This window comes from Mesorhizobium sp. M7A.F.Ce.TU.012.03.2.1, from assembly GCF_004006095.1.
GTDB lineage: Bacteria > Pseudomonadota > Alphaproteobacteria > Rhizobiales > Rhizobiaceae > Mesorhizobium.
The window spans coordinates 5775913-5996608 of the sequence record NZ_CP034779.1; the positions used below are offsets into that span (position 1 = coordinate 5775913).

The window sequence follows — 220696 nt, forward strand, 5'->3', positions numbered from 1 at the left end:
TGGCGTAGCCCTGCTGCGCGCTTCGGCCAACATCAAGGCCACCGGCGTCAACGCCGACCAGGCCGCCGGCATCAACATCGTTCGTCGTGCGCTGCAGGCTCCGGCCCGCCAGATCGCGGCCAACGCCGGTGCGGAAGCATCGATCGTTGCCGGCAAGATCCTTGAGAACAAGGGCTTGACCTTCGGCTACAACGCCCAGACCGGCGAATATGGCGACATGATCGCCATGGGTATCGTCGATCCGGTCAAGGTCGTTCGCACGGCTCTCCAGGACGCGGCTTCGGTCGCCGGCCTGCTGGTCACCACCGAAGCCATGATCGCGGAGGCTCCGAAGAAGGAGTCGGCTGGCGGCGGCGGCATGCCTGGCGGCATGGGCGGCGGCATGGGCGGCATGGGCGGCATGGATTTCTAATCCACGCTTCCATCTGTCTTCAGAACACGGAAAGGGCGGCAGAGATGCCGCCCTTTTTGTTTTGCGCAGCAGTCGCTGTGGCCGTCTCTCAGACGGCGGCATCCGCGGGTTGCTTTACCTCGCCGGCAAGCACCGCGGCTTCGATCAGCGCCGCGACCTCATCGGCCACGGCCTGTACCGGGGCGCGGTCTCGGGTGGCGCGGGCGATCACCATCAGCCCTTCCAGCGACGATTCGACCAGCAGTGCCAATGCATGCGCGCGGCGCTCGGGCACCCCTGCCCTGACGAAGGCGTCCCGCAGCAGGCCTATCCAATGTTCGAAGGCCGAGCGGCACAACTCCGCCAGTTCCGGCACGTCGGTGGGCGAGTCCAGCACGACAGGCGCGATCGGACAGCCGAGCGAAAACTGGTTGTCTTCCAGCATGCGCCCCACCGACTGGTAGATATGATGGACGGCCACCGCCGGATCCTTTTCGGCAGCCAGCGCTTCGCCCAGCCTCTCCGTCACGTCGGCAACGCTGGCGCGCGTCACCTCGATGACCAGTTGGTCCTTGCCGCCGGGAAAATGAAAATAGAGCGAGCCTCGCGGCGCGCCGCTGGCGCTCAATATGTCGTTGAGCGAGGTGCCGTGATAGCCGCGCTGCCTGAGCAGCAGCCCAGTCGTCTCGAGTATGCGGGTGCGGGTGTCGTTTGCCATGTCAACCTCTGTCAGCAGGAATCATTATAGGCCTTGCGCAAAATATGACAATCGGTCTACATAATATGTAGATCAGTCTATATATTTCTGGGGAGAACGCATGCGGAGCTACCGTCTCGAAGGGTCTGGGACCGAACCCCTGATGCTGCGCGACACGGCGCAGCCGGAGCCGAGGCCGCATGAGATCGTGGTGCGCGTTCGCGCCACCTCGCTCAACCGGCGCGATACGATGATCCTCAACGGCACCTATCCGCTGCCGCCGCGCCAAGGCGTCGTTCCGCTGAGCGACGGGGCCGGTGACATTGTCGCCATTGGCGATACCGTCACCCGCTTTGCTGTCGGCGACCGCGTGACCGGCAGCTATTTCGCCCGATGGATCGACGGCCGCATCCATGCCGGACTCATCGATCAGCTCGGCTGCACGCTGGATGGCATGCTGACCGAATACGCCGTTCTCGACGAACAATGGGCGGTGCGGCTGCCCGATCATCTCGACTGGCATGAGGCGGCAACGCTGACCTGTGCCGGCCTGACCGGCTGGAATGCGGTGATGGGCGCCGGAATTCCGAAGCCCGGCCAATGGGTTCTGGTCATCGGCTCGGGCGGCGTCTCGCTGTTTGCACTGCAGTTCGCCAAGCTGCTCGGCTGCCGTGTCGTCGCCGTCACCTCGCGCGGCGAGAAAGCCGACAGACTGCGGGCGCTGGGCGCCGATCTGGTGATCTCGACATCGGATATGCCGCAATGGGGCGCGGCCGTCCGCGACCAGACCGGCGGCATCGATCTCGTCGTCGAGACCGGTGGCCCGGCGACCTTCGCTCAGTCGCTGATCGCCAGCACGCTTTACGGGCACATCGTGCTCTTGACGCTGCAGGATGCGAAAGGCGGATCGATCCAGCTGCCGGCGGCACTCTACCAGCGCAGCCTCGCTACCATCAGCCGCCTGTTCGTCGGCAACCGGACCAATCTCGAAGCCATGCTGCGCGCCGTCTCGCAGCATCGCCTGCGGCCCGTCATCGACAAGGTCTTCGCCTTCACCGAGGCCGGCGATGCCTACCGCTATTTCCAGCAGGGCGACGTCTTCGGGAAGGTGATCATCGACGGCGCCTGACCCATCAAGTCCTCAAACCAAGGGAGAACGACAATGACAATTCGTGAAGCCTCGGCCAAATGGCAAGGCACGCTGAAGGAAGGGGCGGGCCGGCTGCGGCTCGGCAGCGGCGTCTTCGAAGGCGCCTATTCCTTCCCGTCGCGCTTCGAGAACGGTCCGGGCACCAACCCGGAAGAGCTGATCGCCGCAGCGCATGCAGGCTGCTTCTCGATGGCGCTGAGCGCCATACTGGGCGGCGCCGGCCATGTTGCCCGCAATATCCACACGATCGCCAAGGTGCATCTCGGCGCGACCGCGGCCGGGCCGACGATCACCCGGATCGAACTCGAAACCGAGGTGGAGGCCGCAGGACTCGCCGCAGATGAATTCGAGCGCCTTGCACAGTCCGCCAAGGCGGGCTGCCTCGTTTCGCGGGCCCTTGCCGGCGTGTCTCAGATCACCCTCAACGCAACGCTCGTTGAAGCCACCAAAGGCCAATGAAGCCAGGAGGAAGAAGATGACACAGGAGCTTGTCTGGACGCAACCGCGTACGATCTGTCCCAGCAGACGGCCGAGATCATGCGGCGCTACAACGACGTATTCCAACGCCATGATCCCTCGGCACTCGCCGAATTGGTGGCTGAGGATTGCGTGATCGAGAACACCGTGCCGGCGCCGGACGGCGCCCGTTATGCCGGTCAAGCGGCGTGCGTCGGGCTTTGGACGGCGATCGCGACCCAGGCCGGCACGCGCTTCGATATCGAGGAAACCTTCGTTGCCGGGGACCGGGCAACGATCCGCTGGCGCTATTTCATGGCCGACGGCAATTCGCTGCGCGGCGTCAACCTCATGCGCGTGGCCGACGGGCGGATCGTCGAAGCGATGGGCTATGTGAAGGGGTAGCGCGCCGAGCAATTTCCCAAAGGGCATCGCCCGGAACAGCGCAACAAGGCGAGCGGATCAGCAAGACTGAGCCGCTCCCCGTGGCTCTACCGATCCGCCAGCGCCAGCTTCGCGCCAAGCATGACGAAGGCGCCGGCGAAAGTCCGGCGCATCCAGGTCAACACCATTGGCCGCGAGACGACGTGGCTGCGGATCGAGGCGGCGAAGATGCCGTAGCCGACGAAAACCACGAAGGTCAAAAGCATGAAGACGGAACTCAGCTCCAGCATCTTCGACAGCGCGTTGGGCTCCGTGGTGCTGACGAATTGCGGCAGGAAGGCGAAGAAGAAGATCGAGAGTTTCGGATTGAGCACGTTGACGAGGATGCCGGCGGCAATCACCTTGCCGGCCGAACGCGGCGTCACATCCTGGTCGACGCTGAGGCCACCATTTTCCTTGAGTGTGTTCCAGGCCATGTAGAGCAGGTAGGCGACGCCGAGATATTTCAGCGTCTCGAAGGCGAGCGCACTGGTGTGCAGCAGCGCCGCCAGGCCAGTGATGGCAGCGGCCATGTGCGGGATGATGCCGAGCGTGCAGCCGAAGGCGGCGATGACGCTGGCTCGCGCACCGCGCGAGAGGCCGGCGCTCAGCGTGTAGAGAACGCCGGTGCCGGGCGAAGCCACGACAATCAGGGACGTCAACAGAAATTCGATGCTCACGATGGTTCCTCCGGCACCCTACCCAACCAGGAAGGTATCGGGCTGCGGGTCGGCGCACAAGCGGAGGCGATTGGAGATTGGCTACACCGGTAACCCGAGCGCCTGGCGTGCCATCAGGCACTCCTCGTCGCCGGGCATGCAGGCGCGACAGACATCCGGCCGGACGTCGTAGATGCCGCAAGCGGTCGACTTGCCGATCTCGCCGGACAGCGCCGAGCAGCGCACGCCCTCGCAGCGCATGCCTGACAGGTCAGATGCGACATATTTTTCCGGGATACGGTCGAGCTGTGCGTCATCCTCGGTGGAAAAGCGCGGCCACTCGGCCGAATAGGAACAGCAGGCACCGCAGCTTTGGCAATCGAAGGTGCCGTGTTGCGACGACAAAACGCTCGCGGCGGCCACCAGGGCGGACAGCCCCGGCGCGGCGGGGTTTTGATCGGCGTCTTGCGGCAAGGCGCTATTTCTTCTTAGCCGTCTTGCCCTTCGGCGAATCCGCCGGCGACTTGAACAGATCGGTCGCGGCCTCGGTGGCGTCGCCGGCCTTCGGCGCGGCAACCGGCTTGGCCGGTTTTGCCGCAGCACCCGAGGCTGCTGTCTGATCCTTGGAGGAGAATTTTATGGCCATGTCAGTCCTCGTCGGCGAAGCGCGATGATGGGGCGCGCGGATTGCGCAGGCGGCCGATCAGCGCCGAAACAGCCGTGATGTTCATTTCCTCGGGCGACCAGTTTTTCACCGCCTCGATGTGATGGGCCGCCAGCTCGCGATGCGTGCTGCCGCTGTAGGCGGCGTCCTGATAAGTCACCCGCTCATGGGTCTTGGCGTCTTCGCGGACATATTCGATCAGGTAGTTCGGGCATTCGGCGCGGCCACGCACGCCGACGCGCACCTGGGCATCACCGTGGGCACGCTTGCAGCGTTCGAGCTTTTCCAGCACACGCCGGACGAATTCGACCGGCTTGTCGAGGCCTTCGACCATATCGGCAATGGTTGCGTCGGCGGCGATCGGTGTTGGCGGTACGCGTTTGGTAGCCATCAGCGTCTTCCGGCCCGCTTCGGCAAAGCGGCTAGCGCGGCGGCGGCGGCCATCTCGTCGGCCTCCTTCTCCAGCCGCAATTCGCGCAGACGCGCGGTCTTGGCTTCACGTGCCTCGCTGACGGCGTCGCGCTCGGAATTGATGCGGTTGAGCGACATCGACTGGGTTTGCGTCTTGCTGAACAGGGACACGGCCTGATCGACGGTTGTCTTTGAACTGGTGGTCAAATCTTTCTCCTGTCAGGAGCCTGTGCCGATGGAGCGAGACCGGGTCTTCGGTCAGGATCACGCACAAAGCAATACGCGCGGCGAATTCAAATTGCTGGAGCGTCCCTTAGCACGTCCAGGCTGGCGCGCAGCGCACTTTCGGCGGCGAGGCCCGCAAAATGAAAAAGGCCAGGCACCGCCTGACCTTCCGTAAGGCGCCGCGCAACCAGATGACCATCCAAAAAGGATGCACCGGGATGCACGAAACGCCCCTCTCATGCGCATGATATGCCGTGGAAACTCAGGTCTCCGCGGCCATGCGCCCGAATTCGCCACTCACCGGTGCCAGTACATCCGTGGTCACCGGGAGAGCTGAATTCTTTTTTCAGGCCGCCTTCAACTGGTCGGCGGACATCTTGCCCGACTTGTTGTCGCGGACCATCTCGTAGCCGAGCTTCTGGCCCTCGACGATGTCGCGCATGCCGGCGCGCTCTACGGCCGAGATGTGGACAAAAACGTCGGCCGAGCCGTCGTCAGGCTGAATAAAACCAAAACCTTTGGTGGCGTTGAACCATTTAACTGTGCCGGTGCTCATGACGAACCCTTTCCATGGCAAATATTCGTTCGACGCCATGCGGATGCACAACGTCGTTTGTCCCGATTTTTGATGTGGGAAGTTCGTCAAAGGCGCGCTCGAAAGCGCGGATAACAAAAGTCAGTCAAACAAATATCGACGATTTGCTTATAGGCTTCTTTTGGCGCGCTGTCAAATTTGCATAAAGCCACAGCTGCGGAATTCTCCCAAACCACCTGGCCAAAACACCTGGCATGACGGCAGATCGGACGCCAAACAGCGCGCTTGCGCCAACTTGAGAAAAGTTTTCCGGCATCCAGGAACCATCTGCGCAGACGCGCATTTATTCGGTGTCATCGGCAGTTCATGAGAGCAATCGAATAACAGTTGATGGCAAAGACGCCCCCCGCACGATAAAAGGTGCGAGGGGCGTTTTCGTTTGGATCCTATTCGTCCGGACCGGGTTCCGGCCACGTCTCCCTGGCCGCCTCGGCATACCAGTGGCGCATCGCCGGCGTTGCCAGCACGGCGTCGACATAGGCGCGCGTATCCGGCGCCAGCGTGCCGCCATAGGTGTCGAAACGGGTGACGACAGGCGCATACATGGCATCGGCCGCGGTGAAGTGGCCGAACAGGAACGGGCCGCCCTTGCCGTATTTTTCCCGGCACTGGCGCCACAGCGCCTCGATGCGGGCGCGTTGCGCCTCGCCCTCGGCCTCAAGCGGCTTGTGGCCCTTCGGCCGACGCAAATTCATCGGCCAGCCATAGCGAACCTCACGAAAGCCGGAATGCATCTCGGTCGCGGCCGAACGCGCCAGCGCACGGGCGTCGATATCGGCCGGCCAGAGCTTTTTTTCGGGAAACAGGTCGGCAAGATATTCAAGGATGGCAAGGGTTTCCCAGACGATCTTGCCATTGTGATTCAGCACCGGCACCTGACCTGTCGGCGACACTTTCGCCAGATTGGCAAAGGTTTCAGGCGTGCGCAGCCGCACGAAACCTTCCTCGAACGGGATCTCCAGATGCCTCATCGCCAGCCATGGCCGCAGCGACCATGAGGAGAAACACTTGTTGCCGATATAGAGCGTAAATTCTGCCATTTTTCTCCCCGCACGCCTGGCCTCGAAAATCCCATTGCCAACGCGTGTTCACAGCCTAGCCCACCGACCTTGCCCCAGGCGGCGGCCGCGCGACCTTCTCTGCCGTCCGGGCGACGCCTGGAACCTAACCGACGCCGGCCCGTTGGCTACCCGCAAATGAATTCCTCCGAATTCACACCCCAGGAGATGCGCAAAAATGGTGAACAAGGATCAGGTTGCGGGCGTGGCCAAGCAGGTCAAAGGCTCGGTCAAGGAAGCCGCAGGCAAGGCGACCGGCAACAGGCAGACCCAGGCCGAAGGCACGGGCGACCGGATCGCCGGCAAGATGCAGAAGGCCTATGGCGACGTCAAGGACGAGGTCAAGAAGGCGCTCTGATCCGACATCGAGAAACGCGCTTTATCGAGGGAAAGGCGGCCGCGAAGGCCGCCTTTTTCATGTGCTCCAGCCCGTGCTGAAAGCATTGGTGAAGGCAACCTCGCCATGATCGCCGGTCGCCTCGCCCAGCACCACGTCCATACCGTCGCTGGTCACCCTGGCCAGCGCGAAACCGCCCATATAGGCAGCCTTCGGCTTGAACAGGTCGATCCCGTCCCTGCGATAGATCAGCGGCGTTTCGTGCTGGTGGCCGTGGAAAATGCCGACGACATTGTAGCCGTTCAGCGCCGCCAGCAACGCCTGCCGGTCGGCCTCGCTCCACCAATGCGGCGCACCGGTGCCGTCATCATCGAAGTGGCTCTTGGCGGCATCCCAGCGTTCCACCGAAAAAGTGTCCCAGCCATAATGCTGGAACAGGACGACCGGACGGCCGTCCGCCGCATAGGTCGCCAGGTCCTGCTTCAGCCATGGCAGGCTGCTCTCGGCGCCGTGGCCGGTATCGCCGGCGAAACGATGCGTCTGGATCAGATGCAGGCCGCCCCAGTCCCAGGAGTAGCAGTCGGTGTCGACATCGTAGTCGGTGGCCGGCACCGGCGGCTTGAAGAACACGCCGGCGCGATGGTTGACCTCGACATAGTCGCGCAGTTCGCGCCGGTACCAGTCGACATGGTGCGGCGGCCCGTTCTGGTCGAGATCATGGTTGCCGAGCCCGACATAGACCGGCATGTGCACGCGATCCGGGCCGACGCCCTGGCTGTAGCGCTGGCTGAACTGGAGCAGTTGGGTGCCCTCGCTCGGCTGCGTGATCTGGCCGCCGCCATCGTCGGTGACGTCGCCGCCGACGACGAGGCCGAGCGGCGTACCTATCTTGCCGGCGGAACGCAGGCCGGTGGCGACGCCATTGATCTCGGCCGGCCAGTCCTTGTCGCCAAGCGCATTCAGCACCGCCACGTTGCGCAGCAGCGCGGCGTCGGTCTTGCCTTCCTGCAGGCAGTTGGGACTCAAGCCGCTCGCCATGCGGCAGGCATGGACATCGGCGATGAACAGGAAGGTGGCGTCGATCGACTGGACGCGTTGCCCGGTCTGGCCGAAGGCCGGCCGCGGCAAGGCGCCGGCCGCGGCAAATCCTGCAGCCTGTACCAGGAAGTTGCGTCGGGAAAGCGATCCAGTCGAACGGCGATTCATCATCTGCTGATTCAGCATGGACAGCAGCCGGTCGTCCAGCGCCTCTGCGCCATCATCGACATGACGCCACGGGTCTGGCATGTCTCGCTTGCGCAAGCGGAGGAGGACGAAAGATGAAAGCCGCACCTATCTGCATGATCCTGGCCGCGATGCTGTGCGCGAGCACCGCGCATGCCGCCGGTTGCGTCGACGCCAAGTCCGCCAGGAAGGGTTTCGTTCTGGCGAGACCCGGCATCCACAGCGAATTTCGGCCCGTGGCCGGCGGGATGATGTCGGTTGCCAACACCTACGAATCGCAATCGCCCCAGACCCAATATCTGTTCGCCGGCCTGATCGAGGTGTTTCGCGACAGCGACACCGGCCGGCAGGCGATGATCCCGTTTTCCGATCTGCGAAAGCTGTTCCCGCTGAAGGCGGGGGCAAAGGCCACGATAGAGTTCGTCGAGTTGTCGCCGAACAAGCCGCCGAAGGGCACAAAGACGCTGAGCCTTGTCGTCAAGGGCAAGGAGACATTCAGTCTGGGCGACTGCAAATACAATGTCCTGGCGGTCAAGGAGACCTTCAAGAACGGCGCCGGCGAGACGCTGGATTCATTCACCGCCCTTTATGCGCCCGATCTGCAAGCCGCGCTCGCGCGGCGCTACGATGAAGGCACCGGTTCGGAATCCGTCAACGGCTACGAGACGATCAAGCCGCTGGCCGAGTAGCTGAACCAGAGCCCGGCGTTCCCCACCTCGCCCGGCATCGGATGAAGAACGCAGCGCCGCAAAGTCAAGAGGTTCTCGGCCGTGGCAGTATCCTGTTGCGTCGCCTGGCTGCCAATCCGCCCTGCGATGGCGATGGCGCGCTGCGCTCCAGCCCCGCCAGGCAATCCCGCAGCACACCGGCATCCTGCGCCGTCTTGGCCATCGACATCGCCCCGGAATAGGCGGCGACCGTCAGCGCGGCGAAGCGTTCGGGGTCCGTGCCCCCATCCTTGCCCGCCTGCTGGTCGGCACGCACCTTGTCGGCAATCGCGCGCCGCCACCCGGCAAAGATACCGGAAAGGGCAATGCGGAAATCGGGATCGGCAAGCGACAGTTCGTGCGCCAGATTGTTGAGCGGGCAGCCGCGCACGAAACCCTGCTGCTCCAGTTCCGCCGCCACGGCCTCGAACACCGAGCGCACGCCCTCGCGGGCCGACGCCGCCGCCAGCACAGGCGCGATCCATGTCTCTTCGACCGCTGCGGCCACACGCTCGTCGATCACCGCCAGCGCCAGCGCCTTCTTGGTCGGGAAATGGTGATGCAGCGCGCCGCCGCTGACATCAGCCGCCGCCATCAGATCGCCGATGCTGGAGGCGTGATAGCCGCGCGCCTGGAACGCGTCCTCGGCGACATCGAGCACTTTCTTGCGCATGCCTTCAGGGTCGTTGGTGCGTTTTCCCGGGCGCGGTTTTGGCTGGACGGTCATCTCTGCTGACATTGCCGAACTTTAGCATGTTGACAAAACAGGACAACCGGTCTTTTTTACAAAACAGGACGATCACCCTGTTTTTGAGAATGTCGGATGAACCTGCCCCAGAACGTTGCGACGAAACCCTCGGCGCTCGCTTCGCCTGTCGTCGAGCTTCGGCGATACACGCTGAAGCCCGGCAAGCGCGACACGCTCATCGGCATCTTCGACGGCAGGCTGATCGAGGGCCAGGAGGACGCCGGCATGACCATCATCGGCCAGTTCCGGGACCTCGATCGGCCTGACATGTTCGTCTGGATGCGCGGCTTCGACGACATGGATGCGCGGAAAAATGCTCTCGCCGCTTTTTATGGCGGGCCGGTCTGGGCGGCGCACAGCCATGCGGCCAACGCAACGATGATCGATTCCGACGATGTGCTGCTGCTGAAGCCGGCGTGGCCGGGCGCCGGCTTCGACCTAGCTGGCGCGCAGCGGCCAAGCCTGGCCGACGATAAAAAGCCCATTCCAAACAAACCGCTGACCGGCATCGTTGTCATCGAGATTCATCATTTGCAGCCCGGCACGGAGGCAGATTTCGCCACTCGCTTCGAGATTGAGACGGCGTGCCTGATGACGGCCGACGCACGCCTGCTCGCCGCTTTCGTTACCGAGCATGCCGAAAACAGTTTTCCGCGCCTGCCGGTACGGGCTGATGAAAACGTCTTCATCAGCGTCATGGGTTTTGCCAGCACCGAGGCGCATGCCCGCCACCAGGCTGCGCTTGCCGCTTCTCCGGCATGGCGGGGTTTTTTGCAGGCCGCGCAGCTCGGCCTGACCAAACAAACGGAGACTTTGCGGCTGTCGCCCACATCGCAATCATTGGTCGGGCGTTAGACTTCAAATGCCTCGATGATCGCCTTTGCGACAAGGACCGGGTCTTCCCAATGCGGGTTGTGGCCACAGCTCTCGGCCCGAACGAAGACGGCTCCGGCAAGGGCGGATTGCAACGCCTGCTGGTGCGCCTCGCCGAACAGCGGGTCGCAGGCGCCGGCGATGATCAGCGTCCGGGCTTGCACGGCTCGTGCAGCATCGGTCAGGTCGGCGCATCGGATTTCCTCGAGAATCGCGCGCCAGCGCGGGGTCGGCATCGCCGAGGCCTCTTGCGCCAAGCCGGCGAGAAAGGCTGCTGGCACGTCGGGACGACAGGCATGCCACCAGGCATAGAACGGATCGGCCGGCGATATCGGGTCGCGCAGGGCCTCGACGCCCGCGACCAGCGGATGACCCGGCGCGAAATCGGGCTTCAACGTGCCGGCCAGGACCACCAGCCCGCCGATCAACTCCTTGTGCCCCGCAGCCAAGGCGACAGCCACCATGGCGCCCAGCGAATGGCCGACCACGACCGGTCGGTCGAGTTGTAAACTCTGGATCAGCCCGGCCATATCATCGGCAAGATCGGCGATGCCGCAGTTCTTGCCAGCCTGCGAGGCGCCGTGGCCGCGCAGATCCGGCATGATCAGACGACGGCCGGCCAGATATGGCGCCAGAAGCGAAAAACTGCGGCTGGTGTCGGTGAAGCCGTGCACCAACAGCAGTGCCGGCTCGGCGCCTGATACCTCGACATAGGCGATGTCGAGATCGCCGACAGTGACGAATTGCTTGCGGCCGGCCCAGGCGCCCTGCTCCGGCAAAGCATCAAGCACCGCCGCTCTCACAGACCGAGCTTTTCCTTGACCGCGGCGAGGCCGGGTTGGCCGTCGAAGGTGGTGACGCCGGCGAGCCAGGCGTCGAGGCGGCTTTTGTTGGCCGTGATTGCCTTCAGCGCGCCGTCCTCCGGCTTCATGCCGTCATTGATCAGATAGCCCATGCCGACATTCTCGAAATCGATGTCGAAGGCGAGATTCCTGAGGAATTGCGCGACGTTCGGGCATTGCTCGAGATAGCCCTTGCGCACCTGCGTCGTCACCGTCGCGGCGCCGAAGTTCGGGCCGAAGAACTTGTCGCCGCCGGTCAGGTACTTGAAGTCGTACATCGTGTTCATCGGATGCGGCGCCCAGCCCTGGAAGACGATGAACTGCTTTTCCTTGATCTCGTAGCCGACCTCGGAAAGCATGCCGGCTTCGCTGGACTCGACCACTTGCCAGCCGTCCAGGCCAAAGGCGGGATCGGCGATGGCGTCCATCATCAACTGGTTTGAACCGGGCTCGATGCCGTACATTTTCTTGCCGAACTTGTCGGCGAATTTGTGCAGGTCGGAAATGTCCTTGACGCCGGCATCCCAGGCGTAGGTCGGAACGGCGAAGGTGTATTTGGCGCCCACGAGATTGACGCGCACATTTTCGACCGAGCCGTCCTTCTTGTAGGGCTCGTAATAGGTGACCATGGCCGGATCCCAGTAGCCCAGGAACAGGTCGAGGTCCCTGTTCTTCATGCCCTCGTAGATGACATTGATGCCGAGCACCTGGCTTTGCGGCTGATAGCCGAGCGCCTCCAACAGGACGTTGGCGACCCCCGTGGTGAAGGCAAGGTCGTTCCATCCGGGTTCGGCCATGCGGACCGTCCTGCACTCTTCGGCCTCGGCCGCCTGGGCCGCATGAGTGGCCAACATGAGGGCGGCAAGGCAGACGCCATTTGCAAAGATGCGCAACATTTCGGTTCTCCTCATTCGTTAAATTGACCAATTGGTCTTTTTATTGTCCCATGGGTCAATTCTTGATCTGAGCGGACGAAAATGTCAACGTGGATTCGAAATGCATGGACCAATCCCGTGAAACTCAAGCGTCTCAGTGAGATACGCCGCAAGGAGCTGCGGCAGGCGGCCTTCGTGGTTCTGGAGCGCGAGGGCATTGCCGGCGCGACCCTGGAAAAAGTGGCCGCCCAGGCAGGTGCCTCCAAAGGCATCGTGCTGCACTATTTCCGCAACAAGCAGGAACTGTTCGAGCACGCGATGCGCGAAGCCAATGCCGTCCTGTGCCAGGCGGTGATCGCGCGGCTTCGCCGGGCGCGTACGCCGATGGAGCGCATGGATGCGGTGATCGAGGGCAATTTCGAGGAGCATCTGTTCCAGCCGCCTCTGTGCCATGCCTGGCTGTCGCTCTGCGCCGAGGTGCCGCGCGACGAGAAGATGGCCCGTATCCAGCGGGTGATTCATGCGCGCATGCGCTCGAACCTGTTGTCGGGCCTGCACGGCCTCGCCTCGCCGGCGGATGCCGACGACATCGCGCTTGGCGTCACGGCGCTGATCGACGGGCTTTGGCTGCGGCTCGGCCTGCAGCCGGGCAGCGTCTCGCGCGAACAGGCCGTCCGCCAGGTCAAGAATTATGTCGCGGGCCGGCTGGCCCGGCGGGAGCCCGTCACCGAAGTTCATACCGTGGGATAGGCGGTAGTGGGTCAGTTTGAAATTTGATGCCGCGAATGCCGTTGTCGTGACCCGCCGTGAACTCCTATATGCTTACAGAAACGTATGGGACGGCGTATGACAATCGAGTGCATAGCCCCGCCGAATGCACTGGTGCGCGGAAAGAGTGGATCGAAGGTAATCCAGACATCAAGCACGTCAGCACGTCATTTGCCGAACGCCAAAACCGGACTATGCGGATGCATATGCGCCGCTTCACGCGCCTGACCAACGGCAGTGGAAGCTCACGCCAACGCCGTTGCCCCTGCACTTCATGTATTACAACTTTGTCCGCATTCATGCTTCATGCGCATGACGCCCGCGATGGCCGCCGGCGTGACTGGCAAGCTTTGGGAGATTAGCGATATCGTTGCGCTGATCGAGGCGAAGGAAGCCGAAAAGCCAGCGGCTCGGGGGCGTACCGAAAGAAAGGTGTCTCAACTGATTGATCCTCAACCCATCACGAATGAAAATATCCTGAGGGTTCTTTGCATCGTCCTCGTCGAAATTCGCGCGACCGATGATCTATCCAGAGCTCGTATGCTCGCGGATTCATTTCACAACGCACCGGCCATGATCGCCTCTGGCGCCGGTCCGCAGGATACCTGGGCAAGTGTACTTGGAACCGCTCGCAGGCTTGATATGGAACGATATGTCGTCTCACTGCTGAGCCACGTTCAGGCGAGACAGATTTCAAACTGACCCACTACCGGATAGGCTGGCCGCTTGACCTCGCCCGCTGATATGCGGTGCTCCGCGGCGGCCAGAGTAGCCTTGGAGCATCCGATGAGACTTCACAACAAGCGCGCGCTGGTCACCGGTGGGTCGGACGGTATCGGCTTGGCGATCGCCGAGGCCTTTTTGCGCGAGGGCGCGGACGTCCTGATCGTCGGCCGCGACACCGAAAAGCTCGACGCCGCCCGCAAGCAGCTCGGCGGCACTATCGAGACGCTGTCGGCCGATCTTGCCACCTCGGCCGGCATTGCGGCCGTCATCGAGCACGTAAAAAAATCGGGCACGCCTATCGATATCCTCGTCAACAATGCCGGAGTGGCTTTCCTGGTGCCGTTCGAAACCGTCAGCGAGGCGCAGTTCCAGCAATCCTTCGCGCTGAATGTCACTGCTGTGTTCTTCCTCACCCAGGGCCTGCTGCCGCATCTGGCGGCCGGCGCATCGGTGATCAACATCTCGTCCTATTTCGCCAACAAGATGATCCCGAAGCGGCCGTCGAGCCTCTATTCCCTGTCGAAGGGCGCGTTGAACTCGCTGACCAAGTCGCTCGCCTTCGAACTCGGCCCGCGCGGCATCCGCGTCAACGCCATCGCGCCCGGCACGGTCGACACCGCCATGCGGCGCAAGACAGTCGACAATTTGCCGGCCGAGGCAAAGGCGGAACTGAAGGCCTATGTCGAGCGCAGCTATCCGCTCGGCAGAATCGGCCGCCCCGACGATCTGGCCGGTATCGCGGTCTATCTCGCTAACGACGAGGCGGCCTGGACCAGCGGCGGCATCTTCTCCATTGACGGGGGTTATACGGCGGGGTGAGCTGCTTTTCTCCCTCCTTGAGGGGGAGATGGCCGGTCCACCCTCCGCAGCTGCAGCGCAGCTGCTGCGGAGGACGGGCAGGCCAGAGGGGGTCGCCTCACATGGAGCGCCAACCTTCTTCCGGCGGCGGCAGGAGGTCGCGCCCGGTCGAACCGACCCCCTCTGTCGCCTTCGGCGACATCTCCCCCTCGAGGAGGGAGATCACCAGCACACCTTCAACCGATTTGCATCCTCGCCGCCCGCAATCTCCGCTTGAAGCCGTTTGTGCAACGCGATACGCCGTTGCCGACTTCGACAAGGAGAGACCTGTGACCGCTGCAAAGACCAGAACCGAAACCGACACGTTCGGTCCCATCGAAGTCGCCGCCGACCGGTACTGGGGCGCGCAGGCGCAGCGTTCGCTCGGCAATTTCAAGATCGGCTGGGAGAAGCAGCCGGCGTCGATCGTGCGCGCGCTGGGCATCGTCAAGCGGGCGGCGGCCGAGGCCAACATGGAGCTCAAACGCCTTGATCCTTCGATCGGCAAGACCATTGTCGAGGCGGCGCAAGAGGTCATCGACGGCAAGCTCGATGAGCATTTCCCGCTGGTGGTCTGGCAGACCGGCTCGGGCACACAGTCCAACATGAACGCCAACGAGGTGATCTCCAACCGGGCGATCGAGATGCTGGGCGGCGTGATGGGCTCCAAGAAGCCGGTGCATCCCAACGACCACGTCAATATGAGCCAGTCGTCGAACGACACCTATCCGACGGCCATGCACATCGCCTGCGCCGAACGCATCGTGCACGATCTGTTGCCGGCGCTGAAGCACCTGCACAAGGCGCTCGCCGCCAAGAGCAGAGAGTTCAATCACATCATCAAGATCGGCCGCACGCACACGCAGGATGCCACCCCCCTGACCCTCGGCCAGGAATTTTCGGGCTACGCCGCGCAGGTCGCCTCGTCGATCAAGCGCATCGAGCTGACGCTGCCCGGCCTGCAGGAACTGGCGCAGGGCGGCACCGCCGTCGGCACCGGCCTCAACGCGCCGGTCGGCTTCGCCGAACGGGTGGCGGATCGCATCGCCTCCATCACCGGCATTGCCTTCGTCACCGCGCCGAACAAGTTCGAGGCGCTCGCGGCCCATGATTCCATGGTGTTTTCGCACGGCGCCATCAATGCGGCGGCCGCCGCACTGTTCAAGATCGCCAACGACATCCGGTTCCTCGGGTCCGGCCCGCGTTCGGGCCTCGGCGAACTGTCGCTGCCGGAAAACGAACCGGGCTCGTCCATCATGCCGGGCAAGGTCAACCCGACCCAATGCGAGGCGCTGACGCAGGTCTGCGTGCAGGTGTTCGGCAACAATGCGGCGCTCACCTTCGCCGGCAGCCAGGGTCATTTCGAGCTCAACGTCTACAACCCGCTGATGGCCTACAACTTCCTGCAGTCGGTGCAGCTGCTCGCCGACGCCTCGGTCTCCTTCACCGACAATTGCGTCGTCGGCATCGAGGCCCGCGAAGACAACATCAAGGCGGCACTCGACCGCTCGCTGATGCTGGTGACGGCGCTGGCGCCGACCATCGGCTACGACAATGCCGCCAAGATCGCCAAGACCGCGCACAAGAAGGGCACCACTTTGCGCGAGGAAGCGCTCGCCACCGGGCTGGTCAGCGAGGCCGACTACGATCGGCTGGTGCGGCCGGAGGACATGACGCATCCGGGGTAGGCAATTCCAGGAAAAGTGCCTTGCGGTTTTCCGTCCGGAATTGCGTCAACCAAAAGCCCGGTAATTCGTGACGGGAGAATTTACTCCCGTCACGACGTGACGCGAAGCGAATTTTGCGCAGGCCGCCCGATCACGGAAACGTAAGTACTGTGAACAATGTGTCGCCAACCTGGTGGCTTTGGTGAACAGTCGGCTTGCGCTATCTCCCCGGTATCAACCCATCCCGGAGAGCCACCATGTCCATCAACACTTCAGTCGCCGGTTCCGGCGCATCCAATGCCTCGACCACCATCCTCCTCGGCCGCGTCCTGCTTGCCGTCATCTTCCTGCTTTCAGGCTTCGGCAAGCTGACCGCCATCACCGGCACGGCCGGCTATTTCGGTGCCCTCGGCCTGCCCTTGCCGACCGTAACGGCCATTGTCGTCGGCCTGATCGAGCTTCTCGGCGGCCTCGCCATCCTCGTCGGCTTCAAGACCCGGATTGTTGCCTGGGTGCTGGCGATCTTCACCGTCGCTACCGGTTTGGTCGCCCATACCGGTTGGGCCGACCAGATGCAGATGATCCAGTTTCTCAAGAACCTCGCGATTGCGGGCGGCTTCCTCCTGCTGGCTTCCTCGGGCGCCGGCGCCTATTCGATCGACGCCAAGCGCGGCTGATCCAAAAACTGGCAATAGCCGAACAAAAAAGCGGCGCGGAATTTTCCGCGCCGCTTTTTCGTTGTTGGTACATGCCCGCCGATCTGTCGGCCGGAGTTTTCTGATAGGATCGAGGCTATCGGGATGTCGTCGGCCGGCGGCCGACGATGGAGGTGAACATGCCCCGCGACGCGCTGCTCCTGCTCTCCCGGTTGCTGCTCGCCGCCCTGTTCGTGCCTTCCGGTTTCCAGGCATTGAGCGACATTGCGGGCACCACAGGTTATTTCGCCGGCCTCGGCCTGCCGCTGCCGGCACTTGCTGCCTGGGGCACGGGACTGTGCGAACTGATCGCGGGGCTGCTCATCCTGGTCGGTTTCCAGACCCGGGTCACGGCGCTGCTGCTCGCCGCCTTCTGCATTGCCGCCGGCTTCATCGGCCACTATGGCCAGGGCGGCGGCGACGCGATGCTCGCCTTCCTGCACCAGCAGATGCTGATGAAGGACATTGCGATAGCAGGCGGGTTTATTGCGCTGGCCATGGCCGGCGCCGGAGCCTGGTCGGCCGACGGGCGGGGTGCGGTTTGATATCTTTGCTTACACGCGCCCGAGCTGGTCGACCCCCACTCCGTCTCGGCTTCGCCGAGCCATCTCTCCCCCGATCGACGGGGTGGAGGAAGGGCGCGAACCTGTTGCCGCCAACGCTCTTCCAACGGGGCTCCCTTCCTTTCCCTCCGGAGGGGGGAAAGGTGGCGCTGCGAAGCAGCGACGGATTGGGGGAAGCCGGTCTACAAACGCGATGCCGCCAACGCTGAGACGACCGGGCAGGTCTCCGCTTAAGTCAGATAAGACACGGTCTGCTACCAGCCAGCGCCTATTTCACCGACATGCTGGGCCCACCCTCAACAGCCAGCACCAGCCGGCGGTTGGTTATCCTTGCCAGTTGCGCCAGGCGCCCGGCCGGCCGCTCGCCATAGAGATCGGCCAGCGACGCCGGCAAGACCAGCGCCAGCACGCCGTTGGCGCGCTGTTCCCATTTCAGCCTGGGCATGATGCCGGGCATCGACGCCGTCAGCAGGTAGACGACGCGCATCATCGCGGCGAGTACGCGCGCCCGCTCCAGATAACGCGGCGGCGCCAGCGCCTTGATCTCGGGGGCGATGGCTTCGTTGAAAATGCCGTCGTGACGATAGGCGTTGGCCATGGCCAGGAAAGCGCGGCCGGGATGGTCGACGCCGAAGAAGGAGGCGTGCGCAATGATGTTGAGCGATTGCTTGCCGCGATATTCGGGGTGCGCGCGCCAGCCGATATCGGCCAGCAATGCGGCCGCGTGGCGGTAGCGCGCCTCGTCCTCGGTCTCGTCGATGCCGAAGGCGGCAAAGGTTTTGGCGGTCCAGTCGACAAGTTCATGCGCATGGGTGACGGAGCGCGAGCGCAGGCGTGCAAGCTCCTCCGAGGCCGAAATCAGCGGATCGGCCTTCTGCTCCGCCTCGTCGAGCAGCGAATAGAGAAAGCCTTCGCGCACGCCGAGCGCCGAGACGATGATCTTCGACGGCTGCATCGCCGCCATGATCTCCTGCAGCACGACGGCGCCATAGGGCAGCAGCGAACGGCGGTTCTTGGAAACGCCTTCGATGCCCTTGACCTTCTCGATCTCGGCTTTGGCCACCTGCTTGAGGAAATTCGCCGCGCTTTCGGCCGAGATCTCGTAATGGTGCATGACACCAAGCGGATAGTTGGTCATTTCCATGTGCAGCCGGGCGAGATTTCGCCAGGTGCCGCCGACGGCGTAGAAGGGCCTGCCCTGCCCGCCTTTCAACAGCTTGGCCTTCGCCAGTTCGTCACGCGCGATCTTCGCCGCCTGAGTCAGCGAGTTCTTCGCCATGTCCTGCAGGCGCAAGCCGCCCAGCGGCAGCGTGATGCCGTCGCCGATCGCTTCGCCGGCGACGTCGACCAGTTCGAGACTGCCGCCGCCCAGATCGCCGGCGATGCCATCGGCCGGATGGAAGCCGGAAATGACGCCGAGCGCCGAATAATACGCTTCCTGACGGCCGCTGATGACACGGATCTCAGTCTTCAGCACCTCCTCGGCGCGGTGAATGAAATCAGGGCCATTGACCGCCTCGCGGGCCGCGGCGGTGGCCAGCACATACATCTGCTCGGCGCCGGCCTGGTCGGAAAGCGCGCGAAAGCGACGGAACTCTTCCATCGAGCGCGTCACCGCCTCGGGGTCGAGCTTGCCGGTCGAAACGATGCCCCGGCCGAGACCGGCCAGCATCTTTTCGTTGAACAGCATGGTCGGCGAGCGCGCCAGCCCCTCATAGACGACGAGGCGGATCGAGTTCGATCCGATGTCGATGATGGACAGCGGTCGGCGGTCCTGCAGCCGGCCTTGGGAATCAGACAGCATCAGCCGGACGCTGCGGCGTTCTTCTTGCGGCGCTTGAACTGCGCAATGCGCTTGGGCGCATGCGACTTCAGCGCGTCACCCCGTCCCGACAGGCTCGGATTGGTCATGAAATATTCCTGCGCGTTGAACGGTTCCTCGCCCTCCTCCAGCACGACGCGCCGGGAGGTTCCATCAGCCAATACGTCGAAACTTTGCTGATTGTCCATGATGTTGCCCAGCATGATCTGGCCAAGGATCTGTTCGTGCACAGTTGGATTCGTGATCGGCACCATGGTTTCGACGCGGCGGTCGAGATTGCGCGGCATCAGATCGGCCGAGGAGATGTAGACGATTGCTTCGTCCGACGGCAGGCCGTGACCGTTGCCGAAACAATAGATGCGGCTGTGCTCGAGAAAACGGCCGACGATTGATTTTACGCGGATGTTTTCCGACAGGCCCGGAACCTGCGGCCGCAGGCAGCAGATGCCGCGCACGACAAGGTCGATCTCGACGCCGGCGCGGCTGGCATCGTAGAGCGCGTCGATGATGATCGGATCGACGAGTGCGTTCATCTTCATCCAGATGCGCGCCGGTTTCCCCTGCACCGCGTAGGCAATCTCGTCGGCAATGTGCTTGAGGATGCGGCTTCTCAGCGTGAACGGCGAGATCGCCAGCCGCATTTCGTCCGTCGGCTCGGCATAGCCGGTAATGAAATTGAAGAGCTGGGCGACATCGCGGGCAATCGTCGGATCGGTGGTGAAGAAGGACAGGTCGGTGTAGATGCGCGCCGTTACCGGATGGTAGTTGCCGGTGCCGAGGTGCACGTAGTTGCGCAGCTTGCCGTCCTCGCGCCGAACCACCAGCGACATTTTCGAATGGGTTTTCAGCTCGAGAAAGCCGAACACGACCTGCACGCCGGCACGCTCCAGATCGCGCGCCCAGCGAATGTTGGCTTCTTCGTCGAAACGCGCCTTGAGCTCGACCAGCGCGGTGACCGACTTGCCGGCCTCGGCCGCGTCGACCAGCGCACGCACGATCGGGCTGTCATTGGAGGTGCGGTAAAGCGTCTGCTTGATCGCCACCACTTCCGGATCGGCCATCGCCTGGCGCAGGAACTGCACCACGACGTCAAACGATTCGTAAGGGTGATGGACGACGATGTCCTTCTCGCGGATGGCGGCGAAACAATCGCCGCCATGCTCGCGGATACGCTCGGGAAAACGCGGATTGTAGGGCATGAATTTCAGGTCGTCGCGAGGGACGGCGACGATCTCGGAAATCTGGCTGAGCGCCAGCGGCCCGGTGAGCACGCTGATGCGGCTCGACGACACGCCAAGCTCGCCTGCCACGAAGTCGCGCAATTCGCCAGGCATCAGCCTGTCGAATTCGATGCGGATCACCGAACCGCGCCGCCGCCGCTTCAGCGCCGTTTCGAACAGGCGCACGAGGTCCTCGGACTCCTCCTCGACCTCGATATCGCTGTCGCGAATGATGCGAAACGTGCCGGAGCCCTTGACCTCATAGCCGGGGAAGAGCTTGCCGATATAGAGGCCGACCGCCTCTTCCAGCGGGATGAAGCGGACATGATGCTTGCGGTCCGGCAGGCGGATGAAGCGCTTCAGCGCCACCGGCAGGCGCAGCAGCGCGCTCATCTCCTCACCATTCTTGCGATGGCGCAATTGCAGCGCCATCGAGAAGCCGAGATTGGGAATGAACGGGAACGGGTGCGCCGGATCGATCGACAGCGGGGTGAGCACCGGGAAAACCTGTTCCTGGAAATGGTCTTCCAGCCAGATTTTCTCGTCCTTGGTCAGCGCATCGCGGGTGATGCTCTCGATGCCTTCCTTGTTGAGCAGCACGGTAAGCGCCGAAAGGCTCTTCTGCTGGTCTTCCTGCAGCCGCTCGACCTCACGCAGCAGCTGTTCGAGCTGCTGTTCGGGGGTGCGGCCGTCAGGGCTCTTCAGCGTAATGCCTTCTCGTACCTGGCCGGCAAGACCGGCAACACGGACCATGAAGAACTCGTCGAGATTGGCGGCCGAGATCGACAGGAAGCGGACGCGCTCCAGCAGCGGATGATTGAGGTTCAGCGACTCCTCGAGGACGCGCCGGTTGAACTGCAGCCAGGAAAACTCGCGGTTGACAAACCGGTCCGGATTGCCGCCCTCCGGGCGAGCCACCTCGACATCCACGAATTCGTTCTGCACCGGCTTCAGTTCGTTCATGATTCCCGCTCTTCCACACCGTCAGCCAGCTAAAGCGCCGCACGTCATTCAGGAGGCGCAAAGGACGCTCTGCCACTCCAAGGCGACGCATGGTCCTTGCCGAAAACCGGTGTCGGTCTTCGGGGCCATGCGTTAACCGGCTTAACTTATCCTCTGACAGGCTTTTGCGACAGTTTCATTTCATCGAACTTGCAAAGAGCCCTGATATGATCCAGATGCAGACGAGACTGCGTTAAGGAGACGACGATGGCAGGCGGTTCCATTCCCCATTTTCAGAACGATGCGGGCTATCAGGCAATCGACATCGGCGTGAAGGAATTCATGTGCACGGGCGCCAATCCGCCTTTCGACCACCCGCATGTGTTTCTGGACATGGGCGACGACAACGAAAAAGTCTGCCCCTATTGCTCGACGCTCTACCGCTATTCTCCGAAGCTGAAGGCAACGGAAACGCTGCCGGCCGGCTGCATCTACATAGAACAGGCCGCCTGAGTCTTTCGCGGCCAGCCCGATGAACGACACGCGCTCCCGGCAAGTCGTCATCGCCGGGGCGGGAGTCGCCGGGCTAACCGCAGCGCTGGCTTTCGCCGAACGCGGCTACCCTGTGAAAGTGTTCGAACAGGTGCAGCGCCTGGAAGCGGCAGGCGCCGGCATCCAGCTTTCTCCCAACGCGACACGCATCCTTCGCCAGCTTGGTGTGCTCGACAAGCTGCTGCCGGCAACGGTGCGGCCGGAAGCGGTGGTCCTGAAGGACGCCGCGACGTTGCGCGAACTGGCGCGGGTGCCGTTGGGGCAAGCCGCCGAAACGCGCTGGCAGGCGCCCTATCTCGTCGCTCACAGGGCTGATCTGCAGAGCGCGCTGATGGCACGGGTTTCCGAGATACCGGATATCCATCTTACCACCGGCGCCCGCGTCAGCAGCGCTGCCACCGGCCCCCATGGCATCACCGCGACGGCCGAGATCGACGGCAAAACCATCAAGGCTGAGGGCTTCCTGCTGATCGGAGCCGATGGTGTCTGGTCGTCGGTGCGCGCACTTGTCGATTCGGCCAAAAAGGCGGCCTTGCCGACAAGCCATTTTTCCGGCGAGCTGGCCTGGCGCGCGACCATTGCCGCCGAAAGCGCTGCCGGACAAGCCTTTGCCGCGATCGGTGTAACCAATTGCGTCACCACCTTCCTGCATCCCGGCTTCCATATGGTGGCCTATCCCGTCAGCAAGGGTGCGGCCTTCAATCTCGCGGCCTTCACCAGGGGCGACCGCATTGCCGAGGGCTGGTCCGGCAACGCCGACGCCGGGATCCTGACCCGAGCCCTGCGCGGCACCGCGGCAGAACTTGCCCGTCTGGTCGAGCAGGCCGGCCCGTGGACCGCATGGCCGATCCACACTGTTGACCCGCAACAGCCCTGGACAACACCGAACGGCATTGCGCTGATCGGCGACGCCGCGCATGCGATGACCCCATTCGCTGCGCAAGGTGCGGCGATGGCGATCGAGGATGCGGCGACGCTTGCCGACATCATCGCCGACTTCCCTGCCGACCCCCTGGCCGCACTTGCCGTCTGGGAGCAGTCTCGGCGGCCGCGTGTCGCGCAGGTCGCCCGACGCGGCGCTGTCAACCGGCTGGCCTGGCATGCCTCGGGTCCAGTGGCGATTGCGCGCAATGTGTTCCTGAAGGTGCGCTCGTCGGAAAAACTCGCGGCGGATCTGGACTGGCTCTACGGCTGGCGGGCTCATTAGAATGCTTACATCGATAGAATGCTTACATCGGTCGACCTTGACGTAATGGCAATTTGTAGTTACATTTTTGTAGTCAACGAGGCGCAAATTGCGATTTGAATGGGACGCCGAAAAGGCGAAATCCAATTTCCGCAAGCATGGCGTAAGCTTCGACACCGCCGTTCGTGTTTTCGCCGATCCTTTCGCGCTATTGGAGCATGATCGAATTGAAGGGGGCGAATATCGTTGGCAGACAACCGGCTTGGTTGACACCGCATTGATATTGCTGGTTGCACACGCAGATCGAGAGGAAGACGGGATCGAGGTGATCCGCATCATTTCAGCGCGGCGAGCTACGTCCAAAGAGAAAAGGCATTATGCGCAAAATCGTTCGATATGAATTCGACCCGGCCAATCCGCCTCCTCTGACAGAAGCACAGAAAGCGGAGATCGCGGCTTTGAAGGCGCGACCAGAGGATGATGTCGACACGAGCGACATTCCCGAATTGACCGAGGAATTCTGGCAGAACGCCGTCCGAAATCCTTATTTCAAGCCGGTCAAGCAACAACTGACCCTGCGTCTCGATTCTGACCTCGTCGCCTGGTTCAAAAGGCGCGCACCGGATGGTCGCGGCTACCAGGGTGCAATCAACAGAGCGCTTCGAGAATATATGTCCAAACAGGATCGCAAGGCCGGCTGATCACCGGAATGGCCTTCAATTATACAGCCGCATCGACAGGCCAAGCGATACAGGCAGCGGGTTCCACCAGCCGGTGCGCAGGCCGGCGATGCGCAAGGCCGCCGCCGTCCAGGTGTTGCAGCCGACCAGTGCGTTGAAATGGCCATTGGCTTCGTAGAAGCCGTCGAACCTGGAATAGGCTGCGTCCGGAACGAGGGTCGGGCCTTTCGGTCCCCGCTGGAAACTTGCATCGATGAAATCGAGCAACGCCGTGAACCGATCCTCGGTGATGTCGAATCCCGCGATATCGGGGTGCGGTTCGAGGATGTCACCGGCGACATCGACATGCATGACCGACGCGTCGAGTGTCAGTGCCTTCATCACCGGCACCGCCTTCAGCTCGGACCATGTCGGCGTCTCCAGGTAGAAGGCGCGGCCGCCCCAGCCGAAGACGATGTAGCGGACCTCCGGCCTGTCGGCCGGTATGCCCGCGTCGACCAGGAAATGGAAACGCCGGCGCACGGCGTCATCGACCGGGATGGCGATATCGGTGTGGATCGGATTGTTCAGCACCAGGATGTGACGCGTCGCGGCTGGCACGGCGGCGGCGGCCGGCCACAGCGGCCGTGGCACGAAGGTGCCCGTCGTCAGGGCGAGTGCGACGAGAACCAACAGAAGACCCAGAAAACGTCCCAGTCTTTTCATGAAAGGCGGCCCTGCAAACGCGCTCCGGCGCGACACGAACGCCCGCCTGTTATCCATACGCAAAAGAGCCCGGCAGTGTTTCAGCCGGGCTCTTCGTGGCCGTCGAGGCCTAGTGCAGGATCTGCGACAGGAACAGCTTCGTGCGCTCGTGGCGCGGGTGGTCGAAGAACTCGGCCGGCGTGTTCTGCTCGACGATCTGGCCCTGGTCCATGAAGATTACACGGTTGGCGACCTTGCGGGCGAAGCCCATCTCGTGGGTGACACACAGCATGGTCATGCCTTCCTCGGCAAGGCCAACCATGGTCTCCAGCACTTCCTTGATCATCTCCGGATCGAGCGCCGAGGTCGGCTCGTCGAACAGCATGATGCGCGGGTTCATGCACAGCGAACGGGCAATCGCCACACGCTGCTGCTGGCCGCCGGACAATTGGCCGGGATATTTGTGGGCCTGTTCCGGAATCTTGACGCGCTTGAGGAAATGCATGGCGATTTCCTCGGCCTGTTTCTTCGGCGTCTTGCGCACCCAGATCGGCGCCAGCGTGCAGTTCTCCAGGATGGTCAGATGCGGGAACAGGTTGAAGTGCTGGAACACCATGCCGACCTCGCGGCGCACCTCGTCGATCTTCTTGAGATCGTTGGTCAGTTCCTTGCCATCGACGATGATCTTGCCCTTCTGGTGCTCCTCCAGACGGTTGATGCAGCGGATCATGGTCGATTTGCCGGAGCCGGAGGGGCCGCAGATGACGATACGCTCGCCGCGCATCACTTTCAGGTTGATGTCCTTCAGCACATGGAACTCGCCGTACCATTTGTGCATGGCGATGATGTCGATGGCGACATCGGTCGTCGAAATCTGCATCTTGGCGGCGTTGACCTTGATCTCTTCGGCGCTGACGGCATTTTCGGTGGCCATGACAGGGATCCCCTTGTTCTTTTGTCGTTGGTAGTGATGCATGTCGTTATCCCAAAACCGCTATACACTTTTGGGCGACATGCATTCAGCGTTTGTGGCCGGTGTCGAGCCGGCGTTCGGTGTACATTGAATAGCGCGACATGCCGAAGCAGAACAGCCAGAAGACGAAGGCCGCGAAGATCAGGCCTGACCTCGCCGTCTGCGCGGTTGCCCAGTTTGCATCGGAGAAATTCTGTTTGACGATGCCGAGCAGGTCGAACATCGAGATGATGATGACCAGGCTGGTGTCCTTGAACATGCCGATGAAGGTGTTGACGATGCCTGGAATAACCAGTTTCAGCGCCTGCGGCATGACGATGAAATACATTTTCTGCCAATAGCCGAGACCGAGCGAATCGGCACCTTCATACTGGCCCTTGGGGATCGCCTGCAGGCCGCCGCGCACCACTTCGGCCATATAGGCCGCGGCAAACAGCGACACCCCGATCAGCGCGCGCAGGAACTTGTCGAACGACACACCCTCCGGCAGGAACAGCGGCAGCATGACGCTGGCGAAGAACAGCACGGTGATCAGCGGGATGCCGCGCACCGTCTCGATGAAGACAACGCACAGCGTCTTGATGATCGGCATCTTGGAACGGCGGCCGAGCGCCAGCACGATGCCGAGCGGCAGCGACACGGCAATGCCGACGAAAGACAGGCTGAGCGTCACCAAGAGCCCACCCCAAAGCGAGGTCTCGACATGCGGCAGGCCGAACATGCCGCCGACCAGCAGGACGAAGGCGACGATCGGCAGCACGAAGAACAGCAGAACCGCATTCAGCCCTTTGCGCGGCACCTTCGGGATCAGCATCGGCACCAGCAGCGCCACGAACAGGATAGCGACCAGGATCGGCCGCCAGCGCTCCTCGATGGGATAGCGCCCGAGCATGAACTGGCCGAATTTGGCATTGACGAAAGCCCAGCAGGCGCCGGTCCAGCCATCCGGCTGGATGCCGCCTTGCGCCACCGTGGCGCATACGGTCCGGTCCGGTCCCGTCCACACGGCGTTGATGAACGCCCAATTGATGATTTGCGGCAGGATCATCGCCACCAGGGCGATGCCGACGATCGTCAAGATGGTGTCGCCGGCAGAAGCGATCAGGTTCTTGCGCACCCAAGCGCCGAGGCCGGTGACGCTGGCGGGCGCCGGCTGCGCCAGCACCATTTCGGTGCGCACCCAGAACATATCATGTTCTTGCATGTCCTTACCTCACCTCTCCACCAGCGCCATCTTGGCGTTGAACCAGTTCATCACAAGCGAGGTCAGGAGGCTGATGGCGAGGTAGATCACCATCATGATCACCACGCCTTCGACGGCCTGGCCGGTCTGGTTCAGCACCGTCCCGGCGGTCGCCGTCAGGTCCGGATAGCCGATGGCGATGGCCAGCGACGAGTTCTTGGTCAGGTTGAGATACTGGCTGGTCAGCGGCGGAATGACGATGCGCATGGCCTGCGGCACGACGACCAGCCGCAGGATCGATCCGGACCGCAAGCCCAACGCACCGGCAGCTTCCGTCTGGCCCGCGCTGACACCCCTGATGCCGGCGCGCACGATCTCGGCGATGAAGGCGGCGGTATAGCAGGACAGCGCCAGATAAAGCGACAGGAACTCCGGCCGGACCTGGAAGCCGCCGGTCAGGTTGAAAGTCGACTGCTTCGGGTAGTCGAAGCTCAGGGGAAAGCCGCTCAGCGCATAGGCGAGCAGCGGCAGCCCGACGATCAGCGCCGCGGACGTCCAAAACACTGGAAATTGCTGGCCGGTCGCCATCTGCCGTTGCCGCGCCTTGCGCGCGACGAACCACGCCATGGCGATGCCGACAAGCAGGGCGACGAAGATCAGCCATGAGCCGTCGCCCCACACGGCGCGTGGAAAATAGAAACCGCGCTGGTTGAGGAAGGAGCCGAACGGCAGGTTGTAGCTGTCGCGTGGTGCCGGCAGCACGGCCAGCACGCCGGAATACCAGAAGAAGATGACCAGCAGCGGCGGGATGTTGCGGAAGACCTCGACATAGACGGTGCAGATCTTCCGGATCAGCCAGTTCTGCGAGAGCCGGCCGATGCCGATGACGAAGCCGATGATTGTCGCGGTGATGATGCCGACGATGGCGACGATGAGCGTGTTGAGGAGGCCGACCAGAATGGCGCGGCCATAGGTCGAATCCGACGAATAGGCGATCGCGCTCTCGCTGATGTCGAAGCCGGCGCGGCCCTTGAGGAAGCCGAAGCCTGAAGCGATGCGCAGCCGCGTCAGGTTGTCGATGACGTTGTGGGCAATCCACCAGACGCCCGCCACCAGCAGCACGACGACCAGCACCTGGAAGAATATGCCCCGGATTTTCGGATCGTTGATGAAGGAGCCGCGGCTGGGCTCCTCGCGAAGTACGTCCTGCGATGCCATTCGACCGTCCCCTGGAAAGAGAAACCGGGAGGCAGATGATCTGCCTCCCGGATCACATTTCGATCAGCGGATCGGCGGCGCGTATTGCAGGCCGCCCTTGGTCCACAGCGCGTTGATGCCGCGCGCGATCTTCAGCGGGCTGCCCGAGCCGACATTGCGCTCGAACATATCGCCATAATTGCCGACGGCCTTGACGATGTTGACCACCCAGTCATTGGAGACGCCGAGATCGGTGCCGATCTTGGTATCGGCTTCCTGGCCGAGCACGCGCTTGATCTCGGGGCTTGCCGAGTTCTTCATCTCCTCGACATTGGCCTTGGTGATGCCGAGCTCTTCAGCCTGCAGCAGCGCGAAATAGGTCCACTTGACGATGTGATACCACTGGTCGTCGCCCTGGCGAACGGCCGGTCCGAGCGGCTCCTTGGAGATGATCTCGGGCAGCACGACGTGGTCGGCCGGCGCTCCCAGCGTCAGGCGGATGCCGTAGAGGCCCGACTGATCGGTGGTGTAGACGTCGCAGCGGCCGGCATCATAGGCGGCGTTGACCTCTTCCAGCTTCTCGAAGACGACGGGATTGTACTCCATCTTGTTGGCCTTGAAGTAGTCGGCGAGGTTCAGCTCGGTGGTGGTGCCGCTCTGCACGCAGACGGCTGCGCCCGAAAGCTGCAGGGCCGAATTGACGCCCGGCAGCTTCTTGGCGTTGATCATGAAACCCTGGCCGTCATAGTAGGTGACGCCGATGAAGTTCAGGCCAAGCGCCGTATCGCGGTTGATGGTCCAGGTGGTGTTGCGCGACAGGATGTCGATCTCGCCCGACTGCAGCGCGGTGAACCGCTCCTTGGCGCTGAGCGGCGTGAACTTGACCTTGGAGCCGTCACCAAAGACGGCGGCCGCGACAGCGCGGCAGAAATCCGCATCGATGCCTTGCCAGTCACCCTTGTCGTCCGGCGCCGAAAAGCCGGCAAGGCCGGTGGAGACGCCGCACTGGATGAAGCCCTTCGCCTTGACGGTGTCGAGCGTGGCCGCCGACGCGGCGGACGCCATCAATCCAAGCGTGGCGGCGCCTAGAATGCCGATAGCAATGTGTTTCATGACCCACAGACCCTTTTCTCTGTTTTCAGGAGTAAATCCTGATTTTTTTCTCCCGTGTGAACGCGGCTTCATCCCGGCCCATTCCCGAAACCCCGCATCGTAACCGACGCGCCGCCTCCCATTCACAAATGTCATCGAAGGCGATAATTCCTGTGAGGTCAAGGGAAATGACCGAAACCCAAAGAGTTTGAAAACCGATTGCCGCAAATGCCCGATTTACAGACAAACACGCCCGCGATTTAGCCAGCAGGGCTAATAAAGGCGGCAAATCTCATGCAACGCCAACGCGGGGCCAATACGGGCCGCGGCAGCGAAATCCATCCCGGGCAATAGCTCGTCGTTGTTGACCTCCGCGTGCGACGAACTACCAGGTCCCAAGATTGTCATCTGACAATTTACTGACGGCTGCATACCAATACAGACCGCCGACGAAGACTGTTCTCAAAGGGCTTGAAAGACGATCCAGATCCCGATGGCGGCCATCAACGCGCCTGAAACGCGCGGAATCAGCTGCCCGGTCGGCACCGTCTTCTCCAGCAGAACAAGGATGGCGATGCCGGCGATCCACAGCACGTTCATGACGCCACCGACGAACAACAGAGCCATCAGCGCCCAGCAGCACCCCAGGCAATAAGCGCCGTGATCGATGCCGAGCCGAAGCGCGCCGAGCGGAGCGGAGCGGAATCCGCCACGGCCGGCCAGGAACGCGATCGGCGCCTGACATTCGCGCAGGCAGACGCCCTTCATCGGCGTCCATTGATAGAGACCGGCGGCGATCAGAACGAGGCCGCCGAGGATCGCGCTGCCGGTTGCCATCGAGGGATCGAGCAAGGCAAGACGGGCGAGAAGCCATTGCGCACCGGTCGCCAGGAGGCTGAAGACGACCCAGACGGCGAGATAGCCGGCAAAAAACCATCCCGTCGAAGCGATGGGCCGGCCATCCGCCCGCGCCTTGCGGCCGACACCGGCATAGAGCAGCAACATCGGCGCGACCGACGGCGTCATCATGCCGACCATCATCACCGCCCACATCGTGAAGGTGAAGGCGAAATCGCCCAATGCCCAGGGCCGGAAGCCGGGCGCCATGGCGGCGCCCATATCCATGCCGGCCATATCCATGCCGGCCATGTCGCCGCCTCCGCCGTCCGGCAAGGGGGAGCCGGGCATGACCATGGTGGCGGCGAGCCACAGCACATAGGCCCAGGCGAGCACGGCAATCACCACGAGCGCGGCCATCACGACCGCGCGATCGCGCCTCAGCACCGCCTCGAGGGCCGTATCGCCCATTGGATCAGGTCAATGCACGATGCCGCTCTGCGTAAGATGCAGATTGGCGAAATGGCTGTGCGTATCGGCCAGTTCGAACTTGATCGGGCCCGTCGCCTTGGTCCAGCCGCGCCCGACCTCGGCGATCGCGTATTCGAAGCCGTGCGGCAAGTCGATGCGCGCCTGGTGCGCGGCGCCGGTGACCGGATTCCGGATCGGCTCGCCGCGACCGTCGGTTATACCCTCGACATGCAGCTGACTGGTTCGCGCGTCGACGTCGATCTTGAATTCGATCGGCGCGAAGATCGGATCGTGGAATTTCTCCAGCGTGGTCGAAAAGACCTGAAATATCGTTGCACCTGGCTCGGTGTCCAGACCGCCCAATATGCGAAGCAGCGCGCCACGTTGGGCTTCCGTCGCCCTCTCGTCGATGACCACCGCGGCTTCACCCCCGCCCTGGTGTATGGCGCCGGGCCATCTGAAAATCCCGACGAACCGCAACCCGTCGAGCTTGGTGTCGCCGTGATGGCCGCTCTCGATTTCCATGCCGGCGACCGCCTGGCAGAATCCGTATGTCGGCATGGCGTTGAACTGGCACGGGCAGCCATAGGCGCAGTTGCAGTTGATGAATTCGCTCGCCTTCATGGCCCATTTGACGTCCGGCATGTCATTCCTCCCTTGCCGCACTCACGCTTCATGAGCGCGATCCGGATCGTGGAGGACCAGAAGTCAACCGGCAGCAACCATCCGGCAGCATCTGATCGAAGCAATCCGGCGATTAATATTAGCAGGAAATCATATACCTTCCGCAGCCGCCCACAATAGGCCGATCGGCTGAGATTAGGGCTCCGAACGCAGGTCAATAAAAGGCCGCCTTTCGCGATAGGAATTTTTTCTTGACACCCTGCCCTCAGCTATGGTACATATTCGTCCATGGTGCTGATTTGCGCCGATAACCCGCCGCACAGGCGGGTTTTTCGTTTAATACCCTGCCCCAGCATCGCTGTTTTTGCCGCGACGAACTGGCATATCGAAGTCCGCCTCCTGGCGGGCGGTGGCTGTTGCACGGTCCATAGCGCCGCACTATGGCTACCGGCTTGTCAAACGAGGCGACGCAGAATGGCGAAAGACGGCGAGCACTTTAGCGGCGGGATGGGCGTCAACACGCGGCTTGCCCATTCGGGCAACAATCCGCACGACTATTTCGGCTTCGTCAATCCGCCGGTGGTGCATGCTTCGACCGTGCTGTTTCGCGACGCGGCTTCGATGGCGGCGCGCACCCAGAAATACACTTACGGCACGCGCGGCACACCGACGACCGATGCGCTTGCCCATGCCATAGACGCGCTGGAAGGCTCGGCAGGCACGATCCTGGTGCCGTCGGGCCTTGCGGCGGTGACGGTGCCGCTGCTCGCCTTCGTCTCGGCCGGCGACCATCTGCTGATCGTCGATACCGTCTATCATCCAACCCGCAATTTCGCTGACACGATGCTGAAGCGGCTGGGCGTCGAGGTCGAGTATTACGCCCCCGATGTCGGCGCCGGCATCGCGGCGTTGATCAAGCCCAACACCAAGGTGGTGTTCACGGAATCGCCGGCCTCCAACACGTTCGAGGTGCAGGACATCCCGGCTATCGCCAAGGCGGCGCACGCCGCGGGCGCCATCGTCATGATGGACAATACGTGGGCGACGCCACTCTATTTCCGTCCGCTCGACCACGGTGTCGACATCTCGATCCATGCGGCGACCAAATACCCGGCCGGCCATTCCGACGTGCTGCTCGGCACGGTGTCGGCCAATGAGAGCTGCTGGACGCATCTTTACGAGAGCTTCTGCACGCTTGGCTGTTGCGCCGGGCCCGACGACGTCTACCAGGTGCTGCGTGGCCTGCGCAGCATGGGCGTGCGCCTCGAACACCATCAGCGCAGTACGCTTGCCATCGCCTCCTGGCTCGAGGGCCAGAAGGGCGTGGCGCGCGTGCTCCACCCGGCCCTGCCCAGCCATCCGGACCACGCTCTGTGGAAGCGGGATTTCTCCGGCTCCAGCGGCATCTTTTCCATCGTTCTTGCCGGTGGCGGCCAGAAGCAGCAGCACGCCTTTCTCGACGCGCTGCGGATCTTCGGCCTCGGCTATTCCTGGGGCGGCTATGAGAGCCTTGCCGTACCGGTCTGGCTCGGCGACCGCGTCGTTCCAAAAGCGCCCTATGAGGGTCCGTTGATCCGCCTGCAGATCGGCCTCGAGGACGTCGACGACCTGAAGGCCGACATCTCGCGCGGCCTGACCGCCGCGGCGGCTGCGTAGCGGAATTCTATTCCCTAAAATTGCGGTTTACCGGATCAGTTTGGCTTTCAAATTCAACGATGCCGCGTCATTGCGGTGCGATCAGCACATTTTCGACTTCCCCTGGAATACCGGCAGAGTTTTCGACCCCATGGCTTTCCGCCTTTTTGTTCCCATTCTTGCCGGTGCGACGCTGCGCGAGCGTCTCGTCGCCTGTATCGGCGCGACGATCGGCATTGCACTCACCGGCGTGATCGCCAGCCTTGTGCTCGGCAACGGCCCGCATGTGCCACTGCTGGTGGCGCCGATGGGGGCGTCGGCGGTGCTGCTGTTCGCCGTGCCCGCCAGTCCGCTGGCACAGCCATGGTCGATCATCGGCGGCAACACGATATCGGCGCTGGTCGGCGTGATCGTGGCGCATTTCATCCACGAAACCGCCCTTGCCAGCGGCATCGCGGTGGCACTGGCCATTGCCGCCATGTCGTTCACGCGCTGCCTGCATCCGCCGGGCGGAGCGGCCGCGCTGACCGCGGTGCTGGGAGGGCCTGCCGTCATCAGCGCCGGCTTCCTGTTTCCATTCGTGCCGGTGGCGCTGAACTCGATCCTGCTGGTGGCGCTCGGCTACGGCTTCCACAGGCTGGCCCGGCGCAATTATCCGCATGTGCCGGTTGCAGCGCCGGCGAACAGCCACGGCACCGGCGATCCGCCGGCGCAACTGCGCGTCGGCTTCCGCTCCGAAGACATCGATGCCGCGCTTGGCGCACTCGACGAGACGTTCGATATCGATCGCAACGATCTCGACCGGCTGCTGCGGCAGGTCGAATTGCAGGCGATGGTGCGCGCGCACAAGACCCTTCTGTGCGAGGACATCATGTCGCGCGATGTCATCTCGGTCGATGCTCACACCTCGACCGAGGCGGCGCGCCAATTGCTGCTTGACCACAACATCCGGACCCTGCCGGTCGTCAATGCTGAAGCCAGGCTGGCAGGGACCGTGGGATTGCGCGAACTCACCCAGGCCTTTGGGACGGTCGGATCCGTTATATCGCCCGCGGCAACAGCCGCCGCAGGCTTTGCCGCCATGGGTCTGCTGCCGGTGCTCACCGACGGCCGCAGCCATGCGGTCATCATCGTCGACGACGACAAGCGGATTCTCGGGCTGATCACCCAGACCGATCTGTTGGCGGCCACGGCGCGCCTGCAGGCTGCCTGACAAGCCTTCGCTCGCACTGTAGGGTAGCGGCCGCCGGACCCGGCAGAAAATCTTCGGGAACCTTCTGCCGGCGACAGCGTCCAATCTCCCGATCGAGAATCTTGGTTCGGAGATTGGGTTGAGGAAACTGGCGATGCCTGCTGTGTTGACGGCCGTGCCTTCCGCTGTGCCAGGCGAGATGCAGCTTGTGCACCGCGCGCTGGCGCGCGACGACGACGCCTTCCGCACCATCATCAAGACACATAATCAGCGGCTCTACCGGATCGCGCGCGGCGTCGTGCGCAATGACAGCGAGGCCGAGGACATCGTCCAGGAGGCCTACCTCAAGGCTTTCGCCCATCTCGATGCGTTTCGCGGCGACTCCTCGCTCGCCACATGGCTGTCGCGCATCGTCATCAACGAGGCGCTCGGCCGCCTGCGCAAAAGGCGCAGAACGGTGGCAATGCCGGAAAATCCGCAAGCCGAGATCATCCGGTTCCCCCTCCACCCCAGCGACGATCCGGAACGGACGATGGCGCAAAGGCAGATCCTCCAACTGGTCGAACAGGCCACAGACAGCCTTCCCGACGTCTACCGGACGGTGTTCGTGGCGCGGGTGATCGAGGGGCTGAGCATCGAGGAGACCGCCGATCTCCTCGGCGTGCGGCCGCAAACCGTCAAGACAAGGCTGCACCGCGCCCGCGCCCTCGTGCGCAAGGCGCTGGACGATCAGATCGGGCCGGTGCTGCTCGATGCCTTCCCCTTCGCCGGCCGGCGTTGCGAACGACTGACCAGCGCGGTCATGCGGCGGCTCGGGCTGGAAAGCTGAGCCTCACCGGATTCAATTGATTTTGGCGGGAACGTTTGCCGCTGGCCAGCATCCAACGACCGTCAACCGAAAACACAGTCCGGCGAGATTTTCAGCGTCCGGCGAAGGAGATGCCATGTCCATCCGACACACTGCCGCGCTCGCCGCCCTGCTGCTGCTCGGCACCGCCCCGTTCGCACAAGCCGCCGACAAGCCAACCGATCCGCAGATCGCTCACATCGCCTATACGGCCGGGGTCATCGACATTGAAGCGGCCAAGCTGGCCATCGAAAAATCGAAGACCAAGGAGGTCGTGGATTTCGCCAACGACATGGTGCGCGACCACGAAGCCGTGAACGTGCAGGCGCTCGATCTGGTGAAGAAGCTCAAGGTCACGCCGGAAGACAACGCCACCAGCCAGGCGCTGACCAAAGCTGCGGCGGAGGAGCGGGCCAAGCTCGCCAAACTCGACGGCGCTGCCTTCGACAAGGCCTATGTCGATAACGAGGTCGCCTACCACAAGCAGGTCAACGGCGCGCTCGAAACCCTTTTGATCCGGTCGGCGCAGAATGCCGACCTGAAGAGCCTGCTGGAAACCGGCCTGAAGATTTTCCAGGGCCATGAGCAGCACGCCGAGCACGTCGCCGGCATGCTCAAGTAAGGACCGGGAGCATGCCGAAACGCCATCTGTGGATTGCGTTGACGCTGGCCGTCGGTACCGTTCCGGCGCGAGCAGAAACCATCCAGGTCATCATCGACAGGCTGGTGTTCTCGCCAGCCAGCGTCGAGGCCAAGGTCGGCGACACGATCGAGTGGGTGAACAAGGATGTGTTCGCCCACACGGCCACCGTGAAAGGCGGCTGGGAAGTGATGATCCCGCCGAAGAAATCCGCAAGCCTGACATTGAAGGCCGCGGGACCGGTCGACTATTTCTGCCGCTTTCACCCCAACATGAAAGGCCGTTTGGTGGTGGCGCCCTGATCCAACGCCAACGAGGCTCGCCTGGCCTCGTCGGGACGCGCGATATGCGTCCACGAGCCGTCATAGCCCGGCTCGCGGCGTGCCATCCAGGCATTCAGCCCTTCGCGCAGATCAGCGGTCGGGGCCATGCGGGCGAACTGCTCGGCCTCGACCAGCAAACCTTCGGCGATGCTCTGGTTGAGGCCGCGGGCCACTGCCGTGAGGATGCCGGCAATCGCCAGATCGGAGTGTCGCAGGATACGCCTGGCCAGGCCGATCGCGGCCGGCATCAATTCGGCATGCGGCACAACCTCGTTGACGAGACCCAACTCAAGCGCCCGCGGCGGCGCAAACCAGTCACCGGTCAACAGCAACTCCAGCGCCCGCTTGCGCCCGGCGATCCTTGGCAGGCGTTGGGTTCCACCGAAGGTCGGCGGCATTGCGAGGTTGATTTCCGGCTTGGCGAACAAAGCGCGGTCACTGGCGATGGCGAGCGGCACCGCCTCGGTGATTTCGCAACCGCCACCAAAGGCAATGCCGTTGACGGCAGCGATGACGGGTTTGCGAAACGCTTCCAGCCTCGCCGTCAGCCGTTGCCCGCGCATGACGAAATCACGCATCGCGACATCCACGCCGAGCGCCACGCTGGCCGAGAACTCATGAATGTCGCCGCCGGCCGAAAACGCCCGCTCCCCTGCACCGGTCAGAATGACCGCACGAACGCTGTCATCGACTTCAATGTCGTCAAGGATCGCAAGCAGGCGATCGATCAGGGCATAGTTCAAGGCGTTGAGCTTCTCCGGCCGATTGAGGGTGAGGATGGCAATCCCATCCCGGGGTTCCTTGAGGACAAGATCGGTCATTGGCTCTTCCTTCTTCATCATGCTGATGACCGGAAGACTATGCCCCTTTCCGCTTGTGTATATTCACTAGTCGGTATACCTAAGCTCATGCCTGACACGCAAAGTCCTACACGCAAACGTATTGTCGATGCCGCGACCAGGCTCTTCTATGCCGAAGGAATCGGTCGCGTCAGCGTCGATGCCGTCGCCGAGGAAGCGGGTCTCACCAAACGCACGCTCTACTACCATTTCAAGAGCAAGGACGACCTCATCGCCGCCTATCTCGATGGCCGCGACCAACCCAATCTGAAGCGGATGGCCGGCTGGTTCGATGCCGCCGAAGGCGGCGCGGATCGCAAGGTCGAGGCGATCTTCACCAATCTGGCGAGGTCCGCTCGTCACCCGAAATGGAAAGGATGCGGCTTCCTGCGCACGGCCGCCGAACTCGCCTCGATGCCCGGACATCCGGCGGTCAAGGTCGGCGCGCGGCACAAGCTGAATTTCGAAACATGGCTGGCCGGCGCCTTGTCGGACCATGGCGTCGGCGAGCCGCCTGCCTTGGCACGCGAGATCGTGCTTTTGATCGACGGCTGCTTTTCGATCATGCTGATCCACCGCAACCCCGATTACATCGAGGCCGCCGGCCGCGCCGCGGCGACGCTGGTGCGGGCGCGGATTTCAGGCAGCCAGGTCTAAAGCGCGACGCGCTTTAAGCCTTTGGTTTTATGCATGTCGTTGCGCCAAAACCGGGGCCACTTTTGGGCGACATGCATTAGAAACCAAACGCCAGCCATGCGGTGCCGGCGGCCAGCGTTATCAGCGTCAGCGGCAAGCCGACCTTGAAAAAAGCGCCGAACGACAGCGTCGTGCCGGCGGCTCGGCCCTGTTCGGCGACGATCAGGTTGGCGACCGAACCCAGCAGCGTGAAATTGCCGGCCAGTGTCGAGCTCATGGCGACGACCAGCCAGGCGCGCTCGGGGTTTTCCAGGCCGGGTATGAAAGGCCGCAGCGCCAGCACGGCCGGGACATTGCTCATGATGTTGGAAAGCACCGCGGTGAATCCGGACAGACGCCAGACATCGTCCAGCCCGAGGTTCTTTGCCGAGGCGATCATGTCTGGCGAAAGAAGCGTCTTTTCGGCGCCGGCGACGACCACGAACAGACCGGCGAACATGAACAGCAGCGGACCGTCGACCTCGCGGTAGATGCGTTCCGGCTTGATCGCCCGGGTAAGCAAGAGGATGGCGCCGCCGATGAGCGCGGCCTTGGCGACAGGCACACCGGCGAAGAAGGCGATTGCCAGTCCGATGCAAACTACCACCGCCTTCAGCACCTGCCCCTTGTGCATGCGGCCACGCGAGACCTCGGGCGTCAGTTGGACCGTTCGGGCGAATTCGGCCCGGTAGACGATACGAATGATGACAACGACCGCGACGAGGCCGAAAAGGGCGACCGGAGCCAGCGCTGCCGAAAAGGCCGGATAGGAAATGCCCGACAGCGCGCCGATGACCATGTTTTGCGGATTGCCCGTGATGGTAGCGACGCTGCCGCAATTCGACGCGGTGGCGGTGGCGATCAGATAGGGGATCGGGTTGCGCTTGATCACACGGGTGACATGGACGACGATCGGCGCCATGACGAGGCAGATGGCGTCGTTGACCAGGAAGGCGGACAGTACGCCGGTCAGCAGCGTCACCATCACCAAAAGCATGAAGGGCGCGTGCGCGTGTTCGATGGCGATGGCACCAAGGCCGCGAAAGGCGCCTGACACTTTCAGATGCGCCACCACGATCATCATGCCGAGCAGAAGCGTGATGGTGTCGAAATTGATCGCCCGGTAGGCATCCTCCATGCTGAGCGCGCCGATGGCGATCATCGCGGCCCCGCCGAGCAGCGCGATCCCTGCCCGGTCGAGGCGCAGACCGGGGATGCGGCCAATGGCGACACCGGCGTAAGTCAGGATCAGGATCAGCAGTGCCGCCGCGCCCATCAATGTCATCGATAGAAGTCCTGCCCAGTCTGTTTCCGCGCCGAAGCCTGCCACCCATCCGGAGGCCATTCGGGTGCTCACCCTTTAACGCGATGTCGAGCTGGATGCCAAACCGGCCGGGTAGACGGTTTCAGACGCCGGGCTAACGCAAATAGAAGTCCAGCCTCTGTCGCACAGCTTGGGAAGAATAGATCTGCTCGAAGGACTCCCTCGCCCTTTTTCCCACTGTCGCCCGCAATGTCGGATCGGCTTTGAGATCGGCAAGGATGCGCAACGCCTGTTCAGTCGTCTCGAACAAGAAACCGTTTTCGCCATGCCTTATGTGGTCGACGTAGCCGCCATGGGAATGGCAGACCACAGGCAGACCGCAGGCCATCGCCTCCAACACGACGCGACCGAAGGTTTCCACGTGCCAACCGGTGCGATAATAAAACACGTCGAGCGTCTGCAGAAACTCTTCGGCGGAAAATTGGCCGGGTGGGAACAGTTCGAGTTGCGGATGCGGCATGAGGCTGTCCTTGAGCCCTGCCCCGCCCTGAATCCGCAAGGCTGTGCCTTCGGCCAGCAATGTCTCGTAGAGGGGTATGTCATCGGCATGATGTTTGCCCGGCCCGTCGCGACTCAAGCGTCCGACGGTGAACGGACGATCCGAAGCCAGACGCCGGGGTGAAAAACGTTCGACATCGATCAGCGATGGATGCACGACGCCATCGACCCGCAGCATCCGTCTCTGAAAATCGGAAATCAGCACCAGTTCGGCGTCTGGCCAGTTCAGCATGCGGGGCATGCGAGTGGTCAGCGCGATGATTTTCGGGTGAAAGGTATTGAAGACATAGATCAGCCGGCGCGGCCGCGGGATCAGGTAAGGCCACATCTTGTTGCGCCAATGCGAGCCGAGAAAGACGTAGGTGCCGCCATTCGGTACATCCCACTTCGACAGCGAGACGCGGCGAATCGGGAAATTCCGCATCAACTCGCCGGACACGCTGGAGGAGGTTGCCCACAGATGCACCTCGGAATCGGCACTCAACAGCCGGTACAGTTCCAGAGCTTCAAGGTCACTGCCGCCGAAGGGGTCCTGAAAGCCGTTGAACAAATGGATCATAATAGCTGTGATTACCTGACCGTTCCCGCCACATGCCCCCCAGCATCAAAAATCATGATCGCAAGTCGGCCGGAACGCTTGGAAACTCAGGAGTCAGAACCGTTTCTACCAACAACGAAACATCGCCTATGCGGGGGAGTATACCGTCAAGCGGTTGCCGTCCATGGCCTATCGAGCCGGTATGCTATCCGTAAGATTCTTGGACATGGTCGCAATATTTGAAAGCGTAGAGAAAGCGGGTCTGCATCGGTTTCGAGAGCTTCCCGATCAGCCGGCTGCAAGTTTCCACCGTCAATGCACGGTGGCAACCCCGGGCGGAGGCGCCGGAGACGTTCCGGCCGGATCGAAGCTGACTTGATCGCGTCCGTTCGACTTGGCCGTGTAAAGCCTTTTGTCGGCAGCGGAGAAGATTTCCTCATAGGTGATCGGGCCGGTAAAGCTTGTGCCGCCGATGCTGACGGAAAGCGGACAAGGCCTGCCGCCGGGTGAGAATTCCATCTCCCTGATACGCCGGCGGATGCTTTCGGCGACCACCCAGGATTGCGAGGGGTCCACGCCGGGCAGAAACACGCCGAATTCTTCGCCTCCGATGCGGCCGACGATATCGCCGCCACGCAGTTGCCCTTTGATCGCCTGCGCTATCAGTTTGAGCGCCTGGTCGCCGCAATCGTGACCCAGGCGGTCATTGATCGACTTGAAGTGGTCGGCGTCGATGATCAGCAGCGCCCCCGAACGGGTCTGCTCCTGCTTTCGGGTCTGCTCGAGATAGGCTTCGACCAGCATAGAGAAGGCGCCACGGTTCAGCACCGCCGTCAGGCTGTCTGTCGCGGCGATGACGCTGAGATCGCGCTGCGCGATGGCCAGTTGGCGAATCTTCCACATCAGGAAAAACAGAAACGAGCCGCCCAGCACCAGGGGCAGCAAAAAGTCGGTCATCTTCGCCCGCCACACGGCCTCGGGCGAAAGATAGGGGAAATTGAAGGAATCGACGAAGAACGCCACGGCAATGAAGAATGCCGTACCGACTACCGTGACAGCGATCACCCTGCCCCAGCTCGTCGGCGACAGATCGAGCTTCATCGCGTTCAACTCCGTTAGCCGTCGCTACTATGACGCACCAACCCAAACAAATTGATAAGACTTTCCCTCCAATTTCGATGTCGGGCGGCGGAATCAAATCCACCAGCCAGCCCCTGTCGGTGACTTGCGACAGAGGCTTGCGCAAACGTGCCCCAAGACGGCCGCTGGAAAGCAGCCATTCTGTTTCAGAGCTTGAAGGCGTGGGCCAATTGCCGGCCGGGCAAGGGCAAAACGGCGCGCGAACCAAACCGCCCGTCGTCAATTGAGCGTTGGCTCACTCAGCGCATCGACGACAAAGGATGCCGCGATCAGGTCGTCGGCATCGAGGCGCAGGGAGCCTCCGTCGCCTCCCATGGCTGAAGCCACTTTTTGAAAGGTCTTCATTTCGTATTCCGTGATCCGGGCGTCCTGCATCTTGGCCTTGAGATCGGCGATACGCCGATCCAGAGCCGAAGATATGCCTATTTCTCGCTTCGACATGGCAACACTCCTCCCCACCCTTGTTTGCCTCCCGCCTGTCCACTTTTATATGAGGGTCCTCGAATACAGCGGGCCGAACGCGCCGTGCGCAGGAAGGTTCCGAAAAGGCGGAGTCACGAAATAATACGCTGGCGCGGGGCGGCTGCCCGAGCCACGCCAACGCCTCATCACCGAACAGGGTTGGACGGCTTGCGGTATTTGCCGCTGTCGGGGCGCCTGCATGAAGAAAGCTGATTCCGCGATTTTGCTATATCAGCCCTAGCTAATCCTTGACGCCGGCAGATGACGCCCCAGAATCAGTGGCATGGCAATAAAGGTCGGCGACGAAGTGGCGGTCATGGCGACGGTGCTGAAGCGCGTCACGGAAGACCGCGTCAGCGTGTCGATCCCCGGTTACAATTTTCCGCATTCGGTCATTGATCCGGCGACCAGGCTGACCAAGGGCCAGCAGATGGAATTATCCGGCGGCGTTACGCGGATCGACGGCGACAAGGTCACGGTATCGCTCGGGACAATGGTCACAGTGGATAGGGACAAGGTGCGCCTGGTGCAGAGCCATGTCCCGCCGAAGCGAAGGGATCTGAGGATGTGAACAAGCGAAGCTCCACCGTTTCAGGGATCCAGCCCCTTACATCCCAGCAGTGCAGAGCCGCACGAGCGATGCTGAAATGGTCGCAGGTGCGGCTCGCCGCGAAGTGCGGCCTCAGCGAAGGAACGATTGGCAGTTTCGAGAGCGGACGAAGGATTCCGAGTTCGGCCAAGCTGGCTGCCATCCGGCAAGGGTTGGAGGCAGCGGGCGTGGTTTTCATCAATCAGAAGGCCGCAGTGACCAAGAGCGGTCCGCCTCGTCAAACTATCGGTGGAACATAATTTAGATATCGCTGTTAGAGCGCAAACGGGAGGCGAGCGATGTTCAAACGTGAAATCGGCATTGTTTCGGACTGGTCGAAATTGGTGGCGGACGATCCTCTGATCGTCGCCGATATAGCCCGGCGTCTTCCTGTGCGCGCTTGCAATGACAACGCCGCGGCCGACGACGACGTCCCGTGGCCCGGCACCGAAACCCGAAATCCCGACTTTGCCGGCCTCGCGACACCCGCCGAGTATCCTCGGCCCATCGTGCTTCTAGCGACGATCTATGCGTCGACGGTCCTGGGGGTAACGCTGCTTCTGGCGGCGGCGGTTTGAGCGCACGAGGCCCGATCCCGCTCTCTGAAAGCCCATGTCTCCGGTATAACCGTAACCTATGTGTCCGGAACGGACCCGAAAGGCTTTGGCGATCCCGACGGCCCGCTGCCGAGAGGTGGCGGGCTCCCTCCTATTTCGCAAGCGAGTCGCCGGACAGCTCAAAAACTATCGGCTCGCCTCTGAAATCGGAATAGCGAATCCATTGGGGCGAAATCGTAAAGAGTTGTGCCCCTTGCTTTAGAAACTCCGCTTCAAGCGGACAGTTGGCAACGTGAGCATCTCTCAATCGCTGCAATTCGTTAGCCTTGGCAGGTCGGGCCAGGCCTTCAATTTGAACCGTCACGTTTTCGTCCCAGCCGATCACCATGGCGATCCGACTGTCTCGTTTAATATTTTCCAGCTTCCGACTGCCGGGAAAGCTGTCGAACACGATGTTGAGGTCGTCGCCCAACGTCACCTGTATGACGGCTGCCTCTGGAGACCCGTCCGGATGCACGGTGCTGATAGCCCCGAGCTTATGCCTAGCCAGAAAATCCCGAACAAGTTGCCGTCGCTCCTCCCCGCGCATTGACGTGTCCTCCCCACGATGCCGCGACTTTACCACTGGCACCCAATCCGTTCTAGCTGGACGCCCGCTACCTCTCGGCAGCGGGTTTCAAATTTTCTGCTGACACCGTGCTGACACGATGGATGGTGCCTTTGCCGCTGGCAGTCGGTTGTATGAACTATAGCAGCAAAAACAAGGAGATACTGGCGATCCCGACAGGATTCGAACCTGTGACCATCGGCTTAGAAGGCCGGTGCTCTATCCAGCTGAGCTACGGGACCGCTGGCCGGCCTTTGGGCCGGCTGGATATTTTTGGCACTGACCGCCGTTCAATGCGTCCAGGGCGTCCTGCGGTCATAGCGGAAATTCTCCGCATAGGAAATCTGGCGGCGCTTGGTCTCTTTCGGCTCTTCGACGCGGAAAGCGAGCCCTTGCTTTTCGGCGTAGGCTACCGCCTCTTCCCGCGTGTCGAAGCTAAGCCTGATCTGGCTTCTCATGTCTGCCGACGTCGTATAGCCCATCAGCGGGTCGATCTTCTTGCGCGTCTCGGGATCGAATTCCAGCACCCAGTGGCCGGTCTTGGCCTTGCCGGACTGCATCGCGGTTTTGGCTGGGCTGAAAATGCGCGCGGACATGGCCACCTCGTTCTTGTGCAAGGCAGCATCGCCACCCTTCGCCCGTCATTACTGCGCAATGCGCACGGCGGCAAGGTTTTTGCTCTCGCAGGTTTTTGCACTTGCCATGCACCACCGAAATGAATAGGCAACAGACCGTTCGGAGTGTAGCGCAGCCTGGTAGCGCATCTGGTTTGGGACCAGAGGGTCGGGAGTTCGAATCTCTCCACTCCGACCATCCCCTCATAGCCCAATGCCCGGCGCAGCCATATGGTCACTTGCTCCGGCTCCGGTCGTGCATCCGTGACCGGTTCGGCAACAGGGGGTTCAGATGCTTGGAATGGATGCCTGGGTGTCGCTTTTCGGACCGGCCTACTTTGCCTATGCCGGCATCACCGTTCCGTTCATGGTGACGTGGGCAATTGCCTGCGCCGCGCTGGCGATGTGGAACAACCGTGAAAGCCGCAGACAGGCGAGGCAGGCCCCAGGCGCCGTCGTTTCCCGCTCCTGGCGTATCAGTATCGGAATGTTTGTGCTGGTCGCCGCCGGCTATATCGCCGCTCACTCTGCCGTCTACCTCGCGGTCCGTCATTTCGCCGTAATGTGGCTCTGAGACTGACCTCTCAGCTAAATCTCGAATTCGCCCTGCCCTTCATCCATGGCGTTGACGGTTTCGGCTGCCAGCGCCCTGGTGATCGGCGTCTTGCGTTCGAGCGCGGTCCGGTCGAGCCGCTCCACCACGCGCATCGCTGTCGCTAGCGAGCGCTCGATGCGGCGGACCAGATACTGCACGACATGCGGTTCGACCTCGATCTGACGGTCGGCGAAGAGTTTCGTGATGACCCCGGCGAGCAGGAGATCGTCGGGCTCATGAATTTCCACTGTCGCCGCCGCTTTCAGCCGTGAGGCGAGATCAGGCAGCGTGACGCGCCAGGCGGACGGGAAGCGGCGCGCCGTCAGGAGCAGCGTCGACCCCGCACCACGCACCGTATTGATCAGATGGAACAGGCCCTGTTCATCGACCGCGCCGGTATCGACATCGTCGATCAGTGCCGGCCGCGCGCCGAGATTGGCAATGCTGTCGCCGATGCGCCTGGCGTCGACCGCCACCGCATTGGCACGCGCGCGCCAGATCGAGGCCAGATGCGTCTTGCCCGAACCCGCGGGACCGGCCAGCACCACCACCGGCGATGGCCAGTCCGGCCAGCGGTCGACCAGCGCCACCGCCTGGTTGTTGGTGCCGGAGACGACGAGTTCGTCGCGCGAATAGCCGGTGCCATGGCCGAGATCGAGCGGCAACTGGCGTGGCGGGTCGGTTGGCTGGGCGGTCACTTCAGCTACGCGGTTGCGTGCGGTGGCCGCCGCCGCGATCGGCCGGGAGCTGCGGCACAGGTGCCGCGCCGCGGCCCTTGTAGAGCGGCGATTCGAGATAGCGGGCTATGGCGAACCGCACCAGCACGGCTACAGCAGCCGAAGCCGGCACCGCGATCAACAAGCCGACGAAGCCGAACAGCGCACCGAAGGCAAAAAGCGAAAACATCAGCCATACCGGGTGCAGGCCGACGCTCTTGCCGACCAGCCGCGGCTGCAGGATGTTGCCCTCGATGAACTGGCCGATGAAGAACACGACCGCGACCGCGACGATCATCGTCCAGTCCGGCCAGAACTGGACGAAGGCGACGCCGACAGCCAGCACCAGCCCGGTCAGCGAGCCGACATAGGGGATGAAGGAAATCAGCCCGGCGAACAGGCCGATGAGGATGCCGAAATTCAGTCCGGTCAGCGTCAGCCCGGTGGCATACATGGCGCCCAGCACCAGGCACAGCGTGCCCTGGCCGCGCACGAAGCCGGCTGTTGCGGTGTTGATGTCACGTGCGATGGCGCGCACGGTCGGGACGTTGTCGCGCGGCACCCAACCGTCGATGACCGCCACCATACGGTCCCAGTCGAGCAGCATGTAGAAGGCGACCACCGGCGTCACCACGAACAGGCTGACCACCGAGACCAGCGCCATGCCGGAGCTCCACAGCGAGGTGAAGACGGTGGTGACCAGGCCGAAGCCCGAGGTCAGCAGCGAATTCAGCCCGTCGCGCAAGCTGTTGGCGTTGACGCCGAACTTCTGTTCCAGCCATTTCGGATCGAACCAGGTGATCAGGCTTTGCAGCCGGGTCAGATATTCCGGCAATTTGCCGGCGAAATCGGCCATCTGCGTGGCCAGAACCGGAATGAGGATGACAAAGGCCAGCACCAGCACGATGAGGAAGGTGATGAGGATGACCACCGTCGCCATGAAACGGGACAGGCCGAGCCGCTGCAGCCGGTCGGCAACGGGATCGAGGAAATAGGCCAGCACCATGCCGGCGACGAAGGGCAGCAGGATGGCGCTGAAAACATAGAGGAAAAGCGCCAGCAGCGCGGCACCGGCCAGCCAGAAGAAGATCTGCCGGCGAAAGGTCGCGGACGCGGCGATGTCGGCGGCCGCGGCCTCGATCGCTGCCGCTTCTGTCTCAGATGTCCGGAGTGGAGCCTTCGCCATAGCCGCTCATGTGCCTCAGCCAAGTCACGAGATAGGCTGCGGCCGAAGCCACGGTCAAGACCCCGGACAGCAATATGAGGGCTGACCTCAGCGGGTCGAGGTGAACGGCAAGGGCAAGTTCTCCCAGCACAAGCGCGGCCAGCACGATCTGGATCGCGGTGTTGGCCTTCGACACGAACAACGGTTTCATCTCGACCGGATGGGTCATGACGGCGGACAACACCACCGCGCAGACGATCAACGCGTCGCGCGACACCATGATGACGACAAGCCACAGCGGCAATTGCCCGATGAAGCTCATGACCACGAACACCGAAACCAGCAGCAGCTTGTCGGCCACCGGGTCGAGATACGCGCCGAGCGTGGACTGCTGGTTGAAACGGCGGGCGATGAACCCGTCGACGCCGTCGGAAATGCCGGCGACGAGGAACCCGGCAAAAGCCCAGTCCCAGCGCGCCTGCAGCATCGCCAGCACCACCGCCGGCACCAGGATAAGGCGCAGGATGGTGATCAGGTTTGGGATGGTCAAATGCTTGGCACCTCCTCTTGGTCGGAGATAGATGATGAAGATAGCGGGTGGCAACAAGAGAGAAGCTGCCGATCTCCCGCACGGGAGAGCGGCTTTCAGCTTGGCTTTCGCCAATCACGAGCGCCTATATGCGCGCCCTGTCCACGGTTTTATGGGCCGAAATGGCCGTTATCCTTGCGGACAGAAACCGTTCATGCGAAGAGCCCGCGACAAGGAAAATTGTTGAACGGGCACCCGAAATGAGCAAGCGCGACGTGAACAAGCGCAAGAACGGGCTCACCTATGCCGAGGCCGGTGTCGATATCGACGCGGGCAATCTCATGGTCGAGAAGATCAAGCCGCTGGTGCGTGCGACGCGCCGGCCGGGCGCCGACGGCGAGATCGGCGGTTTCGGAGGCCTGTTCGACCTCAAGGCCGCGGGCTTTACCGACCCGGTGCTGGTGGCGGCCAATGACGGCGTCGGCACCAAGCTCAAGATCGCCATCGATGCCGGCAAGCACGACACGATTGGCATCGACCTCGTCGCCATGTGCGTCAACGACATCGTCGTGCAAGGTGCCGAACCGCTGTTCTTCCTCGACTATTTCGCCACCGGCAAGCTCGATCCCGACCAGGGTGCCGCGATCGTCGGCGGCATTGCCGAGGGCTGCCGCCAGGCCGGCTGCGCGCTGATCGGCGGCGAGACGGCCGAGATGCCCGGCATGTATCATGGCAATGACTACGACCTCGCCGGCTTTGCGGTGGGCGCCGCCGAACGCGGCCAATTGCTGCCCACCGACGATATTGTCGAAGGCGACGTGCTGCTGGGCCTGGCTTCCTCTGGCTTGCACTCGAACGGATATTCGCTGGTGCGCCGCATCGTCGCCGTCAGCGGTCTGTCGTGGAGCGATCCGGCACCGTTCAACGACGAGGCCACTCTGGCCGAGGCGCTGCTCGAGCCGACCCGCATCTACGTCAAGTCGATTCTCAAGGCGATCCGCAACACGCATGGTATCAAGGCGCTCGCCCACATCACCGGCGGCGGCTTCCCGGAAAACATCCCGCGCGTGCTGCCCAAGGATTTTTCGGCCGAACTCGACCTCGAAGCGATCGACGTTCCTGCCGTGTTTTCGTGGCTGGCCAAGACCGGCGGAGTGGCGCCGGAAGAGATGATGCGCACCTTCAATTGCGGCATCGGCATGATCTTGGCGGTCGCGTCCGGCCAGGCAGCACAGGTCGCCGCCGTGCTGCAGGAGGCCGGCGAGACGGTGACGCCGATCGGCCGCATCGTGCCGCGCCGCGACGCCGGCGTCATCTATCGGGGCTCGATCGGCCTATGAACGCGCAGAGGAAACGCACCGTCGTCCTGATCTCGGGGCGCGGCTCCAACATGACCGCGCTGATTGCCGCGGCCAGCGACCCGGCGTTCCCGGCCGAGATCGTCGGTGTCATTTCCGACAAGGCGGACGCCGCCGGGCTCGGCATCGCCAGAGCGCGCGGCATCGCCACGCAGATCGTCTCGCGTGCCGACCATGGCAGCAAGCAGGCGCATGACGCGGCAATAGACGCGGCGCTCGCGGCCTTCAACGCCGAGATCGTGGCGCTGGCCGGCTATATGCGCATCCTCACCCCCGGCTTCGTCCAGAGATGGCAGGGCCGCATGATCAACATCCACCCTGCCCTGCTGCCGGCGTTCAAGGGGCTCGACACCCATGTGCGCGCACTGGCCGCCGGCATCCGCATCCATGGCTGCACCGTGCACTTCGTCACCTCCGAGATGGATGACGGCCCCATCATCGCACAGGCGGCCGTGCCGGTGATGGTCGGCGACACCGCCGATACTTTGGCAGCCCGCGTGCTGAAGGCCGAGCACCGGCTCTATCCGCTTGCATTGGGACTGGTCGCCGAAGGCAAGGCGCGCATGGAGGCCGGCCGCACCGTGCTTGCCCACTTCGCCGACGATGCCGACAACGGCACTTCGGTGGTGATGGCCCCCGACCCGCTGCGCGAGGAAACCGACCTCGAGCATCTGGCGCGCATCACGCCGTGAGGCGAGAGCGTGACGATGAAACAGCTTCTCCTGCTTCGTCACGCCAAATCCAACTGGGACGACCCTGGCCTTGATGATTTCGATCGGCCTTTGGCCGAACGCGGAGTGAAGGCGGCGCGCTCGATCGGGCGCGAGCTTGCGGCGCGTGGCTGGCTGCCGGACCTGGCGCTGGTGTCGGCGGCGCTGCGCACCCGTGAGACCTGGCGGCTGGTGGCGGCGGAGCTGCCCGTCCAGCCCCGGATCGCATTCATCAAGGCGCTGTACGATGCTTCAGCGGCGGACATTCTGAGCCAGATTGGTCAATCCGACGCTTCAAGCGGCAGCTTGCTGGTAATTGGCCACAATCCGGGCCTGGAACATTTGGCCAGACAGCTTGCCGGGCCGGGGTCAGACGCCAAGGCGCTCGCGAGACTTGAAGAAAAATTCCCGACGGCAGCCCTGGCACGCTTCGCTTTCGAAGGTGACTGGTCCGGCCTGTCGAGCGCCCCGCTGACGCATTGTGTGGACCCGAAGGATTTGGGCTAGAATTCAGGCGCCGCGGGCAAGCTGCCACCCGGCAGACTTCGAACCAACGGTTCATGCCAACTGCGCAAAATCGGCTGCTCAAACGATGCCCCGATTGTTGCTGGTTCCATAAAAAACAAGAGCGGCGGGCAAAGCCCACCGCTCTTTGTGGTCGCAGACTTCAGAAAATCAGCGACCCCAGATGCCCTGGCCCGACTGAGCCGGCACCTTGGCATTGGCATCACCCTGCGTCTTTACGGACTTCGGGATCGAGCCGGTGTGCGTGGTGTCGATGTTGGACACAGACTGGTTCGCAACCGGCTGGTTGGCATTGTAAGAGCCATAGTTGTCGCTGCCGGCAAAAGCAGTCCCCGTGGCAACGAGGATGGCGGCGGCGGTAAGAGCGATCTTGGTCATTTTAGTTACTCCAGTATTTCTTTGTTCTGTCCGTCTGGTGGCGTGCCCTTGGGAGGAATTTCGCGTCGCTCGGACCACCCCGAGATGGGTTTGCCCTGCCGCGGATTCCAATCACGAAGATGTTCCTCCGCAGCTTGAATCCGGGCCTTGAAATTTGGCACAGGCCCCCGGCGGTCATAATTTTATTGTTCGAAAGCAAATCTTTAGTGAGATTCTTCTCCCACTATGCGAGGCCGACAACCAGGCCAGCGTTCACCATCTGCTATACAGTCCGTCAACAGAAATCGAACCGAACGGTTCGGTTTGAAGAGACCTGACCCCTCCAGCGTTCTTTTTTCGGTGCGGAGGTGGACGAGATATGGGTGCGTACGTCCAACCGGGACGACAAACCGGCCGCTATAGGCCGGTCATGCCCAGCACGTCGCGCATGTCATATTCGCCTGGCGGGCGTCCCTCGAGCCAGAGCGCGGCGGCGATGGCGCCGCGTGCGAACATGACGCGGTCGCCGGCTGCATGCGACAAGGTCAAGGTCTCGCCCTCGGCGCAGAAGCTGACGCTGTGTTCGCCGATGATGCTGCCGCCACGCAGCACCGCAAAGCCAATCTCGCCGGTCGGCCGCGCGCCGATGACGCCGTCGCGTGCAAGCCTTGCGACCGTGTCCAGGTCGATGCCGCGTCCGCCGGCTACGGCATGCCCCAGCATCAACGCCGTCCCCGATGGCGCATCGACCTTGTGGCGATGGTGTGCCTCGACAATCTCCACGTCCCAGTCATCGGGATCGAGTGCCCGCGCCGCCTGCTCGACCAGCCCGACCAGCATGTTGAGCCCGAGCGAAAAGCTGCCGGAGCGCACGATGGCAATCGTTTTCGCGGCGTCGGCGATAGCAGCCAATTCAGCAGCATCGAAGCCCGTCGACCCGATGACCAGGGACGGCCCGCCGCGCTCGGCGCAAATGCTGGCCAGATCAGCCGAGGCAGCCGGCGTGGTGAAGTCGATGACCAGGTCGGCCACGGCAAGCGCCTCGTCGCGGCTCACCAGCCCTTCGCCGATACTGCCCGGCCGGTGGAAGCGGGCGGCGAGCGCCAGCCGCGCGTCGCCGTGCACGGCGGACGCCATCTCGCGGCCCATGCGGCCCAGCGCACCCGCTATGGCGACCCTGACCGGTGGTTTCAACATGGGGCGCTATCCCGCAGCTATTTCCACATGCCGCGCATGCGCGCGCCGATGTCGACGCGCACCTCCGGCCGGGCCGCCCTGCCCTGTGCCGCCTGTGCGCTCGGCCACGACACCTGCTGGAACGCAGCCAGGATCGAAGCCGGGATGAAGCGGGTGCGCGAGGCATAGAGATGGCGGTCGCCGCGCGCCGCCTGGCCGTGCGGAAAGAAGCGTTGCGGCATGACCAGGTTGAGATTGTCCTTGGCCCGCGTCATCGCCACGTAAAGCAGCCGGCGCTCCTCCTCGATGTCTTCCTTGGTGCCGACGCCGAGATCGGCCGGGATACAGCCGTCGACCGTGTTGAGCACGAAGACGTTCTTCCATTCCTGGCCCTTGGCCGAATGGATGGTCGACAGGATCAGATAGTCCTCGTCGCGATGCGGCGGCCCGGCCTGGTCACTGGTGGCGTCTGGCGGATCGAGCGTCAATTCTGTCAGGAAGCGTTCGCGCGAAGCATAGCCCGAACCGATCTGCTCAAGTTGCAAGAGATCGGCGCGCCGCGTCGTCGCATCCTCGTGGATGCGCTCCAGATGCGGCTCATACCACAGCCTGATCTGTTCGAGGTCGGCAGGCCATTTGGCGCCGGCGCGCAGGCCGGAATAGAGCGAGACGAAGCCCGGCCAGTCATCCGCGGCGCGTTGCGGCGGACGCCAGCCGGCCAGCCCCATGGCCTCGTCCAGCGCCGTCGTCATGGTCTCGACGATCTGCGCGGCAGCCGAAGGGCCGATGCCCGGCATCAGCTGCAGCACGCGGAAGCCGGCGACCCGGTCGCGCGGGTTTTCGGCAAAGCGTAGCACCGCCAGCACATCCTTGACATGGGCGGCATCGAGGAATTTCAGCCCGCCGAACTTGACGAAGGGAATGTTGCGCCGCGTCAGCTCGATCTCCAGCGGGCCGCTGTGGTGCGAGGCGCGAAACAGCACCGCCTGCGATTTCAGTGCCGTGCCGGCCTCGCGCTCGGCCAGGATGGTGTCGCAGACGAAATTGGCCTGCTCGACCTCGTCGCGCACGGTCACCAGTTTTGGCCTGTCGGTGGACTTGCGCTCCGACCACAGGTTCTTGGTGAAGCGTTCCGAGGCTTCGCCGATCACCGCATTGGCGGCCGCCAGGATGGTTTCGGTCGAGCGGTAATTGCGCTCCAGCATCACGACGTCGGCGGCTTGCGCGAACTGGTTGGGGAAGTCGAGGATGTTGCGCACCTCGGCGGCGCGGAACGAATAGATCGACTGCGCATCGTCGCCCACCACCGTCAGCCCGGCGCCGTCGGGTTTCAGTGCCATGAGGATCGAAGCCTGCAGGCGATTTGTGTCCTGGTATTCGTCGACCAGCACATGGTCGAAACGCCCGCCCAGATGCGCTGCTATCTCGGGCTCCGCCGCCATCTGCGCCCAGTAGAGCAGCAGATCGTCGTAATCGAGCACGTTTTGCGCCTGCTTGGCCTCGACATAACCGGCGAACAATTGTTTCAGCTGCTCGGCCCAACCGGCGCACCAGGGAAAGGCGGAACCCAACACCTCGTTGAGCGGCGCCTGTGCGTTGACGGCGCGCGAATAGATGGCAAGGCAGGTGCCCTTGGTGGGGAAACGCGCTTCCGTCTTCGAGAAGCCGAGTTCGTGGCGGACCAGATTCATCAGGTCGGCGGAGTCCTCGCGGTCATGGATGGTGAAGGCAGGGTCGAGGCCGATCTCCAGCGCATAGTCGCGAAGCAGCCGCGCGCCGATGCCGTGAAAGGTTCCCGCCCAGGTCAGCGCATCGGTGATGACAGCTGCATCGCGGCCGAGCACTTCGCCGGCGATACGCTCGACGCGCCTGGCCATTTCGGACGCGGCGCGGCGCGAAAACGTCATCAGCAGGATGCGGCGCGGGTCTGCCCCCTTGACGACCAGATGAGCGACGCGATGCGCCAGCGTGTTGGTCTTGCCCGAACCGGCGCCTGCAATGACCAGCAGCGGACCGGCTATCTGGCCGTCGCCGTGCTCGACTGCCTGGCGCTGGGCATCGTTGAGCCGGGCGAGATAGGCAGGCTGGACGGTCGGGTCCCGAAAGGTCGAATCAGCAGTGGCGAGGTTCATCGCCCATCAAGCATCGTTTCTGCTTTGTTCGCAATATCGATGCGGGGCTGGCCTCGTGCCAGACAGGCCGAAGCGCGTCGTCCGTGTCTTTAGCGTTGCGGATCGACACCCATGTCGGCCGACTGCCGCCGCAAGGTCTCGCGATCATGCTTCGACGGCGGCAACAGCAGCGGGTCGACCGTATCGGGCACGTTTTCGACCATCTTCCTGGCGATACGATAAGTGACATAGGCGAAGGCGCCGGCGACGAGCAGACGGAACATAGTGCAACACTCCTTTGGAGCAGAACCAACCGGGGAAACCGCCTTTGGTTCCCTTGCCAATCGTCCACGCACGCAGTCGAAGATGGAGGGCGGTTTCGCCAGCGCTCCCCGATGCATTCTCGAGGCAACCGGAGGCGGAACTTGGCTTTTGCGAGGTTCGCGTGCTGCCGCAACCCGTTGTGGCGTCCCGGACGGACCTTTGGAGAAGAAGGCCGGCGCCGCTTGGGAGGAGTGAAGCGCCGGCCAAGCGGATAATTAGGTCCGCCGCACGGGTAAGGCTAGCTGAGTCTTTCCCCTGCGTCATCGGGGGATTATCTTTGTTAAAAGCGTACCGAGGCGCACTGCCCTATCGGTCGCCGGTCCGTCACAAGCTTGTCCTGGCCAGCATCCCGGCAATCTCCTTCATCTTCCCGCCTCGCCGCCCAGTCGTTGCCTGACCAGCGCGAAATGGAAATTAGTGCCGAACAACAGCCCGTCATCGTTGAAGTCGTAGCTGGAATTGTGCAGCGGCGCCGAGCCCTCGCCATTGCCGAGGAAGACGAAGCAGCCCGGCACATGGTCGAGGAAGCGGGCGAAATCCTCGGAGGCGGTCATCGGCTCGCGGGCGACGGCGATGTTGCCGGGTTCGAAGACGTGCCTTGCGGCGGCAAATGCGGCATCGACCAGCTCGGCATCGTTGCGCAGCGGCACGAACTCCCTGCTGTAATTGACCTCGGCCGCGACATTGTAGGCGGCAGCGGTGCCCTGCGTAATGATGCGCATCTGCCGCTCGATCTCGGCGCTGACCTCGGGGCGGAAGCTGCGCGCATCGCCGAGGATGCGGGCAAGGCCGGGCAGAGCGTTGCGGGTGCCGTCGGTGATCAGCTCGGTCACCGAAACCACCGATATGTCGGCCGGGCTCAGCCGGCGCGAGACGATGGTCTGCAGATTGGTGACCAGTGCGCAGGCGGCGACCAGCGTCTCGTTGCCCGCATGCGGCCGCGCGGCATGGCCGCCGAGCCCTTTAAGCACGATCTCGAAGATATCCTCGGCCGACATGATAGGGCCGGCACGGGTCTCGAAATGACCGATCGGCAGGCCGGGCATGTTGTGCAGGCCAAAAATCTCATCGAAGGGAAAGCGCTGCATCAGCCCATCGTCGAGCATGGCGAGTGCCCCCCTGCCCCATTCCTCGGCCGGCTGGAAGACGAAGCGCACGGTGCCGTCGAAACCGCCCTCACCTGCCAGCAGCTTTGCCGCGCCGAGCAGCATGGTGGTGTGGCCGTCATGGCCGCAGGCATGCATGATGCCAGGATTGCCGGATCGGTAGGATGCGTCCGATTGCTCTGATATGCGCAGTGCATCCATGTCGGCCCTGAGCGCAATCGCCCGGTTGCCGCTGCCGCGCGTCAGCGTGCCGACGACGCCGGTGCCGCCGACGCCTTCGGTGACATCATCGAGGCCGAACTCACGCAATTTAGCGGCGACGAAGGCTGCGGTACGCTTCTCCTCGAAACCGAACTCGGGATGCGCATGCAGATCGCGCCGCCAGAAGATCATCTCGCGCTTCAGCGCATCGCGATCGAGTTCAGACATTTCTTTGCCCCTTCTGACCTACTTTGCCAGTTGCGCGGCCACATCAAGCAGGATGTTGGCGCCGGCAACAAGCTCGGCGTCATCGGTGTGTTCGCGCGGACTGTGGCTGATGCCACCGGCGCTCGGCACGAAGATCATGGCCGCCGGTGCGATGCGCGCCAGCATCTGCGCATCATGGCCGGCGCCTGATGTCATGCGCCGGACACCGAGGCCACGGTTTTTCGCGGCGGCCTCGATCAGCTCGACGATGCGCAGGTCGAAGATCACCGGTTCGAAGCGGGCCAGTTGCTCGACCGAGATCGTCACGTTCTCATCGGTGGCAAGCTGCTCGAGATAGGCGGCAAGCGCCGCCTCCTCCGCCTGCAGGCGCTGTTCGTCGGGATCGCGCAGATCGATGGTGAAGACGGCGCGCGAGGGAATGACGTTGATGGCATTCGGCTCGAAGCGGATCGTGCCGACGGTGGCGACGGTCGGCGCGTTCGAGACTTTGGCCCGGTCGAGCAGGAAGGTGATGGTCCGGGCGGCGGCGTGGCCGGCATCGTTGCGCATCAACATCGGCGTGGTGCCGGCATGATTGGCGACGCCGTCTATGGTGATGCGCTGCCAGGAGATGCCCTGCAGATTCTCCACCGCGCCGATCGGCAAACCTTCGCGTTCCAGCACCGGCCCCTGTTCGATGTGCAGTTCGAGATAGGCGTGCGGCTTGAGGAAGCCGGGCTCCCGGTCGCCGGCATAGCCGATGCGGGCGAGTTCCTGCCCCAGCACGCTGCCGTCCGTGCCGACGGCCGCCAGCACCGTTTCGGCATCGATGCCGCCGGCGTGGACCAGCGAGCCCATCATGTCGGGCGTGTAGCGTACGCCCTCCTCATTGGTGAAAGCGGCGACCACGATCGGGCGCGACGGCGAAAAGCCTGTCGCCTTGAGCGTCTCGATCACTTCCAGCCCGGCAAGCACCCCGTAGCAGCCGTCATAGATGCCGGCATCTATGACGGTGTCGATATGCGAGCCGATGAGCAGCGGCGCCTGCTCCCTGTTGTCCGGGCTTTGCCAGATGCCGAATATGTTGCCGACCCGGTCGATGGCGACATCGAGCCCGGCCTGCCGCAGCCAGCCGACGAAGAGATCGCGGCCCTGCCTGTCGGTGTCTGAGGCGGCCAGCCGGATCAGCCTGTCCTCGCCGTCGCGACCGACGGCACCGAGTTCGCGGATACGGCCAAGCAGGCGCTGTGCATCGATGGCGATCATGCCGTTGCCTCGGCTTTCATCTTGCCTTCCAGCACATCGGCCGGGCTCATGCCGACCAGCTCGGCATAGCGATGCGGGTCGGTGGCACCTTCGGTGTTGATCACCAGCACCCGCGATTTGCCGTCCAGTCCAAGCTCGGTCGGGTTGTCAGCCATCGCCCGGATCAGCCCGGCAAGACCAACACCGCCGCTTTCGCCGGCGACGATCACCGGATCCCCGCCGGCCGGCCGGGCCAACCGCCGCATCACCGTGATGGCGTCGGTCTCATCCACCGTCATGAAGGCATCGGCGGCGCGCGCCAGCACCCGCCAGGCTACCGGGGAGGCCTCGTAGCATTCAAGCATGGCCATCACCGTCGGCCGGCCATGCGCGACCTTGACCGGGTGCCCGGCCTGGGCGGCTGCAAAAACACAGGCTGCACGCGCCGGCTCGACCACGATGAAGGTCGGCCTGGCGTCACCGAGCACGATGGCGAGATGACCGGCCAGCGCGGCGGCAATGCCACCGACACCAGCCTGCACAAAGACGTGGGTTGGTGTCCGAGGGAGCTGACGCAGCGCTTCGCGCACGATCGCCGTATAGCCCTGCATGACCAGGCCAGGAATCCGTTCATAGCCCGACCATGAGGTGTCGGACACGACGGTCCAGCCCTTCTCGGCCGAAACCTGGGCGGCCTGCCTGACCGAATCATCATAGTTGCCGTCGACGCGGATCATCTCGGCACCATAGCGGGCGATCGCCGCTATGCGCTCCTCGCTGACGCCGGCGTGGACGAAGATCGCCGCCCGCGCGCCGACGAGTTGCGCGCCTTGCGCAACGGAGCGGCCATGATTGCCGTCAGTCGCACAGGCAAATGTCATCGCCGCGGCGACGGCACACACGTCGGGCCGATCGAGATCGGCAACATCGACGGGCCGGCCAAGCCGGTTGCCTGCCTCCTCCAGCACCAGGCGGAAGACGGCATAAGCGCCGCCCAGAGCCTTGAAGCTGCCGAGGCCGAGGCGAAAGCCTTCATCCTTGATATGGATAGCGCTAATTCCGAGTTCGCTGGCAAACGCCGGAAGCGCATGCAGCGGCGTTTTCAGGTGATTGTCGCGACGGGAAAGAAAACGCTCGACCGTGTCAGCGCCGGCCACGCCGAGGATTTCGGCATCGGCCGGATCGAGTGGCAGGCGATGCAGACTATTGCGGTTGAGCAGGAACACTGGCGGGCCTCCTTGGCGTTCGGCGAGAATATATTGCAGGACCGGTGCAAAGGGCGCTGTAATATGGCCTCCCAAATGCAAGTTTGTTTCGCCGAGGACCTCTCCATTGCCTGTATCGCCACCCATTCTCGACAGTTTCGATCTCGCCATCCTTGCTATCCTGCAGCGCGACAACACGACGCCGCAGCGGCTGATCGGCGAGGCGGTGAACCTGTCGGCACCGGCGGTGCAGCGCCGCATCAAGCGCATGGAGCAGACCGGCGTCATCGCCGGCAATGTCGCGGTCGTCGAGCCGGCAGCGGTCGGCCAGCCGATCACCATCTTCGTCGAGGTGGAACTCGAGAGCGAACGTGCCGAACTGATCGACGCGGCCAAGCGGCAATTCTCGGCAACCCCCGAGGTTCAGCAATGCTACTATGTCACCGGCGAGGCCGATTTCATCCTGGTCATCACCGTGGCCGACATGGCCGCCTATGAGGCGCTGACGCGAAAACTGTTCTTCGACAGCAACAATGTCCGCAAGTTCCGAACTTTTGTTGCGATGGACCGGGTCAAGGTCGGGTTGACGGTGCCATTGCCCGGCTAGCGTCAGGCGGCCGAAAAATCCTGCACGGTCTGATCTGGCGCGAGACGAGCGGAGTTCTCGCCGACCTCAGCCTGCCGCGCGCAGCCACACCTTGTTGTCGTGGAAGGCAGCCCCCCCATAGGGTGCCGGCGCGTCGGCGCCGGTCAGCACATTGATGCCTTCGCCGCGCTCATGCGCGCTGTTTGGCCAGATGCCTTCGGCGATGACGACGCCGCGCTTGATACCGTCAAACAGTTTCGCATGCAGCACGACTTCGCCGCGCGTGTTGCCGACCTCGACACGGTCGCCGTCGGCCAGACCAAGTGCTGCGGCATCATCGGGGTGCAGCAGGAGTTCCGGGCGGCCTTCCCTGGCCTTCGACACCGGAGTTTCCGAAAAGGTCGAGTTGAGAAAATTGCGCGCCGGCGACGTCGTCAGCCGGAACGGATGCGCTTCGTCGGCGACCTCGATCAAGTCGACATGGTCGGGAAATTCCGGCAGAAGCGCCACCGGGCCGAACAGGCCCATGCTTTTCGGCGGCCGGTTGGGCGCCGCCTGCCCGGTCCAGTCGGCGCGGAAGCGGAATTTTCCATCCGCGTGGCCAAATCCATTGATGAAGTGTGCTGCCTCGAAATCCGGCTGCAGGTCGATCCACTTGTCTTCCTTCAAGCTGTCGAAGCTGCCCAGCCCGCGCTTGCCCAGGATGATGTCGATATGCTGCTGCTCGGTCAGACCAAACCCCGGACGATCGGCGACGCCAAGGCGTTTTGCCAATTCCTCGATGACGAAATGGTTGGTGCGCGGCCCTTCCGGCGGCTCGATCAGCTTGGGGCCAAGCGTGATGTGCTGATTGCCGCCGCCCTTGTAGACGTCGTCGTGCTCGAGGAACATCGTCGCCGGCAGCACGACATCGGCAAGCTTGGCCGTGTCGGTCATGAACTGCTCATGCACGCAAGAGAACAGGTCGTCGCGCATAAAACCCCGTTTCACCAGCCGCTGCTCCGGCGCGACATTCACCGGATTGGTGTTCTGGATCAGCATCGCCGTCACCGGCGGGCCGCCATACAGCGCGTCGCTGGCTCCGGTCAGCACCGGGCCGATGCGCGAATGGTCGAGATGGCGGATCGAGGGATCGCGCATCCTGGTGCCTTCCAGAACTTCCTGGTTGAGCTTGAAGATGCCGGAGTTGGAATGGAAGGCGCCGCCGCCCTCATATTGCCAGCTGCCGGTGACAGCCGCGATGCAGGACGCTGCATGCATGTTGACGGCGCCATTGCGCTGGCGCGCGAAGCCGTAGCCGAGGCGGAAATAGGTCTTTTTCGTCGTGCCGACGAGGCGGGCGAAGGCCTCGATCTCGGCGACCGTCAAGCCGGTGATCCCGGCCGCCCAGTCCGGCGTGCGCGTCTCGAGATGCGCTTCCAGCCCTTTCGGGTCGTCCGTGTACTTTTCGAGATAGGCGCGGTCGGCCATGCCTTCCCTGAACAGCACATGCATGACCGCGCAGGCCAGCGCGCCATCGGTGCCCGGCTTCAGCACCAAGCCGAGATCGGCCTGCTTCATCGTCGCATTCTCATAGACGTCGATGACGACGATCTTCGCGCCGCGCTCCTTGCGCGCCTTGATGGCGTGGGTCATGACGTTGACCTGCGTCACCACCGCATTGGTGCCCCAGATCACCACGCAATCGGATTTCGCCATCTCGCGCGGGTCCGGCCCGCGCAAGGCGCCGGCGCCCATCATCCAGCCGGTCCAGGCGAGATTGGTGCAGATCGAACCGAAAAAGCCGGAGTATTTCTTGGCGTGGCGCAGCCGGTCGATGCCGTCGCGCTGCACCAGCCCCATCGTGCCGGCATAATAATAGGGCCAGACCGTCTCCGAGCCGTATTTCTCCTCGGCCGCGATGAATTTTTCGGCGACGAGGTCGAGCGCCGCCTCCCAGCTTGCTTCTTTCCAGGCGCCGTCGCCCTTGGAACCGGCGCGGATCAGCGGCTTCAGCAAACGGTCGGGATGATGGACGCGGTCGGCATAGCGGGCAACCTTGGCGCAGACGACACCGGCCGTGTAGCTGTTGGACTTGGCGCCATGGACGCGGCCGATGCGATTGTCGTCGAGCAGCTCGACCTCGAGCGCGCAGGTCGAGGGGCAATCATGCGGACAGGCCGAATGGCCGATGCGAAGCTTGGCGTGTTGGTTCATGCGGCGAGGTTAACCGGTTCCGAACGCGGCGTGTAGGGCCAGATAGCGCCTTGCCTTCTCCCCTGTGGGAGAAGGAAAGAACGCCCCTACTCCGCCGTGCCTTCCTCATACTCTGCCGACATGGTCAGCCACTTTTCCTCGTGGCCGGCCAGCGTCTGGGCCAGTTGCGAGCGCTCCTTCGCCAGCCGTGTCGCCGTCGAGGGATCCTTCTCGTAGACCGCCGGATTGGACAGTTCGTCCTCAATGCCGTCGATGCGCTTGCGAATGCGGTCCATCAGCGCTTCGGTGGCGCGGATCTCCTTGGCCAGCGGCTCGAAGGCAGCGCGGCGAGCCGCCGCATCGCGGCGGCGGTCGGCTTTTGATGCCTTGTCGGCCTCGCGCTTGCCGCGGCGGTCGCCGGAGACGCCGGTGACCAGCGTCTTGTAGTCCTCGAGATCGCCGTCATAGGGGTTGACCGCGCCGTCCTTGACCAGCCACAGGCGGTCGGCGGTTGCCTCCAGCAGATGGCGATCATGCGAGATCAGGATCACGGCGCCGGGAAATTCGTTCAGGGCATGGATCAGCGATTCGCGGCTATCGATGTCGAGATGGTTTGTCGGTTCGTCGAGGATGAACAGGTTTGGGCCCTCGAAGGCCGACAGCCCCATCAGCAGCCGCGCCTTCTCGCCGCCCGACAGATCCTTGGCGGCGGTGTTCATCTTCTCGGTCGTGAGGCCGAACTGGGCGACGCGGCCGCGCACCTTCGATTCCGGGGCCTCCGGCATCAGCCGGCGGACATGCTCGTAGGCGTTTTCGTCCGGCCGGAGGTCGTCGAGCTGGTGCTGGGCGAAGATCGCCACCTTCAACCCGGGCGCCACCGTCATGGTGCCACTCTCCTGCTTGAGCCGGCCGGACAGCAATTTGGCGAAGGTCGACTTGCCGTTGCCGTTGGCGCCGAGCAGCGCGATGCGGTCGTCGGCGTCGATGCGCAGCGTCATCTTCTTGAGGATCGGCTGACCCTCGGTGTAGCCGACATTGACATTGTTCAGCGCCACGATCGGCGAGGCCACCGTCTTCACCGGCTCGGGGAAGGAGAACGGCCGCACCGAATCGTTCACGAGGGCCGCGATCGGCTTCATCTTTTCCAGTGCCTTGATGCGCGACTGTGCCTGTCTCGCCTTGGAGGCCTTGGCGCGGAACCGCTCGACGAAGGATTCCATGTGCTTGCGCGCGGCCTCCTGCTTGACCCGGCCCTTCTCCTGCAATTCCTTCTGCTCTGTATATTGACGTTCGAACTGGTCGTAGCCGCCGCGCCAGAAGGTCAGCTTCTTCTGGTCGAGGTGGACGATCGAATTGACGGCGCGGTTGAGCAGGTCGCGGTCGTGCGAGATCAAAAGCACGGTGTGCGGATATTTCGACACGTAGTTTTCCAGCCACAGCGTGCCTTCGAGATCGAGATAGTTGGTCGGCTCGTCGAGCAGCAGCAGGTCCGGCTCGGCAAACAGCACCGCAGCAAGCGCCACGCGCATGCGCCAACCGCCGGAGAAGGACGAGGCCGGACGCCGTTGCGCAGCGTCGTCGAAGCCCAGGCCTGCGAGAATGGTGGCGGCGCGGGATTCGGCTGAGTGCGCGTCGATATCGGCCAGCCGCATATGGATGTCGGCGATGCGGTGCGGATCGGTCGCCGTCTTTTCTTCTTCGAGCAGCGCCGTGCGTTCGAGATCGGCCTTGAGCACGATCTCGATCAGCGCATCCTCGGTGCCCGGCGCTTCCTGCGCCACCTGGCCGATGCGGGTGCTCTTCGGCAGGCTGATCGAGCCTGTCTCGGACGGGAAATCGCCGGTGATGGCCTTGAACAGCGTCGTCTTGCCGGTACCGTTGCGGCCGACAAGGCCGGCCTTGGTGCCGGCCGGCAAGGTCAGCGAGGCATGGTCGAGAAGCAGGCGTCCGGCCATGCGGAGCGATAGGTCGTTGATGATCAGCATGGCCGCGCTTTTGCACCGGACATCAACGCTTCGCAAGGCCTTGCCGGCCAGTTGGCCGCACAAGGCCTCGAAACGACGCCAGCGAGGGCGTCGTCAAAGCAGCCGAACAGTGGCTTGCCTGCTCTCAGGCAGTCGCCTTGCGCTTCGTTGCCTTGGCGACAGCGGCCGGCGCTGCTGCCGGCTTGCGGCCAAGTCCCGTCGACTTTGCCAGCGCCGATCGCGTCGCCGAGTAGTTTGGCGCAACCATCGGATAGTCCGGCGGCAAGCCCCATTTGGCCCGATAATCGTCCGGGCTCAGGCCGTAGTCGGTCCGCAGATGCCGCTTGAGCGACTTGAACTTCTTTCCGTCCTCAAGGCAAATGATGTAGTCGGGAAACACCGACTTCTTCGGATTGACTGCCGGAACCAGGTTTGGAGTTTCCGCGACAACTGCACCAGCGAGCTTGCGAACCGAAGCACTGACGCTGGCAATCAACTCAGGCAGGCCGGCAGCAGGAAGCGGATTGTTGCCTACATAGGCCGAGACAATATCGGCCGTCAGCTCGATAACGGTCTTATCATCGATATTTGACAATTCTTTCACCTTATTTGCGACAAAATCCTCCACCCCAGCGAAGACTTGTGTCGATGTATCTCTTTAACCGCGTCCCCCAACGGACCGCCAAGTCTCATAAAAGAATGAAGAATCGGCAAAAATAGCATTCATGCGAAATCGACGCCGTGCAAATTAGAAAATCTAATACTTGGAACCAGCAGACTTAGCGGCAGGACTTTCGTCCAATATCTCCAGAATACGCTTCCAGCGGGCGCAACGCGCGAAATCCTTTTGTTCTATGGCCTTTTCGGCCCTCATCGCGGCGTAGAGCGGTGCCTCGGCGCCGAATTCGTCGATCAGCCAATGCGCTTCCTGAATGGCCAGACGCTCATTCTCGTCAAACATGGTTTTCGACCTCCGAACGTTCCACACCGACCGCGACACAACTGCCGATGACGAGGATGGCTCCGACAATGGCCGTCACCGTCAGCCGTTCGCCGGATAAGGTCAAAAGCAGGGTCGAGGCGATCGGCGTGAGATAGGCGACCACCGCGACCCTGCCGCTGCCTTCAAGCTTCAAGGCGCGCGACCAGAAATAGTAGCCCAGGCCCATCGGACCGGCGCCGAGATAAAGGCCGAGGGCCAGATCCCCGCCGACGGGCCAGGTGAAACCGTCGCGAGCGCACCACAGAAACATCAAAGCGACGCCAATCAAAGACGATGGCAGCAACAGGCGATCCGCTGGAGTGGCCACCCGTCCCACCATGATCGAATAGAAGGCCATGCATAGCGCGGACCCGAATGCGGCGAGATAGCCGACCAGATCGCCTTCGAACCAGGATTGGTTGCGCCCTCCCGAAATCACCAGTGCAACGCCGATGAAGCCCACCACCGCGGCGAGACCCAACAGTGCCGGACGCCGCGGATTTTCCAAGGCAATGACTGCCGCCGCGACCATCAACGGCCAGGTGTAGGCCACCAGATTGGCCTCGATCACCGGCATCGAAGCGAAGGCGATGTATTGCAGCACCATGGTGCCGACCAGGCCGATGAAGCCGACCGCGAGAGAGATGAGCGCCGCCCCGGCGGTGACCGGTACTACTCTTTCGCGGCTCATCAATCTGATAGCGGCGAAGACGAGTGCTGCGCCTGCAAATTGCAGGAACTGGACCTGCGACACCGGGTGGCTGGCCAGCAGGGATTTGCCGACCAGGGCATTGGTGGACCACAACGCCACCGCACCGGCAGCGAAGACCAACGCGGATATCGAGCCGGATCCCTGCCGAAACAATCGGCATGGGACTCTATGTTGCTGTTCGACCATGATCCTGTCCGAAAACCGGTTCCGACTTATCGGGGTCATGGTTCATTACCATGATTCCCTGGCGCCGCCCGGAACCGGTGCCTCGACGGCGGTGGGCACGGGATGCTCCGCCTCGAACCGACGATAGGCCGGCAGCTGATTGGTCCAGACATCTTCGGCCAGTTCGCTGACCCACTCACGGTCGTGGTCGTTGTCGGCGGCGAGATAGAACATTCTGTTATCGTCGACATAGGGCTTGGCCACCGAGCGCTGGTTGAGCACCAGCGTGACGCGCTCGCCGAACCGGATCGGAGCGGTGCGATGCAGGACGCCCAGGAATTGGCCGAGCGTCGCGTAGTTCATCTTGTGATCGATGCGCATGACACTGTTGCGCGGGATTTCGCGGCCGGCTTCGAGAATGGCGCGGCCGGTTTCGGAGTCGTCGCAGTAGATTTCGAGGTGGCCGCCGACCAGCGGATTGCTGATCGACAGCGGAATGAGCTCTGTGACCGGAACGCCATCGCAATGCCACTCCACGGCGCCGTCCTTTGGATTCATGAAGGTGACCGTCGAGCCGACGATCGATAGCGGATAGGGCTCCAGCTTGGTGCCCATCATGTCGGACAGCCGCTCCAGGCGCAGCTTGTCATGCAGCAATTCCTTGATCTGGGGGATGAAACGGTCGGCCCCGGTGATGAAGGTCAGATCGAGGTGCTTGTGCACGGCATGGCTGGCCTTGAGCTTCAGGGCAGCCTCCTCGATAGCTGCAAGCAGTGCCGGGTCATAGCCGTGCAAATATTGCGCGACACCGAAACTCGACACTTTCCAGGCGGTTTCATGGCCGATAATGGCTTCGCGGCTCATCGCATAACGCAGTTCGGGAATGGTATGGGCGTTCATTGTACTTCTCCAGGATGGGGGCAACACTTGGTAAACAGTCGATTAATTCACCCACCCCTGTAAAATTAGGAATGCTGGTGCTAGTGTAAGCCAAGCTTAAGGTCGAAACCGTGCGTCTGCTCAGTCAGGTCAACCTCAATTCGCTTAAAATCGTGGAGAGTGCTGCGAGGCACGGTAATTTCACGCGTGCCGGCGAAGAACAGTTTATTACCGCTTCAGCGGTCAGCCAGCGCGTGAAAAGCCTTGAGGATCAGCTTCGTTTCAAGATTTTCCAGCGCGGCGGCAATGCGGTGTCGTTGACGCCGGAGGGCGAGACCTATGTCTCGCGCGTTCGCGAGGCGCTGGAGCGAATCGTCGCCGCCAGCATGGAAGCGACCGGGCAATCGCAGGAGCATGTGCTAAAAATATCGGTGCTGCCGACCTTTGCGGCACGCTGGCTGTTTCCGCGCCTGCCGCTGTTCCAGCAGCAATATCCCGATATCGTAATGCGGGTCTCGACCTCCTACGCGACGCATGAGTTCACGGCCTCGGAATTCGATCTCGAAATCCGTTATGGCGACGGTCACTTTCACGGGCTGCAATCCGATCTGCTGTTTCGCGAAGACCTGACACCGGTGTGCAGCCGCAAGCTGTTCCACGAAGTTCTCGGCGATAAGCGGCTGTCGAAGGTGACACCGGACGACCTCAAGCACTTCACCCTGCTGCATTCCGACACCTGCACCCAGAATTGGCAATCCTGGCTTGGTTTCGCCGGCGCCAGCTTCGTGCTCAGCGAGACCAAGAGCATCTATTTCGACTCGTGCATGATGTCCTACGAGGCAGCCAATTCCGGGATGGGCTTTGCGGTGGCCAACCGTGCCTATATGGCCAGCGACATCCGCGCCGAAAGGCTGGTGGCTCCCTTCGCCGTCCACCACCCGAACACGGCCGGTTGGTATTTTGTTTCCCCGCTGAGAGGCCTTGCCGCACGCAAGGTCCAGTTGTTCAAGCAGTGGGTGATGGCGGAAGCGGCTCTGACGCAGTGCCAACTGGACAGCGAAATCAGGGGCGAGGCTTCGACGGCCGCCTGAATCTCGGGCAAGTATCCGGTGTGCCGGCTAATTTCAGATGCAAAGACAATGCTGCAGCACAAAATGCAGCGATAGTAGGCGCAAGCTCTTCGACCTTCGGACGGCACCGAATCAGGCGAAAGCTCTGCCCTCCTCGGTCCGCTGAAAAAGCATCAGGTCCAACCCCAGGCTTGGCCGTCCCAGGATGGTCAGGATCGTATGCGCCTGGCCGCGATGGTGGGTCTGGTGGTTGAAGACATGATCCAGCGCCGGCGCCAGCCTTTGCGAGACGGTGCGCATGTCCGAAACGGTCATGTAGGTGAAGCGGCCCGTCAACGCCTTGTCATTGAGGCCGCCGACCCAATCGATGATCCTCCTGTCCTCGGCTTCACGCGCCGCCCGCAGGCCGGTCAACCCCCAATGCAGGATGGCATCCAGTGTCGTCGGCGCGTCGCCCTCGCCGGTGAAGCGCTTCATCCAGATCCGGTCGGCCGTCAAAAGGTGGTTGAGCGTGCCCATCATCGAGCCGAAGAAGGCGCCGACATCGCGGTTGAATTCCTCGTCATCGAGTTCGGCGGCGGCATCATAGATGCGACCGTTGGCCCATTGATTATAGGCCGCAAACATCATGAAATGCTGTCTCATGGCTTCCCTCGGCTCACGTCGATGCGGGGCCTACCTAACCCGCAGGAACGCCGCCGCCAATGACCATTCTGCTCTATGATCTCGTCGGACGCGACACCACACGTCCGTTCAGCCCGCATTGCTGGAAGGTGGTGATGGCGCTTGCCCACAAGGGGCTCGACATATCGACCGTACCGACGCGCTTTCTCGAGGTGCCCGCTGTCGAGGGCGGCGTTTCGAAAACCGTTCCGGTGATCCGGGACGGCGAGACGGTCGTCGCGGATTCCTTCGCCATCGCGCTCTATCTCGATGAGGCCTATCCGGACCGGCCGACGCTGTTTGGCGGTGAAGGCGGCAAGGCGATGGCGCGCTTCGTCGAACGCTGGTCGCAAGTGACCATTCATCCCTACGTGACCACCGCGGCGATCATGGACCTCCATGCCATGCAGGACGCGGAAAACGCCGTCTATTTCCGCCAGAGCCGGGAGCAGCGTCTTGGCAAGCGGCTGGAGGAGGTGAAGGCCGCCAGGGAAGCTGGGCTCGGCAATTTCAGAGCCTCGCTGGAGCCATTGCGCTCGATGCTCTCCTATCAGCCATTCATCGGCGGCGCGGCGGCGCTGTTCAGCGACTATATCGTCTTCGGCGCCCTGCAATGGGCGCGCATAGCCTCGCCCTACCAACTGCTCGACGACGGCGACGTGGTGGCGCAGTGGTTCGCCCGCTGCCTCGACCTGCATGGCGGGCTGGGACGAAAGATCGCCGCCGCGGCTTGACGCCGTAAAGCTTACTTGGCCGCCGCCTTCTTTGGCTTGCCGGCCTTCGTGGCAGCCTTTGCCTCCTTGGGGGCGGCCTTTGCCTTGGCGGCGCCAGTTGCCTTCCTGGTTGGCTTTTTGGCCGCCGACTTGCCCGCGGCGTCCTCCTGGTCGACATCGGCGGCCGCCTGATGCCAATGGCGCTCATGATGTCCAGCCGGCTGGCCCTCTTGCAGCCAGAGCTGGTGCGCACGGTTGCGAATGCGTTCCTGACGATCGTCTGTCATGGTCATGGTGTCTCCATACGGCCCGACCTCAGCGCGGCGCCGACACGCGAGTATAGCAAGCAACGCGTTGCTGTGTAGCCGTCTGATCTCGGCTTCGGGAGCACAGAAAAGCGCAGCGGCCTGCCCTTCGCTATCGCTCCCTGCCCTTCGGGCGTTCAAACCCTTTGAAAGGTCCACTGGACCTTTCAATCCGCCCGAAGGCGGACCGGGCTTTCACCGTTCGTCGCTCGGAGCCAAGCAATTGGCTTTCCGTCCGCTTCGCGGACCATCCCTCACCCCTTTGGCCTCACCCCTTTGGCCTCACCCCTTGGCAATGGGCCGGGCGGCTTGTATAGAGCCCGCCACTCTCAATTCCATTCTCAGACAAGGACGACCCATGGCGCTCGAACGCACATTTTCCATGATCAAGCCGGACGCAACCCGGCGCAATCTCACTGGTGCCATCACCAGGATGCTGGAAGAGGCAGGCCTGCGCGTCATCGCCTCGCGCCGGGTCTGGATGAGCCGCCGCGAAGCGGAAGGCTTCTATGCCGTCCACAAGGACCGCCCCTTCTTCGGCGAACTGGTTGAATTCATGTCGTCGGCACCGACCGTCGTCCAGGTGCTGGAAGGCGAGAACGCCATTGCCAGGAACCGCGAAGTGATGGGCGCCACCAACCCGGCCAACGCCGCCGAAGGCACCATCCGCAAGGTTCACGCGCTGTCGATCGGCGAAAACTCGGTGCACGGCTCCGACGCGCCGGAGACCGCGGCAGAAGAGATCAAGTACTGGTTCTCGGACACCGAGATCGTCGGCTGAGCCGATAGTCCAGACCTTGGATTACGTGAAAAGGCCGGCGTTTCGCCGGCCTTTTTCGTTGGGGGTCAGCTAGCGGCGCTGAAGCGCAGGATCTCGCGGCCATCCTTGTCTGATATGATGAGCTTGCCGGCATCGACACGGTATGACGCCGCCTTGGCCAGCGCATCGAACAGCGCCTTTTCCTCGGCCATCACCTCGGGCGCACAGGCCTTGTAGGTCGAGCCGATGTCCCTGATCGCGATCGTTTGCCCATCGAGTTTGGCGGTGGCGAAGTAGGTGTTGCAGGGGCCGCTGCCGCCCGCCTTGCCGGCCCCGCTGACCCTGAACGTCGCTTGCGGGGCAGCAATAGCGCCGATGCCGTCGATATAGTCGACCAGCCAGGGCTGGTCGAAGACGGAAGCCGTCGGCTCGGCACTCGGGGTGACCATCTTCAGCATGATGGTCTGCGGCACGTCGGCCAACGGATCGACCTGATGGCGCATATCGGAGATGAACAGCAGCTTGTCGTCGACGGTGATGCGGGCTTGCAACGCGTAAGTCATCTGCGACCGGATGACCGAAGGGTCGAATTTGATCTCGAAGCTGATCGGCACCTGGCCTGCCGGCTTTACTTGCTGCTCACCGATGATGGTGGCCGGCGCGTCGGCCAGCGACACGTCCGCCAGCTGGACGGAGAGCACGGCACTGGGCGGCAAGGCAATGCGCTCGCGATAGATCACCTCGCCTCTCACGGCCCTTTCGGTGGCAACAGACTGCTCCGGAACGGCCAATATGCCGACGACCAGAGGCACGAAACCGAAGATCAAGAACTCCGCGATCCTGTCCAGCATGACCATCTCCCTCACCCCGGGCTGCCAATGCCCCGGGCTGCCAATGCCGAGGCTGACCAATCCCGCCAATTGGCCAAAGGATTGCGGTCAATGCATGGCTGCGGCGGATCTTATTCGGACTGATACCAGCGTTGCGCGGCGTTTGCATCGGCTTCCTTGGCCTCGACCCAGCCACCCTCCGAGCCGTCAGCCCGATGCTCCTTCTTCCAGAAAGGCGCGCGCGATTTGAGATAGTCCATCAGAAAATTCGCCGCCTCGAACGCCGCATGGCGATGCGCCGAGGCTGCCACCACCAGCACGATGTTCTCGCCGGGCGCGATCTTCCCGTGGCGGTGGATGGCGGTGAGCCCCTGCAATGGCCAACGCTCGACCGCTTCAACAGCGATGCGGGCGATTTCCGCTTCGGCCATGCCGGGGTAGTGTTCGAGCTCGAGCGCTGAGAGCGCGCCCTGCTCGTCGCGGCAAAGGCCGGAGAAGGTCACCACGGCGCCGATATCGGCGCGGCCTTGCGTCAGTCTGGCGATCTCGGCGGCGACGTCAAAATCCTGGCGCTGAATGCGCACGACAGGCAAGACCGCGCCGCTCATGTCAGCCCCCGGTCATCGGCGGGAACAGCGCGATTTCGCGGGCGCCCGCGATCTTCTCGCGGTGCTCGACATGTTCCTGGTTGATGGCGACGCGGATCACGTCGGGATATTGCAGAGCGTGCTCGTAGCCATCGCCGCGCGATTTCAGCCAGCGCAGGAGATCGGTCACCGTCTCGATGCCCGCAGGCACGTCGACATCCTCCTCAGCCATGCCGATGCGTTCGCGCACCCAGGCAAAATAGATGAGCCGTGTCGTCATCTCACTCGTCCATGATGTGCTTGAGGCCGGCGCGGAAATAATCGTAGCCGGTGTAGAGCGTGACCAACGCCGCGATCCACAGCAGAACCAGCCCGGTCTGCGTGGTCAGCGGAAAGATCTTGTCGCCGGCCGGTCCGGCCAAGAGGAACGCTATGGCGACCATCTGGATCGCGGTTTTCCATTTTGCCAACTGCGTCACCGGCACCGAGACTTTCAGCGCCGCCAGATACTCGCGCAGGCCCGAAACCAGGATTTCACGGCACAGGATGATGATCGCCGCCCACAACGACCAGCCGGCAATACCCGCATGGCGATCGGTATCGGCGGCCAGCAGCAGCAGGCATGTGGCGACCAGCAGCTTGTCGGCGATCGGGTCGAGCATCTTGCCGATGTTGGAGGTCTGCTGCCAGGCGCGTGCCAGATAGCCGTCCAGATAATCGGTGATCGAGGCGAGCAGGAAGATGATCAGCGCCGACCAGCGGGCAAAGTCGCTCGACTTCAGATGTCCTTCGAGAAAAAAGCACAGCACCACCAGCGGCACCGCGACGATGCGGGCGTAGGTGAGCATATTGGGCAGGTTGAACGCGCGCTTGGCCATGTCTGGGAAACTCTTTCTGCCTGCCTACTCAAATCAGATGCGAATGTAGGGGGTCAACAGGCCAGATTCGACAGGCCAGATGAAAGTGCCGGATTTTTCAACTCTCGTGGAAATGATTGTAGACCAGTTTCGCCACCTGTTCGGAAATTCCGTCGACTTTCCGCAGATCCTCGATGGCCGCGCGGCTGACCGCCTTGGCGGTGCCGAATGCCAGCAGCAATGCCCGCTTGCGGCCGGGACCGATGCCGCTGATCTCGTCGAGCGGGCTCTTGACCATCTCCTTCTTGCGGCGCGCCCGATGCGAACCGATGGCGAAACGGTGGACCTCGTCGCGCAGGCGCTGGACGAAATAGAGCACGGGATCGCGAACCGGCAGCGAAAACGAGTCCCTGCCTTTGACGAAGAAACGCTCACGGCCGGCGTCGCGGTCCTGGCCCTTGGCGATACCGATGGCCACCACCCGGTCCTCGATGCCGAGATCGGCGAGGATCTTGCGCACCGCGGTCATCTGGCCCTGGCCACCGTCGATCAGGATGACATCGGGCCAGGCCGGGAAGCTGCCGGAGATATCGTCCTCCATATCGTCCGCCGAACCATCAGCCGCATCCCCAGCCGGGACATCGCCATGCTCCTTCAGCAGCCGCGAAAAACGTCGCTCCATCACCTCGCGCATCATGCCGAAATCGTCGCCAGGTGTGATCTCGGTCGAGCGGATGTTGAATTTCCGGTACTGGTTCTTCACGAACCCTTCCGGTCCGGCGACGACCATGGCGCCGACCGCGTTGGTGCCCATGATGTGTGAGTTGTCGTAAACCTCGATGCGCACCGGCGGCTTGGCCAGGCCGAATGTCTCGGCGAAACCCGCAAGCAGGCGTCCCTGGGTGGAGGTTTCAGCCAGCCGGCGTCCGAGCGCTTCGCGGGCATTCTGCAAAGCGTTGTCGGTCAGGTCCTTCTTCTCGCCGCGCTGCGGCACGGAGATCGCGACCTTGCGGCCAGCTCGGGTGGAGAGCGCCTCGGCCAGCAGTTCCTGATCCTCGACGCCATGCGACAGAAGAATGTTCCGCGGCGTCGGCTTGTCGTCATAGAACTGCGCCAGGAACGAACCCAACACCTCGGCTGCTTCCAACGCCGGATCGGCCTTGGGGAAATAGGCGCGGTTGCCCCAGTTCTGGCCGGTGCGGAAGAAGAACACCTGGATGCAGACCTGGCCGCCTTCCTGATGGATGGCGAAGACATCGGCTTCGTCGACGGTCGCCGGATTGATGCCCTGATGGCTCTGCACATGCGACAGGGCCGCCAACCGGTCGCGATAGATCGCGGCGCGCTCGAAATCGAGAGCTTCCGACGCCTGCTGCATGGCGGCCGAGATTTCCGTCTTCACCTTCTGGCTGCGGCCGGACAAGAAGTCCTTCGCCTCGCCGACCAGTTCGGCATAGTCCTGATGCGAGACCTCGCCGGTGCAGGGACCAGCGCAGCGCTTGATCTGATAAAGCAGGCATGGCCGCGTGCGGTTCTCGTAGAACGAGTTGGTGCAACTCCTGAGCAGGAAGGCGCGCTGCAGGGAGTTGATGGTACGGCCAACGGCACCGGCCGAGGCAAACGGGCCGAAATAATCGCCTTTGCGCGACCGCGCGCCGCGATGCTTGTAGATGCCCGGCGAGACATGGTCGCCGGTCAAGAGAATGTAGGGAAACGACTTGTCGTCGCGCATCAGGACGTTGAATCGCGGCCGCAAGCGCTTGATAAGGTTGGCTTCGAGCAGCAGCGCTTCGATCTCGGTGCGGGTGACGACGAACTCCATCGTCGACGTTTCGCGCACCATGCGGCCGATGCGGGTGGTGTGGAAACGGCCTTGCGCGTAGTTGGTGACGCGCTTCTTCAGGCTGCGCGCCTTGCCGACATAGAGCACATCGCCGGCAGCGTTCATCATGCGGTAGACGCCGGGCGCGTTGGGAAGCCGCTTGACCAGCGTCTGGATCACCTCGGCGCCGATCATGCCTTCCGCGTCGCCGGCATGCGGTGTCCAGTCGATGGCGGTGAAGGCGACATCGGGACCGACGGTTTCAACGATCTTCTCGACCGCCTCGTCCTCGAGGTCGATATCGGGGGGCAGATCGTCGGCGCCGCCGCGCGGCGTGCTTTTGTGGTCTACAGGACTCATTCCGTCATGCCTGTCACATCGGGCGTCTGCCATGCAAGATGCTGGCCGCCATCAAGCGCGATCATCTGGCCGGTGACCGAGCGCGCTTCCCAGAGATAGCGGATTGTGGCGCCGAATTCCGGCAATTCCGGGCCGCGCTTGAGGACCAAGCCATCCACCTGTGCGGCAAAATCGCTGTCGTCCTGACGCGCGTTCTTCAGTGTCGGCCCCGGGCCGATGGCATTGACGCGGATGCTGGGGCCGAGCGCTTGCGCCATCATCTGGGTGGCCGTCCACAGCGTCGACTTGGACAGCGCATAGGAGAAGTAGCGCGGCGTCGGACGCCAGACGCGCTGGTCGATCATGTTGACGATCAGGCCCTCCTGCCCTGCCGGCAACGCCCGGGCGAAATTCTGCGCCAGCAGCGCGGGCGCTTTCACATGGACGGCAAAGTGCCGGTCCCAGGCCCGCCAGTCGAAATCCCGAACCGAATCGTCCTCGAACAGCGACGCATTGTTGACCAGCAGCGGGATCGGTCCGAGCGCTGCTTGCGCCTGGCCGACGAGATCGTCGACGGCGTCCATATCGGTCAGGTCGGCGGCGACCACGGCGGCGCGGCCACCTCCGGCGATGATTTTGGCAGCCAACGCATCGGCCTCGATGCGCGAGCGGTTGCAATGGATGGCGACGGCAAAACCGTGCGCGGCGAGATCCTCGACGATCGCCCTGCCGATCCGCCTGGCCCCGCCCGTCACCAGCGCCGTGACAGTGGCTTTGCTCATATGGTGTCAATCCTCAATTTCGGCCCGAAAAAGCGGTGCCGGCGAAATATGGCCCGGCATGCGTTAAATGGTGTTCGCACCTTGGGCAGCATTGTGGCGAAACGGCCGTTTGGACATCCCGGCCCACCCTGGACTCGGGCGCGCACGACCGCAATATAGGGTGCTGGAGTCCTTGCACCAAGCGGTGTGCAGCGCAGCATGGGATGGTTCCTGCCATTTCGCTGTTGCGAAGATGCAACGTCAAGGTTCTGCCTCATTCGTGCCGGGGAATGACCCAAGTTCAGGTTCGCTTCAGCCGCATTTTGACACGACATTTGGAACCGACGAACGCCAGATCCGTTTCACCCCCCGGACGGGTAGATGGCGATCGTGAGAAAAAAGCCTGTGTCCTGTGGCTTAAGGAGTAAAGAACAATGCAAGCCAATCTCAAATTCGCACGGCCGCTGGCCGTTGCGCTTGGGCTCTTCGCCCTCAGCGGAACTGCCTATGCTGCTGACGTGGTTTCGGAAGAGCCGCCGGCACCTGCGCCGATCGCTGAACTTCCGGTCGCTTCGTGGGCCGGCCCCTACGCCGGTCTCAACGTCGGCTATGGCTTCAGCGGCCGGACCAAAGAAAAGGATTTCGACGTTGAAACCGATACCAAGGGTTTCGTCGGCAGTGTCTTCGGCGGCTACCAGTGGCAGCAGGAGAACTTCGTCTACGGCGCTGAAGCCGAACTCGGCTACAACGGCGTCAAGGGCGACGACAACGGCATCGACTCCAAGGCCGGCTTTGAAGGTTCGCTGCGTGCCCGTCTCGGCTACGCGGTCAGCCCAGAAATCCTGCTCTATGGCACCGGCGGTCTCGCCGGCAGAAGCCTGAAGGTGGAAGACACCGTCCTTGGGGCCAGCGATCGCGCAACGATGCTCGGCTGGACCGCCGGTGTTGGCACCGACATCAAGCTGACCGACAATGTCTTCGGCCGCGTCGAGTATCGTTACACCGACTTCGGCAGCAAGAGCTTCGACGGCATCGGCAAGGTCAAGGCCACCGACAACCGCGTCACCTTCGGCGTCGGTATGAAGTTCTAAGTCGTTCAAGCCACGACACGAAAAAGCCGGGCCTCGCGCCCGGCTTTTTTTGTGTCTGGGTAATTTTCCCGGTGATCGAATCGATAACCCGGGAAATCAATTCCGGGCAATCGGCTATCAACCAGGAATGCACGGCTTCAGTTCTGGAAACTTCTCGTCGAAGCGTGCCGCCCATCGCGTCAGCCGGGCGCGACCCTTCTCCCATTTTCCGGCAAAACGCAGCGAGAGATAGCCAAGGCAGGCGCGCAGCGCCATCTGGCCGGCGGTGATCTTCTTCGGCAGCTTCGGCGGGTTGGCATTCAGCAGGTCGAGTGCCGCCGTGATCTTCGCCCACTGGCGATCGAGCCAAGGCTGATAGACCATCTCCTCGGGCCGCGTGCGCCGTTCATAGACCATCGACAGCGCGCAGTCGCAAATGCCGTCGGCCAACGCCTCCAGCACTTCAGCCTCGAGCCGCTTGTCGGGATTGCGTGGAAAAAGCGCGCTCTTCGACAAACGGTTGAGATGCTGGGTGATGGCGCGACTGTCGTGGATGGAGCGGCCGTCGTCGAGCACCAGAACCGGGATCTTGCCGAGCGGGTTGGCGCCGATCAGTTCGGCCGGTTTGTCGTCGGTTTTGACCGCCACCGTTTCGATGTCGATGCCGGCATAGGCGGCTGCCATGCGCACTTTGGAACTGTAGGGAGAGGAGGACGCATAGAGCAGTCTGGGCATGATCGGTTTCCTGTTTTGCAGGCCGGCAGTGTTGACCGATCAAGCGCGATCGAGCAATGGCCAGAAGCGGAAAACCCGGCCGCCAGCGAGCGGACTCATCGGCCGGGGCCGTTTGGCGAGCGCTCCATGAAGACGGTGCTTGATCACATAGTCGCCGAGTTGCCAGAATCGCAGGGATCACTCAGCCGACAGCCAAGACCGAAGGGCCTCGCGCCGATATTTCATCAAGCGAATGAATGGCACAAAAAGCCCCACCGGACTCCGCCCTATGGCGAAGTCCTGGGAGCTGCGAAAAGATATCCTCCGTCCGCCTCTGTTCTCGCCTTCCGACTGCCAAACAACGAACGGGGCGCCTGTCAGGCACCCGCCCTTGACTGTTTCGGCACCGCCCCCGGCGAGGGAAGACGCGACTACTTCTTGCCGGCCTTGGCGGGTGCTGCCTTCGGCTTGGCCGCAGGTGCCGCTTTCTTCACCGGCGCTGAAGATTTCGCTGCCGCAGCCTTCTTTGCCGGAGCAGCCTTCGCAGCCGGCTTCTTGGCCGGTGCAGCCTTGGCAGGTGCAGCCTTGGCAGCCGGTTTTTTTGCAGGTGCTGCCTTCTTCGCTGCGGGTTTCGCCGCAGCCTTCGCTGCAGGCTTCTTGGCTGGTGCCGCCTTCGCCGCCGGCTTTGCCGCGGCCTTGGCGGGTGCTGCTTTCTTCACTGCCGGTTTCGCAGCAGCTTTCGCTGCCGGCTTCTTGGCCGGTGCTGCTTTTGCCTTGGCAGCCGCGGCCTTCGGCTTGGCAGCGGGTGCTGCTTTCTTCACTGCAGCTGCGACCTTCGCCGTCGCTGCTTTTGCGGGTGCTTTCTTTGCCGGTGCCTTCGACGCCGGCGCTTTGGATGACTGCTTAGCCATGCGATGCCCCTTCCGTTGTGCCGACGGCCGTAATGACCCGGCGCGCTCATGCATATCTGACTCGCGGCTTGCTAGCCAGCGAAGCAATAGACTGATTTTCGCAACTTAACTTTCGGTTACGATCGGCACATGATCGTGCTGATCGTCGCAGAAATTCACTGCTGATCTTCGACCATCGGCTAGAATGTGTCGCCGACATTCTCCACACTCCGCGGGAGCGCTCTTCTCGTGAAGCTCCGAAGATCAGCGAACAGCTTTGCGTGTCGATCTTCGTTCGCCAATATCATGACCACAGCCTCAGCGGTGCGATCATCTCATGCAGGCGGACGATCTATACTGCAATGCGGCAGCCGGCCAATGCACCACCTTGTCAAGCGCGATCGCAGACCCGATTGCTCGTGAATTGACAGACTACTCTATATGCCAGAGTATTCTGCACGGCATGCCGGAGTACTTCGATGTCCATCGCACAGGGGCAAATGGCGCTGTCGCCGTTCGAGATTGCCAAGACGGTCCGCCACGGCGGCGGCATGGTTGTCGGTGGCCTCCGGCTTGGCTGCACCGGAGCCAATCGATGAGTGCCGACGAAATCATCCACCAGAGCACTCGGCTCAGGATCATGGCCGCGCTGAACATGCTGGAAAGGCGCCAAACGCTGGACTTCACCGGGCTGAAGGCCATCGTGGACGTCACCGACGGCAATCTCGGCGCGCATCTCGATACGCTGGCCAGGGCCGGTTATGTCGACATCGAAAAGCTGTTCGTCGGCCGCCGGCCGCAGACGCGCGTCAAGGCGACCACGAGTGGACGGCGCGCGTTCCGCGGCCACGCCGCATTCCTGCGCAAGATCATCGATCAGGCGATGCCGCGCAGGAAATAGCGTGGCGACTGGGCAATCAGCTCAGCGCGCGGCAACAACGGCAACGCCGGCGCCGATCATCACACCGCCCGCCGCGCGGTCACCCGGCGTACGATCCCTGGCGTGCGCAACAGGTTGCGGGCGCGGCCGGCGAGGATGACATGAACGCCGATCACCACCGCTTCAACGGCCAGGATCACCATCATCAGCACACCAAGATAAGCAGCATTGAGCGATGCGCCGACGCCGCCAGGCAACAGCGCGACGTAGAACAACGGCATTTTCGGATTGCCAAGATTGAGCGCGATGCCGGTGGCAAAAATCGTCAGCAGCCCTCGCCGTCCTGAGACGGGCTGCCGTCCAGAATCTTCGCGATCCGCATTTCCGTCACGGCTGATAGCCGAGGCAGATGGCGCCGAGCGCGACGATAGCGCAGGCGCCGACCCGCCGTGGCGTCAGCATCTCGCCGAGGAACAGGCGTCCGATGAAGGCCGCGAAGACGACGCTGGTTTCGCGGATCGCGGTGATCGGACCTGCTGGTCCGAGCGCGAAGGCCGCGACCACGACACCGTAGGCCAGAAGTGCAAACAGGCCTCCGCCCAGCGCCTTCCAGGTTTCAGGCGCGCGCAGGTCGACAATGAGCCGGCCACGGCAGGCGACGAAGGCCGCCGGCAGCAACGCGCCGTAGATCAGCAGGACCCATGCGGTGTAAGCGCCGGCATTTCCCGCCGCGCGAACGCCGAGCGCATCGACCGTCGCATAGGCGGCGATGATCGCTCCCGTTGCCAATGCATAGAATATCGATGTCGTGGCGGCCCTGCCCCGTCCGAGTGAAAGGCCCATGATGCCGCCAGCGACCAGCGCGACGCCGACGGTCTGCGGCAGAGTGAGCTGCTGGTTGGCCAGGAAGAACCCGCCGAGCGTGACAAGCAGCGGCACGCTGCCGCGAACGATCGGATAGACCCGCCCCAGTTCGCCATATCTGTAGGCGGCCACGAGAAACAAGGTGTAGCCAACCTGCAGGCAGGCCGAGAGCACGATATAGGACCAGGCCGGCGCGGCCGGAAGGTCGTGGAAGAAGGCGAAGGGGATGGCGAGCGCCGTGCTTGAAAAGCTCATGACGGTGACGGTCCACAACCTGTCGGCCCCCGTGCGCAGGAACGCGTTCCAGCTTGCGTGCAGGATCGCCGCAAACAATGCGAGCCCGATGACCAGCGGGCTCATTGCGGCCGGCGCGAGGCGGCGACGATGCCCATGGCCGCCTTGCGGGAGTCGCGAATGGCGGCTTCTGCCTGCCCCATCTGCGCCAGCAAGGTCGCACCTTCGATCAGCATAAGCAGCGTCGCCGCCACGCTCTCGGCGCGGCCGTGCGGCATCATCTCTTCGAGGATAGACTGCATGCGCCGCTTGAGGCCGTTCTTCTGCCTGACAACGGCCTCGAAAATCGGGTGCCCGGGATCGCCGAACTCGGCCAGCGCATGTGCGAACAGACAGCCATGGAAATCCGGGCTGCGGAACCAGCGTGCATGCCAGTCGAAGATTTTTCCGATTTTCTGCTCCGGCGGAACGTCCCCCTGGGCGAGCCGGTCGAGTTGGCGGTCGAAACGCATAGCGCGATAGTCGAGCACCTCGACGATCAGTTCGTCCTTGCTGGGAAAGTGGCGATACATCGTCATCTTGGCCACATCGGCTTCGGCGATGATCCGGTCGATACCGGTGGCATGGAAGCCGGCGCGCTTGAACAGCACGTAGGCCGTGTCAACGACGTGTTGGCGCTTGCCGGAAGCGGACGATGGCGTCATGGAGATTACCTAGTAGTGAGACAGGTCTGTCTCGCCTGTATGCGACGGATCGAACCTGCTGTCAACGGCACGAAAAAACGCCTGCGGCCGATCAGGCCACAGGCGCGAAAGAGATTGGAAGGGGAAACGGGGTCTAGCGCAGAATGCGGCAGCGGCCGTTGTAGACCATCCAGCGGTCGAAGCCCGAGACGCAGAATTCGACATTGTCGCCGATCGAGGCAAAGCCCTGGCCTTCCTCGATCAGGTACCAGATGGTGCGATCGCGGCCGTCGGACAGGCTGACGGTGGCGCCGCAATAACGGCGACCGATCGGCCAGGTATCGTTGGCCGCCAGATAGCGATGCTGGTGGATGCGCCGGAAATCGGTGATCTGCACGTCAGGCAGATGCGGCACGTGATGCACCTGATAGGAAAAGCGGCTGGTGATCTTGTTCAGTACCCAGGGCTGACCGCAGACCCCGCTGTCTTCATCGGAATAGACCGTAAGATCGGCGGCCTGCACGGTCTGGGTGATACCGAGAGGCGCGGCAAGCGGGGTGCAGAGCGAAATCAGGGCGGCAAGGGCGGATTTGGCGAAGCGAGTCATGGCAGCCTCTCAAGGTCGATTGCGCGCACTGTGCGGATTCGCTTGGCGGCGGTCAAGCGGTTGCGTTGACAATGGTTTCCCAGTTTGAAACCGCTTTTTGACCAAAGCCGAATTTGCACGCACCGGAATGGCTCTGGCACGTTCATATCCAGACCCAAAGGAGTACGGTCACTGGGTCGTCGATGAGCCCGCCTCAAGCCTGCTCGCCGGCCAGCCATTCCAGCGACCAGTGCGCCGGCCGCCCCACCGCAAGCAGCCTGTGCAGGGCCGGCAGCAGCGTCCGCAGCTCGCCCTCCAGCGTGAACGGCGGGTTGACCACCAGCAGACCGCTGCCGTCGAGGCTGGGTTCCGAAGAGGCCGGCCTGATCTCGAACTCGATATCGAGCAGCTTCGGAATGCCGGATTGCTTCAGCGCCTTGCGGAAGGCGATGATCGCCTTGCGGTCCTTGATCGGATACCAGAGCGCGTAGATGCCGCCGGGCCACCGCTTGTGCGCCCTTATCAGCCCGTCGACGAGGCGTTCGAACTCACCCGCTTCCTCGAATGGCGGATCGATGAGGACAAGGCCGCGCTTTTCCTTCGGCGGCAGATGCGCGCCGAGCGCCAGCCAGCCATCGAGCTCGATGATCCGGGCCTGGAAATCGCCGGCAAAGAACGTCCTCAGCCTCGCGGCATCCTTGGGGTGCAGCTCGATCGCCGTCAGCCTGTCCTGCTTGCGCATGAGATGGCGCGCAATCAACGGCGAGCCCGGGTACTTCTGGATGCCACCCTCGGGGTTGAGCGACCGTATAGTCTCCAGATAAGGCGCGAGCAGCGCCGCCACCGGAGCGGCGAACGGGGCATCGATCAGCCTGCCGATGCCGCCTTGCCACTCACCCGTCTTCTGCGCCTCGGCGGACGACAGGTCGTAGCGGCCGATGCCGGCATGGGTGTCGACGACCCGAAACGCCTTATCCTTCTGCTTCAGATACTCGAGCAAGCGCGTCAGCACGACATGCTTGACGACGTCAGCGAAATTCCCGGCATGATAGGCGTGGCGGTAGTTCATGGTTTTGTGCCGTTATGCATGTCGTTGTCCCAAAACCGCTGCACACTTTTGGGCGACATGCATCAGCCCCTGCCCCAACGCGGCGGTGGCGGCTGCGAGTTCGGATTTTCCGGCCGGCCGCCACGAGTGCGCAAAGTCAGCAAGAATCCGATCAGGCCGATCGCCATCAGCGCGAAGCCGACCGGCCGTGCACGGCTGTCGATCTCGCCGGCGCCGGAGCGCAGGATGAGATCGACCGCCCGCATCGGTATGTCGTCGGCATCACCCGGTCCAACGGTGAAGGTATAGGGGCCCGGACTGACGGTCGCGATCACGCCGGCCTCGTCGCGAAAGATCTTGTCGGGCAGTTGCGGACTGACCTGGCGAGGGTTGTCGGAATGGTTGAACTGCAGCGTCGAGGCGAGCACCGTGCGGCCATTGCTTGCAGCGGTCAGCGTCAGCACGGTGCGCTGCTGCGAAACGATGCGCTCTGCTCTTGCGGTCAGGTCGACCAGCACCCGCACCGGCGCGTCGCGGCCGGAGAGCGGCACCGTCAGCGGCTTGAAGCGGCCCTGCTCATAGACCCGCCAGGTGCCGATCTCATGGCCGGAGAAGTTGCTCATCGCCCAGGGATAGACGACACCGATGCCGGCGCCGACGAGCAGGATCAGGACAAACAGAAAGCGCATTCAGATCACCATGGCGTATCGTGACCTTGCCAATAGCGCCCCGACGGCCAAAAGGCGATGGCCAGTTGCGGGCAGCCACCTGGAGGTGGGCCGTGCGGGCGAGCGCAACCAGATTGGCGGCGTGGCCGCGCAACAATTCAAGGTTCTACCTATGCGCTCAAAAATTAAGCCGAGTATTTCGCGCGCTGCGCTGACATCGCTGTCGGCTCATTCTCGGCCGTCCTTGCTGTCAAGTTTCGATTCTACCTCAAGGGACAGCTTCCGCGTCCGGTCATACATTGTCGTCGATCGAGCCAATATGCTGTTTAGTAAAGAGGATTTTCCGTATGCGCCGTGTTTCAGCCCGAGAGACGCTCGCCCCCTCATGTTAACCATCCGCGAGCGCACTTGGTTAAGAAATCACTAATTTAGTTGACTATAATTTCCACAGGTATATTTTCGATATGTTGGGATGTGCAATTTGGGCGAGCAATCGGCGATGGTGACACCGAGCGGGTGACCGCGTTTTCGGGGCGCAGAGAATGCTGAGCGGCAGCACGGAGGTCGTGTAGTCGTACCAGCTTCGCGAAAGCCAAAGAACAATTAACGCACATCAGTGATGGCGATTCCGCAGACGCGGAGGTTTGCCACGTTCTCAGGAACGTGGCCGGGCGATGCTTTGTCCCGGCCCCGGCGGTAGCGTGTGCGGTGCGTGCGAGGAAAGCATGGGTAAGCTTGTCAAGGTTCTGAAACTGGAATCCGGCAGCCAAAGGGGCGCCAACCAAAGCCGACGACGCGCCCTTGTCGCCGGAGGAGCGGGGTTTTTAGGATCGCATCTGTGCGAACGTCTTTTGCGGGACGGATACGACGTTGTCGCGCTGGACAATTTCCACACCGGAAAAAGATACAATCTCAATACCCTTCTGCGTAATCCGAGCTTCACCTGTATCGAGCACGACATCGTCGATGCACTGCCTTCGGATCTTCAGTGCGACGAGATCTACAATCTCGCCTGCCCCGCCTCTCCGCCGCACTACCAGGCAGACCCGATCCACACCTTCAAGACAAGCGTGCTTGGATCGCTGAACCTTCTGGAACTCGCGCGACAGAACAAGGCCAAGATATTCCAGGCCTCTACGTCCGAAGTCTATGGCGATCCCTTCGTGCATCCACAGCCCGAGAGCTACTTCGGCAACGTCAACACGCACGGACCGCGTTCCTGCTATGATGAAGGCAAGCGCTCGGCCGAAACCCTGTTCTTCGATTATTCGAGAACCTATGGCCTCGATATCCGTGTCGCCCGCATTTTCAACACCTACGGGCGCCGCATGCAGCCCGACGATGGACGCGTGGTTTCGAACTTCATCGTCCAGGCGCTGCGCGGCGAGGACCTGACCGTCTATGGCAGCGGCCAGCAGACGCGCTCCTTCTGCTATGCCGACGACCTGATCGAGGGCTTTGTCCGGCTGATGAACGCGCCGAGCGCGCCCACCCACCCGGTCAATCTCGGCAACCCTGCCGAATTCACCATCATGGAACTGGCGACGCTGGTCGTCGATTACACCAACGCCCGATCGAAGATCGTGCATCGGCCGCTGCCCGTCGACGACCCCAGGCAGCGCAAGCCGGACATCTCTTTTGCCAAGGCCAATCTCGGCTGGGAGCCGAAAATCAGCTTGAGCCAGGGACTCGCGCGTACCGTCGAGTATTTTGACACCCTGCTCTACGGAAACCGCATTGCCAGAGGAGCTGCCGCCTCATGAGCCGGCCGGCAGTCCTGGTGACGGGTGGAGCCGGCTTCATCGGCAGCCACACCTGCAAGCAGCTGGCCTCCGCCGGCTACGTCCCGGTGGTTTTCGACAATCTGAGCCGCGGCAACGAGAGGTCCGTCGGCTGGGGTCCGCTCGTCGTCGGCGATATCCGGGATCGGGATGCATTGAAGCGGGCGATGGAAACCCACCGGCCGACGGCTGTGATCCATTTTGCGGCGCTGGCCTATGTCGGAGAGTCCGTTCGCGAGCCGGCCGAATATTATTCAACCAATGTGACAGGCACCATCGCGGTGCTCGATGCCGCACGCGCTTGTTCGGTCGAAAACATCATCTTCTCCAGCAGCTGTGCGACGTACGGCGTGCCGGAAGCGTTACCCGTTCGCGAGACCTCCTCGCAAAATCCGATCAGCCCTTACGGGCGCTCCAAGCTGATGGGCGAACAGATCATCGGCGACTATGCATCCGCGTATGGAATGAAATTTGCTATCCTGCGCTACTTCAACGCTTGTGGCGCCGATCCCGACGGCGAGCTTGGTGAGTGGCATTCGCCGGAAACCCACCTGGTTCCCAGAGTGCTCATGGCCGCATCGGGCATCATCGACGCGATCGAGGTTTTCGGCACCGACTACGACACATCGGACGGCACTTGTGTAAGGGATTATATCCACGTCACCGATCTGGCCCGCGCCCACCTGAAAGCGCTCATGCATCTCGAGGGTGGCGGGCAAAGCCTGGCGGTCAATCTCGGCACGGGGCGGGGCGTCTCCATCAAGGAAATCGTCAAGGCGGTCGGCCGAATGACGTCAAGACCGGTCCCGGCAGTGTTCAGAAGCCGGCGCCCCGGAGATCCGGCGGAGCTCTACGCCGATCCGGGAGCCGCACGCGAACAGCTTGGCTTTGTGCCGGAACTTTCAGACGTCGATACGATTGTCAGGACAGCCGCTCCTTTTTTCGGACTGAAGACCAGGCCAATGAAACTGCCGCCAGCCAGGGCGGCAACGTCGGTCGCCGCTCGACGGGTCAGAGATAGCGGGGGCGACAGCTCGCGCGCTGGCCAAACCCGCTAGGGCTGCAGATATAAGGCGAGCCGCCGGAGAACGTGCCGCCATCGCCAGGATTGAACGAGATTTTCACCGGCGCCGGCGTGCTGGCTCTGATCCGTTGCGGTGGTGCAAAGGCGTAGCCACTTTCAGTTCCTGTTGTGCTTGTCATCTGGATCGGAAGGTCGGCCCGGAGCGAGCGCACGAGAAATCCGGCCTGCACGGGCTGGACCGCGGGCTGGCTGCGGATGGCGTGGACCACAGGCTTGACGAGGACCGAATTGGTTTCGTTCGCATCCATACTCTGACAGCCTGCAACCACAGAGATCACCGCCGCGGCCGCAACGATAGCCACGATATTTCTAATAGATACGATATTTTTGCTTGGGTTGACTGCACCCATCGCTGATTTTTTCATCATGTGTCCCTTGCTATCAAGTATAAGCCAAGGGCGCATCGCGACATACTATGCTTCGCCGCTCTCACGCCGCATGAGTGACCACTCGCACATCACACGTCAATATTAGACATCACTAATTATTAAATTTCATCAAAACCGTATGGTAGGGCCCATCGTCTCGTCGTTCTGTCAGATAAAGTTGGATGCCATCAACCAGCGACCGGCGCGCCGACGGGGCCAGCCGAACTGCTTGATGTCCTACCATAAGCGATTCGCCAGATCCCTGACAGGTGCCTTGCAATTGCAGTCCGCTCTCGAAAGCGGGATTGAATGATTTTGTTCAACTCGTCAGGATGGGTCGGCTGCGTACCTAATTTTTGGAATCGACCAGCTTGCGGGTCTCTTCGAACTGCGCGCCCTTCGGGTTGCCCACTTCGAATTTCCGGTATTCGTCGGAAGTATCCTCGGGAGATCGCTTGAAACTGTACCATTCCCCATCCGGATCCTCGCGTTTCTCGATGTTCCCGCCCTGAATCCGGTGGCTGTAGCAGGTGCGTTTTTGCTTGCCGGTGTAGCCCTTCGACCGCCAGGCGAGTTCCATGCACATCTTACCGTTGCTGGTGACCAGCCATCTGCCCGCCGCAAAAGATGCCGTGTCCGGCCCGGACGTCCAGGCCTCAAGGCGTCGATTGCCCTGTGCGAAATAGGCTGCTCCGTCTTTCCACACCCATGTGCGATCGGCGTAAAGAAGCGACATCTCGTAGGCAGTCGGAACGGTGGCGACAACCGCTTGCGCAGGTCCGCTGTCTTTGGCGGCAGCCGCATGCGCTGTTCCCGAAAGCGCCGTCTGGCCGCAGAGGGCCAGGAGAAACATAAGCTGCGTGCAACTTGCGAACCGACGGGGTCTGTGTTGCCGACGGTCGACGCAAAGCGGCGGCAATCTGGTCAGAGCTGTCGGTACAATTGGCGTGCGCATGCCTGTTTGGCCCAAGGTAGCACTATCAGCGCTCTGACAGCCTAGGAAACTAGTTAACAGTCGCGAGAACGGTGATGTCAACCTTCGCCAAGCGGATTAACAACAACTATTCGAGACACACGCAGCCGCAATCGTCAAAATTAAGAATTGCGTCGTATATTCCTCTACCTCCGACAATCGCGCTCAAAAGCAACATCCGTAGACGTCAGGGAGGACGCGGTTTCAAATGACGGACGACCCGGAGTTGAATCAGGCCGAAGGTCAGCAATACCTGCAGTCAAGCGACCGGGAGATGGCTGCTCGCAGCACCCTGAGCCCCAACATGGCGATATTGCTGGGCATCCTGTTCATTGCGGTCGTGTTCAGGTTCCACAACATCACCTTGCCACTCGTCGATGCCTTCAGCTGGCGCGAGGTAAGCACGGCAATGATGGCCGACAATTTCCAGCAGCGCAGCTGGAACATCTTCTTTCCGGAGGTCAGCTGGACCGGGCCCGGGCCAAGTTATCAGGGCCGCGAGTTCCAGATCGTCAGCTATCTGACCGCCCTGCTCTATCAACTCTTCGGCTGGCACGACTGGTTCGGCCGCATGGTAGCGGCCTTCTTCGGTCTTGTGACGGTGTTTTCGCTGCACAGGCTAACGGCCATATGCTGGGACGAGACCCACGCTCACGCCGCGGCACTTGCCTACGCGCTGATGCCGGCGGCGATCATGATCGACAGCTCGTTTCTTCCCGATCCCGCGATGCTGGCCCTGGTGACGCTCGGCGTCTGGCTGTTCGCGAAATACTGGGCCGGAGGCAGCGGCTGGCTCCTGCCGCTTGCCACGGCGAGCTTCTCGCTCGGCGTGCTGGCAAAGCCGCCGGGCCTCGCCGCCGGCGCCGTCATCTTCTACCTCATGGTTTCCTGGGTTCTTGAGAAGAAGCGAAAGCAGGCGGCCAAGGTCTTCCTGTTGGGGCTTTTGAGCTTGGCCATCATCGGCGCCTATTTCAGCTGGGCCATTTATCTCGGCCGCAGCTATCCGCCGTTTCATGTCGCGGGCAGCGGCTATATCTGGGATTCCGGTTTCTGGACATTCTTCAGGAACAGCTTCTACTTCAAATCCGTATGGAACACCTCGGTCTGGTGGTTCTATGGCTATCCGTTCATGGTGCTGATCGCGATCGGTTTCTGGCTGCCGCCCAGACCCGTCGAAGACCCCAAGCAACCCACTCTTTCGGCCATCCCTTATGTTTGGCTGGCTGCGGCCATGGTCGTCTATCTGGCGGCAGCGCGCGAGATCACCAGCAATCCCTGGAACTACCACATCTTCCATGTGCCATTCGCGATGTTCTGCGGCCGCGGCGCGTTTCTCCTGGCAACGCTTGCATCGGGACCCGTTCTGTCCCCGGCGGTCGTGCTGCGCGCGATCTGCATCGCGGCCGTCACGCTGGTCTGGTCGACTTTTCCCCTTGTCAGGACAATGAAGACGCCGATCGCCATGAATGGCAAGCTGCTTGGCGACGAACTGGCGCGGTTAGCGCAGCCGGGCGACCTCGTCGTCGCCATTGCGCCCGAGGTCGGCGATCCCGTCGCCGTCTACTACAGCAGAGCGCGTGGCTGGGTGTTCCCGCCTGGCGGCGGCGATGTCGAATGGTCGAAATTCGTAGCGGACGATGCCACCGCGATCGCGCAGCTCGAGGAATTGCGCGCGCAAGGCGCGGACCTGTTCGGCACGGCCAAGAACGCCGCCGACAAGCAGGACCGGCTGTTCCTCGAGCATCATGACGGGGTCATCGACTATCTCGACAAGACCGCAACCAAGCTTGTGGATTCGGACGATTTGCTGGTCTATAGGATCAGCCGTCCATAGAACCGCGACAGTCTGGGGCTGTGGGCCTTGGACAGGATATTGTCCCGACGGTTCGGCGGCCGCGTTCTCCTGCCGAAACTCGGCAAGCCGGTGGGCCAGGCGAACCGATCCCGGATGGCGGTAGGGATACTCGGGCGCCACGCGGTGCTGCCATTTGAACTCGGCGGTGGAAACCGGCGGAGAATTGGTTGAAAAGAGCAATCTCAATAATCGTGACCCTGGCCCTACTAGCGTGGGTCGCCAGCGACTCGCGCTGGAAGATGGTGGGCGATGCTTTCGCGAGCATCACGCCCGGCGCTTTCGCGGCCGTGGCGCTTGCGCTGTTCGTCACCTACGTGCTGCGCGCGCTGCGCGTCTGCGACGAGTTCCGCGAGGAGGTGCATGGCCGTTTCGGCGCCTGCCTGCGCGTCATTCTGATCCACAATGCGATGATCAACGTCGTGCCCTTCCGCGGCGGCGAGACGGCATTTCCCCTGCTCCTGCGCCAGGTCTTCGGCATACCGATCATGCGTGCCAGCGCCTCGCTGCTGTGGTTCAGGCTGCAGGACGCCTTCGTCGTCGGCGTGCTGGCCCTGGCTGTGTGGCCGGGCCTGCATCCGGCGATAAGAATCGCGGGCGTGGCCGCGGTAATCGCTGCCGCCTGGTGTCTGCCGCGCTGGGCGCGTGCGCCGCATGACTGGGCAGGCCGCGGCAAGATCGTGGCGAAACTCGGCAGGCTGCGCGATGTCTTCACCGAGGCGACCGGCCGATCGCGCTATGGCTGGTGGTGGACGATCGCCAATTGGTCGCTGAAGCTCACCGTACAGGGATGGTTGCTGGCAATGCTACTCGGGACATCCTTTTCGACCGCCTTTCCAGGCGTCGTCGGGGCGGAAGGCGCCGCCATACTACCGGTGCAAGGCGTCGCCGGCTTCGGCACCTACGAAGCGGGTGCAGCGGCGGCGCTGCTCACCTCCGGCATTGCCATGAAGAGCGGCCTTCAGGCAGCGCTGGCATTGCATCTGTTCATCTTCTGCTCGGCAATCGCCACGGGTGCGATCGCCTGGCTGTTTCCCTCGAAATCGACGCTGCCGGGGAACCCGGCCGTCGGCCCTGCAAGGAAGCCATCCCTATGAGCGTATTGCCCATCCCTGCTTCGGGACTGCCTGACGGCGCGGTGATGCCGGACCATACACTGTCCATCGTCGTGCCCATGTACAACGAGGCCGAAAACGTCGAACCGCTCCTGGTGCGGATTCACCAGGCGATGGAACGCTACGGCCAGCCGTGGGAGGTCGTGCTGGTCGATGACGGCAGCACCGACGCGACGGTGAGCGAGATCAGGCGCCTGGCGGCGCATTACGGCCCGCATGTGCATGCGGTCGAGCTGGTGCGCAACTACAAGCAAACCGCCGCGATGCAGGCCGGTATCGACGCAGCGCGCGGCGACGTCATCGCCACGATCGACGGCGACCTGCAAAATGATCCCTACGACATTCCGCGTATGGTCTACCGCCTGTTGAGCGAGGATCTCGACCTGGTGGTGGGCTGGCGCAAGGATCGCCAGGAAGGGTTTTTCATGCGCAGGCTGCCCTCGCGCATCGCCAACGCGCTGATCGCGCGCGTCACCGGGGTGCGCCTTAAGGACTATGGCTGCAGCCTCAAGGTCTATCGCGGCAACGTCATCCGCAGCGTCAAGCTCTATGGCGAGATGCACCGCTTCATCCCTGCATGGCTGGCCACGGTGACGACCCCCAGACGCATCGCGCAGGAAGTGGTGACGCATCACGCCCGCATCCATGGCCAATCCAAGTATGGCATTTCGCGCACCTTCAGGGTCGTGCTCGATCTGGTGTTCATGTACTTCTTCATGCGCTATCGCACACGGCCTGGGCACTTCTTCGGCGGCATCGGCATCGTGCTTGGCGCGCTGGGTTCGCTGATCCTTGCCTACCTGCTTTGCCTGAAGCTGCTTTTTGCCGAAGACATTGGAACGCGACCGATGCTGTTCACCGGCTTCTTCCTGCTCATCGCCGGGGTGCAGATGGTGACGTCGGGCGTGCTGGCTGAAATGCTGGCACGGGTCTATCACGAAGCGAATGGAGCATCGGCCTATGTCGCGCGGCCGCAGCCGGCGCCCAGTGACAATGACGGCTGGCTCCGCCCGAGCCGGCCATCATGATCGGGACGCCATCGAGGCTCTCCGTCCCCAGCGTTGACCGGGGCAGTGGCTTCATCGATAGCTTGCTGGGAGGGATTTTGGTTTCAGGCCGACGGCGGACTGGCAGGGTTCATTGATCCCAGGAATGGCGGCCTGAGGGCAAGAGGCAAGGCGCAACGTCTGCGCCAACCTCTCGCCCTCGACTCGCGCCCCCTGGCGAAGACAAGAGCGGCGGATCCTTCATTCAAATCGCGCCGCCACTTTTAGGTCTGATGGTCTAGTAGCGCGAACGGCAGCTGGCGCGCTGGCCGAAACCGCTCGGGCCACAAATCCAAGGCGAACGGCCCAGGAACGGGCCGCCATTGCCCAGACGATAGGAGACCTTCACCGGCGCCGGCCTGCCGACACGCTGCGGCCGCACGAAGGCCGCGTAGGCCTCCTCCCTCGTACGCGTCACCATGGTCGTCTGTGTGAGCGGCTTGCGGTTGAACAGATGCAGCCGCTTCTTCTTGACGTCGTGCACCTTCTTGCCGAGCGTATGCACCACGGACTTTGTGCCGATCGAGCTGGTCTTGGTCGCGTCCTTGCTCTGGCAACCTGAGAGTATCGAGATCAATGCAACGGCGGCAAATGCACAAGCATATTTCGCGCCGATCCTTGCCCTTCTTTCCCTAACTTTGTTCATCATTGTCCCCTACCACGAATATAATTCGTTGCAGCGCGGAGATCTATTTGCTTTATTGGCTTCCGCGCCACGCGAGCAGCCTATCGCCACTCACATCATGGATTGTATATTAGGGGAAACTTATTAAAGATCATGCAAACGACACGATGAACGCGGCCTTTCGGCAATCGATCGGATATAATTAAAGTTTGATCTTTTGGGCTCGCGCCTGCAGCCGTCCAGAGTGCCGGCCCGCTACGCGGACGCCTCCAGCATTCAGCGCCGCGTTTCCCAACCTGGATCGAAGTAGAAATTGCGGCCACCGATGTTGCCCTGGCCGGCGCCGGAAACCACATAGGCGATGCGCACGATGCGCAGGCCACCGGCGCCCTGCTGCAGTCCGTAGACGCCTTCCATGCCGCGATCGTAGAAGCCCGCGGCGGGCACGATCAGCGCCAGCACGGCAAGCGACCCCTGAAAGGCGACTTTCGCCGCATTGGCGCGCAACGGAATCCTGTTTTCGATGACGTGCCTTACGACAATCACAACAACCAGCAGCCCGTAGAGGAAGGCGTTGAAGGCGGCGAACCAGTAGAAGCCGGTGGCATCGAAGGGGTGCTCAACGAGCAGGACAGGCAGTGCCGCGCCGATGGCCAGCGCCACATAGGGAGTGAGGGCGCGAGCCGGCAGAAGGTGCTTGGGGCCGCTGCCCTTGGGCGTGACGCGGAAATCGACGAATGATTTGGTCAGATAGTCGCGGATCGACGACAGCGTGCCGGCCAGCACCCAAGGCCAACGCGCGAAGAAGAGGAACAGCGTGCCTTCCCAGCTGATCGTCTTGGCCGTCATCGGGCGCGAGAGGCCGAACGCCTTCAGCAGCATCACCAGGCCAACCAGCGCGACCGCGTTCGGCAGATAGTAGAACAAAAAGTCGAGATACATGACATTGGCGAAGTTGCGCCCGGTAGACAGCGCATAGACCGGCATGACGTACATCAGCAACGCAAAGACGGCGAACAGCGGATACCAGAGCTGGCAAAAGAGGAATTGGAATCTCAGCCGCGGCGACAGCTTTGGGAGATAGCTCGGCGAATATTCGAGCAGGATCGTCATCAGACTGCGCGACCACTGGAATTCCTGGGTGATGAGGTCGGCGAAGGTCTGCGGGCCATCGCCATGGGCGATGGCGTCGAGCGCATGCACGCCGTGCCATCCGGCCGCGTTGATCAACATGGAGGTGGAGTGATCTTCCGCCAGTTCAGGACCGAGACCGCCCGCCTGCTTCAGCGCCTTGGTCCGCACGGCATAATGCGAGCCGATGCAGAGCGGAGCTCCACCGCCCGTATGGCCGGACTGCAGCGGTCCGTGAAACATCCCTTCCGGAAACAGCCTGCCGCGCGCCGCCCAACTCTCGGCGGCGTTGTTGTCGCAGATGCTCGGCGCCGAGACATAGCCAACCGAGGGATCGGCGAAGGGAAACAGGATCTCCCTCAGATAGGTTGGCGTCGGTACATGGTCCGCATCCATCTGGGCGACGAAATCGTAACGCTCGTAGCCATAGTGGTCGTAGAAGAACGCCAAATTGCCTTCCTTGCAGCGCGTCCGGCGTGGCCATGTCGTGCGGTGATAGTCTTGCCTGCCGCGCCGCGTCGAAATCATCACGCCGTGAGCGTCGCACCAGCGAACTGTCTCTTCGGAGGGATCCTCGTCGGCCAGCCAGGTATCGTGCGGGTAATCCTGTGCCAGCATCGCTTCGAGCGTGCGCGCAACGACGGCAAACGGTTCGGAGGGGGCCTTGGTGACCACCATCGCGACCCGCGAACGCTTCGGGATCGTGTGAAGCTTGGACGGTTTTTTCGACGCATGCACGTTCAAGAGAAAGTACAACGGCATGAGCGTGAGCCATACCAGGATGAGTGTTGCGAACGTGTATGGCCCGAGATGTTCGACATGCTCCGGCTTCAGCCACCAGATCCAGAAAAACCCGAGTGTGCAGAACCAGAAAGCCAGCGCCAGTCTCAGGATCCATTGCTGAATGGCCGACAGCACGGGCACCAGAAAGGGTCCCTTCTGCGCAGTGACTGCCAGAGCCGCCTCAGATCGATGCGCCCGTCTGCTCTTATGGCCGACGACGCCATCATGCACGGAAGCACTCATACACTTACTCGCCCGCCACTTTGGGCTTCCGCCGACAAGGTGGCTGGAAGCTCCCAAAATCCCAGGATTAGAATTAGCTAATGCTTTCTTAGCGTCAACTAAATTAATTGTTTGTTGAACATGATTATTGAGATTTGGTTAACCTAACGCGTATCGGGGGAGGAATAGCCGCTACCGAGCAGTCAGTCTGGCGGCGAGCCGGTAAACTCTTCGGTGCTGGAAATTCACCGACGGGTCGAGGCAGTCGGAGGGGATCCGGCCAAAGCCGTTAACCATGTTGCCGTCGTCAAGGTTAAGCAACCGTTAATTGTGCTTGACTCTTGGCCCTGACCGGCTCTTAAATTAGCCAGGGATGATATATCGGGATTTTGACGCGAATTTGTGAGTATCGCGGCGAACTTTCTCTCGAACGCCCCCTGTATAGGGGCTTGAGAGGTAATTTTGGGTGGCTCTGTGCCAGGTTCGCACATCCGCCAATGGGGTCGCTCCGAAATCCCGCAGATTCTGCCAAATAGAGCCGATCGGTTTTTGGGTAGTCGTGTCGATCAGGCATCGATGCGCACGGGCAAGCCTTAACTTCCGAAAGAGGTTGGGGCCATGGGAGATCGACATGAAACACTCCACAGTAAAAGCACTCGCAATCGCGCTGGCATTGGGCGGAAGCGCCGCGTTCCCCACGGCAGGAGGCGCTGGCTCGGTAGCCGCGACGGACCCCGTCCAAACGAGCAGCGCCGCCTCGGCGTTCGGATCCTATGATCCCTACGGCGACTTCAGCGCCGACAAGAGTGCCAGCATCGAAGAGCTGTTCCTGCCTTGGGAAGACGTCGACCTGTCGACGCTGCCGCTTGCCGACGCCTATGCGCTGCAACGCGGACGTTCGCTGCTGATTACGGTTGAGCCGTGGACCTGGTCGAAGGACTGGCGCATCACCCCGCCCGAATTGCGCGACGGCATTTTGAGCGGCAAATATGACGCCAACATGCAGGCAATCTGCGGCCTGGTGGGACAGATGAAGAGCCCGGTGACCATTCGCTGGGCTCAGGAAATGGAAGACAAGAACGGCCGCTTCACCTGGGCCAACTGGGCTCCCAAGGACTGGATCTCCGCTTACAAGCGCGAGGTCGATATCTGCCGCAAGGCTGCCCCCGCCGCCAAGTATATGTGGTCGCCCAAGGGCGAAGAGGGTCTGGAAAAATACTACCCCGGCGACGACTATGTCGACGTCATCGGCCTGTCGGTGTTCGGTCTGCAGAAAAAGGACAATGACGAGGCCGGTCATGACCGTACCTTCGCTGAGCTGCTGAAGCCCGGCTATGACCGCGTTGCAGTGTTCAACAAGCCGATCGTCGTTGCGGAACTCGGCTATGTCGGACAGCAGGACTATGTCTCGAAATGGCAGGAAGATTCCCGCAAATCCTACGCGGAGTTCCCGGCGCTGACTTCGGTCGTCTACTTCAACCAGAAGGAAGTGTGGCCGTGGCTGGGTGGCTATGGTCTGCCCGACTGGAGGGTGACCCAGCACGTCCTGCCGTAGACGCATCGTGCTGATCGATCCCGACGCGATCGGGATCGATTTCCAATCTCCTTGTTTGATGATGATCCATCTCGAACCAGCGGTTCGGGATGAGGGTTGAGGCGTGGCGTAAATCAATCTGTGGAGAAGTTTCGTGAAACGGGTAGTGGGAAATTATCTCGGAGCGGCATTCGCCTGCTCCGTTCTTGTTCTTGCCTTTCAGGTTCCTGCGACGGCCAAGACGGCGACAAGGATCGCCGAGCAGGCGCAAAAAGCCACGGTCGTTCCTGACGAAGGCGTCTACCAGATTTATCAGAACCATTCGTGGCTGTGGGGCAAGAAGGGCGCCGGGTTCTTTGCCGTCAAGCAGAGGCAGTTCGATGCCTGGACTCACGACAAGGGCAAGTCGGGCTATGGCGACGGCATGTGGTTCATTCCCGGCGGCGGCAAGCTCTGCTACCGCGCGCAATGGCATGGCTCCTGGGGTGTGAAGGGCTCGATGACCTGCTTCGAGCATCGCCAAGTGGGCAAGGTTATCTACAAGCGTAAATCGCCTGATGGCGAATGGTACGTTTTCAAGAGCCCGCATCGAAACCGGTCGGACGAGTCAATGAAATTGAAATACGGCGACTACGTCACAACGAAAATGAACCGGATCAAGGCAAAGCAGTAGATAACCGGATCGAGGCAAAGCAGTAGATATTGTCGTGACACGCCACTGGTCAAGCATGTCGCCTGAACGTTCAGGCGACCTGCCTTAAGCCTTGCGCTCCCAGCGGCGATCTGGCGTCTGCTGCCAGTAGGTGACGGCGTGGCCAGCGCTCTTCATCACCTTCCAGTGCCCTCGCGCCGCCTCGAGCTGGGCGGCATCGTGGCCATCGAACAGGAACACCGCGCGCTCGTAGCCACCAAGGTCAGGCGGCACCGCACCGTCGACCAGGAACCTAATCTTGGCGTCGTTGGGATTGCCGTCGCCGGTGGTCAACAGAATCGGCTGTTCACCGGGATGAGCCTCACGATCGGTTGCGTGCGCCAGGAACGAATCGTCGCGGAAGGTCCACAGATGCTGGTCGAGCGCATCGCGGCGTTCCTCGGTGCCTGTCTGCACCACGGCGCGCCAGCCACGGTCGACGCTGCGCTCCAGGAGGCCTGGCAGCGCATCCTCCAGCGTCGATTCGGTCAGGTGGTAGAACAGGACGTCGGCCATCGCTTCAGCCTATAGTGATTGAACCCGTTCACTGCTCATAATTATCGCGCACCAGCCGGTCGAGCAGCCTGACGCCGAAACCGGAACCCCAGGACTGGTTGATCTCGTTCGACGGCGCCCCCATCGCCGTGCCGGCAATGTCGAGATGAGCCCATGGCGTATCCTTGACGAAGCGCTGCAGAAACTGCGCCGCAATGGTGGCGCCGCCAAAACGGCCGCCGATGTTCTTCATGTCGGCGTTCTTGGAATCGATGAGCTTGTCGTATTCGGCACCGAGCGGCATGCGCCACAGCCGTTCCTGCGTCGCCTGCCCCGCCGCCGACAACTTTTCGGCCAGCTCGTCATTGTTGGAAAACAGGCCGGCATAATGTTGGCCGAGCGCCACCATGATGGCGCCGGTCAGCGTCGCCAGATTGACCATGAATTTCGGCTGGAAGCGGTCGTTGCAGTACCACAACGCATCGGCCAGCACGAGGCGGCCCTCGGCATCGGTATTGAGCACCTCGATGGTCTGGCCCGACATCGAAGTGACGATATCACCGGGACGCTGGGCATGACCGTCGACGGCATTTTCGACCAGTCCGATGATACCGACGACATTGGCTTTCGCCTTGCGGGCCGCCAGCGCATGCATCAGGCCGGTGACGGCGGCGGCACCGCCCATGTCGCCCTTCATATCCTCCATGCCCGAGGCCGGCTTTATGGAATTGCCGCCGGTGTCGAAAGTGACGCCCTTGCCGACGAAGGCGATCGGGCTGTCCTTCGGCTTGCCGCCGTTCCACTGCATGATCGCCATGCGGGCGCCGCGCGGCGAGCCTTGCGCGACACCGAGCAGCGAACCCATGCCGAGCTTCTTCATTTCCTTCTCAGCCAATATCTCGACCTTGACGCCTAGCGCCTCGAGTTCCTTGGCGCGGGCAGCGAACTCGACCGGCCCAAGCACGTTTGCCGGTTCGTTGACGAGGTCGCGCGCCAGCAGGACGCCGTCTATCACCGCCTCGGCATCGGCGAAGGCCTTCTTCGCAGCGGCCGGATCGGCGGTGTGGATGGTCACCTTGACCGGCTTCTTCGGCTCTGCCTTGCTGTCGTCCTTGTCCTTCCTGGTCTTGTACTTATCGAAGGAATAGCTGCGCAGGAGAATGCCCGCGGCAAGGTTTGCCGCATCCTTCGCACTCGGCGAGGCGCCGGCCACATCGAGGACCACCGCCACTTCGGTCGCCTTGCGCAGCGACGCGGCAACGGTGCCGCCAAGCTTCAGCCACGCATATTCGTCCAGTCCCGACACCTTGCCGGTGCCTATCGCCACGAGTCTGTCGAGCGACGCTCCCTGCGGCGCCAGAACTTCCACCGTGCTGGCGAACTTGCCCATGAACTCAGCCACGGGAAAGGCGCGCTCCAATGTCTTGCCGGGATCGCCGGCCTTGGCGACGTCGCTCAGGCCGCCCTCATCCGCCGCGAACACGAAGACAGTGCCCTTCTTGTTTACCGCGCTCTGGGACCCGGAAAATTTGGCGAAGGCGATCGACGGTCTTTGATTCATCATGTCCTGCTTTCAGGGAATGCGCGACTTTTGGGGAAGCGGTTCGAAACGATGCGCGACATTTGGTCGTTTTCCGGCATTTGGCAAGACTTTGCCGAATTGGCATCCCATATGACCTATGGAATCGATGACGATTCGTCGCGGGACGGCCCCGCTTTTTGCCGCAACCTGTTGTTAACCATCGATGTTCGCCCTTTCTTATCCATTCCCGCCGACACTCCGCCCAGCCGGGGGGCGTAATGTGGGACAGAACCCGGATCGACCATCTGATGGAGCCAGTTGTGCAGGCGCTGCCGGACAGCTACCTTGTTCGGTGGCATGATGCCGTTCGAAAAAATCGAGAAAAGCCTTCATGAAGGTCGTTGAACGCTACATCATGCGCCGCGCTTTCGTGGTCTTCATGGCCGCTCTTGTGTGGACGCTGGCGATCGTGTGGACGACACAGGTGCTGGCAAAGATCGATCTGGTGACAGACAGCGGCCAGTCGGCGTTGACCTTCTTCGAAGTCGCCGCCCTCATCCTTCCGTCCATCATCCCGATCGTGGTGCCTTTTGCGCTGGTGGTGGCAGTCGCACAGACACTCAGTGTGATGAATTCGGATTCCGAACTCGCCGTCGTCAACGCCGCGGGGGCCTCGCGCTGGACGATCGTACGGCCGATCATGTTGCTGGCGCTCGCCGCCGCCGTTTTTTCCTTTGCCGTCGACAACGGCATCGACCCTTACGCACGGCAGAAGAACCGGGCACTGGTGGCCTCGTCGCGCGCGGATCTGTTGTCGCTGATCATCCAGGAAGGCACCTTCCGCAAGATTGACGACGGGCTGTTCCTGCAGATCGGTGAGCGCCTTCCCGACAACCGGCTGGGTGGCATTTTCGTCGCCGATTCGCGCGAAGAAGGCGTCAACCTCGTCTACTACGCCAAGACCGGCAGCATCGTCGAACGCGGCGGTGAAAAGGTGCTGATGATGAATGACGGCGTCATCCATCGCAAAACGCTGACCGGCGATCTCTCCGTCATCCGCTTTACCTCCTATGCCTTCGACATGTCGGCCTTCATGGCGGCGGCTTCGGCGGTGACGCTCCTGCCCAAGGACCAGACGACGCAGTACCTGCTCAACCCGGGCGCCAACGACAAGTACTATCAGCAGAACCCCTACGAATACCGGGCCGAGGTCAACCAACGGTTCTCGGAATGGACCTATTCCATGGTTTTCGCGCTGATCGCGCTTGCGGTCGCCGGGGATGCGCGCTCGCACCGCGAGGCGCGCGTCAATCCGCTGATCACGGCGATCACGATATCGCTGTTCGTGCGTTGGCTGGGCTTTTTTGCCGCCAGCAAGGCGGATGAGATCCCGCAATATGCGTATATGGTCTATGGCGTGCCGATCGTGGCTTCCGCGGTGGCGATCTGGTTCATCGTCTCCAACCGAACACTGGAACTGCCGGTGACCTGGGCGGACTGGATGACAAACTTCGCCACGCGCATCGCTGACAGCTGGAATGCTTTCAAATTGCGTTTGTCCAGGCGCGGCGCATCAGGGCAAGGGGTCGGCTGATGGGCTGGACACTGGGCCGCTACTTCTTCTTCCGCTATGTGACGATCACCATCTGGTTCTTCATCGGCCTCCTGGCATTGGTGTTCCTGATCGACTTCACCGAGCTGTCCGGCCGCACCACCGGCCTGCCCGGCTTCACCTACGGCACGGCGGTAGCCATTTCAGGCCTCCGTATGCCGATGATCATGCTGCAGACGGTGCCGTTCGTCGGTCTCTTCTCGGCGATGGCGACGCTGGTGTCGCTGAACCGGCGCTACGAGCTGGTCATCGCCCGTTCCGCCGGTGTTTCCGCCTGGCAGTTCCTCTTGCCCTGCTGTATGGGAGCCTTGCTGTTCGGCGTCCTGTCGGTTGGCGTCATCAATCCACTCGCCGCGCACGCATTCTCCTGGTCCGAGCAGATCGAAACCCAGCTGCGTTCCGGCAAATCGAATACGGTCTCGGCCGATGCCGCGCCCTGGATCCGGCAGAAAACCAGTTCGGGCGACACCATCATCGGTGCGCGGGCCATCCTGAACCAGGGCCTGGAAATGGCCGATGTCGTATTTTTCATTCTCGACCCGCAAGGCAACATCGTCGAGCGCAAGGACGCCGCCCGTGCCTTCCTGCGCGACGGCTATTGGGAATTGCAGGACGTCAAGACATTCCAGAACGGCACGATCCAGGCATCGGCAACCGATCGCGTACCAACCAATCTAAAGCCCGAATTCGTGCAAGAGCGGCTGGCGCGCCCCGAAACCATCCCCTTCTATGACCTGCCCGGAAAGGTCGAGGTTGCCCGCTCTTTCGGCCTCAAGGCAAATGCTTTTGCCATGCAGTTTGATTCGCTCGTGGCGTTGCCGTTCCTTCTCGTCGCCATGACACTGATCGCGGCAACGGTTTCAATGCGATTTGCTAGGATGGGACAGTCGGCGACGATGATTCTGGGTGGCATCATCGCTGGCTTTCTGCTTTATGTCGTTTCGGTGCTGGTGAAGGCATTCGGCGTGGCGGGATTCGTGCCGACTGTCGTAGCCGCCTGGGTACCGGTCATGGTGGCTATGTTCTTCGGGGTGACTTTCCTGCTATACAAGGAAGACGGCTAGTGAGGGAGGCGTTTTTGCCCAGCAACAGGCAGGCCGGTTTGGCGCGCCTCTATGCGGCGACCGCCTTGGCGTGCGTGCTTGCCTACGCCATTCCGGCACCGGCGCTTGCGCAGGACGTCGGCGACATGGCGACATCGGTTCCGGCCGGCTCGCAAATGCTGCTGGCGGCCGATACGCTGGTCTACAACAACGACAACCAGACCGTGACCGCCGTCGGCGGTGTGCAGATCGACTATGGTGGCAATCGCCTTGTCGCCCAGCGCGTCGAATACAACCGCAACACCAAGCGGATGGTCGCGAGCGGCAACGTCGAAGTTATCAACAGCGACGGCACCAAGATCAATTCGCAACATATCGACATCACCGATGACTTCGCCGACGGCTTCGTCAATGCGTTGCGGGTCGAAACCATCGACAAGGCCTATTTCGCCGCCGAAAGCGCAGAACGCATGGGCGGCGTGCTGACCACCTTCCACAATGGCGTCTACACCGCCTGCGAGCCGTGCGAGGATAAGCCGGATAAAGCGCCGACCTGGCGCGTCAAGGCCAAGAAGATCATCTGGAACGGCGAGAAGAAGACGGTTCGCTTCGAGAATGCGAATTTCGAGTTCTTCGGTTTTCCGCTTGCCTATCTGCCTGCATTCGAAATTGCCGACCCGACGGTGAAGCGCAAGAGCGGCTTCCTGATCCCGAGCATCATCTACAAGAGCGATCTCGGCGTCGGCGTGAAAGTCCCCTATTATCTCGCATTGGCGCCGACCTACGACCTGACCGTCACCGGTACCGGCTATACCAAGCAGGGCTTCCTCGGTGAGGCCGAGTGGCGTCAGCGCTTCGACAATGGCGAGTACAGCTTGAAGATCGCCGGGATACACCAGCAGAATCCCGACGCCTTCCTCGACACCACTGCCTTCCCATCCAGCTCTGGCCACAACGTCAATTCGGGCAGCGCCGGCGATCCCAACAAATTCCGCGGCATGATGGGTACCCAGGGGCAGTTCGCCATCAACTCACGCTGGAACTTCGGCTGGGACGTGCTGCTGCAGACCGACAAGAACTTCTCGAACACCTACGGCATCGACAAGTACAATAGCAGCGTCCACCAGTCGTCGGTCTACTTGACGGGTCTCAACGGCCGCAACTATTTCGACGTGCGCGCCATGCATTTCGATGTGCAGGAAGATACGCCTGACGACAACGCCTCTGCGCGAAGCGGTCAACAGCCTTGGGTGCTTCCGTCGCTCGACTATGCCTATATTCCTGATGCCTCGGTGGCCGGCGGCCAGTTGTCGCTCAATGTCAACGCGCGTGTCATCCGCCGCGACGAGCTCGATGATACTTTCTCCACCCCCATACAGCGTGTCCCTGGTATCGAAGGCGAATCCGGCCGTCTCACCGCCGAGGCCGAGTGGAAGCGGAGCTTCGTCACCGATGGCGGGCTGGTGCTGACACCATTGCTCGCGCTGCAGGGCGACGTTGATTATCTCAACGCGTCGTCGGCTTCGCTAAACGCCGTCAACCAGATGGCAGCAAATTTGAGCGAGCAGGCCGATATGCGCTCGTCATTTGCTCGTTACATGGCAACCGCAGGCCTCGAGATGCGTTGGCCGGTGCTGTTTTCCATGGCCAGCGGGTCCAGCCACGTTATCGAGCCAATGGCGCAGGTCTTCATGCGCCCGAACGAGCAATATGTCGGCGGTCTCGCAGTACCCAATGAAGACGCCCAAAGCATGGTCTTCGACGCGACCACCTTGTTCGAACGCGACAAGTTCTCCGGTTACGACCGCGTAGAAGGCGGTTCGCGCGCCAATGTCGGCTTCCGCTATTCCGGCTCGTACAACAATGGCTGGGGCACCAATGCCATTTTCGGCCAATCCTATCAGATCGGCGGCGAGAACTCGTTCGCCGCGCCGGATCTGGTCAATGTCGGCGCCAACTCCGGCCTCGACACGGCCAAATCCGATTATGTCGGCCTGTTCGGCATCAACAGCCCCAACGGCTTCGCGGCCTCGGTCAGCGGCCGTTTCGACGAACAGAGCTTCGAGGTTCGCCGCGCCGAGGTGAAGGCCGCCTATTCCGGCCTGCCTGTGTCGCTGAGCGCCAAATACGCCTTCATCCAGGCCCAGCCACTGTACGGCTTCACCACCGACCGCCACGAAGTCACACTTGGTGCATCCACGCATCTGGCCGAAAACTGGCGCGTTTTCGGCACAGGAACCTACGACCTGCAGCAAAGCCTGCTGGTCAAGGACGGTGTCGGCTTCGCCTACAACGATTCCTGCTTCACTTATCTGATGACCTACTCGCAGTCGCGCGATCTGAACACCAGGGAGGTGTCGCAGACCATCGGCTTCAATCTGTCGTTCCGCACCCTCGGCGAATTCGGCTCGTCGACCAGTGCCATCGACACGATCCAGTAACAATCGGCGACATCGTTTCGCCGCATAGGGCTGGCACGGATTTCGCGCACCTGGAAAGATGAAATTGGGCGGGACCGGGATAGAATTGGGATACCAACGATGAGGAAATACCTCTTTTCAGCAGGTTTCGCGTTGCTCGTGGCGGCGACGTCCGTGTCGATCACTGCAATGACGCCGCCGGCTTTCGCCAGCGAGATCAAATACGTCGTCAACAACATTCCGGTCACCACCGGCGACATAGCCCATCGCGCCGCCTTCCTGAAGCTGCAGCGCAAGAAGGGCGATGCCGGCCAGGAAATGATCGACCAGACGCTGCGTATGGCCGAGGCCAAGCGGCTTGGCATCCGCATCAGCGACGCACAAGTCGAGGCGGCGTATCAGCGCTTTGCCTCGAGCAACAAGATGCAGCTCAGCCAGCTTGACGGCGTCATGGAGAAGTCAGGCGTCACCAAGAGCCACTTCAAGGAATTCATCCGCGCCCAGATGGCCTGGAACCAGGCTTTGAGCGCGCGCTACCGTTCTGGCGACGGCACCGGTGCCGTCAGCGAGCAGGATCTCGTGAGAAAGATGCTCGAAAAAGGCGGCGCCAAACCGAGCGCCACCGAATACATGCTGCAGCAGGTCATCTTCGTGGTTCCGGCGGCTGAACGCAGCGCCACGCTGGGCAAACGCAAGCGCGAGGCCGACGCCATGCGCACCCGCTTCAACGGCTGCAACACGACGCGCGAATTCGCCAAGGGCCTGATCGACGTCACCGTTCGGGATCTGGGCCGGGTGCTGGCGCCGCAGCTGCCGCCGGACTGGGCCGAGCAGATCAAGGCGACCAAAGTCGGCGGTGCCACCGCCACGCGCGAAACCGAACGCGGCGTCGAATTCATCGGCATCTGCTCGTCGCGCGAAGTGTCCGACGACAAGGTCGCCCAGATGGCGTTTCAGGCCGAAGGCTCCGGCGGCGACAAGGATGCCGACGCGCTCAGCAAGAAATATGTCGACGAGCTGAAGGCAAAAGCCCGCATCGTCAAGCGCTGACGTGAGCAACGCAGTGACTGCGCTCGCGTTGAGCGCCGGCGATCCGTCCGGCATTGGGCCGGAGATCGCCATCGCCGCCTTTATGGCGCGCGAAGCTGCCGCCCTGCCCCCCTTCTACCTGCTCGCCGATCCGGCGCTGATCGCCTCCCGGGCGCGCCTGCTCGGCATTTCGCTGCCGGTCGTCGAAACGACATCAGCGCAAGCGGCGCAGGTCTTTGCCCGCGCCTTGCCGATCGTTCCACTGACTGCCCGCTGCATCGACAGCCCCGGCCGGCCGGATCCGGCCAATGCGGCTGCCACCATCGAGGCCATCGACCGCGCCGTCGCCGATTGCCTTGCCGGCGAAGCCTCGGCCGTGGTCACCTGCCCCATCGCCAAGAAGCCGCTCTACGACGCCGGCTTTCGCTTCCCCGGCCACACCGAGTATCTGGCGCATCTGGCGGCCCGGCACAGCGGCGTCGAGGCGATGCCGGTAATGATGCTGGCAGGACCCGACCTGCGCACCGTTCCCGTCACCATCCACATCGCGCTGGCCGAGGTGCCGAAGGCACTGACCACCGAGCTGATCGTCGCCACCGCGCTCATCACCGCCGCCGACCTTACCGGCCGCTTCGGCATCGCCAAGCCACGGCTGGCGATTGCCGGGCTCAACCCGCATGCCGGCGAAGGCGGCGCCATGGGCCTCGAGGACGAGCGGATCGTGCGCCCGGCGGTCGACATCCTGCGTGCCGATGGCATCGACGCTTTCGGCCCTTTGCCGGCCGACACGTTGTTCCATGTCCGGGCGCGGGCGGGCTACGACGCGGCCCTTTGCATGTATCACGACCAGGCGCTGATCCCGGCCAAGGCGCTGGCTTTCGACGAGGCGGTCAATGTCACGCTCGGCCTGCCCTTCATCCGCACCTCGCCCGACCACGGCACGGCCTTCGACATCGCCGGCAAGGGTGTGGCGCGGCCCGACAGCCTGATAGCGGCGCTGAAGCTTGCCCGGCGGCTGGCCGACACGAACACGAAGGCGGTTGCGGTATGAGATCTCGGGCATGAGCATCGACGGGCTGCCGCCGCTGCGCGAGGTGATCGAGCGTCATGGGCTGCAGGCAAAGAAGGCGCTCGGCCAGAATTTCCTGCTCGACCTCAATCTCACCGGCAAGATCGCGCGCACCGCCGGCGACTTGTCCGATGCAACCGTGATCGAGGTCGGTCCCGGTCCCGGCGGGCTGACCCGCGCCCTGCTTTCCAACGGCGCGCGTCACGTCATCGCCATCGAGCGTGACGAACGTTGCCTGGCTGCTCTTGCCGAAGTGTCCGACCACTATCCCGGCCGGCTGGAGGTTGTTTCCGGCGATGCGCTGAAGACGGATTTCACAGGCCTTGCCAGTCGAGCGGCCGGCAATGGCGGCCCGGTCAAGATCGTGGCCAACCTGCCCTACAATATCGGCACGGAGCTGCTGGTGCGCTGGTTGGCGGTCAGCGACTGGCCGCCTTTCTACACCTCGATGACTTTGATGTTCCAGCGCGAGGTGGCCGAGCGCATCGTCGCGCCTGCCGGCAGCGACAGCTATGGCCGGCTGGGGGTTCTTGCCGGCTGGCGGACGGAGGCGAGGATCGCCTTCGACGTACCGCCACAGGCATTCACGCCGCCGCCAAAGGTCACCTCCTCGGTGGTGCATCTGGTGCCGCGCCCGACGCCCCTGCCCGCCGAGGTGAAGAAACTCGGCCGCGTCACAGAAGCCGCTTTCGGCCAACGTCGCAAGATGCTGCGGCAGAGCGTGAAAAGCCTCGGCGGCGAGGCCCTGCTCGAACGCGCCGGCATCGATCCGACACGCCGCGCCGAGACGCTCAGCGTCGAGGAATTCGTGCGGCTGACCAATGCCGTGTAGCTCTCTTCTCCCCGTTTACGGGGAGAAGATGCCGGCAGGCAGATGAGGGGGCAGCACGAACCTTGAAATGCCAGCACCGCCCCTCATCCGGCCCTTCGGGCCACCTTCTCCCCGTGAACGGGGCGAAGGAAGAGGTCTCAGCCCGTCTTCTCGTCCAACAGTCCAGAGACGAAATCGAACAGGCCTGGCCGGCGGTCGCGTCTTAGCCGCTCGGCGACGACGATGCCGCGCACTTCGGCGAAGGCGCGGTCAAGGTCATCATTGACGATGACGAAATCATATTCCTTCCAGTGCTCGATCTCGTTGCGGGCGTTTTTCAGCCGCGTCTCGATCACCGCCTCCTGGTCTTCAGCGCGACGTTTCAGCCGCGCCTTCAACTCCTTCATCGATGGCGGCAGGATGAAGATCGAGACAATGTCGGCGCGCATCTTCTCCTTGAGCTGCTGGGCGCCTTGCCAGTCGATGTCGAACAGCATGTCGCGCCCCTCGGACAGCGCCAGTTCGGCCGGTTCGCGCGGCGTCGCATAGCAATTGCCATGCACCTCGGCCCACTCCAGCAGCGCGTCGGAATCACGAAGCCGCTCGAATTCGCGCATCGTCCGAAAATGATAGTGGACGCCTTCGATCTCGCTTCCACGGCGCGGCCTGGTGGTGACCGAGACCGACAGTTCGAGGCTGGAATCGCTTTCCAGAAGATTGCGCGCGATCGTCGACTTGCCGGCGCCGGACGGCGACGACAGGACGAGCATCAGGCCCCGGCGGCGTATGCGGGACCCCAAATCCTTGGCAACCATCGGCTACTCCAGATTCTGGATCTGTTCACGAAACTGGTCGACCACCGCCTTCAGGTCCAGGCCGATCGCGGTGATGGCTGCGGCATTCGATTTGGAACACAGCGTATTCGATTCGCGGTTAAATTCCTGTGCCAGAAAATCGAGCTTGCGACCGACCGCGCCGCCGCCCACCAGCAGTGCCCGGCCGGATGCGACATGCGTTTTCAGCCGGTCGATCTCTTCGCGAATATCGGCCTTGGTGGCCAGGAACGCCGCCTCCATATGCAGTCGGGTGGCATCCAGATTGGCGGAAGCGTCCATCAGCAGCCTGACCTGCTCGGCGATGCGTTCGCGGATCACCGCGGTCTCGCGGGATGGATCCACTTCTGCCCGCAGCGTCAGCGCCTCGATCGTGTCGATATGACCCGACAACAGCAAAGCCAGCGCGGCTCCTTCGCCCTGCCGTGCCTGTTCGAGCCCGTTCAAGGCCACTTCGAGCGCGGCCATGATCGCGGCATCGAGCGCGGCCCTCGCCTCCTCGGTTTCGACGGTTTCAGGAATGTCGAGCACGCCGCGCAGCGAAAGCAATCCATCCGACGTCGCCGCAGCAACGCCGAATTGCTCCTGCAGCCGTTTGGCGAGCCCAGCAAGGTCCTTCAGGAAGGCTTCGTTGACGACCGGCTGCGCCTGCGCGCCAACGGCACGGCCGATGGTCAGCGTCGCCTGGAAATTGCCGCGTGCAAAACGTTTCTGAAGTATTTGCCGGACAGCAGGTTCCAACCGCTCGAAGCCTTGCGGCAGCCGCAGCCGTACCTCGACGCTCTTGCCGTTTACGGACTTGACCTCCCAGGCGATCGAGGTGCCTTCGTGCTCGGCGACGGCACGTGCAAAACCGGTCATGCTCTGCAAATTCATATCGCCCACACGTCCCTTGCACATCGCCCTGAACCGGCTTTCCGGACAGAGCGAGTGCGGCTTGAAAAAGACTGCGCCGCAGGCGCGTCGAAACCGGACGCGCGGCGCTCTTCCAAATGTCAGGGCGTTGCCTGCCGGGCAACGCCTTTCTTCATTTACTGGGCAGCGCCCGCGTCACCGCCGCTGTCGTCGGCACCGTCAGCCGGCCCACTGCCAGCGGGTTCGACGGCATTGCTGTCGCCGGTGCCAGTCGTCTTGGCGGCTTTGGCGGCATCATCGGCCTGCTTCTTCAGCAACGCGCGATAGCGGGCGACGTTCTCGTTGTGCTCGTCCAGCGTCGCGGCAAAGACGTGCCCGCCGGTGCCGTCGGCAACGAAATAGAGGTCGGCGGTCTTCGACGGATTGGCCACCGCCTCCAGCGCTGCACGACCCGGATTGGCGATCGGCGTCGGCGGCAAGCCATTGATCACATAGGTGTTGTAGGGCGTCTGTTTCTGGATGTCCGACTGGTAGATCGGCCGATCCGCCGGCTTTCCCTTGCCGCCGAACAGCCCGTAGATGATGGTCGGATCGGATTGCAGGCGCATGCCCTTGGCAAGCCGGTTCAGGAAGACGGCGGCAACTCGCGAACGCTCGTCACCCTTGCCCGTCTCCTTCTCGACGATCGAGGCCAGCGTGACGAACTCCTCGACGTTGGCCAGCGGCAGGTCAGGCGCGCGCCGCTGCCAGACATCGTCGACCAGCTTCTTCTGATCCGCCAGCAGCTTGTCGACCATCTGCTGGCGTGTCGCTCCGCGCGTGAAGCGCAGCGTGTCGGTGGCGAGGCTGCCCTCCGGCGGCGTGGTTGCCGGCATGTCGCCGCTCAAGGCATTCTCCTCGGCGATGCGCTGCAATGCCTGGTCGACCGTCAGTCCTTCAGGAATGGTCAGCGAATACATCACCGACTTGCCGCTCTTCAGAAGCTCCATGATATCGCGCATGGATGCCCTGGGCTTGATCTCGTACTCGCCGGCTTTCAGCGCGGAATCATTGCCGAAGGCCCGCACGCCAAGGCGGAATACCCGGGCGTCGCTGATCAACCCGCGGCGTTCGAGCTGGTCGGCGATATCCTGGACGCCGGTGCTCGGCTTGACCAGGAAGGTGTCGCCATTGGCCGAAGGTCCGGGTTCGGTGAATTCCTGCTTGCCGAAATAGACCGCGACGCCGGCCGCCAGAACCACCAGCATCACCGAGGAGATGACGAAGTTCATGAACACGACGACCTGGCTGCGTGACGCCCGCGAGCGCTTCGGCGGCGGCGTGCCAGCCTCCGGCCGCAACGCTTCGCTGGCCGTTTTCGGCACGATCGGGCCGGATGTCGGCGGCCGTTGCCCGAATTCTCCGTTGCCTGCCGGATTTGTGTTCATTTCGCCCTACCGTTTGATCGCCCAACGAATCCCCAGCGGCAGAGTAGGGGCGAATATGGCAAAATTGACGGCACGCCGAAGCGCCGCCCGGCAGCCGGACGATCAGCCATTGTAGCGCTGGAAGACCAGCGACGCGTTGGTCCCGCCAAAGCCGAAGGAATTGGACAGCGCAACGTCGATCTGGCGGGCACGCGGCTTGTTCGGCACCAGGTCGATCGCGGTTTCGCGTTCCGGGTTGTCGAGGTTGATGGTCGGCGGCGCGACATTGTCCCTGATGGCAAGGATCGAGAAGATCGCTTCGGCGGCACCCGCCGCCCCAAGCAGATGGCCGATCGACGACTTGGTCGACGACATCGAAATCTTCGATGCGGCATTGCCGACAAGCCGCTCGACCGCGCCGAGCTCGATCGTGTCGGCCATGGTCGAGGTGCCGTGCGCGTTGATGTAGTCGACATCGGCCGGCGTCAACTTGGCCCGGTTCAGTGCCGCCGTCATGCAACGGAAGGCGCCATCGCCATCCTCGGCGGGCGCGGTGATGTGATGCGCGTCGCCGGTGAGACCGTAACCCGTCACCTCGGCATAGATCTTGGCGCCGCGCGCCCTGGCATGTTCGAGCTCCTCGAGCACGACAACGCCGGCGCCCTCGCCCATAACGAAGCCGTCGCGGTCGCGATCATAGGGTCGCGACGCCGTTTGCGGCGAATCATTGCGTTCCGTCGACAGTGCCCGGCATGCGGCAAAGCCGGCGATCGACAGCCGCGTCACCGGCGCTTCGGCGCCACCGGCGACCATCACGTCGGCATCGCCCCACATGATCAACCGGGCAGCATCGCCAATGGCGTGCGCGCCGGTCGAACAGGCCGTGACGACGGCATGGTTCGGGCCTTTCAGTCCGTGCCGGATCGAAACCTGCCCGGAGACGAGATTGATGATCTGGCCCGGGATGAAGAAAGGGCTGATGCGGCGCGGGCCGCGCTCCTTGAGGATCATCGCGTTCTCGGCGATGCCCTCGATGCCGCCGATGCCGGAGCCGATCAGGACGCCGGTGGCACACCGCTCTTCATGCGTCTTGGGTTCCCAGCCGGAATCCTTCAGCGCCTCGTCGGCGGCGGCAATCCCGTAAAGGATGAAGTCGCCGATCTTGCGCAGTTCCTTGGGCTCGAGCACGGCCTCGGGATTGAAGGTGGCATTGCTGCCGTCACCACGCGGAATGACGTGGGCGATCTTGCAGGCAAGATCCTCCACCTCGAACTCAGTGATGCGCTTGGCAGCGCTGCGGCCGGTCAGAAGTTCCTTCCAGCTGTGCTCGAAGCCCATGCCGAACGGCGACAGCAACCCAAGGCCCGTGACGACGACACGCCTCATCGCAGGTCCTCCCCGGTGATGACTGCGGAAAGCGTCAGGCCGAAGCCTTGTCGATGTACTTCACGGCATCGCCAACGGTCAGGATGGTCTCAGCCGCATCGTCGGGAATCTCGACGCCGAATTCTTCTTCGAACGCCATGACGAGTTCGACCGTGTCGAGGCTGTCGGCGCCCAGATCATCGATGAAGCTCGCCTGCTCCGTCACTTTGTCGGCATCGACGCCAAGGTGCTCGATGACGATCTTCTTGACGCGCTCTGCGGTGTCACTCATTTGGGCATCCTCGTCTTTTGTTTGTCTGTCTTCGTTAGCGGGCAGAATGCCGCTAATCAAGCTGAAAGATGGTCCTGCCGGAAACGCAACGACTACGGACCGGTTTTTGCCCGAACCGCCGGGTTGCGGGCCGCATTACACGAAAAATAGCTGAGGTCCAAGCCGAAATGGTCTCTTTTCACAACCCGCCGGCGTTGCTGCCGAACCTCGTCAAATCATAGCCATGCCGCCATTTACGTGGATGGTCTGGCCAGTGACGTAGGCGGCTTCGTTGGAGGCGAGATAAGCGACGGCGGACGCGACTTCAACGCTGGTGCCCATGCGCCGCGTCGGGATCGCCGCCATGATCGCCTCTTTCTGCTTGTCGTTGAGCTTGTCGGTCATCGCCGATTCGATGAAGCCCGGGGCGACGCAGTTGACGGTGATGTTGCGGGTGGCGATCTCCTGTGCCAGCGATTTGGAAAAGCCGATCATGCCGGCCTTTGAGGCGCAGTAATTGGTCTGGCCGGGATTGCCGGTGACGCCGACCACCGAGGTGATGTTGATGATGCGGCCATGGCGGCGGCGCATCATCGGGTGGGTGAGTTCGCGGGTCAGCCTGAACACGGCGGTCAGGTTGACCTCGAGCACGCTGTCCCAGTCGGCATCCGACATGCGCACGAACAGGCCGTCCTTGGTGATGCCGGCGTTGTTGACCAGGATGTCGACGCCTTCGAGATCGGCTTCGGCTTTCTGGCCGAGCGCCTTGACCTCCTCACGGTTGGACAAATTGGCCGGGAACAGCTTGACCCGGTCGCCAAGCTCGCTAGCCAGCGCTTCCAGTTTCTCGACGCGGGTGCCATGCAGGCCGACGATCGCGCCCTGCGCATGCAGCATCCTGGCGATAGCCTCGCCGATGCCCCCGGATGCGCCGGTGACGAGCGCCTTGCGGCCAGTCAATTCGAACATTTTTGTCTCCTGATTGAGAAGAGAACACCCTTTACGGGGATGGGATCAAATGACGCTTTATGCAAGCGCCGCCATGGCCGCCTCGACGTCAGCCGAGGTGCCGACCGACGCGGTGGCGACATCGCGGTTGATGCGCCGCGCCAATCCTGAAAGCACCTTGCCGGCGCCGATCTCGTAAAGTGTGGTGACGCCGTTTGCGCCGAACCATTCCACCGTCTCGCGCCAACGCACGCGGCCGGTTATCTGTTCGACCAGGCGGCGGGCGATCTCGTCCGGATCGCTGGTCGGGCTGACCGTGACATTGGAGAGGACGGGAACCACCGGCGCGTTCTTTGCCACGCCGGCCAGGGCTTCGCGCATGACGTTCGCGGCCGGCGCCATCAGCGCGGAATGGAAGGGCGCGGACACCTGCAGCATCAGCGCGCGTTTGGCGCCTTTCTCGGTGCACAGTTTCGCGGCCAGTTCGACCGCGGCCTTGGCGCCGGAGATGACCAGTTGGCCACCGCCATTGTCGTTGGCGATCTGGCAGACAGAGCCTTTGGCGGCTTCCGCGCAAGCGGCTTCGACATCGACCTGTTCCAATCCGATGATCGCCGCCATGGCGCCCTCGCCGGCCGGCACCGCCGCCTGCATGGCATTGCCGCGTATGCGCAGCAACCGGGCGGCATCGGCAACCGAAACGAAGCCGGCAGCGGCCAACGCCGAATATTCGCCCAGCGAATGACCGGCGACATAGGCGATCTTGCCTTTCAGCGAGAAGCCGCGCGATTCCAGCGCCCGGATCGCGGCCAGCGACACCGCCATCAGCGCCGGCTGCGCGTTGGCGGTCAGCGTCAACGTCTCTTCCGGCCCTTCCCAGATCAGCTTCGACAGGTTTTCGCCGAGCGCATCGTCGACTTCCTGGAAGACCCTGCGCGCTTCGGGGAAGGCGTCGGCGAGATCCTTGCCCATGCCGACCGCCTGGCTGCCTTGTCCGGGAAAGGTGAATGCAACGGCCATGCGAGGGCTCCCAAGGGCTGGTTTTGCTTGCCTGAAGACGGGTTTTTCTTGCCTGTGACGCATGGCGGGGCGCCAAGTCAAGCCCGGTTCGACCCTGCCCGAGGGCAGCCTCGTCCGCCGAGTGCCTGTTGCGAAAGGGTTTTTGGCGATCACTCCTGATGAAAACCGCTCACGATTCGTTTGCTGGCTCTTCTTATTTCCGTTACAGGCGCTAGCTTTGCGTGACAATTCCATGACAATCGAGTGACGTGCTTGTCGCTGGGTGGGGAAGTTAAAGTGGCAAAGAGTTACAAACGCACCGGCAAGGCCGCGCCACAGTTCCTGGAAGACGACCCCTCCACCGGCTATCTGCCGGGCAGGAGATGGCCGGTCGTGCGCTATGGGCTGATCAGCCTGGCGATCGCCGCTATCCTGGTGTTTGCCATCGAACTGATCGTGCGCGGCGACTTTGCCGGAACCATCTCCTTCTTCCTGCAGCCGTTCAAGCCGGGCTGGACCACCATCGTCGTGTTTGCGCTGCTCCTGATCGGCTTCGATGCGGTGCTCGGCCGCAGCCACCAGAGCCTGATGATCGTCGCGCCGCTGACCTTGTCGCTTGCTTTCGTCGGTCACCAGAAGTCGCACTATCTCGGCGATCCGCTCTATCCGACCGATTTCCTCTATGCCCGCCAGATCTTCGCGCTGCTGCCGCTTTTGGTACGCGAACGGCCGATGACCGCGCTTGCCATGGTCGTCGGCATCGTCGCCGGCCTGTCGCTGCTCGTCTACGGCTGGCGGCTATGGCGCCGCAAGGTTCCCGCACTCAGCCGCAAGGGGCGCCTTGCGCGGCTGACGCTGGCAGTGCCGCTACTCGCCTTCTTCGTTTCGATCATGGACTACGCTACCTTCTCCTGGACCAGGGATCGGCTGCAGATCATCCCGATCATGTGGGACCAGAAGGAAAACTATGCCTCCAACGGCTTTGCGCTGGCCTTTGCCCTCAACGTGCCGATGGCGCATGTCTCGGCGCCGCCGGGCTATTCCGACAAGGCGATCGCAGCGATAGCTAGGCCTGATGTGACCGCCTCGGTGCCGGCCGAGAAGCCGGACATCATCATCGTCATGAGCGAATCCTTCTGGGATCCGACCAAGTTGCCTGGCGTCACCATCACGCCAGATCCAATCCCCAATGTGCGGGCGCTGCGCTCGGGCTCGATGTTCTCGCCGGAGTTCGGCGGCATGACCGCCAATATCGAGTTCGAGGCGCTGACCGGCTTCTCCAACGCGTTCCTGCCGGCAGGCAGCATCCCCTATCAGCAATATGTGCGCACGCCGACGCCTTCGCTCGCGACCTTCCTGAAGAGCCAGGGTTACCGGGCGCGCGCCATCCATCCCGGCACCAACTGGTTCTGGAACCGTGGCGCGGTCTATGCCGATTTCGGCTTCAACGATTTCAAGTCGGAAGAGACGCTGCCGCCAATGCAAAAGCGCGGGCCACTGGCATCGGATGCGGCGATGACCGACGAGATCATCAGCGAGGCCGACGCCAGCGACGAGCCGGTGTTCTTCTTTGCGGTCAGCCTGCAAAACCACGGTCCCTACGAGCCGAACCGCTATTACAATCCCACGCATAGGGTGCAGGCGCCGATCAGCCAGTGGGCGCGCGAATCGCTACTCAGCTACGCCGAGGGCTCAGCCGATGCCGATCGCGGCCTCGAACGCCTCGTCGAATGGGCCAAGAAACGCTCCCGCCCCACCGTAATCGCCTTCTTCGGCGACCATCTGCCGCCGCTGGGGCCGGTCTATGTCGAAACCGGCTTCCTCAAGGACAATGTCGCGCCGCGCAAGGAAGCGTCGCCCGAGGCTGCTCTCGAGCATCACGAGACGCCGCTGGTCATCTGGTCGAACCGCACCGGGCCGGCTGAGCAGATGGGTGCCGTCAGCCCAGCCTTCCTGCCCTATCATATCCTGAAAACGGCCGGGATCAGCCATCCATACTACACCGGCTTCCTGGGCGAGATGAGCGAACGCTACCGTGTCGTCGACCGCAATCTTCTGCTGACGCCGGCTGGCGAAGCCACGCCCGATTGGGCGCGGCAGAAGGAGATCGATCCGGCGATCCGCGATTTCCGCCTGCTTCAGTATGATATGATGTTCGGCAAACGCCACGCGGCGCCCGACTTCTTCCCCGAAACGGTCGACAAGGACAAGGTTGTCGCCCATACGAGTTGAGCCCAACGATCCCTCAGGAGCCGGCCAGTCCGTCCCGGATCGCGCGTTCAGTTCGTCAATTGCAGCTTCGAGAACTTGTTGGCGATCTGCTGGAAAACGTCCGGCAATTTGGTCGGATCGTTGACTGCATAATAGCCGCTCGGATCAGAAGCGCAGGCGCTGTAAAGCGCGCGGTTGGCTGCGGTGTCGGATTGCAGCACCATGGTGTAGATTTGCACGCCCTCGTTCTTCAATTGCGTGCAGACGTTTTTGGTCCAGCCGTCGACATTGCGTGCCGCCGTCGTCTGGTTATCCGATCCGAAACGGCCGCCGGCCAGATAACCATATGATGTGTAGTCAGATTTCGTCGGCTGTTGGCTGGCGCCATAGACGACGTTCTCGCCGTCGGTGAGCAACAGCACGATCTTGCTGATGCCGGGCGTCTTCCACGGCGATGATGAATCGACCGTTGATGGCCAGGCTTCAACTCCACACAACCTGCTGGTGTGGTTAAGACGTGGTTGCCGGAAACCACAACTCCGACCGTTGCTGCTCCCCGATCATCGGCTAAGACACACGGGAATGCCGCTTGCGCTTGCTTTGCGGCCGGATTGCTGTATAGACGCCCGCAATCTGCCGGTCCTTGCTGGGGGCTGAACGGAGGGCCGGAGGTTTTTCAGAACCTTCGTGTGAAGCCGGAAGTGCTTCCGCCTCCCGTGTCTCCGCTCTCGACCGTCTCGTCATGCTCCTTTCTTCCCCCTGCCCCTTCGAGGGTTTGCGGGTCAGAGAAGTTGCAGAGGCTTTTGCCGCCGGGAACCGGGAGAGAAACGAAGAAAGGCATAGGACATAATGGCTCTTTACGAACATGTGTTTCTTGCCCGGCAGGACCTCTCGCAGCAGCAGGTCGATGCGCTTGTCGAACAGTACAAGGGTGTCATCTCCGCTAATGGCGGGTCCGTCGGCCGGGTCGAGAACTGGGGACTGAAGTCCCTCACCTACCGGGTCAACAAGAACCGGAAGGCTTACTACACGCTGATGGACCTGAATTGCCCGGCGGCCGCGCTCAACGAGATGGAGCGCCAGATGGGCCTGTCCGAGGACGTGCTGCGTTTCCTGACCATCAAGGTCGAGGCGCATGAGGAAGGCCCGTCGGCCATGATGCAGAAGCGCGAAGAGCGCTCGGAACGCGGCGGCTTCGGCGACCGTGACCGTGGCGATCGTGGTCCGCGTTCGTTCGGCGATCGTGATCGCGGCGACCGTGGCGATCGTCCGCCGCGCTCGTTCGGCGACGCCGGTGCCGATCGTGGTCCGCGCCGTCCGCGCGAAGGCTTTGAAGGGGGTGCAGAATAATGGTCGACATCAATCAGATCCCGACCCGGCGCCCGTTCCATCGCCGCCGCAAGACCTGCCCGTTCTCCGGCGCCAACGCGCCCAAGATCGACTACAAGGACGTGCGTCTGCTGCAGCGCTACATTTCTGAGCGCGGCAAGATCGTGCCGTCGCGCATCACCGCCGTCAGCCAGAAGAAGCAGCGCGAACTCGCCAAGGCGATCAAGCGCGCCCGCTTCCTCGGCCTGCTGCCCTACGTGGTTCGCTAATATCTCAAATGCGGGCGGTTCGCCGCCCGCTCTTCTCCCACGGCGACGGGCGCCGCAGGGCCGAACATCAAATCCCGGGTTGAGGTCAAAACCTCTAACTGCCGCAACAGGCAGGACAGCGACACCAGCGCCAAAGGCGCTCAAGCTTCCTGACCTGTTCCCAAGACATTCGGCGTCGATCTCATCGATAGATTGGCGCCCAACCGAAGGAACAAAACCATGGACGTCATTCTTCTCGAACGCGTTTCCCGTCTCGGCCAGATGGGCGATACCGTCAAGGTCAAGGACGGCTTCGCCCGTAACTTCCTGCTGCCGCAGGGTAAGGCGCTGCGCGCCAACGAAGCCAACAAGAAGAAGTTCGAAGGCCAGCGCGCCCAACTCGAAGCCCGTAACCTTGAGCGCAAGTCGGAAGCAGCCCAGGTCGCCGAAAAGCTCGACGGCAAGAGCTTCATCGCCGTTCGCTCCGCCGGCGAAACCGGACAGCTTTACGGTTCCGTTTCGACCCGCGACATCGCCGATCTGCTGACGGCGGAAGGTTTCTCGATCAACCGCAACCAGATCCTGCTCAACCAGCCGATCAAGACCATCGGTGTCACCAATGTGGCGATCGCGCTGCATCCGGAAGTCGAGGTCACCGTCACGCTCAACATCGCCCGCACGGCCGACGAAGCCGAGCGCCAGGCCAAGGGCGAGACTCTGACCACCGCCGAAGCGATCTATGGCGACGACATCAACGACAACGCCCGGCCGGAGAACTTCTTCGATCCGAACACCGAGTTTGAAGGCGGCGAAGACAACGCCTGATCATACATCGCAAAGAGGTTGAAGCTGCGCTCCGATCTCGATTGAAGCGTGCTTCGATCACTTTGCCGTCATCCAGCCATGCTGGACCAATGCCCGGGCCTCTCGCCCGGGCATTTTTGTGCCAAATGGAACTTTTCGAACCCCTATATATTGTTGCAGACTATGGCGTCGCGCGTCCTTTGGCCGCGCAAAGCACGCTGTGCAACTTTGGTTCGGCGCAAGATCTTCGGGGAAATCGACACTGATTTTCGCGGTCACGCGCCAAGGCAGCCTGTCTGGCCGAGAGGGGACATTTGGTCATGAATATCCTGTTGAAGCGCGTTCTCGACCGCCTGGTGCGTACCGGCAATCTCAAGGTGACCGGTCCCAAGGGCTCGGCTGTGGTTTTCGGCGACGGCAGCGGCGAACCGGTGCACATGCACATCAAGACCGCGCATGCCGAGCGCGCCATCACCTTCGATCCGATGTTGGCGGTGCCTGAAGCCTACATGGACGGCGAACTCGACATTCTAGAGGGCGGGGTGCTGGGTGTGATGCGCATCGCCTTCCAGAACATGGGCAGCGGCGGCATCGACGCCACCTGGTCGAAGGCCATCGAAGGCTTGCGCCACGCCTTCCGCCGGCTGCAGCAGATCAACACCGCCTCGCGCTCGCGGCGCAACGTGCAGCGACACTACGATTTGTCGGGCGACCTCTACCGGCTCTTCCTCGACGAGGACATGCAATATTCCTGCGCCTATTTCGAGCAGCCGGACATGACGCTCGACGAAGCGCAGGCCGCCAAGAAACGCCACATCGCCGCCAAGCTCCGGCTGAAGGCCGGCCAGACGGTGCTCGACATCGGCTCCGGCTGGGGCGGGCTTGGCCTCTACCTCGCCAAGGCGTTCGACGTCGACGTGCAGGGCGTGACGCTGTCGACCGAGCAGCATGGCGTCGCCACCGACCGGGCGCACGCGCAAGGGCTGGAAAGCCGTGTGCACTTCGAGCTGAAGGACTACCGCGAACTCAACGAGCGTTTCGACCGCATCGTCTCGGTCGGTATGTTCGAGCATGTCGGCGTCAACCACTACCGTACGTTCTTCGACAAGAGCGCGACGCTGCTCAAGCCCGATGGCGTGATGCTGTTGCACACGATCGGCCGTTCCGGCGTGCCGTGGGCGACCAGCGCCTTCATCCGCAAATACATCTTCCCGGGCGGCTACATCCCGTCGCTCTCGGAAGTCATGCCGGCGATCGAGAAGTCGGGCCTGGTCGTCACCGACGTCGAGATCCTGCGGCTCCACTATGCCGATACGCTGAAGCACTGGGGCGAGCGCTTCGCCGCCAACCGCGACAAGGCCAAGGCGATCTATGACGAGCGCTTCTGCCGCATGTGGGAATTCTATCTGGCGGCCTCGGAAGCCGCCTTCCGCTGGCAGGACCTGGTCATCTTCCAGATCCAGATCACCAAGAAGAACGATACGCTGCCGATGTCGCGCGACTACATGGCCAAATGCGAAAAGGCGCTTGAGATGCGCGACATGGGGCATCGTGAAACGGCACCGGTAAAAAAGAGCCCTGCCGCCAAGCCGGTTCGCCGCCGCAAGGTTGCTGACCAGGAATAGCATTGCCGCTTGCCATTGCCGGCGCCTGCACTGAAAAAGGTCCCGTGACCGTCGCGGGACCTTTTTCATGACCTACGTCCTCTATGCCGCCGCCGCTCTGGCCGAGATCGCCGGCTGCTTTTCGTTCTGGGCCTGGTGGCGGTTGGAAAAGTCGCCGCTTTGGCTGCTTCCCGGCCTCGCCTCGCTCGCCCTGTTCGGCTTCCTGCTGGCGCTGGTCGACACGTCAGCCGCCGGTCGTGCCTACGCCGCCTATGGCGGCATCTACATCGCGGCGTCGCTTGGCTGGCTGTGGCTGGTGGAGGGCGTTCGCCCCGACCGCTGGGATCTTGCCGGTGCCGCGCTCTGCATTGCCGGCGCTTCGGTGATCCTTCTCGTCCCGCGGGGCGCGTGAGATGGAGTTGCCGGCCTCCCTTCGCCAAGGTGTCGAGCGCCTGCTCGAAAACGTTCCTCTTGCGGTACTCAAGCAAGCGGCAAAAACGCTGTCCGACCGTTATCGTGCCGAGTTGCGTGACGGCCGTTTGCACATGGCCGAGGATCTGGCAGTGAAAGCCTATCTGGCGACGCGGCTGCCGGCGACCTATGCCGCGATCCGCGCCAGCCTCGACGCGCTGAGCGACGCAAAGCCCGGCTTTCAACCCAGGAGCCTGCTCGATGTCGGCGCCGGCCCTGGCACGGTGCTTTGGGCCACGACCGACCTGTGGCCCGATCTCGAACAGGCAGTGTTGTTCGAAGCCAGTGCGGCAGTGCGCAAAGTCGGCGAGACGCTTGCCGGCGACACAATTGCCGCCCAGACCAGATGGCTGGCGGGTGATGCCACCATCGACCTTGTCGACCTCAAGCCGGCCGATCTGGTCACTTGCGCCTATGTACTCGATGAAATCGCTCCCGCATCACTGCCGAAGCTCATCGGCCGGCTCTGGCAACTCACCGGCGACACGCTGCTGATCGTCGAGCCGGGAACCCCTGCCGGCTGGCAGCGCATCCTTGCCGTGCGCCGGCAGCTGATCGAGGCGGGCGCGCATGTGCTTGCGCCTTGCCCGCATCAGGCGCCCTGCCCGCTCACCGCGCCCGACTGGTGCCACTTTTCCCGCCGCGTCGCCCGCTCGCGCCTGCATCGGCTGGCCAAGGACGCCGACGTGCCGTGGGAAGACGAGAAGTTCATCTATGTTGCGGCTTCTCGCGATGGACCCACATCACGCCAGGCGCGGGTTCTTGCACCACCGAAGTCCGGTTCCGGCAAGGTTCTGCTCAAGCTTTGCCGGGACGACGGCACCGCCGCCGAGCGCTTGTTCACCAAGCGCGACGGCGCCGACTTCAAGCTGGCCCGGCGCCTGGACTGGGGCGACAGGCTGGCTTCCGAATAGACAGCAGCAGCGTTTGCGGCCGCCTCGAAGAAAAATTGCGAGGCGATGTCGAATCCAGGCCGTGCCGTTCGACCATTGGCGTTCTCGGACCTTGAGACGCCAAGGGTGTCAAACGGCATCAGCCAACAGGAGAAACGCAATGAGCTATATCGCAGGATTTGTCGCCGGGGTGCCCGCCGCCAACAAGGAAGCTTACCGCAGGCATGTCGCCGAGGTGGCATCGGTGCTGAAGGAGTTCGGCACCACCCGCATGGTCGAAGGATGGGGCGACGACGTGCCCGGCGGCAAGATCACCGACTTCAAGGGAGCCGTGAAGGCAAAGCCGGATGAAGTCATCACCTTTTCATGGCACGAATACGCGGACAAGGCGGCGGCGGACGCGGCCTATCAGACGATGATGAGCGACCCGCGCATGGCGGAGATCGGCGCGTCCATGCCCTTTGACGGCAAGCGCATGATCATCGGTGGCTTCACGCCGGTTATCGACCTGAACACGACCGGCAAGACGGGCTATATCGATGGCTCGCTGGTGCCGGTGCCGGCCGCCAACAAGCAAGCCTACCTTGCCGTGGCGGCGAAGCAGGCCGCGGTGATCAAAGAGCACGGCGCAATCCGCGTCGTCGAAGCGTGGGGCGACGATGTTCCCGACGGCAAGATCACCGATTACCGTGGCGCCGTAAAAGCGACGGGCGACGAGGTCGTCGTCTATGCCTGGGTCGAATGGCCGTCGAAGCAGGTGCGCGACGACGCCTGGAAAAAGGTGATTGCCGATCCGCGCATGTATGCCGACACCATGCCCTACGACAACCAGCGCCGGGTCCATGGCGGCTTTGCGCCGATCCTCGACGCCTGATCCCAAGAACCCTAGTTTTCGACAATCCTGGAAAAGGAAATCCACCATGCGTTACGCCTGTCTCATCTATTACCACCCCAAAACATTGTTCGGCGGCAGCCCGGAGGCCAATGCCGCGCTGGCCGAATGCTCCGGATATGACGAGGTGCTCAAAGCCAGCGGCCACTTCGTAACCGCCGAGGCTTTGGTGCTGCCGGAGGAGGCGATGACCGTGCAGGTCCGCGACGGCAAGATGTCGACCGTCGACGGTCCGTTCATGGAGACCAAGGAGATCCTGGGCGGCATCATCGTCATCGAGGCCCGCGATCTCAACGAGGCGGTGCGGGTGGCAAGCGGCCATCCGCTGGCAACGATCGGCTATGTCGAAGTCCGCCCGGTCGTCGACTTCAGCCAGCCGCCGCCGGTCCTGTGAGCACCGTCGGCCCGCGCAGCGCCCTGGAGGCGGCCTACCGCACCGAGGCGCGGCGCGTGCTGGCGACCTTGATCCGCCTGCTCGGCGGTTTCGACGCGGCGGAGGAGGCCTTGCATGAGGCCTTCACTGCTGCCGCCGAGCAATGGCCGCGCCAGGGTGTGCCGGCCAACCCCTATTCCTGGCTGGTCTCGGCCGGCCGCTTCAGGACCATCGACCGCTGGCGCCGGGAAGCGCGGCTGACCGGGGCCCTTCCCGAGCTCACGGCTTTGGCCGAGCCGACACGGGAACCAGCCATGCCGGAAGACATCGAGGACGACGAATTGCGGCTCATTTTCGTCTGCTGCCACCCGGCGCTGACGCCGGATGCACGCATTGCCCTGACCCTGCGCGAAGTGGGTGGTTTGACCACCGAGGAGATTGCCCGCGCCTATCTGACGCCGGCACCGACCATTGCGCAACGCATCGTGCGGGCCAAGGCGAAGATCCGGGACGAGGCGATCCCCTACGAGGTGCCCGACCGCGCCGACCTGCCGGTGCGTCTCGAGAGCGCGCTGCAGGTGATCTACCTGATCTTCAACGAGGGTTACGCGGCCACCGAGGGGCCGAACCTGACGCGGGCCGATCTGTGCGCCGAGGCGATCCGGCTCGGCCGGCTGATGGTCGAACTGCTCGACCAGCCGGAGGCGCAAGGGCTGCTTGCCTTGATGCTGCTGCACGAGGCGCGGCGCGCGACGCGGGTCAATGCCAGCGGCGACCTTGTCCTGCTGGAGGATCAGGACCGCACGCTGTGGGACCGTTCGCTGATCGCCGAGGCCGACGGCCTGATCGGTCGGGCGATCGCCTCGCGCCGCATCGGACCGTATATCCTGCAGGCGGCCATCGCTTCCGTCCACGCCGAGGCGGCAGGCACGGCGGAGACCGACTGGGTACAGATCGTCGCGCTTTACGATGTGCTCGGCCGCGTCGACCCCTCACCGGTCGTGGCACTCAACCGCGCCGCGGCCATAGGCATGCGCGACGGCCCGCAGGCCGGACTGGCGGCAATCGAGGCGGTCATGACACAAGGCGGGCTGGACGGCTACCATCTGGCGCACGCGGCGCGAGCAGACATGCAGCGCAGGCTTGGCTTGACCGAAGCGGCAAGGACCTCCTACCGGCGGGCGATCGAGTTGACCCGGCAACCGGTGGAACGCCGGTTCATCGAGGGGCGACTCGGTCAGCTTTGAGCGGGATGGCTGCACAGGAAACCAGCGCTTGTTTTCCTGTTTTGTTCTCCCTATAGACGGCGCTACATTCGTTCTTTCGATTCGAGTCAATTGTGATTCTTTCCACCGAAAAAACTCGGCTGTGAATCGCGGGTATCAAAGCTGATTGGACAGGCACTGGTGCAGATAAGTCAGCATGGACTTGTCACGTTCTGATATCGAAAGGCCGGGATCGAAATCGGGGATATCATGGCAGAAGCAGCGCGAAAATTCGGCGTGGCGGAAACACCGCTTTATCGTGAAGCGCCCAACAACATCGAGGCCGAGCAAGCGCTGCTCGGCGCCATCCTCGTTAACAACGACGCCTTCTATCGCGTCTCGGACTTCCTCAAGGCCAGCCATTTCTACGAGCCGCTGCACCGCAAGATCTTCGAGGTGGCGTCCGAGTTCATCCGTATGGGCAAGGTCGCGACGCCGATCACGCTGAAAACCTTCCTGCCCGCCGACGAGAAGGTCGGCGACATGACGATGGCGCAATATGTCGTGCGGCTGGCGGTCGAGGCTGTGACCGTCGTCAACGCCACGGACTATGGCCGCGCCATCTATGACCTTGCGACGCGCCGCGCGTTGATCACGGTCGGCGAGGACATGGTCAACATCGCCTATGACGCGCCGGTCGACATGGCGCCCGGCGAACAGATCGAGGATGCCGAGCGGCGGCTGTTCGAGCTGGCCGAAAACGGCCGCTACGACGGCGGTTTCGAAAGCTTTTCCGATGCGTTGAAGAATGCCGTGGACATGGCCAGCGCGGCCTATATGCGCGATGGCCACCTGTCCGGCATTGCCACCGGCCTGCGCGATCTCGACCACCGCATGGGCGGCCTGCAGCCTTCGGATTTGATCATCATCGCCGGCCGTCCGGGCATGGGCAAGACGTCGCTGGCCACCAACATCGCCTACAACATCGCTGCCGCCTATGAGCCTGCCCAGCAGGCCGACGGTTCGGTCAAGGCGGCCAATGGCGGCGTCGTCGGTTTCTTCTCGCTCGAAATGTCGTCGGAGCAGCTGGCCACCCGCATCATCTCCGAGCAGACCGAGATCCCATCGTCGAAAATCCGGCGCGGCGATCTGACGGAGGCCGATTTCGGCAAGCTCGTTGCCTACACGCAGGAGAACCATAAACGGCCGCTCTATATCGACCAGACGGGCGGTATTTCCATTGCCCAGCTTGCGGCGCGCGCCCGCCGCCTCAAGCGTCAGCGCGGGCTTGACCTGATGGTCATCGACTATATCCAGCTGATGCAGGGTTCGTCCGCCAAGGCATCGCAGAACCGCGTCCAGGAAATCACCGAGATCACTACCGGGCTGAAGGCGCTCGGCAAGGAGCTGGGCGTGCCGATCATCGCCCTCTCACAGCTCTCGCGTCAGGTCGAAAGCCGCGACGACAAACATCCCCAGCTGTCCGACCTGCGCGAATCGGGTTCGATCGAGCAGGACGCCGACGTGGTGCTGTTCGTGTACCGCGAGGAATATTACATCAAGAACAAGGAGCCGGAGAAAGGCACGCCCGAGCATCTCGCCTGGGAGACGAAGATGATCGAGGTCCAGGGCAAGGCCGAAGTGATCATCGCCAAGCAGCGCCACGGACCGACCGGCACCGTCAGCCTTGCCTTCCAGGGCGAGTTCACCCGCTTCTCCGACCTCGCCGAGGAGCATCATCTGCCGGAAAGGTTCGAGTAGGCATGGTCGCGGAGCAACCGATTGGACTTTAGCAATATCTATCAGAGGATGAAATTTGAAGAGTACGAAATCTCCGAGGAAGAACGCGCGCAACTCACTGATTATTTGAAATCAGCCGGGTCAATTTCTCGTCCTCAATCGCATGCCGGTTTGCTGGTGTTCTGCTATTCAAGCGAACCGACGCCCGGGAACATTGAATTGGTGAGGAAATTCCTTGCCAAGCATGTCGAAGACTATACCCGCAGCGCGGCAGTTACCGGCCTCTACCGCATTTGGAAGCTGGGCAAGACCTCCGACATTGATGATCTGCTTGGCCTTTTGGAACGTTGGTCCGTGGAGTCTCAGCATGACACGTCTCTCGCTGCGATCGGGTGTGCATTCCTAGTCATGCATCGGCTTCAGGACCACCGCCTCTCCCTAGGACTTAGGCGACTGCTGGAAACGCTGCACGAAGAAGTCAAGCGAGACAACGATTTGGCGGTCGGCTTGTTCATCCACGCGTGTCGGTCGGCATACGACAATTGGGCCGTGAACAACGGACAGCGCCGCATGCATTTCGACGCGATCAAAGAGGCTTTGCCGATTTATTCGGATCGCCAGAAATACCTCTTGGAACCTATAAACTGATGGCAAAGTCGCGCGTCCAATTCATCTGCCAGAGCTGCGGATCGGTGCATCAGCGCTGGGCCGGCAAATGCGATGCCTGCGGCGAGTGGAACACGCTGGTCGAGGAAGGCACGTCCGGCGGCATCGGCTCAGGACCAGCCAACACGCGCAATGCCCGCAAGGGCCGCGCGGTGGTGCTGACCACGCTGTCCGGCGATATCGAGGACGCGCCGCGCATCATTTCGGGCATCGGCGAACTCGATCGCGCCACCGGCGGTGGTTTCGTGCGCGGCTCGGCGCTGCTGGTCGGCGGCGATCCTGGTATCGGCAAGTCGACGCTGCTCACCCAGGCGGCCGCGGCGCTAGCATCAAAAGGCCACCGCATCGTCTATGTCTCGGGCGAAGAGGCGGTCGCGCAGATCAGGCTGCGGGCGCAGCGGCTTGGCGTCGCCTCTTCTCCGGTGGAACTTGCCGCCGAGACCAATGTCGAGGACATCCTGGCGACGATCGCCGACGGCAAGCGGCCTGATCTCGTCATCCTGGATTCTATCCAGACGCTGTGGACCGACCTTGCCGATTCGGCACCGGGCACCGTCACACAGGTGCGCGCCGCCGCCCAGGCGATGATCCGTTATGCGAAATCCACGGGTGCTGCGATCGTGCTGGTCGGCCATGTCACCAAGGAAGGCCAGATCGCCGGGCCGCGTGTCGTCGAGCATATGGTCGACGCCGTGCTCTACTTCGAAGGCGAAGGCGGCCACCATTACCGCATCCTGCGCACGGTGAAGAACCGTTTTGGCCCGACCGACGAGATCGGCGTCTTCGAAATGTCGGACAAGGGCCTGCGCGAGGTTGCCAATCCGTCCGAGCTTTTCCTTGGCGAGCGCCATGCAAAATCGCCCGGGGCCGCGGTTTTCGCCGGCATGGAGGGGACAAGGCCGGTGCTGGTCGAGATCCAGGCACTGGTCGCACCCTCCTCGCTCGGCACGCCGCGCCGCGCCGTCGTCGGCTGGGACGGCGCCCGGCTGTCGATGATCCTGGCGGTTCTCGAAGCCCATTGCGGCGTGCGATTCGGCAGCCACGATGTCTATCTCAATGTCGCCGGAGGCTACCGGATTTCGGAGCCCGCGGCCGATCTGGCAGTGGCGGCCGCCCTGGTTTCCTCGCTCACCGGTCTTGCCCTTCCCGCCGATTGCGTCTATTTCGGCGAAATCAGCCTTTCGGGCGCCGTGAGGCCGGTTGCGCATGCGCAACAGCGCCTCAAGGAAGCCGAAAAGCTGGGTTTTGGAAGCGCGGTTCTGCCCTCGGGCAGCGGGGAACTGGCCGGGGGGATCGGGGCCGGTTCTTTCCAGCCGACCGAGCTTGCCGACCTCGTGGCACGCATAGCCGGCTCACGCCGAAGCCGCGTGGACGAAGAAGATTAGAGCATCGGACCCAGAGCCCGATGTTCCGCGCTATAATGCGGCTCATGGATTGGGGCGAAAGACATGCCGATTACGCTGCTTGACGGAATTCTCGTCGGCTTCACTCTGGTCTCGGCGATGCTCGCCATGGTTCGCGGCTTTTCGCGTGAAGTCCTGTCCGTCGTCTCCTGGGCAGCGGCGGCAGCGGCTGCGTTCTTCTTCTACAAGCCGGTTGTGCCTTACCTCGCGCCCTACATCGAGAATGAAAAGATCGCCATGGCCGCCGCCGCCGGCGTCGTCTTCATCATCGCGCTGATCGTCGTCTCGGTCATCACCATGAAGCTGGCCGACTGGATCATCGATTCGCGGATCGGCGCGCTCGACCGTACGCTGGGTTTCCTCTACGGCGCCGCGCGCGGCATCCTGGTCGTCGCCGTCGCCCTGCTGTTCTTCAACTGGCTGGCTGGCGCCAAGGCACCGACCTGGGTCACGGAGGCCAAGTCGCGACCGCTGCTCGAGCAGATCGGCGCCAAGCTCGAAAGCCTGCTGCCCGAGGATCCGGAAAACGCCATTCTCAAGAAACTCAATCCGAATCAACCGGCCGCCGAGACACCAGCTGCTCCGGACGCACCGGCGGCGGATGCTCCGGCAGGCGGCGACGATGCCAACACGCCGGCGCCTGACGACAATGACGCAACACCACCGGCCAACAACGCTCCGGCACCGGCAGCACCGGCAAACTGACGCCGAAAACGACGTCAGGATCTGACGATGGTGTGAACGACCGCACGGCCCGCGTTGCTTTCGGCGCGAACCCGCATTATATGGCGATTTTAGCGGAGCTTAAGATGGCAGACGCAGACGACGTGCTTTCCGCCGAGGCCGACGACCATTTCCACGACGAATGCGGTGTGTTCGGCATTTTCGGCCGGCAGGACGCGGCAGCCATCGTCACACTGGGCCTGCATGCGCTGCAGCATCGTGGCCAGGAAGCGGCAGGCATCGTTTCTTACGACGGCAGCCAGTTCCATGTCGAACGCCATGTCGGCCTGATCGGCGACACCTTCACCAAGCAGCGCGTCATCGACAGCCTGCAAGGCAACCGCGCCATCGGCCATACCCGCTACGCCACGACTGGCGGCGCCGGCATGCGCAACATCCAGCCCTTTTTCGCCGAATTGGCCGATGGCGGCTTCGCCGTCGCCCACAACGGCAATCTGACCAACGCCATGACCGTGCAGCGCGCGCTGCAGAAGCAAGGCGCGATCTTCTCCTCCACCTCCGATACCGAGACGCTTTTGCACCTCGTCGCCACCAGCAAGGAGCGCGACCTCAACTCGCGTTTCATCGATGCGGTGCGGCAGGTCGAGGGCGCTTTCTCGCTGGTGGCGATGACGGCCAAGAAGATGATCGGTTGCCGCGATCCGCTCGGCATCCGGCCGCTGGTGCTCGGCGATCTCGACGGCGCCTGGATCCTGGCCTCCGAAACCTGCGCGCTCGACATCATCGGCGCGCGTTTCGTTCGCGACCTGAAGCCCGGCGAGATGGTCGTCGTCACCTCCAAGGGCATCGAGAGCCTGTTCCCCTTCGAGCCGCAGAAGACCCGCTTCTGCATCTTCGAATATGTCTATTTCGCGCGGCCGGATTCCTCGGTGGAAGGCCGTAACGTCTATGAGGTGCGCAAGCGCATCGGCGCCGAGCTGGCGGTTGAAAGCCCGGTCGAGGCGGACATCGTCGTGCCGGTGCCGGATTCGGGCACGCCGGCGGCGATCGGCTTCAGCCAGGCTGCAGGCATTCCCTTCGAACTCGGCATCATCCGCAATCATTATGTCGGCCGCACCTTCATTCAGCCGGGCGATTCGATCCGCCACATGGGCGTCAAACTGAAGCACAATGCCAACCGCCGCATGATCGAGGGCAAGCGCGTGGTGCTGGTCGACGACAGCATCGTGCGCGGCACCACCAGCCAGAAGATCGTGCAGATGGTGCGCGACGCCGGCGCCAAGGAGGTGCATATGCGCATCGCCTCACCGCCGACACGCGCCTCCTGTTTCTACGGTGTCGACACGCCGGAGAAATCGAAGCTCCTGGCATCGCGCATGTCGATCGAGGAGATGGCCGAGTTCATTCGCGTCGATTCGCTCGGCTTCCTCACCATTGACGGGCTCTACCGCGCGGTCGGCGAGGCCAGCCGCGATAACGACCAGCCGCAATTCTGCGATGCCTGCTTCACCGGCCAGTATCCAACCCGCCTGCTCGACTTCGAAGGCCACGACAATGTGCGCACGCTGTCGCTGCTGGCGACGAGCGGGACGTAGGCCGGACCGCCATCAGCGTTAGTCAAATTCCCGGAATCCATCGCATGACCCTCGACCTTTCCGACCGCGTTGCGGTCGTCACCGGCGCCTCGCGCGGTATCGGCTATTTCATTGCCAAGGAATTGGCTGCCGCCGGCGCGCATGTCATTGCGGTGGCGCGCACTGTCGGAGGACTGGAAGAGCTCGACGACCAGATCAAGGCGGCCGGCGGCCAGGCGACACTGGTGCCGCTCGACCTCGCCGACATGGCCGGTATCGACCGCCTGGGCGGCGCCATCCACGAACGCTGGGGCAAGCTCGACATTCTCGTCGCCAATGCCGGCGTGCTCGGCGTCATCTCGCCGATCGGTCATGTCGAAGCAAAAACCTTCGAGAAGGTGATGACCATCAACGTCACCTCGACCTGGCGGCTGATCCGCTCCGTCGACCCCCTGCTGCGGCTCTCCGATGCTGGACGAGCGATCATCCTGTCCTCCAACGCAGCGCACTCGGCGCGCGCCTTCTGGGCACCCTACGCGGCTTCCAAGGCCGCGGTGGAGACGATGATGCGCTCCTGGGCGCATGAGACGCAGAGCCTGCCGCTCCGGGTCAATGCCGCCGACCCTGGCGCCACCCGCACCGCCATGCGTGCCCAGGCAGTGCCGGGCGAAGATCCCGAGACGTTGCCGCATCCCTCCGAGATCGCCAAACGCATCGTGCCGCTGGCCAGCCCGGACCTGAAAGAGACCGGATTGATCTTCCAAGCCAAGCACAATCGGTTCGTCGCCTATCCCCAGCCGGAATAAAACTAGAGCCTTTTTGCCGCATGTCGGTTTCCCAAGAACCGCTGCATACTTTTAGGCGACATGCGTAGGGATTAAACAGGCCTCCGGCAACGTTTCTTCTGATGTAACCCGTCGAAGACCAACCGGAGGACCGACATGCGTAAACTGCTTCTCGCCACCGCCGCCACCCTGATCGCAGCCGCGGGCGCCGCTTACTCGCAAGATGCCAAGATGAGCTTCTTCGTCACCAGTGTCGGTTCCGGCAAGGGTGCCGACCTCGGCGGCCTCAAGGGCGCCGACGCGCATTGCGCGTCGTTGGCGGAAGCCGCCGGCGTCACCGGCAAAAGTTGGGCCGCCTATCTGTCGACCAGCGACACCGACGCCCGTGACCGCATCGGCAAGGGGCCGTGGGTGAACGCCAAGGGCGTCAAGATCGCCGACGATGTCGCCTCGTTGCACAGCGATGCCAACGGCATCACCAAACAGACAGCGCTCAACGAGAAAGGCGAAGCGGTCAACGGCCGCGGCGACACGCCCAACCGCCACGACGTGCTGACCGGCTCCAAGCCCGACGGCACCAAGATCGCCGACCAGACCTGCGGCAACTGGACGATGAGCGGGGCGGAAGGCGCCGCGATGATGGGCCATCATGACCGCGCCGGTCTCGACGATTCGGCAGCGGCCAAATCCTGGAATTCCTCGCACGCCTCGCGCGGCGGCTGCAGCCAGGAGGCGCTCAAGGGCACCGGGGGCGATGGCTTGTTCTATTGTTTTGCCACCAACTGAGCCGATTGCGCTTCGAAATCGGGCTGGAAACCCCCGTCACATCACGCGGCTGTGATGTGACGGCGGGAAGCTGTGCGGCGGTCAGGCTTTCGTCATTTCCATGGAGTTGGTAGGGTCACAGCGACTCCCACAACAGCGCCCAACTGGCAGAACAAGGAAATCCCCATGGCTACGACCGCAGCAGCGTTGGTCTGGTATCTGGTAATCGCCGGCCCGCAAGGCGGCATGGTCGTGCTGCCCAGCACCTTCGACAAACGCGAACAGTGCACCGCCGCCATCACCGAATATCAGAAGCAGCCGACACCGGCCGGCTGGTCGGTGCAATGCGTGCCGAGCGCCTCGCCCTTCACTGACGATGGCGACGCCGAAGAACCGTCGGCGCAGTAAGCATCAGCGGCGTGCGCTCACCGTCAGCTCCGGCTTCTGGCTGATGGTCTGGAACACCACGCAATAACGCTCGGTCAGCTTCAGCAGCGAGTCTACCCGCTCCTGCGGCTCAGCGGTGTCGAGGTTGAAATTGAGCCGGATGGCGCGAAAGCCGACCGGTGCATCCTTGGCGACACCGAGCGTGCCGCGAAAATCGAGATCGCCTTCGGCCTCCACCGTGGCGGCGCCGAGCTTGAACTCGAGCGCCGTCGCCACCGCCTTGAGCGTCACCCCGGCGCAGGCGACCAACGCCTCCAGCAGCATGTCGCCCGAGCAGAGTTCAAGCCCTGAGCCGCCTGTTGCCGGATGCAAGCCGGCGATGGCGAGCGCCCTGCCCGTCTCCACCTTGCAGGCAACCGACTGGTCATCGATCGAGCCCTTGGCGCGAAGCGTGATCAGAGCCTGCGAAGCATCGTCACGGTAGGCCTGCTTCAGCGGCGCCTGCATGGCCTTCAGTTCGGTCGCATCCATCCGCTTTTCCCCTTTCGTCGACTGCTTGCGTCACCGGCATACGCCGTCCGGTCGAGATTTGCGCCGATCACCGTGGCAAGGCAATGCCGTTCCGCAACAGGAGACAGCGGTCAACACCGATATCCCAAATGGGACATTGACGGACAAGGTCCCAAAAACGTCTGATCCGGGCAAGTCATCACTCCATTTCCCGGCGGTCCCAAGATGCCCCGTACCCTCTCGACAAGGCCGAAACAGGATGGGTTTCGCGCGCCCGGCGAATTCGAACCAAAGTCAGGCTGCTGGCTGATCTGGCCGGAGCGGCCGGACACCTGGCGCCTCGGCGCCAAGCCCGCGCAAAAGCTGTTCGTGGATGTCGCCGCGGCGATCGCGCAAAGCGAGCCAGTGACGGTGGCGGCCTCCGCTCGCCAGTGGCAGAATGCCCGAGCGCGATTGCCCGGCCATGTGCGTGTCGTGGAGATGTCCACCAACGATTCTTGGCTGCGCGACAGCGGTCCCAATTTCGTCGTCAACGATCAAGGCGGCGTGCGTGGCGTCGATTGGATCTTCAACGCCTATGGCGGTTTTGACGGCGGCCTCTACGCGCCATGGGACCTCGATGATCTGGCAGCGCAAAAAGTGCTCGAAATCGAGAACATGGATCGCTACCGCGCACCGCTGATCGCCGAGGGCGGCGGGTTGCAATGCGACGGCCAGGGCACCCTCATCACGACGGAGCAATGCCTGCTCAACCGAAATCGCAACGCTCATCTCGGCAAGGCCGAGGTGGAACGCCAGCTTGGTGACTATCTCGGCGTCGACACCGTCATCTGGCTGCCGCGTGGCCTTGCCTTCGACGAAACCGACGGCCATGTCGATGACATCTGCTGCTTCGTGCGTCCCGGCGTGGTCGTGCTGAGCTGGACCGACAATCGGGAGGACCCGCAATACGAGATTGTGCGAGAAGCCGAAGAGGTGCTGCGTTCGGCCCGTGATGCGCGTGGCCGCGCACTGGAGATCCACCGGCTGCCGCATCCCCTGCCGATCGAGATGACGCCGGAAGAAAGCGAGAGCGTGGACCGGCTGGATTCGACCTGGGCGCGACCGGCCGGAAACCGGATCGCGGCGAGCTACATCAACTACTATCCGGGCAACAGCGTCGTGGTGGTACCGCAGTTCGGCTGCGATCTCGATGTGAAGGCCAAGCAGACGCTGGCCGAGCTGTTTCCCGACCACAAGATAGTCGGCATCGAAAACTCACGCGAGATCCTGCTGGGTGGCGGCAATGTCGCCTGCATCACCTTGCCGGTCTATGCCCCGCAGCGACGCTGAGGGACGACGCATGCCGAAAACAGATAGCGAAAACGGAGGACATTTATGCGCGCTCTGATCTTCTCAACCCTGCTTGCCTGCGGCGTCTGCGCAAATGCGGCTTCGGCTGACGAGGAAAAGATCGTCAACGTCTACAACTGGTCCGACTACATCGCGCCGGACACCGCCGAGAAATTCGAGAAGGAAACGGGCATCAAGGTTCGCTACGATGTCTATGACGGCAACGAAGTACTTGAAACCAAGCTGCTCACCGGCGGCTCGGGATATGACGTGGTCTACCCCTCAGCCTATCCGTTCCTGAAGAACCAGGTGAAGGCGGGGGCGTTCCTGGAACTCGACAAATCGAAGCTTGCCAACCATTCGAAGATCGATCCGCAGGCCCTGGCGCTGATCGCAGGCGCCGACCCGCAGAACCTTCATGCCGTGCCCTATATGGCTGTCACCGACGGCATTGGCTACAACGTCGCCGCGGTGAAGCAGAGGCTGCCGGACGCGCCGACGGATTCCTTCGCCATGGTCTTCGACGTGGACGTGGTCAAGAAGCTCTCCGATTGCGGCGTGGCCATGATCGATGCGCCGGCTGAAGTCATCCCGATGGCGATGAACTATCTTCACATCGACCCCAAATCGACCAGTCCCGACGACCTCGCCAAGGTCGAGGACCTGATGGGCAAGGTGCGGCCCTACATCCGCTATTTCCATTCGTCGAAATACATCAACGACCTCGCCAACGGCGACATCTGCGTGGTGTTGGGCTGGTCGGGCGACATACTTCAGGCAAGAACCCGTGCGGCGGAATCCGTGAAGAAGCTGGAGATCGCCTATTCCATCCCCAGAGAAGGCACGCTCATCAACTTCGATACGATGGTGGTGCCGAAAGATGCGCCGCATCCCGACAACGCCCAGGCCTGGATCAACTTCAATCTGCGGCCCGATATCGCCGCGGCCAATTCCAGCTATGTCTCCTATGCCAATGCGATACCGGAATCCCTGCCGCTGATGGACAAGGCGATAGCCAGCGATCCCGGCGTCTTTCCGCCTGATGCCGTGAAGGCCAAGCTGTTCGTGGTCGACAACAACGACCCAAAGCTGCTGCGATCACAAAACCGCATGTGGACGCGCATCGTGACGGGGCAATAGAGCTGGCGGAAGCCGTCAGGCTCAAGCGACTTCGCGGAAGGCCGCCAGCAGCTCGACCTGGGAGTGCACGCCGAGCTTGCGGTAGATCTGCTTGATGTGGTTGCGGACGGTGCCGGGCGAGACGGCGAGGCTTCGCGAAATCGTCTTGGCGTTGCCACCCTCGACCAGATGCCGCGCAACCTCGGCCTCGCGCCTGCTCAGCCGCGAGCGTCCGTCACCGATTGCGGCGCCCTTGTCCCGGGAGCGGCACAGATGAAGCAATCTTTGCAGAATGAGCCTTGTCGCGCTGCTTGCCGCGCAAGCCATCTCCAGATCCTGATCGCCAAAGGCTGGTGCCCCGTTTCGCCGCAGGAAGGTGACATAGCCAGCGGTCAGCCCGTCGAGATTGAACACGCCGGTGATCTCGTCGAAACTGTCGGAAGGGCCGAAGAATTCGCGATAGTAGGGGGTACGCTGGAAGTCGCCATTGCGGAGTGCCGACAGCGGCAACAGGAAATCCTGTCTTGTGCTGGCGAACCTCTGGAAGAAGGGATCCTGGCGATACAGTCGTGCATCGTAGTCGCGGTTCCAGCGATCGGGGCCGGCATCGTCGATGGTCAGGGATGTGATGTCGCGACGGTAAAAGCCGACATAGGCGCGGTCGGAGCCAAGCAGTCCGCTCGCCGCCGCTGTGAAGCGAGCGGACAATTCTTCGGGCGTTGCAGCCATGGCCGCGGCGGCGACACCACCGCTCCAGTGTCCAAACCGATCGAGAGAGATGTTCGACTGCATTCCGGCTCACATTAGCGCAAGCCGTTGCAGGTTCAAGACAGCCATTTCCTTTGACTTCGATCCTCTCGGCCATACCTATGCGGGAGTCGTTGTCGCGGAGCCATCATGCCGGTCAAGCTGAAACTGATCTGTCTTATCCTGCCGATGCTCGCCGTCCTGGCGCAGCCCGTCCTGGCTGAAACGGCGGAGCGGCCGGCACCTGCGGGCGGTGTGCTGTCCCTGCTGCCGCCGCCGCAGACCACCAACCATTCGATCACACTGGCCGGGCGCAAGCTGGATTACCAGGCAAAGGCAGCGACCCTGTCGCTGCTGTCGGGCATCGGCGACGTCACGGCGGAGATCTTCTATGTCGCCTACACGCTGGAGCCGCCGGCGAGCGTGGCCAAAGACCCGCAGCGGCCGATCACTTTCGTGTTCAATGGCGGCCCTGGAGCAGCGTCCGCCTATCTGCATATCGGCGCACTCGGTCCACGGATAATCGCGACGGGAGCCGATGGCGAACTCCTGCCCTCACCGCAAAGACTGATCGACAATCCGGACAGCTGGCTCGACATGACGGATCTCGTCTTCGTCGATCCGGTGGGGACCGGCTACAGCCGCGAGGCACCGGGGCAGGACACGCGCGATTTCTGGGGCGTCAACCAGGATGCCAGCTCGATTGGCGCCTTCATCCGGCTCTATCTCGCGCAGAACGGCCGCACCGGGTCGCCGCTGTTCCTCGCCGGCGAAAGCTATGGCGGGTTCCGCGCGGCGCTGCTCGCCAGGACATTGCAGGAAGATATCGGCATCAGTCCGAGCGGCATCGTGCTGATCTCGCCGGCGCTGGAGTTCACGCTGGTGCAGCCCGACGAATTCGAGCCGCTGCATTGGGCGCTCGAACTGCCTTCCCTGGCGGCGGTGCGGCTACGCACCGAAGGCGTCAGCGGCGATGCATTGCGGGAGAAGTTGGCCGAAGTCGAACACTATGCGATGGGCGATTACCTCACGGCAATCACCAGCGGACTGGAGCAAGGCAGGCGGCTGGCGAGCCAGCGCGTCGCTGAGATCACCGGCCTGCCATTCGATTTGGTGCAACGGAACTCCGCTCGCATCCCCACCGGCCTGTTCGCAAGGGAGTTCACCCGTGCCAGCGGCAAGGTGCTCAGCCCCTATGACGCCACGATCGGCACAGCCGATATCGCGCCTGAGAGCGCCCGCATCGCCGGCCCGGATCCGGTGCTCGACCGCAGCGTGCCGGCGCTGACGTCGGCTTTCGTCGGCTACATCCGTGACGAATTGAATTTCCGCACCGATGTCAGCTATCGGCTGCTCAATGGCGAAATCAGCCACAAATGGGATTACGGGACCAGCGCCTCGCGGCAAGGCTATGCCGGAGTGATGGACGATCTGCAGCGCGCACGCTCACTGAACCCTTCGCTTGGTGTCGTGCTCGTCAACGGCTACACCGACCTGGTCACGCCTTACCTCGCCTCGCGCTACCTGGTGAACCAGATCCCATCGCTCGCCGATGCCAAGCCTATCCGTCTCGATGTCGTCGAGGGCGGGCACATGATGTATTTCAGGCCCGACGGCCGACGCGCGCTGAAAGAAGCCGCTTCGGAGCTTTACCAGGCGACGCAGTAGGCTTGGCGACAGTGCAGCTCGGCATGGCCCCCTGCCCCAACATAACCACCGGGCTGGCGTAGCGCCGCAGCGATTTTCGCCCTTATAGCTTGGTGCCGAGGGAACTGAATTCACAGCTCCTCGTGTCGCTCCTCACAGCATTCTGCCGCTCCGGAAATTTGGTCCCACGCGCCTTATGGCCGATATCGCCATTCTCGAAACACGCGAGCGGGTGCTTGCAGGCATCCTGCTGACCGGTGCGGCCTATTTGCTGTTTTCGACACAGGATGCCTCGATCAAGCTGTTGGTCGTCGGCATGAGCGTCTGGCAGATCATGTTCTTCCGCAGCATTGCCATTCTGGGCGCGTGCGCGGCGATCGGCGGACGACAGTTGTTTGCCGACACGATGCGCTCGCCGATCGTGCGGCCGATGCTGGTGCGCAGTGCCTTCACGCTTGCTGCGTGGCTGTGTTACTACAACGCCGCGCGCAGCCTGCAGCTCGCCGAGCTGACCACCGTCTATTATGCGGCCCCGATCATCGTCACAGTGCTTTCAGTGTTCCTGCTCGGCGAAAAGGTGCCGATGCTGCGCTGGCTGGCGGTGCTGATCGGCTTTGCCGGCGTGTTCGTCGCTTGCGATCCGACCCATCTGGGCCTGTCCGTGCCGGTGCTGCTGGTGCTGGCGGCGGCCTTCTTGTGGGGCATCGCCATCGTGCTCTTGCGCAAGACCGCCCTTGCCGAGCGCTCGATGATCCAGCTCCTGCTCAACAATTTCTATTTCCTGCTGTTTTCGGCGGTGCCGGCATTGCTCTGGTGGCAGACACCCGATTGGACCCAGTTGCTGCTGCTTGCCAGCGTCGGCGCACTCGGCGGCCTGGCACAATATCTTCTGTTCGAAGGCATGAAGCGCACACCGGCTTCGGTCATCGCGCCGCTGGAATACACCTCGCTGTTGTGGGCATTCGCACTCGGCTTTGCGATCTGGGGCGACGTGCCGCGCCGCGAGGTGTTCCTGGGCGCTGCGCTGATCGTCGCCGCCGGCCTGTTGATCGTCGGCACCGAGCATTTTCGCAAACGCCTATGATGTGGATCACCATCATTGCTGACACTACGATGTCAGGACCAAGCGGCGTAGGCTGGTTGCATGACTGACATTGCAGCCGCCACCGACACCGCCGCAGAGCGCACACTCGGCATCATCCTGGTGTCGTCCTCAGCTGCCGTTTTCGGCCTGACCGGTGTTCTGACAAAGTCGATCCATGCCGACCCGTTGACCATCATCTGCTGGCGCGGCTTTGTCGGCGCCATCCTGATCAGCTTCTATGTGCTGTGGCGGCGTCACCGTTCCGGTAACCGCGAAACGCTGCGGCTTGGCTGGCGCGGCTGGCTGCTGGCGGTAGAGGGAGCTCTGGCCAGCATCGCCTTCATCTCGGCGTTCAAGTTCACCTTCGTCGCCAATGTCGCGGTCATCTATGCCACAGCACCTTTCGTCACCGCGCTGCTGGCTTGGGTTCTGACGCGCGAACCCTTCCGGTTGCAGACGATGGTCGCCGCCGCCGTGTCGCTGTGCGGCGTGGCGATCATGGTCTGGTCCGGCTTCGGCAGTGGCAATCTGTTCGGCGACGGACTGGCACTGCTGATGACTATCGGCAGCGGCCTCTACATGATCATGGTGCGCGCGTTCCGCGACACGCCGGTGGTGTGGGCCGGCGCGGTTTCGGCGTTCCTGCTGTTCCTGCTCGGCTGGTTCGTCACCGATCCGCTGGCGGTTTCGCCAAGGGATGCCGTTCTGCTCGCCACGTTCGGCGCGTCCTTTGCGTTATCCTCGATCCTGTGGACGGAGGGCGCGCGGCTCATCCCGCCGGCCGAATCCGGGCTGCTCGGCTCGGCCGAAGTGCCGTTCGCGATCCTGTTTGCCTTCCTGTTCCTGGGCGAGATTGCACCAGCCGCCAGCATGATCGGCGGCATCATCGTGTTGTGCGCGGTGTTCGCCCATGCGGGGCGGGATTGGCTGAGGGCCCGCTCGCAACGCATGGCCGGCCCGCAACGCGTGGCGTCAAATATTTCTTAAAAAAGTGACACAGTCACGGAACCATCATCCGGGTCAGGCATTATGGGTGCGACGGGCCATCCCCAAGTCCCCCCAAACCCCTCGGCCCGTCCTACTCCAAGCCGACCGTAAGGTCGGCTTTTTCTTTGGGCATTCAGCCCGACAAGGCAAGGTTGCCGCCGAGCAGAGCCGCCAGATCGCCCGCCGGACCATCGGAGCCAGCGCGCAACCGGATGGCGAACTCAGCCATTGGAACCTGCGGCAGGCCAAGCTCGCGCGGCGCCTCGACAATGCCGGAATGGGCAAAGCGAGCCGTTCGCAGCGTCAGCGCGACACCGGCGTTCACCGCCGTGCGCAGGCCGGCCAGACTGGCGCTGCCGGCAGCGATGCGGTAGCGGCGGCCGGCAGCATCGAGTGCGGCAAGTGCTGCCTCGCGAAAACCGCAATACGGATCGAGCAGCGCCAGCGGCAATTCCTCCTGCCGCGAAGCCAGCCCTTTTTGCGAACACAGCCATATCATCGGCTCGCGCAGCACGCCGACCTCGTCCAACGCCGCTGCCTGGCGCATAACGATCGCCAGATCGAGGCCGCCAGACTGCAGCGCCTGCGCCAGTTCGGCGGAGCGGCCGACCCGCAATTCGATCCTGACGCGTGGATGGCTGCCGGCGAAGGCACGCAGCAGGTCCGGCAGGCCGCTGTCGGCGAAATCCTGTGTCGTGCCGATGGCGACGCGTCCGGCAGCGCGCGCCCCCTTGAGCGCCAGCCAGGCCTCGCGATGGGTGGCAAGGATTCGCCTGGCATGGCCGACGAGGTCTTCGCCTGCAGGGGTCAAGCCGCGCCCTCGCCCTTGCGGCGCCAGCAGCGGCTCGCCGAGGATTTCCTCCAGCCGCTGCATCTGGGTGGTCACCGCCGAGGGCGAACGGCCGATGCTTGCAGCCGCCTGGGCCAGTGAGCCGCTGTCGACGAAAGCGAGGAAGGTTCGGAGGAGATCGGGATCGAGCGTTTCCATACTTCTATGTTATCGAATCTTCAATTAAAAACAATTCGATTTTTTTGATCTAAAGTTGGTGGCATGGCTGTTTCAACGGCAATCGGACGCCGCTCAAGCCAAGGAGAAGAAAAATGCCCATCATCAACATCAGCGTCACCGGCAAGCCCGACGCGGCTCTTTCAGCCAGCATCGCAAAGGAGGCCACCGAAATCACCGCGACGCAGCTGCGCAAGGACCCGACGATCACGGCAGTTGCCGTGTCCTATGTCGATCCGCAGCACTGGTTCGCCGGCGGCAAGTCGCTGGCCGAGCACGGCACCAGCACGTTCTGGCTTGATATCAAGGTGGTCGACGGCACCAACACCAAGCTTGAGCTGGAGGCCTATCTGAAGGCGATCTTCGCGGCCTTCGGCCGTCTGCTGGGCGGCGTGCACGAGGAGAGCTACGCCTTCGTACATGAAGTGCCGGCAGCCGCTTACGGCTATGGCGGCAAGACGCAGGAATTTCGTTTCATCAGTGGACGGCTGCAGGCGGCATGACAAGCAGCTTCCCGCACCAAGGGAAGCAAAAGCTCCGCATTGACCTTGCTCCCACATCGTCTAGGTTCTGGCCGAAGCGGCCGCAAAAGAGCCGAGATGCTAAGAATGTTGGGAGAGACGCGGCATGGTCCTGACACTGGCGCTGCTTGCGGGTCTTGTTCTGGCCTGGCTGCTGATCGGCGTGGTGGAAAAATTCCGCCTCGGCCTGCGCTTTACCCAGGCGCTGCTCTATGTGCCGTTCAAGCTCGCCTACCGGATCGCCGACAGCCGTATCAGGATCGCCCGCAAGGCGCAGACTCCAGTCATCTACGTCATCTCGCATCAATCGCGCTTCGAACCGGCGCTGATGCTGTCGCTGCTGCCGGAAGACACACTGCACATACTCGACGAGGCCTCGGCGCGCTCGCCGTGGCTTGAACCTTGGCGCGAGCTTGGCCGTACCATCGCTTTCAACGCCGAACATCTCTTCGTCAGCCGCCGGCTGGTGCGGGTGCTGAGGGGCAAGGGCCGGCTCGCCGTCTATCTGCCGGATGCGGTCGAGCCTGACGTCAAGACGTTTCGGTTGTTTCGTGCCGTCACCCGCATCGCCATGCAGGCCGATGCCAAGATCGTGCCGATCTTCGTCGGCGGCGCGCGCGGCCTGCCGGTGTCGCTGACACCCGCGGACAAGGCGCCACGACACTGGTTTCCGCAGCTGTCGATCAGCGTGCTGGAGCCGATGACCATCGCCGAACTGGTGGCGCGGAACCCCGATCAGGCCTCGAACACCAACGCGCTGTTCGACCGTGTCGCCGAGGCGCGGCTCTTCGGCACCAACCTCGATCGTGGCCTGTTCCTGGCCATGCGCGATGCCGCCGACCGCGTCGGCGCTTCGCATACCATCATCGACGACGTGATCTCCGGGGCGCTGAGCTACCGCAAGCTGTTCATCGGCGCCCGCGTCCTGGGCAGGCGCTTTGAGGCGGTGACGGCTCCGGGCGAGGCGGTCGGCGTGATGCTGCCCAATGCCAACGGCGTCGTGCTGTCGCTCACCGGCCTTCTGTCGGCCGGCCGGGTGGCGGCGATGATCAACTATACGGCCGGACCGGCGAGCGTCACCGCGGCCGTGCGCACGGCGGTGATAAGGACCGTGATTTCCTCCCGCGCCTTCGTCGAGAAGGCCGATCTGGCCGATATCGTCGCGGCGGTCGAAAAAGGCGGCGCCAAGCTGCTGTGGCTGGAGGATGTGCGGGAGAGCGTTACCGCGCTGGACAAGCTTGCCGCCGCTCTGCTGTGGCGCTGGCCGCTGCAGCGGCAGGATGCGGCGAAGCCGGCCGTGATTCTGTTTACCTCGGGCTCGGAAGGCACGCCGAAGGCGGTCGTGCTGTCGCACAAGAACCTGTACGCTAACGCCATGCAGGCCGAGGCGCGGATCACCATCTCGCCGGCCGACATCCTGCTCAACGTGCTGCCGGTGTTCCACTCCTTCGGCCTGACGGGCGGCACCATCCTGCCGCTGGTCACCGGGGTAAAGCTGTTCCTCTACCCCTCGCCGCTGCACTACAAGATCATCCCCGAGGTTGCGCGCAAGGTGAAACCGACCATCATGTTCGGCACCGACACGTTCCTCGCCAACTACGCGCGCACCGCCAAGGACGGCGATTTTTCCAGCCTTCGCTTCGTCGTCGCCGGCGCCGAGGCGGTGAAGCCGGAAACCCACCGCGTCTATCGCGAACGCTTCCAGGCCGAGATCATCGAAGGGTTCGGACTGACAGAGGCGGCACCGGTGGTTGCCGTCAACACGGCAATCCATGGCCGCGACGGCACGGTCGGGCGGCTGCTGCCGGCCATGCGCATGAAGCTGGAGCCGGTCGAGGGCATCTCCGACGCCGGCCAATTGTGGCTCGACGGACCGAACCTGATGATGGGCTACATGACGTCGGACCGCCCAGGTGAGTTGCAGCCGCTGACCGGCTGGCACGATACCGGCGACATCGTCGCCGTCGACCGCGAGGGCTTCATCACCATTCGCGGCCGCGCCAAGCGCTTCGCCAAGATCGCCGGCGAGATGGTGTCGCTGGGGGCGGTCGAGATGCTGGTGCAGTCGCTGTGGCCGGAGGAGCGCCACGCGGCTGTGGCGGTGCCGGACAAGAGACGCGGCGAGCGCATCGTGCTGGTCACTACCGCCGACGATGCCAATCCCGACGAGCTGCGCAAATTCGGCAAACAGGCGGGCGCAGCCGAACTGATGGTGCCGAACGACATCGTCAAGGTGGAGGAAATCCCGGTGCTGGGTTCCGGCAACACCGACTATGTGTCGACGAGGAAATTGGCGATCGACAGGCTGGGGCTCGGCGTCGCGGCCTGAGTCAGATCAAGCACTTCTGCGAATTTTCTAACCTATATCGGAGGGCGGCACTTTCTCGCCCTCGCGCTTGGCGCGCTTCGAATAGGCGCGCACGCTGAATGGCAGGAAGATCAGGTAGCCGGCGACCGAGGCGGTCAGCGTGTACCAAGGATAGGTCATCAGCAGGAGCACGTAGAGTACGACACCGAGGATGATCGGCAACACCCTGTCGCCCGGGATCCTTAGGCTTTTGCCGGAATAGACCGGCAGCCGGCTGACCAGCAGGAAGGCGACCAGGATGGTGAAGCCGGTGGCGACGAAGGCGGCGGGGCGACTGGGCTCCAGCCCTGTGCGCAGGAAATAGAGATAGAGCGGCAGCATCACCAGCACGGCGCCCGCCGGCGCCGGCACGCCGACGAAATATTCGGACTGCCATATGGGGCGATCGCCCTTCTCGTCGTCGAGCACGTTGAAACGGGCGAGGCGCAACCCGCAGGCGATGGCGAACAGCAGTGCCGCGATCCAGCCCGGCGAGCCGGCGCGGTCGAGCAGGAAGGCATAGAGCACCAGAGCCGGGGCAACGCCGAAATTAACGATGTCGGCCAGCGAATCCATCTGAGCGCCGAATTTGGAGGTCGCCTTCAACATCCGCGCCAGGCGGCCGTCGATGCCGTCGAGGAAGGCGGCAAGCAGCACCATCACCACCGCCGGCTCGAAGCGGCCTTCGAAGCCGAAGCGGATGCCGGACAGGCCGGCGCAGATGGCGAGCACGGTGACCAGATTGGGCAGCACCATTCGCATCGGGATTTCGCGGATGCGCGGACCGCCGCTGGCATGGGCCTCGAACTTTTTGTATTGCGTGCCCACCGGTCAGGAAACCCGAACAAGAGGCGTGCCGGCAACACCGCCGAATTCAGCCAGCACGGTTTCGCCGCCAACCGCCGTCTGGCCGACGGCAACGCGCGGCGTGGCGGTCAGGGGCAGGAACACATCGACACGCGAGCCGAAGCGGATCAGGCCAAAACGCTCGCCAGTGCCGATTGAGCCGCCGGCCTCGGCCCAGCAGACGATGCGGCGCGCCACCAGGCCGGCGATCTGGACGGCCGCGACCGTGCCGTTGGGGCTCTCGATGACCAGGCCGTTGCGCTCGTTCTCGGTGCTGGCCTTGTCGAGTTCGGCATTGAGGAATTTGCCCGGCCGGTGCTCGATTTTCGCAATACGGCCGCGCACCGGGGCGCGGTTCACGTGGCAGGAGAAGACGTTCATGAACACGGAGATCCGGGTCATCTCTGCATTGCCGAGGCCGAGTTCGCGCGGCGGCACGGCGGGTCCTACCGCCGAGATGATGCCGTCAGCGGGGCTGACCACCAGGCGGTCATCGACCGGCGTGACGCGCTCGGGATCGCGGAAGAAATAAACGCACCAGGCCGTCAGGATCAGACCGATCCAGAACAGGATCGAGGAGAAATAGCCGAGGAAAAGCGTCGCCGCGCCAAAGGCCGCGATGAAGGGATAGCCTTCGCGATGGATCGGTACGAATGCGTTCTTGACCGTATCGACAAGGCTCATCTGCTAAAAACAGGCTCCGTTCCAAGTCCGGCCTCAATAGCCGAAAGCCCCCTTCGCCGCAACGCAACAATAGGGAAGGCCGTATTGGGTGCGCCGGCAGGGGTCGCGATCCGCTTGCCCGGTCAGTGTCGTTGTCGGCAGAATTCGGGACACCGACGGTTCAAGGCGCGGGAAAAGGTTGCCCGTCCATGATCCCAAATCCCAAGACGTTCTGAAGCCCGTACCGGCCAGGTGCTCAAAATCGAAGCGCCGGCACCTGGCATCGGTTGGCCGTAACGGCTTTTCTACAGCCCCGGAATCCGCTGATAGTTGGCAATGTCGGCCCGCACCCCAAGCCGAGCGATCGTCTCCTGCGGGTTGAAAGCGATGCGCTCGTGCGCTGCCTTGACGATCGGCACGACATTGTCGACGGCCGCCTGGCTTTCCCATTCGACGATGGTGACGAGGTTGAATTCGCCCGGCCCCGAGAATTGCTCGAGCAGGAAATCCTGCACGAAGCCCTGTTGCAGGCGCAGCAATTCATGCGTTGTCCTGACCTTGGCGAGTATCTCCTCGCGGGCGGCGGCCGGCACGACGAACTTGTCCACCCTGAACACGCTGCCGCCGTCAACGTCCTGATTTGTCTTGCTCATTTCGATTGCTCCGTTCCTGGATCCTGGTGTTTTGGGCCCCAGGAACGGCCTACAATCTCAACTTAAGTTGAGGTCAAGCGCAAAAATCAACTCACACGCCGAACCTTCAATTCACCTCCGACGTGCGCCGGCGAACGACAACGCCAAGCTCGTCGCCCTCGCGGGCGATGCGTAGGCGCTCCTCGGCCTCGGTCGCCTCGCGCTGGCGGTCCCACATCGAGGCATAGAGGCCATGCTTGCGCATCAGCTCGGCATGGGTGCCGCGCTCGGCGATCTGGCCGTCCTGCAGCACGATGATCTCATCGGCCGTGATGACCGTCGACAGGCGGTGGGCGATGACGATGGTGGTGCGGCCACGGCTGACCAGATCGAGCGCGGTCTGGATCTCCTGCTCGGTGTGACTGTCGAGCGCCGAGGTCGCTTCGTCGAGCATCAGGATCGGCGGCGCCTTCAGGATGGTGCGGGCGATCGCCACGCGCTGCTTTTCGCCGCCCGAAAGCTTCAGCCCGCGTTCGCCGACCATCGACTTGTAGCCGTCAGGCAATCGCTCGATGAACGGACCGATCTGGGCTAGTTCAGCGGCTTTCTGCATATCCTCCTCGCTGGCTCCGATGCGGCCGTAGCGGATGTTGTAGGCGATGGTGTCGTTGAACAGCACGGTGTCCTGCGGCACCATGCCGATCGCGCCACGCAGGCTCTCCTGCGTCACGTCCCTGATATCCTGGCCGTCGATCAGCACCTGGCCCGACTGAACGTCGTAAAAGCGGAACAGAAGCCGCGAGATGGTCGATTTGCCGGCACCCGAAGGCCCGACAATGGCGACGGTCTTGCCGGCCGGCACCTCGAAGCTGATGCCCTTCAGGATCTTGCGGTTCGGGTCATAGGAAAAATGCACGTCGCGGAACTCGACCTTGCCGACGCTCACGGCGAGCGGCCTGGCATCCGGCTTGTCGACGATCTCCTGCGGCACATCCAGAAGGTCGAACATCTGCTCGATGTCGGTCAGCCCCTGGCGGATTTCGCGGTAGATGAAGCCGATGAAATTGAGCGGCACCGACAGCTGCATCAGCATGGCGTTGATGAAGACGAAGTCACCGACCGTTTGCGTACCGGCCTGTACTTCCAGCGCCGACATACACATGACGATGACGGTGCCGAGGCCGAAGATGATGCCCTGGCCGAAATTCAGCCAGCCGAGCGAGGTCCAGATGCGCGTCGCGGCGACCTCATAACGTGCCATGGAGCGGTCGAAGCGCTCGGCCTCCATGCCTTCGTTGTTGAAATATTTGACCGTCTCGTAATTGAGCAGCGAGTCGATCGCCTTGGTGTTGGCGTCGGTGTCGCTGTCGTTCATGTCGCGGCGGATCGAGATGCGCCAGTCGCTGGCGCGCACAGTGAACCAGACATAGACCCAGACGGTGACCGCGACGACGACCACATATTTCCAGCCATAGGTGTAGGCGAAGATGCCCGTGGTCAGCGCGAATTCGAGGATGGTCGGCGCCGTGTTGAGCATGATGAAGCGCACGATCGTCTCGATGCCCTTGGTGCCGCGCTCGATGATGCGCGACAGGCCGCCGGTGCGACGCTCCAAGTGGAAGCGCAGCGATAATTGGTGCATGTGAACGAAGGTGCGGAAGGCGAGCTGGCGCACCGCGTATTGACCGACGCGTGCAAACAGCGCGTCGCGCAATTGATTGAAGCCAAGCTGCACCAGGCGCACGACATTGTAGGCGACGACCAGCATGACCGGCGCCAGCAGAAATGTCGGCAGCGGTGGTACCGATTTGGAGTCGCCGGCCAGCGCGTCCGTTGCCCATTTGAAGAAATAAGGACCGGCGACCAGCGTCAGCTTGGCGACGACGAGCAACAGCGTCGCCCAGGTGACCCGGGCTCTCAGATCGGCGCGGTCCGCCGGCCACATATAGGGCCACAGATTGAGCAGCGTCTTGAAGGTCGAGGAGTCGGAGACGGTTTTTTCGGCCATTTTTGGCGCCTTCTTATGTCTTTTTGACTAGCGGCCGGAGCAGCAGGAATTGACGAGCGCGGCCAGCGACGCCGAGATTTCGGTGAGCGCGACGTGGTCGACCGCATAGCGCGAGCGCTGGCGATCAGGCTCGAACCGGACCAGCCCGGCATCGACCAGTATCTTCAAATGTTGTGACACGGTGGATTGCGCCAGATCGAAACGATCGACGACTTCGCGGCAGCAGCAGAAGTTGCTGGTCGACAGGTGCTTCAGGATTTCGATCCGCGCCGGGTGCGAGAGCGCTGCCAGCCGAGCGGCTACGGTGCGACTGTCGGGGGCCTCCGACGTGGGGCGGAGTCTATCGGTTTCGTAGGAGCTGTCACTCATCGTCCATCGGCGATAAACGATGGTCGCCGCTGCCGCAAGCTACTCTTCTGGGCAGAGCAGATAGCGGCTAACGCTGTGAACTGGACTTCTCGACCCCCGGGATATCGGCTATCCGTTCGGCCAGGAAGTCGATCAACAGGCGAACCCTTGCAACGCCCGCGCGCTCCGGCACAATCAGCATGTTCAAAGGGGCGGATGGCAGCGAATAATCATCCAGTATCGTCTCGAGCAGGCCCGCCGCCAAAAGATCGTCGACAAGCCATCGGTGAGCCGGTGCGATCCCTCGACCCGCGACCAAGGCCTCGCGCGCAGCAAGCCCATGGTCGACACGCAGTCGCCCCGCGAAAGGCACCATTTGGCGCTCGCCTCCGGCGCTCTGCAAAGCAAGCGTTTCACTGCCCACCACGTTCGACATCCGGATGCCCTCATGTCCAGATAGGTCCGACGGGACAGCCGGTCTCCCTCGCATCGCCAGATAATCCGGCGATGCCACGAGCAGGCGCCGCGATAGGCCGAGGGCCCGCAACCTCAATGAGCTGTCGGTGAGCGGCCCCAACCGAAGCGCGATGTCGACACCTTCCCTGACGAGATCGACACGCTCATCGGTGAGGCTGAGGTCCACGCCGATGTCGGGATATCGGTCCTGAAAATCGAAGATGAGCCGACTGGTGTGCAAGACCCCGAAAGCGGCAGTACAGGATATCCGAACGGTGCCGGCCGGCGCGCCACGTGCGCCCCGCGCTTCGTCACCGGCCTGCTCGACAAGGCGCAGGATCTGGACGCTGTTGGCATAGTACCGGCTGCCCTCGTCTGTCAGCGTGACCCGCCGGGTGGTCCTGCTGAGCAAAGGCGCACCGACTGCCTCTTCGAGTTCCTGCAGATGCCGCGTGACCGTCGATTGTCCGGTACCCAGTTCACCGGCAACCAACGACAGATTGCCCCGTTCCGCGACGCGAACGAAGGTGCGCATACGTTCGAGGGTGATATCCGATTTATCCATTATCCGGCACAATCTTATGCATTATGAACGCGTAGCGGATTACGCCGATATTGCCTAGCTAAGGGATCAGTTTTTCAATCCTCGGAGTCCCCGCATGAAAATCCTACTTGTCTTCGCACATCCCGAATCGCGCTCGCTCAACGGCGCGCTCCGCGACGTCGCCATCAGAGAACTCGAGGCACAAGGCCACGAAGTGCGGGTGACGGACCTGTACGCCCAGGGTTGGAAATCAGCGGTTGATCGGGCCGACTTTCCGGTTTTGGCGCCGGACGCGCGGCTGATGCCTGCCGCAGCATCAAAGAAGTCTTTCGAGGCCGAGGCGCTGACAGAGGACGTCAAGGCCGAGATCGCAAAGCTGCTATGGGCGGATACCCTGATTCTCCAGTTTCCGCTCTGGTGGTTTGCCATGCCGGCGATCCTCAAAGGCTGGGTCGACAGGGTCTTCGCCTACGGCTTCGCTTACGGTGTGGGTGAGCATAGCGACAAACGATGGGGCGACCGCTACGGCGAAGGAACCTTGATAGGCAAGCGCGCAATGCTGGTCGTGACCGCCGGCGGCTGGGAGGAGCACTATGCCCCTCGTGGCGTCAACGGACCAATTGATGATCTGCTGTTCCCGATCAACCACGGGATCCTCTACTACCCGGGCTACGACGTCCTTCCGCCATTCGTCGCCTACAGCGTCGACCGCTTCGGTGAAGCCGACTTCGAACCCACAGCCGAGCGCCTGCGCGAGAGGATGAGGACGCTCGCGACCACGCAACCCATCCCCTATCGCCGGCAGAATGGCGGCGACTACTTGATTCCAAGCATGAACCTACGCCCCGACCTGGGCGATCCGAACATGATCGGATTCAAACTGCACCTGAGCGGCTCAACGAACTAGCTGACGTCGGCCTTTGGATGGCCTGGACTAGTTGGTCTTGGCCGGCGCTGTCGTTGCCTGCTCGCCCATCGCCTTGAGGTCGGCGGCTTCGCCTTCCTTCGACTTTTCCGGGACCTTGAACACCTGCCCCGGCCAGATGCGGTCGGGATCGCTGATCTGGTCCTGGTTGGCGAGGTATATGGTCGAGAATCGTACGCCGTGGCCATAGACGCGCCGCGAGATCCGCCACAGCGTGTCGTTGCGGCGGATGATGACGGCGCCGTCGGCATGTTCAAGCTTGGGCGCCACGGTCTCGGGCACATCGCTCGGCGGCGTCGCCTCCGCTACAACGGCCGGAGCCTCGGCGGCGGGAGCAGGCGTCGTGGCCGGGGCCGTTTCGGCCGCGGCCGGCGCCTCGGCGGCGGCAGGTGCGGCCGGCTTGGGCTGAACGGGCTTCGGCGCCGAGGGTGCCACGGCGGCGACCGCTTCGCCCGGCTCGCGCTCGAACGGCACGGCTGCGCGGGCCACAACTGTCACACCGTCGGTATCGAGGCCGTCGACACGTATTGTGTAGCTGCCGACCGGAATGTCGCGCGTCGCCTCGACCAGGAAATGACCATCCGTCGACGTTTGCGCATCACCGAGCAGGATGTCGTTGGCATAGGCGCGCACCTTGCGGCCGGCATCGGCGAGACCGGCGACAAAGATCTTGCTGCCGTCGATCTCGACCGCCTCGACGACGATCTTGGGCTCGGTCACGCCTGCAACGGGCGGCGTCGCCGGCGCAGGAGCCGGTGCTGCTTCCACCACGGCAGGTGCTGGGGCGGCTGGTGCCGGAGCAGTTGCGGGCGCTTCGGCTGCGGGAGCAGCCGGCGCGGTGGCCTGAGCAGCCGGCTTTGCCGCGGGCGCGGGAACGGTCAGCAATTCGGCCGGCTTGCCCGGCTCCTCGACCATGGCCAGCACCTGGCCGGCCGCATCCTTGGGAACCGAAACCACGGCGGTCTGCACCGAGGGCGTTACGACATCGCCCGTGGTCGCGCGCAGCGCGATCGTATAATCACCGGGCTTCAGCGGATCGTCGAGAATGATAACGAAGGCGCCATCGGGACCAGCGACCGTCGAGCCAAGCACCGTCGAGCCGTTGAGGATCTCGACCTTGGCGTTGGGCGCCGCATTGCCGGCGACGACAATCGAGCCATTGCTTTCGACGCGCACGACATCGAAGGACGGTGCGACCGGACCGGCCGCAGCCGGCGCCGCCGCGTCCGCGGCCGGTGCGGCCGGTGCCGTTGCCTGGGGCACCGCGGCGGGAGCCGCAGGGGCTTCCGCGGCGGGCAGCCGCGCTTCGGTGCCGGGATCGGCCGATTTTGGCGCTGCGGGCGGCGTCTGCGCCGCCACTCGCGCCGGCGGCATGGGATTGAGATACGGGTCGAGTGCGCCCGATACATAGGCGGTTCCCGCGGCCGCGACGGTCCCACCCGCCGCGAACAGAAACGCCTTCAGTGGATTAATCGCCATACTTCCCTACCCCTTAGCCACCTAACGCCGGTCTAGCCTGTTTTACCAATACCGACAAGAAAAAGCCCAGGCTGTTAACTCTTGGGGCTTGACCCGGCTTTCAGACCCAATCACCAATCATCGGCATGAACACGATTCGATCCGTCTGCGTCTATTGCGGCTCGTCTCCGGGCCGCGATGAAACCTATATCAAGGCCGGACACCTGCTCGGACGCTCGATTGCCAAAGCGGGACTGCGGCTGGTCTATGGCGGCGGCACCAAGGGCATTATGGGTGCTGTCGCCGAAGGCGCGCTCAAGGCCGGCGGCAAGGTAACGGGCATCATTCCGCGCTTCCTGATCAACAAGGAAGCGAGCGAAACCGCGCTTGACCGGCTCGATGAACTCTTGATCACCGACAACATGCACGAGCGCAAGCACAGGATGTTCGAGAAATCCGACGCCTTTGTGGCGCTGCCGGGCGGGATCGGCACGGTCGAGGAGATCGTCGAGATCATGACCTGGGGGCAGCTTGGCCATCATCGCAAGCCGATCGTCTTCGCCAATGTCAAAGGATTTTGGGATCCGATGCTGGCGTTGCTCGATCACATGGCCGCCGAAGGCTTCATCCACACCGCACAGCGGGTCAAGCCGCTGGTCGTCGACGACCCTGAAGCGATCGTCGCCGCCATCATGGTGGCAGGATCGTCCGTCGATGCTCCGACCGAGGGCGTGCAGTCGGTGATCGACAAAATGTAGGGGAGTAAGGGAATAGGGCAGTAAGGCAGTATGTGAATTGCCTGGAGTGTCCTGCCCTACTGCCCTACTGCCCTACTGCCCTACTCCCCTACTCCCCTACTCCCCTACTCCCCTCTTCCTCCGCAGCCTGCCGCAAATCGGCAATCACCGCCCGCCGCTCTTGACGCCGCCAGGCGAGATGGAGTGAAACCGTGCGGTCGAACCACGGCAGGTCGCGAAATACGATCCGCGGCGGCGCAGCGGCGCGCAGGCTGGCTTGCACCGTCGCCAGGCCGAGACCTGCGCTGACAAGGCCGAGCGAGGTCAGCGGATCCGCCGTTTCATAGGCGATGTCGGGCAGAAAGCCGGCTTTGGCGCAGGCGGCAAGGAACTGGCCGCGATTGGTGTCGTCCGGCTGGCGCACGACGGTGATCCAGGTGCGACCGTCAAGGTGATACGGCCCAACCTCTGGTAATTGAACAAGCGGATCATCTTCGGGGATCGCCAGCACCAGCGGCTCATGCCGCAGCGCCATGGCGGCGACATCCGGGTCATCATCGGCTGGCGGCGAGTAGACAAAGCCCAGATCCAGCGACCGCTGCCGTAGCCCTTCCAACTGCGCCGCCGAACGCAGGCTTCTCAGTTGCAAGTGGAAATCTGGCCGGTCGCGACGGAACTGGCGCAGCATCCCGGCGACAAGCCCGGCATGAACGGCCCCTTCGACATAGCCGATGGCGAGCCGGCCGACGGCGCCGCTGGCCAGGTTGCGGCCGAACTCTTCCAGTCGGCGCGCATTGGACAGCAGCGCGCGGGCCTCGGTAAGGAAGGCCCGGCCCTCGGCGTTGAGATGGACCCGCTGTTTTGCCCGTTCGAACAGAGCGACGCCGAGCTGCTCCTCGAGCTGCATGATCTGCCGGCTGAGTGGCGACTGGGAAATATGCAGCATCTCGGCGGCGCGCCCGACATTGCCGGTTTCGGCGACGGTGACGAAATACCTGATCTGGCGCAGGTCGAACATTTTTTCTCCAAGCTCCAGTCCCCCGAGGTCTCAACTTTAGCCTAACCAGTCTTGGACAGTCTGACCAGCGGGAGCGATAGTTCGGCCATCCAACCAAAGGAGACCGCCATGCAGTTCTTTGCCCTTCTCACCCGCAACACCGAAAAATTTGCCGATGCCGATTTCGCTCCGCTTCTGCCCGGCGAAGCCGAACAGCGGCGCACGCTCTATGCCGAAGGCGCGGTACGCCAGGTGTGGAACCGAGGCGACATCCCGGGCAGCGGCATGATGCTCGAAGCCGCCGATGATGCAGAGGTTCGCGGCCATCTCGCCACCTTGCCGCTGGTCAAGGCCGGCATGATGGACATTGCCGCAATCGTGCCCCTCAAGCCCTACCCCGGCTTCGGCCCGAAGCACTGACCGGGGCACAATCCGGGGTGGCGAAGGCGTCACCACCGGATTGACGTGGGTGATCGACAGACCGTGATCGGCTGTCAAGAAACCGTCACACGGAACCGGGTTCGCTCGTGCTAGAAATCAAGGCCAGGCAGCCGCCGTGCGGTGCCTTTTCGGAACATGCATCTGGCACCGCCCCATGGATATCACTCTCGCCCCGGAAGGCACAGACCTGTCGCCCTACCTGCCCGACGAGCACGGATTGTTCTTCATCTATCATTTCACCGCTGAGGGCGTGCGAACCAAGGACGCCGCCGCCGCGCACTGGACATGGCGCAGCTACCAGCTTTCCGACATGCGGGCCCGCCATGAGATCGGCGCCGACCAGGCTTTGCCGGCACCTGTGCGCGAAGCTTTCCTGTCCGCCAGCCATGGCTGCCATATCGACCTCGAGGACGACTGGCTCTATGGCGATCTGCCGGACCTGCGCCATGACTATTCGGCGGAAGCGGGCGGGCTTGGCCATTTCCGCTTCGCGCTCAACGACACGATGCTGGTCGGCGCCCGCAAGCAACCGCTGCAGTCGGTCGACAACATCCGCAAGGCGATCGAGAATGGATCGCGCAAGTTCCGCTCGCCGGCCGAGTTGATCGAGGCGGTTGTCGGCCAGTCTTTTGACGGCATGGTGGCTGAACTTGCGGCACTCGGCGACAGCCTCGACGGGATCGAGGATCGCATCGTCTGCGACGCATGGCACAATGAACGGCGATCCCTCGTCGACGCGCGCCGGCATCTGGTGGTGATCCACAGGCAGATGGCGACGTTGACCAATCTGTTTCGCCATCTCGACCACTCGCACCGTAACGACCTGCCCGACAGCATCAACGACATGGCCGCGCGTCTTTCACACAGGGCGCAGACGCTGCACTATGATGGCGAACAATTGCAGGCACGCGCCCGGCTGTTGCAGGACGAGCTTATGGCCAAGCTGACGACGCAGTCGAACCGGCTGCTGTACGTACTGTCGGTGATGACGGCGGTGCTGTTGCCGATGACCATTATCTCGGGCCTGTTCGGCATGAATGTCGGCGGCCTGCCGCTGGTCGACACGCCAATGGGCTTCTGGGTGGTGACGGCGGTAGCGATGGTGATCGCGGGCGCGACCTATCTCTTTGTCAGGCGGCTCGGACAGATGTAACGCCCGCCCGGCGACTTTCACGCCGAGGCGCGAAGATCCTCGATGACGGTGCCGGCGGCGGCGGCTTCCGCTTCGTGGTCGGGCTCGCGCCAGGTCTCGGCCAAGCCAGCCGCATACCATTCGCGCATCGCCGGCAGGGCAAGCAATTGCGCCGGATAAGCCGCAGCCGCACCCTCGAAGGAGAGCCCATAGGACTGGGCGCGGAACGCCACCGGGGCAAAGAAAGCGTCGACGGCGGTAAAATGAGCGCCGGCCAGAAACGGCCCGCCGAAACGGGCAAGGCCATCGTTCCAGAGATCGCCGAGGCGAAAGATGTCCTGCTTCAGCGCATCGGACATCGGGAATGGCTTTACGCGCACGCCGCAACTCATCGGGCATGCCCCGCGCAATGCGGTGAAGCTCGAATGCATCTCGGCGGCGGCCGAGCGTGCCCAGGCGCGCGCCTTGACCTCGACAGGCCACACGCCATGGTGGCGTTCGGCCAGATATTCGACGATGGCCAGCGAATCCCAGACCGCCCAGCCATCGTCGATCAGGCACGGCACGCGGCCGCTCGGCGAGAAGGGCCGGTACAGATCCCAACTCGATGCGGTCGGGAATGGCGTCAGCCGTTCCTCGAACGGGATGTTCAGCTCTCGCATCAACACCCAAGGCCGCAGCGACCATGAGGAATAATTCTTGTTGGCGATATGCAGCAGGTACATAGGGGATCCTTACCTTGCAGCCGGCACCGCCGGCCGGATCTCGCGGCCACGGAACATCGACCAGGAATACATCGCGAGCGCTGTCCAGATCAGGCCAAAGGCAATCGCCTGGGTGGTGCCGAAAGGCTCGTCGAAGATCAGCACGGCGATCAGAAACACAATGGTCGGCGCGATGTACTGCATGATGCCGATGGTGGACAGCCGCAGCAGCCTCGCGCCGAACGCAAACAGCAGCAGCGGGATCGATGTGACCGGACCGCAGCCGATCAGCAATGCCGTATCGGTGCCACTGCTGGATAAGATGTGGTCCTGTTCGGTCGCGATGAGATAGACGATGTAGCCAAGCGCCGGCACCGACAGCAGAAGGACTTCGAGCAAAAATCCCTGGCTCGGTCCGATCGGCAGCGTCTTGCGGAAGAAGGCGTAGGCGGCGAAGGAAAACGCCAGCGCCAGCGACACCCAGGGCAGCTTGCCGCCCTCGACGGTCAGCACGGCGACCGCGACGGCCGCCAGCACCACCGCGGCGATCTGCAGCCGGTCGAGCCGCTCGCCAAGCAGCAGCGCGCCGACGACGACGTTGACCAGTGGATTGATGTAGTAGCCGAGCGCGGTTTCGACGGTGCGGTCGACAGCGATCGCCCAGACATAGATGCCCCAGTTGACCGAGATCAGCGCCGCCGTCAGCGCGGCCATGGCGATGGTGCGCGGCGAGCGCAGTGCCGCCTTGAAATCCGCCATGCGGCCGGCCCAGATCAGAACGGCGGCGGCGATCGGCACCGACCATACGATGCGATGGGCAATGACTTCGGCGAGCGGCAGATGAGCGACCGCCTTCATGTAGAAGGGCAGCAATCCCCACAGCAGATAGGCGCCGAGCGCCAGCAGAAAGCCGCGCCGGGCCTTGGAATCCGCGTCCAGGGTAATTGCTTCAGTGGCCATGGGCCAACGCTATGGCCCAGTCACCTTGGCAAGACCATCGCAAAGTTCTGATGGATCAATGGACTTTCGCTGATGGTTCAACCCTATTCGGCGGCCACCAGTCCGGCCATCTCGCGGTTCTTCATCAGCTTGTAGACGATGGAATCCATCAGCGCCTGGAACGAGGCGTCGATGATGTTTTCGGAAACGCCGACCGTCCACCAGCGCGCGCCGGTGCCGTCATGCGATTCGATCAGAACGCGGGTGATCGCCTCGGTGCCGCCATTGAGGATACGCACCTTGAAGTCGGCCAGCTCCATGTCGGCGATCTCGCCCTGAAATTTGCCGAGGTCCTTGCGCAGCGCGATGTCGAGTGCGTTGACCGGCCCATGCCCCTCGGCCACCGACATCTTCTCCTCGCCGTCGACCACCACCTTGACGATCGCTTCGGAGACCGTCTTCAGCTGGCCGTTGGCGTCGAAGCGGCGCTCGACCATGCAGCGGAACGAGGTGACGTTGAAGAACTCCGGCAGGCCGTGCAGCATCTTGCGTGCCAGGAGCTCGAAGCTGGCATCGGCGCCCTCATAGGCGTAGCCCTCGGCCTCGCGCTCCTTGACCACTGATATCAGCGCGTCGAGCCGGTGATCGTCCTTCGGCACCTCGATGCCGCGCCGCCTCAGCTCGGCGAGGAAATTGGCCTTGCCGCCCTGGTCCGAAACCATGACGCGGCGGCGGTTACCGACCGTTTCCGGGGGTACATGCTCATAGGTCGCCGGCTCCTTGGCCAGCGCGGAGGCATGGATGCCTGCCTTGGTGGCGAAAGCAGAGGCCCCGACATAGGGCGCCTGTGCCTCTGGCGCTCGGTTCAGGAGTTCGTCGAAGGCGCGGGACAGGCGCGAAATGCCGGTCAGCGCCTCAGCCGAAATACCGGTGTCGAAACGATCGGCGAAGGCCGGTTTTAACGCCAGCGTCGGTACGATCGAGATCAAATTGGCGTTGCCGCAGCGCTCGCCGATGCCATTGAGTGTGCCCTGGATCTGGCGCACGCCGGCCTCGACAGCGGCGAGGGAATTGGCCACGGCCTGGCCGGTGTCGTCATGGGCATGGATGCCGAGATGATCGCCTGAAATACCTGATAAAATAACCTTCTCGACGATGGCGCGGACTTCCGAGGGCTGCGTGCCTCCATTGGTGTCACACAGCACCACCCAGCGCGCGCCGGCATCATAGGCGGTCCTGGCGCAGGCCAGCGCATAATCGGGATTGGCCTTGAAGCCGTCGAAAAAATGCTCGCAGTCGACCAACGCCTCCTTGCCGGCGGCGATCGCCGCCTCGACGGAGGCCTTGATGGCGTCGAGGTTCTCCTCATTGGTGCAGCCGAGCGCGACACGGACATGGTAGTCCCAACTCTTGGCGACGAAGCAGATGGCATCCGACTTGGATTGCACGAGCGAAGCAAGGCCGGGATCGTTGGAAGCCGACACCCCAGCCCGTTTGGTCATGCCGAAGGCGACGAATTTGGCGCGCGACGTACGTTTCTCCTGGAAGAAGGCGGTGTCGGTCGGATTGGCGCCGGGATAGCCACCTTCGACATAGTCGAGGCCAAAAGCATCGAGCAGTTTCGCGATGGCGATCTTGTCCTCGACGGAAAAGTCGATGCCAGGGGTCTGCTGGCCATCGCGCAATGTGGTGTCGAAGAGATAGAGGCGCTCGCGGGTCATGGTCATTTGCCTGCAAACTTGTCCGTCGCGCGGATCAGCCGATCCAAAATCCCCGGCTCCGAATAAGCATGACCGGCGCCCTCGATCAGGTGGAAATCCGCCTTTGGCCAGGCCTTGTGCAGCGCCCAGGCATAATGCGCCGGGCACGGCATGTCGTAGCGGCCATGGACGATGGTGCCGGGAATGTCAGCCAGCTTGTGCGCGTCGCGCAGCAACTGCCCTTCCTCCAGCCAGCCGGCATGGACGAAATAGTGATTCTCGATGCGGGCAAAGGCGATGGCATAGTCGTCCTGCCCAAATGGTCCGCTGGTCTCCGGCTCGGGCAAAAGCGTGATCGTTTCGCCTTCCCACAGGCTCCAGGCGCGGGCCGCCTCGATCTGCGCCTTGCGATCCGTGCCGACCAGCCGCTTGCGGTAGGCAGCCATCATGTCGCCGCGCTCGGCCTCCGGGATCGGCGCCAGGAAGCGCTCCCATTTGTCCGGGAACATTTCCGAGACGCCGAATTGATAGTACCATTCGAGTTCGGCTCGCGTCAGCGTGTAGATGCCGCGTACCACCAACTCACTGACGCGTTCGGGGTGCGTCTCGGCATAGGCGAGCGCCAGCGTCGACCCCCAGGAGCCGCCGAACACCAGCCATTTGTCGAAGCCGGCCATTTCGCGCAGGCGTTCGATGTCGGCGACCAGGTGCCAGGTCGTATTGGTTTCGAGCGAGGCGTTGGGCGTCGATTTTCCGCAGCCGCGCTGGTCGAACAGGATGACATCGTAGAGCTTCGGGTCGAACAGCCGCCGGTGTTTTGGCGAAATGGTGCCGCCCGGCCCGCCATGCAGGAACACCGCCGGCTTGGCGCCCCTCGTGCCCGAACGCTCCCAGTAGACCTGATGGCCGTCGCCGACATCCAGCATGCCGGAATCGAACGCCTCGATCTCGGGATAAAGCGTACGCAATTGACTGCTCATAGCTGCAAACCTTTGGTCGGCCAGTCCGCTGTTTCATGGTCTGGGTGCTGGAAGGAGATGATGGATTCCTGCCTGTTGTAATAATCAGGATCCTGGTGGACGGGCTGATCGAAGATCGTCTCCACCCAGGGCAGCCGCGCGGCGTAGTTGACCTGGATCTGCGGGGCAAGATCGGAGCGGTCGTCGAAGGCACCGATAGCGATCTCGAGTCCGCCGGGCTGTCGGTAGGTCAGCGGCGTCCCGCAGCGGGCGCAGAAACCGCGATCAATGTTGACCGACGACTGGAAATAGCTCGGCTCTTCATGGGTCCATTCGACGCCGTCCCTGGGCACCGTGACCAGTGCACCGAAGAACGAGCCGAACTGCTTCTGGCACATGCGGCAATGGCAGATCGATGGACGGCCGAGCGCTCCATGAATGCGGAAACGCACGGCGCCACACTGGCAGCCGCCGGTTCTTACCTGATCGGTCATGATCTTTCCTTTGGCGGCCATTGTTCGGTGTCGTGGTCCGGATGCTGATAGGAGACGAGATCCGCCAGATAAGAGGCCGACGACACGTCGGCCATCGTCTCCTCGCCCGGCAATTGCGGGATCGTATCGACGTAAGGCAGCTTTGCCTCGGTGCCCCATTGGATCAGCGGCACGATCTCCGCCGGATTGTCGAACGCGCCGATGGCGAGGCCAACGCCGTCCGGCGCGGTGAAGGTCAGCGGCGTGCCGCAATCCGCGCAAAAACCGCGATCGACATGGTTGGAGGAGCGGAAGTATTTCGGCTCGCCGCGCGTCCAGTCGAGCCGGGCGCCACGCACCGAAACCAGCGGCGCATAGAACGAGCCGAACGCCTTCTGGCACATGCGGCAATGGCAGACCGAAGCGTCGCCGAGCGCGCCTTCAACGCGAAAGCGCACCGCGCCGCACTGGCAGCCGCCGGTGTAGACCGGCCGGTTGTCGAGGCTCATCACCGCTCACTCCGGGACATGGCAGACGGCCTCGACATTGTTGCCATCGGGATCGAAGACGAAGGCGCCATAGTAGCTCGGGTGATAATGCGGCCGCAGGCCTGGCCCGCCATTGTCCTTGCCACCGGCGGCAAGGGCTGCGGCATGGAAGGCATCGACCTCGGCGCGGCTGCGCGCGGTGAAGGCGACGTGCTGGTGATCCCTGGGCTTGTCCTTGCCGGTACTCAGCCAGAACACCGGCCGGTCACGGCCATAGCCGCCGACCTTGGCACCCCCGGTATATTCCAGCGGCACCATGTAAAGCAGCGCCGCACCAAGCGGGGCCATCGCCTTGTCATAGAAAGCCTTCGAAGCGTCGAAATCGGCAACGGTGATGCCGAGATGGTCGATCATCTTTTTACCTCCCAGGTGGTGATGCGCTCGCCAGTGACCGGATCCTTACCGTCCTTCAACTGTACACCTTGAGCCAGCAGTTCGTCGCGGATGCGGTCGGCCTCGGCCCAGTTCTTGGCGGCGATGAATGCGAGACGCTTGGCGATTGCCTTGGCGACGTGGTCTTCATCAACCGTCGCCGACGCGACATCGAAGCCGAGGAACAGCAGCGACGCCTTCAGCGCAGCCGCCGCATCGTTGCCGTCCGCTGCCTCGCCAGCCAATTGCGTCAAGACCTGGAAGGCGGCATAGGTTGCGAGATCGTCCGACAAGGCATCGATGACCTGCACGGGCAGCAGTCCTGCGGCGGCCGGCGCAAGGTCGGCGGCCCGCTTCCATTTGCGCAGCGTGTTCTCGGCCTCTTCCAGCTTGCGCACGGAAAAGTCGATCGGTTCGCGATAGTGCGTCATCAGCATCGCCAGCCGCAGCACCTCGCCCGGCCATTTGCGGCCGCCAAACGTCTCGGTCTCGAGCAGTTCGTTGATCGAATAGAAATTGCCGACGCTTTTCGACATTTTCTGACCTTCGACCTGGAGGAAGCCGTTGTGCATCCAGATGTTGGCCATCACGTCCGTGCCATGGGCGCAGCGCGACTGGGCGATCTCGTTCTCATGGTGCGGGAAGATCAGGTCGAGGCCGCCGCCATGGATGTCGAACACCTCGCCGAGATAGGCGGCCGACATTGCCGAGCATTCGATGTGCCAGCCCGGCCGACCCCTGCCCCATGGCGAATTCCAGCCAGGCTCCTCCGGCGACGACAGCTTCCACAGCACAAAATCGCCGGGATTTTTCTTGTGCGCGTCGACGGCGATGCGAGCACCGGCCTGTTGCTCGTCGAGATTGCGCTTCGACAGCTGGCCGTAGTCCGGCATCGACGCGGTGTCGAACAGGACTTCGCCCGCGGCAACATAGGCATGGCCGCGTTCGATCAGGCTTTGAATCAAGGTGATCATGTCGACTTTGCCGTCGGCGCGGGGCTCGACGAATTCGGTGGCGCGCGGCTCGACCGTCGGCTCCAGGCAGCCGAGAACCGCCACGTCCCGATGGAACTGATCGGCGGTCTTTTCGGTGACCCGCCTGATCGCCTCGTTGAGCGAAAGTGTTCCGGAAGCGATCTCGCCGCCGAAGTCGCGCAGAGCGCGCGCGTTGATCTTGTCGTCGACGTCGGTGATGTTGCGCACATAGGTGACGTGCGCCTGCCCATAGACGTGACGCAGCAAGCGGAAAAGCACGTCAAAGACGATCACCGGCCTGGCATTGCCGATATGGGCAAAGTCGTAGACGGTCGGGCCGCAGACATACATGCGCACATTGTCTGGATCGATCGGGACGAAATCCTCTTTCGTCCGCGTCAGCGTGTTGTAGAGGCGCAGGCCCTGCGATGCGTCGGACATTCGTGCCTTCCCGGTTCAGAACTCAATTTGACGAAGCCAGCCCTGCGCGAAACGCAAATCAGGCTCCAGCCTGCTGGCCGGGGCGTTTGTCCAATCTGGGGAAAGATGAGGCGAAAACGTCCGGACCAGCGCGAGGCTAGCCAATAATGCAAATGCCACAAATGGCGAAAGACGTTTTCATGGGCGGCTTTATCGCCTTGGCATGTGTTGCCGTCAAGTCGCAAGTTTCGGCAAAAACGTCGCTGGATCACAGGTAATGATGCACTGAAACATTTTATTAAACATGTCGGCACAGTCATGAAACATTCGCCGGCTAGATCAGCAGGCGTCACGATTTGGTCAGAATCGGCCATCAAACGCAGACACGAAAATGTTACCTGGGAAGAGAGACATGCCCCGAACCAAGCAGGAAGCCAACCGAGCCAAGCAGCCGGCACTGGCCAACCACTATCGCGCGATCGGCCCGGCCGCGATCGTCGCCGCCCTCCTTCACACCGCGAAGAAGAAAAAGCCGGTACAGAAGATCGTGTCGCCCCGCGCCGCCTGAAGTGGTGTGCGGCCCGGCGCCAAGGGCGCCCGGCAAATGGCGCAGACATACGCCGCTGAAGAACAGTTCAGCTAGAACAACGTCATCTGATTGTCGTCCGCGCCGGGCTTCTGGCGCTTGACCTTTTCGGGCTCCGGCCCGATCTCGCCCCGCTCCTGAACCTCCGGTCCGGTGTTGGCGACCTTGTTGACCAGGCCGGAGACGGGAATGGCCTCGAAGAAATCGAGTTGAGCCGGCCGCAACAGATCGGCGACATCACGCGGTTCGAGCGTGCGGCAATCCAGCCAACGGGCGAAATCCCTGGGGTCGATCACCACAGGCATGCGGTCGTGGATATGCGCGATATCGGCATTGGCGTTGATGGTCAGAATGGCGCCGGTATCCATTTCCGAACCGCCCGGCTCGGCATAGGTCTCGACCAGGCCGGCAAAGGCGACCAACCCGCCATGCCTGGGCCGGATCCAGTAAGGCTGGCCTTTCTTGCCGCCGGTTTGCCGCCATTCATAAAAGCCGGAGGCCGGCACCAAGGCGCGGCGATGGCGCATGGCGGCCTTGAACGACGCCTTTTCGGTAGCCCCTTCGGAGCGCGCGTTGAACAGCAGCGGAAACTCGCGTGTGTCCTTCACCCAGGTCGGGATCAGCCCCCAGCGCACCAGCATTGGTTGCCGGTCCGGCAGATTCGAGCCCGGCGCCCGCGGGGGGCCGGCGACCGCCATCAGGATCGGCTGGGTTGGTGCGATGTTGTAGCGCGCCGGGAAATCCTCCAGTTCCGCCAAGCCTAGCAAGGCGGCAGTCTGGTCCGGCGTCGCGGTCAAGGCAAAACGTCCGCACATGGTCGATTGGCGCCCTTTGAAAGGTTCGGTTCCTGAAGGTGCCGGTGCAACCGGCATTGCGCAACCGCTAAAGCTTGCCCATGCTGGGCGGTCCACAACAGACCTGCCTACACGCCTGATCGGGAACCCATGAACGAAGCGCGCAAGACACTTCCGGCAGTCTCGGTCGCCGTCGTGCGTGCAGACACCCTGCTTCTGGTCAAGCGAGCCCGGCAACCCTCGCAAGGGCTCTATGCCTTTCCGGGCGGCAAGGTCGAACCCGGCGAGACGCTGGAGGCAGCGGCAGAGCGCGAACTTCAGGAAGAAACCGGTTTGCGCGCCACAAATTATCGCCCGCTGCGGGAAATCCACATTGACGGCAGGGATGACAGCCACCCGGTCGATTACCTCCTCACGGTCTTCGGCGCGGCCTATGCCGGCGGCGAGGCGGTAGCCAGCGACGACGCAGAGACGGCGGCCTTCTATACACTCAGCGAGATGGCGGCATTGCCGCTCGCCGGCTCGGTGTTCGCTGTGGCCGAGGAGTTGTTGGACCCCCGCGGAGACGACGGGCCGAAGCCCTGAAAACAGCCTTGCAGGCGACAAATTGTTTCGCCACAAAGACTTATCCTGTTTGGCAGAGCCACGCCGTTGGGTAGAGAAGGCTTATGAACCGTCCGTCCATGCTCCTCGCCGCGTGTCTTGCGGTCGTCGCGACCGTTTCGATACGGCCCGCGCTCAGCGCCGAATCGCCGTTCGAGCCTGGGTTGATGCGGCTGGCGGAGGTTCTGGGCTCGCTGCATTTCCTCCGCAATCTGTGCGGCGAGAAGGGCGACCAGTGGCGTGTCGAAATGACAAAACTGCTCGATTCGGAAAATCCGGACGCCGAGCGGCGCGCCCGCTTCATTGCCAGCTTCAATCGCGGCTACCGCTCCTTCGGCGGCACCTATACGAGGTGTACGTCCTCGGCGACCGAAGCCATCAGCCGCTACATGAAGGAAGGCGAGACGCTGTCTCGCGATATCGCCTCGCGTTACGGCAACTAGGCACTCGCTCATCAACAACTATCCGGATCATTGCTGGGCATTAGCCGATATATCGGCTTGTGCCGGGCGATCTCTTGGTGCAATCCTCATGTTGCACTTCTGCAACAGTATTAACGAAACCTTACCGCACGAAAGCGGAATTAACTCAAACTGAAGGTTTTCGCCCCGCAGGCCGCCCCAATCGGCTAAGTTTGACTCGGACTGAACGCAGCTTCGCACAAGGCAATTGGGCTTTGTAAAAGACGATCAAAAAAATGTCGTATTTACAAATACTTAATTGTCCCTGCGTGTGAAATGAACAGATCAGGCCTGATCCACATCGACGGATCGCAGCTTGAAAGGGTGGACATTCGCTTATGGAACATGGTGTCAACGACATCGACGCGCTGGTCAGGGAAGAAAAACGCCTGACCGCCGTGGAAAGCCACAGCGAGGCCTGGGCGGAAGGTCTCTCCGCCGGGATAGAGCCCGAGATCATTGCCGAAGCAGCGCTCGAAACAGCCTTCGGCGAGATGTTGCGTGCCAATGGCGAGACCTCGGCCCTTGCCCTGCTCGACCGTATGCGTGAAAAGGTGATTGCTGGCGCCTTCGAACCTGAACGGCTGCGGCACTGAACCGACGTCCGGTTCTTTGACGGCAACATGCCGCTCGGGCGTCATGCCCGGAAGCAGGGAGAAACGGGCAGTGAGTTTTTCGATGTCAGGCAAGCCGTATGGCTTGGTCCTTCGCATCTCCTTCGCCGCTTGCTGTGCCGCGATTCCCCTGCTTGTGTGTCTCGCGAGCAGCCCCGTGTATGCACTGAGCGAAATCAAGCGCGAAGAGCTCCCCCCGACAGTCACGCCGCCGGCCGACGACGACATGTCGCCCTCCGGAAGCGCCGTGCCGATGCCCAATCCGGTCGGAACACCGCCGCCGGCCAGCCAGCCGACTGCTCCTGCCGAAGCCGAGCCGGACAGTCCGGCGGATGGCGGCGTGACCAGACCGCGTGTCGATCCGGAAACGCCGGTGCCTGAGGTCGTCTACGATCTCGGCAAGCTGCCGGAACCGGTGCGGCGCATGCACGATCTGATCGTCGAAGCCTGCAAGGGCGGCGATATCGAAAAGCTGCGGCCGTTGATCGGCACGGGCGAGAGCATGACACAGATATCGCTGACCGACATAGACGGCGACGCCATCGCCTTCCTCAAGGGCCTCTCCGGCGACCCAGACGGTCAGGAGATTCTGGCCATCCTGGAGGAGGTGCTTAATGCCGGCTACGTCCACCTCGATGCCGGCACGCCACAAGAACTCTATGTGTGGCCGTATTTCTTCGCCCTGCCGCTGGACAAGCTGGACGCCAAGCAGCGGGTCGAGCTGTTCAAGATCGTCACCGCTGGCGATTTCAACGACATGAAGCAGTTCGGCGCTTATATTTTCTACCGTGTCGGCATCACGCCTGCCGGACAGTGGTCGTTCTTCGTCGCCGGGGATTGAGCTTTCTGCCTCTGCCCTTGCAGAGATCCGGGAGCCTAGACGGGCAATGCCTCGGAAAACTCCACCGCTTTGCCCTGGCCTGGCGTGACGATTTCCCCCTCCCACATGACACGTCGGCCTCGAATGACGGTGCCGACCGGCCAACCCGTCACTTCCCTGCCATCATAAGGCGTCCAGCCGGCTTTCGAGCCGGCCTGCGCATTGGTGATCATCTCGCGCCGCATCATGTCGACGATGGTGAAGTCGGCGTCATAGCCGGCGGCGATGCGGCCTTTCCTGGCCATGCCGAAGATCCGCTGCGGGCCATGACTGGACAGGTCGACGAAGCGCTGCAAGGTTAGCCGGCCGGCATTGACGTGGTCGAGCATGATCGGCACCAGCGTCTGCACGCCGGTCATTCCCGACGGAGAGGCCGGATACGGCTTGGCCTTCTCGGCCAGCGTGTGCGGCGCATGGTCGGAGCCGAGCACGTCGACAATGCCTTGCGCAATGCCGTGCCAGACGCCGTCGCGATGGCGGGCGGCGCGCACCGGCGGGTTCATCTGGATCAGCGTGCCGAGCCGCGCATAGTCGTCGGCGCTGAGCGTCAAATGATGCGGCGTCGCCTCGCAGGTCGCGACATCCTTGTGCTGTTCGAGGAGCAAAATCTCCTCGGCGGTCGAGATGTGCAGGACATGAATGCGGGCGCGAACGCTGCGCGCGATGCGTACAAGCCGTTCGGTACAGCGCAAGGCGGCGATCTCGTCACGCCAGACAGGGTGCGATGCCGGGTCGCCCTCGATGCGCTCGCCAAGCCGCTCGCGCAGCCGGAATTCGTCTTCCGAATGAAAGGCGGCACGGCGGCGCGTGTTTCTCAGGATCGAGGCGACACCTTCGTCGTCCTCGACCAGCAGGTCGCCGGTGGACGAGCCCATGAAAACCTTGATCCCGGCCGCGCCCGGCAACCGCTCAAGCTCGCCGACATCCCCAGCGTTTTCGCGGGTGCCGCCGACCCAGAAGGCAAAATCGCAATGCATGCGATCCGTGCCGCGCCGAACCTTGTCGGCAAGCGCTGCCTCGCTGGTGGTCAAAGGATTGGTGTTGGGCATCTCGAACACGGCGGTGACGCCGCCAAGCACGGCCGCGCGCGAACCCGTTTCCAAATCTTCCTTGTGCTCCGATCCCGGCTCACGAAAGTGCACCTGGCTGTCGATGACGCCCGGCAGGATATGCAGGCCGCGGCAATCGATCGTCTCGCCCGCCGAGGCCTGGCGGAGATCGCCGATGGCGGCGATGCGCGCGCCCTTCACGCCGATGTCGCGTCTCCCTTCGCCGTCGTGGTTGACCACGGTGCCGCCTGTCAGGATGAGGTCGTAGATCATGGCCATGCTCTCTTGCGGGGGGAGTGCCAGCGGCTTACGTAAAGGCCGACCGTTTTGCAAGATCAGGTTGCTTTTCCGCCCATGCCCTTTGCCCAGCTCAAAGACCGCGCCCTCGTTTCCGTATCAGGTCCGGATGCCGAGCATTTTTTGCAGAACATCCTGACCACCGATCTCGACATCCTGGCTCCCGGCGAAGCCAAGCCCGGTGCGCTGCTGACGCCGCAAGGCAAGATCCTGTTCGATTTCCTGATCTCGCGCACCGGCGAGAATGCATTCCGGCTCGAATGCCGAGCCGACATATCGGACGATTTCATACGCCGGCTGACGCTCTACAAACTGCGCGCCAAGGTCGAGATTGCCAAATCCGATCAGGCATTTGTCACCGTTGCATGGGGACATGAATCAACACCCTCGCAATCCGATTCAACGGCGGCCGCCGACACGCGCTTTCCGAAGGGTGCCGTCACGCGTTCCTATGGCGAAACAGATGAGCGCAGCGATCTTGCCGCGTGGCAAGCCTTCCGCATTGCCGGCGGCATTGCCGAAAGCGGCAGCGACTACCAACTCGGAGACGCCTTTCCCCACGACGTGCTGCTGGACGAAACCGGTGGCGTCGGCTTCAAGAAGGGCTGCTATGTCGGCCAGGAGGTCGTCTCGCGCATGCAGCATCGCGGCACCGCCAGGCGACGCGTTCTGATCGTGTCAGCCGACCGGCCCCTGCCCGCGCCCGGCTCCGAACTGACCGTCGAAGGCAGGCCGGTTGGCACGCTCGGCTCGACCGCCGGCACGATCGGTCTGGCGATTGCGCGCATCGACCGGATCAAGGCGGCGCTCGACGCCGACCTGCCGATCATGGCGGCGAACATTCCGGTTACACTAGCCATTCCCCGCTGGGCAAAATTCGCCTTCCCGCAGGAAGCCGTCAGCGCGGAGGAGGCCTGATGGCGGCCGACCGCGTCGGCGCGCCGGCACGCGCCTGGCAGCGCATGCTGTCGGGCCGCCGGCTCGACCTGCTCGACCCCTCGCCGCTCGACATCGAAATTTCAGACATTGCGCACGGGCTCGCCCGCGTTGCCCGCTGGAACGGCCAGACCAGTGGCGAGCATGCTTTTTCGGTTGCCCAGCACTCGCTGCTGGTCGAAGCGCTGTTCCGCGACCTGGTACCCGAGGCTTCGGCCGACGCCCGGCTGGCGGCTCTTCTGCACGACGCCCCCGAATATGTCATCGGCGACATGATCTCACCGTTCAAATCGGTGATGGGCGGCAGCTACAAGGATTGTGAGTTGCGGCTGCAGCGCGCCATCCATCTGCGCTTCTCGCTGCCGCAGGAGCCAAGTGCTGCGCTGCGCAAGGAGATCAAGCGCGCCGACCAGATCGCCGCCTATTTCGAGGCAACGCTGCTCGCCGGCTTTTCGACCGCCGAGGCGACCGAGTTCTTCGGCCGTCCGCGCGGCTTCAATGCCGACCGCTTCGATTTCACGCCACGCTCGGTGACCTGGGCGCAGAACGCGTTTCTGAAACGGTTTTCGGCGATCGAGATGTCGCGGCATCAGGTTTCGGCGACCGCAATCGTCTAAAGCGCGTCGCGCTGAAACGGATCCATGCGACGCGCTTTAGGTCTTTGTTTTTATGCATGTCGTTCCCCCAAAACCGAGGTCACTTTTGGGCGACAGGCATTAAAACGCTAAATTAACCGGCGGCGGCCACAATAGCGCGTTCGATCACGGTCCGCAGGCGCGCTCATGCCCGTCGCTGATGCCAAGGATGGTTCGACCATCCCGAAACGGGAGGCCGAAGGCATGGACCGCTCCCGCCACATGGAAGACGAACTGCGCGAGCAGAACCAACGCTTTTCGGCTGCGGTCGAGAACATGTCGCACGGCCTGTGCATGTTCGACGCCGACGAGCGGATGATCATCTGCAACGGCAACTACCTGAACATCTTTTGCCTCGAAGCCAGCGTCATAAGGCCCGGCATCCGGTTCCTCGACATTCTGCGCCACAGCGTCGATATCGGCATCGCCTCGCAAACCGCCGACGAACTCTACGCCATCCGCAAGCCCTATATCGATCAGGCAAAGCCCTCGATCTACGAAGAAACACTGTCGGACGGCCGCATCGTCAGCATCTCGCACCGCCCTCTGGCTCTGGGCGGCTGGGTCTCGATCTACGAGGACATCACCGAGCAGCGCCGCGCGCAAGAGGATCTGAAGGAGCAGCACCGCCGCTTCGACGCAGCGCTTGCCAACATGTCGCAAGGCCTGCTGATGTACGGCGCCGACGGCAAGATGATCGTGCGCAACCGGCGTTTTCTTGAACTCTACAATGTCACCGCGGCAGACTTCCCGCTTGGAACGACGCACCGCGAGGCGCTCGAACGATTGCTGGAACTCGGCATCTATACGGAGATCGACGTCGACAGCGAAGTCGCCAAGACCGAAGCCTGCCTGACGGCGGCAAAAATGCATTCGGCCTACCGGCATCTTACCGACGGCAGGACGGTTCTGGTCACACGCCGGCCGATGAACGGCGGCGGCTGGGTAGTGACCTTCGACGACGTCACAGAACGTCGCCGCACCGAAGAGCGCATGACCCATCTTGCGCATCACGATACGCTGACGGGATTGCCCAACCGCTCGATGTTTCGCGAACGGCTCGACCTGGCGCTGGAAGCCACGGCGGTCACGCCGCTGGCAATCTTTTCGCTCGATCTCGATCGCTTCAAGGCGGTCAACGACACCTGGGGACATCCGGCCGGCGACTGGCTGTTGAAGAGTGTGGCCGAGAGGCTGCAGCGCTGCCTGCACAACGAAACCGACGTCGTCGCCCGTTTCGGCGGCGACGAATTCGTCATCATCCAGTTCAACTTCAAGGGCATTGCCAATGCAGAAAAACTCGCGAAGCGCATCGTCGAGACAATCGGAAAACCGTTCCGCGACAAGAGCCGCGAGATGCATGTCGGCATCAGCCTGGGCATCGCGGTTTTCCCCGACGACGGTGGAGATGCCGACACGCTGCTGAGGAACGCCGATACGGCGCTTTACCGGGCGAAGAGCGAAGGGCGCAATCAGTATCGGTTCTTCGAACCCGGAATGGACGCTATGGTACAGGCACGGCGTGCGCTGGAGGTCGACCTTGAGACCGCGCTGCCGCGCCAGGAGTTCGACCTCGACTTCCAGCCCATCATGAACATCGCATCCGGGGAGATCGTCGGCGCCGAAGCCTTGATGCGCTGGCATTCGCCGACACGCGGCACGGTGGCGCCGGACAGCTTCATTCCGGTCGCCGAAGACACCGGATTGATCGTGCCGCTTGGCGAATGGGCGCTGAGGAAAGCCTGCACGGCGGCGGCACACTGGCCCGCCGGCCTGCGCGTCGCGGTCAATGTCTCGGCCGTGCAACTTAAAAGCGGCAGCTTCGCCCGCAGCGTCATCTCGGCGCTGGCCTTCTCCGGCGTGCCAGCCGATCGGTTGGAGCTTGAAATCACCGAAACCGTGCTGATGGACGAAAGCGAGGCGGTGCTGAGGACGCTGCGGCAGTTGCGCGAACTCGGCATCCGCATCGCGCTGGACGATTTCGGCATCGGCTATTCCTCGCTCGGCTATCTCAGGCGTTTTCCTGTCGACAAGATCAAGATCGATCGTTCGTTCATCCACGACCTGGGCAATCGTGACGCCGCGGCGATCGTTCGCACCGTCATCGGGCTGGGCGCCGAGCTTGGCATCACTGTCACCGCCGAGGGGGTCGAGACCGAGGTGCAACTCGACATCCTGCGCGGCAATGGCTGTACAGAGGCGCAGGGCTATCTGATCGGCGTGCCGTCAACGGCCGCCGAGATCCAGCGTCTATTGAAATCCCGAGCGCTGCACAGCCAGACCGGCTGAGGCCGGCCATCGTCAACGCAGCGTGTCGATGTACTTTTCGTGGAAGCTGACATAGCCGGGCTCGACCACCTTGAGATGCCGCTCGATCAGCGCATGAAACCGCGGCAGTTGATGAAACGGCACGCCGGGATAGGCATGATGCTCGGCATGGAACGGCATGTTCCACGCCAGCCTGCGGACCAGCCAGTTGGTCAACGTGGTCCTGGTGTTCTCCAGCATGTTGGCGACGAACGGACAGCGACCATGCTCGGCCAGCAGATAGAGGCGCAGAAACGGCTGCCCCAACAGAGCGGGCAAGATCCAGACATAGACAAGCACCGAGAGCCGGAAATAAACGGCCAGCAGAAGGACCACGGCGTAAAAGGCAATCATGGCGCGGGCCTCGATGCGCACCTTGTCATAGCCCTTCGGCGGAACGTAGCTTTCGCGACCACGGTCTGCCGCGTTGGCATAGAGCGTCTTGAGGTGGCCCCACCATAAGGGGATGCCGGATATGTGGACGAGGTATTGCCGCCATGTCTCCGGTTTCGGGAAGGCCAGTTCAGGGTCGTTCTCCGGGTCTTGCGTGTATCGATGGTGGGCAAAGTGGAAGTAGCGGAACCAGTCCGCCGGCAGTGCGATCGCCAGACTGCACACCCGCGCCACGACATCGTTCAGCCGCTGTGCCTCAAAAGCCGTGCGATGAACCGTCTCGTGCAGCAGCGTGAACAGGAAGACGATGAGGATACCTTGCGGAAGCATCAGCAGTGGCCAGAACGGCACCTTGGCAGCGATCAGCGATCCGACGACCACGATCGCGCCCCAATGAGCAGCAAGCTGAACGAGGCCCGCAACATCAGACTTGGCGGTCAGCCGGTTGCGCTCCTCCTGCGTCAACGATGAAATTACGTCACGATGATCCACGTGCTTCGATCCAGACTGGAGTTTGATGAACCCATTGTAGCCAATGAACAACCTTTCCAAAAACGACGATTTCTGCAATCTAGATAAGCTGAACTTATCTATTCGGTGATTATGGCCGTACCTCCCTCTCTCAAAGGACTTCAAGCTTTCGAGGCTGCGGCCCGTACAGGCAGCTTTGCCGCGGCAGCGGAAGAGCTTTCGGTGTCGGCCGCTGCCGTCAGCCAGCTCATCCGCACGGTCGAGGAGCAGATGGGCCGCAAGCTGTTCCACCGCGTCAACCGGCGCGTCGTCCTCACCGAGGCCGGCGTCGAGATGCTGCCCAGGCTGACCATGGCCTTCCAGGAGATCGGCAGCGTCGCGCGCCAGCTCGACATCAGGCTCTCCTATGGGCCGCATTATCGCGAGCACCCGACCGAGGACATCGTCCAGGACGCAGTCTATCCCGTGTGTGCGCCCGGACTGGCGGACACGATCAAACCCGAAGGCCTGGCCAGCCTGCCGCTTATCCACACGGGCTGGGGACCGACTGGTGCGTCCTTTCCGTCCTGGCACAACTGGTTCGAGGCGGCCGGCATCGAGCCCGCCGGGCAGCGCAGCGCGGCCTCTCGGCCAACTCATCGCGCGCAGCGCTCGACCTTGCGATTTCGGGATTGGGCGTGGCGCTGGCGCAAGGAATCTACTGTGCCGAGGCGCTGGAAGACGGCCGGCTTGTCAGGCCCCTCGCCCAGGCACTGGAGCTGCGCCAGCCCTATTGCCTGACGATCCCCGAGCGCAGCGCCAGGCGCGACGTCGTGGCGGCGTTTCGCCAGTGGCTGATCGACGAATGCCGACGCGCAGTGAACTCGCCCGCGCTGCGTTGACGTAGCGTGCGGCGATGATCAGAGGTGCCCGCTCAATGCCTCAGCCATGTCCTTGTTTGTCGCCACAGGGATGATCTCGAACTCCACCAGATCCGCCCATTCGATGACCCAGCGCTGCAGCAGCGTGACGTCATCGGTCTCCACCAGCAGGAAGCAGCGGCTCATGTCCGCCGCGATCCAGCTGTGGTGCACGACGAGTTCGTCCGGCTTGAGGCGGCCCTGGTCGCGAAAGCGGCGATAGATCTCCTTGCGGTCGCAGCCGGTGAAATCCTCGATCACGATAAACTGCATGTTCTACCCCCGATCAAACTACCGCCCCGGCCGGTCCAGCCGCTCCAGGAACCACTGCGTCAGCCGCACCCAGACCTCGTCCTTCTCGCCGGAATCCTCCCAGCCATGGTCGAGGTTGGGATTGTCGTTGACCTCGATGACGAAGACGCCGTCCTTGGTCTCCTTGAGGTCGACGCCGTAGAGCCCGTCGCCGATGCAGCGCGCCGCCTTCACAGCCGTCTCGACGACATGCGCGGGCGTCTCCTTCAGCGTGAAGGTCTTGATGCCGCCCTGGTCGGGCTTGCCGTTGGCCTTGTGGTTGACGATCTGCCAGTGCTTCTTGGCCATCAGATAATGCACGGCAAACAGCGGCTGGCCGCCGAGCACACCAACGCGCCAGTCATACTCGGTCGGAATGAATTTCTGCGCGATCAGAAGGTCGGAATCCTCCAGCCATTCGGTAGCAAGCGTCTTCAGTTCCTCGAAATTGGCGCATTTCTTGACGCCGCGCGAGAACGACGAATCCGGGATTTTCAGCACCAGCGGAAAGCCCAGCGTCTGCGCTGCCAGTTCGAGATCCGAGGTGCCGGCGATCATCACCGTCGGCGGCACCGGCACCTTGTTGTAGGCCATCAGCTCGTTGAGATAGACCTTGTTGGTGCAGCGGATCATCGACAGTGGATCGTCGATAACCGGCATGCCTTCCTGCTGGGCGCGGCGGGCGAAACGATAGGTGTGGTTGGAGATCGAGGTGGTCTCGCGAATGAACAGCGCGTCGTAATTGGCGAGCTTGGCGAGGTCCCGCTTGGTGATCGGCTCGATTTCGACACCCATCTTCTCGGCGATCTTGGCCCAATAGCGCAGCGACGATATCTCCGATGGCGGCAATTCCTCATGCGGGTCGACCAGCGTGGCGAAGGTGTAGCGCGCCGGCGTGCGGCCCTTGGTGTCGCGCCATTCGCGGTTGGTGTAGGTCTCCAGGCACTGGATGAAGCTTTTTTCCTCGTCCTCGGTCATCCGCGCCAGCGGATGGAAACCGATCTTGCGGATCGAGGCCCATTCGGCGCTGTCCTTGATGTGGACTTCGAGCGCCGGCGCGCGGAACCAGTCGAATAGAAGTTTGGCGAAGCGGTCCCAGATTTTCGACGGGCCGATGCCGAAGAAGATGCAGACCTTTTGCGGAAAAACGCCGCCGAGATCCTTGCGGCATTTGTTGAGCGCCAGCTCCAGTTCCGGCAGCGCGTGTTCATAGAGCTTGCGCTCCGAAAGGTCGATCATCGTTTCGACCGTCGGGATCACCTTGTGGCCGCGCGAGCTTGCCAGCAGCGACGCATAGTAGCCGCGGCTCTGGTAGCCGTAATTGTTCGACAGGTTGATGACCTTCGGCCGCTGGCCGCGAAACAGTGACGGGTGCGCGAGATAGTCGCGATTGGTGATGATCTTGTGCGGTGTCGCCACCTGGTCGAGATCGCTCTGCCTGCCGGTAAGGATGACCCAGGTCATTATCTGTCACGCTTTCCCAGAGTGATGGCGGCACGCAATCCATCGCGACCGAACTGCGCCATGTTCATGAAGATGCCGTAAGGCACGGGAATGTTGGCTGCATCAAGGATGGTCTCCTGCCTTTCGTCCTCGACCCAAGGGTCGTGGATCAGGATATGGTCGCCGTCATCGCCGATCGCCAGCACCCAGTGCGGCACCTTCTTGCCAAACATCAGGAAGCCGCTGATCAGCACCAGCACCAGCTTTCCCCCAGCGATCGCAGCGCGGATATCGTCGATTGTGAATGCACGGTAATTCACCGGGATGCCGTAAAGTTCCGCGCGTCGGCGAAAGTCGACCTGGGCCAGTTCCATCACCCTGCGCTTGTCCACACTGCGTACCGATTGCAGGAACAGCGCGCCATAGAAGGAAACGTAGATCTCCACCGCGAGCCCGCTTTCGTAGCCCGACACAGCGAGGCCGAATGGCTCGCATCCACCGGGACCCGACATCATGAAGACGGTCGTCGCTTCACGCCACAGGCGGATTTCCATGACCGGATCCGGCACGAAGCCGCGATCGAAATTGGCCATCGCCATCATCAGGCAGCACGGGCCGCAGGTGAATTCGCAGGTCTGCGGGTAGAACGGCACCTTGGTGGCGATCGGAATGTCGCCACGCAAGGTCTTTTCGTAGCGAAGTGCCGTTTCGCCATCCTCATAGTAGCCGGGCTCGCGGCCGATCTTGCGATACCCGGCCTGTTCGTAGATGCGGATCGCGCGGCTGTTGTCCTCGCGAACTTCGAGACGCAGCATCATGCGGTCATGCTCGAAGGCGGCATCTTCGGCGGATCCGAGCAGCATGCGGCCGACACCCAGTCCGCCGAAAAACGGACTGGTCGCAATCGAGTAGAGTCGCGCCACGCCGCTACCCTTGCGAAACAGCACGATCGCATAGCCGGCCACGCGGCCGTCGACTTCGGCGACCAGCGTCTCGGCGGTTTCACGCTCGATGAACAGGCGGAAGGAGCGGCGGGAAATACGGTCGCTTGAGAAAACAGCTTTCTCAATGGCGGCGAGATCATCGACGTCAGACGCGCGGGCCGTGCGGATCTCGGCAGGCATGCGGCTTCAGAAAACCTCGATTGGTGGTGGAAATGGCCCTACTCGAACACGTCCTTGACGCCAACCAGGGCGTTGGGAAAACCGGCGTCCACCTGGGCGCACGAAGTCCGCTCCACCACCTTGAATCTTCGCCTCGTGTTTCCAAAAACCCTTTCCGATTTTCGGGGCGATGCGACGGCATTCATCAAGCGCTATCGCACCTCGATTAGGGCCGAATTGTGACAAATCCGACGCCGGCCCGACGGGCGCAAAAGGTCCTCCGGCCGGATCGGCATTCGCGGATCGACGGCACCGGCAAAAGCAATGCCGTTCAGCTTGCCAGCCCGTTCACAAGTTGCGTGTAGGCGCTCCTGGCGACCTCGGCCAGCCGCTCGCGCGGCAAGGAGCCGACCACGGCGCAGCCATAGCCCTTGTCCAGCCAGTAGACGGCCTCGGGTCCGTCTTGCGCGGCGGCGTAGGTGCCTTTGGCATTCTCCGTCGATTCCGTGGTGACGAACAGCGAGATACGCTGCCCATTGCCGTCCTCGTAAAGCAGCATGGCGGCCTTGCTCTCGCCTGCCGGCAACAGCCGGCCGCCGACCAACTGGAATCCGTCGGCGGTCAGGTCCGGCGCCACCAGCTTCAGCCCTACACGGTTGGACAGCCAGGTCTGCAGATGGTCCTTGTCGCTGGCCGGCACCTCGACGGCATGCCGCTTTTCGGCGGCATAGATGACATGGGCCGCGATTGCCTGCTCGGCCAGCCGATCTTCCGCCGGGTCCTCCTGGCCGATGCCGTCGATGCCGGCAAAATAGCCACCAAGTCCGCCGGTGACCAGAAGCACGGCGGCAGCAGCGGCAAGCCACCAGCGTGAGCGTGGCACAGATGCCTTGACCGGCACCTCGCCAAGCACGACCTTGCGCAACCGCGCAGGCACGGCTTCGTCCAACACGTCGGCGAAGGCGGCACGCAGCGCCGCTCGGTCGGCGGTGAAACGGGCGCTCTTGGCCTTCATCTCGGGATTGGCGTCGAGCCAGGCATCGTAGGCCGAGCGCTCATCGCTGGGCAGCTCGCCATCTAGCGCCATGTGGATGTCACGTTCGGAAAAGTCGCGGCGGATCATTTCTCGACGATCCTTATCGCGCGGCGGCGCGCCGTGTCGTCCAGCAACCCGCGCAATTCCTCACGCCCGCGCGCAATGCGCGACATCAGCGTGCCGGCAGGCACGCCCAGAATGTTGGCGGCTTCGGCATAGGAAAAACCTTCGATGGCAACCATGACAAGGGCCGCGCGACGGTCGGGGCTGATCGCCTGCAATGCGTCGATGATCTCGCGCGAGGCAATGTTCTCCACCTGCTCGGCCGGCTGGGCAACGGTCTCGCCCGCCTCCAGCGGCAGCATCGCCGCCTCGCCGCGGCGGTTCACCTTGCGCATCTGATCGATGAACAAATGATGCATGATCGTAAACAGCCACCTCCGGGGGCTTTCTCCTGTCTGCCAATTGCCGAGCCGCACAAGCGCCCGCTCAAGGCAATCCTGAACAAGGTCGTCGGCAGCGTCGCGGTCGCGCAAAAGCGAGCGCGCGTAACGGCGCAGGCGCGGTATTTCGCCAAGGATTGCTGCCTTCTTTTCGTCCATGACCGCAGGTTTCGAGGTCGCCCTTGTTGATCCCGATTGAACGCGCCTTCCGGGCGCGGCGCAAGCGGCCAGCGCGAAGCGGTCTCCCGCCCCGGTCACCCAAGCAATGAGATAACGATGGCCGGTGCCGATTTATTCCCGATCGAAGGCAGCGGTAAATCGATTGCGCAAATACGTAAAATATGCACAATATGTAAAATACGTATGAGGGTCACTCAATGAAACAATTCACCTTTTCGGATATGAATCGGGCGTCCGGCGAAATTCTCGAAACGGCAATGATCGAGCCTGTCGCTCTCACGAAACGCGGCAAAGAGAAGCTGATCATCCTATCAGCGGCCCAATATCGGCAGCTCGTTAGTTCGCCGTATGCCGTAGCCTACACGCTTGAGGACGCGCCGGACGAGGTTCACGATGAACTCATGTCCGGATTGGAGGCCATCACAACCAGCGACAAGCCAAATGCTTAAGCCCGGCGATTTGCTTCGATACTATTATCTATGGGCACGACAGGCTGACGCCGGCGAGGAATCCGGCCGCAAGGCGCGGCCCGTCTGCATTGTGGTCAGAACGCCGGCAACGCCTGCCGCACTGTTCTTGTTCCCGCTCACCTCGCAAAGGCCCGACCGGTCCCGCACGCATGTTGCCGTGAGCGAAATCGAGTGTCGCAGGGGTGGGCTCGATTTCCCGTCATGGCTGATCCTAGACGAGTACAACCGCGTACAGATCGATGAAGCTTATGATCTCGTCACGACGAAGCCAATCGGCTCCTTCAGCCCGGCGTTTGTTCGCAAGATCGCGGGCCTCATCAAAGAGGCAATCGTACAACGCCGCGTGCGCGGCGTCGTACGAAAATAGCGGACAAACCGACACATGAACGGGTAAGAGCTCTTCACGGAAGCAAGCGCATCATCCCTCCTTCGCCGCCCGTGTCAAAAGCCGCTGATAGAACAGGCCGATACCGATCAGCACGGCGCCAAGGCCGATGAACGACAGCGCCCTCAGCACGCCTTCCAACTCCGACATGTCGAAGATGAAGACCTTCAGCACGGCGATCGCGATCAGCGCGGCCGAGGCGACGCGCAGCACCTGCGATTTCAACCAGACGCCGGCGGTAAGCAGCGCAACGCCAATCCCCAGCCAAAGCGCCGAATAGGTATAGGTTTCCAACTGGCCGAGGCCGCTCCACAAGCCGATGAACTCGCCCTTGAACAGGCGCCTCACCGACAGCGTGGCATAGGCGAAGGCAAGCACGGCAGCCACCACGGCCAGCATCTGCGCATACCATTTCGGCCGCTTGTCCCTGGCGTAGAGCGCCAGTCCCCCGGCGGCGACCGCAGGCAGGAGATAGGCGAGGAACAACAGGTTGAACACCGGGATCCGGCCTGTCGATTCGTCTGACAACAGCGGATTCAGCACGACGAAGTGCCTGACAACGATGAAGGCGACCGAGGCCACACCGGCGGCCATCGAACCATAGCGCAGCACCGAGCTTGGCGAGCGCATGTCGATGGCGACCAGGATGGCGCCGGCGCCGATGGCGATCAGAGTGTAGATCGACTGTTCGGCGAGCGTCATGGCACCCGTGTCGATGACGCCGCCGTGCATGGCGTGGCGCACCAGCATAGCGAGCGTGAGCAGCGCAAACAGCGCCGCAGCCGCCTCCATGGCAAGGCGCGGCCGGCCATTCGTGGTGCGCGCAAGCTGCCAGGCGGCAAAGCCGTAGGCCAGTGCCGGCACGCCGTAGCCTGGCAGCAGCCAGTTGAACACCGGCGTCGTCGACAGGAACCCGGCACCGACGATGGTCGGGTCGAAAGCGACGCGGCCAAGCACCGCGATCACCGCGCCGACCGAAATCCAGCCGAGCACCGGATAGGCGCGCCAGCGCGTAGTCAGCGCCGGCACGATGGCCGCCGCACCGAGCAGGATGGTGGTCCAGCCGGAATCGAAAGCCATATGCATCAGCAGCAGCCCGGCGATGGCCGCGCCGCCCAGGGCAAACGACACCGCGACACCGCCCTTGAGCGGCGGCTCCTCGGCCCGCGCGATCCACTCGCCGCCGGCGGCGAAAATGACGACCAGCAGTGCCGTTGCGGCGGCGTAGACAAGGTCACGGTCGAGATTGCCGAAGGTGAACCAGAGTGCGAGCAGGACGACAAGCGGGACGATGACGCCCCACGCTGCCCATGAGGCCGCGCGGATCTGTGTGCCGGCGGCGAACCGGCGTGCGGCCCAGAAGCCGGCGCCGATGAAGACCAGGCCGAGTACGATGCCGATGCGCAAGGTCAGCGCGTTGGACGTGGCCACCGGCAGTCCGTCGACGCCCAAGGCGCCGCTGGAAAAATCGGAAGCGATCGAGGTTGGCGGGATGATGCCGAGATAGATCAGCACCGTGACCAGTCCCGCGGCATAGAGGAGCGGCAGTGCCAGCGGACGATAAAGCGCGACCCCCACCATCGCGGCGATCACCACCGCGCCCGGCAAGGCGTAGCCGGCGGCAGCGAAGGCCGGGTCGACCGACAGGCCCAGCGCCGAGAATGCGACGAACAGGCCAGGCACGATGGACGGCCAGTCGAAAGCCCTGGCTGGTCCAGGTTCGTCGTCACGGCGAGCGAGCCAGACAAGGGCGAGCACGGCCAGCGTGACGGCGTCGATGAACAGGATGGCAGAGAGGTTCGCCCCTGGCGCATCGGTCATATAGAGGATGGTCCAGACACCGGCGCCGAAAAAGGCAGCCGCCATCAGTAATTTCCAATCGCGCATGCGGGCGATGGCGCCGGTGGCGGCAAGCACGATCGCGAGATAGCCGAAAAGCGCCCAGGGATTGGGTGCCTGCGAGGCGACCAGCACCGGCGTCACCATGGCGCCGACAAGGCCGATGCCGGCCAGCGCCTGGCCATGGACAAGAGCTGCCGCGATCGTCGCCACACCGATGACGCCGAGCAGCGTGAAGGCGAGTGCCGGGCCGATGAAGCCGTAAATGCCATGCGCGGCATAGACGGTGCCGAACAGGATGAAGGCACCGGCAGCAGTCAGGATCGCTGGAATATAAGCGCCGGCGGCCCCTTGCACCGGCACCTTGAAGCCGGTGCGCCGGATGAACTCGCCGCCGGCGACCAGCACAAGGCCGAGCACGCCGGCCATGGCCAGCCGCACGCCGGGACCGAAAATGCCGGCTTCGATGGTGTAGCGGATCAGGAACAGGCCGCCCAGCGCGAGTGCGATGCCGCCAACCCAGACCGCCCAGCGGGTGCCGAGCGCGGTTTCGACGTCGGATTGGCGGGCGGCTTTCGCCGCTCCGGGAAGCTCCGCGGGATCCACCGCCTTCGGTGCCGGTTCTGCAGCGGTCCACGGCCCGGAGACGATCTCGCCGGTGGAGTCTTCCGTGTCCGTGGCTGGCGCCGGGACGGTGACCGCTGCGCTTACCTCCGGCGGGACAATATCGGCCGCGGCCGCTGCGTCCGGAGCCATATCGGCGGGCGCGTTGTCGGCCACCGCCTGTTCGGACGGCCTGGCCGCAGGCGGCACGGCTCCCGAGAGCACAAGGCTGCGCAGTGCGCCAAGCTCGCGCTCGACAAGGCCGATGCGGCTCTGCTGGCGCGAAATGATGACGAACAAGGCGATGATGGCGACAAGGCCGATCAGGCTTTCAAACATGGCGGTTCCCCCAAACCAGGCCAGTTTTCACTGACATTCGTCTTACTGACATTCAAATGCGGCGGCCAAACGGCCAGAAAATCCAAGCTCGGAAAACTCAATGCGCCGCCAGTCAACGCGCCGCCAGATTGGCGGCCGGAAAGATCGAGCATGTTTCGGTGCCGAAAGCCAGCAGCTTGCCGCCGGCATCCTTCAGCGTCGCTTCCGACACCGCCAACGTGCGGCCCTTGTGAACAACCCTGCCCTCGCACACCACCTCGCCGGTCTTCGGCGTGATGGGACGCGTCAAATTCACCTTGAACTCCGCCGTGGTATAGGCCTCGCCCTTTTCGAGCAGCGTCTGCACGGCACAGGCCAGTGCCGAATCGAGCAGCGTCGCCGCCCAGCCGCCATGCACGCTGCCCAGCGGATTGAGATGGCGCTCGCTCGGCATGCCCCGAAAGACAGCGCGCCCTTCCGAGACTTCGGTGAGAGTGAAATTCAGCTGGAAGGAAATCGGCGGCGCCGGATACTTGCCGTCGACGAGCTGCAGCAATTCCAAACCGGTGTATTTCAGGATGTCGGCGTGCGGAATGGTGCCGAGGCCGAGCGGTGAGACCCGGCCAGGATAAAGTTCGACCTCGCTCATGTGATGATTTCTCTGGCTGCGTCTTCGCCAGCTATGGCCTTGCCGCGCGCGTGATGTTTGCGCAAGGCGGCGAGGAAGCCGGTACGAGCGTCCGGCGGCTCGATGCCGCGCGGCTCATAGACGTGACGGTTGAAGAAGAAGCCGGTGAGCCGGAAGGCGTCGTCGACATCAGCCGCATCGGCGCGCAGGCCGGAGCCGCGCTGCAGGAAGGCCGGCAGAGCCAGCATCTTGTCGCGCCACGGCAAACCGGCTTCGCGCGATACCGCACGTCCCGACTTCGGTGAGACATAGGCCAGGTCCTGTCGCGTGCCGGTGGCGGCGCATTGGCTGAGATCGAGGCCGAAGCCGAGTTCGTCCAGCACCAGAAGCTCGAAGCGCGCCACCAGTTCGCCGGCAACGTCGGCGTCGTCGAGATGGACGATCATCACGGCAAGCGTTTCGTAGAGACCTTCATGCGCGTCGCGCTCGGGCAGCAGGCGCAGATGCGCGGCCATGGTCTGCAATCCGTAGACGGCGACGGCACTGTCCATCAACCGGGCCGCGTTCATCTCGATCGCCTCGGCCTGGAACGTGCCGAGATGTTCATCAAGCCGCGCACGCCACAACAGGTCCACGCGATTGCCGGGCTGGAGCACGGGCTGCTGCTTGCGCGAACGGCCGCCGCGAACAAGGCCGAGATGACGGCCATGCGCTCGCGTCAACACCTCGAGAATGGCGCTGGTTTCGCCATGCTTGCGGGTGCCGAGAATGATTCCCTCGTCGCGCCATTCCATTTCAGGAGCTTTTCACCGATCGGGTGGCGAAATCAAGGTATGGGCTTGGCCCCCGGGTAACTCTCATGCCAATGCATAAAAAACCGCCCGCAGCGATGTGCTGCGGGCGGGCTGGTGAGGTCAGTCGATCCGTTAGAAATTGCGCTGGAAGCGAACGATGCCGCCGACGCTGCTCTTCTTGTCGGCCTTCGTCCAGTTGTTGAAGTCCAAGTCGTCGAATTTTCCTGCATTGAGGTAATCGACTTCAGTCGTGATCGTAAAGCCGGGCACAATGGTATAGGCCACGTTGGCCGCGACGCCGAGGTTCTTCCAGTCGTCATAGGAGACCTGGGCGTTGAACGAGGTCTTGTCGTTGAACTTGTAGGTGCCGCCGCCCCAGATCGCCCAGTTTCCGCCCCATGGCTTGTATTGGGTACGGCCTGTGCCGAAGTCGTTGATGTTGTCGTTGGTGCCGTAGCCGCCCATGACGAACAGCGTCAGTTCCTTGCTGACGTTGACGTCCAAACGGACCTTGCCGGACACTTCCTCATAATTGCTGTCATAGGCCACGACGCCGGTGATCGCACCCCAGTCGCCCTTGTACTTCAAACCGCCGACGACATGCGGAACATAGCTGTCGATCGTGTTGACGCCGGTGCCTTCTTCGAGCGAGACCACGCCCGTGAAGCCGCTGCCTGCGTCGAAGTAGTAGCTGATGAGATTGGTATCCTTGACACCATACGGGATGAGCGTGTCCTGGATGACGTTGCCGGCATAGCCGATGAACTGGTCGTATACCGTTTCATCCTTACCGACGCGCAGGCCACCGAGCTGGATCCAGGCGAAGTTGAGGGTAGTGGCCTTGTTGCCGGCCTGCCAGCCGGTGCCGTCACCGGTATAGTCGCCGGAAGAGTTGCCGAACTGGAAGCGGGTCTCGGTGAAGGTCTTCAATGTGCCGAGCTCGGTTTCCTGGCCGGTATAAGTCCTCAGCGTGAAGCGCATGTTCTTGTAGTAGGTGTCGTTCCTAGAGCCGTCCATGTGATCGGCAACGTTATTGGCGCCATCCAGCGCGCCGGAATCGCCGACGCCCATGTCGTAGCGGAGGTAGCCGCCGATGCGCAGGCAGGTCTCGGTGCCCGGAATGTAGAAGTAACCGGCGCCGTAGACGTCGCAGATCTTGACGTATTCGGCCGGTTCCGGTTCGGCGACGACGACAGCGTCGGCGGCGCGCGCGCCGCTGACCGCGATCAGGGCCGCGGCTGAGCCGAGAAGGAGGCTCTTGATGTTCATTTTCTGACCTCTCCAGTCATAGTTATAAATGGCTTCGGATTTGTGGCTGGCGGCAATGTTTTCCCGCCTCACCCCCACAACGAAAAAGGCTCACACCGCTCGCCCTTTTCAGCGGCGAACATACCCATCGATCATCTGCCTTCAATGACGATTTCCGGAATAATGACAATTCCCCAAACAGATTAATGCCGTGTTGCACAAATAACACTTGATAATCCGACGAGCGGCACAAATGGCACAATGTCATTTATTAAATATATATACGGATACTTTCGCGGCTAACTATACTGATAACGTGTTATATTTCCAATATTGCCGCATAATACGCAAAGTATACCTCAATTCCGTCGAAATTTATCCGATTATTGCCGCCTCCCCTTCTGTTGCCAGATAACGCCCATCTGCAAATCCCGCTCTGATACCGAGGCGAAAAGCGGGATGACGCTTCCAAGGGTGTCTGCCCCCTCCAAGGCGGTCGAAACTTCCTGGAGTGCCGTCGTGTCGCCGATTGTGACAGCAGCCAGCCGTTGAAAAACGATTCCTCCGTGACGCCCTCTCAGTCGACCTGAACGACGCAGGCGATGCGCTCCCCCCCGCCTCGATCAGGCGGGTGGGCACGCATAGGTCCGGGAAAGCATCGCCTCGGCCAGAATGTCCCTGGTCGCGCCATACGGGGGCGGATGGATCGGCGACAGGATCAGGATCTGGTGGGCGAGAGCGCCTTGAACGTTTGGCGCCTCACCCCCGCCGCGCGTGATCGGCAAGCACCTCATCGATCACATGACGGGATTTTTCAACCTCGACAGGGTTGACGTCGATCTGTCCAGCTACCGTGATCAGCGCCTTCCAAAGCGTCCAGCCACGACCACGCGCCCACATCGCCTCATCGGCTGGAAGGCCGGCGCGAAACGCCTCCCGGCTTTTGCCTTCAAACAATGTCCAGGCAATCGCCAGATCGCAGGCGGGATCGCCAACGCCGGAGGTTCCGAAGTCGATCACCGCGCCCAACCGGCCTTGCCTGACCAGCAGGTTTCCCCAACTGACGTCGCCGTGGAACCAGACCGGCGCACCGTGCCATGGCGCGGCAAGTGCTGCCTCCCACACCGCGCGGGCTGCGACCGTATCGATCTTGCCGTCGAGGGCTGCAATCGCTTGCCGGGTTTCGCCATCGTAGACGCTGAGTGCTCCGCCGCGAAAGAAGTTGTGTTGTCCCGGCGCCGGTCCGCCAGTGGCATCGATACGCTGCAGGGCGACCAGGAACGCGGCCAGGTCGGTCGCAAATTGTGGCAGGCTGGCAATCCGCTCGCGCTTTGCCGTCTCGCCTTCGATCCAGCGGTAGACGGACCAGTGCCAAGGATAGTTTTCGGCCGGAACTCCCATCGCCAGCGGCACCGGAATCGGCAGCGGCAACAGAGGCGCCAGCCTCGGCAGCCAGCGATGTTCCTTTTCCACTTGCAGGAAATAGGCCGCGGCGCTTGGCAGCCGCACGGTCATCTCGTCGCCGAGATGAAAGGTCCTGTTGTCCCATCCGCCAAATTCGACCGGCCTGACCGCAAGATCTTTCCACCAGGGGAATTGCGTGGCCACCAACCGGCGGACCAAAGCTGTGTCAATCGGAGGCTTGTTGTCCATCGAGCCTAGCGCGGAAACTCGAGCCCCATCTCGCGATAGCGCTCAGGGTCGTCGCCCCAGTTCTCGCGCACCTTGACGAACAGGAACAGGTGCACCTTCTGTTCGAGGATGCCCGCTATCTCCATGCGTGCCGCCTGGCCGATGGCGCGGATTGTCTCGCCCTTGTGGCCAAGAACGATCTTCTTCTGGCTGTCGCGCTCGACATAGATGGTCTGGTCGATGCGCACCGAGCCATCCGGCTTCTCTTCCCATTTCTCGGTTTCGATATGCGAGGAATAGGGCAGTTCCTGATGCAGCCTTAGATACAGCTTCTCGCGCGTGATCTCGGCCGCGAGCTGGCGCATCGGCAGGTCCGAGATCTGGTCTTCCGGATAGTACCAGGGGCCGACCGGTAGAGCCTCGGCCAGATAATCGAGCACGTCCTTGCAGCCGGAGCCGGTCAGCGCCGATACCATGAAGGTACGCTTGAACGGCACCCTTTCGTTCGCTGCCGCCGACAGAGCCAGCAGCGCTTCGTGCTTGACGCGGTCGACCTTGTTGAGGATCAGCACCATCGGCTGGCGCACATCCTTCAGCCGTTCGAGGATGGCGTCGGCGTCGCCCCTGATGCCGCGTTCGGCATCGATCAAAAGCAGCACGATGTCGGCGTCCTTGGCCCCGCCCCAGGCGGTGGTCACCATCGCCGTGTCGAGCCTCCGCTTCGGCTTGAAGATGCCGGGCGTGTCGACAAAAACGATCTGCGCATTGTCATGCGTGGCGATGCCGCGCACGATGGCGCGGGTCGTCTGCACCTTGTGGGTGACGATCGACACCTTGGCGCCCACCAATTGGTTGACCAGCGTCGACTTGCCCGCATTGGGCGCGCCGATCAGCGCGACAAAACCGGAATGCGTGGCGGCGGCTGCGGTCGCCGGCTCTTCGGTAGCGGTCATGCCGCACTCCCTTCACTGGAGGGTCGCGCGCCCTCCGATTTTTGGGCCGATGTGGTGGCCCAGACGCCCTCGCGCACAAGAAATGCCGAAGCCGCCGCTTCTTCGGCAACCCTGCGGGAGCCGCCAGTGCCGCTTATCGGCGCAAAACCTCGGACCTGCAAGGACACGGTGAAGACGGGCTGGTGGTCCGGGCCTTCGCGTTTTTCGATCACATATTCGGGTCTGATATCGCTGGTCTTGGCAATCCATTCCTGCAGATCGGATTTCGGATTGAGCGGCTTTGTAATCACCGTATGCGAGCGCGGTTCCCAGTAGCGCAGGACAAACCGCCGCGCGGCCTCGATGCCACCGTCAACGTAAACCGCCGCGATCAGGGCCTCGACCGCATCCGCCAGATAGTTTCCGCCCGAGCCACGCGACCGCATCTTCAAGGCAGAATCGGCGCGGACCAGGTCCTCCAGCTGCATTTCGATGCCGATCTCGGAGCATGTCCGTGCATCGACCAGCGCATTGAAGCGCGGCGCGATTTCACCTTCCGGCGCATCGGGAAATTTTTCGAAAAGCATATCGGCGACGACAAGCCCGAGCACGCGGTCGCCGAGAAATTCAAGACGCTGGTTGTTGGTGGCGGCCTTGACCGCACTGGAATGCGTCAAGGCGGTCTCGAGCAAGCGGATATCCTTGAAGACGTGGCCGGTCTTGGCTTTTACCAAACCGGCCAGAGTTTCGCCTGTCGGACGCTTCAAAGCCATCAATTGACGAAGTGGAACAGGCGCGAAGCGCGCATCAGCGACGGCCATTTCCAGATTTCGAGAGGGCTCGCCTTGCCAGCGATCGAGAAGAAAACAAGATTGGCGCGGCCAACCAGATTTTCCGCGGGAACGTAGCCGACGGTGAAACGGCTGTCGGCGGAATTGTCCCGGTTGTCGCCCATCATGAAATAGTGGCCGGGCGGCACATCGAATTCGCGGGTGTTGTCGCCGATCGAGTTCGAATTCAGGTCGAGCGTGTCGTAGCTGACGCCGTTGGGCAAGGTCTCACGATAGACATCGATCGGGCGCGATTCCTCGGTGATGTCGGGATTGTCGATCTGGCCTGTTTTCACGCGCGGCACGCCGACGCCGTTGATGAACAGCTGGCCGTCCTTGACCTGGATCTTGTCACCCGGCAGGCCGACAACGCGCTTGATGTAGTCGACGGACGGATCAGGCGGGAACTTGAACACCGCCACGTCGCCACGCTTCGGCTCGGCGCCCCAGATGCGGCCCGAAAAGATGTCGGGGCCGAAAGGCAGCGAGTACCGCGAATAGCCATAGGACCATTTGGTGACGAACAGATAGTCGCCTTCAAGAAGCGTCGGCCGCATTGATCCCGACGGGATCGAAAAAGGCTGGAACAGCAGCGTGCGGATGACCAGGGCGAGCAAAAGCGCCTGGACGATGACGCTGACGGTCTCGCCAAGCCCGCCGGATTTCTTCTCGGATTTTTCAGCCACGCTCATGTCGTCCTCGATTGTGCGTTGGATGGTATAGAGTCTCGGCGCGCGCTGGGCAACGTCAATGCCGGTCGTCAGAGGCAATCAATGTGGCGCTTCTTCGACGGGCAGCGCCTCAATGATCACAAAGGCTTGAGCGAGCGGGAAATCATCCGTGATGGTGAGGTGGATTGCCGCCCGATGGCCGTTTGGCAGGATCTTGTCCAGCCTGGCCTGCGCTCCTCCCGTCAGAGCCATGGTCGGCGCGCCACTGGGCAGGTTGACGACACCCATGTCGCGCCAGAACACGCCCTGCGCCATACCGGTGCCCAGCGCCTTGGCGCAGGCCTCCTTGGCGGCGAAGCGTTTGGCATAAGAGGCCGCGCGGGCGCCTCGATTGTCCGAACGCGCCTGTTCGACCTCGGTGTAGATTCTCTGGATGAAGCGCTGGCCGTGACGCTCCAGCGATTTCTCGATGCGTCTGATGTCGATCAGGTCGCTGCCGATGCCGATGATCATCGCGCGGTGGAACCGATGCTTGCGCCGGGATGGGACGATTGCGCATGCCGGCTTGCGCGCTCGGCCAGACGTTTGCGCCGCTGTTCGCGGAAAGCGTTCATGCCCCAGCGCGTGAGGGCGTAGAACAGCAGCCCGAAGGCGAGCCCGAGCGGAACCGCGCCTATCAGCATCGGTTCAAGGACCGGTTTCCACAATTGCGCGAAGGAGAGGTTGTGCAACATCTCGCCCAGATGTGCCGGCGGCCCATGCGTCGGCAAGCGGTCATGCAGGATGAGCTTGCCCGTTTCCCACGACGCCCCCCATAGCAACGGGAAGGTCAGGGGGTTGCCGAAAAAAACCGCGCCGAGAGCGGCCGCCACCAGATTGCCGGCGATCACCCAGCACAGGAGGGCAGCGATGATGAAATGGAAACCGACGGGAAAGAATGAAGCGAAGACCCCCGCTGCAACGCCGGCCGCCACCGCATGCGGTGTGGCCTTCAGCCGCAGGATGCGCTTGGAAAAATACTGAAGCGAGCGCGAAAATGAGCGGCGCGGCCAAAGGTAGGTACGCACCCGCTCATAAAGGCCATCAGGCTTGCGGCGTCGAAAAAGCACTCTGTTCCCGTTCCACGGCTCCCGCAACGGCACCTTAGCCGGGCGTGGCAGCCACATCTTGCGCTTGACGATCACCCAATGGCAATCGCAAGCATGATATAACGACGCGCTGACAGAAGAACAACCAAGCACCGTCTGCCCGATGCGCACTCGTCGCCGCCCCTCGGGGTGGTTCTTGCTTCGAACATTGGACAATCGCGGCAAATTTAAGGAAAACTGGCAGTCGCTCTTTCGAAGAGCGCCGGCTACGGCAGGTATTCGCTGACCTCGACCAGATTGCCGTCCGGGTCGCGGAGATAGACCGACATCATCGGACCGCGGGCCCCGATACGTTCAACCGGACCGAGTTCCACCGCCACACCATTGGCCGCGAGCCGGGCACGGACCTCATCCAGTGGCCCGTCCGTGACCAGGCAGAAATCGCTCGAGCCCGGAGCCGGCGACTTCGCCTTCGGCTCGAAAGTGCGGCCGACCTCATGCACATTGATCTTATGGATACCGAAAGCCAGCGCCGTCGGCCGATCCGCCGCGTCGATGCGCTCAAAACCCAGCACGCGCTGGTAAAACTCACAGGTCACTTCCAGCGAAGCGACCGTCAGCACGAAATGATCGATGCCCGTGATCATTTCCAATTTGTCTTCACGCATGTCGCTTTCCCCAAAACCGCCGCACACTGTTGGGCGAAAAAAATGCCCCGTCAGATGTTGCGGCTGCCGGGCTTGATCGCCGGGATGGCGGCAAGCTCCGGCGGCAGCCGGTCGGCCGGATAGGCCGGGACCTCATACTCGGCAAGCGCGATGAGCGGCACACCGACATCGGTCTTGCCAGCCGAACGGTCGATGATGCAGGCCGCGGCCACTACCTCGGCGCCAAGATCGCGCAGGCACTCGATGGTCTCTCGGATCGACAGGCCAGTGGTGACGATGTCCTCGACGATGACGACACGCGAACCCCTGGCTATCTCGAAGCGGCGCAAGCGGAACTCGCCGCCTTCCCGCTCGACCCAGATCGCCGGCACGCGGAGATGGCGCGAGGTCTCGTAGGCTGGGATCAGCCCGCCGATCGCCGGGCCGACGACATAGTCGATCTTGCCGGGCACGCCTGCGCGGATTTTCTCCGCCAGCGCCTTGCACAGTAGCTCGGTCTTGTCGGCATGCATGAACACGCGCGCCTTCTGCAGGAAGACCGGACTGCGCAGGCCCGAGGTCAAAATGAAATGCCCTTCCAGAACAGCACCCGCCTCGCGGAAAATGCCCAGCACTTCATCGGTGTTCATGTCTGCCTCTTTTTGATCGAAACCGGAGCATGGTCTAGCCATTGACGCGTCTTGCGTCGCTGACGCTCGAATTGTCCTTGAGCTGCGATAGCAGCCGGTTGAGGTGCTTGAGATCCCAGACTTCGAGATCGATCAGCATTTCGGTGAAGTCGGGCGCAGTGCGCACCATCGACAGCGTATGGATGTTGGCGTCGTTCGAGGCAACCACCTGCGCTATATCGGCGAGTGACCCCGGTGCGTTGATGGCGGTGACCGATACGCGCGCCGGAAAGCGTTCCTTGGTGCGCTCGTCGATGTCCCAGCGCACGTCGATCCAGCGCTCGGGCTGGTCATCGAACGCCTGCAGCGCCGGCGACTGGATCGGATAGATGGTGATGCCGGTGCCCGGCTGGACGATGCCGACGATGCGATCGCCAGGCACTGCCCCCTCCGGCGCGAAGCGCACCGGCAGATCGCCGCGCACGCCGCGAATCGGCACGGCGCCATCGCGTGGCTGGTCCTTGTCCTTGCGCGCGGCGCGACCCGGAATCTGGAACAACATACCGGCCGCATTGCGGATCTTCGACCAGCCCTCCTCGCGCGGCTTGGGGACGGCCGTGGTGACGCGCTCATCCTTGTAGTCAGGGAATACCGCCTTCATGACGTCGGTGGAGGCGAGCTCGCCGCGCCCGACGGAGGCCAGCACGTCCTCGATGTCCTTGCGCGCCAGCCTGTGCAGCACCTGCTTCAGGCTCTCCTTGGTGAAGGTCTTGCCGGCACGCTCGAAGGCGCGTTCCAGGATGCGGATGCCGAGACCCGAATATTGCTTGCGGATGGCGTTCTTGGTGGCACGGCGGATGGCCGAGCGCGCCTTGCCGGTGACGACGACCGATTCCCACGCCGCCGGCGGCACCTGCGCCTTGGAGCGGATGATCTCGACCTCATCGCCGTTCTTCAGCTCCGTCATCAGCGGCATGATGCGGCCGTTGACCTTGGCACCGACGCAGGTGTCGCCGACATCGGTGTGCACCGCGTAGGCGAAATCGATCGGTGTCGCGCCGCGCGGCAGCGCAATCAACATGCCTTTCGGGGTGAAGCAGAACACCTGGTCCTGGAACAGCTCCAGCTTGGTATTTTCGAGGAAATCCTCGGGATTGTCGCCCTCGGCAAGCTGCTCGATGGTGCGCCGCAGCCAGGCGTAGGCGTTGGTTTCCTTCGAAATCGCGTGGGCGGCGCCATTCGTCTTGCCGCCGGTGTCCTTGTAGATCGAATGGGCGGCGACGCCGTATTCGGCGATCTTGTTCATCTCTCGGGTGCGGATTTGCAGCTCGACACGCTGGCGCGACGGGCCGACGATGGTGGTGTGGATCGACCGATAATCGTTCTGCTTCGGCGTCGAGATGTAGTCCTTGAAGCGGCCGGGCACCATCGACCACGCGGTGTGGATGGCGCCAAGCGCCCTGTAACAATCCTCGACCGTGTCGACGACGACGCGGAAGCCGAAAATATCCGAGAGCTGCTCGAAGGACAGCGCCTTGGCCTCCATCTTGCGGAACACCGACCACGGCTTCTTCTGCCGGCTCTTCACGCCGGCGTTGATCGCATGCTTCTTGAACAGCGTGGACAGCGCCTTTTCGATGTCCGTCAGCACGCCCTTGTTGCGCTCGAAGATTTCGGCAAGCCGTGCGGTGACGGCGCGATAGGCCTCCGGATTGATGAAGCGGAAGGCGATCTCCTCCAGCTCCTCGCGCATGCCTTGCATGCCCATGCGGCCGGCCAGCGGCGCGTAGATATCCATCGTCTCCTCGGCGATGCGCAGGCGCTTGGCCTCCGGCATGTGGTCGAGGGTGCGCATATTGTGCAGGCGGTCGGCGAGCTTGACCAGCAGCACGCGGACATCTTCTGAAATCGCCAGCAGAAGCTTTCTCAGGTTTTCCGCCTGCTCGGCCTTCTTCGAGACGAGATCGAGCTTCTTCAGCTTGGTCAGGCCCTCGACCAGCTTGCCCATTTCGGGGCCGAACAGGTCGTCGATCTCGGCCCGTGTGGCGGTCGTGTCCTCGATCGTGTCGTGCAGCAGGGCGACCGCGATCGTCGCCTCGTCCATATGCATCTCGGTGAGGATGGCGGCGACTTCGAGCGGGTGCGAGAAATACGGGTCGCCGGAAGCGCGCTTCTGGTGGCCATGCTTCTGCATGGCATAGACATAGGCCTTGTTGAGCAAGGCCTCGTTGACGTCAGGCTTGTAGCGCTGGACGCGCTCGACAAGCTCATACTGACGCATCATGGGCGGGATCTCGCAGCGGTGAAATGAATCATGCGCCGCACTGCTGTACGGCGCATGTCATAGATAGCCACGAAACTGCCAGGACGGAAGTGCCGGATGCTTGATCCAGGCTCTTAGTAGTCGTCGCTTTTTTCCGGTGGCACCAGACCCTCGATGCCGGCCAGGAGATCTTCCTCGGTCATGCGGTCGAAGGTGATGTTCTCCTCGGTGTCATCGGCGTCGGTGGCAGCAACGGCGGTGCCGGTCTGATCGGCAATCGCCTCGCCATCGGCCTCGGGCTCGTCGACCTCGACATGCTTCTGCAGCGAATGGATCAGATCTTCCTTGAGGTCGTCGGGCGACAGCGTCTCATCGGCGATCTCGCGCAGCGCCACGACCGGGTTCTTGTCGTTGTCACGCGGCACGGTGATCGGCGCGCCCTGGCTGATCTGCCGGGCACGGTGGCCGGCAAGCAGCACCAGTTCGAAGCGGTTGTCGACCTTGTCGATGCAATCTTCAACGGTTACGCGGGCCATGGATTGCCCCTTTCATGCGATGGATTTGATGGAAAACAGGCGCGGTCCATAACCCGAACGCCGCCAAAATACAAGCATCATGGCAATGGCCGGGCTTCAGGGCGCTTAGGACCGAGATGATCAACCCGACGATGAGGGATTCAGAGTTCGGACGAGACAACCAATCAATTCGTCATACAGCAGCAGGCACTGGGGGAGGAGTTGATCACTGTGAAGAGATACGTCGCGCCCAGCTACTTCACAACAGCTTTTCCTTCATCCACAATTCGACCCGCCATGGCCACCATCTCTGACAATTTTCTTTGTATGCTGGGGCTCGATCTATTTATGGCTCTTCCGTTCCATTCAGGGCTTATAGACTCAAAAACATATCTATGTACATTTCCCATCCCTTCTCTCTCGCCCATTCGTATCGACTTGTCAAATGACTTTATGGCGTCACTAAACAATATAAAAGCTTCTTTCAAATTGAAAGTTATGCTTTCCTCTCGTGATCTATGATTATACCTAGTTCCAAACTCTATTGTCGCCTTGTCTGGTATTGAAGCGGCTGCCTCACTCCAATCAGCCGCACTTACCTTGTCGAATTGAGCAGCCAAGGGAAATAGACCAATCAAGTCCGCTGGAGGTTCGTATGTCCAAGCCGATGATACGGTGCGTATGATGTCGGTCACCTGCTTAATTTGACGCAAATCCATTTCATACGCGCTACACGCAAAAGCTAAGAACTCCACCGGATTGCCCATTGGCGAGCGCAATCTTTTTAGATTGATGTCTTGAGCTTCATACGCCACTAGCTGCTCCAAGGGCGGCTTGCTCAATTGATAGGTTCTATCGAAAAACCGCTTCAGATACCGGAACCCGTCAAAATTTGCGCCGTAGGCACCAGCTATACTGTGCTGAAGCTGATCACTATTAGTCGCAAAAACGAAGGCGACGTTGTTAGCATCAAAGAGGTGCTTCACCCGCTCCAAAAGTGAAATCGCATACGACGGACGGCAACGATCGAGCTCATCAATCAAAATAAAGAGCGGAATTTTCTTCTCCGTAAGGGCGCCAATCGCCGTTTCCAGTTTTTGGCGAAATCCTTCGGCAGACGCGTTATGTGAGTTAAACTGATCGATTAATTTCTGTGCGCCGGTGTCTATAACGCCTTGAATTTCGACGACGATCTCGTCGGCTCCGGCCTCGATGGCCTCTTCTAGCGCGCTCTTTTCGGTTCCTTCGGACCCAACGACTGCTGGCGTAGGTGGTGCATCGCCCATGATCATGTCGGCGATCGCCTCAACCTCATCTTTGCCAACGAATTTCTTGAGAAGGGTTTTGGCGACTCCTGCGCCGAACCTGGTGGCGATAGGTGCGGCATTTTGCTTGACTCCCTTCCAAAGAGCTGCGGCCTTTTTCTCTTTCTTGACATACGGCTTTAGAGCCTCGTCGATGGCTGCCAATATTGCTATGAAGGGGTCATCTAGATGATCGTCACGCCAAGCATTCACTCGCGCCACGACATGATCGATTTCTAGTTGCTTACCAAGCCGCTCCAGGAAGAACGTTTTTCCTGCTCCCCATCGCGCATCGATGTTAACTACATATGATCCGGCGACTTTGGCGGCTTGTCGATCTTGCATACGCCCAACTAGAAAGCGCTGCAAAAACTCCGCTTCACTTTTTCTGTCCAAAAGATCGTCATCCCAAATCTGATCGATCAATTTCTTGATTTCGTCGCTCATTTGCCCCTCCTGAACCCGCTGCAACTTCTCATGCCTCGTTACAGGTTCCAGCGCAAGAATAGAGATCGTAATACGAAAGGCCGGGCCGGCCTGCGACGAACCGGCATTGATCACAATTGCTTGCAGTGCCGCACGCGCCCTTGGATTGCCGTGAATCTGGCGCTATCTCGGATGGCGTGGAGGTCAGCCGGTTTATTATGAGCCTGACCGAACGTCGCTATCGCATTTCGTTTAGACGGCCGTTTATTTCGAGAAGGAATATTTTCCATGTTCGACCCTCGTGAAAAAATCGCCCTATTCATCGACGGCGCCAATCTCTATGCGACGTCGCGCGCGCTCGGCTTCGACATCGACTATCGCAAGCTCCTGTCGAGCTTCCAGAAACGTGGCTATCTTCTGCGCGCCTATTATTACACGGCGCTGGTCGAGGATCAGGAATACTCCTCGATCCGTCCGCTGATCGACTGGCTCGACTATAACGGCTTCAAGGTGGTCACCAAGCCGGCCAAGGAATTCACCGACTCGACCGGCCGCCGCAAGATCAAGGGCAATATGGACATCGAGCTGACGGTCGATGCGCTGGAGCTCGCCGATGTCGTCGACCACTATGTCATCTTTTCCGGCGATGGCGATTTCCGCACGCTGGTCGAGGCGCTGCAGCGGCGCGGCCGCAAGGTGTCGATCGTCTCGACCATGGCCTCGCAGCCGCCGATGATCTCCGACGATCTGCGCCGCCAAGCCGACCATTTCATCGACCTGACGACCTTGAAGAACGACGTTGGCCGCGATCCGTCCGAGCGGCCGGTGCGCAGGCCCGAGCCGGCCGAAGTCGACGAGGATGATTACTGAGGCCGGTCGCCTTGACCGCCCTTTGCGCCTCAGAGCCTAGTCGCGACTGCCCGCTCTGCCCGCGGCTGCACGACTACATCGCCGAGTGGCGGCAGCGCGAACCATCCTGGTTCAATGCGCCGGTGCCGACTTTCCTGCCCTCGGAAGGTGACGCGACGGTCCAACTGCTGATCGTCGGGCTGGCGCCCGGCCTTCGCGGTGCCAACCGAACGGGCCGCCCGTTCACCGGCGACTATGCCGGCGACCTGCTCTACTCGACCCTGATTTCGCACGGTTTTGCACGCGGCGAATTCAAGGCCAGACCCGACGACGGATTGGAGCTTGTCGGCACGGCGATCACCAATGCTGTGCGCTGCGTGCCGCCTGAGAACAAGCCGGTGGGCGCGGAGATTGCCACCTGCCGGACATTCCTGGTGCCGACGATCGCCCGGTTCCCTAATTTGCGCGCCGTGCTGGCACTGGGATCGATCGCGCATCAGTCGACGGTGCGGGCGCTGGGCGGGCGCGTCGCCGCCTACCCGTTCAAGCATGGCGGGCAGCTGCCGGCCGGTGGCGTCACGCTGTTTTCGAGCTATCACTGCTCACGCTACAACACCAATACCGGCGTGCTGACCGAAGCGATGTTCGTTAGCGTTTTCAGCCAGATAGCGGAATTCTTGCGGACATAAATGTTTTTGCAGTAATTAGAGCTAGTGTCCGCAGACATCAACTCAGCGCGGCAGTGCATTCAGCGCATCCAACATGGCTGGCCCACCCTGCAGCACATTCAGGTCGACATCGCCATTGATGCCGTCAACGCGACCCCTGTTGTGGTACTGCCAGTAGACCCAGTCGTCGCGATCCGGCTCCAGGAGCAATGAGCGGAGCCAGAGCGGACGGGCAGCAATGCGCCCTGCATACGCTTCCGCTGCGTCGTCGGTCAGATAGACCACCGCCGGCTTGCCGAACGCCGCCTCGACTGGAGCGAGGAACGCGGCCAGTTCGGCGTTCAATTGTTCGGGCGTCGGCCGCTGCGGGCAGTTGCCGCCGAATTCGATATCGACCACCGGTGGCAGCAGGGGCTGATCGTGCGGCACCACCGAGATGAAATTCTTCGCCTGGTCCGCACCCGGCCGGCAAAAGGTGAAAAAGTGATAGGCGCCGACGGCGAGACCGGCGGCCCGGGCCTCTTCCAGATTCCGTGCGAAAGCATCATCGACATGATCGCCGCCTTCGGTCGCCTTGATGACGGCAAAGGCGACATCGTCGGCGGCTACGCGCCGCCAATCGATCTGGCCCTGATGATGGGAGACGTCGATGCCCCTGACCGGATATTTATCGCGATCCGGCGAGAATGACCTGAAATAGAGATAGCCGCCTGCTGCGAGGAAACACAACAAGACCAGGCTGGCCAAACCAAAGAGAACAATCCGGTTCTTCAAGCGAATGGCCCCGCCTACCCACGCTCTTTTAACAGCCGGCCCTTCTCGCGCGACCAATCGCGCTGCTTCTCGGATTCGCGCTTGTCGTGCAGTTTCTTGCCGCGGCCGACAGCGAGCAGCAGCTTGGCGCGGCCCTGGTCGTTGAAATAGATTTTCAGCGGCACCAGTGTCATGCCTTCGCGGTCGACACTCTGTGACAGTTTCGCCATCTCGCGCTTGTTGAGCAGCAGCTTGCGGCGCCGCCGCGGCTCATGGTTGAAGCGGTTGGCCTGCAGATATTCCGGCAGATAGGAATTGATCAGCCAGATCTCGCCACCTTCGACCGAGGCATAGCTGTCCTGGATGTTGGCCTGGCCCTGGCGCAGCGACTTGACCTCGGTGCCGGTCAGCACCAGACCGGCCTCGACCGTGTCAAGCACCTCATAGGAAAACCGCGCCTTACGGTTTTCCGAAACGGTCTTGTTGTTGGGATCGGCTTTTCTGACTTGATTCATGATGTGGAGAGGTGGCGCCTCATCCCTAATTAATCAAGCCGGCGTACTTCATAGCCGCATCGATCTTGTCGGCAGTCGACTGTTCGATCGTCACCAGCGGCGAGCGCAGCACGTTTTCGACCTTGCCTAGCTTCGACAGCGCATATTTGGCGCCGGAAACGCCAGGCTCGATGAAGATCGCCTTGTGCAGCGGCAGCAGGCGATCCTGCAGATCCAGCGCCCTGACGCTGTCGCCGGCAAGCGTTGCCTCCTGGAATTCGGCGCAGAGCCGCGGCGCGACGTTCGACGTCACCGAAATACAGCCGACGCCGCCATGGGCGTTGAAGCCGAGCGCCGAAGCGTCCTCGCCCGAGAGCTGGATGAAATCCTTGCCGCACGTGGCGCGCTGCTCGGAGACCCGTTCGACCTTGCCGGTGGCATCCTTGACGCCGACAATATTCTTGAAGTCGTGCGCGAGCCGCCCCATCGTCTCCGGCATCATGTCGATGACCGAGCGCGGCGGGATGTTGTAGATGATGATCGGCAGCTTGGTCGCCTTGGCGACCGCCGCGAAATGCTCGTAAAGACCGCGCTGTGTCGGCCTGTTGTAGTAGGGCGTGACGACGAGGGCGGCATCGGCGCCGGCCTTCTCGGCATACTGCACGAGGCCGACTGCTTCCTCGGTGTTGTTGGAGCCGGCGCCGGCGACGACCGGAACGCGGCCCTTGGCCACCTCGATACACACCTTGACGACCTGGCGGTGCTCGTCATGCGACAGCGTCGGCGACTCGCCGGTGGTGCCGACCGGCACCAGGCCCGTCGTGCCCTCTGAGAGTTGCCATTCGACGAACGCGCGAAAGGCTTTCTCGTCGAAACGCCCGCTCTTTTCGAACGGTGTCACGAGCGCAGTAAGCGAGCCTCTCAGCATGTCGTCCAACTCCTTGGCACTTCTGATGTTTTGTGTCGGTGTTTGTGGTCGCGCCTTCTAACCGAAAGCGAAGCGGCGCACCATAGTCTCGACATGGTTGCGCGGCAAGCATTGCCATGGTGCCAGCAAGCGCAATTCGAACAGCCTCGCTAACCCTTTGTTTACGGGCTCTTCACGACCTAAGTTTAGGCTTCGAGGCATCTTCGCCAGCCTGTGGAATGCCAGGACAAGGAAAGACTTAAGGATCATGCCGGGCGGTCGGCCTCACCTTTTCGCGCTGCTTGGCGCCACGCTCGCGCTGATGCCGGGCATGGCGATCAGCGGTAGCGTGGACGTACGGGTCACCTCAGCCATTCCGATGCCAGGCGCGGCAATTGCGCTGCCAGACCTGCAGGATAGGACGCGACAAGCGCCCTTGCCTGACGTCGCCCCCCTGAAAAGCGGGCTGGATGCGTTGGCGGCGGGCGATAGTCCCCGCGCTCGTGGAGTGCGCAATGCCCTTCCGGCTCAGTCGCTCGACCAGCATATCCTTGCCTGGGCGATCGCGCTTTATGGCGGCGACAAGGTTCCGAGCGGCGATATCACTGCTGCGGCCAAGATGCTGCCCAATTGGCCGGGCACCGTCGCCCTGCGCAGGAACAGCGAGCGCGCACTCTATCGCGAGAACCCTGCCCCCGACATCGTTATCAGGGCGTTCGACGGCAGCCAGCCGCAGACATTCGAAGGCGTGATGGTTCTTGCCCGCGCCTATGTGGCGTCAGGCAATATCAAGGCGGCACGTTCGGTGCTGTCGCCCTTCTGGCGCACCGCGATCCTGGAGGCTAGGGACGAGGCGGCGCTGATCAAGGAATTCGGCAGCTTGATCCCGGCCACCGACCACCGTTTTCGCATGGAGCGCATGTTCTATGCCGACCGCGCGAATTCCGCCTTGCGCGTCGCCGGCCTGGCCGGCGCCCAGCAACTCGCCGAGGCCTGGGCGGCGGCCGACAAAGGCGACAAGAACGCGCCCAAGCTGCTGAAGGCCGTGCCGGCAATGCAACGTTCGGCCGGCTACTTCTTCGCGCAGGCCGAATATCTGCGCAAGCAGGAGGATTTTGCCGGGGCCGCCGCCATTGTGATGCAGGCGCCGACAGATCGCGACGCTCTCGTCGATCCGGATGCCTGGTGGGTCGAGCGCCGGGTGTTGTCGCGCGAACTGGTAGACCAGGGCGACATGAAGACCGCGTACAAGATCGTCGCCACACACGCCGCCGAAAGTGCCGCCAATGCGGCAGACGCCGAATTCCATGCTGGCTGGTATGCGCTGCGCGGCCTGAACGACCCAAAAACCGCGGCCAGTCATTTCGCTCGCATCGCGAACCTCGCCCAGGGGCCGATGACGCTGTCGCGCGCCTATTACTGGCTCGGCCGTGCCGCGGAAGTCGGTGGTCCGGGCAATGCAAAGGACTATTTTGCGCGCGCCGCTGCCTATGGCACGACATTCTACGGTCAGCTTGCCGCCGAACGCGTGGGCCGGCAGGCGCTGAACATCGCCTACCCCTCGCCAAGTGCAGCCGACCGGCAGAATTTTGCCGGCCGCGAGGCCGTCAGCGCCATCAAGCGGCTGCAGGAGGCGGGCTACGACCGCTATGCCGAGACGCTCTATCGCGACCTTGCCGGGCAGTTGACCAGTCCGGGCGAACTGGCACTGCTGGCTGTCCTTGCGGAAAAGCAAGGGAACCATTTCATGGCGCTGAAAATCGGCAAGATCGCCGGGGCGCGTGGCATCGATGTCGGCGCATTGTCGCATCCGCTCGGCGTCATTCCCGATTCGGCCGACATTTCCGGCTCGGGCAAGGCCCTGGCCTATGCGATCGCCCGTCAGGAAAGCGAATTCAACATCGGCGCCGTGTCCAGCGCCGGCGCGCGCGGGCTGCTACAGCTGATGCCGGGAACCGCAAGGCAACTGGCGAAGAAGGCCGGGCTGCAGTTTTCGCAAACACGGCTGACCACCGATGCCGGCTACAATGCGACGCTTGGCTCAGCCTTCCTCGGCGAACAGCTCGATCGCTTCAACGGCTCCTACGTGCTGACCTTCGCCGGCTACAACGCCGGCCCCAACCGAGCCAGCCAGTGGGTGGCCAGATATGGCGACCCGCGCGGCAAGGACATCGACGCGGTCGTCGACTGGATCGAGCGGATTCCCTATACGGAAACAAGGAGTTACGTTCAGCGCGTGATGGAGAATTACGAGGTCTACAAGATGCGTATTTCGGGCAAATACGACATTGTCGGGGATCTGGTGAACGGGCGGAGTTGAGGCTTTCTGTCCTTCTCCCCTTGTGGGAGAAGGTGTCGCCGAAGGCCACGGATGAGGGGGGTTCCAGGGAACGCCAACGCCTCACTTCGCAGGAACACCCCTCATCCGTCTCGGCGCTAGCGCGCCGATTCACCTTCTCCCACAAGGGGAGAAGGCAAGAGCGCCTTTCATTTGACCATCCCTGCCCTCGCCTGTAGCTGTCCAAATCGGTACAGCGAGATCGAACATTCCGATGGCAAGCAAGCAAAATTTCTCCGACTTCTTCTACAGTGCACCGGATGGGCTAAAACTTCATGCGCGCATCTACGGTGAGGCCAATAGCGGACCCTGGCCGGTTGTCTGCCTGCCTGGCCTGACCCGCAACGCCAGGGATTTTCACGAGCTGGCGCTCTATCTGTCGACGGATGCGGCAACTCCGCGCAAGGTAATCGCCTTCGACTACCGTGGGCGCGGGCAGTCAGCCTATGATCCCGACGCCAAAAACTACAATGTCGGCGTGGAGGCTGGCGACATCCTGGCCGGGCTGACGGCGTTGAACATCGGAGAAGCGGCCTTCATCGGCACCTCGCGCGGCGGGCTGATCATCCATGTGCTCGGGATGATGCGGCCATCGGTCCTGAAAGCCATTGTTTTCAACGACATCGGGCCGGTGATCGAGGCGGCCGGACTTGCCCATATCCAGTCTTATCTCGAGCGCGACCCGGCACCGAAAACCCGCCCACAGGCAATTGCCGCCCAGCGCAGCGTGCATGACGAAGACTTCCCCGCCCTTGCCGGCGCCGACTGGGACCGGATGATATGGGCTCTCTACCGCGAAACGGATGATGGGCTGATGCCGGATTTCGATCCGAAGCTGGTGGCTACCGTGGCGAGCCTCGATCTGACGCAGAAGCTGCCTGATCTATGGCCTCAATTCGAGGCGTTGGCCGCCATCCCGTTGCTCGCCATACGTGGTGCCAATTCGAGATTGCTGTCCATAGATTCGCTCAAGCAGATGAGAGAGCGCCATTCCGTGATGGAGGCGATCACTGTCGAGGGCCAGGGCCATGCGCCATTCCTCGAGACCGGCAGCCTACCGGGCGACATAGCCGCTTTTCTCGATCAAGCCGAGCGGAAGAATATCCTGAAGTAAATCCCATGACCAAACAAGGTCACGGGATAGCCATGATAGTATAGGTGGGGATTCTTTAGCCTACTTGGCTTTTGAACTTTTCCGAGTCGCTTTCGGCGACTCCTTTGCGGCGGCGGCTGCCTCGTCCTTCTTTTTCCGCCCTGCCGTCGGCGACGAAGGCGTCGTCATAGGCGAAGAAAACATGGAGCCTTCAGCGCGATTGCCGCCCGGCTGAGTCGATCGAGGTGTTTCCAGCACGATGACACAGCCATCGAGATCGTTGGTGGCCAGATGCGCGTAGCGCATGGTCATCGACAACGTCTGGTGGCCGAGCCACATCTGCACGCGCCGGATGTCGATGCCGCCCTGGACAAGGCGCGAGGCGCAGGTATGGCGCAGTATGTGCGGCACCACCTGGTCGTCTGCGCCAAGTCCGACTTCGGCCTTCGCGTCGTTCCAGATGGCACGAAACTGTGCCTGGCTAAGCTTTGTGAACGGTCCTTTGGGCCGGCGACCCTCAGTGGGAGGCAGCTTGATGACCTCCTTGACCCGCTCGGTCATCGGAATGGTGCGGCTGCGGCCGGATTTGGTGATCCAGAAACTGACGCGATGCTCCTGGATATCGTTCCAGATCAGCCCAAGCGCCTCGCCGAGACGGCATCCGGTATCGACCAGGAAGACGGAAAGCCTGTAGGCATCTTCGCTTCGGCTCTTGATGGCGGCGAACAGCCTTGCCTCTTCGTCCCTCTCGAGGAAGCGAATCCGCCCCGCCCGCTCCTTCTGGCGGCGGAACTCGGGCAGGCTGTGGATATCTCCCATCTTGTGAGCCTTGCGCAGCAGTTTGCTGAGGGCAGCCATCTTTCGATTGATGGTTGCGTTGCTGTTGCCGCGCTGGCGCAAGGTGCCGATAAGGTTGTCCAGGGTACTTTGGTCAAAGGCGCTGAAACGCTCCCCAAGGAGAATTTCGTCTATTTCGCCGATGAACGAGCTGACATTATACTTATGCCGCCCGTCGTCCCACAATATGTCCCGATATGCTGAAAAAAGATCTCCGACCCGATGCGACTTTACTTCTCTAATCTTGTTGTAGGTGTATCGAATCTTCGGATTTTGAGAAGAAAACATCGAAAAATGATCAGAGGACTCGCCCTCTTGAATCGCTTCGTTCGTCATCATTTGCCACACCCCCGAGTGGGATAGGTCAGCCCTACCCGCTTGGAAGAGTCCTTTCAAGAGAATTTAATCACGCAGTTGTGATTTCATCCGCCCATCAGCGGATCCCACGAAACCACTCCACGGATTATTCAGCTACCGTTACCCCCATCCTTCTGTTTGCCTCGATCCAGCCACGAAAACAAAAACAGCCCGGGCGTTGTGCGCCCGGGCTGGATTTCACCTGTAAGGAACCAGCCCTTAGAACGAGCGCTGGAAGCGGAGCATGCCGCCGATGTTGCTCTTCTTGTCGGCATTGGTCCAATTGGAGAAGCCGGCCTCATCGAAATTGCCTGCGTTGAGGTAGTCAACTTCGGCCGTCACAGTGAAGCCTGGGACAACGTCATAGGCGATGTTCGCAGCGATGCCGAGGTTCTTCCAGTCATCATACGAAATCTGGGCGTTGAACGAGGTCTTCTCGTTGAACTTGTAGGTGCCACCGCCCCACACTGCCCAGTTGCCGCCCCACTGCTTGTAGAAGCCGCGACCGCCAGCCGAAAGCGTATAGCTCGGATCGTTGAGGTTGTCGTCGGTGCCATAGCCACCAATGATGAACAACGACAACTCGTTGGAAACGTTCACATCCAAGCGAACTTTGCCAGCGACTTCTTCGTAGTTGCTGTCATAGGCAAGGACACCGGTGATCGCGCCCCAGCCCTGGGTCCACTTCACGCCGCCGACAACATGCGGAACATAGCTGTCGATCGTGCCGACGCCATACGCGCCAAGAGTGCCGTCACCCGAGCCTTCTTCGAGCGAGAGCACGGCCGAGAACCCATTGCCTGCGTCGAAATAGTACTGGACGACATTGGTGTCGAAGTCGCCGTAGGGAACCAGCGTATCCTGGATGACGTTGCCGGCATAGCCGATGAACGTATTGAAGGCCGATTCGTCTTTACCGACGCGCAGACCACCGAGCTGGATCCAGGCGAAATTCAGCGAAGCACCGCTGTTGCCAGCAGGATTGCCATAGTAGGTGGCATAGTCGTTGGCGTTGTTGAAGTTGAAGCGGGTCTCGGTGTAGGTCTTCAAGCTTCCGAGCTCGGTCTCCTGGCCGGTCCAGGTCTTCAGCGTGAAGCGGGCCTTCTTGCGCCAGGTATCCTGTTCGTCACCCGAATTCACGTCACGGGACTTCGCACCATCGAACGAACCGACGTCACCACCACTGATGTCGTAACGTACATAGCCGCCGATGCGCAGGCAGGTTTCGGTGCCAGGGATGTAGAAGTAGCCAGCGCCGTAGACGTCACAAATCTTGACGTATTCAGCGGGTTCCGGCTCGGCGACGACGACGGCGTCGGCGGCGCGTGCACCGGAAACTGCGATCAGGGCCGCAGCGGAGCCGAGGAGAAGGCTCTTGATGTTCATTTTCTGACCTCCAGTCAAAAGTTAAAAAACGGGTCTGGGTATTCTTTGCTGAAGGACAGCGTTCCCTGCCCCATCCCCACTACCGAAAAAGATGCGCACCGCGCCGCTCCTTCGAAATCGACATTACTCATGAGACGGCGGCGTTCAACCACGATCGTACCGGTGAAAGGGCTGCCTGGCTGCTATCCCCTAGCGTTGTTGCACAAATGACACGATTTGGCCTCACTCAGAAAGCTCTCGTTAACCATCAGGCCACCGCACCCCCTTGCTCGTCGCCGAATCCGGCGATGGACCGACGGAATCATGGCGAGTTCCCGAGTCGCTGGCCAGAAACAACCGCAGAACCGCCACATCCATGGAAGGTCGCGGTTCGGCGCCTTCTTATTTTTGCATATAATGATGCGGGCTTGTTGATTGTGCCGGCGCTTTTCTTTATCCAGCGGCGCAACGGAGAGGTGGCCGAGTGGTCGAAGGCGCTCCCCTGCTAAGGGAGTAGAGGTCAAAAGCTTCTCGTGGGTTCGAATCCCATCCTCTCCGCCACCCTACGCCCTGCGGGCTTCGGGTGGCAGGCCACCCGGAACCGCATTTCGGGCGTGGGAGTGTCGCCCGAAGCTACCAAGTAGCGTAGGGGGACCATGTGGTACGTGTATTTCCTGCAGCTTCATAATGGCGGTGTCTATGTCGGGTCGACAAACGATCTTCGACGCCGGTTCGAATCGCATCAATCAGGCTATGTGACTTCGACCAGGGCCCATCTGCCTGTAGCCCTGAAGACCTAATCGCGGTCGAAATCGAGGCCAAACGCGCGGCAACTCGAGCGATATTTCAAGACCGATCGGGCAAGGCTTTCGCCAGTAAACGGTTTTGGCGAACAGAGCCCGCTGAAGGCATTTTTACCTATCCACCTGAAACATAAAGAAAAAAAGGCCTGAGAGCTGGTTTTTGCCGACCTCCGCTCTCGATTCTGACTGGAGGTCAGAAAATGAACATCAAGAGCCTTCTCCTCGGCTCCGCTGCGGCCCTGATCGCAGTTTCCGGTGCGCGCGCCGCCGACGCCGTCGTCGTCGCCGAGCCGGAACCCGCTGAATACGTCAAGATTTGTGACGTCTACGGCGCTGGCTACTTCTACATCCCCGGCACCGAAACCTGCCTGCGCGTCGGCGGCTATGTCCGTTACGACATCGGTGCTGGCGACGTCGGCTCGTTCGATGGTGCTCGCAGCAATGACGTGCAGGACGGCAAGAACCAGGGAGCCTGGTACAAGAACACCCGCTTCACGCTCAAAACCTGGACCGGCCAGGAGACCGAGCTCGGCACCTTGAAGACCTACACCGAGACCCGCTTCAATTTCGGCAACAGCAACGGTGATCCCGACTTTGGCCCGAACGATGCGCACAACAAGGACGTATCGCTGAACTTCGCCTGGATCCAACTTGGCGGTCTGCGCGTCGGTAAGGACGAATCGGCCTTCGATACGTTCATCGGCTACGCCGGCAATGTCATCCAGGATACGCTGGTTCCCTACGGCGACTTCGACACCAACGTCGTCCAGTACTATTTCGACGCAGGCAATGGGTTCTCGGCCGTGCTCTCGCTCGAAGAAGGCTCGGGCGCCGGCTCCGTCGACGATCTTGGCAACGGCAAGTATGGCGTTGGCACGATCGATAGCTATGTTCCGCATGTTGTCGGCGGCGTGAAGTGGATCCAGGGCTGGGGCGCGATCACCGGTGTCGTTGCGTATGACAGCAACTACGAAGAAGTCGCCGGCAAAGTTCGCTTGGATGTGAACGTTTCCAACGAGTTGTCGTTGTTCATCATGGGTGGCTATGGCACCGACGACAACCTCAACGACCCGACCTATAATCAGCCCGCGGGCGGTCGCGGCTTCTACAAGCAGTGGGGCGGCAACTGGGCAGTGTGGGGCGGTGGCACCTACAAGTTCAACGAGAAGACCTCGTTCAACCTTCAGGCGTCTGCTGATGACTGGAAGAACGTCGGCGTCGCAGCGAACGTTGCCTATGACATCGTTCCCGGCTTCACCGTCACGGCCGAAGTTGACTATCTTCATGCCGGCAAGTTCGATGAGGGCAGCACGGATAACGTCGCCTGGACTCCGGCCGACAAGAAGAACAGCGTCGGCGGCCTCCTCCGCTTCCAGCGCTCGTTCTAACGGACCGAGCCTGGCCGAAAATCTAACCCGGCGGGCAACCGCCGGGTTTTTCGGCCGTCGCGCCTCTTTTAGATCTTGCAGGTGTCGACCTGCTCAATGGATGGACTGCCCGGATTGCCGGAGCAGGCGACGCGGTGTGCACTGACGATGCCTGGATTTCCAGATCAGATATGGGCCAAATCGCCTAGGGCCTCGATCAAGGGCTGGATCTCGCTTTCGTAATTCTTCCACTGCCTGACGGAAGACTTATAGATCGGCTGGCGCACCTGCCAATTGCTATAGGTGTTTACGGAGCCGCCCCTGTCAAAAAAGCGCAAGCAGATATCGTCCCAGGGTAGTCCGAGATAATCTATGAGACAGCGCGACTGCTGTTCTTGATTTTCAATCAACGTCTCGTACCGGTTTTCGAAGATACGGCCCGGGAAAATCTTGTCCCAATGCCGCATCAGGCGATCATACTCCCTGTAGTAAAGCCCCAGTGTCTCCAGATCGGCGCTGTAGCTATGCGCTTCATTGAATTGCAGGACAAAGCAAGAGATACAGTTGTCAATGGCGTCGCGGCGACAATGAATAATGCGGGCGTTGGGGAAAAGAACGCCAATAAGGCCGACCAGCTCGAAATTGTGAGGCATCTTGTCGATAATTCGAAGCGCATCGGGGGCCCGCTCGCGCAGATAGGCAAGATGTTCCGCAGCCAGCGCCCTGGACAGCTGTGGCGTCATCGATGCGATCGCCTCACCCGGGCTTATGCCGGATCCATACCTAAGATCGAGCCCATTCGATGTGCGCCTAAGCTTTGTTAACTCGCCAGCACCATGAACATAGGGATGGCTGGCGCAGATCTGCTCAGTCAGTGTCGTTCCCGAGCGAGGCATCCCGACTACGAACACGGGCAACTCCGAGACATTGCCAGAAGCAGCCCTTGAAGCCACCAAATCCGGTGTAAAGGTTTCGATCAGGGCGTCGACCCAACGACGATAGGATTGAAGATCGAACCTGCTGCCGCCGGCTTGATTTCCTTTTTTGAAGTGCTTCATCGCCTCCTTGTAGCGACCGAGGTCGTTGAGCAGCTTTCCGGCTGCGTGATGGAGCGCCGTCGCTCCCTTAGACCCGTGGTCAGGGTCTTGAAGCTCCGTCAGGATCGCAGCGAGTTCTGGTGGCTCTTCAGTGAATTTGTGCGTGCGTACAAGTGAATTGTAGGCAGCAGGTATCGCGATGCGCCGATCTATTGCCTCTTTGAGATGAACCGCGGCTTCGTCCATGCGGCCGAGGCTTGCCAGCGCACGAGGCAGCCCCAATCGGGCCATAGGATGATCTCGATCGACCCTGAGCGCCTTCTCAAAGAGAGGCAGCGCCATTTCCCCCTTGTCAAACGAATTGTATGCATCGCCCAAGGCGCAAAGCGCTTCCACCAGATCTGGCTTCAATGCCAATGCGTGCTGAATGTGTTTGATCGCTGGTGTAAACTCGCTGAGCCTCAAATAGGCTTGACCGAGGCTTAGGTGATAGTAGGGGTTTAGAGGCTCCTGCGCGATCGCCCGAGCAAAATACCGCAGGACCTTTTCGTCATCGTACCCGATCCCCAGCGTCCCAAGTATATAAAGGGCCAACGGATGTTCGGGCGTTCTCGCCAGAACGCGATGACAGAGTTCTTCCGCCTCAGGCAATCGATTCTCTTGCTGGAATTCGAGCGCCTGCCTCAACATCATATCGGTGGCCTGAGGGCGAGACGGAGCTGCCTTTGCGGGCTTAGGTTTCGGTTGCCCAATCTTCGGCGGTGCGCCCTTCGGCGCTAGTTGGGTATTAAGGTGCTTGGCCCAAGCGGGCGGCAATCGGTTGCTCATTCTATTCTGCTAACAAAACGGATCGGCGAAATCCAGTGCGGCATTGTCATCTTGCACCGAACATGCCTCCACGCTAGCAAGAAGGCCCTTTTCAAGCGAGCTTCCACCATGCACCAGCGCCCTCCCCTCATGCCACTCATCGCAGCGCTTCCCTCGACGGTGCCGTTTGTCGGCCCCGAAGCGCAGGAGCGCGAGCGTGGCCGCGCTTTTCGCGCCCGCATCGGCGCCAATGAGAGCAGCTTTGGTCCCTCGCCGCGCGTCACAGCCCGGATGGCCGAGATCGCCGGCGACATGTGGATGTATTGCGATCCCGACAATCACGATCTGAAGGTGGCGGTCGCCGCGCATCACGGCGTAAAGGCCGAGAACGTCGTTGTCGGCGAAGGCATAGATGGCCTGCTCAGCCTGGTGGCACGCATGTATGTCGCGCCTGGTGACGCGGTGGTTACCTCGCTCGGCGCTTACCCGACCTTCAACTTCCACATTGCCGGTGTCGGCGGGCGGCTGGTGACAGTCGCTTACGAGAACGACCAGGAAAGCCTGGATGGCCTGCTGGGGGCGGTGCGCAAGGACAAGGCCCCGCTGGTCTATCTCTCCAACCCCGACAATCCAATGGGCAGTTGGTGGGAGGCGAGCGAGATCATCCGCTTCACCGAGGCGCTGCCGCGAACCACCATGCTGGTGCTCGACGAGGCCTATGGCGAACTCGGGCCGGCCTCGGCGATGCCGCCGATCGATATCTCCAGGCCAAACGTCATCCGCATGCGCACCTTCTCGAAGGCTTACGGGCTGGCGGGCATACGCTGCGGCTATGCGATCGCCGAGGCCCAGGTGATCCGCGACTTCGAGAAGATCCGCAACCATTATGGTGTCAGCCGCATGGCGCAGATCGCCGGCGTCGAGGCGCTCGCCGATCAGGACTATCTGCAAAGCGTGGTGGCGCGGGTCGCGGCCGGCCGCCGACGCATCGCAGGCATTGCCGAAGCGAACGGGCTGAAGCCGCTGGCGTCGGCGACCAACTTCGTCACCATCGATTGCGGCGGCGATGGCGCTTTCGCGCTGAAAGTTCTGCAAGGTCTGCTGTCACGCGACGTCTTCATCCGCAAGCCCATGGTGCCACGGCTCGACCGCTGCATCCGCATCAGCGTCGGTCTCGATCACGAGCTCGACATTCTTGCCGAGGAGTTGCCTGGCGCGCTGGCAACAGCGCGGGGAAATTAGGTTCCGTCTGCAAGCAAACCAGCTGCAAAGCAGCCTACAAATCCATTTCCCAGGTCTGGCCGGTCAGATCCTTGCCGAAGCTGTGGTGGTGCTCCTGCGAGACCAGCCTGAAGCCGGAACTTTCGTAGATCGCGCGCGCGGCGACGAGGATGTCGTTGGTCCACAGCACCAGCTTGGCGTAGCCGCAAGCCCGGGCCTGGTTCACGCATTCCGCGACCAGTCGTTTGCCGATGCCGAGGCCGCGCGCCGACGCCTCGACATGCAGCATTCTCAGCTTGGCCATTTCGTCGTCCTGATGAACCAGGAACACCGCGCCGACCGGATCACCACCGCGCTCTGCGATCCAGCAGAAATCGCGGCCGGGCACGAAATTGCGAATGAAATCGGCGCCGATCTCGGCGAGCATGGCCTCGAACTCGATCGTCCAGCCATATTCCTCGGCATAGAGTTGGGCCTGGCGCTGCACGACCCAGCCGACATCGCCGACGCGATGCGGCCGCAACGTCACCTCGCTGCTGTCACGGGTGGGATCGCCCAGCAATTCCCCCGCCTTGCGCAAGGCGCTGCGCAGTTCATGCAACCTGTCGTCGGGGACGCTTTCGATCAGCCGCGCCGTGTCCCGATCGGCCGCCGCCTGCAGTCTGGCAAGCGCTGCCTCGCCTCGTGAGGTCAGCGAGAGGACCCTTCGACGCCGGTCAGCCGGGTCCGTTCTGGCCTCGGTCAGCCCCTGGCCCGCGAACTTGCGCAGGATCCGCGTCAGATAGGCGGCATCGACACGCAACTGTCTTGATATTTCGGAGGCCGCCGGGCCATTCTCCAGCCGAAAAGCACCAGCCAGGAAACCTCGCTCGCCCGCGATTTCGGCGGAAGCCGGGTTGCTGCGGTGACCCAGCTCGAACAGCACGCGCGCCTCGGTCAAAGTGAATGCACTTTGTGTCAGCGTCTCGTCGAGAAGGCCGACGGTGCGCGTGTAGAAGCGATTGAAGCGCCTGACATCGGCCACCAATGCGTTGCGTTCGTCCAACATCCGCAGCCACTCCTGAGGCAGCCGTATTTTCCAAAATTAGTGGACGGAGTCAATTAAATTTTGGGCCAGAGAGGCCAGCGATTGCGCTCGCGCGCAGTTCCCAGGTTGCATTCCTCACGCCACGCGCCAGATTCAAAACGAGACAGGCTTGGAGAGATTCATGGCTGATCGTCGCAGGGAAGTGCTGACGCGGGTCTACGGCAATGTGCAAGGCGTCGGCTTCAGGGCCTGGGCTCGGGATCAGGCCACGAGCCTTGGCCTTGCGGGCTGGGTCCGCAATGAGGCGGATGGGTCTGTAACGGCCCAGATCGCTGGGCTCGATGAGGCGGTCTCGACAATGATCGAGCGCCTCTGGAAAGGGCCGGCCGGGGCTTCGGTCTCCAGGGTCGACGTCGAGGACCTGGCAACACAACACGCTCTTGTCGGGTTCAGGATCATTGCCTGAGCGCGCCGCCTTGAATTAATCGAACGTTCGTTTTATTATCACTCCACAGAGGAGCTGACATGGCGCGCACGACCGGATCCGATGGCGAAAAGACCGAAGCGACCATCCGTGGGGCGGCGGTCAACCTCATCGCGCGGTTTGGCTACGAAGCAATGTCGATGCGCCAGCTTGCCGCCGAGGTCGGCGTCCAGGCGGCCGCGCTCTACCGCTATTTTCCAACCAAGGAAGAGCTTCTGTTCACGCTGATGCGCGAGCACATGGAGGGTCTGGCCACAGCATGGGAAGCAGCCCGCCCGGCGGACGCAGATTCGGCGCAACTGCTCTCGGCGTATGTGCGCAATCACATCGCCTTTCATATCGAGCGACGGCACGCCACGCATGTGTCGAACATGGAATTGCGCAGCCTGTCGCCCGAACGGCTGACGCAGATCCTGCGCATGCGCACTGCCTACGAAAAGGAACTGCGCACTATTTTACGCGATGGCGCCGAGACGGGCACCTTCAGCATCGACGACACCGGGCTGACCGCCATGGCACTGATCCAGATGATGACTGGCGTCATCGTCTGGTTTCGGCCGGGCGAACGCCTGTCGATCGCCGAAGTGACCGCGACATATCTTTCAATGACAATGCGCCTGGTTGGCGCGAGGATCGGCACCTACAGCGCCGCGCGTCCCTTCGGACGCGCAAAGGACGCTGTAGCATTTTGATTTTGCGCATGATCCCTTTCCGAAAATCAAAGTCGATTTTCGGGGTCATGCGCGGGGAGGAACGGCATGTACACGAACACACTCAGCTTCGGGCATGACGAGGAGATCGAGGCGCTGCGCGACTTGGTGCGGCGCTTCGCCCAGGACCGGATCGCTCCGATCGCCGCCGACATCGATCGCTCGAACGAATTTCCGGCGCATCTGTGGGGTGAACTCGGTGCGCTCGGCCTGCTCGGCATCACGGCCGATCCCGATTTCGGCGGCAGCGGCATGGGCTATCTCGCGCATGTGATCGCCGTCGAGGAGATTTCACGCGCTTCGGCCTCGGTCGGCCTCTCCTATGGTGCTCATTCCAATCTCTGCGTCAACCAGATCAACCGCTGGGGAACGCCAGCGCAGAAGGAAAAATTCCTGCCGCCACTGTGCTCGGGCGAGCGGGTCGGCGCGCTGGCGATGTCGGAACCCGGCGCCGGCTCGGACGTCGTCTCGCTCAAGCTGCGTGCCGAAAAGCGCAACGACCGCTACGTGCTCAACGGCACCAAGATGTGGATCACCAACGGGCCTGACGCCGAGACCCTGGTCGTCTACGCCAAGACCGACCCGGATCTGAAATCGCGCGGCATCACCGCCTTCATCGTCGAGAAAGCAATGGCCGGATTTTCCGTGGCGCAAAAGCTCGACAAGCTCGGCATGCGTGGCTCCAACACCGGCGAACTGGTGTTCAGGGATGTCGAGGTGCCCTTCGACAATGTGCTGCATGAGGAAGGGCGCGGCGTCGAAGTGCTGATGTCGGGCCTTGACTATGAGCGTACCGTGCTTGCCGGCGGCCCGATCGGCCTGATGGCGGCGTGCCTCGACGTGGCGATCCCCTATGTGCATGAGCGCAAGCAGTTCGGACAGGCGATCGGCGAGTTCCAGCTGGTGCAGGGCAAGCTGGCCGACATGTACACGACGATGAACGCCGCGCGCGCTTACGTCTATGCCGTCGCCGCCGCCTGCGATCGCGGCCAGACGACGCGCAAGGATGCCGCCGGCTGCGTGCTGTTTGCCGCCGAGAAGGCAACGCTGATGGCCCTCGACGCCATTCAGCTGCTTGGCGGCAATGGCTATATCAACGACTATCCGACCGGCCGCCTGTTGCGCGACGCCAAGCTCTACGAGATCGGCGCCGGCACCAGCGAAATCCGCCGCTGGCTGATCGGGCGCGAGATCATGGCCGAGGGGGTCTAGTATGGCCACGCTGCAAACCCAGATCTCTCCTTCCTCCGAGGCATTCCGCGCCAATGCCGAGCGCATGCGGGCGCTGGTCGCCGACATTGCGGAGAAGGCGGCGGCCGTCGAGCGCGGCGGCTCGGAGGAAGCGCGCGAGCGGCATGTTTCGCGCGGCAAGCTGTTGCCGCGGGAGCGTCTCGCCCAGTTGCTCGACACCGGCTCGCCCTTCCTCGAGATCGGCCAGTTCGCGGCATGGTCGATGTATGGCGAGGAGATCTCTTCGGCCGGCATGATCGCCGGCATCGGCCGCGTCGAAGGCACCGAAGTCATGGTCGTCGTCAACGACGCCACGGTGAAGGGCGGCACCTACTATCCGCTGACCGTGAAGAAGCATTTGCGGGCGCAGGAGATCGCGCTGCAGAACAATCTGCCTTGCATCTACCTCGTCGACAGCGGCGGCGCCAACCTGCCCAACCAGGACGAGGTGTTTCCCGACCGTGAGCATTTCGGCCGCATCTTCTACAACCAGGCCAACATGTCCGCCGCAGGCATTCCGCAGATCGCCTGCGTCATGGGTTCCTGCACGGCGGGCGGAGCGTATGTGCCGGCGATGTCCGACGAGACGATCATGGTGCGCAACCAGGCGACCATCTTCCTCGGCGGTCCGCCGCTGGTGAAGGCGGCCACTGGTGAAGACGTCAGCGCCGAGGATCTCGGCGGCGCCGATGTGCACACGCGGCTTTCCGGTGTTGCCGACCACTATGCACTCGACGACGACCATGCGCTCGCCATTTGCCGACGCATCGTCAAAAACCTGAATCGGAACAAGACTGTAAGTCTGAACTTACAGAAATCGATTCCGCCGCTTCATCCCGCGGATGAACTGTACGGCATCGTGCCTACCGACCTGCGCCAGCCCTATGACGTCCGCGAGGTGATCGCGCGCATCGTCGACGGTTCCGAATTCGACGAGTTCAAGCAGAACTACGGCACCACGCTGATCACCGGCTTTGCCCATCTGCATGGCATGCCGGTCGGCATCATCGCCAACAACGGCGTGCTGTTTTCCGAAAGCGCTGTGAAGGGCGCGCACTTCATCGAGCTGTGCTGCCAGCGTAAGATCCCGCTTGTCTTCCTGCAGAACATCACCGGCTTCATGGTCGGTCGAAAATATGAAGCAGGCGGCATCGCCAAGGACGGCGCCAAGCTGGTGATGGCGGTCGCCACCGCCAGGGTGCCGAAGATGACTGTCATCATCGGCGGTTCGTTCGGCGCCGGCAATTACGGCATGTGCGGCCGCGCCTATTCGCCGCGCTTCCTGTGGATGTGGCCGAACGCCCGCATCTCGGTGATGGGCGGCGAGCAGGCGGCAACGGTGCTTGCCATGGTCAAGCGCGAAGGCATCGAGCGCAAGGGCGGAGAATGGAGCGCCGAGGAAGAGGCGAAATTCAAGAAGCCGATCCTGATGAAATACGAGCATGAGGGCCATCCGCTCTATTCGTCCGCACGCCTCTGGGACGACGGCATTATCGACCCTGCGAAGACGCGCGACGTGCTGGCGCTCAGCCTGTCCGCTGCGCTCAACGCCGAAATCGAGGACACGCGCTTTGGCGTGTTTCGGATGTGAGAATGGACGGTCAACTTCGACGGCCAAACGGCGGAACTATAGCGGCAGGCCGTTGCTGCCGTGCGAAAAGGCTGAACTGTATGGGCCAATCGATTCATCAGCATAAGCGGCTTCGATTCTCAAACAGTGAACTGGCGGCGAGGCAAAATATTCGCTACTGCTTATCCAGCATGGGGCAATGGGGACGGGCTGAAAATGAAACTGAAATATTGCCAGGGAACGGCTGCTTCGATACTTTCTGTATTTCTAATATTAACAGCGACCGACGCCGGCTCGGCGGAATCGCTCGCAGGACGCAAGGGAGACGTGCGTTTTCCGCCGACCTTGGGTTCGGGCGAATGCAACGTTGCCTACAAGGGTTATGTCGCGGCGAGCGGTCATTCGGCCTACGCTACAACCTTTTATTCGCGTGTCGTCGACCTCTACATTGTCTGCGGGACGAAGCTCAACGCGCCGTCCCAGAAGGCGGCGGAAGAGACGGCGCTGCGCAATTGCCAAGCCGGCTTGACACGGTGGAAGCTCAAGACCGCGAGTGGCGGCTGCGCAATCTCGTCATCGAAATAAGCAACCAGCCGAGACTTTTTTGCGAATGGGGGAAGCAGTATGAAATCCTGGACCTGCAAAGGAGCAGCCACCTCTATAGTGGCAGGCTTGCTGATCGTGGCGGCCCCCACCGCCGCCATGGCCGGATCGCTGGCAGGCAGCAAGGGCGACGTGCGCTACCCAGTGACCATTCCTATAGGAACCACCGGGGGCTGCGGGAAGGCTTACGCAGCGTATCTCGCAGCCGCAGGCCATTCGGCTTTCGCGGCGACGCCAATCGTTCCGGCGACCGAGTACTTCGTTTGCGGCGTGAAGCTGAATGCATCGTCGCAGAAGGCGGCTGCGGAACTGGCACTGAAATCCTGTCAGGCCAGCAAAAGCAAATACAAGGTTACCGTTGCCGGCGCCTGCAGCATCGCCGCGTCCAAATAGGCCGGAAAACGCCCGGTTTTTCTCGTTGGGTAAGACAAGATGAAATCCACGAATTCCAGGCGAACAGCCATGGCGATATTGGCCGGATTGCTGACGGTCGCCGCGTGCGGCGCGGGCATGGCCGGCTCACTCACTGGAAGCGAGGGAGACAAGCGTTTCCCGCCGTACCTGCCGCGAAATCCCAAGGATCCCTGCACCAAGACCTACAAGGCCTATGTCGCGGCCGGTGGCCATTCAGCGTACGCAACCACGCCCTACGCGCGGATAATGTCGTCGTACATAGTTTGCGGCGGTCACCTCAACGCACCATCTCAAAAGAGGGCCGAAGAGTTGGCGATGAAATCCTGTCAGTCAACCCGCGGCCACTACAAGGTCACGACCGGCGGCGCCTGCGAGATCGCTGCCTCCAAATAGGCTGGCGCCTGCCAGAATGGCGCTGCTGCCCGAGGCAAAACCGGGAGGCTCCATGTTCGCCAAGATCCTGATCGCCAATCGCGGTGAGATCGCTTGCCGTGTCATCCGGACGGCGCGCAAGATGGGTGTGCGCACTGTCGCCGTCTATTCGGATGCCGATGCGAGATCCCTGCATGTCGAGATGGCCGACGAGGCGGTGCATATCGGCCCCTCGCCCGTCGGCGAAAGCTATCTGCGCGGTGACAAGATCATCGCCGCGGCCCTGGCAACGGGCGCACAAGCCATTCACCCCGGCTACGGCTTCCTGTCGGAAAATCCCGATTTCGTCGACCAGGTGGTGGCGGCGGGGCTGATTTTCATCGGCCCGTCGGCGGCCTCGATCCGGGCCATGGGGTTGAAGGACGCGGCCAAGCGGCTGATGGAAAAGGCCGGCGTGCCGGTCGTGCCGGGCTACCATGGCGAGGCGCAGGAAATCGTGCTGCTTGCCTCCAAGGCACGCGAGATCGGCTATCCCGTGCTGATCAAGGCGCGCGCCGGCGGCGGCGGCAAGGGCATGCGCCGGGTCGAGCATCCCGATGAGTTTTCCGAGGCGTTGTCCAGCGCGCGGCGCGAGGCGAAAGCCGCGTTCGGCGACGACCGCGTGCTGGTCGAAAAATATGTCGACAAGCCGCGCCATATCGAGGTGCAGGTGTTCGGCGACAATTTCGGCAATGTGGTGCATCTCTACGAGCGCGACTGCTCGGCGCAGCGCCGCCACCAGAAGGTGATCGAGGAATCGCCCGCGCCCGGCATGACCGAGGCTTTGCGTAAGGCGATGACGGATGCGGCGGTGAAGGCCGCCAAGGCGATCAATCATTCAGGCGCCGGCACCATCGAGTTCATCGTCGATGCCTCGCAGGGCCTGAAAGCCGACCGCTTCTGGTTCATGGAGATGAACACCCGCCTGCAGGTCGAACATCCGGTCACCGAAATGGTGACCGGCACCGATCTGGTCGAGTGGCAGTTGCGGGTCGCCAGCGGCGAAAAGCTGCCGAAGACGCAAAGCGAGATCGCGCTCGTCGGCCATGCCTTCGAGGCGCGCATCTATGCCGAGGACGCGACGAAAGGTTTTCTGCCGGCAACGGGCACGCTGCACCATCTGAAATTTCCAGACGCGGCCTCCGAATGCGCCACGATGCGCATAGAGACAGGCGTGCGGGCGGGTGACGCCATCTCGCCCTATTACGACCCGATGATTGCCAAGCTGGTCGTCCACGCCACGGACCGTCAGGGGGCTCTGGGAGCGCTTGGCGCGGCGCTATCCCGGACCGAGATCGCCGGCTCGACGGTCAACACCGCCTTTCTCGCCGCTCTGGCCGCCGATCCGGATTTCGCTGCAGGCGATGTCGACACCAGCCTGATTGGCAGACACCAAGAAACCTTGACGACCGTCCCGCCTTCGAGCGACGAAACCATTGCTGCCGCCGCCCTTGCGGCCTCCGGGGCCGGAGCATCGCCGTCATCCGACGATCCGTGGTCGTCGCTTGTCGGCTATGCCCATTTCCACAGCGTGGCGCGACGCACATGGCTGAAGTTCGGCGAAGACGATATCGCGGCGAAGGTTTCGGTGCGGGCGGACGGACGATTCCAGGTCGCGCTGGACAAACCCTATGGCGACACCAATTCGCATGATTTTCGCGCCACGCCGCGCCTCGCCCGCTGGCCAGGCCATATCACCGTGTTCGAAGGCGCCGTCGGCTACACCTTCGCCGTGCCGGACCCGTTGGCACGGGCCGATGAGGCGGCGGCAAGCACCGGCAGCCTGCGTGCGCCGATGCCGGGATTGGTCAAGCTGGTGCGCGTGGGAAAAGGCGATACGGTGATCAAGGGCCAGCCGCTGCTGATCCTCGAGGCGATGAAGATGGAGCACACCATCGCCGCGCCGCATGACGGCGTGATCGCCGAGATCGCCACAGAGGGCGCACAGGTCACCGACGGAACGGTGCTGGTGCGGTTCGTCGAGGAGCACAACGCCGCGACCACAGCAGTGAGCTGACGGTTCGGAAGGCCACGACAGGGGAAGCAAAAAAATGGCCGGGATGAACCCGGCCATTTCTCTATGCCATCCAGTCGCCAGGGTGGCGATTACTGCGCGATCGGCGCGTATTTGCCGTCATGCCACTGGTTGATGTCGTAGCTGGCATTCTTGAGGTCGCCCTTCTCGTCGAAGGTGACATCACCGACAACGGTGCTGATCGGCGTACCGTTCTTCAACGCTTCGGCAACCTTGGCCGGGTCGTCGCTGCCGGCACGCTTGATGCCTTCGGCGAAAGCCTGGATGGTGGCGTAAGAGAACAGCGTGAAACCCTCCGGCACGAAACCGCCGGCCTTGATCTTCTCGACGGCTGCCTTGGCTTCCGGCTTTGCCTGCGGATCCGACGGGAAGACGAACATGGTGCCCTCGCCGGCCGGGCCGGCAACCTGCCAGAATTCCGGCGAGGCGATGGAGTCCGGCATGATCAGCTGGAACTTCAGGTTCTGTTCCGCCGACTGACGCAGGATCAGGCCGGCTTCAGGATGGTAGCCGCCGAAATAAACAACGTCGGCTTTCAAATCCTTGAGCTTGGTGACGAGAGCCGAATAGTCCTTCTCGCCAGCGTTGATGCCGTCATAATAGACCTCCTTGAGGCCGCCGGCATTCATCGTTGCCCTGACGGCGTCAGCCACGCCCTGTCCGTAGGCGCTCTTGTCATGCAGGACGACGACATTCTTGCCGGCAAACTTCTTGGCGATCCATGGGCCGATGAAGGCGCCCTGCGCATCGTCACGCGTGTAAAGGCGCATGATCGTCGGCCAGCCGGCCTTGGCTGCCGCATCGGTCAGCACCGGGTTTGACGAGGCCGGGCTCATCATCAAGGCGCCGGCTTCGGCATAGACAGCCGAGGCCGGAATGCTGGAACCCGAGCAGGCATGGCCGTCGATGAACTTGACGCCATCGGCGACGACGCGGTTGGCAACCGACACGGCCTGCTTGGGATCGCATTGGTCGTCTTCGATGCTCAGCTTGATCTGACGACCGTCGACACCGCCCGCGGCGTTGATCGCATCGGCGGCAGCCTGTGCGCCCTGCTTGAACTGATCGCCGATGGTGGCGAGCTGTCCTGTCATCGGGCCCACCACCGCAAAGGTGATGTCGTCTGCGAGTGCGACCGGCGTGCTCAACATCAGGCCGAATATGGCCGCGTTCAAAATACTCAATTTTTTCATGATGGTAGAACTCCTCCACTCACGCGCGGCCGCCCCGGCCGCGCTTCTTCCAGAGAGGCCGGACAATTTCACCCTTCATTGAGCCTGTCTAGGCGCATTGGCGCCGCTCGATTGGGCCTGCAAGACGTCATCCACGCAAAAAGCCACGCCAGCCTTGTTCCGGCTGGTCGCGGCTTTTTTGCCCGTCGAGCAATCTCCAGGCGCCCCCGCGCCTAAAAATCCGCTCAGCTTCCCTGTGTCGCGCACGACTGGGCCTTGCGGCCTGCCGCGTTCTTTCCCTTGCCTTCGTGACCGTCTTGCGCGGCCTTCAATTTCGCCGGGTCTGGCCGTCTGTGCGGCCTTGATCCCGGAGCTTCCCTGTCTTCGATGGATCTGTCTGCGATTGGCAGATTTCAGTGCATGGTCATCCATTCGCGGGCTTCGCGCAGCGCCGTGGCGATCTCGACCTTCGACATGGCGGCCGACAGTTCCGAGCGCAGCTCGGCGGCGCGGGCCGAGCCCTTGATTGCGGCGATGTTGAACCATTTGTGGGCGGCAACGACATCGGTCTCGCAATCGCGGCCGGTCGCATACATCATGCCCAGTTCGAAAAGGATGTCGGCCTGAGCAGTTGCTCCCATGGCGCCGAAACCTGCTTCAAGCATTTCAAAACGTGCCATTTCAATCCCCTGTTTTCCGGCCCTGTCAGGCTCCCGAGAGCTGCCTTCTTTCGTCTTGCCGGCTGCTCTTCCGATGCTTTCGAGAATGCCGTGCAGGCTTGAATCCGTCGTTAAATGGCGTGCTTAATTTGAGGAAAACAAAGCTAAAACAAGAGGTAAACGCCGAAATTCGTTAAGGATACAAACCCAGCAATTCAGCCTGCTTGCCTCAAATTTGACGAAAGTTTTCTCGCGCGGGGGCAAGACTTCGCTAACCACGGCAGACAAAGGCGATGCGCCGATCGTTTCATTTCATCGTCGAGGAGGCGCTTTCAGGCGGCTGCAAAATCCCAAAGTCTTCCGCTACGGCACCGCTTTTGTTTTGCCGGGAGCTGGATTAGCTTACGTTTGCGTAAGCGGCAGACCGGCGAGGCGGAGCATCCGGCCGGACATCCACAGGGAGGAAGACATGTTTCGAAAACTGAGCCTGGCCCTTGCGGCCACATTGATCGTGGCGAGTGCGGCAAGGGCCGATCCGATCGAAGGCAATTGGAAGACGCAGGCCGGCGAAACCGCGGCCATCGCCGCCGGCAGCTCGTTTTCCATCACGCTCAAGTCCGGGAAATATGCCGGCAAGACCATCGGCTCGCTCAAGGCGACAGGCGACAACAAATATGCCGGCAACATCACCGATCCGGCAAACGACAAGACCTATTCGGGCAAGGCGACATTGTCGGGCAGCTCTCTCAAGATGAGCGGCTGCGTGCTCGGCGGACTGATCTGCAAGAGCCAGACCTGGCACAAGCTCTGATCGACCACCCTTACGACATGAGGACGGGGCCCCAGCGGGCCCCGTTTTCGTTTTGTCGACACATCCTGCACCGGTGATGCTCGATACCCGCCGGCGGCTATCCAAACCGACGCCGGCGCCGTCGAAACCCCGTCAATCATCTTGAACGGCAGATGAACGCCGGCATCAGAGCCGGTTCAGTTGCATCAGGGCATTCTCCGGCGTGTTGAAGGAGACCGACCCGATGCTTGCTCGCCGCTTCACCATCGTCTGCCTGCTGGTGAGCCTGTTTGGAATGTTCTTCGCCATCCTCGTCGCCGAAGCGGGCCGTCCGGCCCGCGCCTGGGACGAAGCCAGTTCCAGAACCTGCCGCCTCGCCTGCCCCACCCATCTTCGCAACTGAACAAAGAACCAAGACCTCGAAAAGAAAAGCTGAAACACCATGAACCGCATCGCCGCCAACGCTCTCAAGACCCTTCGGCTTCTGCCGCGGGCGGCGCTTATCCTGGCGGTTCTGGCCGCTCCGGTTCTGGCCGTGCCGATGATGCGCTCAGATGCCGGCTCGACGATCGACGCACCAGCCCTGAAGAAGTCCGGCGTCGGCTTTGTGCTCCTGGTCAGCCTGCAGCGCGGTTGAAGAAAAACGGCGCGTTGGCCGCCTTCGGTCGCGACACCCCTCCCAAGTGCCGATCCAAGTCTCTATATTGAGCTATGGAAAAGCGAATCTACCCACAAGCCATCGAATCTGTCGTCATGCCGGAGCCTTTTGGCCGGCAAAGCTTTGATAGCGCCGAGAAAGCCGTCAAGGCACTGCAGGCGCTTTACGACCGCAACACCAAATTCCTGCGCGACTCGTTCGCAGAGCTGGCGGCAGCAGGCGGCGACAATGGCAAGCGCTACCGGGCCTTTTATCCGGAGATCGGTGTCACCACCAACTCGTTCACCCAGATCGACTCGCGCCAGGCCTATGGCCATATGCCGACGCCCGGGCATTTTTCCACCACCATCACCCAGCCGGGCCTGTTCGAAAGCTACCTCGTCGAGCAGTTGCGCCTGATCATGCGCAATCATGGGGTTGCGGTCACGGTGTCGGAATCGACCACACCCATCCCGCTGCATTTCGCCTTCCTTGAAGGCACCCATGTCGACGGCGCGACGGCAGAGCGCATCAAGCGGCCGATCCGCGACCTGTTCGACGTGCCGGATCTCGATGGCACCGACGACCAGATCGCCAACGGCACCTTCGAAGTCGCCTTCGGCGAGCCGAGGCCTCTGGCGCCCTTCACGGCGCAGCGCATCGATTATTCGCTGCACCGGCTGTCGCACTATACGGCAACCACGCCGCAGCAGTTCCAGAACTTCGTGCTGTTCACCAATTATCAGTTCTACATCGACGAGTTCGTCGCCCGCGCCCGCGACCTGATGGCCAATGGCGGCGGCGGATACACGGAGTTCGTCGAGCCGGGTAATGTCATCACCAAGAGCGGGCAAAGCGCGCCTAGCGAAGGCGTTGCACCGCCGCGCCTGCCGCAGATGCCGGCCTATCACCTGAAGAAATCGGGACATGGCGGCATCACCATGGTCAATATCGGCGTCGGGCCCTCCAACGCCAAGACCATCACCGACCATATCGCGGTGCTGAGGCCGCATGCCTGGGTGATGCTCGGCCACTGCGCCGGCCTGCGCAACACCCAGGCGCTGGGCGACTATGTGCTGGCGCATGCCTATGTGCGCGAGGACCATGTGTTGGACGACGATCTTCCGGTCTGGGTGCCGATCCCGCCGCTGGCCGAGATCCAGGTGGCGTTGCAGGAAGCCGTCGCCGAAGTCACCGGCCTTTCCGGCTACGACCTGAAGCGCATCATGCGCACCGGCACCGTCGCCACCATCGACAATCGCAACTGGGAACTGCGCGACCAGCGTGGCCCGGTACAGCGTCTGTCGCAATCTCGCGCCATCGCACTCGACATGGAATCGGCGACCATCGCCGCCAATGGCTTCCGCTTCCGCGTTCCCTACGGCACGCTGCTGTGCGTTTCGGACAAACCGTTGCATGGCGAGTTGAAGCTGCCCGGCATGGCGACCGAATTCTACAAGCGCCAGGTGGCGCAGCACCTGACCATCGGCATCAGGGCGATGGAGAAGCTCGCGGAAATGCCGATGGAGCGGTTGCATTCGCGCAAACTCAGAAGTTTTTCGGAAACGGCGTTCCAGTAGGCCGATGCCACGCATCGAGGCGGCATTTCTCATCTTGATTGGGCCGCATTTCTGCCGATAAGCAGGCGGCATGGAGAGAGCGAGCCTCGGGACATTGCTGATTTCGGTTGCATTCCTGGCAATGCTGGCCTGTTCGATCGCGCTGGTGGCCGGGTTTTTCGGAACGCTGCATCCCGCCTTCGATTCCTTCTCGCATTTCCGCGTCCACCTTGCCGTGCTGATGGCGCTTTGCGCGCTGCCGCTGCTGGCCACGACATTTCGCCTGCAGGCGGCCGTGGCACTGCTTTTTGCCGTGGCGGCCTTCGCCACCACTTCCGGGTCGCTGTCCTTCTCCCGCCTGTGGCCGGTTCAGGCCGCCTATGAAGCCAAGAACGAAGACCGCGCAATCTACAAGCTGCTGCAGATGAACCTGCGCTACGACAATCCGACGCCGAAGAAGGTGCTGTCGCTGATCGGCCGGACCAATCCCGACGTGATCACCCTCGACGAGGTATCGGCGATGTGGGCGACCGAGCTTGGCTATATCAGCAGCGCCTATCCATACCGGGTCCTCTGTCCCTATCCCAACGGCATATTCGGCGTCGCGTTGCTCTCGCGGAGGCCCTTTGCCGCGGGCACCGAGGCGCGTTGCGAAAGGCGCGGCGCCATGGCGACAGCGACCGTCGACTTCGGCGGCATCGACGTCGATGTCGCGGCGATCCACCTCAGTTGGCCGTGGCCACGCGAGCAGTACTGGCAGATCGGCGAATTGACGGAGCCGCTTTCCGCGCTCGGCGAGACGGCCATCATGGCGGGCGACTGCAATGCCGCGCCATGGAGTGCCGCCGTGCGGCGGGTCGCGGCGCTTGGCGGGCTGACCGTGATGCCGTCCGCCGGCCCGACCTGGATCCACATCAAGCTGCCGGACTTCCTGCGGCGCTTCGCCGGCCTGCCGATCGACCAGGTTTTCAGCAAGGGCGGCGTGACCATCCATTCCGCGACACGGCTGGAGGACACCGGCTCGGATCACCTTCCGGTCATGGTGGAGTTCTCGCTCAGGCTGAACCAGCAAAAGCCGCTCGATGAACATGAAACCGCGACCGCGGCCATAAGCCAGACCGGCAAGACGCCAGGCTGAAGGATCAGGGCCTGACCAAAGCGATGACGAGATGCTGGACATGGCCGCCATCGCGATGCTCGCGCGCATCGAAAGCGAGCTGCTTGGCCTCATATGCGGCATTGGTGGCCTTGATACGTCGCTGTGCCTCGCGACGTGTCTTGTAGCAGAACCGGTCGTCGGCAATCCTGAGGCCGGAGATCGATCTTTCCGTGGCCTGCATCATCTCCCTGGCGATACGGCCATGGGTTTCCTCATGGGCGCGGACGCCGGCGAAGAACCGCGTCCATCGCTTCCGGAGCGTCGGCGTGGTGGCCGAGGCGACACGCGGAAACGTATAGAAGAGATTGAGCGTGCCGTTGGCGCGCCGCAAGC

The 220696-nt window shown here is 62.4% G+C and carries 233 protein-coding genes, 3 tRNA genes and 3 pseudogenes (1 of these 239 cut by a window edge); 113 read left to right on the forward strand and 126 right to left on the reverse strand.

Annotation, left to right across the window (positions count from 1 at the left end; translation table 11 throughout):
* The coding region (locus EJ079_RS28680; RefSeq protein WP_281040142.1) for a TCP-1/cpn60 chaperonin family protein at positions 1 to 412 on the forward strand (412 nt) is incomplete at its 5' end.
* Between the two features lie 88 nt (positions 413 to 500).
* Here EJ079_RS28680 and EJ079_RS28685 read toward each other — a convergent pair.
* Entirely contained in the window at positions 501 to 1109 is a 609-nt protein-coding gene (locus EJ079_RS28685; RefSeq protein WP_127810788.1) for a TetR/AcrR family transcriptional regulator, read from the reverse strand.
* A 100-nt stretch (positions 1110 to 1209) separates the two neighbouring features.
* Here EJ079_RS28685 and EJ079_RS28690 point away from each other — a divergent pair, with 100 nt between their 5' ends.
* From EJ079_RS28690 to EJ079_RS28700, 3 genes are all read left to right on the forward strand, one after another.
* Entirely contained in the window at positions 1210 to 2217 is a 1008-nt protein-coding gene (locus EJ079_RS28690; protein WP_127810789.1) for an NAD(P)-dependent alcohol dehydrogenase, read from the forward strand.
* Between the two features lie 33 nt (positions 2218 to 2250).
* Positions 2251 to 2697 carry an OsmC family protein gene (locus EJ079_RS28695; protein ID WP_127810790.1) on the forward strand — a complete coding sequence of 149 codons (447 nt, stop codon included), beginning with the start codon at positions 2251 to 2253 and terminating at the stop codon, positions 2695 to 2697.
* A gap of 78 nt (positions 2698 to 2775) precedes the next feature.
* Positions 2776 to 3099: a nuclear transport factor 2 family protein gene (locus tag EJ079_RS28700; RefSeq protein WP_245481748.1), complete on the forward strand. Its 324-nt coding sequence runs from the start codon at positions 2776 to 2778 to the stop codon at positions 3097 to 3099.
* An 86-nt stretch (positions 3100 to 3185) separates the two neighbouring features.
* On the opposite strand, the gene EJ079_RS28705 is transcribed toward EJ079_RS28700, so the two are convergent.
* From EJ079_RS28705 to EJ079_RS28735, 7 genes are all read right to left on the reverse strand, one after another.
* Positions 3186 to 3797: a LysE family translocator gene (locus tag EJ079_RS28705; protein ID WP_127810791.1), complete on the reverse strand. Its 612-nt coding sequence runs from the start codon at positions 3795 to 3797 to the stop codon at positions 3186 to 3188.
* Between the two features lie 81 nt (positions 3798 to 3878).
* Positions 3879 to 4199: a YkgJ family cysteine cluster protein gene (locus EJ079_RS28710; RefSeq protein WP_164874009.1), complete on the reverse strand. Its 321-nt coding sequence runs from the start codon at positions 4197 to 4199 to the stop codon at positions 3879 to 3881.
* 55 nt (positions 4200 to 4254) lie between these two features.
* Complete coding sequence (locus EJ079_RS28715) at positions 4255 to 4422, reverse strand: hypothetical protein (RefSeq protein ID WP_127319514.1); 168 nt, start codon at positions 4420 to 4422, stop codon at positions 4255 to 4257.
* 1 nt (position 4423) lies between these two features.
* Complete coding sequence (locus EJ079_RS28720) at positions 4424 to 4831, reverse strand: hypothetical protein (RefSeq protein WP_013532398.1); 408 nt, start codon at positions 4829 to 4831, stop codon at positions 4424 to 4426.
* Positions 4831 to 5058 carry a hypothetical protein gene (locus EJ079_RS28725; RefSeq protein ID WP_013532399.1) on the reverse strand — a complete coding sequence of 76 codons (228 nt, stop codon included), beginning with the start codon at positions 5056 to 5058 and terminating at the stop codon, positions 4831 to 4833. Before EJ079_RS28725 ends, EJ079_RS28720 begins: the two co-directional genes overlap by 1 nt.
* Positions 5059 to 5422: 364 nt before the next feature.
* The gene (locus EJ079_RS28730) at positions 5423 to 5632 is read right to left on the reverse strand and encodes a cold-shock protein (protein ID WP_010915421.1); all 210 of its coding nucleotides are present in this window, start codon (positions 5630 to 5632) and stop codon (positions 5423 to 5425) included.
* 425 nt (positions 5633 to 6057) lie between these two features.
* Positions 6058 to 6711 carry a glutathione S-transferase family protein gene (locus EJ079_RS28735; RefSeq protein ID WP_127810792.1) on the reverse strand — a complete coding sequence of 218 codons (654 nt, stop codon included), beginning with the start codon at positions 6709 to 6711 and terminating at the stop codon, positions 6058 to 6060.
* Between the two features lie 196 nt (positions 6712 to 6907).
* Here EJ079_RS28735 and EJ079_RS28740 point away from each other — a divergent pair, with 196 nt between their 5' ends.
* A complete protein-coding gene (locus EJ079_RS28740; RefSeq protein WP_127810793.1) occupies positions 6908 to 7087 on the forward strand; it encodes a CsbD family protein in 180 nt (59 codons plus the stop codon).
* A gap of 57 nt (positions 7088 to 7144) precedes the next feature.
* Here EJ079_RS28740 and EJ079_RS28745 read toward each other — a convergent pair whose 3' ends face one another.
* Positions 7145 to 8275, reverse strand: coding sequence for a metallophosphoesterase (locus EJ079_RS28745; protein WP_164874010.1), 1131 nt, complete (start codon positions 8273 to 8275; stop codon positions 7145 to 7147).
* A 110-nt stretch (positions 8276 to 8385) separates the two neighbouring features.
* Here EJ079_RS28745 and EJ079_RS28750 point away from each other — a divergent pair, with 110 nt between their 5' ends.
* Complete coding sequence (locus EJ079_RS28750; protein ID WP_127810795.1) at positions 8386 to 8979, forward strand: hypothetical protein; 594 nt, start codon at positions 8386 to 8388, stop codon at positions 8977 to 8979.
* 64 nt (positions 8980 to 9043) lie between these two features.
* On the opposite strand, the gene EJ079_RS28755 is transcribed toward EJ079_RS28750, so the two are convergent.
* The gene (locus EJ079_RS28755) at positions 9044 to 9724 is read right to left on the reverse strand and encodes a TetR/AcrR family transcriptional regulator (protein ID WP_127811409.1); all 681 of its coding nucleotides are present in this window, start codon (positions 9722 to 9724) and stop codon (positions 9044 to 9046) included.
* Positions 9725 to 9820: 96 nt separating this feature from the next.
* Between EJ079_RS28755 and EJ079_RS28760 the strand changes: the two genes are divergently transcribed.
* Positions 9821 to 10600, forward strand: a complete 780-nt coding sequence (locus EJ079_RS28760; protein ID WP_127810796.1) for an NIPSNAP family protein — start codon at positions 9821 to 9823, stop codon at positions 10598 to 10600.
* On the opposite strand, the gene EJ079_RS28765 is transcribed toward EJ079_RS28760, so the two are convergent.
* Complete coding sequence (locus EJ079_RS28765; protein WP_127810797.1) at positions 10597 to 11409, reverse strand: alpha/beta hydrolase; 813 nt, start codon at positions 11407 to 11409, stop codon at positions 10597 to 10599. The genes EJ079_RS28760 and EJ079_RS28765 overlap by 4 nt on opposite strands.
* A gap of 8 nt (positions 11410 to 11417) precedes the next feature.
* Positions 11418 to 12356: a choline ABC transporter substrate-binding protein gene (gene choX, locus EJ079_RS28770; RefSeq protein WP_127810798.1), complete on the reverse strand. Its 939-nt coding sequence runs from the start codon at positions 12354 to 12356 to the stop codon at positions 11418 to 11420.
* A gap of 81 nt (positions 12357 to 12437) precedes the next feature.
* Between choX and betI the strand changes: the two genes are divergently transcribed.
* The 6 genes and pseudogenes from betI to EJ079_RS28800 all read left to right on the forward strand — a co-directional run bounded on the left by betI (position 12438) and on the right by EJ079_RS28800 (position 17573).
* Positions 12438 to 13085 (forward strand): transcriptional regulator BetI, encoded by a 648-nt coding sequence (betI, locus tag EJ079_RS28775; protein ID WP_127810799.1) that lies wholly within the window; start codon positions 12438 to 12440, stop codon positions 13083 to 13085.
* Positions 13086 to 13201: 116 nt separating this feature from the next.
* A pseudogene (locus tag EJ079_RS34070) lies at positions 13202 to 13496 on the forward strand (IS1 family transposase); the annotation flags it as partial.
* A gap of 393 nt (positions 13497 to 13889) precedes the next feature.
* Positions 13890 to 14648 carry an SDR family oxidoreductase gene (locus EJ079_RS28785; protein ID WP_127810801.1) on the forward strand — a complete coding sequence of 253 codons (759 nt, stop codon included), beginning with the start codon at positions 13890 to 13892 and terminating at the stop codon, positions 14646 to 14648.
* 308 nt (positions 14649 to 14956) lie between these two features.
* A complete protein-coding gene (fumC, locus tag EJ079_RS28790; protein WP_127810802.1) occupies positions 14957 to 16354 on the forward strand; it encodes a class II fumarate hydratase in 1398 nt (465 codons plus the stop codon).
* Between the two features lie 236 nt (positions 16355 to 16590).
* A complete protein-coding gene (locus EJ079_RS28795; RefSeq protein WP_027037841.1) occupies positions 16591 to 17010 on the forward strand; it encodes a DoxX family protein in 420 nt (139 codons plus the stop codon).
* A 158-nt stretch (positions 17011 to 17168) separates the two neighbouring features.
* Entirely contained in the window at positions 17169 to 17573 is a 405-nt protein-coding gene (locus EJ079_RS28800) for a DoxX family protein (protein ID WP_127810803.1), read from the forward strand.
* Between the two features lie 286 nt (positions 17574 to 17859).
* Here EJ079_RS28800 and ppx read toward each other — a convergent pair whose 3' ends face one another.
* Together ppx and EJ079_RS28810 are read right to left on the reverse strand one after the other, a co-directional pair.
* Positions 17860 to 19395 (reverse strand): exopolyphosphatase, encoded by a 1536-nt coding sequence (gene ppx, locus EJ079_RS28805; RefSeq protein ID WP_127270757.1) that lies wholly within the window; start codon positions 19393 to 19395, stop codon positions 17860 to 17862.
* On the reverse strand, positions 19395 to 21596 hold the full coding sequence (locus EJ079_RS28810) for an RNA degradosome polyphosphate kinase (RefSeq protein WP_127810804.1): 2202 nt from the start codon (positions 21594 to 21596) through the stop codon (positions 19395 to 19397). Before EJ079_RS28810 ends, ppx begins: the two co-directional genes overlap by 1 nt.
* A gap of 246 nt (positions 21597 to 21842) precedes the next feature.
* Between EJ079_RS28810 and EJ079_RS28815 the strand changes: the two genes are divergently transcribed.
* The 4 genes from EJ079_RS28815 (at position 21843) to EJ079_RS28830 (ending at position 24014) form a co-directional block, all read left to right on the forward strand.
* Entirely contained in the window at positions 21843 to 22088 is a 246-nt protein-coding gene (locus EJ079_RS28815; protein ID WP_027037845.1) for a zinc-finger domain-containing protein, read from the forward strand.
* A gap of 19 nt (positions 22089 to 22107) precedes the next feature.
* Positions 22108 to 23334: an FAD-dependent monooxygenase gene (locus tag EJ079_RS28820; RefSeq protein WP_127810805.1), complete on the forward strand. Its 1227-nt coding sequence runs from the start codon at positions 22108 to 22110 to the stop codon at positions 23332 to 23334.
* 88 nt (positions 23335 to 23422) lie between these two features.
* Positions 23423 to 23713 carry a BrnT family toxin gene (locus tag EJ079_RS28825; protein ID WP_127810806.1) on the forward strand — a complete coding sequence of 97 codons (291 nt, stop codon included), beginning with the start codon at positions 23423 to 23425 and terminating at the stop codon, positions 23711 to 23713.
* The gene (locus EJ079_RS28830; RefSeq protein WP_127810807.1) at positions 23691 to 24014 is read left to right on the forward strand and encodes a BrnA antitoxin family protein; all 324 of its coding nucleotides are present in this window, start codon (positions 23691 to 23693) and stop codon (positions 24012 to 24014) included. Before EJ079_RS28825 ends, EJ079_RS28830 begins: the two co-directional genes overlap by 23 nt.
* 15 nt (positions 24015 to 24029) lie before the next feature.
* On the opposite strand, the gene EJ079_RS28835 is transcribed toward EJ079_RS28830, so the two are convergent.
* The 7 genes from EJ079_RS28835 to EJ079_RS28865 form a co-directional block, all read right to left on the reverse strand.
* Complete coding sequence (locus EJ079_RS28835) at positions 24030 to 24698, reverse strand: TIGR02117 family protein (protein WP_127810808.1); 669 nt, start codon at positions 24696 to 24698, stop codon at positions 24030 to 24032.
* Between the two features lie 109 nt (positions 24699 to 24807).
* The gene (locus EJ079_RS28840) at positions 24808 to 25611 is read right to left on the reverse strand and encodes an amino acid ABC transporter ATP-binding protein (protein ID WP_023761950.1); all 804 of its coding nucleotides are present in this window, start codon (positions 25609 to 25611) and stop codon (positions 24808 to 24810) included.
* An 85-nt stretch (positions 25612 to 25696) separates the two neighbouring features.
* Positions 25697 to 26854, reverse strand: coding sequence for an amino acid ABC transporter permease (locus EJ079_RS28845; protein ID WP_127810809.1), 1158 nt, complete (start codon positions 26852 to 26854; stop codon positions 25697 to 25699).
* Positions 26855 to 26863: 9 nt separating this feature from the next.
* Positions 26864 to 28051, reverse strand: coding sequence for an amino acid ABC transporter permease (locus EJ079_RS28850; RefSeq protein WP_127810810.1), 1188 nt, complete (start codon positions 28049 to 28051; stop codon positions 26864 to 26866).
* A 63-nt stretch (positions 28052 to 28114) separates the two neighbouring features.
* On the reverse strand, positions 28115 to 29143 hold the full coding sequence (locus EJ079_RS28855; protein ID WP_127810811.1) for an amino acid ABC transporter substrate-binding protein: 1029 nt from the start codon (positions 29141 to 29143) through the stop codon (positions 28115 to 28117).
* A gap of 441 nt (positions 29144 to 29584) precedes the next feature.
* The gene (locus EJ079_RS28860; RefSeq protein WP_127810812.1) at positions 29585 to 30430 is read right to left on the reverse strand and encodes a DUF2182 domain-containing protein; all 846 of its coding nucleotides are present in this window, start codon (positions 30428 to 30430) and stop codon (positions 29585 to 29587) included.
* Between the two features lie 9 nt (positions 30431 to 30439).
* Positions 30440 to 31075 (reverse strand): DUF1326 domain-containing protein, encoded by a 636-nt coding sequence (locus EJ079_RS28865; protein ID WP_127810813.1) that lies wholly within the window; start codon positions 31073 to 31075, stop codon positions 30440 to 30442.
* 453 nt (positions 31076 to 31528) lie between these two features.
* Here EJ079_RS28865 and EJ079_RS28870 point away from each other — a divergent pair, with 453 nt between their 5' ends.
* The 5 genes from EJ079_RS28870 to EJ079_RS28890 all read left to right on the forward strand — a co-directional run bounded on the left by EJ079_RS28870 (position 31529) and on the right by EJ079_RS28890 (position 35670).
* Positions 31529 to 32710: a cystathionine beta-lyase gene (locus EJ079_RS28870; RefSeq protein ID WP_127810814.1), complete on the forward strand. Its 1182-nt coding sequence runs from the start codon at positions 31529 to 31531 to the stop codon at positions 32708 to 32710.
* 130 nt (positions 32711 to 32840) lie between these two features.
* Entirely contained in the window at positions 32841 to 33902 is a 1062-nt protein-coding gene (locus EJ079_RS28875) for an HPP family protein (RefSeq protein ID WP_127810815.1), read from the forward strand.
* A gap of 133 nt (positions 33903 to 34035) precedes the next feature.
* Positions 34036 to 34710 (forward strand): RNA polymerase sigma factor, encoded by a 675-nt coding sequence (locus tag EJ079_RS28880; RefSeq protein WP_127810816.1) that lies wholly within the window; start codon positions 34036 to 34038, stop codon positions 34708 to 34710.
* Between the two features lie 115 nt (positions 34711 to 34825).
* Positions 34826 to 35350, forward strand: coding sequence for a DUF4142 domain-containing protein (locus tag EJ079_RS28885; RefSeq protein ID WP_127810817.1), 525 nt, complete (start codon positions 34826 to 34828; stop codon positions 35348 to 35350).
* 11 nt (positions 35351 to 35361) lie between these two features.
* Positions 35362 to 35670, forward strand: coding sequence for a cupredoxin family copper-binding protein (locus tag EJ079_RS28890; protein WP_127810818.1), 309 nt, complete (start codon positions 35362 to 35364; stop codon positions 35668 to 35670).
* Here EJ079_RS28890 and EJ079_RS28895 read toward each other — a convergent pair.
* On the reverse strand, positions 35631 to 36512 hold the full coding sequence (locus EJ079_RS28895; protein ID WP_127810819.1) for a crotonase/enoyl-CoA hydratase family protein: 882 nt from the start codon (positions 36510 to 36512) through the stop codon (positions 35631 to 35633). The genes EJ079_RS28890 and EJ079_RS28895 overlap by 40 nt on opposite strands.
* An 87-nt stretch (positions 36513 to 36599) precedes the next feature.
* Between EJ079_RS28895 and EJ079_RS28900 the strand changes: the two genes are divergently transcribed.
* Positions 36600 to 37187, forward strand: coding sequence for a TetR/AcrR family transcriptional regulator (locus tag EJ079_RS28900; RefSeq protein ID WP_164748925.1), 588 nt, complete (start codon positions 36600 to 36602; stop codon positions 37185 to 37187).
* A gap of 76 nt (positions 37188 to 37263) precedes the next feature.
* Here the strand turns inward: EJ079_RS28900 and EJ079_RS28910 are convergent, their stop codons facing one another.
* The 4 genes from EJ079_RS28910 to EJ079_RS28925 form a co-directional block, all read right to left on the reverse strand.
* Positions 37264 to 38490, reverse strand: a complete 1227-nt coding sequence (locus EJ079_RS28910) for an anion transporter (protein ID WP_127810820.1) — start codon at positions 38488 to 38490, stop codon at positions 37264 to 37266.
* 133 nt (positions 38491 to 38623) lie between these two features.
* Positions 38624 to 39586, reverse strand: coding sequence for a glycosyltransferase (locus EJ079_RS28915; RefSeq protein WP_127810821.1), 963 nt, complete (start codon positions 39584 to 39586; stop codon positions 38624 to 38626).
* 291 nt (positions 39587 to 39877) lie between these two features.
* The gene (locus EJ079_RS28920) at positions 39878 to 40666 is read right to left on the reverse strand and encodes a GGDEF domain-containing protein (protein WP_127810822.1); all 789 of its coding nucleotides are present in this window, start codon (positions 40664 to 40666) and stop codon (positions 39878 to 39880) included.
* A 258-nt stretch (positions 40667 to 40924) separates the two neighbouring features.
* On the reverse strand, positions 40925 to 41146 hold the full coding sequence (locus EJ079_RS28925) for a hypothetical protein (RefSeq protein WP_127319259.1): 222 nt from the start codon (positions 41144 to 41146) through the stop codon (positions 40925 to 40927).
* Between the two features lie 304 nt (positions 41147 to 41450).
* On the opposite strand from EJ079_RS28925, the gene EJ079_RS28930 reads away from it, so the two are divergent.
* The 3 genes from EJ079_RS28930 to EJ079_RS28940 are packed head-to-tail and all read left to right on the forward strand — an operon-like array spanning position 41451 to position 42334.
* On the forward strand, positions 41451 to 41738 hold the full coding sequence (locus EJ079_RS28930; RefSeq protein ID WP_164762759.1) for a hypothetical protein: 288 nt from the start codon (positions 41451 to 41453) through the stop codon (positions 41736 to 41738).
* Positions 41735 to 42016, forward strand: a complete 282-nt coding sequence (locus tag EJ079_RS28935; RefSeq protein WP_127810823.1) for a helix-turn-helix transcriptional regulator — start codon at positions 41735 to 41737, stop codon at positions 42014 to 42016. Before EJ079_RS28930 ends, EJ079_RS28935 begins: the two co-directional genes overlap by 4 nt.
* 39 nt (positions 42017 to 42055) lie before the next feature.
* Positions 42056 to 42334 (forward strand): hypothetical protein, encoded by a 279-nt coding sequence (locus EJ079_RS28940; RefSeq protein WP_127810824.1) that lies wholly within the window; start codon positions 42056 to 42058, stop codon positions 42332 to 42334.
* A gap of 130 nt (positions 42335 to 42464) precedes the next feature.
* Here the strand turns inward: EJ079_RS28940 and EJ079_RS28945 are convergent, their stop codons facing one another.
* The 3 genes from EJ079_RS28945 to EJ079_RS28955 all read right to left on the reverse strand — a co-directional run bounded on the left by EJ079_RS28945 (position 42465) and on the right by EJ079_RS28955 (position 43516).
* Positions 42465 to 42902, reverse strand: coding sequence for a pyridoxamine 5'-phosphate oxidase family protein (locus EJ079_RS28945; RefSeq protein WP_127810825.1), 438 nt, complete (start codon positions 42900 to 42902; stop codon positions 42465 to 42467).
* A 183-nt stretch (positions 42903 to 43085) separates the two neighbouring features.
* Positions 43086 to 43162, reverse strand: a tRNA-Arg gene (locus tag EJ079_RS28950).
* A gap of 48 nt (positions 43163 to 43210) precedes the next feature.
* Entirely contained in the window at positions 43211 to 43516 is a 306-nt protein-coding gene (locus EJ079_RS28955; RefSeq protein ID WP_023812590.1) for an ETC complex I subunit, read from the reverse strand.
* A 140-nt stretch (positions 43517 to 43656) separates the two neighbouring features.
* Here EJ079_RS28955 and EJ079_RS28960 point away from each other — a divergent pair.
* Positions 43657 to 43733, forward strand: a tRNA-Pro gene (locus tag EJ079_RS28960).
* A 93-nt stretch (positions 43734 to 43826) separates the two neighbouring features.
* Positions 43827 to 44108: a hypothetical protein gene (locus EJ079_RS28965; RefSeq protein ID WP_127810826.1), complete on the forward strand. Its 282-nt coding sequence runs from the start codon at positions 43827 to 43829 to the stop codon at positions 44106 to 44108.
* Between the two features lie 14 nt (positions 44109 to 44122).
* Here EJ079_RS28965 and hdaA read toward each other — a convergent pair whose 3' ends face one another.
* The 3 genes from hdaA to EJ079_RS28980 are packed head-to-tail and all read right to left on the reverse strand — an operon-like array spanning position 44123 to position 46560.
* Positions 44123 to 44827: a DnaA regulatory inactivator HdaA gene (gene hdaA, locus EJ079_RS28970; RefSeq protein ID WP_127810827.1), complete on the reverse strand. Its 705-nt coding sequence runs from the start codon at positions 44825 to 44827 to the stop codon at positions 44123 to 44125.
* Between the two features lies 1 nt (position 44828).
* The gene (locus EJ079_RS28975; RefSeq protein ID WP_127810828.1) at positions 44829 to 46031 is read right to left on the reverse strand and encodes an AI-2E family transporter; all 1203 of its coding nucleotides are present in this window, start codon (positions 46029 to 46031) and stop codon (positions 44829 to 44831) included.
* Entirely contained in the window at positions 46003 to 46560 is a 558-nt protein-coding gene (locus EJ079_RS28980; RefSeq protein WP_127398435.1) for a CDP-alcohol phosphatidyltransferase family protein, read from the reverse strand. The genes EJ079_RS28975 and EJ079_RS28980 overlap by 29 nt, the downstream gene beginning before the upstream one ends.
* Before the next feature lie 239 nt (positions 46561 to 46799).
* On the opposite strand from EJ079_RS28980, the gene purM reads away from it, so the two are divergent.
* Genes purM through EJ079_RS28995 form a run of 3 tightly spaced genes read left to right on the forward strand, consistent with a single transcriptional unit; the run spans position 46800 to position 49114 of the window.
* Positions 46800 to 47879, forward strand: coding sequence for a phosphoribosylformylglycinamidine cyclo-ligase (gene purM / locus EJ079_RS28985; protein WP_027037916.1), 1080 nt, complete (start codon positions 46800 to 46802; stop codon positions 47877 to 47879).
* A complete protein-coding gene (purN, locus tag EJ079_RS28990; protein WP_127270790.1) occupies positions 47876 to 48589 on the forward strand; it encodes a phosphoribosylglycinamide formyltransferase in 714 nt (237 codons plus the stop codon). The genes purM and purN overlap by 4 nt, the downstream gene beginning before the upstream one ends.
* Positions 48590 to 48604: 15 nt before the next feature.
* Positions 48605 to 49114 (forward strand): histidine phosphatase family protein, encoded by a 510-nt coding sequence (locus EJ079_RS28995; RefSeq protein WP_127810829.1) that lies wholly within the window; start codon positions 48605 to 48607, stop codon positions 49112 to 49114.
* Positions 49115 to 49282: 168 nt separating this feature from the next.
* Here EJ079_RS28995 and EJ079_RS29000 read toward each other — a convergent pair whose 3' ends face one another.
* From EJ079_RS29000 to EJ079_RS29030, 7 genes are all read right to left on the reverse strand, one after another.
* Positions 49283 to 49510, reverse strand: a complete 228-nt coding sequence (locus EJ079_RS29000; RefSeq protein WP_127270735.1) for a DUF680 domain-containing protein — start codon at positions 49508 to 49510, stop codon at positions 49283 to 49285.
* A 396-nt stretch (positions 49511 to 49906) separates the two neighbouring features.
* On the reverse strand, positions 49907 to 50686 hold the full coding sequence (gene dapB, locus EJ079_RS29005; protein ID WP_127810830.1) for a 4-hydroxy-tetrahydrodipicolinate reductase: 780 nt from the start codon (positions 50684 to 50686) through the stop codon (positions 49907 to 49909).
* A gap of 17 nt (positions 50687 to 50703) precedes the next feature.
* Positions 50704 to 52797, reverse strand: coding sequence for an ATP-dependent helicase (locus EJ079_RS29010; protein WP_127269823.1), 2094 nt, complete (start codon positions 52795 to 52797; stop codon positions 50704 to 50706).
* A gap of 89 nt (positions 52798 to 52886) precedes the next feature.
* Positions 52887 to 53060 (reverse strand): hypothetical protein, encoded by a 174-nt coding sequence (locus EJ079_RS29015; RefSeq protein WP_081738796.1) that lies wholly within the window; start codon positions 53058 to 53060, stop codon positions 52887 to 52889.
* Positions 53061 to 53462: 402 nt separating this feature from the next.
* Positions 53463 to 54635, reverse strand: a complete 1173-nt coding sequence (locus EJ079_RS29020) for a M20 aminoacylase family protein (protein ID WP_127810831.1) — start codon at positions 54633 to 54635, stop codon at positions 53463 to 53465.
* Between the two features lie 18 nt (positions 54636 to 54653).
* Positions 54654 to 55880 (reverse strand): Zn-dependent hydrolase, encoded by a 1227-nt coding sequence (locus EJ079_RS29025; protein WP_127810832.1) that lies wholly within the window; start codon positions 55878 to 55880, stop codon positions 54654 to 54656.
* Complete coding sequence (locus EJ079_RS29030) at positions 55877 to 57085, reverse strand: diaminopropionate ammonia-lyase (RefSeq protein WP_127810833.1); 1209 nt, start codon at positions 57083 to 57085, stop codon at positions 55877 to 55879. The genes EJ079_RS29025 and EJ079_RS29030 overlap by 4 nt, the downstream gene beginning before the upstream one ends.
* A 106-nt stretch (positions 57086 to 57191) precedes the next feature.
* Between EJ079_RS29030 and EJ079_RS29035 the strand changes: the two genes are divergently transcribed.
* Positions 57192 to 57671 carry an Lrp/AsnC family transcriptional regulator gene (locus tag EJ079_RS29035; protein WP_127397344.1) on the forward strand — a complete coding sequence of 160 codons (480 nt, stop codon included), beginning with the start codon at positions 57192 to 57194 and terminating at the stop codon, positions 57669 to 57671.
* 66 nt (positions 57672 to 57737) lie between these two features.
* On the opposite strand, the gene EJ079_RS29040 is transcribed toward EJ079_RS29035, so the two are convergent.
* The 6 genes from EJ079_RS29040 to EJ079_RS33455 form a co-directional block, all read right to left on the reverse strand.
* The gene (locus EJ079_RS29040; RefSeq protein ID WP_127810834.1) at positions 57738 to 59846 is read right to left on the reverse strand and encodes a molybdopterin oxidoreductase family protein; all 2109 of its coding nucleotides are present in this window, start codon (positions 59844 to 59846) and stop codon (positions 57738 to 57740) included.
* Positions 59847 to 59932: 86 nt separating this feature from the next.
* Entirely contained in the window at positions 59933 to 61810 is a 1878-nt protein-coding gene (locus tag EJ079_RS29045; RefSeq protein ID WP_127268152.1) for an ABC-F family ATP-binding cassette domain-containing protein, read from the reverse strand.
* 124 nt (positions 61811 to 61934) lie between these two features.
* Positions 61935 to 62384 carry a MucR family transcriptional regulator gene (locus EJ079_RS29050; RefSeq protein ID WP_127268153.1) on the reverse strand — a complete coding sequence of 150 codons (450 nt, stop codon included), beginning with the start codon at positions 62382 to 62384 and terminating at the stop codon, positions 61935 to 61937.
* A 162-nt stretch (positions 62385 to 62546) separates the two neighbouring features.
* Positions 62547 to 62750 carry a hypothetical protein gene (locus EJ079_RS29055; RefSeq protein WP_024504288.1) on the reverse strand — a complete coding sequence of 68 codons (204 nt, stop codon included), beginning with the start codon at positions 62748 to 62750 and terminating at the stop codon, positions 62547 to 62549.
* Positions 62743 to 63669, reverse strand: coding sequence for a DMT family transporter (locus EJ079_RS29060; protein WP_127810835.1), 927 nt, complete (start codon positions 63667 to 63669; stop codon positions 62743 to 62745). Before EJ079_RS29060 ends, EJ079_RS29055 begins: the two co-directional genes overlap by 8 nt.
* A gap of 45 nt (positions 63670 to 63714) precedes the next feature.
* Positions 63715 to 64548, reverse strand: a complete 834-nt coding sequence (locus EJ079_RS33455; RefSeq protein WP_164873868.1) for a hypothetical protein — start codon at positions 64546 to 64548, stop codon at positions 63715 to 63717.
* Between the two features lie 110 nt (positions 64549 to 64658).
* Here EJ079_RS33455 and EJ079_RS29075 point away from each other — a divergent pair, with 110 nt between their 5' ends.
* On the forward strand, positions 64659 to 65618 hold the full coding sequence (locus EJ079_RS29075) for a LysR substrate-binding domain-containing protein (protein ID WP_027037936.1): 960 nt from the start codon (positions 64659 to 64661) through the stop codon (positions 65616 to 65618).
* A 111-nt stretch (positions 65619 to 65729) separates the two neighbouring features.
* Here EJ079_RS29075 and EJ079_RS29080 read toward each other — a convergent pair whose 3' ends face one another.
* Entirely contained in the window at positions 65730 to 66242 is a 513-nt protein-coding gene (locus EJ079_RS29080) for a DinB family protein (protein WP_127810836.1), read from the reverse strand.
* A gap of 59 nt (positions 66243 to 66301) precedes the next feature.
* Here EJ079_RS29080 and EJ079_RS29085 point away from each other — a divergent pair, with 59 nt between their 5' ends.
* Positions 66302 to 66994, forward strand: coding sequence for a glutathione S-transferase family protein (locus EJ079_RS29085; protein WP_127810837.1), 693 nt, complete (start codon positions 66302 to 66304; stop codon positions 66992 to 66994).
* Positions 66995 to 67005: 11 nt separating this feature from the next.
* Here the strand turns inward: EJ079_RS29085 and EJ079_RS29090 are convergent, their stop codons facing one another.
* Positions 67006 to 67266, reverse strand: a complete 261-nt coding sequence (locus EJ079_RS29090; RefSeq protein ID WP_127331827.1) for a DUF2934 domain-containing protein — start codon at positions 67264 to 67266, stop codon at positions 67006 to 67008.
* A 370-nt stretch (positions 67267 to 67636) separates the two neighbouring features.
* Here EJ079_RS29090 and ndk point away from each other — a divergent pair, with 370 nt between their 5' ends.
* Complete coding sequence (gene ndk / locus EJ079_RS29095; protein ID WP_013532476.1) at positions 67637 to 68059, forward strand: nucleoside-diphosphate kinase; 423 nt, start codon at positions 67637 to 67639, stop codon at positions 68057 to 68059.
* A gap of 65 nt (positions 68060 to 68124) precedes the next feature.
* On the opposite strand, the gene EJ079_RS29100 is transcribed toward ndk, so the two are convergent.
* From EJ079_RS29100 to EJ079_RS29125, 6 genes are all read right to left on the reverse strand, one after another.
* Complete coding sequence (locus tag EJ079_RS29100; RefSeq protein WP_127397431.1) at positions 68125 to 68889, reverse strand: YbaY family lipoprotein; 765 nt, start codon at positions 68887 to 68889, stop codon at positions 68125 to 68127.
* Positions 68890 to 68999: 110 nt separating this feature from the next.
* Positions 69000 to 69476 carry a molybdenum cofactor biosynthesis protein MoaE gene (locus tag EJ079_RS29105; protein ID WP_127267617.1) on the reverse strand — a complete coding sequence of 159 codons (477 nt, stop codon included), beginning with the start codon at positions 69474 to 69476 and terminating at the stop codon, positions 69000 to 69002.
* 1 nt (position 69477) lies between these two features.
* Complete coding sequence (gene moaD / locus EJ079_RS29110; protein WP_127810838.1) at positions 69478 to 69735, reverse strand: molybdopterin converting factor subunit 1; 258 nt, start codon at positions 69733 to 69735, stop codon at positions 69478 to 69480.
* Between the two features lies 1 nt (position 69736).
* Positions 69737 to 70333, reverse strand: a complete 597-nt coding sequence (gene pgsA / locus EJ079_RS29115; protein ID WP_023673449.1) for a CDP-diacylglycerol--glycerol-3-phosphate 3-phosphatidyltransferase — start codon at positions 70331 to 70333, stop codon at positions 69737 to 69739.
* A 97-nt stretch (positions 70334 to 70430) separates the two neighbouring features.
* Positions 70431 to 72494, reverse strand: a complete 2064-nt coding sequence (gene uvrC / locus EJ079_RS29120; protein WP_127810839.1) for an excinuclease ABC subunit UvrC — start codon at positions 72492 to 72494, stop codon at positions 70431 to 70433.
* Positions 72491 to 73255, reverse strand: coding sequence for an SDR family oxidoreductase (locus EJ079_RS29125; protein WP_127319023.1), 765 nt, complete (start codon positions 73253 to 73255; stop codon positions 72491 to 72493). The genes uvrC and EJ079_RS29125 overlap by 4 nt, the downstream gene beginning before the upstream one ends.
* Positions 73256 to 73668: 413 nt before the next feature.
* Between EJ079_RS29125 and EJ079_RS29130 the strand changes: the two genes are divergently transcribed.
* Positions 73669 to 74325, forward strand: a complete 657-nt coding sequence (locus tag EJ079_RS29130) for an outer membrane protein (protein ID WP_023812630.1) — start codon at positions 73669 to 73671, stop codon at positions 74323 to 74325.
* 117 nt (positions 74326 to 74442) lie between these two features.
* On the opposite strand, the gene EJ079_RS29135 is transcribed toward EJ079_RS29130, so the two are convergent.
* On the reverse strand, positions 74443 to 75039 hold the full coding sequence (locus EJ079_RS29135) for a glutathione S-transferase family protein (RefSeq protein ID WP_127319025.1): 597 nt from the start codon (positions 75037 to 75039) through the stop codon (positions 74443 to 74445).
* A gap of 126 nt (positions 75040 to 75165) precedes the next feature.
* Between EJ079_RS29135 and EJ079_RS33620 the strand changes: the two genes are divergently transcribed.
* Both EJ079_RS33620 and EJ079_RS29150 read left to right on the forward strand, forming a co-directional pair.
* Complete coding sequence (locus EJ079_RS33620; protein WP_210214651.1) at positions 75166 to 76038, forward strand: hypothetical protein; 873 nt, start codon at positions 75166 to 75168, stop codon at positions 76036 to 76038.
* 465 nt (positions 76039 to 76503) lie between these two features.
* On the forward strand, positions 76504 to 76809 hold the full coding sequence (locus EJ079_RS29150; protein ID WP_127268687.1) for a transcriptional regulator: 306 nt from the start codon (positions 76504 to 76506) through the stop codon (positions 76807 to 76809).
* A gap of 21 nt (positions 76810 to 76830) precedes the next feature.
* On the opposite strand, the pseudogene EJ079_RS29155 reads toward EJ079_RS29150, so the two are convergent.
* From EJ079_RS29155 to EJ079_RS29180, 6 genes and pseudogenes are all read right to left on the reverse strand, one after another.
* Positions 76831 to 77144 (reverse strand): annotated as a pseudogene (locus EJ079_RS29155) (LysE family transporter); the annotation flags it as partial.
* Between the two features lie 31 nt (positions 77145 to 77175).
* Entirely contained in the window at positions 77176 to 78012 is an 837-nt protein-coding gene (locus EJ079_RS29160; protein ID WP_127810841.1) for a DMT family transporter, read from the reverse strand.
* Entirely contained in the window at positions 78009 to 78590 is a 582-nt protein-coding gene (locus EJ079_RS29165) for a TetR/AcrR family transcriptional regulator (protein ID WP_127810842.1), read from the reverse strand. The genes EJ079_RS29160 and EJ079_RS29165 overlap by 4 nt, the downstream gene beginning before the upstream one ends.
* A gap of 133 nt (positions 78591 to 78723) precedes the next feature.
* Positions 78724 to 79176 (reverse strand): hypothetical protein, encoded by a 453-nt coding sequence (locus EJ079_RS29170; protein WP_023813788.1) that lies wholly within the window; start codon positions 79174 to 79176, stop codon positions 78724 to 78726.
* A gap of 193 nt (positions 79177 to 79369) precedes the next feature.
* Positions 79370 to 80224: a 23S rRNA (adenine(2030)-N(6))-methyltransferase RlmJ gene (locus tag EJ079_RS29175; RefSeq protein WP_127397707.1), complete on the reverse strand. Its 855-nt coding sequence runs from the start codon at positions 80222 to 80224 to the stop codon at positions 79370 to 79372.
* Positions 80225 to 80286: 62 nt separating this feature from the next.
* Positions 80287 to 80892, reverse strand: coding sequence for a hypothetical protein (locus EJ079_RS29180; RefSeq protein ID WP_127810843.1), 606 nt, complete (start codon positions 80890 to 80892; stop codon positions 80287 to 80289).
* Between the two features lie 704 nt (positions 80893 to 81596).
* Between EJ079_RS29180 and EJ079_RS29185 the strand changes: the two genes are divergently transcribed.
* A complete protein-coding gene (locus EJ079_RS29185; protein WP_127270640.1) occupies positions 81597 to 82634 on the forward strand; it encodes a UDP-glucuronic acid decarboxylase family protein in 1038 nt (345 codons plus the stop codon).
* Positions 82631 to 83710 carry a UDP-glucose 4-epimerase GalE gene (galE, locus tag EJ079_RS29190; protein ID WP_127810844.1) on the forward strand — a complete coding sequence of 360 codons (1080 nt, stop codon included), beginning with the start codon at positions 82631 to 82633 and terminating at the stop codon, positions 83708 to 83710. The genes EJ079_RS29185 and galE overlap by 4 nt, the downstream gene beginning before the upstream one ends.
* Here the strand turns inward: galE and EJ079_RS29195 are convergent.
* The gene (locus EJ079_RS29195) at positions 83664 to 84104 is read right to left on the reverse strand and encodes a hypothetical protein (protein WP_348629725.1); all 441 of its coding nucleotides are present in this window, start codon (positions 84102 to 84104) and stop codon (positions 83664 to 83666) included. The two genes, galE and EJ079_RS29195, sit on opposite strands and share 47 nt — an antisense overlap.
* A gap of 349 nt (positions 84105 to 84453) precedes the next feature.
* A complete protein-coding gene (locus EJ079_RS29200) occupies positions 84454 to 84957 on the reverse strand; it encodes a DUF995 domain-containing protein (protein WP_127397615.1) in 504 nt (167 codons plus the stop codon).
* A 328-nt stretch (positions 84958 to 85285) separates the two neighbouring features.
* Between EJ079_RS29200 and EJ079_RS29205 the strand changes: the two genes are divergently transcribed.
* From EJ079_RS29205 to EJ079_RS29215, 3 genes are all read left to right on the forward strand, one after another.
* The gene (locus tag EJ079_RS29205) at positions 85286 to 86911 is read left to right on the forward strand and encodes a glycosyltransferase family 39 protein (protein ID WP_127810845.1); all 1626 of its coding nucleotides are present in this window, start codon (positions 85286 to 85288) and stop codon (positions 86909 to 86911) included.
* 188 nt (positions 86912 to 87099) lie between these two features.
* Positions 87100 to 88026, forward strand: a complete 927-nt coding sequence (locus EJ079_RS29210; protein WP_127810846.1) for a lysylphosphatidylglycerol synthase domain-containing protein — start codon at positions 87100 to 87102, stop codon at positions 88024 to 88026.
* A gap of 44 nt (positions 88027 to 88070) precedes the next feature.
* The gene (locus EJ079_RS29215; protein WP_245481908.1) at positions 88071 to 89072 is read left to right on the forward strand and encodes a glycosyltransferase family 2 protein; all 1002 of its coding nucleotides are present in this window, start codon (positions 88071 to 88073) and stop codon (positions 89070 to 89072) included.
* A 256-nt stretch (positions 89073 to 89328) separates the two neighbouring features.
* Here the strand turns inward: EJ079_RS29215 and EJ079_RS29220 are convergent, their stop codons facing one another.
* Complete coding sequence (locus EJ079_RS29220; protein ID WP_164873869.1) at positions 89329 to 89739, reverse strand: hypothetical protein; 411 nt, start codon at positions 89737 to 89739, stop codon at positions 89329 to 89331.
* Between the two features lie 252 nt (positions 89740 to 89991).
* Positions 89992 to 91872, reverse strand: coding sequence for a cellulose synthase catalytic subunit (locus EJ079_RS29225; protein ID WP_127810848.1), 1881 nt, complete (start codon positions 91870 to 91872; stop codon positions 89992 to 89994).
* A gap of 610 nt (positions 91873 to 92482) precedes the next feature.
* Here EJ079_RS29225 and EJ079_RS29230 point away from each other — a divergent pair.
* Together EJ079_RS29230 and EJ079_RS29235 are read left to right on the forward strand one after the other, a co-directional pair.
* Positions 92483 to 93406, forward strand: coding sequence for a glycoside hydrolase family 26 protein (locus EJ079_RS29230; RefSeq protein WP_127810849.1), 924 nt, complete (start codon positions 92483 to 92485; stop codon positions 93404 to 93406).
* A gap of 133 nt (positions 93407 to 93539) precedes the next feature.
* Positions 93540 to 94058 (forward strand): DUF995 domain-containing protein, encoded by a 519-nt coding sequence (locus EJ079_RS29235; protein ID WP_127319803.1) that lies wholly within the window; start codon positions 93540 to 93542, stop codon positions 94056 to 94058.
* Between the two features lie 84 nt (positions 94059 to 94142).
* On the opposite strand, the gene EJ079_RS29240 is transcribed toward EJ079_RS29235, so the two are convergent.
* Positions 94143 to 94592, reverse strand: coding sequence for a DNA polymerase III subunit chi (locus EJ079_RS29240; RefSeq protein ID WP_023813773.1), 450 nt, complete (start codon positions 94590 to 94592; stop codon positions 94143 to 94145).
* Between the two features lie 28 nt (positions 94593 to 94620).
* Entirely contained in the window at positions 94621 to 96132 is a 1512-nt protein-coding gene (locus tag EJ079_RS29245; protein WP_127380810.1) for a leucyl aminopeptidase, read from the reverse strand.
* Between the two features lie 352 nt (positions 96133 to 96484).
* Between EJ079_RS29245 and lptF the strand changes: the two genes are divergently transcribed.
* From lptF to rsmA, 6 genes are all read left to right on the forward strand, one after another.
* Positions 96485 to 97687 carry an LPS export ABC transporter permease LptF gene (lptF, locus tag EJ079_RS29250; protein ID WP_127396660.1) on the forward strand — a complete coding sequence of 401 codons (1203 nt, stop codon included), beginning with the start codon at positions 96485 to 96487 and terminating at the stop codon, positions 97685 to 97687.
* Positions 97684 to 98769, forward strand: a complete 1086-nt coding sequence (gene lptG / locus EJ079_RS29255) for an LPS export ABC transporter permease LptG (RefSeq protein WP_174800365.1) — start codon at positions 97684 to 97686, stop codon at positions 98767 to 98769. Before lptF ends, lptG begins: the two co-directional genes overlap by 4 nt.
* Entirely contained in the window at positions 98769 to 101189 is a 2421-nt protein-coding gene (locus tag EJ079_RS29260) for an LPS-assembly protein LptD (RefSeq protein ID WP_164873870.1), read from the forward strand. The genes lptG and EJ079_RS29260 overlap by 1 nt, the downstream gene beginning before the upstream one ends.
* 99 nt (positions 101190 to 101288) lie before the next feature.
* Positions 101289 to 102218: a peptidylprolyl isomerase gene (locus EJ079_RS29265; RefSeq protein WP_127268604.1), complete on the forward strand. Its 930-nt coding sequence runs from the start codon at positions 101289 to 101291 to the stop codon at positions 102216 to 102218.
* Position 102219: 1 nt separating this feature from the next.
* A complete protein-coding gene (pdxA, locus tag EJ079_RS29270) occupies positions 102220 to 103248 on the forward strand; it encodes a 4-hydroxythreonine-4-phosphate dehydrogenase PdxA (protein ID WP_127398483.1) in 1029 nt (342 codons plus the stop codon).
* A 10-nt stretch (positions 103249 to 103258) separates the two neighbouring features.
* Complete coding sequence (gene rsmA, locus EJ079_RS29275) at positions 103259 to 104098, forward strand: 16S rRNA (adenine(1518)-N(6)/adenine(1519)-N(6))-dimethyltransferase RsmA (RefSeq protein ID WP_127398481.1); 840 nt, start codon at positions 103259 to 103261, stop codon at positions 104096 to 104098.
* Positions 104099 to 104235: 137 nt separating this feature from the next.
* Here rsmA and gmk read toward each other — a convergent pair whose 3' ends face one another.
* From gmk to mltG, 3 genes are all read right to left on the reverse strand, one after another.
* A complete protein-coding gene (gmk, locus tag EJ079_RS29280) occupies positions 104236 to 104892 on the reverse strand; it encodes a guanylate kinase (protein WP_013532512.1) in 657 nt (218 codons plus the stop codon).
* Between the two features lie 3 nt (positions 104893 to 104895).
* A complete protein-coding gene (locus EJ079_RS29285) occupies positions 104896 to 105786 on the reverse strand; it encodes a YicC/YloC family endoribonuclease (protein ID WP_013532513.1) in 891 nt (296 codons plus the stop codon).
* Positions 105787 to 105941: 155 nt separating this feature from the next.
* Entirely contained in the window at positions 105942 to 107036 is a 1095-nt protein-coding gene (gene mltG / locus EJ079_RS29290; protein WP_245481751.1) for an endolytic transglycosylase MltG, read from the reverse strand.
* Here mltG and EJ079_RS34075 point away from each other — a divergent pair.
* A complete protein-coding gene (locus EJ079_RS34075) occupies positions 107035 to 107307 on the forward strand; it encodes a hypothetical protein (RefSeq protein ID WP_164762122.1) in 273 nt (90 codons plus the stop codon). The genes mltG and EJ079_RS34075 overlap by 2 nt on opposite strands.
* Here EJ079_RS34075 and fabF read toward each other — a convergent pair.
* From fabF to fabD, 4 genes are all read right to left on the reverse strand, one after another.
* Complete coding sequence (fabF, locus tag EJ079_RS29295) at positions 107295 to 108557, reverse strand: beta-ketoacyl-ACP synthase II (RefSeq protein ID WP_127273339.1); 1263 nt, start codon at positions 108555 to 108557, stop codon at positions 107295 to 107297. The two genes, EJ079_RS34075 and fabF, sit on opposite strands and share 13 nt — an antisense overlap.
* Before the next feature lie 34 nt (positions 108558 to 108591).
* Positions 108592 to 108828, reverse strand: coding sequence for an acyl carrier protein (locus tag EJ079_RS29300; protein ID WP_006203723.1), 237 nt, complete (start codon positions 108826 to 108828; stop codon positions 108592 to 108594).
* Between the two features lie 210 nt (positions 108829 to 109038).
* Positions 109039 to 109776 (reverse strand): 3-oxoacyl-[acyl-carrier-protein] reductase, encoded by a 738-nt coding sequence (gene fabG / locus EJ079_RS29305; protein WP_127810851.1) that lies wholly within the window; start codon positions 109774 to 109776, stop codon positions 109039 to 109041.
* Positions 109777 to 109833: 57 nt separating this feature from the next.
* Positions 109834 to 110775 carry an ACP S-malonyltransferase gene (fabD, locus tag EJ079_RS29310; protein ID WP_127810852.1) on the reverse strand — a complete coding sequence of 314 codons (942 nt, stop codon included), beginning with the start codon at positions 110773 to 110775 and terminating at the stop codon, positions 109834 to 109836.
* A gap of 276 nt (positions 110776 to 111051) precedes the next feature.
* Between fabD and EJ079_RS29315 the strand changes: the two genes are divergently transcribed.
* Positions 111052 to 112986 carry an LTA synthase family protein gene (locus EJ079_RS29315; protein WP_164873871.1) on the forward strand — a complete coding sequence of 645 codons (1935 nt, stop codon included), beginning with the start codon at positions 111052 to 111054 and terminating at the stop codon, positions 112984 to 112986.
* A 47-nt stretch (positions 112987 to 113033) separates the two neighbouring features.
* On the opposite strand, the gene EJ079_RS29320 is transcribed toward EJ079_RS29315, so the two are convergent.
* Positions 113034 to 113387, reverse strand: coding sequence for a hypothetical protein (locus EJ079_RS29320; RefSeq protein ID WP_245481752.1), 354 nt, complete (start codon positions 113385 to 113387; stop codon positions 113034 to 113036).
* A 427-nt stretch (positions 113388 to 113814) separates the two neighbouring features.
* On the opposite strand from EJ079_RS29320, the gene rpsF reads away from it, so the two are divergent.
* From rpsF to EJ079_RS29405, 17 genes are all read left to right on the forward strand, one after another.
* Positions 113815 to 114315: a 30S ribosomal protein S6 gene (rpsF, locus tag EJ079_RS29325; protein ID WP_013532520.1), complete on the forward strand. Its 501-nt coding sequence runs from the start codon at positions 113815 to 113817 to the stop codon at positions 114313 to 114315.
* Positions 114315 to 114563: a 30S ribosomal protein S18 gene (gene rpsR, locus EJ079_RS29330; protein WP_006203718.1), complete on the forward strand. Its 249-nt coding sequence runs from the start codon at positions 114315 to 114317 to the stop codon at positions 114561 to 114563. Before rpsF ends, rpsR begins: the two co-directional genes overlap by 1 nt.
* A 219-nt stretch (positions 114564 to 114782) precedes the next feature.
* Entirely contained in the window at positions 114783 to 115367 is a 585-nt protein-coding gene (gene rplI, locus EJ079_RS29335; RefSeq protein WP_023813757.1) for a 50S ribosomal protein L9, read from the forward strand.
* Between the two features lie 299 nt (positions 115368 to 115666).
* Positions 115667 to 116971, forward strand: a complete 1305-nt coding sequence (locus tag EJ079_RS29340; RefSeq protein ID WP_127810853.1) for a cyclopropane-fatty-acyl-phospholipid synthase family protein — start codon at positions 115667 to 115669, stop codon at positions 116969 to 116971.
* Between the two features lie 67 nt (positions 116972 to 117038).
* A complete protein-coding gene (locus EJ079_RS29345; RefSeq protein WP_127810854.1) occupies positions 117039 to 117362 on the forward strand; it encodes a YnfA family protein in 324 nt (107 codons plus the stop codon).
* A gap of 1 nt (position 117363) precedes the next feature.
* Positions 117364 to 118335 (forward strand): small ribosomal subunit Rsm22 family protein, encoded by a 972-nt coding sequence (locus tag EJ079_RS29350; RefSeq protein WP_127810855.1) that lies wholly within the window; start codon positions 117364 to 117366, stop codon positions 118333 to 118335.
* A gap of 139 nt (positions 118336 to 118474) precedes the next feature.
* A complete protein-coding gene (locus EJ079_RS29355; protein ID WP_127810856.1) occupies positions 118475 to 119188 on the forward strand; it encodes a DUF1428 domain-containing protein in 714 nt (237 codons plus the stop codon).
* A gap of 46 nt (positions 119189 to 119234) precedes the next feature.
* A complete protein-coding gene (locus EJ079_RS29360; protein WP_127810857.1) occupies positions 119235 to 119600 on the forward strand; it encodes a YciI family protein in 366 nt (121 codons plus the stop codon).
* The gene (locus EJ079_RS29365; protein WP_127810858.1) at positions 119597 to 120826 is read left to right on the forward strand and encodes an RNA polymerase sigma factor; all 1230 of its coding nucleotides are present in this window, start codon (positions 119597 to 119599) and stop codon (positions 120824 to 120826) included. Before EJ079_RS29360 ends, EJ079_RS29365 begins: the two co-directional genes overlap by 4 nt.
* A 228-nt stretch (positions 120827 to 121054) precedes the next feature.
* Positions 121055 to 122545 carry a replicative DNA helicase gene (locus EJ079_RS29370; protein ID WP_127261333.1) on the forward strand — a complete coding sequence of 497 codons (1491 nt, stop codon included), beginning with the start codon at positions 121055 to 121057 and terminating at the stop codon, positions 122543 to 122545.
* 21 nt (positions 122546 to 122566) lie between these two features.
* On the forward strand, positions 122567 to 123172 hold the full coding sequence (locus EJ079_RS29375; protein ID WP_127810859.1) for a hypothetical protein: 606 nt from the start codon (positions 122567 to 122569) through the stop codon (positions 123170 to 123172).
* On the forward strand, positions 123172 to 124575 hold the full coding sequence (gene radA / locus EJ079_RS29380) for a DNA repair protein RadA (protein WP_013532526.1): 1404 nt from the start codon (positions 123172 to 123174) through the stop codon (positions 124573 to 124575). Before EJ079_RS29375 ends, radA begins: the two co-directional genes overlap by 1 nt.
* Positions 124576 to 124638: 63 nt before the next feature.
* Positions 124639 to 125298 carry a CvpA family protein gene (locus EJ079_RS29385; RefSeq protein ID WP_127397308.1) on the forward strand — a complete coding sequence of 220 codons (660 nt, stop codon included), beginning with the start codon at positions 124639 to 124641 and terminating at the stop codon, positions 125296 to 125298.
* 104 nt (positions 125299 to 125402) lie between these two features.
* Entirely contained in the window at positions 125403 to 126872 is a 1470-nt protein-coding gene (purF, locus tag EJ079_RS29390; RefSeq protein WP_013532528.1) for an amidophosphoribosyltransferase, read from the forward strand.
* A 44-nt stretch (positions 126873 to 126916) separates the two neighbouring features.
* Entirely contained in the window at positions 126917 to 127657 is a 741-nt protein-coding gene (locus tag EJ079_RS29395) for an SDR family NAD(P)-dependent oxidoreductase (RefSeq protein ID WP_127810860.1), read from the forward strand.
* Positions 127658 to 127792: 135 nt separating this feature from the next.
* Positions 127793 to 128422 carry a hypothetical protein gene (locus EJ079_RS29400; protein ID WP_127267854.1) on the forward strand — a complete coding sequence of 210 codons (630 nt, stop codon included), beginning with the start codon at positions 127793 to 127795 and terminating at the stop codon, positions 128420 to 128422.
* A 165-nt stretch (positions 128423 to 128587) separates the two neighbouring features.
* Positions 128588 to 128809, forward strand: coding sequence for a hypothetical protein (locus tag EJ079_RS29405; RefSeq protein WP_127810861.1), 222 nt, complete (start codon positions 128588 to 128590; stop codon positions 128807 to 128809).
* 3 nt (positions 128810 to 128812) lie between these two features.
* Here EJ079_RS29405 and EJ079_RS29410 read toward each other — a convergent pair whose 3' ends face one another.
* Positions 128813 to 129319, reverse strand: a complete 507-nt coding sequence (locus EJ079_RS29410) for an OsmC family protein (protein ID WP_127269953.1) — start codon at positions 129317 to 129319, stop codon at positions 128813 to 128815.
* 204 nt (positions 129320 to 129523) lie between these two features.
* Between EJ079_RS29410 and aguA the strand changes: the two genes are divergently transcribed.
* Both aguA and EJ079_RS29420 read left to right on the forward strand, forming a co-directional pair.
* Positions 129524 to 130630: an agmatine deiminase gene (gene aguA, locus EJ079_RS29415; RefSeq protein ID WP_127810862.1), complete on the forward strand. Its 1107-nt coding sequence runs from the start codon at positions 129524 to 129526 to the stop codon at positions 130628 to 130630.
* A gap of 45 nt (positions 130631 to 130675) precedes the next feature.
* Positions 130676 to 131770: a polyamine ABC transporter substrate-binding protein gene (locus tag EJ079_RS29420; RefSeq protein WP_127398467.1), complete on the forward strand. Its 1095-nt coding sequence runs from the start codon at positions 130676 to 130678 to the stop codon at positions 131768 to 131770.
* 21 nt (positions 131771 to 131791) lie between these two features.
* Here the strand turns inward: EJ079_RS29420 and EJ079_RS29425 are convergent, their stop codons facing one another.
* Complete coding sequence (locus EJ079_RS29425; protein ID WP_127810863.1) at positions 131792 to 132541, reverse strand: helix-turn-helix transcriptional regulator; 750 nt, start codon at positions 132539 to 132541, stop codon at positions 131792 to 131794.
* A gap of 105 nt (positions 132542 to 132646) precedes the next feature.
* Between EJ079_RS29425 and EJ079_RS29430 the strand changes: the two genes are divergently transcribed.
* From EJ079_RS29430 to EJ079_RS29440, 3 genes are all read left to right on the forward strand, one after another.
* The gene (locus EJ079_RS29430; RefSeq protein WP_127810864.1) at positions 132647 to 134164 is read left to right on the forward strand and encodes an alpha/beta hydrolase; all 1518 of its coding nucleotides are present in this window, start codon (positions 132647 to 132649) and stop codon (positions 134162 to 134164) included.
* Positions 134165 to 134339: 175 nt separating this feature from the next.
* Positions 134340 to 135227 (forward strand): DMT family transporter, encoded by an 888-nt coding sequence (locus EJ079_RS29435; RefSeq protein ID WP_127399117.1) that lies wholly within the window; start codon positions 134340 to 134342, stop codon positions 135225 to 135227.
* 60 nt (positions 135228 to 135287) lie between these two features.
* Positions 135288 to 136214 (forward strand): DMT family transporter, encoded by a 927-nt coding sequence (locus EJ079_RS29440; protein ID WP_127810865.1) that lies wholly within the window; start codon positions 135288 to 135290, stop codon positions 136212 to 136214.
* Between the two features lie 133 nt (positions 136215 to 136347).
* Here the strand turns inward: EJ079_RS29440 and EJ079_RS29445 are convergent, their stop codons facing one another.
* Entirely contained in the window at positions 136348 to 137202 is an 855-nt protein-coding gene (locus tag EJ079_RS29445) for a LysR substrate-binding domain-containing protein (RefSeq protein ID WP_127810866.1), read from the reverse strand.
* Between the two features lie 113 nt (positions 137203 to 137315).
* Between EJ079_RS29445 and EJ079_RS29450 the strand changes: the two genes are divergently transcribed.
* Together EJ079_RS29450 and EJ079_RS29455 are read left to right on the forward strand one after the other, a co-directional pair.
* Positions 137316 to 137723 carry a 4-oxalocrotonate tautomerase family protein gene (locus EJ079_RS29450; RefSeq protein WP_127398975.1) on the forward strand — a complete coding sequence of 136 codons (408 nt, stop codon included), beginning with the start codon at positions 137316 to 137318 and terminating at the stop codon, positions 137721 to 137723.
* Positions 137724 to 137847: 124 nt separating this feature from the next.
* Positions 137848 to 140070 (forward strand): AMP-binding protein, encoded by a 2223-nt coding sequence (locus tag EJ079_RS29455; protein WP_127810867.1) that lies wholly within the window; start codon positions 137848 to 137850, stop codon positions 140068 to 140070.
* Between the two features lie 27 nt (positions 140071 to 140097).
* Here the strand turns inward: EJ079_RS29455 and EJ079_RS29460 are convergent, their stop codons facing one another.
* The 6 genes from EJ079_RS29460 to EJ079_RS29485 all read right to left on the reverse strand — a co-directional run bounded on the left by EJ079_RS29460 (position 140098) and on the right by EJ079_RS29485 (position 145606).
* Entirely contained in the window at positions 140098 to 140844 is a 747-nt protein-coding gene (locus tag EJ079_RS29460; protein ID WP_236383118.1) for a phosphatidylcholine/phosphatidylserine synthase, read from the reverse strand.
* Between the two features lie 75 nt (positions 140845 to 140919).
* A complete protein-coding gene (locus EJ079_RS29465; protein ID WP_127268237.1) occupies positions 140920 to 141618 on the reverse strand; it encodes a phosphatidylserine decarboxylase in 699 nt (232 codons plus the stop codon).
* 284 nt (positions 141619 to 141902) lie between these two features.
* Positions 141903 to 142250 carry an antibiotic biosynthesis monooxygenase gene (locus EJ079_RS29470; RefSeq protein WP_127810868.1) on the reverse strand — a complete coding sequence of 116 codons (348 nt, stop codon included), beginning with the start codon at positions 142248 to 142250 and terminating at the stop codon, positions 141903 to 141905.
* A 106-nt stretch (positions 142251 to 142356) separates the two neighbouring features.
* Positions 142357 to 144237, reverse strand: a complete 1881-nt coding sequence (locus EJ079_RS29475) for an ABC transporter ATP-binding protein/permease (RefSeq protein WP_127810869.1) — start codon at positions 144235 to 144237, stop codon at positions 142357 to 142359.
* 27 nt (positions 144238 to 144264) lie between these two features.
* Complete coding sequence (locus EJ079_RS29480; protein ID WP_127810870.1) at positions 144265 to 144606, reverse strand: metalloregulator ArsR/SmtB family transcription factor; 342 nt, start codon at positions 144604 to 144606, stop codon at positions 144265 to 144267.
* 67 nt (positions 144607 to 144673) lie between these two features.
* Complete coding sequence (locus EJ079_RS29485; protein WP_127810871.1) at positions 144674 to 145606, reverse strand: LysR family transcriptional regulator; 933 nt, start codon at positions 145604 to 145606, stop codon at positions 144674 to 144676.
* A gap of 94 nt (positions 145607 to 145700) precedes the next feature.
* On the opposite strand from EJ079_RS29485, the gene EJ079_RS29490 reads away from it, so the two are divergent.
* Positions 145701 to 146492 (forward strand): NAD(P)H-dependent oxidoreductase, encoded by a 792-nt coding sequence (locus EJ079_RS29490; protein ID WP_127810872.1) that lies wholly within the window; start codon positions 145701 to 145703, stop codon positions 146490 to 146492.
* A gap of 27 nt (positions 146493 to 146519) precedes the next feature.
* Here the strand turns inward: EJ079_RS29490 and EJ079_RS29495 are convergent, their stop codons facing one another.
* Positions 146520 to 147989, reverse strand: a complete 1470-nt coding sequence (locus EJ079_RS29495) for a LysM peptidoglycan-binding domain-containing protein (protein ID WP_127810873.1) — start codon at positions 147987 to 147989, stop codon at positions 146520 to 146522.
* A 125-nt stretch (positions 147990 to 148114) separates the two neighbouring features.
* Here EJ079_RS29495 and EJ079_RS29500 point away from each other — a divergent pair, with 125 nt between their 5' ends.
* Positions 148115 to 148726, forward strand: a complete 612-nt coding sequence (locus EJ079_RS29500; RefSeq protein WP_127332138.1) for a TIGR00730 family Rossman fold protein — start codon at positions 148115 to 148117, stop codon at positions 148724 to 148726.
* An 88-nt stretch (positions 148727 to 148814) separates the two neighbouring features.
* Here the strand turns inward: EJ079_RS29500 and EJ079_RS29505 are convergent, their stop codons facing one another.
* Positions 148815 to 149723, reverse strand: a complete 909-nt coding sequence (locus tag EJ079_RS29505) for a LysR substrate-binding domain-containing protein (protein ID WP_127810874.1) — start codon at positions 149721 to 149723, stop codon at positions 148815 to 148817.
* A 108-nt stretch (positions 149724 to 149831) separates the two neighbouring features.
* Here EJ079_RS29505 and EJ079_RS29510 point away from each other — a divergent pair, with 108 nt between their 5' ends.
* Both EJ079_RS29510 and EJ079_RS29515 read left to right on the forward strand, forming a co-directional pair.
* Positions 149832 to 150122 carry a muconolactone Delta-isomerase family protein gene (locus tag EJ079_RS29510; RefSeq protein ID WP_127271666.1) on the forward strand — a complete coding sequence of 97 codons (291 nt, stop codon included), beginning with the start codon at positions 149832 to 149834 and terminating at the stop codon, positions 150120 to 150122.
* Between the two features lie 175 nt (positions 150123 to 150297).
* A complete protein-coding gene (locus tag EJ079_RS29515) occupies positions 150298 to 151296 on the forward strand; it encodes a transporter (RefSeq protein WP_127810875.1) in 999 nt (332 codons plus the stop codon).
* 17 nt (positions 151297 to 151313) lie between these two features.
* Here EJ079_RS29515 and EJ079_RS29520 read toward each other — a convergent pair whose 3' ends face one another.
* From EJ079_RS29520 to cysS, 8 genes are all read right to left on the reverse strand, one after another.
* Complete coding sequence (locus EJ079_RS29520; RefSeq protein ID WP_127810876.1) at positions 151314 to 152000, reverse strand: glutathione S-transferase family protein; 687 nt, start codon at positions 151998 to 152000, stop codon at positions 151314 to 151316.
* A 9-nt stretch (positions 152001 to 152009) separates the two neighbouring features.
* On the reverse strand, positions 152010 to 152939 hold the full coding sequence (gene rarD / locus EJ079_RS29525; RefSeq protein WP_127271670.1) for an EamA family transporter RarD: 930 nt from the start codon (positions 152937 to 152939) through the stop codon (positions 152010 to 152012).
* An 83-nt stretch (positions 152940 to 153022) separates the two neighbouring features.
* A complete protein-coding gene (gene cimA, locus EJ079_RS29530) occupies positions 153023 to 154645 on the reverse strand; it encodes a citramalate synthase (protein WP_174800330.1) in 1623 nt (540 codons plus the stop codon).
* Entirely contained in the window at positions 154642 to 155598 is a 957-nt protein-coding gene (gene pip, locus EJ079_RS29535) for a prolyl aminopeptidase (protein WP_127268544.1), read from the reverse strand. The genes cimA and pip overlap by 4 nt, the downstream gene beginning before the upstream one ends.
* On the reverse strand, positions 155595 to 156071 hold the full coding sequence (locus EJ079_RS29540) for a GFA family protein (protein ID WP_027038010.1): 477 nt from the start codon (positions 156069 to 156071) through the stop codon (positions 155595 to 155597). Before EJ079_RS29540 ends, pip begins: the two co-directional genes overlap by 4 nt.
* Positions 156068 to 156559, reverse strand: coding sequence for a GFA family protein (locus tag EJ079_RS29545; RefSeq protein ID WP_127268543.1), 492 nt, complete (start codon positions 156557 to 156559; stop codon positions 156068 to 156070). The genes EJ079_RS29540 and EJ079_RS29545 overlap by 4 nt, the downstream gene beginning before the upstream one ends.
* Before the next feature lie 6 nt (positions 156560 to 156565).
* Positions 156566 to 156952: a VOC family protein gene (locus EJ079_RS29550; protein ID WP_127268542.1), complete on the reverse strand. Its 387-nt coding sequence runs from the start codon at positions 156950 to 156952 to the stop codon at positions 156566 to 156568.
* Positions 156949 to 158385 carry a cysteine--tRNA ligase gene (cysS, locus tag EJ079_RS29555; protein WP_127810878.1) on the reverse strand — a complete coding sequence of 479 codons (1437 nt, stop codon included), beginning with the start codon at positions 158383 to 158385 and terminating at the stop codon, positions 156949 to 156951. The genes EJ079_RS29550 and cysS overlap by 4 nt, the downstream gene beginning before the upstream one ends.
* A gap of 391 nt (positions 158386 to 158776) precedes the next feature.
* Between cysS and EJ079_RS29560 the strand changes: the two genes are divergently transcribed.
* Positions 158777 to 158932: a hypothetical protein gene (locus EJ079_RS29560; RefSeq protein WP_081738801.1), complete on the forward strand. Its 156-nt coding sequence runs from the start codon at positions 158777 to 158779 to the stop codon at positions 158930 to 158932.
* 71 nt (positions 158933 to 159003) lie between these two features.
* On the opposite strand, the gene EJ079_RS29565 is transcribed toward EJ079_RS29560, so the two are convergent.
* A complete protein-coding gene (locus EJ079_RS29565) occupies positions 159004 to 159765 on the reverse strand; it encodes an SOS response-associated peptidase (RefSeq protein WP_127398806.1) in 762 nt (253 codons plus the stop codon).
* A gap of 129 nt (positions 159766 to 159894) precedes the next feature.
* Here EJ079_RS29565 and EJ079_RS29570 point away from each other — a divergent pair, with 129 nt between their 5' ends.
* From EJ079_RS29570 to EJ079_RS29585, 4 genes are all read left to right on the forward strand, one after another.
* Positions 159895 to 160329, forward strand: a complete 435-nt coding sequence (locus tag EJ079_RS29570) for an NUDIX hydrolase (protein WP_127398805.1) — start codon at positions 159895 to 159897, stop codon at positions 160327 to 160329.
* A gap of 83 nt (positions 160330 to 160412) precedes the next feature.
* Entirely contained in the window at positions 160413 to 160790 is a 378-nt protein-coding gene (locus EJ079_RS29575; RefSeq protein WP_127270900.1) for a TIGR02301 family protein, read from the forward strand.
* 356 nt (positions 160791 to 161146) lie between these two features.
* A complete protein-coding gene (locus EJ079_RS29580) occupies positions 161147 to 161404 on the forward strand; it encodes a hypothetical protein (RefSeq protein ID WP_008874920.1) in 258 nt (85 codons plus the stop codon).
* 70 nt (positions 161405 to 161474) lie between these two features.
* On the forward strand, positions 161475 to 162263 hold the full coding sequence (locus EJ079_RS29585; RefSeq protein WP_164873872.1) for a hypothetical protein: 789 nt from the start codon (positions 161475 to 161477) through the stop codon (positions 162261 to 162263).
* 35 nt (positions 162264 to 162298) lie between these two features.
* Here EJ079_RS29585 and EJ079_RS29590 read toward each other — a convergent pair whose 3' ends face one another.
* Positions 162299 to 163630, reverse strand: coding sequence for a dihydroorotase (locus tag EJ079_RS29590; RefSeq protein WP_164873873.1), 1332 nt, complete (start codon positions 163628 to 163630; stop codon positions 162299 to 162301).
* 75 nt (positions 163631 to 163705) lie between these two features.
* On the opposite strand from EJ079_RS29590, the gene EJ079_RS29595 reads away from it, so the two are divergent.
* From EJ079_RS29595 to EJ079_RS29610, 3 genes are all read left to right on the forward strand, one after another.
* Positions 163706 to 164566, forward strand: coding sequence for a folate-binding protein YgfZ (locus EJ079_RS29595; RefSeq protein WP_127810880.1), 861 nt, complete (start codon positions 163706 to 163708; stop codon positions 164564 to 164566).
* The gene (locus tag EJ079_RS29600; protein ID WP_127397530.1) at positions 164566 to 165201 is read left to right on the forward strand and encodes an HD family hydrolase; all 636 of its coding nucleotides are present in this window, start codon (positions 164566 to 164568) and stop codon (positions 165199 to 165201) included. Before EJ079_RS29595 ends, EJ079_RS29600 begins: the two co-directional genes overlap by 1 nt.
* A gap of 165 nt (positions 165202 to 165366) precedes the next feature.
* Positions 165367 to 167508 carry an EAL domain-containing protein gene (locus EJ079_RS29610; RefSeq protein ID WP_127810881.1) on the forward strand — a complete coding sequence of 714 codons (2142 nt, stop codon included), beginning with the start codon at positions 165367 to 165369 and terminating at the stop codon, positions 167506 to 167508.
* 12 nt (positions 167509 to 167520) lie between these two features.
* Here the strand turns inward: EJ079_RS29610 and EJ079_RS29615 are convergent, their stop codons facing one another.
* Positions 167521 to 168411 carry a fatty acid desaturase family protein gene (locus tag EJ079_RS29615; protein ID WP_127810882.1) on the reverse strand — a complete coding sequence of 297 codons (891 nt, stop codon included), beginning with the start codon at positions 168409 to 168411 and terminating at the stop codon, positions 167521 to 167523.
* A gap of 111 nt (positions 168412 to 168522) precedes the next feature.
* On the opposite strand from EJ079_RS29615, the pseudogene EJ079_RS29620 reads away from it, so the two are divergent.
* Positions 168523 to 169271 (forward strand): annotated as a pseudogene (locus EJ079_RS29620) (LysR substrate-binding domain-containing protein).
* A gap of 18 nt (positions 169272 to 169289) precedes the next feature.
* On the opposite strand, the gene EJ079_RS29625 reads toward EJ079_RS29620, so the two are convergent.
* The 5 genes from EJ079_RS29625 to EJ079_RS29645 form a co-directional block, all read right to left on the reverse strand.
* Positions 169290 to 169562, reverse strand: coding sequence for a DUF3303 family protein (locus EJ079_RS29625; RefSeq protein WP_127810883.1), 273 nt, complete (start codon positions 169560 to 169562; stop codon positions 169290 to 169292).
* Positions 169563 to 169580: 18 nt separating this feature from the next.
* Positions 169581 to 171044 (reverse strand): RimK family protein, encoded by a 1464-nt coding sequence (locus EJ079_RS29630; RefSeq protein ID WP_127321391.1) that lies wholly within the window; start codon positions 171042 to 171044, stop codon positions 169581 to 169583.
* Positions 171044 to 172147, reverse strand: a complete 1104-nt coding sequence (locus tag EJ079_RS29635) for a peptidase C39 family protein (protein ID WP_127810884.1) — start codon at positions 172145 to 172147, stop codon at positions 171044 to 171046. Before EJ079_RS29635 ends, EJ079_RS29630 begins: the two co-directional genes overlap by 1 nt.
* A gap of 310 nt (positions 172148 to 172457) precedes the next feature.
* Positions 172458 to 173249, reverse strand: a complete 792-nt coding sequence (locus tag EJ079_RS29640) for an anti-sigma factor (protein WP_127810885.1) — start codon at positions 173247 to 173249, stop codon at positions 172458 to 172460.
* Complete coding sequence (locus EJ079_RS29645) at positions 173246 to 173764, reverse strand: sigma-70 family RNA polymerase sigma factor (protein WP_127810886.1); 519 nt, start codon at positions 173762 to 173764, stop codon at positions 173246 to 173248. Before EJ079_RS29645 ends, EJ079_RS29640 begins: the two co-directional genes overlap by 4 nt.
* A 218-nt stretch (positions 173765 to 173982) precedes the next feature.
* Here EJ079_RS29645 and EJ079_RS29650 point away from each other — a divergent pair, with 218 nt between their 5' ends.
* Positions 173983 to 174234, forward strand: a complete 252-nt coding sequence (locus EJ079_RS29650) for a prevent-host-death protein (protein ID WP_127810887.1) — start codon at positions 173983 to 173985, stop codon at positions 174232 to 174234.
* Between the two features lie 178 nt (positions 174235 to 174412).
* Positions 174413 to 174622 (forward strand): hypothetical protein, encoded by a 210-nt coding sequence (locus EJ079_RS34300; RefSeq protein WP_348629726.1) that lies wholly within the window; start codon positions 174413 to 174415, stop codon positions 174620 to 174622.
* Positions 174623 to 174673: 51 nt separating this feature from the next.
* On the opposite strand, the gene EJ079_RS29660 is transcribed toward EJ079_RS34300, so the two are convergent.
* From EJ079_RS29660 to EJ079_RS29730, 15 genes are all read right to left on the reverse strand, one after another.
* Positions 174674 to 177421: a DUF2339 domain-containing protein gene (locus tag EJ079_RS29660; RefSeq protein ID WP_127810888.1), complete on the reverse strand. Its 2748-nt coding sequence runs from the start codon at positions 177419 to 177421 to the stop codon at positions 174674 to 174676.
* A 112-nt stretch (positions 177422 to 177533) separates the two neighbouring features.
* Positions 177534 to 178049, reverse strand: a complete 516-nt coding sequence (locus EJ079_RS29665; RefSeq protein WP_127810889.1) for a PaaI family thioesterase — start codon at positions 178047 to 178049, stop codon at positions 177534 to 177536.
* Complete coding sequence (recO, locus tag EJ079_RS29670; protein ID WP_127321915.1) at positions 178046 to 178822, reverse strand: DNA repair protein RecO; 777 nt, start codon at positions 178820 to 178822, stop codon at positions 178046 to 178048. Before recO ends, EJ079_RS29665 begins: the two co-directional genes overlap by 4 nt.
* 132 nt (positions 178823 to 178954) lie before the next feature.
* Complete coding sequence (locus tag EJ079_RS29675) at positions 178955 to 180091, reverse strand: porin (protein ID WP_127395515.1); 1137 nt, start codon at positions 180089 to 180091, stop codon at positions 178955 to 178957.
* 738 nt (positions 180092 to 180829) lie between these two features.
* Positions 180830 to 181723, reverse strand: coding sequence for an aminoglycoside phosphotransferase family protein (locus EJ079_RS29680; RefSeq protein WP_127395514.1), 894 nt, complete (start codon positions 181721 to 181723; stop codon positions 180830 to 180832).
* Positions 181724 to 181728: 5 nt separating this feature from the next.
* The gene (gene era, locus EJ079_RS29685; protein ID WP_027038032.1) at positions 181729 to 182655 is read right to left on the reverse strand and encodes a GTPase Era; all 927 of its coding nucleotides are present in this window, start codon (positions 182653 to 182655) and stop codon (positions 181729 to 181731) included.
* Positions 182652 to 183407, reverse strand: a complete 756-nt coding sequence (rnc, locus tag EJ079_RS29690) for a ribonuclease III (RefSeq protein WP_127267164.1) — start codon at positions 183405 to 183407, stop codon at positions 182652 to 182654. The genes era and rnc overlap by 4 nt, the downstream gene beginning before the upstream one ends.
* Entirely contained in the window at positions 183407 to 184156 is a 750-nt protein-coding gene (gene lepB, locus EJ079_RS29695; protein WP_127267160.1) for a signal peptidase I, read from the reverse strand. Before lepB ends, rnc begins: the two co-directional genes overlap by 1 nt.
* A gap of 78 nt (positions 184157 to 184234) precedes the next feature.
* The gene (acpS, locus tag EJ079_RS29700; protein ID WP_127267159.1) at positions 184235 to 184648 is read right to left on the reverse strand and encodes a holo-ACP synthase; all 414 of its coding nucleotides are present in this window, start codon (positions 184646 to 184648) and stop codon (positions 184235 to 184237) included.
* On the reverse strand, positions 184645 to 185244 hold the full coding sequence (locus tag EJ079_RS29705; RefSeq protein ID WP_127322859.1) for a DUF2062 domain-containing protein: 600 nt from the start codon (positions 185242 to 185244) through the stop codon (positions 184645 to 184647). Before EJ079_RS29705 ends, acpS begins: the two co-directional genes overlap by 4 nt.
* Positions 185245 to 185489: 245 nt before the next feature.
* Complete coding sequence (locus EJ079_RS29710) at positions 185490 to 185891, reverse strand: VOC family protein (RefSeq protein ID WP_127810890.1); 402 nt, start codon at positions 185889 to 185891, stop codon at positions 185490 to 185492.
* A 50-nt stretch (positions 185892 to 185941) separates the two neighbouring features.
* Positions 185942 to 186520: an orotate phosphoribosyltransferase gene (gene pyrE / locus EJ079_RS29715; RefSeq protein WP_127267157.1), complete on the reverse strand. Its 579-nt coding sequence runs from the start codon at positions 186518 to 186520 to the stop codon at positions 185942 to 185944.
* A gap of 34 nt (positions 186521 to 186554) precedes the next feature.
* The gene (locus EJ079_RS29720) at positions 186555 to 188783 is read right to left on the reverse strand and encodes a bifunctional (p)ppGpp synthetase/guanosine-3',5'-bis(diphosphate) 3'-pyrophosphohydrolase (RefSeq protein WP_127810891.1); all 2229 of its coding nucleotides are present in this window, start codon (positions 188781 to 188783) and stop codon (positions 186555 to 186557) included.
* Positions 188784 to 188896: 113 nt separating this feature from the next.
* Positions 188897 to 189298 carry a DNA-directed RNA polymerase subunit omega gene (rpoZ, locus tag EJ079_RS29725; protein WP_127382612.1) on the reverse strand — a complete coding sequence of 134 codons (402 nt, stop codon included), beginning with the start codon at positions 189296 to 189298 and terminating at the stop codon, positions 188897 to 188899.
* 233 nt (positions 189299 to 189531) lie between these two features.
* Positions 189532 to 191028, reverse strand: a complete 1497-nt coding sequence (locus EJ079_RS29730; protein WP_127810892.1) for a P-loop NTPase fold protein — start codon at positions 191026 to 191028, stop codon at positions 189532 to 189534.
* A 267-nt stretch (positions 191029 to 191295) separates the two neighbouring features.
* On the opposite strand from EJ079_RS29730, the gene EJ079_RS29735 reads away from it, so the two are divergent.
* Both EJ079_RS29735 and EJ079_RS29740 read left to right on the forward strand, forming a co-directional pair.
* Positions 191296 to 191877, forward strand: a complete 582-nt coding sequence (locus tag EJ079_RS29735) for an NYN domain-containing protein (protein ID WP_127267156.1) — start codon at positions 191296 to 191298, stop codon at positions 191875 to 191877.
* A gap of 11 nt (positions 191878 to 191888) precedes the next feature.
* On the forward strand, positions 191889 to 192545 hold the full coding sequence (locus tag EJ079_RS29740) for a uracil-DNA glycosylase (protein WP_127810893.1): 657 nt from the start codon (positions 191889 to 191891) through the stop codon (positions 192543 to 192545).
* 42 nt (positions 192546 to 192587) lie between these two features.
* Here the strand turns inward: EJ079_RS29740 and EJ079_RS29745 are convergent, their stop codons facing one another.
* From EJ079_RS29745 to dapA, 3 genes are read right to left on the reverse strand one after another with little or no spacing between them, the layout of a single operon-like run.
* Positions 192588 to 193298 carry a GH25 family lysozyme gene (locus EJ079_RS29745; protein ID WP_127810894.1) on the reverse strand — a complete coding sequence of 237 codons (711 nt, stop codon included), beginning with the start codon at positions 193296 to 193298 and terminating at the stop codon, positions 192588 to 192590.
* Between the two features lie 14 nt (positions 193299 to 193312).
* Positions 193313 to 193792: an SsrA-binding protein SmpB gene (gene smpB, locus EJ079_RS29750; RefSeq protein ID WP_013532594.1), complete on the reverse strand. Its 480-nt coding sequence runs from the start codon at positions 193790 to 193792 to the stop codon at positions 193313 to 193315.
* A gap of 25 nt (positions 193793 to 193817) precedes the next feature.
* Positions 193818 to 194699: a 4-hydroxy-tetrahydrodipicolinate synthase gene (gene dapA / locus EJ079_RS29755; protein WP_127810895.1), complete on the reverse strand. Its 882-nt coding sequence runs from the start codon at positions 194697 to 194699 to the stop codon at positions 193818 to 193820.
* Positions 194700 to 194946: 247 nt separating this feature from the next.
* Between dapA and EJ079_RS29760 the strand changes: the two genes are divergently transcribed.
* Together EJ079_RS29760 and EJ079_RS29765 are read left to right on the forward strand one after the other, a co-directional pair.
* On the forward strand, positions 194947 to 196998 hold the full coding sequence (locus EJ079_RS29760; protein WP_127810896.1) for a lytic transglycosylase domain-containing protein: 2052 nt from the start codon (positions 194947 to 194949) through the stop codon (positions 196996 to 196998).
* 232 nt (positions 196999 to 197230) lie between these two features.
* Positions 197231 to 198130 carry an alpha/beta hydrolase gene (locus EJ079_RS29765; protein WP_127810897.1) on the forward strand — a complete coding sequence of 300 codons (900 nt, stop codon included), beginning with the start codon at positions 197231 to 197233 and terminating at the stop codon, positions 198128 to 198130.
* A 60-nt stretch (positions 198131 to 198190) separates the two neighbouring features.
* Here EJ079_RS29765 and EJ079_RS29770 read toward each other — a convergent pair whose 3' ends face one another.
* Positions 198191 to 199285 carry a site-specific integrase gene (locus EJ079_RS29770; protein ID WP_127810898.1) on the reverse strand — a complete coding sequence of 365 codons (1095 nt, stop codon included), beginning with the start codon at positions 199283 to 199285 and terminating at the stop codon, positions 198191 to 198193.
* A 237-nt stretch (positions 199286 to 199522) separates the two neighbouring features.
* The gene (locus EJ079_RS29775; protein ID WP_127810899.1) at positions 199523 to 200689 is read right to left on the reverse strand and encodes a porin; all 1167 of its coding nucleotides are present in this window, start codon (positions 200687 to 200689) and stop codon (positions 199523 to 199525) included.
* A 449-nt stretch (positions 200690 to 201138) separates the two neighbouring features.
* Here EJ079_RS29775 and EJ079_RS29780 point away from each other — a divergent pair.
* The 3 genes from EJ079_RS29780 (at position 201139) to EJ079_RS29790 (ending at position 202859) form a co-directional block, all read left to right on the forward strand.
* Positions 201139 to 201229, forward strand: a tRNA-Ser gene (locus EJ079_RS29780).
* 95 nt (positions 201230 to 201324) lie between these two features.
* Positions 201325 to 201468 carry a GIY-YIG nuclease family protein gene (locus EJ079_RS34080; protein ID WP_245481753.1) on the forward strand — a complete coding sequence of 48 codons (144 nt, stop codon included), beginning with the start codon at positions 201325 to 201327 and terminating at the stop codon, positions 201466 to 201468.
* A gap of 203 nt (positions 201469 to 201671) precedes the next feature.
* Positions 201672 to 202859, forward strand: coding sequence for a porin (locus EJ079_RS29790; protein ID WP_127810900.1), 1188 nt, complete (start codon positions 201672 to 201674; stop codon positions 202857 to 202859).
* A 164-nt stretch (positions 202860 to 203023) separates the two neighbouring features.
* Here EJ079_RS29790 and EJ079_RS29795 read toward each other — a convergent pair whose 3' ends face one another.
* A complete protein-coding gene (locus EJ079_RS29795) occupies positions 203024 to 204703 on the reverse strand; it encodes a sulfotransferase (RefSeq protein ID WP_127397409.1) in 1680 nt (559 codons plus the stop codon).
* Positions 204704 to 204811: 108 nt separating this feature from the next.
* On the opposite strand from EJ079_RS29795, the gene EJ079_RS29800 reads away from it, so the two are divergent.
* Positions 204812 to 205924, forward strand: coding sequence for a pyridoxal phosphate-dependent aminotransferase (locus EJ079_RS29800; RefSeq protein ID WP_127810901.1), 1113 nt, complete (start codon positions 204812 to 204814; stop codon positions 205922 to 205924).
* 34 nt (positions 205925 to 205958) lie between these two features.
* Here EJ079_RS29800 and EJ079_RS29805 read toward each other — a convergent pair whose 3' ends face one another.
* Positions 205959 to 206951: a helix-turn-helix domain-containing GNAT family N-acetyltransferase gene (locus EJ079_RS29805; protein WP_127810902.1), complete on the reverse strand. Its 993-nt coding sequence runs from the start codon at positions 206949 to 206951 to the stop codon at positions 205959 to 205961.
* Between the two features lie 160 nt (positions 206952 to 207111).
* Here EJ079_RS29805 and EJ079_RS29810 point away from each other — a divergent pair, with 160 nt between their 5' ends.
* From EJ079_RS29810 to EJ079_RS29845, 8 genes are all read left to right on the forward strand, one after another.
* Positions 207112 to 207396, forward strand: a complete 285-nt coding sequence (locus EJ079_RS29810) for an acylphosphatase (RefSeq protein ID WP_127396809.1) — start codon at positions 207112 to 207114, stop codon at positions 207394 to 207396.
* A gap of 59 nt (positions 207397 to 207455) precedes the next feature.
* Positions 207456 to 208106, forward strand: a complete 651-nt coding sequence (locus EJ079_RS29815) for a TetR/AcrR family transcriptional regulator (protein WP_127321262.1) — start codon at positions 207456 to 207458, stop codon at positions 208104 to 208106.
* Between the two features lie 66 nt (positions 208107 to 208172).
* Positions 208173 to 209336 (forward strand): isovaleryl-CoA dehydrogenase, encoded by a 1164-nt coding sequence (locus EJ079_RS29820; RefSeq protein WP_127810903.1) that lies wholly within the window; start codon positions 208173 to 208175, stop codon positions 209334 to 209336.
* 1 nt (position 209337) lies between these two features.
* Positions 209338 to 210945: a carboxyl transferase domain-containing protein gene (locus EJ079_RS29825; RefSeq protein WP_127810904.1), complete on the forward strand. Its 1608-nt coding sequence runs from the start codon at positions 209338 to 209340 to the stop codon at positions 210943 to 210945.
* A 195-nt stretch (positions 210946 to 211140) separates the two neighbouring features.
* Entirely contained in the window at positions 211141 to 211509 is a 369-nt protein-coding gene (locus EJ079_RS29830; RefSeq protein WP_127269365.1) for a hypothetical protein, read from the forward strand.
* A 39-nt stretch (positions 211510 to 211548) separates the two neighbouring features.
* On the forward strand, positions 211549 to 211920 hold the full coding sequence (locus tag EJ079_RS29835) for a hypothetical protein (RefSeq protein WP_127322446.1): 372 nt from the start codon (positions 211549 to 211551) through the stop codon (positions 211918 to 211920).
* A 69-nt stretch (positions 211921 to 211989) separates the two neighbouring features.
* Entirely contained in the window at positions 211990 to 212334 is a 345-nt protein-coding gene (locus EJ079_RS29840; RefSeq protein WP_236382870.1) for a hypothetical protein, read from the forward strand.
* A 52-nt stretch (positions 212335 to 212386) separates the two neighbouring features.
* Positions 212387 to 214369, forward strand: coding sequence for an acetyl/propionyl/methylcrotonyl-CoA carboxylase subunit alpha (locus EJ079_RS29845; RefSeq protein WP_127810905.1), 1983 nt, complete (start codon positions 212387 to 212389; stop codon positions 214367 to 214369).
* An 89-nt stretch (positions 214370 to 214458) separates the two neighbouring features.
* Here EJ079_RS29845 and EJ079_RS29850 read toward each other — a convergent pair whose 3' ends face one another.
* Positions 214459 to 215580 carry an ABC transporter substrate-binding protein gene (locus tag EJ079_RS29850; RefSeq protein WP_127810906.1) on the reverse strand — a complete coding sequence of 374 codons (1122 nt, stop codon included), beginning with the start codon at positions 215578 to 215580 and terminating at the stop codon, positions 214459 to 214461.
* A 392-nt stretch (positions 215581 to 215972) separates the two neighbouring features.
* Positions 215973 to 216239 carry a sel1 repeat family protein gene (locus EJ079_RS29855; protein ID WP_013532614.1) on the reverse strand — a complete coding sequence of 89 codons (267 nt, stop codon included), beginning with the start codon at positions 216237 to 216239 and terminating at the stop codon, positions 215973 to 215975.
* A gap of 448 nt (positions 216240 to 216687) precedes the next feature.
* On the opposite strand from EJ079_RS29855, the gene EJ079_RS29860 reads away from it, so the two are divergent.
* From EJ079_RS29860 to EJ079_RS29875, 5 genes are all read left to right on the forward strand, one after another.
* Entirely contained in the window at positions 216688 to 217029 is a 342-nt protein-coding gene (locus EJ079_RS29860) for a DUF2147 domain-containing protein (RefSeq protein WP_127810907.1), read from the forward strand.
* Between the two features lie 223 nt (positions 217030 to 217252).
* The gene (locus EJ079_RS33460) at positions 217253 to 217411 is read left to right on the forward strand and encodes a hypothetical protein (RefSeq protein WP_023812838.1); all 159 of its coding nucleotides are present in this window, start codon (positions 217253 to 217255) and stop codon (positions 217409 to 217411) included.
* Between the two features lie 39 nt (positions 217412 to 217450).
* Positions 217451 to 217645: a hypothetical protein gene (locus EJ079_RS29865; protein ID WP_127292634.1), complete on the forward strand. Its 195-nt coding sequence runs from the start codon at positions 217451 to 217453 to the stop codon at positions 217643 to 217645.
* A gap of 116 nt (positions 217646 to 217761) precedes the next feature.
* Complete coding sequence (locus tag EJ079_RS29870; RefSeq protein WP_245466279.1) at positions 217762 to 219225, forward strand: AMP nucleosidase; 1464 nt, start codon at positions 217762 to 217764, stop codon at positions 219223 to 219225.
* A 70-nt stretch (positions 219226 to 219295) separates the two neighbouring features.
* On the forward strand, positions 219296 to 220342 hold the full coding sequence (locus tag EJ079_RS29875) for an endonuclease/exonuclease/phosphatase family protein (protein ID WP_127810908.1): 1047 nt from the start codon (positions 219296 to 219298) through the stop codon (positions 220340 to 220342).
* A gap of 4 nt (positions 220343 to 220346) precedes the next feature.
* Here EJ079_RS29875 and EJ079_RS29880 read toward each other — a convergent pair whose 3' ends face one another.
* Positions 220347 to 220696, reverse strand: partial view of a DUF922 domain-containing protein gene (locus tag EJ079_RS29880; protein ID WP_127810909.1) — the 3' portion only. 250 nt of this gene lie beyond the right edge of the window; 350 of the gene's 600 nt are visible here — the last part of the coding sequence; its start codon lies off the right edge, out of view; the stop codon is at positions 220347 to 220349.

What these genes read in the sequence shown, in the direction of transcription:
- lptF (WP_127396660.1), top strand. Translation starts at nt 96,485, where the DNA reads ATGAAGGTCGTTGAACGCTACATCATGCGCCGCGCTTTCGTGGTCTTC.
- pgsA (WP_023673449.1), bottom strand. Translation starts at nt 70,333, where the DNA reads ATGGCCAAGCGCGCGTTCAACCTGCCCAATATGCTCACCTACGCCCGC.
- rpsF (WP_013532520.1), top strand. Translation starts at nt 113,815, where the DNA reads ATGGCTCTTTACGAACATGTGTTTCTTGCCCGGCAGGACCTCTCGCAG.
- EJ079_RS29495 (WP_127810873.1), bottom strand. Translation starts at nt 147,989, where the DNA reads ATGGCGATTAATCCACTGAAGGCGTTTCTGTTCGCGGCGGGTGGGACC.
- EJ079_RS29230 (WP_127810849.1), top strand. Translation starts at nt 92,483, where the DNA reads ATGAAACACTCCACAGTAAAAGCACTCGCAATCGCGCTGGCATTGGGC.
- EJ079_RS29870 (WP_245466279.1), top strand. Translation starts at nt 217,762, where the DNA reads ATGCCGGAGCCTTTTGGCCGGCAAAGCTTTGATAGCGCCGAGAAAGCC.
- EJ079_RS28865 (WP_127810813.1), bottom strand. Translation starts at nt 31,075, where the DNA reads ATGCCGGACGTCAAATGGGCCATGAAGGCGAGCGAATTCATCAACTGC.
- EJ079_RS29540 (WP_027038010.1), bottom strand. Translation starts at nt 156,071, where the DNA reads ATGACCGATCAGGTAAGAACCGGCGGCTGCCAGTGTGGCGCCGTGCGT.
- EJ079_RS29220 (WP_164873869.1), bottom strand. Translation starts at nt 89,739, where the DNA reads ATGATGAACAAAGTTAGGGAAAGAAGGGCAAGGATCGGCGCGAAATAT.
- EJ079_RS29635 (WP_127810884.1), bottom strand. Translation starts at nt 172,147, where the DNA reads ATGCCTGCCGAGATCCGCACGGCCCGCGCGTCTGACGTCGATGATCTC.
- EJ079_RS28890 (WP_127810818.1), top strand. Translation starts at nt 35,362, where the DNA reads ATGCCGAAACGCCATCTGTGGATTGCGTTGACGCTGGCCGTCGGTACC.
- EJ079_RS29180 (WP_127810843.1), bottom strand. Translation starts at nt 80,892, where the DNA reads ATGCGCTTTCTGTTTGTCCTGATCCTGCTCGTCGGCGCCGGCATCGGT.
- EJ079_RS29455 (WP_127810867.1), top strand. Translation starts at nt 137,848, where the DNA reads ATGGTCCTGACACTGGCGCTGCTTGCGGGTCTTGTTCTGGCCTGGCTG.
- EJ079_RS29710 (WP_127810890.1), bottom strand. Translation starts at nt 185,891, where the DNA reads ATGCGTGAAGACAAATTGGAAATGATCACGGGCATCGATCATTTCGTG.
- EJ079_RS28920 (WP_127810822.1), bottom strand. Translation starts at nt 40,666, where the DNA reads ATGAAGCTCGATCTGTCGCCGACGAGCTGGGGCAGGGTGATCGCTGTC.
- EJ079_RS29680 (WP_127395514.1), bottom strand. Translation starts at nt 181,723, where the DNA reads ATGGACAACAAGCCTCCGATTGACACAGCTTTGGTCCGCCGGTTGGTG.
- EJ079_RS29240 (WP_023813773.1), bottom strand. Translation starts at nt 94,592, where the DNA reads ATGGCCGACGTCCTGTTCTACCACCTGACCGAATCGACGCTGGAGGAT.
- EJ079_RS28810 (WP_127810804.1), bottom strand. Translation starts at nt 21,596, where the DNA reads ATGAACGAACTGAAGCCGGTGCAGAACGAATTCGTGGATGTCGAGGTG.
- EJ079_RS29015 (WP_081738796.1), bottom strand. Translation starts at nt 53,060, where the DNA reads ATGTTCCGTCTGCTCGTCGCCGGCGCCTTCGCCTATGTCACTTATCGT.
- EJ079_RS28855 (WP_127810811.1), bottom strand. Translation starts at nt 29,143, where the DNA reads ATGAAACACATTGCTATCGGCATTCTAGGCGCCGCCACGCTTGGATTG.
- EJ079_RS29825 (WP_127810904.1), top strand. Translation starts at nt 209,338, where the DNA reads ATGGCCACGCTGCAAACCCAGATCTCTCCTTCCTCCGAGGCATTCCGC.
- pip (WP_127268544.1), bottom strand. Translation starts at nt 155,598, where the DNA reads ATGAGCAGTCAATTGCGTACGCTTTATCCCGAGATCGAGGCGTTCGAT.
- EJ079_RS28940 (WP_127810824.1), top strand. Translation starts at nt 42,056, where the DNA reads ATGTTCAAACGTGAAATCGGCATTGTTTCGGACTGGTCGAAATTGGTG.
- EJ079_RS29450 (WP_127398975.1), top strand. Translation starts at nt 137,316, where the DNA reads ATGCCCATCATCAACATCAGCGTCACCGGCAAGCCCGACGCGGCTCTT.
- gmk (WP_013532512.1), bottom strand. Translation starts at nt 104,892, where the DNA reads ATGGTTGCCAAGGATTTGGGGTCCCGCATACGCCGCCGGGGCCTGATG.
- EJ079_RS29510 (WP_127271666.1), top strand. Translation starts at nt 149,832, where the DNA reads ATGCAGTTCTTTGCCCTTCTCACCCGCAACACCGAAAAATTTGCCGAT.
- EJ079_RS28875 (WP_127810815.1), top strand. Translation starts at nt 32,841, where the DNA reads ATGGCTTTCCGCCTTTTTGTTCCCATTCTTGCCGGTGCGACGCTGCGC.
- EJ079_RS29565 (WP_127398806.1), bottom strand. Translation starts at nt 159,765, where the DNA reads ATGTGCGGACGTTTTGCCTTGACCGCGACGCCGGACCAGACTGCCGCC.
- EJ079_RS29100 (WP_127397431.1), bottom strand. Translation starts at nt 68,889, where the DNA reads ATGCTGGACAGGATCGCGGAGTTCTTGATCTTCGGTTTCGTGCCTCTG.
- EJ079_RS29135 (WP_127319025.1), bottom strand. Translation starts at nt 75,039, where the DNA reads ATGCCCAGACTGCTCTATGCGTCCTCCTCTCCCTACAGTTCCAAAGTG.
- fabD (WP_127810852.1), bottom strand. Translation starts at nt 110,775, where the DNA reads ATGGCCGTTGCATTCACCTTTCCCGGACAAGGCAGCCAGGCGGTCGGC.
- EJ079_RS28715 (WP_127319514.1), bottom strand. Translation starts at nt 4,422, where the DNA reads ATGGCCATAAAATTCTCCTCCAAGGATCAGACAGCAGCCTCGGGTGCT.
- EJ079_RS29125 (WP_127319023.1), bottom strand. Translation starts at nt 73,255, where the DNA reads ATGAGCAAAGCCACTGTCACGGCGCTGGTGACGGGCGGGGCCAGGCGG.
- EJ079_RS29480 (WP_127810870.1), bottom strand. Translation starts at nt 144,606, where the DNA reads ATGAGTGACAGCTCCTACGAAACCGATAGACTCCGCCCCACGTCGGAG.
- EJ079_RS29040 (WP_127810834.1), bottom strand. Translation starts at nt 59,846, where the DNA reads ATGAACCAACACGCCAAGCTTCGCATCGGCCATTCGGCCTGTCCGCAT.
- EJ079_RS29175 (WP_127397707.1), bottom strand. Translation starts at nt 80,224, where the DNA reads ATGAACTACCGCCACGCCTATCATGCCGGGAATTTCGCTGACGTCGTC.
- EJ079_RS29185 (WP_127270640.1), top strand. Translation starts at nt 81,597, where the DNA reads ATGGGTAAGCTTGTCAAGGTTCTGAAACTGGAATCCGGCAGCCAAAGG.
- EJ079_RS29660 (WP_127810888.1), bottom strand. Translation starts at nt 177,421, where the DNA reads ATGTTTGAAAGCCTGATCGGCCTTGTCGCCATCATCGCCTTGTTCGTC.
- EJ079_RS29675 (WP_127395515.1), bottom strand. Translation starts at nt 180,091, where the DNA reads ATGAACATCAAGAGCCTCCTTCTCGGCTCAGCCGCGGCCCTGATCGCG.
- ppx (WP_127270757.1), bottom strand. Translation starts at nt 19,395, where the DNA reads ATGCTGTCTGATTCCCAAGGCCGGCTGCAGGACCGCCGACCGCTGTCC.
- rsmA (WP_127398481.1), top strand. Translation starts at nt 103,259, where the DNA reads ATGAGCATCGACGGGCTGCCGCCGCTGCGCGAGGTGATCGAGCGTCAT.
- EJ079_RS33455 (WP_164873868.1), bottom strand. Translation starts at nt 64,548, where the DNA reads ATGAACGCCCATACCATTCCCGAACTGCGTTATGCGATGAGCCGCGAA.
- EJ079_RS29850 (WP_127810906.1), bottom strand. Translation starts at nt 215,580, where the DNA reads ATGAAAAAATTGAGTATTTTGAACGCGGCCATATTCGGCCTGATGTTG.
- EJ079_RS29470 (WP_127810868.1), bottom strand. Translation starts at nt 142,250, where the DNA reads ATGAGCAAGACAAATCAGGACGTTGACGGCGGCAGCGTGTTCAGGGTG.
- EJ079_RS29840 (WP_236382870.1), top strand. Translation starts at nt 211,990, where the DNA reads ATGGCGATATTGGCCGGATTGCTGACGGTCGCCGCGTGCGGCGCGGGC.
- rpsR (WP_006203718.1), top strand. Translation starts at nt 114,315, where the DNA reads ATGGTCGACATCAATCAGATCCCGACCCGGCGCCCGTTCCATCGCCGC.
- EJ079_RS28965 (WP_127810826.1), top strand. Translation starts at nt 43,827, where the DNA reads ATGCTTGGAATGGATGCCTGGGTGTCGCTTTTCGGACCGGCCTACTTT.
- EJ079_RS29430 (WP_127810864.1), top strand. Translation starts at nt 132,647, where the DNA reads ATGCCGGTCAAGCTGAAACTGATCTGTCTTATCCTGCCGATGCTCGCC.
- purF (WP_013532528.1), top strand. Translation starts at nt 125,403, where the DNA reads ATGGCAGACGCAGACGACGTGCTTTCCGCCGAGGCCGACGACCATTTC.
- EJ079_RS29195 (WP_348629725.1), bottom strand. Translation starts at nt 84,104, where the DNA reads ATGATGAAAAAATCAGCGATGGGTGCAGTCAACCCAAGCAAAAATATC.
- EJ079_RS28945 (WP_127810825.1), bottom strand. Translation starts at nt 42,902, where the DNA reads ATGCGCGGGGAGGAGCGACGGCAACTTGTTCGGGATTTTCTGGCTAGG.
- EJ079_RS29630 (WP_127321391.1), bottom strand. Translation starts at nt 171,044, where the DNA reads ATGACCTGGGTCATCCTTACCGGCAGGCAGAGCGATCTCGACCAGGTG.
- EJ079_RS29625 (WP_127810883.1), bottom strand. Translation starts at nt 169,562, where the DNA reads ATGCAGTTTATCGTGATCGAGGATTTCACCGGCTGCGACCGCAAGGAG.
- EJ079_RS28700 (WP_245481748.1), top strand. Translation starts at nt 2,776, where the DNA reads ATGCGGCGCTACAACGACGTATTCCAACGCCATGATCCCTCGGCACTC.
- rarD (WP_127271670.1), bottom strand. Translation starts at nt 152,939, where the DNA reads ATGGCCACTGAAGCAATTACCCTGGACGCGGATTCCAAGGCCCGGCGC.
- EJ079_RS28870 (WP_127810814.1), top strand. Translation starts at nt 31,529, where the DNA reads ATGGCGAAAGACGGCGAGCACTTTAGCGGCGGGATGGGCGTCAACACG.
- EJ079_RS29805 (WP_127810902.1), bottom strand. Translation starts at nt 206,951, where the DNA reads ATGTTGGACGAACGCAACGCATTGGTGGCCGATGTCAGGCGCTTCAAT.
- mltG (WP_245481751.1), bottom strand. Translation starts at nt 107,036, where the DNA reads ATGAACTTCGTCATCTCCTCGGTGATGCTGGTGGTTCTGGCGGCCGGC.
- EJ079_RS29130 (WP_023812630.1), top strand. Translation starts at nt 73,669, where the DNA reads ATGCAAGCCAATCTCAAATTCGCACGGCCGCTGGCCGTTGCGCTTGGG.
- EJ079_RS29735 (WP_127267156.1), top strand. Translation starts at nt 191,296, where the DNA reads ATGTTCGACCCTCGTGAAAAAATCGCCCTATTCATCGACGGCGCCAAT.
- EJ079_RS29150 (WP_127268687.1), top strand. Translation starts at nt 76,504, where the DNA reads ATGAGTGCCGACGAAATCATCCACCAGAGCACTCGGCTCAGGATCATG.
- EJ079_RS29640 (WP_127810885.1), bottom strand. Translation starts at nt 173,249, where the DNA reads ATGATCCGCCGCGACTTTTCCGAACGTGACATCCACATGGCGCTAGAT.
- EJ079_RS29360 (WP_127810857.1), top strand. Translation starts at nt 119,235, where the DNA reads ATGCGTTACGCCTGTCTCATCTATTACCACCCCAAAACATTGTTCGGC.
- dapA (WP_127810895.1), bottom strand. Translation starts at nt 194,699, where the DNA reads ATGCTGAGAGGCTCGCTTACTGCGCTCGTGACACCGTTCGAAAAGAGC.
- EJ079_RS28760 (WP_127810796.1), top strand. Translation starts at nt 9,821, where the DNA reads ATGAACCTGCCCCAGAACGTTGCGACGAAACCCTCGGCGCTCGCTTCG.
- EJ079_RS29765 (WP_127810897.1), top strand. Translation starts at nt 197,231, where the DNA reads ATGGCAAGCAAGCAAAATTTCTCCGACTTCTTCTACAGTGCACCGGAT.
- EJ079_RS28830 (WP_127810807.1), top strand. Translation starts at nt 23,691, where the DNA reads ATGCGCAAAATCGTTCGATATGAATTCGACCCGGCCAATCCGCCTCCT.
- EJ079_RS28915 (WP_127810821.1), bottom strand. Translation starts at nt 39,586, where the DNA reads ATGATCCATTTGTTCAACGGCTTTCAGGACCCCTTCGGCGGCAGTGAC.
- uvrC (WP_127810839.1), bottom strand. Translation starts at nt 72,494, where the DNA reads ATGAGTCCTGTAGACCACAAAAGCACGCCGCGCGGCGGCGCCGACGAT.
- acpS (WP_127267159.1), bottom strand. Translation starts at nt 184,648, where the DNA reads ATGATCATCGGCATCGGCAGCGACCTGATCGACATCAGACGCATCGAG.
- moaD (WP_127810838.1), bottom strand. Translation starts at nt 69,735, where the DNA reads ATGACGACACGGCTCATCTATTTTGCCTGGGTGCGCGAACGCATCGGC.
- choX (WP_127810798.1), bottom strand. Translation starts at nt 12,356, where the DNA reads ATGTTGCGCATCTTTGCAAATGGCGTCTGCCTTGCCGCCCTCATGTTG.
- EJ079_RS29650 (WP_127810887.1), top strand. Translation starts at nt 173,983, where the DNA reads ATGAAACAATTCACCTTTTCGGATATGAATCGGGCGTCCGGCGAAATT.
- EJ079_RS28845 (WP_127810809.1), bottom strand. Translation starts at nt 26,854, where the DNA reads ATGCAAGAACATGATATGTTCTGGGTGCGCACCGAAATGGTGCTGGCG.
- EJ079_RS29420 (WP_127398467.1), top strand. Translation starts at nt 130,676, where the DNA reads ATGCGCGCTCTGATCTTCTCAACCCTGCTTGCCTGCGGCGTCTGCGCA.
- EJ079_RS28815 (WP_027037845.1), top strand. Translation starts at nt 21,843, where the DNA reads ATGGCAGGCGGTTCCATTCCCCATTTTCAGAACGATGCGGGCTATCAG.
- rnc (WP_127267164.1), bottom strand. Translation starts at nt 183,407, where the DNA reads ATGGCTTTGAAGCGTCCGACAGGCGAAACTCTGGCCGGTTTGGTAAAA.
- purM (WP_027037916.1), top strand. Translation starts at nt 46,800, where the DNA reads ATGAGCAAGCGCGACGTGAACAAGCGCAAGAACGGGCTCACCTATGCC.
- EJ079_RS29485 (WP_127810871.1), bottom strand. Translation starts at nt 145,606, where the DNA reads ATGGATAAATCGGATATCACCCTCGAACGTATGCGCACCTTCGTTCGC.
- radA (WP_013532526.1), top strand. Translation starts at nt 123,172, where the DNA reads ATGGCAAAGTCGCGCGTCCAATTCATCTGCCAGAGCTGCGGATCGGTG.
- EJ079_RS28820 (WP_127810805.1), top strand. Translation starts at nt 22,108, where the DNA reads ATGAACGACACGCGCTCCCGGCAAGTCGTCATCGCCGGGGCGGGAGTC.
- EJ079_RS29370 (WP_127261333.1), top strand. Translation starts at nt 121,055, where the DNA reads ATGGCAGAAGCAGCGCGAAAATTCGGCGTGGCGGAAACACCGCTTTAT.
- EJ079_RS28930 (WP_164762759.1), top strand. Translation starts at nt 41,451, where the DNA reads ATGGCAATAAAGGTCGGCGACGAAGTGGCGGTCATGGCGACGGTGCTG.
- EJ079_RS29105 (WP_127267617.1), bottom strand. Translation starts at nt 69,476, where the DNA reads ATGAGCGGCGCGGTCTTGCCTGTCGTGCGCATTCAGCGCCAGGATTTT.
- EJ079_RS29010 (WP_127269823.1), bottom strand. Translation starts at nt 52,797, where the DNA reads ATGAACCTCGCCACTGCTGATTCGACCTTTCGGGACCCGACCGTCCAG.
- EJ079_RS29760 (WP_127810896.1), top strand. Translation starts at nt 194,947, where the DNA reads ATGCCGGGCGGTCGGCCTCACCTTTTCGCGCTGCTTGGCGCCACGCTC.
- EJ079_RS29490 (WP_127810872.1), top strand. Translation starts at nt 145,701, where the DNA reads ATGAAAATCCTACTTGTCTTCGCACATCCCGAATCGCGCTCGCTCAAC.
- fabF (WP_127273339.1), bottom strand. Translation starts at nt 108,557, where the DNA reads ATGAGGCGTGTCGTCGTCACGGGCCTTGGGTTGCTGTCGCCGTTCGGC.
- EJ079_RS28885 (WP_127810817.1), top strand. Translation starts at nt 34,826, where the DNA reads ATGTCCATCCGACACACTGCCGCGCTCGCCGCCCTGCTGCTGCTCGGC.
- EJ079_RS29265 (WP_127268604.1), top strand. Translation starts at nt 101,289, where the DNA reads ATGAGGAAATACCTCTTTTCAGCAGGTTTCGCGTTGCTCGTGGCGGCG.
- EJ079_RS29215 (WP_245481908.1), top strand. Translation starts at nt 88,071, where the DNA reads ATGCCGGACCATACACTGTCCATCGTCGTGCCCATGTACAACGAGGCC.
- EJ079_RS29810 (WP_127396809.1), top strand. Translation starts at nt 207,112, where the DNA reads ATGGCTGATCGTCGCAGGGAAGTGCTGACGCGGGTCTACGGCAATGTG.
- EJ079_RS29465 (WP_127268237.1), bottom strand. Translation starts at nt 141,618, where the DNA reads ATGAGCCTTGTCGATACGGTCAAGAACGCATTCGTACCGATCCATCGC.
- EJ079_RS29410 (WP_127269953.1), bottom strand. Translation starts at nt 129,319, where the DNA reads ATGGATGCGACCGAACTGAAGGCCATGCAGGCGCCGCTGAAGCAGGCC.
- EJ079_RS29550 (WP_127268542.1), bottom strand. Translation starts at nt 156,952, where the DNA reads ATGATCGACCATCTCGGCATCACCGTTGCCGATTTCGACGCTTCGAAG.
- EJ079_RS33460 (WP_023812838.1), top strand. Translation starts at nt 217,253, where the DNA reads ATGCTTGCTCGCCGCTTCACCATCGTCTGCCTGCTGGTGAGCCTGTTT.
- EJ079_RS28860 (WP_127810812.1), bottom strand. Translation starts at nt 30,430, where the DNA reads ATGGGCGATACGGCCCTCGAGGCGGTGCTGAGGCGCGATCGCGCGGTC.
- recO (WP_127321915.1), bottom strand. Translation starts at nt 178,822, where the DNA reads ATGGAATGGCGCGACGAGGGAATCATTCTCGGCACCCGCAAGCATGGC.
- EJ079_RS29845 (WP_127810905.1), top strand. Translation starts at nt 212,387, where the DNA reads ATGTTCGCCAAGATCCTGATCGCCAATCGCGGTGAGATCGCTTGCCGT.
- era (WP_027038032.1), bottom strand. Translation starts at nt 182,655, where the DNA reads ATGACCGCTACCGAAGAGCCGGCGACCGCAGCCGCCGCCACGCATTCC.
- EJ079_RS29665 (WP_127810889.1), bottom strand. Translation starts at nt 178,049, where the DNA reads ATGAGCGAGGTCGAACTTTATCCTGGCCGGGTCTCACCGCTCGGCCTC.
- EJ079_RS29425 (WP_127810863.1), bottom strand. Translation starts at nt 132,541, where the DNA reads ATGCAGTCGAACATCTCTCTCGATCGGTTTGGACACTGGAGCGGTGGT.
- EJ079_RS29445 (WP_127810866.1), bottom strand. Translation starts at nt 137,202, where the DNA reads ATGGAAACGCTCGATCCCGATCTCCTCCGAACCTTCCTCGCTTTCGTC.
- EJ079_RS28955 (WP_023812590.1), bottom strand. Translation starts at nt 43,516, where the DNA reads ATGTCCGCGCGCATTTTCAGCCCAGCCAAAACCGCGATGCAGTCCGGC.
- EJ079_RS29160 (WP_127810841.1), bottom strand. Translation starts at nt 78,012, where the DNA reads ATGAGCCCGCTGGTCATCGGGCTCGCATTGTTTGCGGCGATCCTGCAC.
- EJ079_RS29080 (WP_127810836.1), bottom strand. Translation starts at nt 66,242, where the DNA reads ATGAGACAGCATTTCATGATGTTTGCGGCCTATAATCAATGGGCCAAC.
- dapB (WP_127810830.1), bottom strand. Translation starts at nt 50,686, where the DNA reads ATGTTGAAACCACCGGTCAGGGTCGCCATAGCGGGTGCGCTGGGCCGC.
- betI (WP_127810799.1), top strand. Translation starts at nt 12,438, where the DNA reads ATGTCAACGTGGATTCGAAATGCATGGACCAATCCCGTGAAACTCAAG.
- EJ079_RS29515 (WP_127810875.1), top strand. Translation starts at nt 150,298, where the DNA reads ATGGATATCACTCTCGCCCCGGAAGGCACAGACCTGTCGCCCTACCTG.
- EJ079_RS29245 (WP_127380810.1), bottom strand. Translation starts at nt 96,132, where the DNA reads ATGAATCAAAGACCGTCGATCGCCTTCGCCAAATTTTCCGGGTCCCAG.
- EJ079_RS29520 (WP_127810876.1), bottom strand. Translation starts at nt 152,000, where the DNA reads ATGTACCTGCTGCATATCGCCAACAAGAATTATTCCTCATGGTCGCTG.
- EJ079_RS28755 (WP_127811409.1), bottom strand. Translation starts at nt 9,724, where the DNA reads ATGACCGTCCAGCCAAAACCGCGCCCGGGAAAACGCACCAACGACCCT.
- EJ079_RS29800 (WP_127810901.1), top strand. Translation starts at nt 204,812, where the DNA reads ATGCACCAGCGCCCTCCCCTCATGCCACTCATCGCAGCGCTTCCCTCG.
- EJ079_RS29545 (WP_127268543.1), bottom strand. Translation starts at nt 156,559, where the DNA reads ATGAGCCTCGACAACCGGCCGGTCTACACCGGCGGCTGCCAGTGCGGC.
- rpoZ (WP_127382612.1), bottom strand. Translation starts at nt 189,298, where the DNA reads ATGGCCCGCGTAACCGTTGAAGATTGCATCGACAAGGTCGACAACCGC.
- EJ079_RS28720 (WP_013532398.1), bottom strand. Translation starts at nt 4,831, where the DNA reads ATGGCTACCAAACGCGTACCGCCAACACCGATCGCCGCCGACGCAACC.
- EJ079_RS28910 (WP_127810820.1), bottom strand. Translation starts at nt 38,490, where the DNA reads ATGACATTGATGGGCGCGGCGGCACTGCTGATCCTGATCCTGACTTAC.
- EJ079_RS29405 (WP_127810861.1), top strand. Translation starts at nt 128,588, where the DNA reads ATGGCTACGACCGCAGCAGCGTTGGTCTGGTATCTGGTAATCGCCGGC.
- EJ079_RS29500 (WP_127332138.1), top strand. Translation starts at nt 148,115, where the DNA reads ATGAACACGATTCGATCCGTCTGCGTCTATTGCGGCTCGTCTCCGGGC.
- EJ079_RS29400 (WP_127267854.1), top strand. Translation starts at nt 127,793, where the DNA reads ATGCGTAAACTGCTTCTCGCCACCGCCGCCACCCTGATCGCAGCCGCG.
- EJ079_RS28730 (WP_010915421.1), bottom strand. Translation starts at nt 5,632, where the DNA reads ATGAGCACCGGCACAGTTAAATGGTTCAACGCCACCAAAGGTTTTGGT.
- EJ079_RS29460 (WP_236383118.1), bottom strand. Translation starts at nt 140,844, where the DNA reads ATGGTGCTGCCCAATCTGGTCACCGTGCTCGCCATCTGCGCCGGCCTG.
- EJ079_RS28835 (WP_127810808.1), bottom strand. Translation starts at nt 24,698, where the DNA reads ATGAAAAGACTGGGACGTTTTCTGGGTCTTCTGTTGGTTCTCGTCGCA.
- EJ079_RS28690 (WP_127810789.1), top strand. Translation starts at nt 1,210, where the DNA reads ATGCGGAGCTACCGTCTCGAAGGGTCTGGGACCGAACCCCTGATGCTG.
- EJ079_RS29395 (WP_127810860.1), top strand. Translation starts at nt 126,917, where the DNA reads ATGACCCTCGACCTTTCCGACCGCGTTGCGGTCGTCACCGGCGCCTCG.
- EJ079_RS28735 (WP_127810792.1), bottom strand. Translation starts at nt 6,711, where the DNA reads ATGGCAGAATTTACGCTCTATATCGGCAACAAGTGTTTCTCCTCATGG.
- EJ079_RS29350 (WP_127810855.1), top strand. Translation starts at nt 117,364, where the DNA reads ATGGAGTTGCCGGCCTCCCTTCGCCAAGGTGTCGAGCGCCTGCTCGAA.
- cimA (WP_174800330.1), bottom strand. Translation starts at nt 154,645, where the DNA reads ATGACCATGACCCGCGAGCGCCTCTATCTCTTCGACACCACATTGCGC.
- EJ079_RS29090 (WP_127331827.1), bottom strand. Translation starts at nt 67,266, where the DNA reads ATGACCATGACAGACGATCGTCAGGAACGCATTCGCAACCGTGCGCAC.
- EJ079_RS29830 (WP_127269365.1), top strand. Translation starts at nt 211,141, where the DNA reads ATGAAACTGAAATATTGCCAGGGAACGGCTGCTTCGATACTTTCTGTA.
- EJ079_RS28800 (WP_127810803.1), top strand. Translation starts at nt 17,169, where the DNA reads ATGCCCCGCGACGCGCTGCTCCTGCTCTCCCGGTTGCTGCTCGCCGCC.
- EJ079_RS28740 (WP_127810793.1), top strand. Translation starts at nt 6,908, where the DNA reads ATGGTGAACAAGGATCAGGTTGCGGGCGTGGCCAAGCAGGTCAAAGGC.
- EJ079_RS34075 (WP_164762122.1), top strand. Translation starts at nt 107,035, where the DNA reads ATGAACACGACGACCTGGCTGCGTGACGCCCGCGAGCGCTTCGGCGGC.
- aguA (WP_127810862.1), top strand. Translation starts at nt 129,524, where the DNA reads ATGCCCCGTACCCTCTCGACAAGGCCGAAACAGGATGGGTTTCGCGCG.
- EJ079_RS29475 (WP_127810869.1), bottom strand. Translation starts at nt 144,237, where the DNA reads ATGGCCGAAAAAACCGTCTCCGACTCCTCGACCTTCAAGACGCTGCTC.
- EJ079_RS29025 (WP_127810832.1), bottom strand. Translation starts at nt 55,880, where the DNA reads ATGATCGCCATCGATGCACAGCGCCTGCTTGGCCGTATCCGCGAACTC.
- EJ079_RS28880 (WP_127810816.1), top strand. Translation starts at nt 34,036, where the DNA reads ATGCCTGCTGTGTTGACGGCCGTGCCTTCCGCTGTGCCAGGCGAGATG.
- EJ079_RS29165 (WP_127810842.1), bottom strand. Translation starts at nt 78,590, where the DNA reads ATGACGCCATCGTCCGCTTCCGGCAAGCGCCAACACGTCGTTGACACG.
- EJ079_RS29860 (WP_127810907.1), top strand. Translation starts at nt 216,688, where the DNA reads ATGTTTCGAAAACTGAGCCTGGCCCTTGCGGCCACATTGATCGTGGCG.
- EJ079_RS29170 (WP_023813788.1), bottom strand. Translation starts at nt 79,176, where the DNA reads ATGACTCGCTTCGCCAAATCCGCCCTTGCCGCCCTGATTTCGCTCTGC.
- EJ079_RS28750 (WP_127810795.1), top strand. Translation starts at nt 8,386, where the DNA reads ATGAAAGCCGCACCTATCTGCATGATCCTGGCCGCGATGCTGTGCGCG.
- EJ079_RS28975 (WP_127810828.1), bottom strand. Translation starts at nt 46,031, where the DNA reads ATGGCGAAGGCTCCACTCCGGACATCTGAGACAGAAGCGGCAGCGATC.
- rplI (WP_023813757.1), top strand. Translation starts at nt 114,783, where the DNA reads ATGGACGTCATTCTTCTCGAACGCGTTTCCCGTCTCGGCCAGATGGGC.
- EJ079_RS29285 (WP_013532513.1), bottom strand. Translation starts at nt 105,786, where the DNA reads ATGAATTTGCAGAGCATGACCGGTTTTGCACGTGCCGTCGCCGAGCAC.
- EJ079_RS29340 (WP_127810853.1), top strand. Translation starts at nt 115,667, where the DNA reads ATGAATATCCTGTTGAAGCGCGTTCTCGACCGCCTGGTGCGTACCGGC.
- EJ079_RS29595 (WP_127810880.1), top strand. Translation starts at nt 163,706, where the DNA reads ATGCCCTTTGCCCAGCTCAAAGACCGCGCCCTCGTTTCCGTATCAGGT.
- EJ079_RS29835 (WP_127322446.1), top strand. Translation starts at nt 211,549, where the DNA reads ATGAAATCCTGGACCTGCAAAGGAGCAGCCACCTCTATAGTGGCAGGC.
- EJ079_RS28900 (WP_164748925.1), top strand. Translation starts at nt 36,600, where the DNA reads ATGCCTGACACGCAAAGTCCTACACGCAAACGTATTGTCGATGCCGCG.
- EJ079_RS29720 (WP_127810891.1), bottom strand. Translation starts at nt 188,783, where the DNA reads ATGATGCGTCAGTATGAGCTTGTCGAGCGCGTCCAGCGCTACAAGCCT.
- smpB (WP_013532594.1), bottom strand. Translation starts at nt 193,792, where the DNA reads ATGAATCAAGTCAGAAAAGCCGATCCCAACAACAAGACCGTTTCGGAA.
- EJ079_RS28840 (WP_023761950.1), bottom strand. Translation starts at nt 25,611, where the DNA reads ATGGCCACCGAAAATGCCGTCAGCGCCGAAGAGATCAAGGTCAACGCC.
- EJ079_RS29435 (WP_127399117.1), top strand. Translation starts at nt 134,340, where the DNA reads ATGGCCGATATCGCCATTCTCGAAACACGCGAGCGGGTGCTTGCAGGC.
- EJ079_RS29355 (WP_127810856.1), top strand. Translation starts at nt 118,475, where the DNA reads ATGAGCTATATCGCAGGATTTGTCGCCGGGGTGCCCGCCGCCAACAAG.
- EJ079_RS29345 (WP_127810854.1), top strand. Translation starts at nt 117,039, where the DNA reads ATGACCTACGTCCTCTATGCCGCCGCCGCTCTGGCCGAGATCGCCGGC.
- EJ079_RS28695 (WP_127810790.1), top strand. Translation starts at nt 2,251, where the DNA reads ATGACAATTCGTGAAGCCTCGGCCAAATGGCAAGGCACGCTGAAGGAA.
- EJ079_RS33620 (WP_210214651.1), top strand. Translation starts at nt 75,166, where the DNA reads ATGAAGACGGTGCTTGATCACATAGTCGCCGAGTTGCCAGAATCGCAG.
- EJ079_RS29580 (WP_008874920.1), top strand. Translation starts at nt 161,147, where the DNA reads ATGGAACATGGTGTCAACGACATCGACGCGCTGGTCAGGGAAGAAAAA.
- EJ079_RS29055 (WP_024504288.1), bottom strand. Translation starts at nt 62,750, where the DNA reads ATGTTTGACGAGAATGAGCGTCTGGCCATTCAGGAAGCGCATTGGCTG.
- EJ079_RS29045 (WP_127268152.1), bottom strand. Translation starts at nt 61,810, where the DNA reads ATGCTGATCATCAACGACCTATCGCTCCGCATGGCCGGACGCCTGCTT.
- EJ079_RS29875 (WP_127810908.1), top strand. Translation starts at nt 219,296, where the DNA reads ATGGAGAGAGCGAGCCTCGGGACATTGCTGATTTCGGTTGCATTCCTG.
- EJ079_RS29575 (WP_127270900.1), top strand. Translation starts at nt 160,413, where the DNA reads ATGAACCGTCCGTCCATGCTCCTCGCCGCGTGTCTTGCGGTCGTCGCG.
- EJ079_RS28795 (WP_027037841.1), top strand. Translation starts at nt 16,591, where the DNA reads ATGTCCATCAACACTTCAGTCGCCGGTTCCGGCGCATCCAATGCCTCG.
- EJ079_RS29730 (WP_127810892.1), bottom strand. Translation starts at nt 191,028, where the DNA reads ATGAGCGACGAAATCAAGAAATTGATCGATCAGATTTGGGATGACGAT.
- EJ079_RS28995 (WP_127810829.1), top strand. Translation starts at nt 48,605, where the DNA reads ATGAAACAGCTTCTCCTGCTTCGTCACGCCAAATCCAACTGGGACGAC.
- EJ079_RS29775 (WP_127810899.1), bottom strand. Translation starts at nt 200,689, where the DNA reads ATGAACATCAAGAGCCTTCTCCTCGGCTCCGCTGCGGCCCTGATCGCA.
- EJ079_RS29085 (WP_127810837.1), top strand. Translation starts at nt 66,302, where the DNA reads ATGACCATTCTGCTCTATGATCTCGTCGGACGCGACACCACACGTCCG.
- EJ079_RS34080 (WP_245481753.1), top strand. Translation starts at nt 201,325, where the DNA reads ATGTGGTACGTGTATTTCCTGCAGCTTCATAATGGCGGTGTCTATGTC.
- EJ079_RS29600 (WP_127397530.1), top strand. Translation starts at nt 164,566, where the DNA reads ATGGCGGCCGACCGCGTCGGCGCGCCGGCACGCGCCTGGCAGCGCATG.
- purN (WP_127270790.1), top strand. Translation starts at nt 47,876, where the DNA reads ATGAACGCGCAGAGGAAACGCACCGTCGTCCTGATCTCGGGGCGCGGC.
- lepB (WP_127267160.1), bottom strand. Translation starts at nt 184,156, where the DNA reads ATGAGCGTGGCTGAAAAATCCGAGAAGAAATCCGGCGGGCTTGGCGAG.
- pyrE (WP_127267157.1), bottom strand. Translation starts at nt 186,520, where the DNA reads ATGAACACCGATGAAGTGCTGGGCATTTTCCGCGAGGCGGGTGCTGTT.
- EJ079_RS29505 (WP_127810874.1), bottom strand. Translation starts at nt 149,723, where the DNA reads ATGTTCGACCTGCGCCAGATCAGGTATTTCGTCACCGTCGCCGAAACC.
- EJ079_RS29610 (WP_127810881.1), top strand. Translation starts at nt 165,367, where the DNA reads ATGCCCGTCGCTGATGCCAAGGATGGTTCGACCATCCCGAAACGGGAG.
- EJ079_RS29570 (WP_127398805.1), top strand. Translation starts at nt 159,895, where the DNA reads ATGAACGAAGCGCGCAAGACACTTCCGGCAGTCTCGGTCGCCGTCGTG.
- EJ079_RS29820 (WP_127810903.1), top strand. Translation starts at nt 208,173, where the DNA reads ATGTACACGAACACACTCAGCTTCGGGCATGACGAGGAGATCGAGGCG.
- EJ079_RS29225 (WP_127810848.1), bottom strand. Translation starts at nt 91,872, where the DNA reads ATGAGTGCTTCCGTGCATGATGGCGTCGTCGGCCATAAGAGCAGACGG.
- EJ079_RS29060 (WP_127810835.1), bottom strand. Translation starts at nt 63,669, where the DNA reads ATGGTCGAACAGCAACATAGAGTCCCATGCCGATTGTTTCGGCAGGGA.
- EJ079_RS28785 (WP_127810801.1), top strand. Translation starts at nt 13,890, where the DNA reads ATGAGACTTCACAACAAGCGCGCGCTGGTCACCGGTGGGTCGGACGGT.
- EJ079_RS29300 (WP_006203723.1), bottom strand. Translation starts at nt 108,828, where the DNA reads ATGAGTGACACCGCAGAGCGCGTCAAGAAGATCGTCATCGAGCACCTT.
- EJ079_RS29815 (WP_127321262.1), top strand. Translation starts at nt 207,456, where the DNA reads ATGGCGCGCACGACCGGATCCGATGGCGAAAAGACCGAAGCGACCATC.
- EJ079_RS28925 (WP_127319259.1), bottom strand. Translation starts at nt 41,146, where the DNA reads ATGTCGAAGCGAGAAATAGGCATATCTTCGGCTCTGGATCGGCGTATC.
- EJ079_RS29385 (WP_127397308.1), top strand. Translation starts at nt 124,639, where the DNA reads ATGCCGATTACGCTGCTTGACGGAATTCTCGTCGGCTTCACTCTGGTC.
- EJ079_RS29865 (WP_127292634.1), top strand. Translation starts at nt 217,451, where the DNA reads ATGAACCGCATCGCCGCCAACGCTCTCAAGACCCTTCGGCTTCTGCCG.
- EJ079_RS28895 (WP_127810819.1), bottom strand. Translation starts at nt 36,512, where the DNA reads ATGACCGATCTTGTCCTCAAGGAACCCCGGGATGGGATTGCCATCCTC.
- EJ079_RS28745 (WP_164874010.1), bottom strand. Translation starts at nt 8,275, where the DNA reads ATGATGAATCGCCGTTCGACTGGATCGCTTTCCCGACGCAACTTCCTG.
- EJ079_RS28850 (WP_127810810.1), bottom strand. Translation starts at nt 28,051, where the DNA reads ATGGCATCGCAGGACGTACTTCGCGAGGAGCCCAGCCGCGGCTCCTTC.
- EJ079_RS29770 (WP_127810898.1), bottom strand. Translation starts at nt 199,285, where the DNA reads ATGATGACGAACGAAGCGATTCAAGAGGGCGAGTCCTCTGATCATTTT.
- EJ079_RS29205 (WP_127810845.1), top strand. Translation starts at nt 85,286, where the DNA reads ATGACGGACGACCCGGAGTTGAATCAGGCCGAAGGTCAGCAATACCTG.
- galE (WP_127810844.1), top strand. Translation starts at nt 82,631, where the DNA reads ATGAGCCGGCCGGCAGTCCTGGTGACGGGTGGAGCCGGCTTCATCGGC.
- EJ079_RS29200 (WP_127397615.1), bottom strand. Translation starts at nt 84,957, where the DNA reads ATGTTTCTCCTGGCCCTCTGCGGCCAGACGGCGCTTTCGGGAACAGCG.
- EJ079_RS28685 (WP_127810788.1), bottom strand. Translation starts at nt 1,109, where the DNA reads ATGGCAAACGACACCCGCACCCGCATACTCGAGACGACTGGGCTGCTG.
- EJ079_RS29795 (WP_127397409.1), bottom strand. Translation starts at nt 204,703, where the DNA reads ATGAGCAACCGATTGCCGCCCGCTTGGGCCAAGCACCTTAATACCCAA.
- EJ079_RS29020 (WP_127810831.1), bottom strand. Translation starts at nt 54,635, where the DNA reads ATGTCTGAACTCGATCGCGATGCGCTGAAGCGCGAGATGATCTTCTGG.
- EJ079_RS29790 (WP_127810900.1), top strand. Translation starts at nt 201,672, where the DNA reads ATGAACATCAAGAGCCTTCTCCTCGGCTCCGCTGCGGCCCTGATCGCA.
- EJ079_RS29560 (WP_081738801.1), top strand. Translation starts at nt 158,777, where the DNA reads ATGCCCCGAACCAAGCAGGAAGCCAACCGAGCCAAGCAGCCGGCACTG.
- ndk (WP_013532476.1), top strand. Translation starts at nt 67,637, where the DNA reads ATGGCGCTCGAACGCACATTTTCCATGATCAAGCCGGACGCAACCCGG.
- EJ079_RS29645 (WP_127810886.1), bottom strand. Translation starts at nt 173,764, where the DNA reads ATGGACGAAAAGAAGGCAGCAATCCTTGGCGAAATACCGCGCCTGCGC.
- EJ079_RS29440 (WP_127810865.1), top strand. Translation starts at nt 135,288, where the DNA reads ATGACTGACATTGCAGCCGCCACCGACACCGCCGCAGAGCGCACACTC.
- EJ079_RS29000 (WP_127270735.1), bottom strand. Translation starts at nt 49,510, where the DNA reads ATGACCAAGATCGCTCTTACCGCCGCCGCCATCCTCGTTGCCACGGGG.
- fabG (WP_127810851.1), bottom strand. Translation starts at nt 109,776, where the DNA reads ATGTTCGAATTGACTGGCCGCAAGGCGCTCGTCACCGGCGCATCCGGG.
- EJ079_RS29590 (WP_164873873.1), bottom strand. Translation starts at nt 163,630, where the DNA reads ATGGCCATGATCTACGACCTCATCCTGACAGGCGGCACCGTGGTCAAC.
- cysS (WP_127810878.1), bottom strand. Translation starts at nt 158,385, where the DNA reads ATGTCCGACGCATCGCAGGGCCTGCGCCTCTACAACACGCTGACGCGG.
- EJ079_RS29855 (WP_013532614.1), bottom strand. Translation starts at nt 216,239, where the DNA reads ATGGCACGTTTTGAAATGCTTGAAGCAGGTTTCGGCGCCATGGGAGCA.